Annotated in this window: 217 protein-coding genes and 2 pseudogenes; 94 read left to right on the top strand and 125 right to left on the bottom strand. The window is 59.5% G+C overall.

Annotation, left to right across the window (positions count from 1 at the left end; genetic code table 11):
* Positions 1–122 precede the first annotated feature (122 nt).
* The 4 genes from B9Z37_RS10590 to B9Z37_RS10575 all read left to right on the top strand — a co-directional run bounded on the left by B9Z37_RS10590 (position 123) and on the right by B9Z37_RS10575 (position 4,140).
* Positions 123–596, top strand: a complete 474-nt coding sequence (locus tag B9Z37_RS10590) for a hypothetical protein (RefSeq protein WP_108312975.1) — start codon at positions 123–125, stop codon at positions 594–596.
* 73 nt (positions 597–669) lie between these two features.
* Positions 670–1,092, top strand: a complete 423-nt coding sequence (locus tag B9Z37_RS10585) for a hypothetical protein (RefSeq protein ID WP_108312974.1) — start codon at positions 670–672, stop codon at positions 1,090–1,092.
* Between the two features lie 73 nt (positions 1,093–1,165).
* Complete coding sequence (locus B9Z37_RS10580; protein WP_108313012.1) at positions 1,166–2,899, top strand: DUF4384 domain-containing protein; 1,734 nt, start codon at positions 1,166–1,168, stop codon at positions 2,897–2,899.
* 194 nt (positions 2,900–3,093) lie between these two features.
* The gene (locus B9Z37_RS10575) at positions 3,094–4,140 is read left to right on the top strand and encodes an SEL1-like repeat protein (RefSeq protein ID WP_167394363.1); all 1,047 of its coding nucleotides are present in this window, start codon (positions 3,094–3,096) and stop codon (positions 4,138–4,140) included.
* Between the two features lie 16 nt (positions 4,141–4,156).
* Here B9Z37_RS10575 and B9Z37_RS10570 read toward each other — a convergent pair whose 3' ends face one another.
* From B9Z37_RS10570 to B9Z37_RS10550, 6 genes are all read right to left on the bottom strand, one after another.
* Positions 4,157–4,882 (bottom strand): LuxR C-terminal-related transcriptional regulator, encoded by a 726-nt coding sequence (locus B9Z37_RS10570; RefSeq protein WP_146179730.1) that lies wholly within the window; start codon positions 4,880–4,882, stop codon positions 4,157–4,159.
* Between the two features lie 68 nt (positions 4,883–4,950).
* Positions 4,951–5,490: a type II secretion system F family protein gene (locus B9Z37_RS14490; protein WP_167394362.1), complete on the bottom strand. Its 540-nt coding sequence runs from the start codon at positions 5,488–5,490 to the stop codon at positions 4,951–4,953.
* 22 nt (positions 5,491–5,512) lie between these two features.
* Positions 5,513–5,752 carry a hypothetical protein gene (locus tag B9Z37_RS14485; protein ID WP_167394361.1) on the bottom strand — a complete coding sequence of 80 codons (240 nt, stop codon included), beginning with the start codon at positions 5,750–5,752 and terminating at the stop codon, positions 5,513–5,515.
* A 155-nt stretch (positions 5,753–5,907) separates the two neighbouring features.
* Positions 5,908–6,882 (bottom strand): type II secretion system F family protein, encoded by a 975-nt coding sequence (locus tag B9Z37_RS10560; RefSeq protein WP_167394360.1) that lies wholly within the window; start codon positions 6,880–6,882, stop codon positions 5,908–5,910.
* Between the two features lie 61 nt (positions 6,883–6,943).
* Complete coding sequence (locus B9Z37_RS10555; RefSeq protein WP_108312969.1) at positions 6,944–7,060, bottom strand: Flp family type IVb pilin; 117 nt, start codon at positions 7,058–7,060, stop codon at positions 6,944–6,946.
* Positions 7,061–7,282: 222 nt separating this feature from the next.
* Positions 7,283–7,465: a Flp family type IVb pilin gene (locus tag B9Z37_RS10550; RefSeq protein ID WP_108312968.1), complete on the bottom strand. Its 183-nt coding sequence runs from the start codon at positions 7,463–7,465 to the stop codon at positions 7,283–7,285.
* A gap of 329 nt (positions 7,466–7,794) precedes the next feature.
* Here B9Z37_RS10550 and B9Z37_RS10545 point away from each other — a divergent pair, with 329 nt between their 5' ends.
* On the top strand, positions 7,795–8,250 hold the full coding sequence (locus B9Z37_RS10545) for a TadE/TadG family type IV pilus assembly protein (RefSeq protein WP_108313011.1): 456 nt from the start codon (positions 7,795–7,797) through the stop codon (positions 8,248–8,250).
* Positions 8,250–9,293 (top strand): TadG family pilus assembly protein, encoded by a 1,044-nt coding sequence (locus B9Z37_RS10540; RefSeq protein ID WP_167394359.1) that lies wholly within the window; start codon positions 8,250–8,252, stop codon positions 9,291–9,293. Before B9Z37_RS10545 ends, B9Z37_RS10540 begins: the two co-directional genes overlap by 1 nt.
* A 36-nt stretch (positions 9,294–9,329) precedes the next feature.
* Here the strand turns inward: B9Z37_RS10540 and B9Z37_RS10535 are convergent, their stop codons facing one another.
* The 8 genes from B9Z37_RS10535 to B9Z37_RS10500 form a co-directional block, all read right to left on the bottom strand.
* Positions 9,330–10,211: a sugar phosphate isomerase/epimerase family protein gene (locus B9Z37_RS10535; RefSeq protein WP_108312966.1), complete on the bottom strand. Its 882-nt coding sequence runs from the start codon at positions 10,209–10,211 to the stop codon at positions 9,330–9,332.
* Between the two features lie 13 nt (positions 10,212–10,224).
* Positions 10,225–11,100 carry a VOC family protein gene (locus B9Z37_RS10530; RefSeq protein WP_108312965.1) on the bottom strand — a complete coding sequence of 292 codons (876 nt, stop codon included), beginning with the start codon at positions 11,098–11,100 and terminating at the stop codon, positions 10,225–10,227.
* A 37-nt stretch (positions 11,101–11,137) separates the two neighbouring features.
* Positions 11,138–11,971 carry a shikimate dehydrogenase family protein gene (locus B9Z37_RS10525; RefSeq protein ID WP_108312964.1) on the bottom strand — a complete coding sequence of 278 codons (834 nt, stop codon included), beginning with the start codon at positions 11,969–11,971 and terminating at the stop codon, positions 11,138–11,140.
* Positions 11,972–12,144: 173 nt separating this feature from the next.
* Positions 12,145–12,588 (bottom strand): type II 3-dehydroquinate dehydratase, encoded by a 444-nt coding sequence (gene aroQ / locus B9Z37_RS10520; protein ID WP_108312963.1) that lies wholly within the window; start codon positions 12,586–12,588, stop codon positions 12,145–12,147.
* 63 nt (positions 12,589–12,651) lie between these two features.
* Positions 12,652–13,683, bottom strand: a complete 1,032-nt coding sequence (locus B9Z37_RS10515; protein WP_108312962.1) for a TRAP transporter substrate-binding protein — start codon at positions 13,681–13,683, stop codon at positions 12,652–12,654.
* Between the two features lie 92 nt (positions 13,684–13,775).
* The gene (locus B9Z37_RS10510; protein WP_108312961.1) at positions 13,776–15,053 is read right to left on the bottom strand and encodes a TRAP transporter large permease subunit; all 1,278 of its coding nucleotides are present in this window, start codon (positions 15,051–15,053) and stop codon (positions 13,776–13,778) included.
* Positions 15,054–15,069: 16 nt separating this feature from the next.
* Entirely contained in the window at positions 15,070–15,606 is a 537-nt protein-coding gene (locus B9Z37_RS10505) for a TRAP transporter small permease (protein ID WP_108312960.1), read from the bottom strand.
* 99 nt (positions 15,607–15,705) lie between these two features.
* Positions 15,706–16,398, bottom strand: coding sequence for a TetR/AcrR family transcriptional regulator (locus B9Z37_RS10500; protein ID WP_108312959.1), 693 nt, complete (start codon positions 16,396–16,398; stop codon positions 15,706–15,708).
* A gap of 158 nt (positions 16,399–16,556) precedes the next feature.
* Here B9Z37_RS10500 and B9Z37_RS10495 point away from each other — a divergent pair.
* Positions 16,557–17,114: pseudogene (locus tag B9Z37_RS10495) on the top strand (IclR family transcriptional regulator domain-containing protein); the annotation flags it as partial.
* An 8-nt stretch (positions 17,115–17,122) separates the two neighbouring features.
* Positions 17,123–17,617, top strand: coding sequence for a hypothetical protein (locus tag B9Z37_RS10490; RefSeq protein ID WP_240606690.1), 495 nt, complete (start codon positions 17,123–17,125; stop codon positions 17,615–17,617).
* 18 nt (positions 17,618–17,635) lie between these two features.
* Here B9Z37_RS10490 and B9Z37_RS10485 read toward each other — a convergent pair whose 3' ends face one another.
* The 11 genes from B9Z37_RS10485 to B9Z37_RS10435 all read right to left on the bottom strand — a co-directional run bounded on the left by B9Z37_RS10485 (position 17,636) and on the right by B9Z37_RS10435 (position 26,888).
* Positions 17,636–17,857: an ATP-binding protein gene (locus B9Z37_RS10485; RefSeq protein WP_108312958.1), complete on the bottom strand. Its 222-nt coding sequence runs from the start codon at positions 17,855–17,857 to the stop codon at positions 17,636–17,638.
* Positions 17,858–17,861: 4 nt separating this feature from the next.
* Positions 17,862–18,299 carry an acyl-CoA thioesterase gene (locus B9Z37_RS10480; protein ID WP_108312957.1) on the bottom strand — a complete coding sequence of 146 codons (438 nt, stop codon included), beginning with the start codon at positions 18,297–18,299 and terminating at the stop codon, positions 17,862–17,864.
* A 7-nt stretch (positions 18,300–18,306) separates the two neighbouring features.
* The gene (locus B9Z37_RS10475; protein ID WP_108312956.1) at positions 18,307–19,305 is read right to left on the bottom strand and encodes a Bug family tripartite tricarboxylate transporter substrate binding protein; all 999 of its coding nucleotides are present in this window, start codon (positions 19,303–19,305) and stop codon (positions 18,307–18,309) included.
* Between the two features lie 79 nt (positions 19,306–19,384).
* Complete coding sequence (gene aroE, locus B9Z37_RS10470) at positions 19,385–20,218, bottom strand: shikimate dehydrogenase (RefSeq protein ID WP_108313010.1); 834 nt, start codon at positions 20,216–20,218, stop codon at positions 19,385–19,387.
* Positions 20,219–20,287: 69 nt separating this feature from the next.
* Positions 20,288–21,427, bottom strand: coding sequence for an MFS transporter (locus B9Z37_RS10465; protein WP_167394368.1), 1,140 nt, complete (start codon positions 21,425–21,427; stop codon positions 20,288–20,290).
* Positions 21,428–21,469: 42 nt separating this feature from the next.
* Complete coding sequence (locus B9Z37_RS10460) at positions 21,470–22,426, bottom strand: Gfo/Idh/MocA family oxidoreductase (protein WP_108312954.1); 957 nt, start codon at positions 22,424–22,426, stop codon at positions 21,470–21,472.
* A gap of 103 nt (positions 22,427–22,529) precedes the next feature.
* The gene (locus B9Z37_RS10455) at positions 22,530–23,408 is read right to left on the bottom strand and encodes a class III extradiol dioxygenase subunit beta (RefSeq protein ID WP_108312953.1); all 879 of its coding nucleotides are present in this window, start codon (positions 23,406–23,408) and stop codon (positions 22,530–22,532) included.
* A 2-nt stretch (positions 23,409–23,410) separates the two neighbouring features.
* A complete protein-coding gene (ligA, locus tag B9Z37_RS10450; protein ID WP_108312952.1) occupies positions 23,411–23,848 on the bottom strand; it encodes a protocatechuate 4,5-dioxygenase subunit alpha in 438 nt (145 codons plus the stop codon).
* 80 nt (positions 23,849–23,928) lie between these two features.
* Positions 23,929–24,864 carry an amidohydrolase family protein gene (locus B9Z37_RS10445; RefSeq protein ID WP_108312951.1) on the bottom strand — a complete coding sequence of 312 codons (936 nt, stop codon included), beginning with the start codon at positions 24,862–24,864 and terminating at the stop codon, positions 23,929–23,931.
* Between the two features lie 120 nt (positions 24,865–24,984).
* A complete protein-coding gene (ligK, locus tag B9Z37_RS10440; RefSeq protein ID WP_108312950.1) occupies positions 24,985–25,668 on the bottom strand; it encodes a 4-carboxy-4-hydroxy-2-oxoadipate aldolase/oxaloacetate decarboxylase in 684 nt (227 codons plus the stop codon).
* Between the two features lie 191 nt (positions 25,669–25,859).
* On the bottom strand, positions 25,860–26,888 hold the full coding sequence (locus B9Z37_RS10435; RefSeq protein WP_108313009.1) for an amidohydrolase family protein: 1,029 nt from the start codon (positions 26,886–26,888) through the stop codon (positions 25,860–25,862).
* Between the two features lie 243 nt (positions 26,889–27,131).
* On the opposite strand from B9Z37_RS10435, the gene B9Z37_RS10430 reads away from it, so the two are divergent.
* Complete coding sequence (locus B9Z37_RS10430) at positions 27,132–28,040, top strand: LysR substrate-binding domain-containing protein (RefSeq protein ID WP_108312949.1); 909 nt, start codon at positions 27,132–27,134, stop codon at positions 28,038–28,040.
* A gap of 18 nt (positions 28,041–28,058) precedes the next feature.
* Here the strand turns inward: B9Z37_RS10430 and B9Z37_RS10425 are convergent, their stop codons facing one another.
* The 9 genes from B9Z37_RS10425 to B9Z37_RS10385 all read right to left on the bottom strand — a co-directional run bounded on the left by B9Z37_RS10425 (position 28,059) and on the right by B9Z37_RS10385 (position 35,927).
* Positions 28,059–29,009, bottom strand: a complete 951-nt coding sequence (locus B9Z37_RS10425; RefSeq protein WP_108312948.1) for an AEC family transporter — start codon at positions 29,007–29,009, stop codon at positions 28,059–28,061.
* Positions 29,010–29,138: 129 nt separating this feature from the next.
* Positions 29,139–29,447 carry a 2Fe-2S iron-sulfur cluster-binding protein gene (locus B9Z37_RS10420; protein ID WP_108312947.1) on the bottom strand — a complete coding sequence of 103 codons (309 nt, stop codon included), beginning with the start codon at positions 29,445–29,447 and terminating at the stop codon, positions 29,139–29,141.
* Positions 29,444–30,496, bottom strand: coding sequence for an aromatic ring-hydroxylating oxygenase subunit alpha (locus B9Z37_RS10415; RefSeq protein WP_108312946.1), 1,053 nt, complete (start codon positions 30,494–30,496; stop codon positions 29,444–29,446). The genes B9Z37_RS10420 and B9Z37_RS10415 overlap by 4 nt, the downstream gene beginning before the upstream one ends.
* A 25-nt stretch (positions 30,497–30,521) precedes the next feature.
* Entirely contained in the window at positions 30,522–31,253 is a 732-nt protein-coding gene (locus B9Z37_RS10410) for an ABC transporter ATP-binding protein (protein WP_108312945.1), read from the bottom strand.
* Entirely contained in the window at positions 31,246–32,013 is a 768-nt protein-coding gene (locus tag B9Z37_RS10405; protein ID WP_108313008.1) for an ABC transporter ATP-binding protein, read from the bottom strand. Before B9Z37_RS10405 ends, B9Z37_RS10410 begins: the two co-directional genes overlap by 8 nt.
* A gap of 11 nt (positions 32,014–32,024) precedes the next feature.
* Positions 32,025–33,005 (bottom strand): branched-chain amino acid ABC transporter permease, encoded by a 981-nt coding sequence (locus tag B9Z37_RS10400; protein ID WP_108312944.1) that lies wholly within the window; start codon positions 33,003–33,005, stop codon positions 32,025–32,027.
* A gap of 1 nt (position 33,006) precedes the next feature.
* On the bottom strand, positions 33,007–33,873 hold the full coding sequence (locus tag B9Z37_RS10395) for a branched-chain amino acid ABC transporter permease (protein ID WP_108312943.1): 867 nt from the start codon (positions 33,871–33,873) through the stop codon (positions 33,007–33,009).
* A 99-nt stretch (positions 33,874–33,972) separates the two neighbouring features.
* Complete coding sequence (locus B9Z37_RS10390; RefSeq protein WP_108312942.1) at positions 33,973–35,139, bottom strand: ABC transporter substrate-binding protein; 1,167 nt, start codon at positions 35,137–35,139, stop codon at positions 33,973–33,975.
* A gap of 26 nt (positions 35,140–35,165) precedes the next feature.
* Positions 35,166–35,927, bottom strand: a complete 762-nt coding sequence (locus B9Z37_RS10385) for a GntR family transcriptional regulator (RefSeq protein ID WP_108312941.1) — start codon at positions 35,925–35,927, stop codon at positions 35,166–35,168.
* Positions 35,928–36,099: 172 nt separating this feature from the next.
* Between B9Z37_RS10385 and B9Z37_RS10380 the strand changes: the two genes are divergently transcribed.
* The 6 genes from B9Z37_RS10380 (at position 36,100) to B9Z37_RS10355 (ending at position 41,781) form a co-directional block, all read left to right on the top strand.
* Positions 36,100–36,459, top strand: a complete 360-nt coding sequence (locus B9Z37_RS10380) for a hypothetical protein (RefSeq protein WP_108312940.1) — start codon at positions 36,100–36,102, stop codon at positions 36,457–36,459.
* Positions 36,456–37,775, top strand: coding sequence for a chromate efflux transporter (gene chrA, locus B9Z37_RS10375; RefSeq protein WP_108312939.1), 1,320 nt, complete (start codon positions 36,456–36,458; stop codon positions 37,773–37,775). The genes B9Z37_RS10380 and chrA overlap by 4 nt, the downstream gene beginning before the upstream one ends.
* A 251-nt stretch (positions 37,776–38,026) precedes the next feature.
* Positions 38,027–38,647, top strand: a complete 621-nt coding sequence (locus B9Z37_RS10370) for a TetR/AcrR family transcriptional regulator (RefSeq protein ID WP_108312938.1) — start codon at positions 38,027–38,029, stop codon at positions 38,645–38,647.
* Positions 38,648–38,661: 14 nt separating this feature from the next.
* Positions 38,662–39,855 (top strand): efflux RND transporter periplasmic adaptor subunit, encoded by a 1,194-nt coding sequence (locus B9Z37_RS10365; protein WP_108312937.1) that lies wholly within the window; start codon positions 38,662–38,664, stop codon positions 39,853–39,855.
* Entirely contained in the window at positions 39,852–41,054 is a 1,203-nt protein-coding gene (locus B9Z37_RS10360) for an ABC transporter permease (RefSeq protein WP_108312936.1), read from the top strand. Before B9Z37_RS10365 ends, B9Z37_RS10360 begins: the two co-directional genes overlap by 4 nt.
* A gap of 10 nt (positions 41,055–41,064) precedes the next feature.
* Positions 41,065–41,781 carry an ABC transporter ATP-binding protein gene (locus B9Z37_RS10355; RefSeq protein WP_108312935.1) on the top strand — a complete coding sequence of 239 codons (717 nt, stop codon included), beginning with the start codon at positions 41,065–41,067 and terminating at the stop codon, positions 41,779–41,781.
* Between the two features lie 31 nt (positions 41,782–41,812).
* Here B9Z37_RS10355 and B9Z37_RS10350 read toward each other — a convergent pair whose 3' ends face one another.
* Together B9Z37_RS10350 and B9Z37_RS10345 are read right to left on the bottom strand one after the other, a co-directional pair.
* On the bottom strand, positions 41,813–42,673 hold the full coding sequence (locus tag B9Z37_RS10350; RefSeq protein WP_108312934.1) for an energy transducer TonB: 861 nt from the start codon (positions 42,671–42,673) through the stop codon (positions 41,813–41,815).
* 34 nt (positions 42,674–42,707) lie between these two features.
* Entirely contained in the window at positions 42,708–43,163 is a 456-nt protein-coding gene (locus tag B9Z37_RS10345; protein ID WP_108312933.1) for a rhodanese-like domain-containing protein, read from the bottom strand.
* A gap of 67 nt (positions 43,164–43,230) precedes the next feature.
* Here B9Z37_RS10345 and B9Z37_RS10340 point away from each other — a divergent pair, with 67 nt between their 5' ends.
* Complete coding sequence (locus B9Z37_RS10340; RefSeq protein WP_108312932.1) at positions 43,231–43,776, top strand: class I SAM-dependent methyltransferase; 546 nt, start codon at positions 43,231–43,233, stop codon at positions 43,774–43,776.
* A 28-nt stretch (positions 43,777–43,804) separates the two neighbouring features.
* On the opposite strand, the gene B9Z37_RS10335 is transcribed toward B9Z37_RS10340, so the two are convergent.
* From B9Z37_RS10335 to B9Z37_RS10280, 12 genes are read right to left on the bottom strand one after another with little or no spacing between them, the layout of a single operon-like run.
* On the bottom strand, positions 43,805–44,773 hold the full coding sequence (locus B9Z37_RS10335) for a Bug family tripartite tricarboxylate transporter substrate binding protein (RefSeq protein WP_108312931.1): 969 nt from the start codon (positions 44,771–44,773) through the stop codon (positions 43,805–43,807).
* A 25-nt stretch (positions 44,774–44,798) separates the two neighbouring features.
* Complete coding sequence (gene gudD, locus B9Z37_RS10330) at positions 44,799–46,133, bottom strand: glucarate dehydratase (protein ID WP_108312930.1); 1,335 nt, start codon at positions 46,131–46,133, stop codon at positions 44,799–44,801.
* Positions 46,134–46,158: 25 nt separating this feature from the next.
* A complete protein-coding gene (locus B9Z37_RS10325) occupies positions 46,159–47,631 on the bottom strand; it encodes an aldehyde dehydrogenase (NADP(+)) (protein ID WP_108312929.1) in 1,473 nt (490 codons plus the stop codon).
* A gap of 30 nt (positions 47,632–47,661) precedes the next feature.
* The gene (locus B9Z37_RS10320; protein WP_108312928.1) at positions 47,662–48,783 is read right to left on the bottom strand and encodes an L-talarate/galactarate dehydratase; all 1,122 of its coding nucleotides are present in this window, start codon (positions 48,781–48,783) and stop codon (positions 47,662–47,664) included.
* 13 nt (positions 48,784–48,796) lie between these two features.
* Positions 48,797–49,774 (bottom strand): Bug family tripartite tricarboxylate transporter substrate binding protein, encoded by a 978-nt coding sequence (locus tag B9Z37_RS10315; protein ID WP_108312927.1) that lies wholly within the window; start codon positions 49,772–49,774, stop codon positions 48,797–48,799.
* A gap of 55 nt (positions 49,775–49,829) precedes the next feature.
* Positions 49,830–51,407, bottom strand: a complete 1,578-nt coding sequence (gene garD, locus B9Z37_RS10310; RefSeq protein ID WP_108312926.1) for a galactarate dehydratase — start codon at positions 51,405–51,407, stop codon at positions 49,830–49,832.
* Positions 51,408–51,420: 13 nt separating this feature from the next.
* The gene (locus B9Z37_RS10305; RefSeq protein ID WP_108312925.1) at positions 51,421–52,716 is read right to left on the bottom strand and encodes a glucarate dehydratase family protein; all 1,296 of its coding nucleotides are present in this window, start codon (positions 52,714–52,716) and stop codon (positions 51,421–51,423) included.
* A 9-nt stretch (positions 52,717–52,725) separates the two neighbouring features.
* A complete protein-coding gene (locus B9Z37_RS10300) occupies positions 52,726–54,015 on the bottom strand; it encodes a TRAP transporter large permease (protein WP_205872580.1) in 1,290 nt (429 codons plus the stop codon).
* A gap of 2 nt (positions 54,016–54,017) precedes the next feature.
* Positions 54,018–54,506 carry a TRAP transporter small permease gene (locus B9Z37_RS10295; RefSeq protein ID WP_108312923.1) on the bottom strand — a complete coding sequence of 163 codons (489 nt, stop codon included), beginning with the start codon at positions 54,504–54,506 and terminating at the stop codon, positions 54,018–54,020.
* A gap of 51 nt (positions 54,507–54,557) precedes the next feature.
* Positions 54,558–55,520, bottom strand: a complete 963-nt coding sequence (locus B9Z37_RS10290; protein WP_108312922.1) for a TRAP transporter substrate-binding protein — start codon at positions 55,518–55,520, stop codon at positions 54,558–54,560.
* A gap of 56 nt (positions 55,521–55,576) precedes the next feature.
* The gene (gene kdgD, locus B9Z37_RS10285; RefSeq protein ID WP_108312921.1) at positions 55,577–56,488 is read right to left on the bottom strand and encodes a 5-dehydro-4-deoxyglucarate dehydratase; all 912 of its coding nucleotides are present in this window, start codon (positions 56,486–56,488) and stop codon (positions 55,577–55,579) included.
* Positions 56,489–56,545: 57 nt separating this feature from the next.
* Positions 56,546–57,349: an NAD-dependent epimerase/dehydratase family protein gene (locus B9Z37_RS10280; protein ID WP_108312920.1), complete on the bottom strand. Its 804-nt coding sequence runs from the start codon at positions 57,347–57,349 to the stop codon at positions 56,546–56,548.
* An 88-nt stretch (positions 57,350–57,437) separates the two neighbouring features.
* On the opposite strand from B9Z37_RS10280, the gene B9Z37_RS10275 reads away from it, so the two are divergent.
* Positions 57,438–58,196, top strand: a complete 759-nt coding sequence (locus B9Z37_RS10275; protein WP_108313007.1) for a FadR/GntR family transcriptional regulator — start codon at positions 57,438–57,440, stop codon at positions 58,194–58,196.
* Positions 58,197–58,232: 36 nt separating this feature from the next.
* On the opposite strand, the gene B9Z37_RS10270 is transcribed toward B9Z37_RS10275, so the two are convergent.
* Complete coding sequence (locus B9Z37_RS10270; RefSeq protein ID WP_108312919.1) at positions 58,233–59,237, bottom strand: SMP-30/gluconolactonase/LRE family protein; 1,005 nt, start codon at positions 59,235–59,237, stop codon at positions 58,233–58,235.
* Positions 59,238–59,319: 82 nt separating this feature from the next.
* Here B9Z37_RS10270 and B9Z37_RS10265 point away from each other — a divergent pair, with 82 nt between their 5' ends.
* Positions 59,320–59,658, top strand: a complete 339-nt coding sequence (locus B9Z37_RS10265; protein WP_108312918.1) for a zinc ribbon domain-containing protein YjdM — start codon at positions 59,320–59,322, stop codon at positions 59,656–59,658.
* Between the two features lie 67 nt (positions 59,659–59,725).
* On the opposite strand, the gene B9Z37_RS10260 is transcribed toward B9Z37_RS10265, so the two are convergent.
* Positions 59,726–60,208, bottom strand: a complete 483-nt coding sequence (locus B9Z37_RS10260; RefSeq protein ID WP_108312917.1) for a DUF4148 domain-containing protein — start codon at positions 60,206–60,208, stop codon at positions 59,726–59,728.
* A gap of 147 nt (positions 60,209–60,355) precedes the next feature.
* Between B9Z37_RS10260 and B9Z37_RS10255 the strand changes: the two genes are divergently transcribed.
* Entirely contained in the window at positions 60,356–60,697 is a 342-nt protein-coding gene (locus tag B9Z37_RS10255; RefSeq protein ID WP_108312916.1) for an ATPase with chaperone activity, read from the top strand.
* Between the two features lie 38 nt (positions 60,698–60,735).
* Entirely contained in the window at positions 60,736–62,097 is a 1,362-nt protein-coding gene (locus B9Z37_RS10250; protein ID WP_108312915.1) for an MATE family efflux transporter, read from the top strand.
* A 13-nt stretch (positions 62,098–62,110) separates the two neighbouring features.
* Here B9Z37_RS10250 and B9Z37_RS10245 read toward each other — a convergent pair whose 3' ends face one another.
* Together B9Z37_RS10245 and B9Z37_RS10240 are read right to left on the bottom strand one after the other, a co-directional pair.
* Complete coding sequence (locus B9Z37_RS10245) at positions 62,111–62,467, bottom strand: hypothetical protein (RefSeq protein ID WP_108312914.1); 357 nt, start codon at positions 62,465–62,467, stop codon at positions 62,111–62,113.
* A 126-nt stretch (positions 62,468–62,593) separates the two neighbouring features.
* Complete coding sequence (locus B9Z37_RS10240; RefSeq protein ID WP_108312913.1) at positions 62,594–63,466, bottom strand: amidohydrolase family protein; 873 nt, start codon at positions 63,464–63,466, stop codon at positions 62,594–62,596.
* Between the two features lie 257 nt (positions 63,467–63,723).
* On the opposite strand from B9Z37_RS10240, the gene B9Z37_RS10235 reads away from it, so the two are divergent.
* From B9Z37_RS10235 to B9Z37_RS10185, 11 genes are all read left to right on the top strand, one after another.
* Positions 63,724–64,470, top strand: a complete 747-nt coding sequence (locus tag B9Z37_RS10235; RefSeq protein ID WP_407067233.1) for a crotonase/enoyl-CoA hydratase family protein — start codon at positions 63,724–63,726, stop codon at positions 64,468–64,470.
* Positions 64,471–64,566: 96 nt separating this feature from the next.
* Positions 64,567–66,420 (top strand): feruloyl-CoA synthase, encoded by a 1,854-nt coding sequence (locus B9Z37_RS10230; RefSeq protein WP_108312911.1) that lies wholly within the window; start codon positions 64,567–64,569, stop codon positions 66,418–66,420.
* A 96-nt stretch (positions 66,421–66,516) separates the two neighbouring features.
* The gene (locus B9Z37_RS10225; protein ID WP_108312910.1) at positions 66,517–67,773 is read left to right on the top strand and encodes a thiolase family protein; all 1,257 of its coding nucleotides are present in this window, start codon (positions 66,517–66,519) and stop codon (positions 67,771–67,773) included.
* 152 nt (positions 67,774–67,925) lie between these two features.
* The gene (locus B9Z37_RS10220) at positions 67,926–68,690 is read left to right on the top strand and encodes an SDR family NAD(P)-dependent oxidoreductase (protein WP_108312909.1); all 765 of its coding nucleotides are present in this window, start codon (positions 67,926–67,928) and stop codon (positions 68,688–68,690) included.
* Positions 68,691–68,829: 139 nt separating this feature from the next.
* Positions 68,830–69,249 carry an acyl-CoA thioesterase gene (locus B9Z37_RS10215; RefSeq protein ID WP_108312908.1) on the top strand — a complete coding sequence of 140 codons (420 nt, stop codon included), beginning with the start codon at positions 68,830–68,832 and terminating at the stop codon, positions 69,247–69,249.
* 77 nt (positions 69,250–69,326) lie between these two features.
* Positions 69,327–70,460 carry an ABC transporter substrate-binding protein gene (locus tag B9Z37_RS10210; protein WP_108312907.1) on the top strand — a complete coding sequence of 378 codons (1,134 nt, stop codon included), beginning with the start codon at positions 69,327–69,329 and terminating at the stop codon, positions 70,458–70,460.
* Positions 70,461–70,589: 129 nt separating this feature from the next.
* Positions 70,590–71,630: a branched-chain amino acid ABC transporter permease gene (locus tag B9Z37_RS10205; RefSeq protein WP_108312906.1), complete on the top strand. Its 1,041-nt coding sequence runs from the start codon at positions 70,590–70,592 to the stop codon at positions 71,628–71,630.
* A 2-nt stretch (positions 71,631–71,632) separates the two neighbouring features.
* Complete coding sequence (locus B9Z37_RS10200; RefSeq protein ID WP_108312905.1) at positions 71,633–73,402, top strand: branched-chain amino acid ABC transporter ATP-binding protein/permease; 1,770 nt, start codon at positions 71,633–71,635, stop codon at positions 73,400–73,402.
* A 1-nt stretch (position 73,403) separates the two neighbouring features.
* A complete protein-coding gene (locus B9Z37_RS10195; protein WP_108312904.1) occupies positions 73,404–74,132 on the top strand; it encodes an ABC transporter ATP-binding protein in 729 nt (242 codons plus the stop codon).
* A 15-nt stretch (positions 74,133–74,147) separates the two neighbouring features.
* Positions 74,148–75,869: an acyl-CoA dehydrogenase family protein gene (locus B9Z37_RS10190; protein WP_108312903.1), complete on the top strand. Its 1,722-nt coding sequence runs from the start codon at positions 74,148–74,150 to the stop codon at positions 75,867–75,869.
* 80 nt (positions 75,870–75,949) lie between these two features.
* Positions 75,950–76,444 (top strand): MarR family winged helix-turn-helix transcriptional regulator, encoded by a 495-nt coding sequence (locus B9Z37_RS10185; protein ID WP_167394366.1) that lies wholly within the window; start codon positions 75,950–75,952, stop codon positions 76,442–76,444.
* Here B9Z37_RS10185 and B9Z37_RS10180 read toward each other — a convergent pair.
* Positions 76,435–77,064 (bottom strand): annotated as a pseudogene (locus B9Z37_RS10180) (OmpA family protein). The gene B9Z37_RS10185 and the pseudogene B9Z37_RS10180 sit on opposite strands and share 10 nt — an antisense overlap.
* Positions 77,065–77,270: 206 nt before the next feature.
* On the opposite strand from B9Z37_RS10180, the gene B9Z37_RS10175 reads away from it, so the two are divergent.
* The 7 genes from B9Z37_RS10175 (at position 77,271) to B9Z37_RS10145 (ending at position 85,216) form a co-directional block, all read left to right on the top strand.
* Entirely contained in the window at positions 77,271–78,440 is a 1,170-nt protein-coding gene (locus tag B9Z37_RS10175; protein ID WP_108312902.1) for a fumarylacetoacetate hydrolase family protein, read from the top strand.
* Positions 78,441–78,520: 80 nt separating this feature from the next.
* Positions 78,521–78,871 (top strand): FKBP-type peptidyl-prolyl cis-trans isomerase, encoded by a 351-nt coding sequence (locus tag B9Z37_RS10170; protein ID WP_108312901.1) that lies wholly within the window; start codon positions 78,521–78,523, stop codon positions 78,869–78,871.
* Between the two features lie 164 nt (positions 78,872–79,035).
* Positions 79,036–79,614, top strand: a complete 579-nt coding sequence (locus tag B9Z37_RS10165) for a hypothetical protein (RefSeq protein ID WP_146179729.1) — start codon at positions 79,036–79,038, stop codon at positions 79,612–79,614.
* Between the two features lie 77 nt (positions 79,615–79,691).
* The gene (gene grpE, locus B9Z37_RS10160; protein ID WP_205872579.1) at positions 79,692–80,240 is read left to right on the top strand and encodes a nucleotide exchange factor GrpE; all 549 of its coding nucleotides are present in this window, start codon (positions 79,692–79,694) and stop codon (positions 80,238–80,240) included.
* Between the two features lie 189 nt (positions 80,241–80,429).
* Positions 80,430–82,358: a molecular chaperone DnaK gene (gene dnaK, locus B9Z37_RS10155; protein ID WP_108312899.1), complete on the top strand. Its 1,929-nt coding sequence runs from the start codon at positions 80,430–80,432 to the stop codon at positions 82,356–82,358.
* 146 nt (positions 82,359–82,504) lie between these two features.
* On the top strand, positions 82,505–83,647 hold the full coding sequence (dnaJ, locus tag B9Z37_RS10150; protein WP_108312898.1) for a molecular chaperone DnaJ: 1,143 nt from the start codon (positions 82,505–82,507) through the stop codon (positions 83,645–83,647).
* A 204-nt stretch (positions 83,648–83,851) separates the two neighbouring features.
* The gene (locus B9Z37_RS10145) at positions 83,852–85,216 is read left to right on the top strand and encodes an MBL fold metallo-hydrolase RNA specificity domain-containing protein (protein ID WP_108312897.1); all 1,365 of its coding nucleotides are present in this window, start codon (positions 83,852–83,854) and stop codon (positions 85,214–85,216) included.
* A gap of 6 nt (positions 85,217–85,222) precedes the next feature.
* Here B9Z37_RS10145 and B9Z37_RS10140 read toward each other — a convergent pair whose 3' ends face one another.
* Positions 85,223–85,687, bottom strand: coding sequence for a cyanophycin metabolism-associated DUF1854 family protein (locus B9Z37_RS10140; RefSeq protein ID WP_108312896.1), 465 nt, complete (start codon positions 85,685–85,687; stop codon positions 85,223–85,225).
* Entirely contained in the window at positions 85,684–88,008 is a 2,325-nt protein-coding gene (locus B9Z37_RS10135; protein WP_108312895.1) for a cyanophycin metabolism-associated ABC transporter, read from the bottom strand. Before B9Z37_RS10135 ends, B9Z37_RS10140 begins: the two co-directional genes overlap by 4 nt.
* A 169-nt stretch (positions 88,009–88,177) precedes the next feature.
* On the opposite strand from B9Z37_RS10135, the gene B9Z37_RS10130 reads away from it, so the two are divergent.
* Entirely contained in the window at positions 88,178–90,352 is a 2,175-nt protein-coding gene (locus B9Z37_RS10130; protein ID WP_108312894.1) for a cyanophycin synthetase, read from the top strand.
* Between the two features lie 47 nt (positions 90,353–90,399).
* Positions 90,400–92,973 (top strand): cyanophycin synthetase, encoded by a 2,574-nt coding sequence (gene cphA, locus B9Z37_RS10125; RefSeq protein ID WP_108312893.1) that lies wholly within the window; start codon positions 90,400–90,402, stop codon positions 92,971–92,973.
* Positions 92,974–92,975: 2 nt separating this feature from the next.
* On the opposite strand, the gene B9Z37_RS10120 is transcribed toward cphA, so the two are convergent.
* The 5 genes from B9Z37_RS10120 to B9Z37_RS10100 form a co-directional block, all read right to left on the bottom strand.
* Positions 92,976–94,157, bottom strand: a complete 1,182-nt coding sequence (locus B9Z37_RS10120) for an acyltransferase family protein (protein ID WP_167394358.1) — start codon at positions 94,155–94,157, stop codon at positions 92,976–92,978.
* 16 nt (positions 94,158–94,173) lie between these two features.
* The gene (locus B9Z37_RS10115; RefSeq protein WP_108312891.1) at positions 94,174–95,127 is read right to left on the bottom strand and encodes an NAD(P)H-dependent flavin oxidoreductase; all 954 of its coding nucleotides are present in this window, start codon (positions 95,125–95,127) and stop codon (positions 94,174–94,176) included.
* Between the two features lie 149 nt (positions 95,128–95,276).
* A complete protein-coding gene (locus tag B9Z37_RS10110; RefSeq protein WP_108312890.1) occupies positions 95,277–97,067 on the bottom strand; it encodes an acyl-CoA dehydrogenase in 1,791 nt (596 codons plus the stop codon).
* Positions 97,068–97,142: 75 nt separating this feature from the next.
* Positions 97,143–98,075 carry an electron transfer flavoprotein subunit alpha/FixB family protein gene (locus B9Z37_RS10105; RefSeq protein ID WP_108312889.1) on the bottom strand — a complete coding sequence of 311 codons (933 nt, stop codon included), beginning with the start codon at positions 98,073–98,075 and terminating at the stop codon, positions 97,143–97,145.
* A 111-nt stretch (positions 98,076–98,186) separates the two neighbouring features.
* Complete coding sequence (locus B9Z37_RS10100) at positions 98,187–98,942, bottom strand: electron transfer flavoprotein subunit beta/FixA family protein (protein ID WP_108312888.1); 756 nt, start codon at positions 98,940–98,942, stop codon at positions 98,187–98,189.
* A 296-nt stretch (positions 98,943–99,238) separates the two neighbouring features.
* Here B9Z37_RS10100 and B9Z37_RS10095 point away from each other — a divergent pair, with 296 nt between their 5' ends.
* The 3 genes from B9Z37_RS10095 (at position 99,239) to B9Z37_RS10085 (ending at position 102,121) form a co-directional block, all read left to right on the top strand.
* A complete protein-coding gene (locus B9Z37_RS10095) occupies positions 99,239–100,261 on the top strand; it encodes a TRAP transporter substrate-binding protein (RefSeq protein WP_108312887.1) in 1,023 nt (340 codons plus the stop codon).
* 88 nt (positions 100,262–100,349) lie between these two features.
* Positions 100,350–100,832, top strand: coding sequence for a TRAP transporter small permease (locus B9Z37_RS10090; protein ID WP_240606680.1), 483 nt, complete (start codon positions 100,350–100,352; stop codon positions 100,830–100,832).
* Entirely contained in the window at positions 100,829–102,121 is a 1,293-nt protein-coding gene (locus B9Z37_RS10085) for a TRAP transporter large permease (RefSeq protein ID WP_108312886.1), read from the top strand. Before B9Z37_RS10090 ends, B9Z37_RS10085 begins: the two co-directional genes overlap by 4 nt.
* A 76-nt stretch (positions 102,122–102,197) precedes the next feature.
* Here the strand turns inward: B9Z37_RS10085 and B9Z37_RS10080 are convergent, their stop codons facing one another.
* The 3 genes from B9Z37_RS10080 to B9Z37_RS10070 are packed head-to-tail and all read right to left on the bottom strand — an operon-like array spanning position 102,198 to position 105,241.
* The gene (locus tag B9Z37_RS10080; RefSeq protein ID WP_108312885.1) at positions 102,198–103,472 is read right to left on the bottom strand and encodes a mechanosensitive ion channel family protein; all 1,275 of its coding nucleotides are present in this window, start codon (positions 103,470–103,472) and stop codon (positions 102,198–102,200) included.
* Positions 103,460–104,260 (bottom strand): enoyl-CoA hydratase, encoded by an 801-nt coding sequence (locus B9Z37_RS10075; RefSeq protein WP_108312884.1) that lies wholly within the window; start codon positions 104,258–104,260, stop codon positions 103,460–103,462. The genes B9Z37_RS10080 and B9Z37_RS10075 overlap by 13 nt, the downstream gene beginning before the upstream one ends.
* A 27-nt stretch (positions 104,261–104,287) precedes the next feature.
* Entirely contained in the window at positions 104,288–105,241 is a 954-nt protein-coding gene (locus B9Z37_RS10070; RefSeq protein WP_108312883.1) for a histone deacetylase family protein, read from the bottom strand.
* Between the two features lie 190 nt (positions 105,242–105,431).
* On the opposite strand from B9Z37_RS10070, the gene mltB reads away from it, so the two are divergent.
* Both mltB and B9Z37_RS10060 read left to right on the top strand, forming a co-directional pair.
* Entirely contained in the window at positions 105,432–106,634 is a 1,203-nt protein-coding gene (gene mltB, locus B9Z37_RS10065) for a lytic murein transglycosylase B (protein ID WP_276308863.1), read from the top strand.
* A 13-nt stretch (positions 106,635–106,647) separates the two neighbouring features.
* Positions 106,648–106,869, top strand: coding sequence for a TIGR02450 family Trp-rich protein (locus B9Z37_RS10060; RefSeq protein ID WP_108312882.1), 222 nt, complete (start codon positions 106,648–106,650; stop codon positions 106,867–106,869).
* A gap of 209 nt (positions 106,870–107,078) precedes the next feature.
* Here B9Z37_RS10060 and B9Z37_RS14360 read toward each other — a convergent pair whose 3' ends face one another.
* The 5 genes from B9Z37_RS14360 to B9Z37_RS10040 all read right to left on the bottom strand — a co-directional run bounded on the left by B9Z37_RS14360 (position 107,079) and on the right by B9Z37_RS10040 (position 110,655).
* Positions 107,079–107,654: a hypothetical protein gene (locus B9Z37_RS14360; protein ID WP_146179727.1), complete on the bottom strand. Its 576-nt coding sequence runs from the start codon at positions 107,652–107,654 to the stop codon at positions 107,079–107,081.
* Positions 107,655–107,657: 3 nt separating this feature from the next.
* The gene (locus tag B9Z37_RS10055) at positions 107,658–108,365 is read right to left on the bottom strand and encodes a membrane lipoprotein lipid attachment site-containing protein (protein WP_108312881.1); all 708 of its coding nucleotides are present in this window, start codon (positions 108,363–108,365) and stop codon (positions 107,658–107,660) included.
* A 17-nt stretch (positions 108,366–108,382) separates the two neighbouring features.
* On the bottom strand, positions 108,383–108,961 hold the full coding sequence (locus B9Z37_RS14355; protein ID WP_146179726.1) for a hypothetical protein: 579 nt from the start codon (positions 108,959–108,961) through the stop codon (positions 108,383–108,385).
* A 345-nt stretch (positions 108,962–109,306) separates the two neighbouring features.
* Entirely contained in the window at positions 109,307–109,681 is a 375-nt protein-coding gene (locus tag B9Z37_RS10045; protein WP_108312879.1) for a hypothetical protein, read from the bottom strand.
* Between the two features lie 62 nt (positions 109,682–109,743).
* Positions 109,744–110,655, bottom strand: coding sequence for an SDR family NAD(P)-dependent oxidoreductase (locus B9Z37_RS10040; RefSeq protein WP_108313002.1), 912 nt, complete (start codon positions 110,653–110,655; stop codon positions 109,744–109,746).
* 137 nt (positions 110,656–110,792) lie between these two features.
* On the opposite strand from B9Z37_RS10040, the gene B9Z37_RS10035 reads away from it, so the two are divergent.
* Together B9Z37_RS10035 and B9Z37_RS10030 are read left to right on the top strand one after the other, a co-directional pair.
* On the top strand, positions 110,793–111,671 hold the full coding sequence (locus B9Z37_RS10035; RefSeq protein ID WP_108312878.1) for an NUDIX hydrolase: 879 nt from the start codon (positions 110,793–110,795) through the stop codon (positions 111,669–111,671).
* Positions 111,672–111,727: 56 nt separating this feature from the next.
* Positions 111,728–112,093, top strand: a complete 366-nt coding sequence (locus B9Z37_RS10030) for an Hpt domain-containing protein (RefSeq protein ID WP_240606679.1) — start codon at positions 111,728–111,730, stop codon at positions 112,091–112,093.
* On the opposite strand, the gene B9Z37_RS10025 is transcribed toward B9Z37_RS10030, so the two are convergent.
* Positions 112,078–113,064, bottom strand: coding sequence for a tRNA dihydrouridine synthase (locus tag B9Z37_RS10025; protein WP_108312877.1), 987 nt, complete (start codon positions 113,062–113,064; stop codon positions 112,078–112,080). The two genes, B9Z37_RS10030 and B9Z37_RS10025, sit on opposite strands and share 16 nt — an antisense overlap.
* 12 nt (positions 113,065–113,076) lie before the next feature.
* A complete protein-coding gene (locus B9Z37_RS10020; protein WP_108312876.1) occupies positions 113,077–113,595 on the bottom strand; it encodes a GNAT family N-acetyltransferase in 519 nt (172 codons plus the stop codon).
* 93 nt (positions 113,596–113,688) lie between these two features.
* On the opposite strand from B9Z37_RS10020, the gene B9Z37_RS10015 reads away from it, so the two are divergent.
* The 4 genes from B9Z37_RS10015 (at position 113,689) to bktB (ending at position 118,006) form a co-directional block, all read left to right on the top strand.
* Positions 113,689–114,495: a c-type cytochrome gene (locus B9Z37_RS10015; protein WP_108312875.1), complete on the top strand. Its 807-nt coding sequence runs from the start codon at positions 113,689–113,691 to the stop codon at positions 114,493–114,495.
* The gene (locus B9Z37_RS10010) at positions 114,492–115,829 is read left to right on the top strand and encodes a c-type cytochrome (protein WP_108312874.1); all 1,338 of its coding nucleotides are present in this window, start codon (positions 114,492–114,494) and stop codon (positions 115,827–115,829) included. The genes B9Z37_RS10015 and B9Z37_RS10010 overlap by 4 nt, the downstream gene beginning before the upstream one ends.
* A gap of 133 nt (positions 115,830–115,962) precedes the next feature.
* Complete coding sequence (locus B9Z37_RS10005) at positions 115,963–116,718, top strand: SDR family NAD(P)-dependent oxidoreductase (protein ID WP_108312873.1); 756 nt, start codon at positions 115,963–115,965, stop codon at positions 116,716–116,718.
* A gap of 103 nt (positions 116,719–116,821) precedes the next feature.
* Positions 116,822–118,006 (top strand): beta-ketothiolase BktB, encoded by a 1,185-nt coding sequence (gene bktB, locus B9Z37_RS10000; protein WP_108312872.1) that lies wholly within the window; start codon positions 116,822–116,824, stop codon positions 118,004–118,006.
* A gap of 296 nt (positions 118,007–118,302) precedes the next feature.
* Here bktB and B9Z37_RS09995 read toward each other — a convergent pair whose 3' ends face one another.
* The 5 genes from B9Z37_RS09995 to B9Z37_RS09975 form a co-directional block, all read right to left on the bottom strand.
* Positions 118,303–118,665: a RidA family protein gene (locus B9Z37_RS09995; protein WP_108312871.1), complete on the bottom strand. Its 363-nt coding sequence runs from the start codon at positions 118,663–118,665 to the stop codon at positions 118,303–118,305.
* The gene (gene plsY, locus B9Z37_RS09990) at positions 118,662–119,291 is read right to left on the bottom strand and encodes a glycerol-3-phosphate 1-O-acyltransferase PlsY (protein ID WP_108312870.1); all 630 of its coding nucleotides are present in this window, start codon (positions 119,289–119,291) and stop codon (positions 118,662–118,664) included. The genes B9Z37_RS09995 and plsY overlap by 4 nt, the downstream gene beginning before the upstream one ends.
* Before the next feature lie 28 nt (positions 119,292–119,319).
* The gene (locus tag B9Z37_RS09985) at positions 119,320–119,811 is read right to left on the bottom strand and encodes an aminoacyl-tRNA deacylase (RefSeq protein ID WP_108312869.1); all 492 of its coding nucleotides are present in this window, start codon (positions 119,809–119,811) and stop codon (positions 119,320–119,322) included.
* Positions 119,812–119,820: 9 nt separating this feature from the next.
* Positions 119,821–120,882: an aldo/keto reductase gene (locus B9Z37_RS09980; RefSeq protein WP_108312868.1), complete on the bottom strand. Its 1,062-nt coding sequence runs from the start codon at positions 120,880–120,882 to the stop codon at positions 119,821–119,823.
* Between the two features lie 115 nt (positions 120,883–120,997).
* A complete protein-coding gene (locus B9Z37_RS09975; protein WP_108312867.1) occupies positions 120,998–122,770 on the bottom strand; it encodes an acyl-CoA synthetase in 1,773 nt (590 codons plus the stop codon).
* A gap of 25 nt (positions 122,771–122,795) precedes the next feature.
* Here B9Z37_RS09975 and B9Z37_RS09970 point away from each other — a divergent pair, with 25 nt between their 5' ends.
* The 5 genes from B9Z37_RS09970 to B9Z37_RS09950 all read left to right on the top strand — a co-directional run bounded on the left by B9Z37_RS09970 (position 122,796) and on the right by B9Z37_RS09950 (position 129,229).
* Positions 122,796–123,710, top strand: a complete 915-nt coding sequence (locus B9Z37_RS09970) for an alpha/beta fold hydrolase (RefSeq protein ID WP_167394357.1) — start codon at positions 122,796–122,798, stop codon at positions 123,708–123,710.
* Between the two features lie 44 nt (positions 123,711–123,754).
* Entirely contained in the window at positions 123,755–124,285 is a 531-nt protein-coding gene (locus B9Z37_RS09965; protein ID WP_108312865.1) for a hypothetical protein, read from the top strand.
* 71 nt (positions 124,286–124,356) lie between these two features.
* Positions 124,357–125,461, top strand: a protein-coding gene (gene prfB, locus B9Z37_RS09960) for a peptide chain release factor 2 (protein WP_108312864.1) whose coding sequence is annotated in 2 segments (ribosomal slippage) — positions 124,357–124,437 and positions 124,439–125,461 — 1,104 coding nt in all. Because the reading frame shifts where the segments join, the coding sequence is not laid out codon by codon here.
* Positions 125,462–125,494: 33 nt separating this feature from the next.
* Positions 125,495–128,206: an aminopeptidase N gene (gene pepN / locus B9Z37_RS09955; protein WP_108312863.1), complete on the top strand. Its 2,712-nt coding sequence runs from the start codon at positions 125,495–125,497 to the stop codon at positions 128,204–128,206.
* Between the two features lie 15 nt (positions 128,207–128,221).
* On the top strand, positions 128,222–129,229 hold the full coding sequence (locus B9Z37_RS09950; protein ID WP_108312862.1) for a class 1 fructose-bisphosphatase: 1,008 nt from the start codon (positions 128,222–128,224) through the stop codon (positions 129,227–129,229).
* Between the two features lie 115 nt (positions 129,230–129,344).
* On the opposite strand, the gene B9Z37_RS09945 is transcribed toward B9Z37_RS09950, so the two are convergent.
* Positions 129,345–130,247: a hypothetical protein gene (locus B9Z37_RS09945; RefSeq protein WP_108312861.1), complete on the bottom strand. Its 903-nt coding sequence runs from the start codon at positions 130,245–130,247 to the stop codon at positions 129,345–129,347.
* A gap of 96 nt (positions 130,248–130,343) precedes the next feature.
* Here B9Z37_RS09945 and B9Z37_RS09940 point away from each other — a divergent pair, with 96 nt between their 5' ends.
* Complete coding sequence (locus tag B9Z37_RS09940) at positions 130,344–131,069, top strand: CoA pyrophosphatase (RefSeq protein WP_205872578.1); 726 nt, start codon at positions 130,344–130,346, stop codon at positions 131,067–131,069.
* 7 nt (positions 131,070–131,076) lie between these two features.
* The gene (locus B9Z37_RS09935; RefSeq protein ID WP_108312859.1) at positions 131,077–132,042 is read left to right on the top strand and encodes a CobD/CbiB family protein; all 966 of its coding nucleotides are present in this window, start codon (positions 131,077–131,079) and stop codon (positions 132,040–132,042) included.
* Between the two features lie 11 nt (positions 132,043–132,053).
* Here the strand turns inward: B9Z37_RS09935 and rsgA are convergent, their stop codons facing one another.
* From rsgA to B9Z37_RS09920, 3 genes are read right to left on the bottom strand one after another with little or no spacing between them, the layout of a single operon-like run.
* Entirely contained in the window at positions 132,054–133,034 is a 981-nt protein-coding gene (gene rsgA, locus B9Z37_RS09930) for a ribosome small subunit-dependent GTPase A (RefSeq protein ID WP_108312858.1), read from the bottom strand.
* A gap of 6 nt (positions 133,035–133,040) precedes the next feature.
* Positions 133,041–133,352, bottom strand: a complete 312-nt coding sequence (locus B9Z37_RS09925) for a 4a-hydroxytetrahydrobiopterin dehydratase (protein ID WP_108312857.1) — start codon at positions 133,350–133,352, stop codon at positions 133,041–133,043.
* Entirely contained in the window at positions 133,349–134,608 is a 1,260-nt protein-coding gene (locus B9Z37_RS09920) for a M48 family metallopeptidase (protein WP_108312856.1), read from the bottom strand. Before B9Z37_RS09920 ends, B9Z37_RS09925 begins: the two co-directional genes overlap by 4 nt.
* Positions 134,609–134,697: 89 nt before the next feature.
* Between B9Z37_RS09920 and orn the strand changes: the two genes are divergently transcribed.
* A complete protein-coding gene (orn, locus tag B9Z37_RS09915) occupies positions 134,698–135,282 on the top strand; it encodes an oligoribonuclease (RefSeq protein ID WP_108313000.1) in 585 nt (194 codons plus the stop codon).
* A 259-nt stretch (positions 135,283–135,541) separates the two neighbouring features.
* On the top strand, positions 135,542–137,608 hold the full coding sequence (locus tag B9Z37_RS09910) for a DEAD/DEAH box helicase (RefSeq protein WP_108312855.1): 2,067 nt from the start codon (positions 135,542–135,544) through the stop codon (positions 137,606–137,608).
* A gap of 172 nt (positions 137,609–137,780) precedes the next feature.
* Here the strand turns inward: B9Z37_RS09910 and rplS are convergent, their stop codons facing one another.
* The 4 genes from rplS to rpsP form a co-directional block, all read right to left on the bottom strand.
* A complete protein-coding gene (gene rplS, locus B9Z37_RS09905; protein WP_108312854.1) occupies positions 137,781–138,164 on the bottom strand; it encodes a 50S ribosomal protein L19 in 384 nt (127 codons plus the stop codon).
* Between the two features lie 116 nt (positions 138,165–138,280).
* Positions 138,281–139,078: a tRNA (guanosine(37)-N1)-methyltransferase TrmD gene (trmD, locus tag B9Z37_RS09900; protein WP_108312853.1), complete on the bottom strand. Its 798-nt coding sequence runs from the start codon at positions 139,076–139,078 to the stop codon at positions 138,281–138,283.
* Positions 139,079–139,106: 28 nt separating this feature from the next.
* Entirely contained in the window at positions 139,107–139,724 is a 618-nt protein-coding gene (rimM, locus tag B9Z37_RS09895) for a ribosome maturation factor RimM (RefSeq protein ID WP_108312852.1), read from the bottom strand.
* A gap of 16 nt (positions 139,725–139,740) precedes the next feature.
* The gene (gene rpsP, locus B9Z37_RS09890) at positions 139,741–139,992 is read right to left on the bottom strand and encodes a 30S ribosomal protein S16 (RefSeq protein WP_019430383.1); all 252 of its coding nucleotides are present in this window, start codon (positions 139,990–139,992) and stop codon (positions 139,741–139,743) included.
* A gap of 137 nt (positions 139,993–140,129) precedes the next feature.
* Between rpsP and B9Z37_RS09885 the strand changes: the two genes are divergently transcribed.
* Both B9Z37_RS09885 and B9Z37_RS09880 read left to right on the top strand, forming a co-directional pair.
* The gene (locus B9Z37_RS09885) at positions 140,130–140,651 is read left to right on the top strand and encodes a GNAT family N-acetyltransferase (protein ID WP_108312851.1); all 522 of its coding nucleotides are present in this window, start codon (positions 140,130–140,132) and stop codon (positions 140,649–140,651) included.
* 8 nt (positions 140,652–140,659) lie between these two features.
* Complete coding sequence (locus tag B9Z37_RS09880) at positions 140,660–141,106, top strand: TM2 domain-containing protein (protein ID WP_108312850.1); 447 nt, start codon at positions 140,660–140,662, stop codon at positions 141,104–141,106.
* An 80-nt stretch (positions 141,107–141,186) separates the two neighbouring features.
* On the opposite strand, the gene B9Z37_RS09875 is transcribed toward B9Z37_RS09880, so the two are convergent.
* The 8 genes from B9Z37_RS09875 to B9Z37_RS09840 form a co-directional block, all read right to left on the bottom strand.
* On the bottom strand, positions 141,187–142,200 hold the full coding sequence (locus B9Z37_RS09875; protein WP_108312849.1) for an inorganic phosphate transporter: 1,014 nt from the start codon (positions 142,198–142,200) through the stop codon (positions 141,187–141,189).
* 21 nt (positions 142,201–142,221) lie between these two features.
* Entirely contained in the window at positions 142,222–142,869 is a 648-nt protein-coding gene (locus B9Z37_RS09870; protein WP_108312848.1) for a DUF47 domain-containing protein, read from the bottom strand.
* Positions 142,870–142,964: 95 nt separating this feature from the next.
* Positions 142,965–143,327, bottom strand: coding sequence for a DMT family protein (locus tag B9Z37_RS09865; RefSeq protein WP_108312847.1), 363 nt, complete (start codon positions 143,325–143,327; stop codon positions 142,965–142,967).
* The gene (gene folK / locus B9Z37_RS09860; RefSeq protein ID WP_108312846.1) at positions 143,324–143,815 is read right to left on the bottom strand and encodes a 2-amino-4-hydroxy-6-hydroxymethyldihydropteridine diphosphokinase; all 492 of its coding nucleotides are present in this window, start codon (positions 143,813–143,815) and stop codon (positions 143,324–143,326) included. The genes B9Z37_RS09865 and folK overlap by 4 nt, the downstream gene beginning before the upstream one ends.
* An 18-nt stretch (positions 143,816–143,833) precedes the next feature.
* The gene (pcnB, locus tag B9Z37_RS09855; RefSeq protein ID WP_108312845.1) at positions 143,834–145,408 is read right to left on the bottom strand and encodes a polynucleotide adenylyltransferase PcnB; all 1,575 of its coding nucleotides are present in this window, start codon (positions 145,406–145,408) and stop codon (positions 143,834–143,836) included.
* Complete coding sequence (locus B9Z37_RS09850; RefSeq protein WP_108312844.1) at positions 145,405–146,073, bottom strand: histidinol-phosphatase; 669 nt, start codon at positions 146,071–146,073, stop codon at positions 145,405–145,407. Before B9Z37_RS09850 ends, pcnB begins: the two co-directional genes overlap by 4 nt.
* On the bottom strand, positions 146,070–146,756 hold the full coding sequence (gene hda, locus B9Z37_RS09845; protein WP_108312843.1) for a DnaA regulatory inactivator Hda: 687 nt from the start codon (positions 146,754–146,756) through the stop codon (positions 146,070–146,072). Before hda ends, B9Z37_RS09850 begins: the two co-directional genes overlap by 4 nt.
* A complete protein-coding gene (locus tag B9Z37_RS09840; protein WP_108312842.1) occupies positions 146,753–147,844 on the bottom strand; it encodes an AI-2E family transporter in 1,092 nt (363 codons plus the stop codon). Before B9Z37_RS09840 ends, hda begins: the two co-directional genes overlap by 4 nt.
* Before the next feature lie 156 nt (positions 147,845–148,000).
* Here B9Z37_RS09840 and purM point away from each other — a divergent pair, with 156 nt between their 5' ends.
* Positions 148,001–149,053 (top strand): phosphoribosylformylglycinamidine cyclo-ligase, encoded by a 1,053-nt coding sequence (gene purM, locus B9Z37_RS09835; protein WP_108312841.1) that lies wholly within the window; start codon positions 148,001–148,003, stop codon positions 149,051–149,053.
* Positions 149,054–149,065: 12 nt separating this feature from the next.
* Here purM and B9Z37_RS09830 read toward each other — a convergent pair whose 3' ends face one another.
* Positions 149,066–149,926, bottom strand: a complete 861-nt coding sequence (locus B9Z37_RS09830) for a SirB1 family protein (RefSeq protein WP_108312840.1) — start codon at positions 149,924–149,926, stop codon at positions 149,066–149,068.
* Positions 149,927–149,941: 15 nt separating this feature from the next.
* Positions 149,942–151,507, bottom strand: coding sequence for a murein biosynthesis integral membrane protein MurJ (gene murJ / locus B9Z37_RS09825; protein ID WP_108312839.1), 1,566 nt, complete (start codon positions 151,505–151,507; stop codon positions 149,942–149,944).
* 132 nt (positions 151,508–151,639) lie between these two features.
* Between murJ and rpsT the strand changes: the two genes are divergently transcribed.
* Positions 151,640–151,942 carry a 30S ribosomal protein S20 gene (gene rpsT, locus B9Z37_RS09820; RefSeq protein WP_108312838.1) on the top strand — a complete coding sequence of 101 codons (303 nt, stop codon included), beginning with the start codon at positions 151,640–151,642 and terminating at the stop codon, positions 151,940–151,942.
* A 293-nt stretch (positions 151,943–152,235) separates the two neighbouring features.
* Here rpsT and B9Z37_RS09815 read toward each other — a convergent pair whose 3' ends face one another.
* Complete coding sequence (locus B9Z37_RS09815; protein ID WP_108312837.1) at positions 152,236–152,556, bottom strand: DUF3579 domain-containing protein; 321 nt, start codon at positions 152,554–152,556, stop codon at positions 152,236–152,238.
* Between the two features lie 187 nt (positions 152,557–152,743).
* On the opposite strand from B9Z37_RS09815, the gene B9Z37_RS09810 reads away from it, so the two are divergent.
* The 8 genes from B9Z37_RS09810 to B9Z37_RS09775 all read left to right on the top strand — a co-directional run bounded on the left by B9Z37_RS09810 (position 152,744) and on the right by B9Z37_RS09775 (position 160,970).
* Positions 152,744–153,946 carry an aspartate aminotransferase family protein gene (locus tag B9Z37_RS09810; RefSeq protein WP_108312836.1) on the top strand — a complete coding sequence of 401 codons (1,203 nt, stop codon included), beginning with the start codon at positions 152,744–152,746 and terminating at the stop codon, positions 153,944–153,946.
* The gene (gene argF / locus B9Z37_RS09805) at positions 153,943–154,881 is read left to right on the top strand and encodes an ornithine carbamoyltransferase (RefSeq protein WP_108312835.1); all 939 of its coding nucleotides are present in this window, start codon (positions 153,943–153,945) and stop codon (positions 154,879–154,881) included. Before B9Z37_RS09810 ends, argF begins: the two co-directional genes overlap by 4 nt.
* A gap of 68 nt (positions 154,882–154,949) precedes the next feature.
* On the top strand, positions 154,950–155,258 hold the full coding sequence (locus B9Z37_RS09800) for a YkgJ family cysteine cluster protein (protein ID WP_108312834.1): 309 nt from the start codon (positions 154,950–154,952) through the stop codon (positions 155,256–155,258).
* 68 nt (positions 155,259–155,326) lie between these two features.
* A complete protein-coding gene (gene kynB / locus B9Z37_RS09795) occupies positions 155,327–155,953 on the top strand; it encodes an arylformamidase (RefSeq protein ID WP_108312833.1) in 627 nt (208 codons plus the stop codon).
* 25 nt (positions 155,954–155,978) lie between these two features.
* Positions 155,979–157,262, top strand: coding sequence for a kynureninase (gene kynU / locus B9Z37_RS09790; RefSeq protein ID WP_108312999.1), 1,284 nt, complete (start codon positions 155,979–155,981; stop codon positions 157,260–157,262).
* Between the two features lie 10 nt (positions 157,263–157,272).
* The gene (gene kynA, locus B9Z37_RS09785; protein WP_108312832.1) at positions 157,273–158,151 is read left to right on the top strand and encodes a tryptophan 2,3-dioxygenase; all 879 of its coding nucleotides are present in this window, start codon (positions 157,273–157,275) and stop codon (positions 158,149–158,151) included.
* 87 nt (positions 158,152–158,238) lie between these two features.
* Positions 158,239–158,706 (top strand): (2Fe-2S)-binding protein, encoded by a 468-nt coding sequence (locus tag B9Z37_RS09780; protein WP_108312831.1) that lies wholly within the window; start codon positions 158,239–158,241, stop codon positions 158,704–158,706.
* On the top strand, positions 158,703–160,970 hold the full coding sequence (locus B9Z37_RS09775) for a xanthine dehydrogenase family protein molybdopterin-binding subunit (RefSeq protein ID WP_108312830.1): 2,268 nt from the start codon (positions 158,703–158,705) through the stop codon (positions 160,968–160,970). The genes B9Z37_RS09780 and B9Z37_RS09775 overlap by 4 nt, the downstream gene beginning before the upstream one ends.
* A gap of 2 nt (positions 160,971–160,972) precedes the next feature.
* On the opposite strand, the gene B9Z37_RS09770 is transcribed toward B9Z37_RS09775, so the two are convergent.
* Positions 160,973–162,163, bottom strand: coding sequence for a lytic murein transglycosylase (locus B9Z37_RS09770; protein WP_108312829.1), 1,191 nt, complete (start codon positions 162,161–162,163; stop codon positions 160,973–160,975).
* Positions 162,164–162,282: 119 nt separating this feature from the next.
* Positions 162,283–163,488: an FAD-dependent monooxygenase gene (locus B9Z37_RS09765; RefSeq protein WP_108312828.1), complete on the bottom strand. Its 1,206-nt coding sequence runs from the start codon at positions 163,486–163,488 to the stop codon at positions 162,283–162,285.
* A gap of 54 nt (positions 163,489–163,542) precedes the next feature.
* Between B9Z37_RS09765 and trhP the strand changes: the two genes are divergently transcribed.
* A complete protein-coding gene (gene trhP / locus B9Z37_RS09760) occupies positions 163,543–164,910 on the top strand; it encodes a prephenate-dependent tRNA uridine(34) hydroxylase TrhP (RefSeq protein WP_108312827.1) in 1,368 nt (455 codons plus the stop codon).
* A 24-nt stretch (positions 164,911–164,934) separates the two neighbouring features.
* Here the strand turns inward: trhP and B9Z37_RS09755 are convergent, their stop codons facing one another.
* The 5 genes from B9Z37_RS09755 to B9Z37_RS09735 all read right to left on the bottom strand — a co-directional run bounded on the left by B9Z37_RS09755 (position 164,935) and on the right by B9Z37_RS09735 (position 171,270).
* A complete protein-coding gene (locus tag B9Z37_RS09755; protein WP_108312826.1) occupies positions 164,935–165,930 on the bottom strand; it encodes an aldo/keto reductase in 996 nt (331 codons plus the stop codon).
* 135 nt (positions 165,931–166,065) lie between these two features.
* Positions 166,066–168,657, bottom strand: coding sequence for a bifunctional aconitate hydratase 2/2-methylisocitrate dehydratase (gene acnB / locus B9Z37_RS09750; protein ID WP_108312825.1), 2,592 nt, complete (start codon positions 168,655–168,657; stop codon positions 166,066–166,068).
* Between the two features lie 33 nt (positions 168,658–168,690).
* Entirely contained in the window at positions 168,691–169,209 is a 519-nt protein-coding gene (locus tag B9Z37_RS09745) for a hypothetical protein (RefSeq protein ID WP_338066591.1), read from the bottom strand.
* A 38-nt stretch (positions 169,210–169,247) separates the two neighbouring features.
* Positions 169,248–170,174 (bottom strand): HpcH/HpaI aldolase/citrate lyase family protein, encoded by a 927-nt coding sequence (locus tag B9Z37_RS09740; RefSeq protein WP_338066592.1) that lies wholly within the window; start codon positions 170,172–170,174, stop codon positions 169,248–169,250.
* Positions 170,175–170,283: 109 nt separating this feature from the next.
* Positions 170,284–171,270 carry a malate dehydrogenase gene (locus B9Z37_RS09735; RefSeq protein ID WP_108312823.1) on the bottom strand — a complete coding sequence of 329 codons (987 nt, stop codon included), beginning with the start codon at positions 171,268–171,270 and terminating at the stop codon, positions 170,284–170,286.
* 241 nt (positions 171,271–171,511) lie between these two features.
* Between B9Z37_RS09735 and B9Z37_RS09730 the strand changes: the two genes are divergently transcribed.
* The 17 genes from B9Z37_RS09730 to accD all read left to right on the top strand — a co-directional run bounded on the left by B9Z37_RS09730 (position 171,512) and on the right by accD (position 188,258).
* The gene (locus B9Z37_RS09730; protein ID WP_108312822.1) at positions 171,512–172,297 is read left to right on the top strand and encodes a GntR family transcriptional regulator; all 786 of its coding nucleotides are present in this window, start codon (positions 171,512–171,514) and stop codon (positions 172,295–172,297) included.
* A gap of 131 nt (positions 172,298–172,428) precedes the next feature.
* Positions 172,429–172,860 carry a succinate dehydrogenase, cytochrome b556 subunit gene (gene sdhC / locus B9Z37_RS09725; protein ID WP_108312821.1) on the top strand — a complete coding sequence of 144 codons (432 nt, stop codon included), beginning with the start codon at positions 172,429–172,431 and terminating at the stop codon, positions 172,858–172,860.
* 34 nt (positions 172,861–172,894) lie between these two features.
* A complete protein-coding gene (sdhD, locus tag B9Z37_RS09720) occupies positions 172,895–173,263 on the top strand; it encodes a succinate dehydrogenase, hydrophobic membrane anchor protein (RefSeq protein ID WP_108312820.1) in 369 nt (122 codons plus the stop codon).
* A gap of 31 nt (positions 173,264–173,294) precedes the next feature.
* Positions 173,295–175,100: a succinate dehydrogenase flavoprotein subunit gene (sdhA, locus tag B9Z37_RS09715; protein WP_108312819.1), complete on the top strand. Its 1,806-nt coding sequence runs from the start codon at positions 173,295–173,297 to the stop codon at positions 175,098–175,100.
* Positions 175,101–175,131: 31 nt separating this feature from the next.
* The gene (locus B9Z37_RS09710; protein ID WP_108312818.1) at positions 175,132–175,836 is read left to right on the top strand and encodes a succinate dehydrogenase iron-sulfur subunit; all 705 of its coding nucleotides are present in this window, start codon (positions 175,132–175,134) and stop codon (positions 175,834–175,836) included.
* Complete coding sequence (locus B9Z37_RS09705; protein ID WP_108312817.1) at positions 175,836–176,144, top strand: FAD assembly factor SdhE; 309 nt, start codon at positions 175,836–175,838, stop codon at positions 176,142–176,144. The genes B9Z37_RS09710 and B9Z37_RS09705 overlap by 1 nt, the downstream gene beginning before the upstream one ends.
* A 40-nt stretch (positions 176,145–176,184) precedes the next feature.
* Positions 176,185–177,483, top strand: coding sequence for a citrate synthase (gene gltA / locus B9Z37_RS09700; protein WP_108312816.1), 1,299 nt, complete (start codon positions 176,185–176,187; stop codon positions 177,481–177,483).
* Between the two features lie 119 nt (positions 177,484–177,602).
* A complete protein-coding gene (gene leuC / locus B9Z37_RS09695) occupies positions 177,603–179,024 on the top strand; it encodes a 3-isopropylmalate dehydratase large subunit (protein ID WP_108312815.1) in 1,422 nt (473 codons plus the stop codon).
* 20 nt (positions 179,025–179,044) lie between these two features.
* Positions 179,045–179,698: a 3-isopropylmalate dehydratase small subunit gene (gene leuD / locus B9Z37_RS09690; protein WP_108312814.1), complete on the top strand. Its 654-nt coding sequence runs from the start codon at positions 179,045–179,047 to the stop codon at positions 179,696–179,698.
* Between the two features lie 26 nt (positions 179,699–179,724).
* Positions 179,725–180,810, top strand: a complete 1,086-nt coding sequence (gene leuB, locus B9Z37_RS09685; protein ID WP_108312813.1) for a 3-isopropylmalate dehydrogenase — start codon at positions 179,725–179,727, stop codon at positions 180,808–180,810.
* Between the two features lie 250 nt (positions 180,811–181,060).
* Positions 181,061–182,191, top strand: coding sequence for an aspartate-semialdehyde dehydrogenase (gene asd / locus B9Z37_RS09680; RefSeq protein ID WP_108312812.1), 1,131 nt, complete (start codon positions 181,061–181,063; stop codon positions 182,189–182,191).
* Entirely contained in the window at positions 182,191–183,684 is a 1,494-nt protein-coding gene (locus B9Z37_RS09675) for a type IV pilus assembly protein FimV (RefSeq protein ID WP_108312811.1), read from the top strand. The genes asd and B9Z37_RS09675 overlap by 1 nt, the downstream gene beginning before the upstream one ends.
* Positions 183,681–184,466 carry a tRNA pseudouridine(38-40) synthase TruA gene (truA, locus tag B9Z37_RS09670; RefSeq protein WP_108312810.1) on the top strand — a complete coding sequence of 262 codons (786 nt, stop codon included), beginning with the start codon at positions 183,681–183,683 and terminating at the stop codon, positions 184,464–184,466. Before B9Z37_RS09675 ends, truA begins: the two co-directional genes overlap by 4 nt.
* On the top strand, positions 184,463–185,140 hold the full coding sequence (locus tag B9Z37_RS09665; protein WP_108312809.1) for a phosphoribosylanthranilate isomerase: 678 nt from the start codon (positions 184,463–184,465) through the stop codon (positions 185,138–185,140). Before truA ends, B9Z37_RS09665 begins: the two co-directional genes overlap by 4 nt.
* Positions 185,141–185,175: 35 nt before the next feature.
* Positions 185,176–186,459, top strand: a complete 1,284-nt coding sequence (trpB, locus tag B9Z37_RS09660) for a tryptophan synthase subunit beta (protein ID WP_108312808.1) — start codon at positions 185,176–185,178, stop codon at positions 186,457–186,459.
* Positions 186,460–186,469: 10 nt separating this feature from the next.
* Positions 186,470–187,279: a tryptophan synthase subunit alpha gene (gene trpA / locus B9Z37_RS09655; RefSeq protein ID WP_108312807.1), complete on the top strand. Its 810-nt coding sequence runs from the start codon at positions 186,470–186,472 to the stop codon at positions 187,277–187,279.
* A 106-nt stretch (positions 187,280–187,385) separates the two neighbouring features.
* On the top strand, positions 187,386–188,258 hold the full coding sequence (gene accD, locus B9Z37_RS09650) for an acetyl-CoA carboxylase, carboxyltransferase subunit beta (RefSeq protein WP_108312806.1): 873 nt from the start codon (positions 187,386–187,388) through the stop codon (positions 188,256–188,258).
* Between the two features lie 182 nt (positions 188,259–188,440).
* On the opposite strand, the gene B9Z37_RS09645 is transcribed toward accD, so the two are convergent.
* On the bottom strand, positions 188,441–188,989 hold the full coding sequence (locus tag B9Z37_RS09645) for a YggT family protein (protein WP_108312805.1): 549 nt from the start codon (positions 188,987–188,989) through the stop codon (positions 188,441–188,443).
* A 33-nt stretch (positions 188,990–189,022) separates the two neighbouring features.
* On the opposite strand from B9Z37_RS09645, the gene B9Z37_RS09640 reads away from it, so the two are divergent.
* Positions 189,023–189,709 carry an LON peptidase substrate-binding domain-containing protein gene (locus B9Z37_RS09640; RefSeq protein WP_108312804.1) on the top strand — a complete coding sequence of 229 codons (687 nt, stop codon included), beginning with the start codon at positions 189,023–189,025 and terminating at the stop codon, positions 189,707–189,709.
* Positions 189,710–189,798: 89 nt separating this feature from the next.
* Positions 189,799–191,352, top strand: a complete 1,554-nt coding sequence (lysS, locus tag B9Z37_RS09635; protein ID WP_108312803.1) for a lysine--tRNA ligase — start codon at positions 189,799–189,801, stop codon at positions 191,350–191,352.
* 60 nt (positions 191,353–191,412) lie between these two features.
* On the opposite strand, the gene B9Z37_RS09630 is transcribed toward lysS, so the two are convergent.
* From B9Z37_RS09630 to B9Z37_RS09540, 19 genes are all read right to left on the bottom strand, one after another.
* Complete coding sequence (locus tag B9Z37_RS09630; RefSeq protein ID WP_108312802.1) at positions 191,413–191,739, bottom strand: hypothetical protein; 327 nt, start codon at positions 191,737–191,739, stop codon at positions 191,413–191,415.
* Positions 191,740–191,757: 18 nt separating this feature from the next.
* The gene (nagZ, locus tag B9Z37_RS09625) at positions 191,758–192,843 is read right to left on the bottom strand and encodes a beta-N-acetylhexosaminidase (RefSeq protein ID WP_108312801.1); all 1,086 of its coding nucleotides are present in this window, start codon (positions 192,841–192,843) and stop codon (positions 191,758–191,760) included.
* 37 nt (positions 192,844–192,880) lie between these two features.
* Complete coding sequence (gene acpS, locus B9Z37_RS09620) at positions 192,881–193,288, bottom strand: holo-ACP synthase (RefSeq protein WP_108312800.1); 408 nt, start codon at positions 193,286–193,288, stop codon at positions 192,881–192,883.
* On the bottom strand, positions 193,285–194,046 hold the full coding sequence (locus tag B9Z37_RS09615; RefSeq protein WP_108312799.1) for a pyridoxine 5'-phosphate synthase: 762 nt from the start codon (positions 194,044–194,046) through the stop codon (positions 193,285–193,287). Before B9Z37_RS09615 ends, acpS begins: the two co-directional genes overlap by 4 nt.
* The gene (gene recO / locus B9Z37_RS09610) at positions 194,043–194,792 is read right to left on the bottom strand and encodes a DNA repair protein RecO (RefSeq protein ID WP_108312798.1); all 750 of its coding nucleotides are present in this window, start codon (positions 194,790–194,792) and stop codon (positions 194,043–194,045) included. The genes B9Z37_RS09615 and recO overlap by 4 nt, the downstream gene beginning before the upstream one ends.
* 11 nt (positions 194,793–194,803) lie before the next feature.
* Positions 194,804–195,703 carry a GTPase Era gene (gene era, locus B9Z37_RS09605; RefSeq protein WP_108312997.1) on the bottom strand — a complete coding sequence of 300 codons (900 nt, stop codon included), beginning with the start codon at positions 195,701–195,703 and terminating at the stop codon, positions 194,804–194,806.
* A 164-nt stretch (positions 195,704–195,867) separates the two neighbouring features.
* Positions 195,868–196,560 (bottom strand): ribonuclease III, encoded by a 693-nt coding sequence (gene rnc, locus B9Z37_RS09600; protein ID WP_407067232.1) that lies wholly within the window; start codon positions 196,558–196,560, stop codon positions 195,868–195,870.
* Positions 196,561–196,567: 7 nt separating this feature from the next.
* Positions 196,568–197,533 carry a signal peptidase I gene (gene lepB, locus B9Z37_RS09595; protein WP_108312797.1) on the bottom strand — a complete coding sequence of 322 codons (966 nt, stop codon included), beginning with the start codon at positions 197,531–197,533 and terminating at the stop codon, positions 196,568–196,570.
* Entirely contained in the window at positions 197,533–199,341 is a 1,809-nt protein-coding gene (gene lepA, locus B9Z37_RS09590) for a translation elongation factor 4 (protein ID WP_108312796.1), read from the bottom strand. Before lepA ends, lepB begins: the two co-directional genes overlap by 1 nt.
* Positions 199,342–199,840: 499 nt before the next feature.
* Entirely contained in the window at positions 199,841–201,235 is a 1,395-nt protein-coding gene (locus tag B9Z37_RS09585; protein ID WP_108312995.1) for a DegQ family serine endoprotease, read from the bottom strand.
* A gap of 147 nt (positions 201,236–201,382) precedes the next feature.
* Positions 201,383–201,856, bottom strand: coding sequence for a hypothetical protein (locus B9Z37_RS09580; protein ID WP_108312795.1), 474 nt, complete (start codon positions 201,854–201,856; stop codon positions 201,383–201,385).
* Between the two features lie 25 nt (positions 201,857–201,881).
* Positions 201,882–203,126 (bottom strand): beta-ketoacyl-ACP synthase II, encoded by a 1,245-nt coding sequence (fabF, locus tag B9Z37_RS09575; RefSeq protein WP_108312794.1) that lies wholly within the window; start codon positions 203,124–203,126, stop codon positions 201,882–201,884.
* Positions 203,127–203,132: 6 nt separating this feature from the next.
* Positions 203,133–203,369: an acyl carrier protein gene (gene acpP / locus B9Z37_RS09570; protein WP_019427049.1), complete on the bottom strand. Its 237-nt coding sequence runs from the start codon at positions 203,367–203,369 to the stop codon at positions 203,133–203,135.
* A gap of 62 nt (positions 203,370–203,431) precedes the next feature.
* A complete protein-coding gene (gene fabG, locus B9Z37_RS09565) occupies positions 203,432–204,175 on the bottom strand; it encodes a 3-oxoacyl-ACP reductase FabG (RefSeq protein WP_108312793.1) in 744 nt (247 codons plus the stop codon).
* Positions 204,172–205,122: an ACP S-malonyltransferase gene (gene fabD, locus B9Z37_RS09560; RefSeq protein WP_108312792.1), complete on the bottom strand. Its 951-nt coding sequence runs from the start codon at positions 205,120–205,122 to the stop codon at positions 204,172–204,174. The genes fabG and fabD overlap by 4 nt, the downstream gene beginning before the upstream one ends.
* 79 nt (positions 205,123–205,201) lie before the next feature.
* Entirely contained in the window at positions 205,202–206,179 is a 978-nt protein-coding gene (locus tag B9Z37_RS09555) for a beta-ketoacyl-ACP synthase III (RefSeq protein ID WP_108312791.1), read from the bottom strand.
* Positions 206,176–207,237 (bottom strand): phosphate acyltransferase PlsX, encoded by a 1,062-nt coding sequence (gene plsX, locus B9Z37_RS09550; RefSeq protein WP_108312994.1) that lies wholly within the window; start codon positions 207,235–207,237, stop codon positions 206,176–206,178. The genes B9Z37_RS09555 and plsX overlap by 4 nt, the downstream gene beginning before the upstream one ends.
* A gap of 112 nt (positions 207,238–207,349) precedes the next feature.
* Positions 207,350–207,532, bottom strand: a complete 183-nt coding sequence (gene rpmF, locus B9Z37_RS09545; RefSeq protein WP_005794249.1) for a 50S ribosomal protein L32 — start codon at positions 207,530–207,532, stop codon at positions 207,350–207,352.
* A 136-nt stretch (positions 207,533–207,668) separates the two neighbouring features.
* A complete protein-coding gene (locus tag B9Z37_RS09540; RefSeq protein ID WP_108312790.1) occupies positions 207,669–208,217 on the bottom strand; it encodes a YceD family protein in 549 nt (182 codons plus the stop codon).
* 105 nt (positions 208,218–208,322) lie between these two features.
* On the opposite strand from B9Z37_RS09540, the gene B9Z37_RS09535 reads away from it, so the two are divergent.
* Together B9Z37_RS09535 and B9Z37_RS09530 are read left to right on the top strand one after the other, a co-directional pair.
* Entirely contained in the window at positions 208,323–208,889 is a 567-nt protein-coding gene (locus B9Z37_RS09535; RefSeq protein ID WP_108312789.1) for a Maf family nucleotide pyrophosphatase, read from the top strand.
* Positions 208,886–209,659, top strand: coding sequence for an SAM-dependent methyltransferase (locus B9Z37_RS09530; protein ID WP_108312788.1), 774 nt, complete (start codon positions 208,886–208,888; stop codon positions 209,657–209,659). Before B9Z37_RS09535 ends, B9Z37_RS09530 begins: the two co-directional genes overlap by 4 nt.
* Before the next feature lie 49 nt (positions 209,660–209,708).
* Here B9Z37_RS09530 and B9Z37_RS09525 read toward each other — a convergent pair whose 3' ends face one another.
* The 4 genes from B9Z37_RS09525 to B9Z37_RS09510 are packed head-to-tail and all read right to left on the bottom strand — an operon-like array spanning position 209,709 to position 212,719.
* Positions 209,709–210,695, bottom strand: coding sequence for a S49 family peptidase (locus tag B9Z37_RS09525; protein WP_108312787.1), 987 nt, complete (start codon positions 210,693–210,695; stop codon positions 209,709–209,711).
* Positions 210,696–210,697: 2 nt separating this feature from the next.
* Complete coding sequence (locus B9Z37_RS09520; RefSeq protein WP_108287894.1) at positions 210,698–211,063, bottom strand: Rieske (2Fe-2S) protein; 366 nt, start codon at positions 211,061–211,063, stop codon at positions 210,698–210,700.
* Positions 211,064–211,077: 14 nt separating this feature from the next.
* A complete protein-coding gene (locus B9Z37_RS09515; protein WP_108312993.1) occupies positions 211,078–211,746 on the bottom strand; it encodes an HAD family hydrolase in 669 nt (222 codons plus the stop codon).
* The gene (locus B9Z37_RS09510; RefSeq protein WP_108312786.1) at positions 211,718–212,719 is read right to left on the bottom strand and encodes an RluA family pseudouridine synthase; all 1,002 of its coding nucleotides are present in this window, start codon (positions 212,717–212,719) and stop codon (positions 211,718–211,720) included. Before B9Z37_RS09510 ends, B9Z37_RS09515 begins: the two co-directional genes overlap by 29 nt.
* Positions 212,720–212,979: the final 260 nt, after the last annotated feature.

Genomic DNA, 212,979 nt, shown 5'->3' with positions numbered 1-212,979 from the left:
TCAAAGGAAAGGGCGAAAACCTTCACCGTGGTTTTCACCCATCCAATGAATCTAAAGGGCCAAAGCTGAATTTTTAAAAAGCTAATGGCACAACTTCACTTCATCTCTTCAAGGAAATCATCATGAAAAAAATCACTCTGATCCTTTTGGCAACACTTGCCACAACCGCTTTTGCCAGCGACAGTGGTGGTGGCAATGGAAACGGCAATGGCAACGGCAACGGCAACGGCGGCCAAACGACACAAAACAACCCTACCATGCAAGCGACGATGCTGGTCAATACAGCTGTAATTAACAGCGCATTTGGTTCGGGTGGAAGCGCCCAACAAAACTTGGCATCCAATGTGGGCAGTTTCACGCCCAACGGTACCGAGCTGCAATTGGTGATGGCAAAAAATTCACTGATCATGAACAGCGGATTTGGCGGCCAGGCTGAGCAAAACATCGCCTCCAACATCGGCCATGAAGGTCTTAAATCTGCGACTTACCAAGTTGCTTTCATCAAAGACTCCGCAGTCATCAACAAGGCCAGCTTTGGTGCCAAAGCGTTGCAGAACCTGTCTTCCAACAGCAACTGCCTGACCTGCTCAGACTGATCCATCTGAGTCATGAAGAAATGGTGGCTGCTGCATGCAGCAGTCACCATCCCGTTGCCGTCAGGAGAATTTCATGAAATTCAATGTTGTTTTGATTTTTACCATCCAAGCGATGGCGATGTACTTCACGACGTACACGTATGCACAACTGGCACCAGGCGAGGATCCTGTTGTATTGCGACAGCACGTGACCTACAACATGCTGCCCTTAAACAATGCCATGCGCTCGACTGTCATGACCAATTCGCAAGAAATACCTGGATGGGTACAGGCCAAATTGGCCCGATTTCAAGCCAAAGCATTTTCCGCAGACACCACCGGCATCATCACAGATGAATCGGTTGTGACATCAACCGCAAATCAAGGCTTGAGAAAAGTTTGCACACAAGAAGTAGGCAGCAGCAGTTCGACAGGCGCAACCTCAGGACGCTATGGACCTCAAAACGACCCACAGGTGGTGGTTTTGCGTGGCGATCTGGTCAACATCTGCAATTGATCCCTGCGCCCGAGCTCAATTTTCCATTTCAATTTCTGGACACCTGATGGGTGTTCATTTTCTGGTAACGACCATGCTCCTCAGCTCTCATCAACTGGTCTTATGGGGTTCGCCCAAAAAAATTTCCTGCGCAGCATTTCTGCTGGCGCTCATGATCGGCTTGACGGGCTGCAGCACCCCCATGGATGCACGCAAAGACGCCAACTTTCAAAGCTATGGTCATGCCGCTGATCGCCCTACACAAAGGCCGGTGCGTTCCATGTCGAGTTTCTCTGACTCCTTGCAATGCATGGATCGGATGATGCGCGATGCGCAGATACCAACAACGCTGATCACCAGCAAGCAAATACCCGATTTCTCTACCCGTGTCCCTGTCGCAACCAAAGACATGGTGATCACAGCATTACTTCAAATGTCGCGACTCTCGAATGCATTCAGGTATGTCGATTACGAAGTGGACATTGCACGGCAAGACACCGTGCAAAATTTAACCAACATCTTGCTGAACAACAACCAAATTCAATTACAGCGCCCCTCTCTATATGTTTCCGGTTCAGTCGCTTTTGTAGACCAGAACGTACTGAACAACCGTTTTGACGCAGGCACATCGGCCGCCCGTTTTGAAACCGGTTATAGCCAAAACAGAACCGTGACCATCATCGGCTTGGAAATGCACATGGGGGATTTCCGAACACGCACCATGATTCCCGGTTTGGATTCCGCCAACGAAGTGATCATCAGCAATGGTGGTCAGGGCCTGGATTTGGCCGGCCGCATCCGAGATTACGGCTGGCAATTCAACGTGGGTCGTGACTATGCACAAGGATCCGGGGCAGCTGTTCGAACACTGGTGGAATTGGCCATGATCGAACTGACAGGAAAATGGGCACGTGTACCGTATTGGCAATGTTTGACCATGGAACAAACCCATCCCAACTTCCAACGCCAATTGCGGGACTGGTATGACGAGGGCAGCATTGGCGTTCATGAGGCATTGGTGCGTCAATCACTGGTCAGCAAAGGGTATTTGCCCCCCAACGGCACACAACGACCTGGAACACAGGCATTGCGCATGGCGTTGGCAAAATTTCAAGCTGACAGCGGCATGGTGGTCACTGGCGTTGTAGATTTCAATACCTATGAACGTGTCCTTCGAGACTATGTAACCCTGAACGCGCAAGGTCAATTGGTCCGCTATGGTTGGCTATCCCAATCTGCCGAACCTCAAGCGATGAACAAGGATGACGCCTTGCCTCCCCCTTTCTCGGACAAAGTTTATGGTGTCAATGAGGTACCACGCAGCATCGACCTCCAAATTGAAAATATCCTGATGGGGCGCCAGCAATTCGAAGTTGGGGAGCAAGTTTTCTTGTCACTGACCGTTTCACGACAATCGCATCTGGCATGCTACCTAGCCAGCGCCGCAGGACAAGTCATGCGCTTGCTGCCCAATCCTGTGACACCCAACGCGCACATCAGTGCTAATCAGGCCATTCGACTGCCTGACTGGATGAGTCCTAATCCAGGTTACGTCCTGGAAACATCCGGACCAGGAAAAGAAGAGCTTATGTGCATGGCAACAGACACAGATGTCAACAGCCGCTTGCCCGATGCATTAAAGGGCCCCGCATTGACGCCGATCCAAGGCATTCGGAGTTTGAACGAAGTGACCCTCATGTATGAGTCATTATTGGGGAGCACCGGATTCACATCGGGCACTTTGGCTTGGCAGGTCGGAGCACGCCGCGTCGTGCCCCCCTCTTCGCCACCTCCAGCTACTTCGCCGCCCGCACCGCTGTCGCGTTGATTCACAAGCAGGTACACGCCATGCCACAGACAAGCGTCCTCCGAGGTTCGGTATTTCAAAGCTGGGGGCGTCACTGTTTGTGGTTGACCGTCTGTGTGATCGGCTCCGCGCAATCTCAGGGCAATATCCCAACCCAAGCCAACGACCGGTACGCGGCAACTAGAGCCTTGCCCCTGGAGATTTTTGGACCCAACGTGCAACTGGGCAGAACCCATGAAAATGTCTACCCAAGCGATGTAACAAGTGGTGTGACCTCATTGCATTGGAATGAACTGGCGCGTTTGCAATCTCTCGCCCGAGGAGAAAGCAAATTAAACCCATCACAAAAATTCTCAGCAAAAATAAAACCAATGACATCTGCTGAAGCTGCCTGGATTTTGGGACTCTTGTCATTGCATGGTATTGCCATGCCCATCGACACTGACTTGGCAAAAAAATGGTTCAAGCAAGCCATTGACCAAGGTTTTTTTCTGGCGCATGCAGGATTGGCTTGGTGCGCCATCGAAGAATGCCTCGCACCACATGACCCCATTGCGGCAGAAGTGTCGATTGAGCAATTGCGAAAAATCAATGCGTCTCGTGCACTCTATTTGGAATGGCTGACCCTGACTCATCGAACCCGCAGCTTGCAGGACCGTGGCCGCAAAGAAACCATGACAAGTGAGCCAGACAGCGGATTCGTCTCGAAACCGTTGCCCTACAAGGCCTTGCTTCTTGAGGCCGCTCGCCAAGGAGATGTACAAGCTCGCATTGAATTGGGCATTGACAGTGCAGCCAGAATGCAGTTCAACGAATCCTTGGCCTATTTCAATTCAGCGGCCAAGGAGTCGAACGTGGCAGCTGGCAATGCCAAAATCATGATGGATCGACTTAAACAAACAGCCGACCTGAACGCACCCGTCAAAAACCATCCACTTGCCTCAAATGCAAACTCACTGCTCAAACAGGCGCGCAAACAACACAAAGGTGAAGGGGTTCCGGCAAACTACACAGAAGCCTTGCGCCTTTACAGTATGGCGGCCAGCGCGGGCAGTCTGGAAGCAGAAAAAATGTTACGGCTTATTTATGCCAGGGTCACGGCAGACGGTCAAATTGATCTCGCCTGGATGCAGCAATTGCAAGACATCGACCTGACCTCTTCCGTGCCATCTTCCTCAAAACCCACCCCCCCTTTCTGGCTTCGACGCGAACCCACTGCTTTGTACGATTTGCTGCCACCCATGTGGCGATTGTTGAAATAAAAAACAATGAAGCTCGCTACAAAACACCTTGCTCATAGGCTTTGGCGATCGCCTGCGCTCGGGTTCGAACATTCAACTTTCTCAAAATATTCTTAACGTGTGCATTCACGGTCTGGCATGAAATCCCCAGCTTCCTACCCAGAGGCAAGCTGGTGTGCCCATCGGCCACCATCCTCAAAATTTGCAGTTCACGCAGCGTCAGTCGCTCCATTTCACGACGACGATCCACCAGTGCTGACTTGCTCTCCAATTGACAGAGAACCTCTCGTGACATGCGGGGTGTCATGTAGGCCCCACCACAGGCCACCTGTTTGACCGCGTGGGCATACCGTCCTTCTGCACCTGTGCAAGGTACGTAACCCATCGCCCCAGAGGCGAAGGCGCGCATAGCGTCTTCTCCTTCATCGCGTCCGGCAACGACCACTTCACACAATGGCCTTATTTTTTTGGCATAACTGATCAGATCAAAACCATTGCCATCCTTCAAAACGGGATCGATCAGCATGACATCGAAATTCTTGTTTTCAATCAGCCGTTTACCTTCACGACGGCTTTGGGCAACGCAGAGCAATTGAATATCATTTTCAGACCCCAACTCTTTGGTCAAAAGGTTCGTCATCACCTGATCTGAATTAACAAGCAACACTTGAACCGAAATTTCAAATAACACCATTGGCGAGCACCTACATAAAGAATGATCAGGATGACCCGCTGTATCGGCCAATTGAGTCAATAAATTCACGTTGTGGTGAGGTCATCAACATGCATAACTGACAGCCCATGCCATTGCGCGTCTCGAATTGATGACCATCACCCATTGACTAAGGGGAACAAATGTTGCGCGATGCTGATCACCACAGGCCCCAACAGGACAGTCATCAACGAGGGGAAAACGCAAAAAATCAAGGGGATCAACAGTTTGATGGGCAACTTGGCCGCAGCTTCTTCGGCAATCAGACGGCGCTTTGTTCTGAGTGCATCTGAATGCACCTCGAGTGACTCCGCAATGCTGGTGCCAAACCGGTCTGCCTGAATGAGCATCGAGACCAGACCCTCGATATCGGGCAAACCCATGCGCTGGGAAAGATGGCGCAGTGCTTCTGCGCGTGAAGATCCAGCACGCAGCTCCAGCCCCGTCAAGGCAAACTCGTCCGACAGCTGCGGATAAGACAAACGCATTTCGCGCCCCACCCTTTCAATGGCGGCATCCAAGCCCAAGCCGGCCTGCACGCACAAACGCATCAAATCCAGTGCATCCGGCACGGCATGAAACAAGATTTTTTGCTGCTTCTTGACCAGCTGGTGCAAAACCACATTGGGCGTGTAGTACCCCAGAGCAGCCGCAGCCATGAGGCCGGTCCAAAACATCAGCTCAGACCACGACAACTGCAACAACCACGTCAGCATCACGAAACACGCGGGCAGAAAAAAAGTCAAAAATGTCTTCAAGCCGAGAAAAACCGGCACCGCCAGACCTGACCGAATGCCCGCATTCAAAAGCCGCATCTGCAAAGCGCTTGGCTGCATAGCATCTTCTGGTGCCGCCGTGCCAGCCCAGGGGCTCATCCTTAAAAGCAAGGCCATCATCTTCGATTGCATGCGCTTGAGCCAAGCATGTTCTGCAGGTCGGCTGGGTTGAACCAAGCCCAATCGACGCTTTTCGAAATCATCGGAGGCCCATTGGTTCAAGGCGAGATAAACCAAAGAGGCTACAAGCAGGAACAAAAAGCCCAGAAACAGAAAATTCAAGGTGGCCATGACACGCTTTCAGACTTTGATTTGAACCAGTCGGGACATCCAGAAAATTCCCACCAAAATCAAGCCCAAAGAAACACCCAGCATGGCCAGACCCATCGGGTCTTTCCAGAGAACCGCAACGAACTCGGGATTGATGAGGTGCAACAAAAATGCCAGCAAAAATGGCATGACAGACAAGATCCAGGCAGAGATACGGCCCTCGGCGGACAAGACCCGAACCACGCCCGCTATTTTTTGACGCTCCCGGATCAAAGTGGCTGTCTTGCGCAAGACATCGGCCAGATTGCCGCCCGTCTCGTTTTGAATCAGCACAGCCACCACAAAATAGCGGATCTCCTTGCTGTCGATGCGCTCGGCCAAATGGTTCATGGCCGACTGGACACTCATGCCCAGATTGATCTCATCAAATACCTTGCGCAGCTCCAGCGAAATGGGCGGGCGGGACTCGGTCGCAGTGATCTGCAGGGCGCTGATAAAGGCATGGCCCGATTGCTGAGCCCGAACCATGAGGTCGAGCGCATCGGGCAGTTGCTTTTCGATGGCGATGATCCTTTGCACGCCCCGGTACTTGAGGTAATAAAGGGCGCCGCTCAAAGTACCCAGCACCAACAGGCCCGTCAAAAGCACAGGCAAGTGCAGCCCCACACCCACAAGGCCAGCAGCCACAACCAACATCAAGCCCGTCATCAGGCTCTGAGAAACATCCAGGGGCAAATCGGTTTGACGAAGAAAACGGTCAAAAACGTCTATGCCAGGCACTTGACTCAACCAACGATCCAGCGTGTCGAAACGACTCAGTGTACGTCTGTGAACAATGGGCGTATGAGCATGTTGCTGCTCGTGCCTGAACATCTGGTGCATCCTGTGGTCGAGCAATTTTTGACGGGGGCTCCAGTGAACACGCCAAGCCTCGTACAAGCCCAACAGCATCAAAAAACTGGCGATGCCGCACGAGCCCAAAATTAACCAATAGGCCAAGTCCATCATGCACCTCGAATGTTCAAAGGATCAAACAAGTCTTCTCGCAATTGAATGCCGCGTGTTTTCAGGCGCTGCACAAACTTGGGGCGAATCCCCGTGGCCACAAAGCGGCGAGCAAGCCGTATTCAATGGCCGTTGCACCAGACTCGTCGTTGATAAAGTTTTGGATTTTCGTTTTCATATTGACTAACTCCAGATCAAGGTTGATGAACTTCAAGCGACGTTCACTTGCCAGCGATGGCGCTCTGCGCTCATCAAAAACAAAGACGCCTTCTTTGCAACGGTGTTCTCATTTCTGGATCACCGTGCTTGAACTTTAAAAACAAGAATGCCTCTCGTCTGTTAGCCACCGTACCCATTGGCAAAGATGGGCAGGTTCACGCACATCGGCGAAGCTCTTATTTCATGCGGCCGTAGAAAGCCGTGTGGCAATGCGACCAAAAAACAAACCCAATTCAGCGCCCAATGCGCTTGCACCCACGGCAATGCCCAAGGCCACCAGTGCCGCAAGCAAGCCATATTCAATGGCCGTCGCCCCACCCTCATCGAGGGTGAAATTCTTAAATACGCGCATGACATGATTCATGACAAAACTCCTTTTTTGATTTGAAAAATTGAGTGCAGATTCCGCTCTTCGTGATTGCCCTTGAATGGCAGAGATGGTCGAGCAGAGTGCCCCTCCAACACAGACACTTGCTGCATCTGTGTGGTCATGAATTTATGAGCGGCTGATGCAGCCGTCTGTTGCACAGGGCACTGTTGTGGCGTGCAATGCTCACATTTTTTGATTTTCGTGCGACAGACCACGGTGTCTGGCCTGCTTTTTCATATGGTTTGCATTGGGGCTCGCCAATCGTCCGGCTGCCCACAACCCATCATGTCTATGACAAAAGGATTTCACCAATGACGCAAAGCATGGTTGATGTTCGGGGGCTCTCATTCATCCGCCCTCTATCGCCCCCCCACAAGCTGGCACATGCCCAAAGGGGCACGGCCACGGTTGAATTCGGTTTGTTATTGCCCTTGCTGCTGTTGATCTTTTCGGGCATTGTTGAGTTCGGCATGGCGCTCTATGACAAAGCTGTGATCACCAACGCCAGTCGTGAAGGGGCGCGTGCAGGCATTGTGTTGCGGGTGCCACCCGTCAGCACCAACGAGATCTCGACACGCGTGTTGAACTACACGGGCAACGCCTTGTTGACTTTGGGTGCGGCCAGTCTGATCACGGTTGACTTTCCTGTTCAGACCAACCCCGAGCATCTGGCCGTCCGCGTGAGCTACACCTTCAGGGGTTTGGCTTTGGGCAATTTACTGAGTGCCATGGGTTCACCCCTGGTATTGACATCCACCACAGTCATGGTGAGGGAATGATGAAAACACACCCACGCGCCGAACGAGGTGCAGTCACCGTGTTGGTGGCCTTCATGATTCCGGTGTTTCTAGGCATTGCAGCCCTGGTGATCGACCTGGCCTATGTGCAGATCGTTCGCAATGAGCTGCAAAACGACGCCGATGCCGCCGCGCTCGCGGGTGCCCAGCATTTGCGCGGCACCACGTCGACCACACCACAGTGGTCCACCGCTGAGACAAGGGCATTCGACGCCATCGCATTCAATGCGGCGGATGGAAAAATGCTGTCGACCGGTACCGTGCAATCGGGCTACTGGAACCCCAAGCAAGTCAATGCGGCACTGCAACTGCTGCCGATGACACCGGCAGCCAACGATGTGCCAGCCGTTCAGGTCACGCTCACCAAAGGCTCTGGGCAAAACGACGGCGAGGTGGCCACTTTTTTTGCTCGCCTTTGGAATATTTTTTCCACTCCGGTTTCCGTCACGGCAGTGGCGGGCATCACGAGTCCCGGCACCATTGAACCCGGTGGCTTGTTTCCGCTGGTGGTCAGCCAATGTGTTTATGACACCTACTGGAGCAGCACCGCCACCCCGCCAGGCCCGATGACTGATTCATCGGGACAAGCCAAATTGCTGGTGTTGATGGCCTTCGATGACAAGCCCGCCGACCCCTGCAAAACCTTCCAATGGACGTCACTGCTGGCCGATAAAAACGATGTCACGACCTTCAGAAATTTGGTGAAAGACAGGAACCCGGTGGAATTGAGCATAGGTGAAAAAATATGGATCGAGCCCGGTTCCAAAACCACCTTGTTCGATACGGTCGGTGCCTGCAGTGCCGCCAACGACAAATCATGTGAATACGTGACTTTGCCCATGGTCACCAGCATCGCAGCGCATGCAGACCGGCCCATTTCCAGCTTTGCCTGCGCGCGGATTGTTGACGCATCGAAGAAGAAAAAAACCATCACCATTCAGCTGAGCACGCAGTGCCCGCAGCCCCCATCAGGCGGCATCGGTCCTGACTTTGGCGTGGTCTCGCCGCCCAGCTTGTTCCGCTAGCCAAGCTAGTCTATGTCTGTGCGATCGGCGCAGACCTCAAGCCCGCTGGCGCGCCCATTCAGGCAGAGGTGCCGACTTGTGTAACACGTCTTGGTGCAGCCAGGTCGCACTCTTGCGGGCACGTTCGGCCACGGTTTCCAGCGGCAGTTGCTGGTAGTCGTCGTTGAAAACCTCGAAGCTGTAGTCGCCCCGGTAACCAATACGGTCCAGTCGCAGCACCAGATCGGCCAGCTGCTCACTGTGCACGCCCTCACCCGGAAACACACGGAAAGTGCGGGCTGTGGTCATGCGCTCTTCAAAGGTTGGGGTTTCCTGCCACATGAAGTCCGACAGCTGCACCAAGAAAATTTTGGACGGGTCCAACTCTTCAATGGCGTCCAGAGGCGTCTTGGCGGCAAAGATGTGGAAGGAGTCGAGACCAATGCCCAGATTGGGGCAGTCGGCGCGACAAACCACGTCCCAGCTGGTAGGAAATTCGTTGACCGTGCGGCCCCACGACAGAGCCTCGTAGGCCACTTTGATGCCCAGTGGCACCGCCAACATGGCCAGCTTTTTCAAATCAGCTGCGATTTGATCGAGGTCTTGTGTGGCGTGGCGCGAGGTGGATGAGCAGGCCAGCAAGACCTTGCTGCCGGTGGCCGCGCACATCTCCAGCATCGACTTGGCGATGTCCAGCTTGTAGCTGTGCAGATGGCCCGAAAGCCCTTCAAAGTCGCGCAGCACCTGAAAGCCTGTGGGCCGCATGCCGCTGGCGTGCACAGCGGCCACAGCGGCCTTGACGCCGCCAGGGTGCGTGACCAGATCACGGGCCATCAGCATCACCTGAGAAAAGCCTGCGCCCTTCATGGCGGCCAGTTTGGCCTCCAGGGTGCCGGCCATGGTGATGGTGTCCATGCCGTAGCCGTCGAGCAAGTTCATAACAGCTCCTGGCTTATTTGTGGACGAGTTCAAACGCAACAGAACCTAGCGTGTTGCGCGTTAAGGCCCCGCGGTCTTCGGGGTGCAGCTGGGTCGATTCAACGAACTCCACGCCACGCGCCTTGAGCGCGGCCACAGCCTCTGCCACGTTCGGCACGCCAAAGCCCATGCGCTGCAGGCACTCGGGGCTGTCATCGCCGTCCATCCAGACATCGGGCTCCACCAGTTGCCACAAGAAGGTGCCGCAAGGGCTTTTCATCAGCTTGCCCTTGGGCAGAATGCCAAAGCGCTCTTCGTCAGGAATGGAGCTGAAGTCGAACATGTGTTCGTAATAAGTCTGCCAATCGGCACTGCGAGCCGCGCCGATGTACTGCACCACCCCAAAATAGCTCATGCCCGCCAGCGCTGGCGGGTTGGGGTCCACGGTGGGGATGGGCTTGAAGTCAATGTCGTAGATCAAAAATTCTTGCCAGCGGTCTACAAAGTAAAAGCGGCTGCCGCCCGGGCCATGAATGGCCGGGATGTGCAGCTCCATCGCCTGCGCGTGGCTGCCCACACTCCAGGCGCCCAGTTCCATGCAGCGGTTGTGCGCTTTCAATGCGTCTTGCACGCGAAAAGCCACGGCCGAAATCACCGGCTGACCATCGACCGTGCCACTCACGCGAGCGTCGTCCGGGTTGGCGTTGACCACCAGGTTCATCGCCCCCTGACGGTACAAGGTCACCTCACGCGAACGGTGGCGAGCCACAGGTCGAAAGCCCATGTTCTCAAGCACCTGCCCCAGCGCTTGCGGGCGGCTGGTGGCGTATTCGATGAACTCAATGCCCGAAAGCCCCAAGCGGTTGGGCATTTCAGGAACGGCTTCGCGGTCAACTTTGTTCAGGCTCATCTGTGCACTCCATCTGGGGAATTCAAACGCAAGGGGTTCAGTAGCTCAGTTTGGCACCACGGCGCAGCACTTCTGCGGTGGTGGTGGGCAAACCAAAATATTCCAGATATGCTGGAATTTGTTCATACAACATGTCGGTGCCCACCTGCGTGCGGCAGCCTCGGGCTTGGGCAGCGGCCAAAAACGCGGTGGTCTCGGCCTTCATGACGACCTCACCCACAAAAGTGTCGGGCGACAAGCGTGAGACATCCATGGGCAACGGATCACCTTCGTTCATGCCCATGGGCGTGGCGTTGACGACCAAGTCGTGGTCCACCGGGTCGTTGGAACCGGTGCGCACGTCGATCTGCGGGTAGTTGTCTTTGAGGCGTTTGGCCAGGGCTTGGCACCCAGCGGTGTTCACATCGAACAAGCTGATGGCGGCAATGCCTGCACCCGCCAGCGAAGCTGCAATGGCACAACCCACACCACCGGTGCCGACCACCAACACACGTTTGCCAGTCAGGTCAAACCCCTTGCGCTGCACTCCGCGCACAAAACCTGCACCGTCAAACATGTCACCCACCAAGCGGCCGTCAGCCAAACGCTTGACGGCGTTACAGGCACCTGCCACGCGAACGGTCGCCGTGACGTCGTCGAGCAGGCCCACGGTGGTAACTTTGTGCGGCATGGTGATCAGCGCACCCCGGATGTTTTCCAGCGTGAACACCGATTTCAGGAATGTCGGGTAATTCTCGGGCTTGCAGCCCATGGGCACGACCACAGCGTTGATGCCCGCTTCTTCGAAGTACGGGTTGTAGATCATCGGCGACTTGAAGGTGTGCGTGGGGTAGCCGATGTGGGCGATGATTTCTGTGTTGCCGTTGATCATTGCTATTGCTGGGTTAGTTCACTGTCTTCCAGATCGCGATTGTCCGAGGCACTCTCGCCTGACACGGTTTGGATTGGGCTATAAATATCCAATGACCGCTCATTAGCGTGCGATCATTGAACGTAAAAAGGGTTTCTACTTACCGACAATCACCCAAGCTGAACACGCGTGTGTCAGCCTTGGCCATGCGCAGCCGAGACACCAGCGCGCAGTGCCAGCAAATAGCTGTCTGCGCCAAAGCCGCAAATCTGGCCTTTGACGATTTCGGCAAACACCGACTTGTGGCGGAATTCTTCACGGGCATGGATGTTGGACATGTGCAACTCCACGATGGGGCAAGTCAACACAGCCAGCGCATCGCGGATGGCGTAGCTGTAATGCGTCCAAGCGCCGGCGTTGATCAGCACGGCATCGACCTTGTCAAAGTACGCTTGGTGGATGCGCTCGCACATGTCACCTTCATGGTTGGTCTGATAGCACTCGACTTGCGTGCCAAGCTCTTGGCCCAGCTGCTGCAAGCTGGCATTGATTTCATCGAGGGTGATGGTGCCGTATTGCTTGGGGTCGCGTTTGCCGAACATGTTGTGGTTCACACCGTGCAGCATCAAGACTTTCATGACAAATCCTTTAGTTAAACAAAGAAGGCTTCGCCACACATGCGGCGAAGCCTTGGCGCGCAATTACTTGCCCGACTTCTTGGCAGGTGCCGCAGCAGCGGAACGTACCTTGTCGATTTCAGCTTGCAGCTCCTTGACCAGGTCCTGACCCACGGTCACACCGTACTTGGCGGTCACAGGGCGCATCTTGTCGCGCAGCTTGGCCATTTCGGACTCAGGCAACTGCGACACTTGCATGCCGTTTTTCTTCAGGTTTTCCAGAATGCTGGCTTCCAGAGCCCGTGCTTTCTCGCGCTGGAACTTGGCGGATTCGGTGGCCGCGTCAGACACGATTTTCTTCTCGGCAGCCGACAGCTTTTCCCAGAACTTCTTGCTGATGATGACCGACTGGGGGTTGTACTGGTGACCGGTCAGGGCCAGGTGCTTTTGAACTTCGTACAGCTTGGCACCGTTGATGGTGGCCACAGGGTTTTCCTGGCCGTCCACGGCTTTTTGCTCCAAAGCGGCATACACCTCAGGCCATGGCAGGGGTGTGGGGTTGGCACCCAAGGCTTTGACCCAGTCCACGTTGATCGGGTTGGGGATCACGCGCAGCTTCAGACCTTCCAGATCTTCGACCTTGTTGATGGCGCGCTTGCTGTTGGTGATGTTGCGGAAACCCAGCTCATAAAAACCCAGGCCGATGATGCCCTTGTCTTCCAGCTTGGCGTGCAGCTTCTTGCCGAATGCACCATCCACGGCGGCATCAGCTTCTTTGCCGGAGCCGAACATGAAGGGGAAATCAAAAATCGCGAATTCCTTGACCTGCGAGGCAAAGATGCCGGAGTTCATCGAGGCCATCTCCAGGGTACCGCCCTGGATGGCAGACACGTTGGCCTGGTCGCTGCCCAGGGCGCCGCCGGGGAACACATTGACCTTGATTTTGCCGCCAGAGTTCTTCTCGACGATTTCCTTGAACTTTTCCATGCCCAACACGATGGGGTGACCGGCCGTGTTCTGGTTGGCGAACTTGATGACTTTGTCTTGGGCCGAAGCAACGCCCACAGCCGCCAAAGCGACAGTAGCGATCAGGGATTTGATAAATACACGTTTCATGAAATGTCTCCAGAAAATAAAGTGAATCGGACGTACGCCACCATCAAAAGGCTTGTCGTCTGGCGTACCCGGTCAGACGACAAGGCCGGGAATCAATAGAACCAGCGGGCTGGCACCATCACCAAAGCGGGGAAAGCCACCATCGCAAACATGATCGTGAACTGAGCGATCATGAAAGGAATCACCCCCTTGGTCACTTCGTCCATGCTGATCTTGCCCACACCGGCGACCGCATTGAGCACCGTGCCCACAGGGGGCGTGATCAAGCCAATCGCGTTGTTGATGATGAACAACACACCGAAATAAACCGGGTCAATGCCTGCGGCTTTGACCACAGGCATCAACACAGGTGTCAAAAGCAAGATGGTCGGCGTCATGTCCAGCGCGGTGCCCACCACCATGGTGATAACCATGATCGTCAGCATGAGCAAACGGGGGCTGTCGAGCAAGGGCTGCAACAAGGCGATCAATTCGCCCGGCAAGTTGGCCACCGTGATCAGCCAGGCCGAGACCATGGCCGCTGCCACCAAAAACATCACGATCGCGCTGGTCTTGGCAGAAGCCACAAACAAGGGAAATAGGTCTTTCAGGCTCAGCTCGCGGTAAATGAAGGTCGAGATCAGCAAGGCATACACGGCGGCCACCACCGCGGCTTCGGTCGGTGTGAAGACACCGAACTTGAGGCCGAACACCACAATCAAGGGCAGCACCAAGGCCCAGGTGGCCTCGCGCATGGCCACCATGATCTCGGCCATGGATTTGCGGGGCGGCACTTGCACTACTTCACGGCGCGCCAGCCACCACCAGGTCATCCAAAGCGATGCACCCAACAGGATACCCGGCACAATGCCGGCCATGAAGAGCTTCGAGATGGACACGTTGCCCGCCACGCCAAAAATCACAAAGCCAATGCTGGGCGGGATCACCGGGGCGATGATGCCGGCCGATGCGATCAAGCCAGCCGAGCGGCCTTTGTCATGACCTGCAGCCACCATCATGGGCAACAGCAAAGAAGCCAGCGCCGCTGCATCGGCCACGGCAGAGCCGGACAAGGCGGCCATGATCACGGCCGCCATGATGGTCACATAACCCAGACCGCCTTTGATGTGGCCGACACAGGCCATCGCAAAGTTCACGATGCGGCGGGACAAACCACCCGCATTCATGATTTCACCGGCCAACATGAAAAACGGCACCGCCAGCAAAGGGAAACTGTTCGAGCCTTCGAGCAGGTTTTGCGCCAGGATCTGGGCATCGAACATGTTCATGTGCCACATCAGGGCCACACCACAGATCAGCAAAGAAAACGCGATCGGGATGCCAATGGCCATCGCACCGATCAATGAAAAAACAAAAATAGCAATCGTCATGTCAGTCTCCAGTCACTCAGGCTTTGTCAGCGCCGCCATGGGGCGACTCTTCGGATTCCTGGATCATGACCAGGTCTTCGTCACGCATTTGGCCAGTGAGCAAGCGAAACAGCTCGGTCAACAAGATCAAGCCACCCAACACCGCGAACACCACACCCGGCGCATAAATCCAGGCCATGGACACTTCCATCACCGCACTGGTGCTGTCCAGATTGATCACGGCTTGCTGGTAGGCACCGCTGAACAGCAACCAGCAAATGAACAACATGGCCACATACGACAAGCCTAGACAAAACTTCTTGCCCGCAGGACCGAGTTTTCCCACCAACATGTCGGTACCCAGGTGACCATGCTCACGCAATGCAACGATCGCGCCCATGAAGGTCATCCAGACAAACAACCAGCGCGACAACTCTTCGGACAAGGTGATGCCCGAGTTGAAGCCGTAGCGCATGACCACGTTGCCAAACACCAGCACCACCATCACGGCCAGACACACCGCAATGACAACGTTCAGCGCTTTGCAAAACCCGTCAATGAATTTTTGAACCATCACACATCTCCTGAAAAGGTCTACCGTTAATGTACGAACTGGTTAGTTTTCCAAGATAGGTAATTTCCCTAATCCAGGAATTGAATAAACAGCTACCTGCTATATCAAAATTTGATGACTTACAAAACGCAAAATCAAATCCACCACATGTTCGCGTTTGAGGGTATCGGCCTTGTCCTGGCTGGCCCGATTCTGAAAGATCACCCCAAAGGTATGGCGGTTCGAGACATTGAAAAACGTGAACGCTGAAATCGCCGAGTGGATGTCCACCGGATCCAGCCCGGATCTGAACACGCCCTGCGCCACGCCCCGGTCGTACACGTCGCGCACCGAGCGGATGGCGTTCTGGTTCAACTGCTGGATGTTGCTGCTTTGGCGCAAGTAGTCGCCCCGCTGGATGTTCTCGCTCATCACCAGACGGATGAAATCTTCGTTGTCCCGGTGGTGGTCGTAGGTGAACTCCACCAGCTTTTGAAGTGCCTCCATGGGAGGTAAATCCCCCAGATGCAAATCCGATTCAATGGCCCGCATGCGCCGATAAGCCTCTTCGAGCACCGCCAGGTACAGGCCGTCCTTGCTGCCGAAGTAGTAATAGATCATGCGTTTGCTGGTGCGCGTGGCCGCCGCGATGGCGTCGATGCGCGCACCGGTCAGGCCTTTGTCGGCAAACTCGTGCGTGGCCACGGCCAAGATCTCGGCCATGGTGCGGGCCGGGTCGTTGGTGCGCCCTGACTCTCTGGCCGCATCTGGTGTCAATGGCTGAGATGCCTCGAAATGTACCAATTGGTTCATTTGGGCAGTATAGGCGAATGTGTGTCGCGTCTTGATCAGGACAAGCCCTATGAATTTGGTGTGTCAGTGTTGCTGGAGTCGATCATGGATTTCATTTGAAAGCACCCACGAAAACAATCGACAATTCACGGCTTCAATTTCTAAAGGGTTGAGTGGCCATGTCAATTTCTGAAAATACTCTGGATCCACGCGACTGGATTGCTGGCCTTGAAAAAGGTTTGCACATCATTGAGGGCTTTGACGCCGCACACCCACGCTTGACCGCCACCGAAATGGGGGAGCGCTGCGGGATGACCCGTACTGCGGCACGGCGGTACTTGAAAACACTTGTCCATCTGGGCTATGTCGGCACAGACGGCAAGCTGTACTGGCTGATGCCACGCATCTTGCGACTGGGCCATGCCTACCTGGAATCGGCACGCTTGCCGCGCCTAGTGCAACCCTTTTTACAGCGCATCACGGCGGGCACCGAAGAAATCGCTTACCTGGGCGTGCTGGATGGCGGCGACACGATTTTCATCGCTCGCAGTGGGTTGCAGAGGCACATGGCCAGCGGGTACATGACGGGCACCCGCGTGCCCACGCAGGTGACAGCAGCGGGCATGATCATGTTGGCCTACAGCGACGAGGCCTTCATTGATGCATGGTTGAAGTCGTATGACTTGCGGGCTTTCACTTCGTACACCCTGTCCAGCAAAATCGAACTGCGCGCAACGCGACGGCCATGCTGGACGCCGCCACGCAGTTCGACTTCTACGGCGGCGGTGGTCTGGACATTGCCTTTTTGGGCTTTGGCGAGTTCGACGAAGAAGGCTCGGTCAACGTCTCACGCTTGGGCGGCGTCACTGTCGGCCCTGGCGGCTTCATCGACATCGCGCAGAACGCGAAAAAAGTGGTGTTCTGCGGCACGCTGGCGGCCAAGGGCGTCAAGCTGGCAACCGGCGACGGTCAGATGCGGGTGGCCGCACAAGGGGCTGTGAAAAAGCTGGTCAAGAAAGTGGATCAGATCACTTTCTCTGGCCCGCAAGGTCTGGTCCGCCAGCAGGAAGTTCTGTATCTGACCGAGCGCGCCAGCTTTCGCCTCACACCCCAAGGGATCGAGCTGTTCGAGATCGCCCCCGGCGTCGACCTGCAACGCGACGTGCTGGACCAAATGGATTTCCCACCACTGGTAGCCAAAGACCTGAAGGTCATGGACAGCGCGCACTTCAAGGCTTGAAGCACAGCACACCAACGATCAAGCCTGACGTTCGTCAGACTTGGTCGCTGGCACCATCGAGATCACCCCAAACGGGCAACACCTTGCACATTTGCTGCAGCCCGTGCAGCCTGAATCATCGTGCAGCAGCGCATGCTTGCGCCACGCCACAACCTGCAAACTCAACACACGCGGTGGACACGCTGCCACGCACCAGCCACAACCGGTGCAACGCTCGGTGTCGATACGCGGCAACAGCATGGGCTCAAATGGCCTTCAAGTCATTCACCTTTTGCAAAAACACTTCAGGCACCGCCGCCACTGTCCGAGTCTGGCGGTCCACAAACACGATGCCGATCTTGCCGCGCGCCACTTCGCGCGCAGTGTCCAGGCATTCCATGCGGTAGACCAGGTCAAAGCCGTATTTATTAGGATCCTGCGGCACCATGCTCACGCGCATGGTTTCGCCGTGAAAGCCTTCTGATTTGTATTGCGCCACCATGTCGCCCACCACGATGGGGAAGCCGGCGACATTGCCCTCGGCGTACCCCAGTGATTTGAAAAAACGCACCCGCGCCTCAGACACCAGCGTCAGCAGCTGGGCGTTGTCCAGGTGCCCGCCCTGGTTGACGTGGCTGATGTAGATCTGGATGTCGGTGGCAAAAACAAAATGATCAGGAAGAGCAAACTGAATGCGTGGCATGTGGAATTCAACCCATGCCTTCAGGTTTGATTTGCGCGCGCGCAATCACCTGCTTCCAACGGGCCTGCTCGACCTTGATGAACGCCTCAAATTCGGCACCGGTGTTGCCCACGGCCAGCGCTGTTTCATTGGCCAGCTTTTCTTTCACCAAAGCACTGCGGGCGGCTTTCATGGATTCCACCTCCAGCTTGGCCATATTGGGCTTGGCCCATTTGGCAGGTGCCAGCAAGCCGTACCACTGCGTCATCTCAAAACCCTTGAAGCCCTGCTCGGCCACGGTGGGCACGTCGGGCAACTGGGGCAGCCGCTGCGAAGTCCCTGTGGCAATGCAGCGCAACTTGCCCGCTTTGATGAATTGCAACAGTGCAGGAGCGCCCACAGAAGCAGCCTGCAAGCGGCCAGCCATCAGGTCGGTCAACATCGGCCCTGTGCCGCGGTAAGGCACGTGGAGCACAAAGGTTTCAGTGGCCATCTTCAGGTATTCAAAGGCCAGATGACCAGCGCTGCCATTGCCTGCAGAGCCATAGTTCATTTGGCCAGGGCGGGCTTTTGCATAGGCCACGAATTCCTTGAGGTTCTTCACCGGCAAGTCAGGGTGCACGACGTACAAGCTGGGCACTTTGGCCACCAAGGTAACAGGGGCGAAATCGCGGTTGGCGTCGTACGGCAATTTCGGAAAGATGTACGGATTAACGGCCAAGGTGCCGATGTGGCCGAGGATCAAAGTGTGCTCATCGGTGCTGCCCGCCACTTCCTGCATGGCGATGTTGCCTGCTGCACCGGGTTTGTTGTCCACAAACACGCTTTGGCCAATGGTTTTGCCCAGCTCGCCAGCCACGGCACGGGCCACAATCTCGGAACTTCCGCCCGTCGCAAATGGCACCACCAGGCGCAAGGGCTTGGCAGGCCAGGCCGACTGAGCCAACGCAGCAGGCAACCACAGACCCGATGCGCTGGCTGCGCCGGAAGTCAAGAAATCACGGCGGCTGAAATATGGCTTGTTCATGATGCTTCTCCTTAAGGAATCAATTTGGGATGTCAGGCACGGTCATGCCCGAGCTCGTGCACCGTGGCTGAAGTCAGGCTCAGACCAAGGGCACAGTCAGTTTTTCAATCACTGCAGCAGTGTCCGGCCGCACGCCGCGCCACCACGCAAAAGCCTCGGCCGCCTGCTCGGCCAGCATGCCCGCGCCATCGGCCAAGCGTGTCACACCGGCTTGGCTGGCCAGTTTCAGGAAAGGGGTGAGGCCTTTGCCATAGGCCAGCTCGTAAGCCAAACAACCGGATGCAAAGGCCGACGCAGACAAAGGGGGCAATTCAGCCGTGAGGCTGGCCGAGGTGGCATTCAACACCACGTCAAAGCTTTGATCGCCCAGATCGGCATAGCCGATGCCCCGAACCGGCACCGAACCGCTTTGGTGTTTGCGGGCCAATTCGACCAATTCCTGAGCCTTGGCGACAGTCCGGTTCACAATCACCAACTCGGCTGGTCCTTGCGCCAAGATGGGCAACAAGGCACCGCGCGTGGCACCGCCTGCCCCCAAAATCAAGACCCGTCGCCCTTGCAACGGGCAATTCAAGTTGTGCACCAGATCGCGCACAAGGCCCACGCCGTCAAAGTTTTCGGCATACACCTTGCCGCCCTCAAACTTCATGGCGTTGACGGCACCGGCCATCTGAGCGCTGGGCGCCAGTTCGGTGGCATAGGCAAAGGCATCGAGTTTGAAGGGTGCCGTCACGTTCATGCCTCGCCCACCAGCCAAGCGAAACGCGTCTACCACCGCTGAAAAACCGCCCAAAGGGGCCAGCAGCTTCGTGTAATCGATGTTTTGGCCCGTAACCTGAGCAAAAGCGGTATGAATGAGCGGCGACTTGCTCTGCTCAATGGGGTTGCCGATGACGGCGTAACGGTCGGTCATGAAAAAGTTTCCAGCAAACAAGGCTGCAATCTTATCGCCTCAAGACCCAAACAACCTGACTGGATGGACTCAGTGCCGCCCCACCAGCCGATTCACAAAATAGCCCAACAGGGCCACACCCACCGCGGCCAAGCTCAGGGTGTAGGGCAGCCAATCCCGGTCCACGCTTTCGGCCATGAGCACCACACCGCTCGACTGACCAAAGAACAGCAAACAGGCAAACAACGTGACCGCTGTGCCGCGTGAGGCAGGAGCCATTTGCGTGGCCTGCACCTGCAGCGTGTTGTGCAGCATGTAAAAACCAAAGCCGGTGGCAAAGCAGCCCAGCATGCCCAAGGCGGGATGGTGAGCCCAAGCCAGCGTCAGCAGCCCTGCAGAAATGCAAACTACGCCGGTTTTGACAAGCCCCCGCTCGCCCCCGAGCCAGCCGAGCCAGCGACGCGCCAACTGGCTGTAAAGCAAGCCACCCACGCCATAAAGCATCATGACCGAGCCCGCAAAGACCACGCTCATGTCGAACTGCTGGTGCAAATGGGTGGGGATGAACGCCATGGCACCGAAGACCAAAGCGCCTTCGATGGCCGTCACGGCAAGAACCTGACGCACACGCGCCACGCGCAGCATCTGGAACGTGGCGGCAAAAGACGCCATGAAACCAGGGGCACCGGCGGTCACAGCCGGTACAGGGGTACTGCGCAACTTGCGCCACAGAATGAATGCCGCCAAGGCAAACAGTGCAGACACCACCGCAAACGCCATGCGCCAGCCCAGATGTTCTGCTGCAAAGCCGCCAAACCACAACCCGGCCATCATGCCGCTGACGGTGTAGCCCATCAGCTTGGCCAAGGTTTCCTGCCTGCGGTCATAGGCCACCTGATCGCCAATCCAGGCCATGGACAAAGGAATGATGCCTGCCGCCGCTGCGCCCATGAAAGCACGCATGACGACCAGCAGCGTGAGGTCAGACGCCATGCTGGTGATGGCGCTGAATACGGCGCAGGCCAGCACAGCCAACGAAATCACACGCAACTTGCCAAAGCGGTCACCCAGCGGGCCATAAAACAACTGCAACACGCCGTAAGCGATGGCGAAAGACGCCACCACACGCGACGCATCACCGGTGGTGACCTGGAACTCTTGTCCCAAGACCACCAGCATCGGGTCGCACAGGCGCATGGACGCCATGCTGGCGAAACCCGCCAGTCCCATCACGCGCAAGCTGTTGCGCTCAGCTTGCAGTGTGCTCACAGGTCAGCCATTCAGCTGTTGTTCCAGATCGTGCAAGACCTGGTAGCAAGGCAACACTTGGGCAATCGAGCTGTTGGGCTCACGGCCTTCCTTGATCGCAGCAAAGAACTCGCGGTCTTGCAGCTCGATGCCGTTCATGGACACAGCCACTTGCGACACATCGATCTTTTCTTCCTTGCCGGTGTACAGGTCGTCGTAACGGGCCAAATAAGTGCCGGTGTCGCCGATGTAGCGGAAGTAAGTGCCCAATGGGCCATCGTTGTTGAAGCTCAAGCTGAGTGTGCAGATCGCACCGTTGGCGGCTTTCAGCTGGATGCTCATGTCCATGGCGATGCCCAAAGCGGGGTGGATCGGGCCTTGCACCGCATTGGCTTTGACGATGGGGCTGCCGCACTGGTAGGCGAACAGGTCCACGGTGTGGGCAGCGTGGTGCCACAGCAGGTGGTCGGTCCAGCTGCGGGCCTGGCCCAGCGCGTTCATGTTGGTGCGTCGGAAGAAGTAGGTCTGCACATCCATTTGTTGGATGTTGAACTCGCCAGCCTTGATCTTGTTATTCACCCACTGGTGGCTGGGGTTGAAGCGACGGGTATGACCCACCATGGCCACCAGCCCGGTTTCCTTTTGAACACGCAGCACTTCCTGGCCTTCCTTGTACACATCGCACAGCGGAATTTCGACCTGCACATGCTTGCCCGCCTTCAGGCAGGCCAGGGTCTGGCTGGCGTGCATTTGCGTGGGCGTACACAAGATGACGGCATCGACTTCTTTCAAAGCCAGGGCTTCGTCCAGCTCGGTCGTGGCGTGGGCAATGCCGTATTGGGCAGCGACTTCTTTGGTTTTTTCGATGTCACGGCTGATCAGCGAGACGACTTCCACGCCATCGATGTTTTTGATGCCGTCCAAGTGTTTGATGCCAAAGGCACCTGCGCCCGCCAGGGCGACTTTGATGGTTTTGCTCATGGTTTCTCCAATGAAGGGATTTTCAAGATGACTTGTCACCCTGGACTTGATCCGGGGTCCATGCATTCATGGATTCCCGCATGCGCGGGAATGACAGTGCCGTTCAGGGGTTTTCGAGGATCACGTGACCGACTGCCGTGTTCGACGCAGGCACATGGTAGAAGCGGTGACGCAACTTCGGCGTGGGGCCTGTGGCCTTGCCATCGTTGATGTCGCTCATCGCGCCACGGGCGATCAGCCACATGACCAGCTCGATGCCTTCGCTGCCCGCTTCGCGCACATAGTCAATGTGCGGAGTGGCCGCAGCCGCGACCGGGTCGTTGATCAGCTGGTCCAGCCAGGCGTTGTCCCACTCGCGGTTGATCAGGCCCGCACGCGCGCCCTGCAGCTGGTGGCTCATGCCGCCCGTGCCCCAGATGTGCACGTGGATGTCTTCGTCGTAGCTCTCGACCGCTTTGCGGATGGCCTGACCCAGGTTGAAGCAGCGCTGGCCGCTGGGCACGGGGTACTGCACTACGTTCACCGCAAACGGGATCACCGGACAAGGCCAGGCGTCTTTCACCGGGTCCAGCTCGCCGCACATCAGCGACAGGGGCACCGTCAGGCCGTGGTCCACGTCCATCTTGTTGACGATGGTCAGGTCAAAGTCCTGCTGGATGACCGATTGCGCGATGTGGCTGGCCAGTTCGGGATGCCCTTTGACTTTGGGCACAGGGCGTGGACCCCAGCCTTCGTCGGCAGGCGTGTATTCGGCAGCAGTGCCAATCGCAAAGGTCGGGATCATGTCCAGGCTGAACGCCGTGGCGTGGTCGTTGAAGACCAGAAAGATCACGTCAGGTTTGTTGTCCTTCATCCATTGTTTGGAGAATTCGTAGCCTGCAAACAGCGGCTTCCAGTAGTCTTCCTGTGTCTTGCCCAAGTCCATGGCCGCGCCGATGGCGGGCACGTGCGAGGTGAAAACGGATGCGGTGATTTTGGCCATGTTTATGCTTTCTTTCCGGCTGCGCCTTGCGGCTGGTTTTGCGCTTGTGCATCGCCGTTTTCGCCGATGTAGCGGTTGCCTTCGACGCTGCGACCGCCTTGGATCATCATGTTGCGGTATTCCTCTTCGGTCATGCCGGTCATGGAGCCTGCCATCTGCTGGAAGCTCTTGCCGTCGGTGGCACCGATCTTGGCCAGGAAGTAAATATTGCCGCCGGTGCGCATGCACCAGTTGAGGTCACGGGCCAGCACGGCCTGCTTTTGCTCCTCGGTCATCTGCCACTCGTCCAGATAAGCACGCTCATTGGCCTTGAACTTTTCACGGTTCTCCGCTTTCATGAGCGACATGCAAAACTGGTTGATCCAGTAGCCTTTGCGCGATTGCTCGGCATCAAAAATGATGGTACCGGGCACGTCGGTGTAGGGTTTTTCTAAAGCCATCGAATACCTTTCAGAATGTTGTCATTCCCGCGAAAGCGAGAATCCATGGATCCCGGATCAAGCCCGGGATGACAGAAAAATCACGCCACCTCTTCTGGCCAATACAAGCGCATCGGATTGTCCACCAGCAGCTTCTTTTGCAGCTCGGCCGTGGGGGCGATGTGCGGGATGAAGTCCACCAGCAGGCCATCGTCGGGCATGTGGTCTTTGAGGTTGGGATGAGGCCAGTCGGTGCCCCACAACACGCGGTCGGGGAACTCTTCCACGATGCGCTTGGCAAAGGGGATCACGTCCTGATAAGCGTTTTGCTCCCCATTCAAAGCCTTGGGGCCGGTGACCGACAAACGCTCGGGGCAGGACACCTTGCTCCAGACGTTTTTGTGTTCACGCATGAACTTCTGGAACAGCGCAAACTGCGGGCCGTCCACGGGCAGCGACACATCGGGGCGGCCCATGTGGTCCACCACCACGGTGGTCGGCAGCGCGGTGAAGAAGTCCCACAGCTCAGGCAGATCCACGGCTTCAAAATAAATGACCACGTGCCAGCCCCACTTGGCAATGCGGCTGGCGATTTCCATCAGCTCGTCCTTGGGCGTGAAGTCCACCAGACGCTTGACGAAGTTGAAGCGCACACCGCGCACACCAGCGTCGTGCATGGCTTGCAATTCGGCATCGCTCACGCTGCGCTTGACCGTGGCCACGCCACGCGCCTTGCCGCCAGAGCTGACCAGTGCATCGACCATGGCTCGGTTGTCAGCGCCGTGGCAGGTGGCCTGCACCACCACGTTGCGGGCAAAACCCAAGTGATCGCGCAAGGCGTACAGCTGGTGCTTGGACGCATCGCAGGGCGTGTACTTGCGCTCGGGCGCATAAGGAAACTCTGCGCCAGGGCCAAACACGTGGCAATGCGCATCAACAGCGCCTGCGGGCACTTTGAAAGTGGGCTTGGCCGGACCGGTGTACCAGTCCATCCAGCCTGCGGTTTTGGTGAAGTCACCGGTTGTAGGTTTGCTCATCTTGGCTCCATCATGAACGAACAAGAGGCTGCACGGCCCTGCCGGGGCTCATCAGTCCTTCGGCCAGCAAATCGCCCCAACAGGGCCGCACAGCCTCTTGTCCTTTGTTGTTAGGTTTGATCAATCGATGTATTTCAGACCCGCTGCCGCCAGCGGCTCGCGCATCTTGTACATGTCCAGACCCAGCACACCGGATGCCAGCTTGGCGCGTTTTTCGCCTTCATTGGCTTCGCGGGCTTGCGCCGTGGCCAGCGTCTTGGCGGCGATGGCTTGAGGCACGCAGACCACGCCGTCGTCATCGGCCACGATCACGTCGCCGGGGTGGACAATCATTCCGGCGCACACCACGGGGATGTTGACCGAGCCGACCGTGGCCTTGATCGTGCCCTTGCTGCTGATGGCTTTGCTCCAGACGGGAAAACCCATCTTGGTCAGCTCTTTCACATCGCGCACACCGGCGTCGATGATCAGGGCGCGAGCGCCACGGGCCATGAAGGACGTGGCCAACAGATCGCCAAAATAGCCGTCGGTGCATTCGGCGGTGATGGCCGCGACCACGATGTCGCCGGGCTGAATCTGCTCTGCCGCCACATGCATCATCCAGTTGTCGCCGGGGTGCAGCAGCACCGTGACGGCCGTGCCGGACACCTGCGCACCCGCATAGATGGGGCGCATGTAAGGCTTCATGAGGCCGACACGGCCCATGGCTTCGTGCACCGTGGCCGAGCCCAAAGCGGCCAGACCGTCGGTGGCTGCGCGGTCAGCGCGGGTGATGTTGCGGTAAACAACGCCGAGTTCGTACATGGTTTTCTCCTGATTCAAATTGAGAATGTCATCCCCGCGAAGGCGGGGATCCAGAGGCATGGATGCCCGATCAAGTCGGGCATGACAAAAACTGTCGAGCCTGACAAAAACTGTCGAGCCTGACAAAAAACGGTCTGGCCCGACAAAAAATGGGCGCGCATGGCAGTCGTGGATAGAAGACAGACCGCCGTTTACTTGCCCTTGGCCGTCAGCTGATCGTCCAGACGTTTGAACACGCGGCGGGCATTGCCTTCGTAGACCATGTAACGCTCTTGCTCGTTCAGGTTGGCCGTGGCTTGCACATAGCGCTTGGTGTCGTCGAAATAGTGGCCGGTTTCGGGGTCGATGCCGCGCACCGCACCGATCATCTCGGACGCAAACAAAATGTTCTTGACTGGGATCACTTTGGTCAGCAGGTCAATGCCCGGCTGGTGGTACACGCAAGTGTCAAAGAAGATGTTGTTCAGCAGGTGCTCGGACAGCAAAGGTTTTTTGAGCTCTTGCGCCAGACCGCGGAAACGGCCCCAGTGGTAAGGCACCGCGCCGCCACCGTGCGGGATCAAGAACTTCAATGTGGGGAAGTCCTTGAACAAATCGCTGGTCAGGCACTGCATGAAAGCGGTGGTGTCGGCGTTCAGGTAGTGCGCGCCGGTGGTGTGAAAGCAGCTGTTGCAGCTGGTGCTCACGTGGATCATCGCGGGGATGTCGTACTCGACCATCTTTTCATAGATGGGGTACCAGGCTTTGTCGGACAAAGGCGGCGAAGTCCAGTGACCACCCGACGGATCGGGGTTGAGGTTGATGCCGACGTTGCCGTATTGCTCGACGCACTTGACCAGCTCTGGGATGCAGGTGGTGGGGTCCACACCGGGAGACTGGGGCAGCATGGCCGCTGGCACAAAATGGTCGGGAAAAAGTTGCGCCACGCGGTAGCACAGCTCGTTGCAAATGGCCGCCCAGGTGGACGAGACATTGAAGTCGCCAATGTGGTGGGCCATGAAACTGGCACGGGGGCTGAAGATGGTGATGTCCGAGCCGCGCTCTTTCATCTTGGCCAACTGGTTGGTCTCGATGGTCTCGCGCAGTTCGTCGTCGCTGATTTTCAGCTCGGACACTTTGGGCATGGACGCGGGGTCTTTGATGCCTGCAATTTGCTTGTTGCGCCAGTCTTCCAGCGCCTTGGGGGCGGTGGTGTAGTGACCGTGCACATCGATGATCAAGGGCTGGGTTTGGCTCATGTCTGCTTCCTCAATGATGGGTGTTTTGTAGGTCGGCGGCTTCAGCCCCGACAAAGTGCACTGGTGACACATGTCAGGGCTGAAGCCGCCGACCTGCAAAATTCAAGCGCCCATTGTGCTGGCTCACCCCTTGAACGCCCAGCCTCCGTCGCAACTACCAGATAGAACAAATTTGCATAACCAAACCATGGCTATGACAAAATTACGCCAACAGAAAGGGTTTCCATGGACCTCAAACAGCTGGAATACTTTGTGCGCGTGGCCGAACTGGGCAGCTTCACCCGGGCCGCGCAGGCCCTGAACATTGCCCAACCGGCGCTCAGCCGCCAGGTGCGCCTGCTCGAAGTCGAGCTGCGGCAAAACCTGCTGGTGCGCAATGGCCGTGGCGCCACCCCCACCCAGGCCGGGCAATTGCTGCTGGAACACGGCCGGGGCATCCTGCACCAGGTCGAACGCGCCCGCGAAGAACTGGGTCGGGTGCGCACGGGGTTGACAGGCCGCGTGGCACTGGGTCTGCCGCCCAGCGTGGCGCGGGTGCTCACGGTGCCCTTGACCCGCGCATTTCGCCTCAAGATGCCCGAGGCCCAGCTGTCCATCAGCGAAGGTTTGTCAACAGCCATGCAGGAGAACCTGCAAAACGGTCGCCTGGACATTGCCGTGCTCTACAACCCGAACCAAGTCGCAGGCATTGAGCACACGCCCTTGGTCCAGGAAGAACTGCTGCTGGTGCAGCCCCGCCCGCCGGGCCTGCAAGAAGACCCACCGCCGCCGCCCATCGGCCTGCAAGAAGTGGCCACCCTGCCCCTGGTGATCCCCACCCGCCCCAACGCGATCCGCATGCACGTCGAATCCGAAATGGCCGCCATGGGCTGCCGACCCCAAATTGCGCTGGAAATCGACGGCGTGAGCGCCATCCTGGACCTGGTGGCCGACGGCGCGGGCTACGCCATCCTGTCGCGCAACGCCGTCATGCGCTCGGTGCGGCCTTCGGCATTTGTGGTGCGGCAAGTGTCTGAACCTGCACTGACCATTCAGCTGACCACGGCGGTGAGTTCACTGCGTCCCACCACGCTCACCCAGCAAGCGACTTTGGCGCTGATCAACGAAGTGGCGCATGAATGGTTGACTTCGTGATCCATCACCCGAGATGGCTCACAAAAGGTGGTGTTGCAACACCCACAGCAAGCCACTGAGCGTGAAAAAAGACACCACCGTGGTCACCAGCAGCGTGGCCGCACTGATGGCGTTATGCCCATGGCGCTGGCTCAGGATGGTGTAGATGCCCAGCATGGGCAAGGCCCCGGTGAGCAAGGCCGCAGAGCGCAGGGCCGGATCGGCAATCGGCACCATCCACATCAGCACCACCCACACGGCCAGCGGATGCAAAAACAATTTGCCAAAGGCGATTTGCGACACCGTCCCCTTGAGACCCCCAGCCTTGAGCCCCACCAGCGAGCCCCCGATCACGAACAGCGACAAGGCCGCACTGGCCTGCGCAAACAGGTTGATGGTGCGGGCAAAGGGCGCGGGCATCTGAGCGCCTGACAGCGAAAACAGGAAACCGGCCACGATGCCGATGATCATCGGGTTTTTGACCAGGCCTTTGAGCGTCTGCAGCAAAGCCTGCTTCCACTGCCCGGGCTGGCCCTGGCTGTCGGCCACGGCCAGCAGCAACGGGATCAGGAGCAGGTTTTCAACCACCATATTGAGCGCCAGCGCCACGCCCGCCACCGGACCCAAGGTCAGCAGCATGATCGGGTAACCCACAAAACCGCTGTTGGGACAAGACATGCCCATGGCCATCATGCTGCTGTAGCTGAGCGTGTGGCCTTGCACCTTGCGCGCCCAGAACAAGCCCCCTAGAAGAACCGCTATCGACCCCAGCGCATACGCCAGCAGATACTGGGCGTTCAGAATCTCGCCGATGCTGCGCTGCGACAGCGCATTGAACAGCAAGGCCGGCAAGGCCAGGTTGATCGTGAATTTGCCAAAGACCTGCATGTCGGCCCTGGCAAACACGCCCCGGCGGGTGAAGAAATAGCCCAGCACAATCGCCAGGTAAATCGGGCCAGTGATGCCCAAGATCTCAAAGGTGGAATTCATCGCTCAGTCAGGTCTGTTCGGCCCCCGACACATCCGGCGGCCATGTCCGATTGTCCGGCAAAGCCAGCCCTGCCCGCTGGCGATAGAGCACTGACTGCTATTGCAGATGCGCATAGCACCCGCCCTGTTTCACAAATCCAGCACCAACCTCGCCGTCTGGCTGCGTGAGCAGCACACCATGATGCAGTCGCCCTTTTCCTGCTCTTCAGGGGTGAGGTACATGTCCCAGTGGTCGGGCTGGCCAGCAACCACCTTGGTGAGGCAAGTGCCGCAGATGCCTTCCGAGCATGAAAAAGGCACGTCGTGTCCGGCGTCCTGCAACACTTTCAGGATCGATTGGTCTTTGCTGACTTGCAGGGTCTGGCCGCTTTTTTGCAGTTGCACTTCAAACGTGCCGTCAGCAGCAATGGGGGTCTGGCTCAGGTCTCTGGTGTTCATGCGGTGACTCCGGTTTCGTTTTCTTCAGCCAGCAAGCGGTCAATGATGCGGCGCGACTGCACGCCCCCTGAATCGATGTTGAGCATGAGCAGTTTGCGCTCTGGCCACTTGGTGATGTTGGCTTGTTGCAATTGCAGCATCTCCATGTCTTCACCAAAGATACCGCCTTGCCCCGTGCGAATCTTGTCGGTCAAGGCCGCGTCTTCCGGCTTGAACTGGCGCGCCATGCCCCAGTGGTACCAGTGGGAGGTCTCGGTTTCCGGCGTGATGAAGTCCACCACCACGCTGTAGGCCTTGTGCTCGGGTGCCGCGTCAAACCCGCCTTTGCCTGCCAGCGCCACACCCACGTCGATCATGACGTGGCTGGGTGGGGAAAAGCGGCAAATCTGCCAGCGGTCGACCTTGGCCTGCGGGTCCAGGCCATTGGCGCTCATGGCCATTTGCCAAAACGGGGGCGCCTGAATGCCTTCCATGTGGCGCTGCAAGATGACCTTGTCGCCATCGACCTTGGTTTCACAGGGCGTCTCGTCGATCTCGGGCTGGCCGATGCTGTTGGCATGCACATAGGTTTCGTGCGTGAGGTCCATCAGGTTGTCGATCATCAGGCGGTAATCGGCCTTGACGTGGTAAAGCCCGCCGCCATAAGCCCAAGCGGGGTTGTCAAAAAACTCGAACACGGGCATCTGCGATTCGTCGACCTTGGCCTGGTCGCCGGGCCAAACCCAGACAAAACCATAGCGCTCGACCACGGCAAACGCCTTGACAGCCGGAAAGCCGCGCACGCGCTGGCCGGGCATGTGCACGGTCTTGCCCTCGCAGCCCATCTCCAGGCCGTGGTAGCCGCACACCAGCTTGCCATTGCAGACCTTGCCCAGCGACAAAGGCGCACCCCGGTGCGGGCAGAAGTCTTCGACCGCAGCCACTTTGCCGTCCGGGCCTTTGAAGAAAACCATTTGCTCGTTGCAGATGGTGCGGCCCAAAGGCTTGTCGCCCAGCGCGGTCAGATCGGCCAGAGAACAGGCCACATACCAAGTGTTTTTAATGAACATGTTTCACCTCTTGGAGCCAATGAATTCAAAGCTTGCGGGCCACACCCAGCAAGCTGTCCAGCAATTCGGGGTTTTCGCGGAGCGTTTCGGCGTCGCTGGCATGCACCACATTGCCGTGGTCCAGCACCACGGCGCGGTGACTGATCTTCAAAATCGCTTGCGGGTGCTGCTCCACGATGATGGCCGACAGGCCCTCTTCGCGGGTGATGCGGGCAATCGCGCGCAGCAGCTCTTCCACAATGATCGGGGCCAGACCTTCCAACGGCTCATCGAGCAACAGCAAGCGCGGATTCAGCACCAGGGCCCGGCCCACGGCCAGCATCTGCTGCTCGCCGCCCGACAGCTGCGTGCCCAGATTGGTCTTGCGCTCGGCCAGACGCGGGAACATCTCGTACACACGCTCGGGGCTCCAGGGGCGGCTGGCGTGGCCTGCACGCCCAGGCCGTGCCACCGCCGTCAGGTTTTCGTGCACCGTGAGCGATTTGAAGATGTTGCGCTCTTGCGGGACCCAGCCAATGCCTGCGGCAGCGCGCTCGTGCGAGGGCAAGGTGTGCAGCGCTTGGCCACCCAAAATGATCTGGCCGCCATGCTGACGAGTGGCCCCGGCCAGCGTGTCCATGAGCGTGGTCTTGCCGGTGCCGTTGCGGCCCAGCAAAGCCAGGGTCTCGCCCTCGCCCAGCGACAGGCTCACATCGTTCAGCACCACCGCCTCGCCATAACCTGCACTCAGACTTTCGACTTTCAACAACTCAGCCATGAGCCACCTCCTCGCCATGCCCCAAATACACTGCCTTGACTTGCGGATCGGCCGCAATCGCCTGGGGTGTGCCTTCGGTCAGCACTGCGCCATTGACCAGCACCGTGATGCGGTCGGCAAATTCAAACACCAGGTCCATGTCGTGCTCAATCAGCAAGACCGACACATCGGCAGGCAGAGCCGCCACGGTCTGCAAGAGTTCTTCGCGCTCGCCTGCGGGCACGCCCGCCACCGGTTCATCGAGCAACAGCACCTTGGGCTCGCAAGCCAGCGCAATCGCCATCTCCAGCAAACGGCGTTTGCCATAAGCCAAGTACTCGGTGCGCTGGTGCATGACTTCGGTCAGGCGGAACAATTCAAGCAAAGCCTCGCAGCGCTCGACCACCGCCTGGTCTTGCCCCAACACCGACCACCAACGCCCTCCCAGGCCTCGCTGCTGCGAGACAACCATGGCCAGTGTCTGCAAAGGCGTCATGCTGGCAAACAGCTGGTTGATCTGAAAGGTGCGCACCATGCCCCGGCGCACACGCAGGTAGGGTGCGAGCTGGCTGATGTCTTCGCCGAGCAACTCGATGTGGCCCGAGGTGGGCGGCAAAACGCCGGTGAACAAATTGATGAGCGTGGTTTTGCCTGCGCCATTGGGCCCGATCAGGGCATGGCGCGCGCCCAAACGCAATTCAAGATTCACATTGTCGGTGGCGGTGATGCCACCGAATTGTTTGACCAGGCCTTGGGCCTTCAAGACGGCGGGGGCGTTCATGACAGCTGAATTCATTGCGCACCGCCTTTTTGATCGGCAGCGCGGCCAAACCACAGCCAAGGGCGGATCAAACGCTCACGCCCCACCATGACCAGCACCACCAAAAACAGGCCAATCCAAAAGGTCCAGTACTGCGGCGTGATCCCCGAGATCACGTCGTGCATGAGCTTGAACACCACCGCACCGACCACCCCGCCATAGAGCCAACCCACGCCGCCGATGACCAGCATCAGCATCACGTCGGCCGAACGCTCCAGTGCAAACACGTCGAGCGAGGCAAAGCCGGTGGTCTGCGCCATGAGCGCACCCGCAGCGCCAGCCAGGGCTGCGGCCACGGTGTAAACCACGGCCAGGCGGTTGTGCACCGGGATGCCAATGGCCATGGCGCGCAGCGGGTTGTCGCGCACCGCCATGAGCGTGGCACCCCAGGGCGAATTCACCCAACGCCGCGCCAATGCAAACAAGATCAGAAGCACCGTCAGCGAATACCAGGCGGCGGTCTGACCGTACAGATCGAATTCAAAACGGCCCAGCACCGGACCCATCATCACGCCCTGCAAACCGTCCGAACCGCCCGTGAGCCAGTCGAGCTTGTTGGCCAGCTCCATCAAGATCAGCGCCATGCCCAGCGTGACCATGAGGCGCGTCAGATCGGTGCCGCGCAAGATGGTGAGCGAGCAAACCGCGCCCAGCAGCGTGGCGCAAAAGGTGCCAAAAATCAGACCGGCCAAGGGATCGGGCATGACATGCTTGGCAAACAGGGCCGCAGCATAGGCGCCAAAACCCAGAAACGCCGCATGGCCCAGCGACACGATGCCGGTGTAGCCCAGCACCAGGTCGAGCGACACCGCAAACAAGGCGACGATGGCCACCTCGTTGACGATCAGGGCATGACCGGGGAAGGCAAAAGGCAAGACAAAAGCTACCAGCCAAACCAGCGGCTCCCAGCCCCGAATGCGGGCACTGGCTAAAAGTTGTTGACGAGCATCCATTTCAGCGGCCTCCTTTGCGCACAAACAGCCCTTGCGGACGCCAAATCAGGATCGCGATCATGAGCGAGTAAACAATGAAAGAGCCGAGCTTGGGCATGTAGTATTTGCCCGCCACATCGGCAATGCCCAAAAGCAATGCCGCCCACAGCGGCCCGGTGATGGATGACGTGCCGCCCACCGCGACCACGATCAAAAAGTACACCATGAACTTGAGCGGAAAAGTCGGGTCCAACCCCAACACTTCGGCGCCCAGCGCCCCGCCCAAACCGGCCAGGCCCGAGCCCACCGCGAAGGTGGCGGCAAACACCAGATTCACGCGGATGCCCAAGCCTGCGGCCACGCGGGCATCGTCCACGCTGGCCCGCAAGCGACTGCCAAAGCGGGTCTTTGCCAAGATGAATTGCAGGCCAACGGTGAGCGCAGCGCACACCGCGATGATGAACAAGCGGTAGTGGCCCATCCCCAACGCCCCATCCCAGAGCTCGGTGCGCCCACGCAGCCACTCGGGCAATTGCATGATCTGTTGCTGCGAGCCCATGAAGTAATCCATGCTGGCCACCGACATGAAGGTCAGTCCGATCGAAAACAAGACCTGGTCCAGGTGCGGCTTGCGGTACATGTGCCGGTAAAGCGTGCGCTCGAGCAGCGCACCCAGCAAGGCAGCGCCCACAAACGCCAGGGGCAGGCACCACAAAAAGGGCACGTCCCAGCGCTGCATCAGCACCACCGTCAAATACCCGCCCGCCATGGCAAAGGCCCCGTGCGCCAGGTTGATGAAGTTCATCAAGCCCATGGTCACCGACAGGCCGACCGCCAGGATGAAAAGCAGCATGCCGTAGGCAATGCCATCGAAAAGAATGGTCAACATGTTTTTTGAAGTTGGGGGCAGTTCACGCGGCAGATGTGCAGCGCGAGCCTGCAAGAGATGGATGCCCAATCAAGTCGGGCATGACAGTCATCTGTCCAATCAACGGGCTTTGCCCGGGTCTTTCACGTCCTTGAGGGTCGCGAATTCCTGGTTGTAGAGTTGGCCGTTCACCTTCTCCACCTTGCGGATGTAGATGTTGTGCACCACGTCGCGGGTTTGCGCATCGATGAACATCGGGCCACGGGGGCTTTCAAACACCTGGCCCTTCATCGCGTCGAGCAGGGCCTGCCCGCCAGCACCTTTGGTGGTTTTGGCCGCTTCATAGATCACGCGCATGCCGTCGTAACCGCCCACGGCCATGAAGTTGGGGCGCAAGCCGTTGTTGGCTTTCTCAAATGCAGCGACGAACTTCTTGTTCAAAGGCGAGTTGTGCGATGCCGAGTAGTGGTGCGAAGTGACCACGCCATTGGCCACATCGCCCATGCTGTTCAGGATATCGTCGTCGGTGATGTCGCCAGTGCCGATCAGTTTGATGCCGGCCTTGTCCATGCCGCGTTCGGCAAACTGCTTCATCAGCGCTGCCCCTGCGCCCGAGGGCACGAACACATAGACCGCATCGGGCTTCAAATCACGCACTTTTTGCAGGAACGGGGCAAAGTCCGGGTTGCGCATGGGCACGCGCAAGGTGTCGAGCACCTGGCCGCCGTTGAAGGTCAGGCGGTCCTTGAAGTACTTCTCGGCATCGATGCCGGGGCCATAGTCAGACACCAGGGTCACTACTTTTTTGATGCCGTTGTTGGGTGCCCAGTCGGCAATGGCCACGGCCGCTTGTGGCAGCGTGAAGCTGGTGCGCACGATGAAGGGCGAGGCTTGCGTGATGCTGGAAGTGGCCGCAGCCATCACCACCATGGGGGTTTTGGACTGGGTGGCAATCGGGGCGGTGGCAAAGGCCAGCGGTGTCAAACCAAAGCCCGCGAGCACGCTGACTTTTTCATTGACCACCATCTCTTGCGCCAAGCGCTTGGTCACATCGGCCGCGCTGGTGTCGTCTTTCACGATCAGCTCGACTTTTTTGCCCGCCACCATGTCGCCGTTTTGCGCCATGTACAGGCGCGCTGCGGCTTCGATCTGCTTGCCCGTGGAGGCAAACGGGCCGGTCATGGGCAAGATCAAGCCAATCTTGAATTTGTCTTGCGCCATGGCCGTTGATGCGGTCAAAGCCAAGGAAGCGCAAGCGATGGCGCTCAGAAATTGTCGTTTATGCATGCTCTATCTCCTCGTTAAAAATCGGTTCAGGACGGTCTGATCAGTTGCACACCGGGCGTGCCCGATGCCGCCGGGTCGCGCAAGGCGACCTGCATGTTTTGGCGCGCAATGCGCGAGTGCTCGCGCATGATGGCCTCGGCCCGACCGGCTTCACGCCGCTCGATGGCGTCCAGCACCTGACGGTGCTGGTGCTGCGCCACCACCAGGTTGTCGCGGGCTTGCGCGTTATGGATCTCCACCCCCACAAAGCCCGAGGCCGACGCAAAAGGCAGGCTGGCCGCGCGTTCAATCTCGCGGGCCAGCACCGCGCTGTCGGCCATCTCAGACAACTGCTTGTGGAACTGGCCATTGAGTTCGACATAGGCTGAAAACGTCTCGTCGTCCAGCGCCGAGTCGCGCAGCACCAGATCGATCTGAGCCAGGCATTCGCGCGCTTGGGCCAGCAAGCCGGGCCGCACACCGCGCTCGGCGGCCAGGCGCGCAGCCAAGCCTTCCAGCGTGCCACGCAGCTCGATCGCATCGGCCACTTCGCGTTCAGAAAATGTGCGCACCGCATAGCCACCTCCAGACAGTGGCTCCAGCAAACCCTCTTGCTTAAGGTGCATCAGCGCTGCGCGGATGGGCGTGCGCGACATGCCCAAGCGTTCCACCAGCGCCAACTCGGCAATGCGCGCCCCTGCGGGCAAGTCACCGGCCAAGATCAACTCGCGCAAACGCTGCTGCGCCTTGACGGCTTGGGAGCCGCCTTCGGCGTCAGAGTCAACAAGGCGAACGGTGGATGCGGACATGGGCCAATCGATAAAAAATGGATTAAACCACCGCCCGGGCCATCAATGTATACAGAAAACCCTTGAAACCCCGTTTTTTGCTCAAGTTTTAAGCAAAAATTCGATCTGATGTATCCAACGAGACAAGCCAAGCCCCACAGCGACAATCAAGTCATTGGAAGAAACAACCCCCATGGATTTGCAATTTCTTGAATTCGACTGCAGCGAAGACAGCGAAGGCGTGGTCTGCTGGGACGCGCTGGCCCAACCCGCCGCACACCACACCCCCGCCCTGCTGCACGAGGTGACGCAGTTGCTGGCCTGGGCAGACCGCTTTGGCCCGCAAGCGCCCGGCCCCATCGAAGACGGCGCAGATTGGGACTTTGACCTGCACATCCGTGTTGGCAACGCCCCAATATCCGCCCACTGGAACAGCTCAAACCAAACACTGGCGCTGTCGTCATTGCCCAGCGATGAGATCACGCTGAGCCTGAGCATCAGCGGTACACCCGCATTTGCCCAAGCCCTTCGCGAACACTGGAACGCGCCTTGAACCACCCCCATCGCCCTGCCCCGGTCAGCTTTGCGCAGGCCCTGAAGTTCTGGCTCTGGCTAGGCTGCGTCAGCTTTGGTGGCCCGGCGGGGCAGATCGCCCTGATGCACGAAGAGCTGGTGGTGCGCCGCCGCTGGATTTCTGAAAAGCGCTACCTGCACGCCCTGCACTACTGCATGCTGCTGCCCGGCCCCGAAGCACAGCAACTGGCCACCTACACCGGCTGGCTGATGCACGGCACACGTGGCGGCATTGCGGCAGGGGCCCTGTTTGTGCTGCCATCGCTGGTGCTGTTGATCGCGCTGAGTTGGGCCTACACCGTGTGGGGCCAACACCCCTGGGGGCAGGCGCTGCTGTGGGGCCTCAAGCCTGCCGTGACGGCACTGGTGCTGCAAGCCGTGCACCGCATGGCCAAGCGCACGCTCAAAGCACCGTGGCTGTGGGCTCTGGCGGGGGCATCGCTGCTGGGCACGCTGGTCGGCGTGGGTTTTCCGTGGCTGGTGGCCGCTGCTGCGCTGGTGGGCTGGGCCATGGCACGCCAGCGCCCCATGCAGGGCAGCGCTCACGGCCAGACCGGCGCAGCGCAAGAAGCAACAGCGGCCTTGATCGACGACCACACCCCCACACCCGAACATTCACGCTACACCACCGGCCGCCTGCTGCGCACGTCAGGCATCGGCTTGGCCCTGTGGGCGTTCACGCTGGGCGGCTTGGCCCTCTGGCTGGGCGCGGGTCACACGTTGGTGCGCATGGGCGGCTTTTTCACCGAAGCGGCACTGCTGACCTTTGGCGGCGCCTACGCGGTGCTGCCCTATGTGACGCAGGCGGCGGTGTCACAGTTCGGCTGGCTCAGCGCCACACAAATGATGGACGGCCTGGCCTTGGGCGAGACCACGCCTGGACCGCTCATCATCGTGGTGGCCTTTGTCGGTTTTCTGGGAGGCCAGGGTCAGGCACTGCTGGGCGATCCGCTGCTGGGCGGCATCGCGGCAGCGTGTGTGGTCACCTGGTTCACATTTCTGCCCTCTTTCATTTTCATCCTCGCAGGAGGGCCGCTGGTCGAATCAAGTCGGCATGTGCCCACCCTGAACGGACCACTGCAAGCCATCAGCGCGGCGGTGATTGGCGTGATGCTGCAACTGGCTGGCACTTTCGCATGGCACACGGGCTGGCCCACGGCGCAATGGTCGCAGCCCGACTGGCCTGCATTGGCGCTCACGGCCCCGGCAGCATGGCTGCTGATTGCGCGGCAGTGGCCGGTGGTGCGGGTACTGGCAGTTTGTGCGCTGGTGGGGATGGGGGTGCAGTGGGTATGAGGTTGGGTTCGCTCAGCGCTTAGCTCAGTTGGGTGTCGGCTTCAGGCGGGGAGCGGACTGCCGTAGTGGGTTATTGACCGACCGCAGACGACCCCAAGCCGTCATCGGGGCTGCGACAAAGCAGTCAATCGCGCGGTCCTTTTCTATGAAGGCATATCAAGCCCCACTGCAATTTGATTCGCTAGTGTGCTTCTAGGCTAATTTTGCTTGGCTCGCAAATTATGCTAAAGTAATTCATCAATTACTTATTTATGATCCCTCCTACAAGAGTTAAGCTCAAAACCGAAGACCGCCAGGCAGAACTGATCCAGGCGGCCTTGGAGTTAGCTGCTGAGCGCAGCCCGACCGAAATTACCACGGGTGATCTGGCTTTGGCAATCGGCATCACCCAAGGGGGAGTTTTCAGGCATTTCGACAGCAAAGAGACCATCTGGCTGGCTGTTGTCGATTGGGCGCACGAGACCTTGATGGAGCGGCTACAGCAAGCAGCTCAAACTCGTCAGGCTAACGCTTTGCAGGCTCTGCGGGCCGTGTTCATGGCCCACATCAATTTTGTGGAGCAGTACCCGGGCGTTCCACGTCTTGTTTTTCAGGAGCTGCAGCATGCCAAAACCACCCCGCTCAAGACAAGGGTGCAGCACCTTATGGCCGACTACCGGACTTTGATCGCCCAATTGCTGACCCGAGCCCGTGAAGAGGGTCTACTGGCATCCGAGGTGGACCCCGCGTCAGCTGTGGTCCTCTTCATGGGAGCAGTTCAGGGACTCGTCATTCAGTCTCTGGTTACTGGCAAGCTGCGCGACTTAGCGAGCCAGGGGAAAGCCGTATTCAACCTCTATGAGGCAGGTCTCTTGCCCAAACAAAGAAACTGACGAAAGTAGCACCGATGACATTCAGAAAAATCAATAAGCGGCAAGTCTTGGTCGCGACCGGTGTAGTGATGGTGCTCATGGCTGTAGGATTTATTGCGACTAATGTGGGGCCACTCGCCCCCATCAATGTCACAGTAATACAAGTCAAGAGTGAAAGCTTGAGACCCTCAATTTTCGGTGTTGGCACTGTCGAAGCTCGTCAGAGCTGGTTGATGGGACCCACGATGGCTGGGCGTGTCTTGCGCGTGCATGTCGATGTGGGGCAATCGGTCAAAGCAGGTCAGCTTCTTGCCGAGATGGATCCGGTGGACCTGGACCAGCGCCTGCAGGCGCAAGAAGCTGCCTTGTCCAAGGCCAGCAGTGTGCAGACAGCAGCTCAGGCACAACTGGCCGATGCCAGAGCACGGCGCGATCTGGCCACCACCAATCTGAACCGGCAAAAGGAACTGGCCCGTCAGAACTTCATCAGCCCGTCTGCGCTAGAGGGGCGCGAGCAGGAACTCAAGTCTGCTCAGGCTGCCTTCGAAGCAGCCCAGGCCAACTTGCAAGCAAGCCGACAGGACGCCCAGCGCTTGCAGGCCGAGCGCGCTGCCGCCGTGCAGCAAAAACAGAACACCCGCTTGATCGCCCCCGCCGATGCGGTGGTGCTAAGCCGCGATGCCGAAGCCGGCAGCACGGTGGTGGCGGGCCAGGCCGTGGTCCGGTTGGCAAATCCCGCCAGCCTCTGGGTGAAGCTGCGTGTGGACCAGGCGCGCTCAAGCGGTCTCGCAGTGGGTTTGCCGGCCCAGATCACCTTACGCTCGCGGATGCAGCAGGTGCTGGCCGGCCGGGTGGAGCGGGTGGAGCTGCAGGCCGATGCAGTGACCGAGGAGCGCATCGCACAAGTGATGTTCGACCAGATTCCAGCAGCGCTGTCGATCGGTGAGATGGCCGAAGTCACGCTTCAGTTACAAGAGACAGACCCGGCTTTGGTGGTGCCGCAGGCCAGTGTGCAGACGCACCAAGGCCGCACAGGCGCGTGGCGGCTTAAAGACGGCGCGCTGAACTTTGTGTCCGTTCAGTGGGGCGCGTCCAGCCCGGACGGTCGCGTGCAGGCACTGAGCGGCCTGGCCTCGGGCGACACGGTGGTGGTCTACAGCGACAGGCCCTTGTCGGTCGGAACCCGCTTCAAGGTGGTGAACTCGCTGGTTAACAAGGCCCAGCCATGATCAGCCTGGCTGCGCGCGACATTCAGCACAGCTGGGCCAAGTTCGTGCTCACCGGGTTGGGGCTGGGTTTGCTCATTGGCGTGACGTTGACCATGGCAGGTGTGTTTCGCGGCATGGTTGACGATGCGCAGGCCCTGCTCAACAACAGCGGTGCCGACCTCTGGGTGGTTCAAAAGGATACGCAGGGGCCGTACGCAGAATCGTCCAGCCTGAAGGACGATGTGGTGCGCAGCATTGCGGGCATGCCAGGGGTGGCCATGGCAGCCAACATCACTTACTTCACCATGCAGGTCAAGGCCGTGGGGGGCAAGGAAGCCCGGGCCATGGTTGTAGGGATCGCGCCTGGAATCGCCGGTTTGCCTGGACAACCGGGCCATTTGTTGGCAGGCCGGCATCTCACACGCAGCCACTACGAGGCAGTTGTGGACATCAAGACCGGACTGACGCTGGGCGATAAGGTGCAAATCCGGCGTCACACCTACGAGGTGGTAGGCCTGACGCGCCGCATGGTCTCATCCGGAGGGGATCCGATGGTGTTTATCCCCATCAAGGACGCGCAGGAAGCGCAGTTCCTCAAGGACAACGACGCCATCGTGAACGACCGGGTGCGCACAGCCGCCAACCCCGCCTTCAATCGGCCGGCAGTGCCGGGCATGCTTGATGCAGTACAGAACCTGCAGACCAGCAGCCGCAACGTCAATGCCGTGCTGGTGCGAGTGGCCGATGGCTGGAGTGCAGAGCGTGTGGCCGAGCCGATCCAGCACTGGAAGCACCTGACCGTGTTCACTCGTGCAGACATGGAAGACATCCTGGTGGACAAACTCATTGCCACCTCGGCCAAACAAATCGGCATGTTTCTGGCCATCCTGACGGTGGTGAGTGCGGCGATTGTGGCGTTCATCATCTACACCATGACGCTGGGCAAGATCCGCGAGATCGCAGTGCTTAAGCTGATCGGCACCCGCAACCTCACCATTGCGGCCATGATCTTGCAGCAGGCACTAGGCCTAGGGGTGATCGGCTTTGTGGTCGGCAAGGTAGCTGCCACGATTTGGGCACCAGTGTTTCCTAAGTTTGTATTGCTCTTGACGCAAGATGCGATTGTTGGTTTTGGGGCAACGATGCTCATCTGTGCACTGGCCAGCACGATGGCTATTCGAGTGGCCTTGCGTGTTGATCCGGCGCAGGCCATCAGTTGAGGCGTACGACATGACATACCAAACAGGTGGCATCCGTATCGAGAATTTGCGCAAAGTCTATGGACATGGAGACACGGCTGTAGAGGCTTTGAAAAGCGTCAATATGCAAGTTTCTCCAGGTGAGGTGGTTGGACTTGTTGGACCATCTGGCTCAGGCAAAAGTACTTTACTGAAATGTTTAGGTGCCATCATCGAGCCTACGTCGGGCCGAATGACTTTAGGCAACGAAGTGATTTTCGAAGACGGCTGGAAGATCCCAGACTTACGAACCTTACGACGCGATCGGATTGGATTTGTGTTCCAAGCGCCGTACCTCATTCCTTTTTTGAACGTCACTGATAACGTCGCATTGCTGCCTATGCTGGCTGGCATTCCCAATGAAATTGCTAGAAAACGAGCACTTGAATTGTTGTCCTCTTTGGATGTGTTGCATCGCGCAAAGGCTGAACCTTCTCAGCTATCTGGTGGTGAGCAGCAACGAGTGTCAATCGCCCGTGCATTGGCAAACAAGCCGCCAGTGATTTTGGCTGATGAGCCAACCGCACCTCTTGACAGTGAGCGGGCGCTGTCTGTCATTCGAATTCTCAACGACATGGCCCGTCTTGCACAGACGGCCATCATCGTGGTGACACATGACGAAAAGATCATCCCAACCTTCAAGCGCATCTATCACATTCGTGATGGACAGACGGTGGAGGAAAAAGGTGAGGGACGCTCTCTTGATTAACTTAGGAGAGCTACGTTTTATTTGTAAAACATTAGCGACCAGTTTTGCTGCTACCCCATTGATCCATGATGCGCTGGTCGCGCGCTGTTTCAGCCTCAATCGAGTCTTGGGGAAGTTGCTTCAAACATTCCTCCAGAGCCTGCGGGTCCAGCTTTTCGACCTTTTGTGGCTTTGCCCGTACTTGAGGTGATTTGCCATCCCATGCGAACGGGTTACGGAATACAGGCGGGTCTGGCAAGCAGTCTTCCTTGTAGCTTGGAGGACCGTCTGATGCGAAGGGTGTGAACGAAATAGTTTTTTCAAATATCAAGGGCTTACCGGTAGGAGTAGGAGGCAAGGCAGGCATGGACTCGACTGCCTGTCGGGCCAATCGCTCGGCCACTTCAGAGGTCGTCCACAGCGTTTCCAGTTTGGCGAGCGTGCCATCAGGCGCAATCTCTATTCTGAAACGCACGAAGCCCTGATCAGGGCCCTCAACCGCCGGCCCCATCATGCTGCGAACCTGTTGCCCCCAGCTGTAGCGGTAGCCCTTGCTGTTTTTGTTTGTGTATTTGGCCGCAAAGGCCCATTCGTCAGCCGTGGGCGCGGGCGGGGCAGCCATGCGGGCTGGTTCTTTAGCTGGCGGTGGCTTATCTTGCGAGTCAGCGGCTTCAGTAATGACTGGTGGTTTCTCGGCCGATGGCTTCGCCACTGGCGAATGTTCTTGATCCTTGGAAGGCACTTGCTCTTGCGGCGGCGGCAAGATTTGCATGAAGACGACTTGGGTATCAGGCGGCGCTTTCTGTGTGGTGCGAAAGCCAAATTGATAACCACTGGCCAGAGCGAAGACCGCCGCATGCAGTCCCAAGCTGAAGGCTATAGCCAAGACATGCGAGCGATCAGTTGCACGCATGCGTGTCAATAACTGTTAGTCTTGAGCGATCAAGTCAGTGCTTGGGCGCTGCACCACTGGCTCGTGCGTTGGCGTCAAGACCACCTTTGGCTTTCCACTCGGCGTATCCACCCTGGAGAATCTTGACGTTTTCCCAGCCCGACACGCGCAGCGCAAAGCCTGCCTGGGCAGACAGACTGCCTGTGTTGCAATAAATCAGCACAGCTTTGTCCTTAGGGATGCTTGAACTCTTGGCCAGGACCTGGCGCCACTCGATGTTGACCGCCCCAAGCATGTGCTCTTTGGCAAATTGCGCGGCGTCCCGTGCGTCGATGATCATCATCTTGCTGTACTCGCTCTTGGGAATTTGCTCTGCAAAAATGGTGCCGCCACCGTAATCCACAAACTCCAGGTAGCCTGACAATTCGTCCATCAGCTTGGCTTTGTCATTGGCGACAGCAGGCGCACCAGCCAACAGGATGAGCATTGCGGTGCAGAGTAGTTTTTTCATAGTTGCATATTCCATAAGCGATGTCTAATATTATTGCTCAAGCAACGCATCCACAGTCAGGTGCTACATGGTTCATCCAACCGACCATTGGGAAAACGTCTATCGAAGTAAAAGTTTTGATGCGGTGAGTTGGTACGCGCCTCATCTGGGCGAGTCACTGCGCCTGATTGAACAACTGTGTCCAGACAAGACTGCGGCTATTGTCGATGTTGGTGGAGGTGGGTCCACCTTGGTGGATGATCTTTTGCACCGTCACTGCCTTGACCTGTCGGTGCTCGACATTTCCGCAGCTGCGATCGATTTCACCAAACGCCGTCTAGGCGCGAAAGCTCAGCAAGTGAACTGGCATGTTGGGGACATCACGCGCTACAACTTCGGAGACAAGAAGTTTGACCTTTGGCACGACCGTGCGGTGTTTCATTTCTTGACCGATCCAGCCGCTCGGCAGGCATATGTTGATCTGGTACGAGGCTCAGTCAAGCCCGGCGGATACGTGCTCATGGCCACGTTCGGCCCGAACGGGCCTTTGCAGTGCAGCGGGCTGCATGTGGCCGGTTGCAGCCATAGACGGCCAGGTGCTGGCGGGCAGCTCCCGCTGCTCAACAGCCTGTGAACAACAAGCGAACAACAACCCAACCCCCTCACTCCACCGTGATCTTCTCGTCCTTCACGATCTTGGCCATGGCCGGGATTTCGGCCTTGAGCCAGTTGCCAAACTCGGCTGGACTCATGCCTGATGGCTCGGCGCCCAGCGTAGTCAGGCGTTCGCGCACTTCGGGCATGGCGGCGATGCGTTGCACTTCGGCATGCAGTTTGTCGATGACCGCTTTGGGTGTGCCCGCCGGGGCCAGAAGGCCCTGAAAACTGCCGGTCAAAAAGCCCGGCAGGCTTTCGGCCACGGTGGGGGTGTCGGGCATTTGCGTGTTGCGTTTGGCACTGGATATGGCGATCAGTTTGATTTTGCCCGCCTTCACGTGCGGGTAGGTGGCGACCATGCCGTTGAACATGACGTCCACCTGGCCGCCGATCAAGTCGGTGATGGCTTGTGCGCCGCCTTTGTAGGGCACATAGCCCCACTCGATGCCGTTGCGCTGTGCGTAGATGACGCCCGCCAGGTGCGAGGCGCTGCCCATGCCTGCCGCCACCGCGTAGTTGAGCTTGCCCTTTTGCGCTTTGGCATAGGCCACCAACTCGGCCGGGGTGTTGGCGGGCACCTTGGTGCTCACGGCCAGCAGGTGCGGCGAATAAGCCACCATGGCCACGGGCGCAAAGTCGTTGGCCACGTTGAAAGGCAGCTTGAACAAGGCCGGGCTGATGACCAGATTGCCTACGTCCATCAACACCAGGGTGTGGCCATCGGGCGCGGCTTTGGCCACCGCGTCGGCACCCAAGTTGCCGCTCGACCCGGGGCGGTTTTCGATCACCACGGGCTGGCCCCAGCTTTCAGTGAGCTTTTGCCCGAGGATGCGTGCCAGCACATCCGAGGTGCCACCTGCCGGGAACGGCACCACGATCTTGATGGGTTTGGCGGGGTAGGTCTGTGCAACCACCGGCAAGGCGAAGGCAGTTAACGCAGCGCTCAGGGCGATGGTGAAAAGGCGTTTGTTCATGTTTGTCTCCTCGTGTCTCTTGCGCTCAGCGCACCATGCAAGGCCGCTTGTTGTCAAATGTCCAACCCGGAATCAAATACTGCATGGCCTGCGCGTCATTGCGTGCACCCAGGCCGTGTTGCAGGTACAGCTGGTGCGCGGCTTCGACCTTGACCATGTCCAGCGCGATGCCCAAGCCAGGCTTCTTGGGCACTTGCACCATGCCGCCCACAATCTGCAGCGGCTCTTGGGTCAGGCCCTGGCCGTCTTGCCAGATCCAGTGGGTGTCGATCGCCGTGACCTTGCCGGGTGCAGCCGCAGCCACATGGGTGAACATGGCCAGCGACACGTCGAAGTGGTTGTTGGAGTGCGAGCCCCAGGTCAGGCCCCAGTCGCGGCAGGTTTGTGCCACGCGCACGCTGCCCGCCATGGTCCAGAAGTGCGGGTCGGCCAGCGGGATGTCCACACTTTGCAGGCTTAAAGCGTGCACCATCTGGCGCCAGTCGGTGGCGACCATGTTGGTGGCCGTGGGCAGGCCGGTGGCGCGGCGGAACTCGGCCATCACCTCGCGGCCACTGAAGCCCTGCTCCGCGCCGCAAGGGTCTTCGGCATAAGCCACCACACCGTGCATGTCGCGCATCAGGCGGATCGCTTCTTTGAGCGACCAGCCGCCGTTCGGGTCGAGCGTGATGCGCGCCTGCGGAAAGCGCTCGTGCAGCGCACGAATGGCATCGACTTCTTCCTCGCCGCGCAGCACACCACCCTTGAGCTTGAAGTCGTTGAAACCGTAGCGCTCATAGGCCGCTTCGGCCAAGCGCACGATGGCTTCGGGCGTCATGGCTTCTTCGTGGCGCACACGGAACCAGGCGTTGTCGGCATCGGGTTCGCTCGCGTAAGGCAGGTCTGTTTTCTTTCGATCACCCACGTAGAAGAGATAACCCAACATCTCCACCGCGTCGCGCTGCTGGCCTTCGCCCAACAAGGCGGCCACGGGCACGTTGAGGAACTGGCCCAGCAAATCCAGCAAGGCCGACTCTACAGCAGTAACGGCGTGCACCGTGGTGCGCAGATCAAAGGTCTGCAGGCCACGCCCACCGGCATCGCGGTCGGCAAAGGTCTGCTGCATGCGCTGCAACACGGCCAGATGGCTGCCCAGTGGCTGGCCTATGACCAATTCACGGGCGTCTTCGAGCGTCTTGCGGATGGTTTCGCCGCCGGGCACTTCGCCCACGCCGGTGTGGCCCAGGCTGTCGGTCAGCACCAGCAGGTTGCGGGTGAAAAACGGCGCGTGCGCACCGCTCAGGTTGAGCAACATCCCGTCACGCCCGGCCACGGGGATGACGCGCATGGCGGTGATGACGGGGGTGGAAGCAGTGGTCATGTCAATCTCTCGGAAAAATCAGTCATCAGCAAGGGCGGCCTTGGCGCTGCACCAGCCAGGCGGGCATGTCCTGCAAAGACACAGGGCGCAGGAAACGGTCCATGGCGGCATCGCCCACCGAGGTGGTCATGGGCTCGGTGCTGGACGGCCAAGGGCCACCGTGCTGCTGCGCAGCTGTGACGGCCACGCCCGTGGGCACACCGGCAAACAGCACGCGACCGGCAATGGCCGTGGCACCGCGCACCAGGCGGCGCACTTCGGGCGTGTCTTTGTCCGCACCCCAGAAAGTCACGGTGAGCGTGCCGCCCACGGTCTGCAGCACCTGCAGGGTCTGCTGCACCGAATCGGTCCAGACGATCAGGCTGGCGGGGCCAAACACTTCTTCTTGCAACTGGTGGTCGGCCATGAAGGTGGAGGCATCGACTTCGGCCAAGAAAGGCTTAGGCGCGATATCGGGCACGGGGTTGTTCAGCAGCGCCTTAGCACCAGCGGCCAGCTGCTTGGCCGTGCCCGCATCCAACGCCTGGCGCATGCCTTGGGTCAGCATGGCGTGCGGCTGGATGGCCTTGAGCGCTTCGGTCAGTGCCACGACAAAAGCCTGGCTTTCAGGGCTGCGCTGCAAGACCAGCAAGCCAGGGTTGGTGCAAAACTGGCCGCAACCCAAGGTGATGGAGCCAGCCAGGGTCTGCACCAAAGCGTCGCCGCCTTTTTGCAAAGCCTCAGGCGTGGCGATGACCGGGTTGATGGAGCCGAGTTCGCCATAGAACGGGATGGGACGCGGACGGGCACGTGCGGCATCGCGCAGCGCCGCGCCGCCACGGGTGGAGCCTGTGAAGGCACCCGCTGCAATGGTGGGGTGCTGGACCAGTGCCACACCGACTTGGCTGCCTGCGCCCTGCACCATCTGGATCAGGCCTTCGTGCAGGCCCAGCGCAGCGAGGGTTTGGCGCGCCAGCTGATAAACGCGGGCCGAGGTGTGCAAATGGCCCGAGTGGGCCTTGACCACCACGCTGCAACCAGCTGCCAGCGCCGATGCGGTGTCACCACCCAACACGGAAAACGCGAACGGGAAATTGCTGGCCGAGAACATGGCGACCGGCCCCAGCGGCACACGCACGCGCATCATGGCCGGGTGACCTGCGGGCGGGCTACCTGCCACAGCCGGGTCGTCGGTGAAAGCGAAGACATCGCCGCTTTGCGCGATGGTGGCAAAGCGGCGCAGCTGGAAAGCCGTGCGGTCCAACTCGCCGTTCAGGCGGGGCAGACCCAGGCCAGTTTCGGCATCGGCCAGCTCGACCAATTTTTCGCGGTCCTGCTCCAGAGCAGCGGCCAGGGCGTTGAGCAAGTTCGCGCGGCTGGCGCCATCGCTGGCTTGCCAGCCGTCAAAAGCCTCACCGGTTTTGTCGATGGCGGTGTTCAGTTCTGCTGTGGTGGTGGCGGGCAAGGCCGCGCCATAGGCCTGGCCAGTGCGGGCGTTGAACGATTGGAGTGTGCTCATGTTGTACTGCTTATAGAAATGGAAAAAGGATCAGGCCGTGGCCTCGAAGCTGGCCGTGGTCCAGCGGCGGGCCTGCTCGCTAAGCGACACGCCCAAACCAGGCAAGGTCGGCACCAGCATGCGGCCGTCTTGGATCTGGATGCGTTCGTTGAACAGCGGCTCCAGCCATTCAAAGTGCTCGACCCAGGGTTCGGTCTTGTAGGTGGCCGCCAAGTGGATGTGCAGTTCCATCGCAAAGTGCGGAGCCAGCATGACGCCTGCGTGTTCGGCCAGCTGCGCGATCTTCAAAAATGGCGTGATGCCGCCCACGCGGGGGCCGTCGGGCATCAGGTAATCGGCGGCGCGGTGGCGGATCAGGTCCCAGTGTTCCTGCACACTGGTGAGCATCTCGCCGGTGGCAATCGGGGTGTCAAACTGCGCGGCCAGTGTGGCGTGGCCTTCGTGGTCGTAGGCGTCCAGCGGCTCCTCGATCCAAATCAGGTTCATCGGCTCCAGGCGGCGGCACATGCGCTGCGCGGTCGGGCGGTCCCATTGCTGGTTGGCGTCGACCATGATCGGAAACCGGTCGCCCAGGTGCTGGCGCACAGCGCTCACGCGCTCGATGTCCTTGTCGCAGTCGGGCTGGCCCACCTTGAGCTTGATGCCGCCAATGCCTTGGGCCACCGAGGCCGAGGCGTTGACCATCAGCTGGTCGAGCGGCGTATGCAGAAAACCGCCCGAGGTGTTGTAGCAGCGCACGCTGTCCCTGTGCGTGCCCAGCAACTTGGCCAAGGACAATCCGGCGCGTTTGGCTTTCATGTCCCACAAGGCCACATCGAAAGCGCCAATGGCCTGCACCGACAGGCCGCTGCGGCCCACCGAAGCGCCCGCCCAGCACAGCTTGTCCCAAAGCTTGGCGATGTCGTTGGGGTCTTCGCCGATCAAGACCGGTGCAATTTCCTTGGCATGCGCAAACTGGCCGGGGCCACCAGCACGCTTGGAATAGCTGAAGCCCACGCCTTCTGCGCCATCGCGGGTTTTCATTTCGACAAACAGCAGCGCGATTTCGGTCATCGGCTTTTGCCGACCCGTCAACACCTTGGCATCGCTGATGGGGTTGGCCAGAGGCAAAGTGCAGGCGGAGACTTTGACCCAGGAGATGGCGTCGGACATGGGAGCTTCTTTCTTATTCAGGCTTGATGCCAGCGGCCTTGATGACGCGGGTCCATTGGTCCAGCTCTGATTTGACAAAAACGGTGTAAGGCTTGCTGCCCAGTGCGGGGATGACAAAACCGGTAGAGGTCAGGCGCTGTTTGAAGTTGGCCGATTGCATGGCTTGAGCCATGGCCGCTTCGAGCTTGTCCACAATGGGCTGAGGCGTGCCTTTGGCCACCGACAAGCCCGACCAAGACAGGGCTTCAAAGCCTTTGTAGCCCGATTCGGCAATGGTGGGGACATCGGGGTAAAGCGCATTGCGCTCTTTGCTGGTCACCGCCAAAGCACGCAGCTTCCCGGCTTTGATGTGCGGCAACGCGACGTCTTGGTTCAAAAAAATCATGGGAATGGTACCCGCCAACAGGTCGTTGAGCATGGGGCCACCGCCCTTGTAGGGGATGCCGGTCATGAACACGCCTGTGGTTTGCTTGAACAGCTCCATCGCCATGTGACCTGAGGCCGCGTGGGTGAAGCCGTAGTCCAGCTTGCCTGGATTTTTCTTGGCGTAGTCCACCAAATCCTTCACGGTCTTGAAAGGCTGCGAGGGATGAACCAACAGCACATTGGGTCCCGAATGCACCTGCGTGAGGTGGATGAAATCGGTCAGCGAGTTGTACTTGAGATTCGGATCCAAACCATGCGCCACCGCGTTCTGCCCCACGCCGGTCTGGATGATGGTGTAGCCATCGGCAACCATTTTGGACGCACGGTCAGTGCCGACGACACCACCCGCACCGGCGATGTTCTCGACCACCACGGGTTGTTTGAGCACCTTGCCCAGTTCTTCCGCCATCAGGCGTCCCATCACATCGCTGGTGCCACCGGGCGGAAAGGCCACGATCAGCTTGATCGGTTTGTTGGGGTAATCGGCTTGGGCCATCGCCTGGCCTTGGCTGAGCAAGCTCAGACCAGCAAGGCCGATCGCAGTCAGCAGTTGGCGTTTTTTCATGATTTTTGTCTCCTGGTGTTGTCGTGTAGAAAAGGAAAAATGGAACATTGGGGTTTCAGGTGATCGGTGCAGGGTTGAACAGCACCAGCGCGTTGTGCAGCTTCCAGTGCTCGGCCCAGGTTCGTTTGCCACTGGCGGTTTCCAGCAGCATGCGAAACAGCGCCCAGCCTGCGTCTTCAATCGTCATCGCGCCATCGGCGATCTGCCCGGCGTTGAAATCCATCAGATCATGCCAGCGCCGGGCCAAGTCGGTGCGCGTGGCGACCTTGACCACCGGGCAGGCCTGCAGACCATAGGGTGTGCCCCGGCCGGTGGTGAATACATGCACATTCATGCCAGCGGCCAACTGCAGCGTGCCGCAGATGAAGTCGCTGGCGGGCGTGGCGGCAAACACCAGACCTTTTTGATCGGGCTTGAGCTTGTCGCCGGGCGCGAGCACGCTGGCAATCGCGCCGCTGCCGCTCTTGATGATCGAGCCCATGGCTTTTTCGGCGATGTTGGACAAGCCACCCGCCTTGTTGCCTGGCGTGGTGTTGGCGGTGCGGTCCACGCGGCCACGGTCGAGGTACTGGTCGTACCAGCCGAGTTCACGCACCACGTCTTGCGCGACTTGCGGCGTGGCGGCGCGGCTGGTGAGTTGCTCCACCGCGTCGCGCACTTCGGTGTTTTCCGAAAACATCACGGTGCCACCTGCGCGCACGACCAGGTCGGCCATGTAGCCCACGGCAGGGTTGGCGGTCACGCCCGAAAACGCGTCGCTGCCGCCGCACTGCACACCGACCACCAGCGCACTCGCGGGCACGGTCTGACGGCGGCGTGCGTTCAAGCGTTCCAAGTGGGGTTTGGCACTTTGCACAATGCCCTCGATCATGGACATGAAGCCCACATGCGCATCGTCTTGCAGGCAAACGAGGTCGGGGCCTTGGTCATTTTCACGGCCATCGTGAATCGGAAAACTGCCAGGCGGCAGCAAGCGCGAGGGTTGCAGTTTTTCGCAGCCCAAACTCACCACCATGACTTCGCCGCCGAAGTTGGGGTTCAGGCTGATGTGGCGCAGCGTGCGGATCGGGATCTCGGCACCGGGCGCGTCGATCGCCACGCCACAGCCGTAACTGTGTTCCAGACCCACCACGCCATCGACATTCGGATAGAGCGGCAGCAACTCGCGTTCGATGCGTTCCACGGCAATCTTGACCACACCGGCCACACACTGCACCGTGGTGGTGATGGCCAGCAGGTTGCGCGTGCCGACCGAGCCGTCGGCGTTCACATAGCCCTCAAAGGTGTGGCCGTCCAGCGGTGGCCAGGCTGGTGCCGGTTTCGTCGCCATCGGCAAGCCTTGCAGTTCGCGGGCGGGCGGAATGTCTAGCAAGCGCTCATGTACCCAGCTGCCTGCGGCAATCGCTTCGCGGGCAAAGCCCACCGGCACGTTGTAGCGCAACACGGCAGCGCCTGCGGCGATGTCTTTCAGGGCCACCTTGTGGCCTTGCGGCACCTTGTCACGCAAGGTGATGCCCGCAGCGGGGCCTTCGGGCATGACGGTGCCTGCGGGCAAGCCGCCATCGTTGGCGATGATGGCCACGTTGTCATCTGCATGCATGCGGATGGCCAGGGGTCGGGTAGGTGTGCTCATGTGTTCACTTCACTCAATAACGCGGCTGCTTGCCCGTGAAAGTGGGGTCGTACTTGCGCATCTGGCCCAGGTCATCGCGGTTGCGGATGCCGCAATGCTGGTAGTTGTCGTGCAGACGGGCCAGCGCCTCGGGGTCAATCTGCACGCCCAGGCCCGGTGTGCGCGGCACACGCAGGCTGCCGTCTTCAAACTTCAGGCGGCCACCCTGCACCACTTCGTCGTCTTGCCAGGGGTAATGCGTGTCGCAGGCATAAGCCAGGTGCGGCACCGAAGCGGCCAGGTGCGTCATCGCTGTCAGACTGATGCCCAAATGCGAGTTGGAGTGCATGGACAAGCCCATGTCAAAGGTCTGGCAAAGGCACGCGAGCTGCTGCGTGGTGCGCAGGCCGCCCCAGTAGTGGTGGTCTGACAGCACGATGCGCACCGGGCAGCCCAGGCGCACGTTGTCTGCAAATTCTTTGTAGTCGGTCACGACCATGTTGGTGGCCAGCGGCACATCACTCTCACGTGCGACCGCTGCCATGCCGTCCAGGCCCGGTGCCGGGTCTTCGTAATACTCCAGCACGCCGCGCAGCTGCTCCACCACCTTGAGGCTGGTCGCCACGGTCCAGTTGGCGTTGGGGTCGATGCGCAGCGGTGCGCCCGGAAAGGCCTGGGCCAGCGCCAGCATGGCAGCGACTTCCTGCTCGGGCGGCAAGGCTCCGGCCTTGAGCTTGATGCTCTTGAAACCGTACTGATCGATCATGCGGCGCGCCTGCGCCACCATCTGTTCGGGGGTGATGCCTTCGCCCCAGGGGTCGGGCAGGTATTCGGTACGGGTCTTGTCGATGTGCTCGGCATGTTTAAAAAACAGGTAAGCACTGAAAGGCACCGCATCGCGTGCAGCGCCGCCCAGCAAGTCCACGATCGGGGCACCGGCCAGCTGACCTTGCAGATCGAGCATGGCGACTTCAAAAGCACTGATGACCTTGGCCACATTCTTGGACACATGCGTACCGGGCGCCAAAGAAATCTGTTCACCCAAAAACTCGGAACCGGTTTTGGCGGGGGACACCAAGGCGGCCACCCGATCCTCCATGGTGTTCAGGTCCCAGGGCGACAGACCCTGCAATGCCGGTGCGGCCTTGGCCAGCGCGTCCAGCATGGGCAAATCGCCATAGGTCTCGTTGATGCCCACGCGCCCGCAGGCGGTTTCAATCTCGATGATGGAGCGCAGCGCCCAGGGCTCGTGGATGCCTGCCGCATTGAGCAGCGGCGGGTCACGGAATGCGATGGGCGTGACGCGGACGTGGCGGATGGCAAGGGTCATGGCACCGCTTTACTTGAGCAGATTGGGCAGCCACAGCGTGAACTGCGGCACATAGGTCACCAGCAGCATGGCCAGGGTCAACGCACCATAGAAAGGCCCGATGGTGCGCATGACCTGCCCCACCGAGATGCCGCCAATCGCGCAGCCCACAAACTGCACCGATCCGACAGGGGGTGTGTTCAGGCCCAAAGCGCAGTTGATCAGCAGCATGATGCCGAACTGCATCGGGTCCATGCCAAAGTGCATCGCAATGGGCATGAAGATCGGCGTGCAAATCAAGATGGTGGCCGCCATGTCGAGGAAGGTGCCCAGGATGAACAGCAAGATGTTGATCATCAAGAAAATGACCCAAGGCTCGTTGCTGATCTTTTGCATCAGTGCACCGGTCATTTGCGGCACTTCGTACAAGGCCATGAAATAACCGAAGGCGTTGGAGATGCCAATCAAGAGCAACACCACACCGGTGGTTTTGCAAGCCTTAGCACAAGCCTTGAGGAAATTCTGAAAGGTCAAGGTGCGGTAAACGATCACCGTGACAAACAAGGCCCAAGCCACTGCGATGGACGCCGATTCGGTGGCGGTGAAGGCGCCTGACAAGATGCCGCCCAAAATGATGACCACCACAAACAGGCCCGGCAATGCGGCACCAAAGGACTTGATGACTTCAAGCCAGCCCGGGAAGTTGCCGTGGATCGGGTAGCCCCGTCGCACCGCCACCCAATAGGCCGCGCCCAAATTGCACAGCGTCAAAATGATGGCAGGCACCAGCCCCGCCAGAATCAAACCCAGCACACTCACCGAGGCCAGGCCAGAAGCTGCCAGCGTGAAGATGATCATGTTGTGCGAGGTGGGCATGATGGCGCCCACCAGCGCGGCGTGCGTGGTCACGTTCACCGCGTAGTCGGCGTCGTAACCCTCTTTCTTCATGAGAGGGATCATGACCGAGCCCATGGCCGACACATCGGCCAGCGGCGAGCCCGCCACCCCGCCAAAGATGGTGCAGCCGATCACATTGCTCATGCCCAGCCCACCACGCACATGGCCCACCAGGCTGTTGGCAAAGCGCACGATGCGGTCGGCAATGCCGCCATAGAGCATCAGCTCACCGGCGAACACAAAAAACGGAATGGCCAGGAAGGAGAACACCTGCATGCCGCCGACCATTTTTTGAAACACCATGGCCACCGGCAAACCGGCTACCACGATGGTGGCCACCGAGGACAGGCCAATGGCAAAGGCCACCGGCACGCCCAGAATCAAGAGGAGCGTGAAGCTCAGTGCGAGGACGGTCAATTCCATGTTCACTCCCAGACAGGCTCAACCACTTCACCGCGCAGCAAGGCCACGATGTGCTCGATGGAGAACAACAAAATCAAAGCACCCGCGATGATCACCGGCACGTAGTCGATGCCGTCGGGCACCGGCAGCATGGGCTTTTTCTCGCCCCACTTGGCACTGGCCCAGAGCCAGCCGCCCTGCACCATCAAAAAGCCGAACAGGCCCACCAGCGCATGGATCAGCACCTCGATGCGGTGCTGCCATTTTTCGGGCAACAAGACCACCAGAGACTCCAGACCAATGTGGCCTGCATCGCGCACGCCCACGGCCAGCCCAAAGGCGGTGACAAACAAGACGATCAGCATGGCCAGGGCTTCGGCCCAGGTCGGCGTGTCATTGAACACGTAGCGACCGATGACTTGCCACTGCACACACAAGATCACAGCGATCAGGCCGATCACGGCCAACACCATGCAGATCTTGGAGACCGTCGCACAAAATTTGGTGAACATGAAAAAACTCCAGCCCCTGACGCAAGGTCAGGGGCACAGGGGAAAGGTCAATTACTTGGTGTCTTGGATCGCTTTGATCGCACGCTTCATTTCAGGCGTGGTCATGAACTTGTCGTACACCGGACCCATCACGGCCTGGAAGGAGCGCTTGTCCACGTCCACGATCTCGGCGCCAGCAGCCTTCACGTTGGCCAGCGATTTGCCCTCGGCTTCGTCCCAGGCTTTGCGCTGAACCGCCACCGACTCTTTGGCGGCTTGGCGGACCATGGCTTGCTCGTTGGCAGGCAGCTTGTCCCACACCACTTTGGACATCACCAAAATTTCAGGCGCCATGGAGTGCTCGGTCTTGGAGTAAACCTTGACGGCTTCCACGTGCTTGGCGGTGTCAAACGAGGGGATGTTGTTTTCTGCGGCGTCGATCAGGCCCGTCTTCAGGCCCGTGTACACCTCGCCATAAGGCATGGGTGTGGCGTTGGCGCCCATGGCGCTGACCAGCGCCACCCACAGATCGGACTGTTGCACGCGGATCTTCAGGCCCTTGGCATCGGCCACGGATTTGATCGCTTTCTTGGCATAGATGGAGCGGGCACCGCTGTCGTAAAAAGCCAGGCCGACATAACCGACGGACTCGCAGCTTTTGAGAATTTCAGCGCCCACGGGGCCGTCCAAGGACTTGCGCATGTGGTCCACCGAGCGGAACAAGAAGGGCATGGTGGGCACCATGGTCATGGGGCAAATGCCGTTCATGGGGGCCACGTTCACACGCACCAGATCGAGCGCACCGATCTTGACCTGGTCGATGGTTTCTTTTTCAGAACCCAAAGCGCCTTTGTTGAAGACCTTGATCTTGTGCTTGCCGCCCGACAACTTCTCGAGCACGGTGCTCATGTGCTTGACCGCGACCACGGTGGGGTAGTCGTCGGAGTTGTGGATGTCGGCCGAACGGAACTCGACGGCATGGGCACTGAGCGACAGTGCGGCGGCTGCAGCCAGCAAGGAAGTCTTGAATGTCATGAAATATCTCCTGAGTGGTTTTTGAAAGGACTGCCGGGTGAAAAACGGGAAAAGGCTTATTGAGGACCCAAGGTCTTGATCAGCGCGTCGAGTTGTTCCATCTCGGCGGGCTTGAGGTCGGTCAGCGGTGCGCGCACAGGGCCTGCGTCGTGGCCCACCAGCTTGGCACCGGCTTTGACGATGCTCACGGCATAACCGGGCATCTTGTTGCGGATCGCCAGGTAAGGCATGAAAAATTCACGAAGCAGTTTGTGCTGCGTGGCCATGTCGTCATTGGCCACAGCGTGGTAGAACGCCATCGCGGTTTTGGGGATGAAGTTGAACACGGCCGATGAATACACCGGGGTGCCCAGCGCCTTGTAGGCAGCGGCATACACCTCGGCCGTGGGCAAACCGCCCAGGTAGGCAAAACGGTCGCCCATCTTCATGTAGATGGAAGACATCAGCTCGATGTCGCCCAAGCCGTCCTTGAAGCCGATCAGGTTGGGGCAACGCTCAGCGAGTATGGCCAGCGATTCGGGGGTGAGCTTGCAGACGTTGCGGTTGTAGACGATGACACCGAACTTCACGCTCTTGCAGACGGCTTCCACATGCGCGATCAAGCCTTCCTGACTGGCTTCAGTCAGGTAGTGCGGCAGCAGCAAGATGCCGTGGGCACCGGCACGCTCGGCCTCTTGGGCGCACTGAATGGCAAAGCGCGTCGGGCCACCGGCACCGGCAATGATCGGCACCTTGCCACGACAAGTGTCCACAGCGGTCTTGATGATCTCGGGGTACTCCTCACCGGTCAGCGAGAAGAACTCGCCCGTGCCGCCTGCGGCAAACAAAGCGGTGGCGCCGTAGGGGGCCAACCACTCCAGGCGGTCGATGTAGCCTTGCTTGTTGAAGTCGCCGTTGGCATGGAAGTCGGTCAAGGGGAACGACAGCAGGCCGTGGGACATGATGGCTTTGAGTTCTTGCGGATTCATCTCGGAAGGTCCTTGTGAAAAGAGGGGGTGGTCAGAAAGAAAAAATGGGGGCGCGACTCAGAGCGGGCCGATCTTGACGAAGCCGCCGCCTTGGAACTGCACGGCAGGGTCGCTCAAATCAGGCTCGGGGGTGCGTGCGTAAACAGCGTCCCGGTAAGTGTCCGAGCTGTCTTGCGGGCGGTAGCCGATGTGACGCGCCAGGTGGTTGTCGTACCAGGACACGCTGTTGTCGGACGTGCCGTAAATGATGCTGTGGCCCAGCACCGGCGTGGTCAGGCAAGCCGTGATCAGGCGGTGCAGGTCGTCGTAGCTCATCCAGCTGGCGAGCATGCGGCGGTCTTTGGGCTCGGGGAAGGAAGAGCCAATGCGCACACAGGCGGTCTCGATGCCGTAGCGGTCAAAGTACAGGCGCGACAGGTCTTCACCAAAGGCTTTGCTCAGGCCGTACAGGCCATCCGGACGCGGCGGGCTCAGGGCATCGACCACTTCGCTCTGGCGGTAAAAACCCATCACATGGTTGGAGCTGGCAAACACCACGCGCTTGACGCCATGGATGCGGGCGGCTTCGTACAGGTTGTAGGCGCCAATGATGTTGGCTTGCAGAATGGGCCCCCAGGGCTGCTCGGTGGACACGCCACCGAAATGCACGATGGCCTGGCAACCGGCAACCAGCGATTTGACCGCATCCGCGTCGGCCAAATCGGCCTGCACCACTTCTTCACCCGCCTGCGCGGGCGCCATCGCACCGATGTCGCTCAAGCGCAGCACCTGGCAATTGGCCTGGAGTCTGGCGCGCATGGCTTGCCCGAGTCCGCCAGCGGCGCCTGTCATGAGCAGCGTGTGATGGGATGGAATGGTCATTTTGAGGGAACCGATAAGTTGTTAGTTGTCTGATGACTGGCAATTCTGTATGCTTGCAAAACTGTTGTCAAGAACCGGGATGAAAAAAATGAACAGCCCTCCAACCGCCACCACCCCATCTGCCCCCCCACCCGCCCCGCGCAACCGCCGCGGGGGGCTGGTGCAGGAAGTGGTGCAGCACCTGCAGCAGTTGATCCAGGCTGGGCAGATCAAGCCAGGCGACAAGTTGCCCACCGAGGCGGCCGTGATGGACGAGCTGGGCGTCAGCCGCACCGTGGTGCGCGAGGCCATTTCGCGACTGCAAGCTTCAGGCTTGGTCGAAACGCGGCACGGCATCGGCACCTTTGCACTGGAAGCGCCCACCACGCACAACTTCCGCATTGCCGAGCAGGACATGGCCACGCTGGACGATGTGATTGCCGTGCTGGAGCTGCGCATCAGCCTGGAGACCGAGGCCGCCGGGCTGGCCGCCCAACGCGCCACCCCCGAGCAGCTGAGCGCCATGGCCACAGCCTTGCGCGGCTTTGCCAGCGCGATCGACAGTCAGTCGGATGCCGTGCCCAGCGATTTTCAGTTCCACATGGAAATTGCCCAGGCCACCGGCAACCGCCACTTTGCCGACCTGATGACCTACCTGGGCACGCACATCATTCCGCGCACGCGCATCAAGACGGCCGATGAGGCACCCGAGGGCCGACAAGCCTATCTGGAGCGCGTGCACGCCGAGCACGAAAGCATCTTCAACGCCGTTCGCAACCACGACACCGAGGCCGCCCGTGCGGCCATGCGCACCCACTTATCCAACAGCCGCGACCGCCTGCGCAAGGCCCGCAGCGGGGGCCATTGAGCCCTCAAGTTGTACGATGTCTTGTTAATTCAGGGCTCAGGCGCCCCGAACCTCGACGTACAGCGCATACAGCGAATGGCTCGCCGCCATGAACAGGCGGTTGCGCCCTGCCCCACCAAAACACAGGTTGGCACAGCGCTCGGGCAGGTGAATGTGCCCAATCGCCTGGCCCTGCGGATTGAACACGCGCACACCGTCCGGCGCGTCTTCAGGCCGGGCGTCCAGGCTGCCGTTGCTGCCCCAACCGCACCAGAGGTTGCCGTCCTCGTCCACCGCGATGCCGTCAAGCGCCCCAGGGCCCTGCGCATCGATCACCAGACGCTTGCCCGACAGACCGCCCGAAGCGTCCACGTCATAGGCCCACACCTTGCGGTGCGGTTGCGCACGGCTTTCGACGATGTAGAGCACCCGCGCATCGGGCGAAAAGGCCAGGCCGTTGGGCCCGGCCAGATCGGTCAGCACCTGCTGCAGCGCTCCGGTGACCGGGTCGATGCGGTAAACCGCATGCGGCAGCTCGGGCTGGGCTTTTTCACCCTCCCAATGCCCGCCGATGCCAAAGGGCGGATCGGTGAACCAGATGGCGCCATTGGACTGGCAGACGATGTCGTTGGGCGAATTCAGTCGCTGGCCTTCAAACCGTTCGGCCAGCACGGTGAGGCGCCCATCGTATTCGGTGCGTGTGATCCGGCGCCCACCGTGTTCGCACGTAAGCAAACGCCCCTGCGTATCCCGCGCCAGGCCATTGGCAAAGTTGGACGGTGCGCGAAACACGCCCCAAGCGCCCGTGGCCTCGTCGTAACGCATGATGCGGTTGTTCGGGATATCACTGACCAGCAGAGAGCGGGCGTCGCCAAACCACACCGGCCCTTCGGCCCAGCGCATGCCGCTGCCCAGCATCTCAACCGTACTGCTGAAGATGCGGTATTTAGCAAACGAGGGCTCCAGCACTTCGACGCGTGGATCGGGGTAGCGCTGGCTGGGGGCAAACGCGAAAGAAGGGCCTGGCGCAGCGCCGTTGATCAGCAAGTTGTGTTCACTCATGCTGCGATGTTAATCGCGTCCAGACTAAGACACCAAGCTAAGGGTGGACAATCAGCGGGTTTTACCAAATATCTAAACCCCCATGAGCACCCTGCCCCCCTGCCCGAAATGCCACGACGAATACACCTACGAAGATGGCACCCTGTTGATCTGCCCCAGCTGCGGGCATGAATGGAACCCGGCCGAAGCGCCCGCAGCCGAAGCGGCCAAAGTCTGGAAAGACGCCAACGGCAATGTGCTGCAAGACGGGGACACCGTGACCCTGGTCAAGGATTTGAAAATCAAAGGCTCATCCTCGGTGGTCAAAGTGGGCACCAAGGTCAAGAACATCCGGCTGATCGAAGGTGATCACGACATCGATTGCAAGATCGAGGGTTTTGGCCCCATGCAACTGAAAACCGAATTCGTCAAAAAGGTCTGATCTGAACACCACAAAACAGACCTATGTCCACACGGGACAGGCCTGCATGCGAGTGTTCACCTGCTCTTTATTTTTTAGGATAAAGGTCTGGGTACATGTCTTTGAGCATGCAACCCGTTTCGCTGTTGGCCGGCATGTTGCCCGTGCGTTGCGCCTCGGCCAGTTCCGCCTTGACCTCCTCACGGGTCTTGCAAGGCACCACCGGCTTGGGCGGATAAGCAGAAGGATTGAGTTCGTTGAGCAAACAACCCGACTCTCCTGGCGCGATCATGTTGCCCGTGCGCTGAGCCTCTGCCAGTTCTGCCTTGACCTGCTCGCGGGTCTTGCAGGGCACCGTCGGTTTGGGCGGGTAGGCGGAGGGGTTCACCTCGTTGAGCATGCGACCTGACTCGTCATTGGCAGGCATATTGCCTGTTCGGATGGCTTCTTTCAGTTCGTTTTTGACTTGCTCACGGGTTTTGGGTCCGGCAGGGTTTTGCGCCATGACCTGGCCTGCACACAAAGCAAGCAATGCCAAAGTCAGGGCAGAAAGTTGGGGAAGCATACGCATATCGATTTCCTTTCAAAGTGGATAACCCTGCCTGTTTGGACCCGGTCACCAGCGACCGATGCGCCGAGTGGGCAGCGTTGCCGTCAATTTAAAAAATCGCCGGGTTGGCGTCTGTGCGTTAATTCACCCCTGCAGCCACTGACCACCATGACCGAAGAATTCCAGATCCACATCCCGCCATCTTTCATGGCCCTTTACGTGCCGCCAGGCAAGATCAAGCCCACCCTGGGCCAGCGCGACATGGCCGAACGCTACGAGCTGTGCGAAGACCTGGCCAACTTGCTGACAGAAAAAGCGGCCAACATGCAATTCACGCTGGGCATCACCGAAGACCTGGTCTTGCAGCAATGCGAAGCGGGTCTGCTGGCCGAGCCTTCGGTGGTCATCCCTGCCGAAGCCCGCTGGGTGGTGTGCCGCCTGGCGGAATTGCTCAACTGGCCCATGGACCAGCTGCTGCAGACGCCTGCACCCAACAGCCCTGTCGCCTAAGTCACCTCTTTCACGCTGCAAGCTGCCAAGATGCAGCCATGAGCCCACCCCACAACGACCTGCAACGCCTGCTGACCGCCCCCATCTTGCCAACCCTCTTGCGCCTGGCGGCACCCAATGTGCTGGCCATGGTGATGACTGTGCTGGTAGGGATTGCCGAGACCTACTACGTGGGCCGTCTGGGCACTGCACCGCTGGCCGCCATGGCCCTGGTGTTTCCATTTGCCATGCTCACACAGATGATGTCTGCAGGGGCCATGGGCGGCGGCGTTTCGGCGGCGATCAGCCGTGCCTTGGGGGCGTCGGACACCCCACGCGCCCAAACATTGTTGCTGCATGCCTTGGTGATTGGCGTGGGTGCGGGTGTGATCTACAGCGCGATTTTTCTGACTTTCGGCCCCCACTTTTACGAACTGCTCGGCGGCCGGGGGGGCGTGCTCGAAGAAGCAGTGGCTTATTCCGGCATTTTGTTCAGCGGTGCCCTGCTGGTCTGGCTCATCAACACGCTGGCGTCCGTCTTGCGCGGCACGGGCAATATGCGGACCCCCTCCGTGGCGCTGGTGGCCACAGCGTTGTTGCAAATCATTTTGGGCGGGGTGCTTTCTTTGGGGGCCGGTCCTGTGCCCGCCATGGGCATGGTGGGGGTGGCCCTCGGGCACATCATCGCGACAGCGGCTGGCGTGCTCTATTTCCTCTGGTATTTGATCACTGGCCAAGGCCGCCTGACGCTGCACTTGAACAGCTTTGCAATGCAACGAGGCATGTTTGCCGACATCCTCAAAGTCGGTGCCATCGCTTGCTTGTCGCCTGTGCAATCGGTGCTGGCCATTTTGATTTTTACCGGTCTGTTGGCTCAACTGGGCACCGAGGCCTTGGCCGGTTACGGCATCGGCCAACGGCTGGAGTTCTTGTTGATCCCCATCGCTTTTGGCATTGGCGTGGCCTCGGTCCCCATGGTCGGCATGGCCATGGGCTCGGGCAACGTGAGCCGTGCGCGGCGCGTGGCCTGGGTGGCTGGCGCGGTGTCCGCCTTCAACCTGGGCCTGATTGGGGCCGTCGTCACCCTGGCACCGGATGTGTGGGCCAGGCTGTTCACGCAAGACCCTGCCGTGCTGGGCTATGCACGGCAATACCTGGTCACAGCGGGGCCTGCATTTCCCTTCTTTGGGCTTGGCTTGACGCTCTACTTTGCATCGCAAGGTGCAGGCCAGGTGATTGGCCCGGTGCTGGCAGGCACGGTGCGGCTGGTTCTGGTGGCAGGTGCGGGTTACGGGCTGTCACAACACCAAGGGACTGCCGACCATTTTTATGGTCTGGTGGCGCTGGCCATGGTGCTGTACGGTCTGGTGACCGCAGCTGCTGTGAAGATCACGCCTTGGGGCTCGGCCCGCAAAGACTGAGTGAACGCCCCGATCAGAAGGGGCGAACCATCACCAAGCCCACAGAAGTGCGGGTCACCACCGGCACCAAAAGGTACTTGTCGGTGGCCCAAGCGCCCAGCGCTGAGCCCAAGGCATGCCAAGCCATGTCCTTGATCTGGCTGTTGCGGTTGGCACCACGCGAAATTTCGTAGCCTTGCTCCAGCACCACCGCGGCCGTGCTCACGGCAAAGCCTATCCATGCGCGGTTTTCCGATTCGCTGTAGATCTTGGTCACGGCCCCCGCCAGCAATGCACCGCCAACCGCATGGCTCAACTCACTGCTCAAACCGTCATAGGCGTGGCTGTGGGCTGAAAAAAACAACAGCAGGATGGCCCAAATTTTTTTCATGGATTTGCCGCTTTCGCAAATGTGCCAGTCTAGGAGAGACAGCACAAACTGCAAGACAAGATGCCGAAAAGCTTGATCCAGATCAGTGCACACGCACACCCTGCACAGCGGCGCAGGGCAGCGAGTTCAGGCGGCTTTGTCCAGCCCCAGCAAACGCACCGCGTTGTCTTTCAGGATGCCAGGCATCACCTCGGGGCGGAAGCCGGCGACTTCAAAATCCTTCATCCAGCGCTCGGGCGTGATGAGCGGGTAATCGCTGCCAAACAAAATGCGGTCTTTGAGCAGCGTGTTGGCGTACTGGATCAACTGCTTCGGAAAATACTTGGGGCTCCAGCCCGACAGGTCAATCCACACATTGGGCTTGTGCGTGGCCACACTCAGCGCTTCGTCTTGCCACGGAAAGCTCGGGTGTGCCATAACGATCTGCATGTCGGGCCAGTCGATCGCCACATCATCCAGGTGCATCGGGTTGCTGTAGGCCAGACGCAAACCGCCGCCGCAACGCATGCCCGAGCCAATGCCGCTGTGGCCGGTGTGGAAGATCGCGGGCAGCTTGTATTCGTTGATCACCTCGTAAATCGGCCAAGCCATCTTGTCGTAAGGGTGGTAGCCCTGCACCGTGGGGTGGAACTTGAAGCCCTTGATGCCCTCTTCCTTGATCAGGCGCTCGGCTTCGCGTGCGCCCATCTTGCCCTTGTGCGGGTCGATGCTGGCAAAGGCCACCATCATGTCGCTGTTCTCGCGTGCGGCCTTGGCGATCTCTTCGTTGGGAATGCGGCGGCGGCCCAATTGCGATTCGCTGTCCACCGTGAACATGACCAGACCGATCTTGCGCTCGCGGTAATAGGCCACGGTCTCTTCGATGGTCGGGCGGCGGTTGCTGCCAAAGAATTTGTCGGCAGCGCGGTCGTATTCCTCGCCGTAATTGTCAAACGGGTTCCAGCAGCTCACTTCCGCGTGGGTGTGGATGTCGATGGCGATCAGGTCTTGGTGTTTCATGTCTTGCGGTCTCCGTTGGGTCAATGAACGATAGCCGATGGCACACGTTCGAGATGATTTTTGCAAGCATTCAGCCAGAATTTTTCGGTCAAACCTAGGGAAATCCCCAAGAAACAAACTGCATTAACCTGCCCACAATATCGTTATCAATAATAACCTTCTTGGCCATTGGGTCAAGTCTTCTGAAGGACACACCGATGACAAAACCAGGCAATCCCATCCTTGACCGTGCAGCCGCCAATGGCGTTGCTCTGGAGATGCAAGGCGCTGTCGCCGTGGTGCGTTTGTGTCGCCCTGCCAAGCGCAATGCCCTGAACGACGGCCTGATCGAAGCGCTGCGCGATGTGTTCCAGAACCTGCCAACGGAAGCCGGTGCCGCTGTCATTCACGGCGAAGGCGACCACTTCTGCGCCGGATTGGACTTGTCTGAACTCAAAGAGCGCGATGCGGGCGAAGGCATCCACCACTCACGCGGCTGGCACGTTGCCCTGAATGCGGTTGAGCAAGGCCGCGTGCCCGTTGTTGCGGCCCTGCACGGGGCTGTGGTCGGCGGCGGCCTGGAGCTGGCCAGTGCCTCGCACATCCGCGTGGCCGACGAAAGCACCTTCTACGCGCTGCCTGAAGGCACACGCGGCATTTTTGTGGGTGGCGGCGGTTCGGTGCGCGTGCCCAAGCTGATTGGCGCAGCCCGCATGACCGACATGATGCTGACGGGCCGCGTGTACAACGCACAAGACGGCGAGCGCGTGGGATTTGCACAATACCTGGTGCCCACTGGCTCGGCGTTGCCCAAAGCCATTGAACTGGCAGCACGCATTGCCACCAACGCCCCCCTGACCAACTTTGCACTCATGCACGCCCTGCCGCGCATTGCCGAGCAACCGGCTGACCACGGCTTCTTCACTGAGGCGCTGATCTCTTCGATTGCACAGTCCGCCCCCGAAGCCAAAGCCCGTGTGCGCGCCTTCCTCGAAGGCAAGGCTGCCAAGGTTCAAAAAAGCTAAGGAAAAGATGTCGTTCCCGCGCACGCGGGAATCCATTCCAGAAATGGATCCCCGTTTTCACGGGGATGACACGACACAGATCGAACGGAGACAAGCATGAACGCCCCCAAATTCCGCCCCCTGAAGTTCGGCGTCACCCGCGTCACGCTGCGCGACGGTGTGCCCGGCACGCATTACCTGACGGCCGAGCAGCCATTGCAGCCCTTTGCCGAACGCATGACCGACCGCCTGCAACATTGGGCACAAACCAAGCCCGAGCACAGCTTCATGGCGCGCCGCGTCAAACAAGCTGACGGCACCACTGGCGACTGGCAACACATCACCTACGCCCAAGCTTGGCAGACGGCGCGCAGCATTGCACAAGGCCTGATCAACCGCGGCCTGAGTGCCGATCGCCCGGTGGTCATCCTGAGTGAAAACAGCCTGGAGCACGCGCTGCTGGGTCTGGGTTGCATGCTGGCCGGTGTGCCTTATGTGCCCACCTCGCCGCCTTATTCGCTGGTGAGTGTGGACTACGACAAGCTCAAGCACGTCCTCAAGACCGTCACGCCCGGCATGGTGTTCGCATCGGATGCCCGATACGCCAAAGCCATTGCCGCAACCGTGAGCGACGACATGGAAGTGGTGTTGGTCGAAGGCGGTGTGGATGGCCGCCAAGTCACCCCATTTGACAGCCTGTGCGCCACTGCGGCCACGCCTGCAGTGGACGCGGCGATTGCGGCCACAGGCCCCGACACCATCGTCAAGTTTTTGTTCACCAGCGGCTCGACCAAGCTGCCCAAGGCCGTCATCAACACCCAGCGCCTGTGGTGCGCCAACCAGCAGCAAATGGCCCAGTCCATGCCGGTGCTGGCCGAAAAGGAACTGGTGTTGGTCGACTGGCTGCCCTGGAACCACACCTTCGGTGGCAACCACAACGTGGGCATGACGATCTACCACGGCGGCACGCTCTACATCGACGACGGCAAGCCCACGCCCGCCCTGATCGGTGAGACCCTGCGCAACCTGCGCGAGATCGCGCCCACGGTGTACTTCAACGTGCCCACCGGCTTTGAAGCGATTGCCAACGCGATGAAAACCGACGACCAGCTGCGCAAAACGCTGCTCTCGCGCGTGCAGATGTTCTTCTACGCCGGTGCCGCTTTGGCGCAACCCATCTGGGACAGCCTCTACGAATCACAAGAGCGCGAAGTGGGCGAGCGCATCGTCATGGGCACAGGTCTGGGCATGACCGAGTCGGGCCCGTTCGGCATCTTCGTGACCAACCCCTTTGTGCATGCCGGTGACTTGGGCGTGCCCACCCCCGGACTGGAACTCAAGCTGGTGGACATGCAAGGCAAAACCGAGGTGCGCTACCGCGGCCCCAACATCACCCCCGGCTACTGGCGCAACGCCGAAGAAACTGCTGGCGCTTTTGACGAAGAAGGCTTCTTCAAAACCGGCGATGCGGTCAAGTGGATCGACGAGACCGATGTGCACCTGGGCCTGAAGTTCGACGGCCGCATTGCCGAAGACTTCAAGCTGGCCACCGGCACCTTTGTGAGCGTGGGCCCGTTGCGCGGCAAGATCATCGCCGCAGGCGCACCCTACATCCAGGACGCGGTGCTCACTGGCCTGAACATGAAGGAAGTCGGTGCCATGATTTTCCCGACACCGGCTGTGCGTGCGCTCAGCGGTCTGGGCGCAGACGTGCCCATGTCCGACGTGCTGGCCTCCGCCCCGGTGCTGGCCAAGTTCCAGGACATCGTCAACGAGTTGGCCAAAACCGGCACCGGCAGCGCCAACCGCATTGCCCGCCTGTGCCTGCTGAGTGAGCCACCCACCATTGACAAGGGCGAGATCACCGACAAAGGCTCGATCAACCAACGCTCGGTGCTCACGCACCGCGCCGACACGGTGGCGGCGCTGCACGCCGACACACTGCACTACATCGTCAAACCCCAAACATAAACCATTCATTTGTCATACCCGCGAACGCGGGTATCTATGCCTTCGATGAACATGGATGCCCGATCAAGTCGGGCATGACAAAACCCTAGGAAAAAAATGACAGCCAAAGGATTTTTCAACGCGTTTGCCGATGTGTGGATGCACGAAGGCGTGCGCACGCCCATGGTCGATTACTGCGGCGCACTGGGTCACATCTCCCCCACGGACCTGGGCATCAAGGCGGCACGCGAAGCTTTGAAGCGCGCAGGCATTGCACCCACCGAGATCGGCTCGGTCATCACCGGCAACATGGCCCCTGGCGACTTTGACCAGTTCTTTTTGCCGCGCCACATCGGCTTGTATGCCGGCGTGCCCCAAGAAGTGCCCGCCATCATGACCCAGCGCATTTGTGGCACCGGCTTTGAGCTGTTCCGCCAAGCGGGTGAACAGATTGAAGCGGGCGTGTGCGAGGCGGCGCTGGTCGTCGGCACCGAGAGCATGACACGCAACCCGATTGCCGCCTTTGACCACCGCACCGGCTTCAAGCTGGGCGCACCCGTGGGCTTCAAAGACTACATGTGGGAAGCATTGAAGGACCCGGCCGCGGGCATCAACATGATCCAGACCGCCGAGAACCTGGCCAAAAAATACAACATCACCCGCGAAGAGGTGGACCAGTTCGCCTCCGACTCGTTTGCCAAGGCCGTGGCCGCCCAAGCAGCCGGTTTCCATGCGGGCGAAATCGTGCCTGTGGTCACTGAAAAGTTTGAACTCGAAGGCTACAAGGCCCGGGGCATCAAGCTGCAAGGCAAAGTGACCGAGGTCAGCACCGACACCCACGCCCGCATCTCCCCGATCGAGGTGCTGGCCAAACTCAAGCCCGTGTACGAAGGCGGCGTGCAAACCGGTGGCAACAGCGCAGCCCTGGTCGATGCGGCTGCGGCTTGCGTGGTCACATCGGGTGCATATGCCAAAACCCATGGCAAAAAGCCGCTGGCCCGCGTGGTGGCTGCTGCCGCTGTGGGCGTGCCGCCCGAGATCATGGGCATTGGCCCGGCACCGGCCATCCGACTGCTGCTGGAGCGCACCGGCCTGACGCTGGACCAGATTGGCCGCTTTGAGATCAACGAAGCCCAAGGCGCACAAACCCTGGCCGTGGGCCGCGAACTGGGCCTGGACTTGGCCAAGCTCAACGTGAACGGCGGCGCGATTGCCCTGGGCCACCCGCTGGCCTGCACTGGCGTGCGACTGACGATCACACTGGCACGCGAACTCAAGTGCTCCGGCTTGCGCTATGGCATCTCCAGCGCCTGTGTGGGCGGTGGGCAAGGCATTGCGCTGCTGATTGAAAACCCGGAAGGCACTGTTGAATGATCATGGACTTGTCATGGCGAGCGAAGCGCGGCAATCCCCCCTATGTATTGTCATTCCCGCGAACGCGGGCATCCATGGCATTGCTACGCATGGATGCCCGATCAAGTCGGGCATGACAAAACCAAATTCAGCGACAACAGAAAGGTACTGACATGAACATCCAAGGACAAGCAGCTCTGGTCACCGGCGGTGGCTCCGGCTTGGGCGAAGCCACGGCTCGCGAACTGGCCCGTCTAGGCGCCAAGGTCGCGGTGCTCGACCTCAACATGGACAACGCCGAGCGCGTGGCCAAAGAAATCAACGGCGTTGCGGTCAAGTGCAACGTCTCTGAACCGGACAGCATGGCCCAAGCCATCGAGACCGCTGCCGCTGCGCACGGCCCCGCCCGCATCCTGATGCAAATCGCCGGCATTGGCTCGGCCAAGCGCGTGGTCGGCAAAGACGGCAACGCCGCCCCGCTGGAAGACTTCGCCAAGGTGATCAACGTCAACCTGATCGGCACCTACAACGCCGCCCGCCTGTTTGCCGCCGCCTGCGCCAAGCTCGACCCGATGGAAGATGGTGCACGTGGCGTGATGGTGTTCACCGCCTCGGTCGCGGCCTTTGACGGTCAGGTTGGCCAACAGGCCTACAGCGCCTCCAAGGCGGGTGTGGCGGGCATGACACTGCCCATGGCCCGCGACCTGGCACAACACGGCATCCGCGTGTGCACCATCGCCCCCGGCCTGTTCAAGACGCCTCTCTTGGCCAGCTTGCCCGAACCTGTGCAGCAGTCTCTGGCGGCCAGCATCCCTTTCCCCGCACGCCTGGGCAAGCCCAGCGAATTTGCCGAGCTGGCGTGCCACATCGTGCACAACGACCACCTGAACGGCGAAATCATCCGCCTGGACGGTGCCCTGCGCATGGCCCCACGCTAAAACCACCACAACATGCGTGCACCTCACACATTTGTCATACCCGCGCAGGCGGGTATCCATGCCTTCGATGCGCATGGATGCCCGATCAAGTCGGGCATGACAGCTGAGAATCGTGTTCACGCCAACTAAGAGAAGCCTGATGAGTAAAACCGTTGTTTACGAAGTGCAAGTGATGTTCGGTGACTGCGACCCCGCAGGCATCGTCTTCTTCCCCAACTTCTCCAAGTGGATGGACGCCTCGTCTTTGAACTTCTTTGTCCAATGCGGCGTGCAGCCCTGGCGCGAGCTGGTCAAGACACGCGGCATCATCGGCACGCCCCTGCTGGAGATCAACACCAAGTTCATCCGCCCCGCGACCTATGGTGAAACCATTCAGGTCCACACCAGCGTGCAAGAGTGGCGCGAGAAAGTCATCGTGCACAAGCATGTGGTCATGCGCGGCGACACCGTCTTGTGCGAAGGCACCGAAGTACGCGCCTTCTGCATCAAGCACCCCGATGATCCCGACCGCATCAAAGCCATCCCGGTGCCCGAAGACATCAAGGCCTTGTGCTCCTGACCCGGGCATTTGCGCTGTTCAACCCTTTCGTTTTCCCCTAACCTGTGTTTTCCAACCCACCCTCCGAGGAGACAAGCATGAAACTCAAGAAAACCCTGCTGGCTTTGGCCATCACCACCGTGTCCAGCACCGCTGCGCTGGCTGATATTAAGATCGGCGTAAGCCTGTCGCTGACCGGTCCCGGCTCCGGCCTGGGCATCCCGATGCAAAAACAGCTGCAACTGTTTCCCAAGACCCTGGGCGGTGAAAAAGTACAGCTGATCATCCTGGACGATGCCACCGATCCCGGCAAAGGCGCAGCCAATGCCCGCCGCTTTGTGACCGAAGACAAGGTCGACCTGATCTTTGGCTCCTGCATCACCGCTGTGGCGGCCGCCATGACCGACATCGCCTCTGAAGCTGGCACGGTGCAAATCGCAGGCTCTCCCGTGGGCGTGCCCCCAGGCAAAGACAAATGGCTGTTCCGCCTGCCCCAGTCCAACACCGTGATGGGCCACGCAGTAGTCGAGCACATGAAAAAGCAGGGCGTCAAGACCGTCGGCTTTTTGGGCTACACCGACGCCTATGGCCAGCAGTGGCTGGACGCGGTCGGCCCCATGCTGGACAAGGCCGGCATCAAGCTGGTGGGCACCGAGCGTTTTGCCCGCACCGACACCAGCGTGACCCCACAAGCCTTGAAGCTGACCTCCGCCAATCCGGATGCGATGTTGGTGGTGGCCTCGGGTTCGGGCGCAGCCATGCCCCAAATGGGCTTAGTCGAGCGCGGCTACAAAGGCAAGGTCTACCAGACACACGCCGCTGCCACACCTGACTTGTCCCGCGTGGGCGGCAAATCGGTGGAAGGCACTTTTGTGGTCTCCGGTCCTGCACTCTTGGGCGACCAGTTGCCCGACAACCACCCTTCCAAGAAATTGGCCTTGGACTTCGTGCAGAAGTTTGAAAAAGAATTTGGTGCCAACTCACGCAACCAGTTTGCTGGTCACTCCTACGACTTCCAGGTGGCCACCGAGAAAGCCATCCCCCTGGCCCTGAAGAAAGCCAAGCCCGGCACCCCCGAGTTCCGCGCCGCCATTCGTGACAGCCTGGAGACCATGGGCCGCACCGTGTTCGCCCATGGCGTGATGAACTGGACACCGGCTGACCACTGGGGTTACACACTGGAAACAGGCGTGATGACCAAAGTGGTAGACGGCAAGTTCAAGGTCGAATAAGACCCGCCACCGTTTGCAGGGGCTTCTCTTTTTGGGAGCCCACCTCTGCAACGCTTGACGCTGTGCTGCCCCATGACTGGGGCAGCACAGCTTCACCAGGGCTCCTCTTGTTTTTCTCCAAGGCTTCCCATGGACTTTTCCATCGCCAGCATTTTGCTGCTCGACGGCGTCACCAATGGTGCGATCTATGCCCTGCTCGGGCTGGCCACTGTGCTGGTGTTCACCGTGACCCGCGTGATCTTCATCCCGCAAGGCGAATTCGTCGCCTATGGCGCACTGACCCTTGCCATGCTGCAAACCGGCAAAACGCCCGGCACCGTGTGGTTGCTGTTGATATTGGCGGGCGTGGCCACCTTGATGGAGTTGATCGCGCGTTGGCGTCACCATGGCAAGCTGCTGCGCGCTTTGCGCTCAGCCCTCAAGACCTTGGTGTTTCCCGTCCTCGTGTCGCTGCTCGCCATCTGGTCAGCGCCGCAAATGTTTCCGCTGTGGGCTCAGGCCTTGCTGAGCGTGGCCATCGTCACCGCATTTGGCCCCCTGGTGTACCGCGTGGCCTACCAATCTTTAGAGGCCGCAACACCTTTGGTTCTGCTCATCGTGTCGGTCGGTGTGCACTTTGCCATGACCGGTCTGGGCTTGTTGTTCTTTGGTGCAGAAGGCTTTCGCAACCCGCCATTTTGGGACGAGCGCTTCACGCTTGGGCCGGTCATGTTGTCCGGTCAGACGGTGATCATATTCGGCGTGTCGCTGGCCCTGATTGTTTTGCTGTGGCTGTACTTTGAGCGCTCGATGCGCGGCAAGGCTTTGCGTGCAACCGCTGTCAACCGCACGGGAGCCCGTCTGATGGGCATTTCCAGCCACACCTCGGGCCAGTTGACCTTCCTCATGGCCGCACTGATCGGAGCCCTGTCAGGCCTGCTCATTGGACCCACCACCACCGTGTTTTACGACTCGGGCTTTTTGATTGGCCTCAAGGGCTTTGTGGCAGCGGTCATTGGCGGCCTGGCCAGCTACCCCGGCGCGCTGTTGGGAGCCCTGTTTGTCGGCATCGTCGAAGCATTTGGCGCTTTCTGGGCCAGTGCCTTCAAGGAAGTGATCGTCTTCACCCTCATCTTGCCCATCCTCCTCCTGCGCTCTTTGCGCAGTGGCCATTCGGACGAGGACCATTGATCATGCTCAAAAAACAAAACATCGCCTTGCTTTTGCTGGCCGCAGCGGTCCCGCTGATTGCCCTGGCCCCCCTGCCCGACTTCTGGATCGCCCAGCTCAACTACATCGGGCTGTATGCCCTGGTGTGCCTGGGTCTGGTGCTCTTGACTGGCGTGGGTGGCCTGACCTCGTTTGGCCAAGCGGCCTTTGTGGGCATCGGCGCCTACACCACCGCCTGGCTCACCCTCAACACCGGCATGTCGCCTTGGCTGACCTTGTTTGTGGGCCTAGGGTTCACCGCCGTCAGCGCAATGGTCGTGGGCCTGATCACGCTGCGCATGTCGGGCCACTACCTGCCGCTGGCCACCATCGCCTGGGGCCTGGCGCTGTATTACCTCATGGGCAACTTGGATGCCCTGGGCAAATACGACGGCCTGCTGGGTCTGAAAAGCCTTTCCATTGGCAGCATCGACATCGGCCAAGGTCGCCTGTTCTTTGTGCTGACTTGGGCCATTTTGCTGGCCGGGGCGATTGCGCTGCTCAACCTGCTGGACTCGCGACCTGGCCGCGCGATCCGCTCGCTCAAGGGTGGCTCGCAAATGGCCGAGGCCATGGGCATCAGCACCTTCCGCTACAAAGTCACCATCTTCGTCATCGCGGCCTTGTTCGCCTGCGTCTCGGGCTGGTTGCTGGCGCACTTCCAGCGCACCGTCAACCCGTCCGCCTTTGGTCTGAAGATGGGCATAGAGTACTTGTTCATGGCCGTGATCGGCGGCGTAGGCCATGTCTGGGGGGCCATTGTGGGCGCAGCACTCATCAAGCTGCTCGACGACTACCTGCAAGTGGCTTTGCCCGCGCTGATCGGCACCAGCGGCAGTTACGAAGTGATTGTGTTTGGCATCACCATGGTGCTGGTGCTCAAGTATTTGCCTGACGGCCTGTGGTCGGTCGTGGCACGCAAGCTGCCCAAAGCACCGCGCAGCGTGGACTGGCAGCATGCAGCCGACTTGCCTGCACGCAGCAAGCCCGCGCAAGGTGATGTGGTGCTGCAAGTGGACAAGATCCGCAAACAATTTGGTGGCCTGACCGCCGTCAACGACATCAGCTTCGACATCGCTGCGGGACAGATCGTGGGCCTGATCGGCCCCAACGGTGCGGGCAAATCCACCACCTTCAACCTGATCACTGGCGTGTTGTCCAAAACCAGCGGACAGGTCTTGTTCCGTGGCAGCGACATCAGCGCCATGCCTTCACGCGACATCTCGCGCCAGGGCATGGCCCGCACCTTCCAGCACGTGAAGATGATCCCCGACATGACCGTGCTCGAAAACGTGGCCATGGGTGCCTACACCCGTGGTCGCAGTGGGGTGGTCTCGTCCATGCTGCGCACCAACCAGGCCGAAGAGCAAAGCCTGATGAAAGAAGCCCAGCGTCAGCTCGAACGCATCGGCATGGGCGCTTACCTGCATGAGCAGGCCGGCAACCTGGCCATGGGCCCACAACGCCTGATGGAAATCGCCCGTGCCCTGTGCTGCGATCCTGCGCTGCTGCTGCTGGACGAGCCCGCTGCCGGTTTGCGCCACAAGGAAAAACAAGCCTTGGCCGCCGTGCTGCGCCAATTGCAAAGCGAGGGCATGAGCATCTTGCTGGTCGAACACGACATGGGCCTGGTGATGGACGTGTGCGACCATCTGGTGGTGATGGAGTTCGGCACGCTGCTGACCCAAGGCACCCCCGCTGAAATTCAGGCCAGTCCTGCCGTGCGTGCGGCTTACCTTGGAACGGAACACTGACATGTCGACCCCTCTTCTCAAAGTCACCGACCTGCGTGCGGGCTACGGCAAAGCCGAAGTGCTGCACGGCCTGAGCCTGCAAGCCGACAAGGGCAGCGTGATCACCGTGATCGGCCCCAACGGCGCTGGCAAGTCCACCTTCTTGAACAGCCTGATGGGCATCCTGCCCGCCAGGGGCCAGATCGAGTTCGATGGCCAGTCGATCACCGACCTGACGCTCGAAGAACGCGTGATGCAAGGCATTTCGCTGGTGCCTGAAAAGCGCGAGCTTTTTGGCACCATGAGCGTGGAAGACAACCTGGTGCTGGGCGGCTACCGCCAGATGCGCTTGGGCAACGCGCAGTGGCGCAGCCGCTTGGACGATGTGTTCGACCTGTTCCCCCGCCTCAAGGAGCGTCGCCTGCAAGAAGCAGGCACGCTCTCGGGCGGTGAACGCCAAATGCTGGCCGTGGGCCGCTCACTGATGTCGCGCCCATCGCTGTTGATGCTGGACGAACCCAGCCTGGGCCTGGCCCCGCTGATCGTGAAGGAAATTTTCACCATCATCGAAACCCTGCGCCAAACCGGCGTGACCATCGTGCTGGTAGAACAAAACGCCCGCGCCGCGCTGGCCGTGGCCGACGATGGCTATGTGCTGGAAATGGGTGAAATTGGACTGCACGGCAAATCCGCCGACCTGGCCCAAGACCCCCGCGTGATCGACACCTATTTGGGTGCCGCCAAAAAGTAATTGACCGGATCGAGCATGAACGCCTACCAACCCCGCACCGACGACATGCAGTTTGTGTTGTCCCGCGTTTTGAACGCGCCCGCCCAGCTGCAAGCCCTGCCCGCCTTTGCCGAGGTGGACCCTGGACTCATGCAGCAAGTGCTCGACGAAGCGGGCAAGTTCGTGGGTGAGGTGATCGCCCCGCTCAACCGCGACGGCGACGAAATCGGCGCGCAGTGGAAAGACGGCGCGGTCAACATGCCGCCGGGCTTCAAGGACGCTTACCAAGCGTTCTGGCAATCGGGTTGGCCTGCGTTGGCTGCCAGTGCCGAAGACGGCGGCCAGGGCCTGCCCAGCGTGCTCGAAGCCATGCTCTACGAAATGCTGTCCGCCGCCAACCACGGCTGGACCATGGCGCCCGGCCTGCTGCATGGCGCTTACGAGTGCATCAAGCACCACGCCAGCGATGAGCTCAAAGCGCAGTATTTAGAGAAAGTGGCCACCGGCGAATGGCTGGCCACCATGTGCCTGACCGAGCCGCATGCAGGCTCCGACCTGGGCCTGGCCCGCACCAAGGCCGTGCCCCTGCCCGACGGCAATTACGCCGTCAGCGGCACCAAAATTTTCATCTCGGGTGGCGAACACGACCTGACCGACAACATCGTGCACCTGGTGCTGGCCCGCCTTCCCGACGCGCCCCCCGGCCCCAAAGGCCTGTCACTGTTCCTGGTGCCCAAGTTCTACCCCGACGGCTCGCGAAGCCGCGTGCACTGCGACCGCATCGAGGAAAAAATGGGCCTGCACGGCAGCCCCACCTGCGTGATGCGTTTTGACGAAGCGGTGTGCGCGATCGTGGGCGAGCCCGGCAAGGGCCTGAACGCCATGTTCGTCATGATGAATGCGGCCCGATTGCATGTGGCCCTGCAAGGCATTGGCCTGTTGGACGCTGCTTGGCAAAAAGCCGACGCCTATGCGCAAGAACGCCGCCAGATGCGTGCGCCGGGCAAAGGCAAAAGCGCGGGTGAAGCCGACCTGATTGGCGAGCACCCCGCCATGCGCCGCATTCTGGACACGCAACGCGCTTGGGTCGATGCCGGTCGCGTGCTGGCCTACCGCACCGCGCTCGAACTCGACCTGATCAAACACAGCCAAGATGCCGACACCCAAGCCGCAGCCCAGCACTGGTGCGCCTTGGTCACGCCGGTCATGAAATCGGTCTTCACCCACCAGGCCTTCCATGGCGGCAGCGACTGCCTGCAGGTGTTTGGCGGCCACGGTTATGTACGCGAATGGGGCATCGAGCAGATCGTGCGCGACGCCCGCGTGGCCATGATCTACGAAGGCACCAACGAAATCCAGGCGATTGACCTGCTGGTGCGCAAGGTGCTGGCCGATGGTGGCCAGAGCATGAACGCGCTGCTGGACACGATCGCGGCCGACTTGCCACACGGCGCTAAAGCCAGTACTGCAGCGCAAGCCCGCATCCAGACGCTGCGCGCCGTGACCGAGCAGATCGTCAAGGCCGCGCCGCAAGACGCCGCCTTGGCCTTCCGTGTGGCCGACGACTACCTGCGTGCCGTGGCCCTGGTGCTGATGGACTGGGCCTGGCTGCGGATTGAAGCCGGTGTCGATGCCAACACCCCGAATGCCGCCGCACGCTGGCTGGCCCCGGCTAAGGCCTTGCGCAGCTGGGTGCTGCCCGAGTTTCAGATGCGCACCTTCATCATCGTGCAGCAATGCACAGCGGCAGCGGCATAAGCACCCACGCCATGTCCAGCCCCGAAAAACTCCTGCCAACCAAACTTGCAACAAGCTCGGTGAAGGCGCGCACCCGTGCCATGCAGAACCTGAAGGGCAAAGCGCCGCGCACGGCCTCCTCCAAAAAGCCCAGCGCGGGCCCGGCGGTCGACAAGGTGGACACGGCTTATCTGCAAACCCTGATGGGCTACAACGCCCGACGTGCAGCGTTGAGCATCATCGAATTGTTTTTGGAGCGACTGGCACCCTATGGCCTGAAACCGGTGGATTTTTCGGTCATGTCCACCATCCAGCACAACCCCGGCGTGACTTCGCGTCAACTGTGCGCCACGCTCAACCTGCTGCCCCCCAATCTGGTGGGCTTGATCCAGTCGCTGGAGTCTCGCGGCCTGATCGAGCGCAAACCCCATCCCCACGATGGCCGCGCCGTAGGCCTGCACGCCACCCCCAAAGGCCAGGCCTTGATGGTGCAGGCCGAGCAAACCGCCAGCGACCTGGAAATAGAAAAAACCGCCAAGCTCACGCCAATACAGCGAAAAACGCTGCTGGCGCTGCTGCAAAAAATTTACCTCTGACCGCGCTCAGCCAAAAAGATTTCAATCCGGCGGTTACGGGCACGGCCTGCTTCGGTGTTGTTGTCTGCAATTGGTTCACGCTCACCCCGACCATCAATGGCGATGCGGCTGGCATTCACACCACGCGCCACCAAATAATCGCGCGCACTTTGTGCCCGGTTCACCGACAAGGCATTGTTCAATGCGTCACTGCCCACATTGTCCGTGTGGCCGATGATGCGCACCTCCGTGCTGAGCTGCTGCGACAAGCCTTGTGCAAACTGGTCCAGGATGGGTCGCAGGTTCGGCTTGATGTCATAACGTCCCGAGTCAAAAGAAATATCGTTCGGGATGGTGAGTTTGAGCTGGTTGTCAGGTGTTTGTGTGACCACCGTGCCGGTGCCAGCGGTCGCCGCTTCCATGGCGCGCTTTTTGTCTTCCATGCTCTTGGACCACACATAGCCACCCAAAGCGCCCAGCCCGGCACCAATGGCCGTGGATTTCGTGTCACGGCCCAAAATCTGACCTGCGACCGCACCCATCAATGCGCCGGTGCCCGCCCCCTTTTGTTCCGGCGTGGCCGTGGCGCAACCGGTCTACAAAATGGCTGCTGCACAAGTCGCAGCGCCAAAGGCTTTCAAGGAAATTGGCTGGTTCATCTGGAGGGTCCTTTCAATCCATGGCGTGAACTCTAAGCCGAATGCACCGCCATGACCGTACTGCAGCGCACAAAATTGCAAGCAATTGCGACAAACCTTCTGACCCCACCAACACGCCAAGCCTGTGCGTGACAGCTTGCGCCGGGCCAATCTGGCAAGATATACGCCATTGATTTGTTAACCCCCCCATGAACACCACCTTACCCACCCTCAGCGACCGTGCCTTGCTCATTGGCCGCATTTGGCAACCCAGCCTCGGCCCGGTCTTGGTCGCGGTCACCCCCGATGACGTGCTCGACCTGTCCAGACTTGCCGCGACCTGCAGCGATTTGCTGGAACAAGATCAAGCAGCGGTCAAGGTTCGGCAATTCATCGCTTCCGGCCAAGCCGCCCGATTGGCCGAAACCTCAGCCGTTTTGGCCAACAGCGACGAGCCCAGCCGCAACCCAGCCTTGCCTTGGTTCATGGCCCCTTGCGATTTGCAAGCCATCAAAGCGTCGGGCGTCACCTTTGTGGCCAGCATGCTCGAACGCGTGATCGAAGAGCAAGCCCGAGGCGATGCCAGCCGGGCCGAAGCGGTGCGTCAGGCCGTGGTGGCGGTGATCGGCGACAACCTGCGCAGCGTGAGACCCGGCTCACCCGCGGCCGCCAAACTCAAAGAGGTGCTGCTCGCCCAAGGCATGTGGTCGCAATACCTGGAGGTGGGCATCGGGCCAGATGCTGAAATCTTCACCAAAGCGCAACCCATGAGTGCCGTGGGCCCCGGATCACAAGTGGGCATTCACCCTGGCAGCCAATGGAACAACCCCGAACCCGAAATCGTGCTGGCCGTCAACTCGCGTGGCGAGGTGGTCGGGGCCACCTTGGGCAACGACGTGAACCTGCGTGACTTTGAAGGTCGCAGCGCCTTGCTGCTCGGCAAAGCCAAAGACAACAACGCCAGTTGCGCCATCGGCCCATTCATCCGCTTGTTTGACACCGACTTCGGCATCGACGATGTCCGCCAGTGCGATCTGAGCCTGCAAGTGCAAGGCCCAGAAGGCTTTGTGATGCAAGGCAGCAGCTCACTCAGCCAGATCAGCCGCGACCCGCTGAACCTGGTGGCCCAAGCCATGGGCAAATACCACCAATACCCGGACGGCATGCTGCTGTTTCTGGGCACCATGTTTGCCCCCACGCAGGACCGCCATGGTCCGGGCCAGGGCTTCACGCACGTGGTGGGTGATGTGGTGAGCGTCTCCACCCCACTCTTGGGCACATTGGTCAACCGTGTCACGACCTCGGACCAGGCCGTCCCATGGGTCTATGGCACACGGCAATTGATGCGCGATCTGGCACAACGGGGGCTGCTGGCATAATTTTGGCTTTTCGCCCTGCGCCAGTCCCCATGGGACATCCCCCTTAAAGGCACAGGGCACCACTGACAGAAAGCCACTCCATGAACACCACACCCTCCGGCCTGCAATACGAAGACACCGTCGTGGGCGAAGGCGCTGAAGCCACCCCTGGTCAAGACGTCACCGTGCATTACACCGGCTGGCTCTACAAAGACGGCGTGCAAGGTGCCAAATTTGACTCCAGCCGCGACCGCCGCGACCCCTTTGTGTTCGGTTTGGGCGCAGGCATGGTCATCAAGGGCTGGGACGAAGGCGTGGCTGGCATGAAGATCGGTGGCCAACGGACCCTGATCATCCCCGCCGAGTTGGGTTACGGTGCACGCGGCGCTGGCGGCGTCATTCCGCCGAACGCCACCCTGAAATTTGACGTGGAATTGCTGGCAGTCGAGTAATTCGACAGGACATGCCGCTTGACTTGAGCCTTTGGCGGAGCGTGTGTGGCTTGCTCTTGGCGTGGGCATTGATTGACTTCAACCCCGTCTTGGCAGAAACCCTTCACGTTCCGTCGATTCCAAGGCCACAGTCACAGCCTGCATCGACAGCAGCAGCCAAAACCTTGTCTCAAAGTTTGGCAAAGCGGGACAGGCAACAGCTGGCGATGGCCAGAGAGTGCGCCAAAGATGTCGCCGGGGTCAATGCCCGCGAAAAAAGCAACACCCTGGTGGCTGAATTCGAGCTTCGCTACGAGGTGCTGCTCGACACACCGCAAATCTACTCACTCGTCCAGCGGCTGAACATCCATTGCATTGGCCCCTATCCTGCGTTTGCAGAAAATGCCCTGGTGTTCGATTTGGCAACAGGTCAACACTACAACCCCTTGAGGCTTTATGCCATCACACGAAACGGCCCTGACGGCGCTGAATTTTTGCCGGCAATTCGGACACTGATTCGCCAAGCCCTGATCGCTGGACGCCAGCCGACAGACCAGAAAAACGAATGCCTTCGGGTTCTGAAACGCGACGACATCAGGCTCCTTGAAAAGGACACCTTGGGTTTAGGTGCCCAAGGTCTGCATGTCATGTATTCGGGACCGCACGTCGTACAGGCGTGCTACGGTGATGTGGTCTTGCCCTACGCCCGACTGAAAAAGTTTCTGAACACCCAAGAAGCCCAAAGAATCCATTGGGTGCACTGAATTTTCAGCAAAGCCCCTCTTGAAAACAGGGATTGACACCCCCAACTGATTGAAATCATTGATAAAAACATCGAAAAATGTCTGAACCCACTCAACCCATTCCCCAAGGCAACCCTGCCGAAGAGCCATCCACCGCCGCTGAGGCCGCCCAGTCACTCGACCCGCTGGCCGATGCCCAGGCCGAACTGGCCAACCTGAAGGCACAAAATGCCGATCTGGCCGACCAGTACCTGCGCGCCCAGGCCGATGTGCAAAACGCCCGCCGCCGTGCCGACGACGAGATCGCCAAGGCTCGCAAGTTCGCTGTTGAAGGCTTTGCCGACAGCTTGCTGCCCGTGCTGGACAGCCTGGAAGCCGGTCTGGCCATCCCCAACGTGACCCTTGAGCAAATGCGCGAAGGCTCCGAAGCCACATTGCGTCAGCTCAAAAGTGCACTGGAGCGCAACAAAGTGATTGAAATTGCACCTGCAGCGGGCACCAAGTTCGATCCACACCACCACCAAGCCATCAGCGTGGTCCCTGCCGAGCAGGAACCCAACACGGTGGTCACGGTGCTGCAAAAGGGCTACCAAATCGCCGACCGGGTGTTGCGCCCAGCCCTGGTCACGGTCACGGCGCCCAAATAAACCCCGCTTTCCACCCAAACTGTCACCCCAGACTTGATCCGGCGTCCATGACTTCAAACGCATGGATCCCGGCTCGGGGGCCGGGATGACAGCCAGCATGACCTTTTTGAGCGTAAGGGGACTTGAAAAGCGCTCACCCCGCCCCAACTGCAAAACATCTGCACTTTTACTTAATTTCGGAGCATCAAAATGGGAAGAATCATCGGTATTGACTTGGGCACCACCAACTCGTGCGTGGCCATCATGGAAGGCAACACGACCAAAGTGATCGAGAACGCCGAAGGCGCTCGCACCACCCCGTCGATCATTGCTTATCAGGAAGACGGCGAGATCCTGGTCGGTGCATCCGCCAAGCGCCAAGCGGTCACCAACCCACGCAACACCCTCTACGCGGTCAAGCGTTTGATCGGTCGCAAGTTTGCCGAGAAAGAAGTCCAAAAAGACATCGACTTGATGCCTTACACCATTGCCAAAGCCGACAACGGCGACGCGTGGGTGGAAGTGCGCGGCAACAAGTTGGCCCCGCCACAGATCAGCGCTGAAATTCTGCGCAAGATGAAGAAAACCGCCGAAGACTACCTCGGCGAAGAAGTGACCGAAGCCGTCATCACGGTGCCCGCTTACTTCAACGACGCACAACGTCAAGCCACCAAAGATGCAGGCCGCATCGCAGGCTTGGACGTCAAGCGCATCATCAACGAACCTACCGCTGCTGCTTTGGCGTTCGGTTTGGACAAAACCGAAAAAGGCGACCGCAAGATTGCGGTGTATGACTTGGGTGGCGGCACGTTTGACGTGTCCATCATCGAAATCGCCGACGTCGATGGCGAAAAGCAATTTGAAGTGTTGTCCACCAACGGCGACACCTTCCTGGGCGGCGAAGACTTCGACCAGCGCATCATCGACTTCATCATCACCGAGTTCAAGAAAGAATCCGGTGTCGATCTGGCCAAAGACGTGTTGGCCCTGCAGCGCCTGAAAGAAGCCGCTGAGAAAGCCAAGATCGAGCTGTCCAGCTCGGCCTCGACAGACGTCAACCTGCCTTACATCACAGCAGACGCCACCGGCCCCAAACACCTGAACGTCAAGCTGACCCGCGCCAAGCTGGAGCAGCTGGTTGAGGAATTGATCGAGCGCACCATCGCCCCTTGCCGCATGGCGATCAAGGACGCTGGCGTGTCGGTCGGTGACATCGACGACATCATCCTGGTCGGCGGCATGTCCCGCATGCCCAAGGTGCAAGAAAAGGTCAAAGAGTTCTTCGGCAAGGAGCCACGCAAAGACGTGAACCCCGACGAGGCCGTGGCTGTGGGCGCTGCGATCCAGGGTCAAGTGTTGTCCGGCGACCGCACCGACGTGTTGCTGCTCGACGTGACACCTTTGTCCTTGGGCATCGAGACCATGGGCGGTGTCATGACCAAGATGATCACCAAGAACACCACGATCCCAACCAAGTTTGCACAGACTTTCTCGACCGCTGAAGACAACCAGCCGGCCGTGACGATCAAGGTGTTCCAAGGTGAGCGCGACATCGCATCCGGCAACAAATTACTGGGCGAATTCAACCTCGAAGGCATTCCACCCGCCTCACGTGGCACACCTCAGATCGAAGTGTCTTTTGACATCGACGCCAACGGCATCTTGCATGTGGGCGCCAAAGACAAAGGCACCGGCAAAGAAAACAAGATCACCATCAAGGCCAACTCCGGTCTGTCCGAAGCCGAAATTCAGCAAATGGTGAAAGACGCCGAGCTGAACGCCGAAGAAGACAAGAAAAAGCTCGAACTGGTGCAAGCCCGCAACGCCGGTGAAGCCGCTGCGCACAGCGTCAAGAAGAGCCTGACCGAGCATGGCGACAAGATCGAAGCGGCTGAGAAAGAAGCCATCGAAGCGGCCGCCAAGGACCTGGAAGAAGCATTGAAGGGCGAAGACAAAGACGCCATCGAAGCCAAAACCGAAGCCCTGATGACGGCCAGCCAGAAGCTGGGCGAGAAGGTCTACGCCGAGATGCAAGCGCAGCAAGCCGCTGCGGGTGCCGGCGCGGCCGGTGCAGCCGAAGCCAAGCCCCAAGACGACAACGTCGTGGACGCTGAGGTCAAGGAAGTCAAAAAGGGCTGATGCCCAGTGTGATGCTGTGGGAGCGAGCCGCCGCTCGCGAGTGCATTCGGCCGCAGGGGCGGCCTCCCACAAACCAGCTGCAGCGTCCCGTGCTTTGCCCGGGACGCTTTTTGCATGAAACGGCCTGAAGGCCAGGATTCAAAGTCATGGCGACAAAACGAGATTTTTACGAAGTGCTGGGCGTTGCCAAAAACGCCACAGACGAAGACATCAAAAAGGCTTATCGCAAGCTGGCGATGAAGTACCACCCTGACCGCAACCAGGGTGAAGACGCCAAGGCCAAAGAAGCCGAGGCCAAGTTCAAAGAGATCAAAGAGGCCTACGAAATGCTGTCGGACGCACAAAAACGTGCGGCCTACGACCAGCACGGCCACGCCGGTGTCGACCCCAATATGCGCGGCGGTGCCGAAGGTTTTGGCGGTTTTGGTGACGCGTTTGGCGACATCTTTGGTGACATCTTTGGGGGCCAAGGCCGTGGCGGTCGCGGTGGTGGACGACAGGTTTTCCGCGGTGCCGACCTGAGCTACGCGATGGAAATCACGCTCGAAGAAGCGGCCAACGGCAAGGACTCGCAGTTGCGCATCCCCAGCTGGGACGCCTGCGACACCTGCAGCGGCACCGGTGCCAAGCCGGGCACCAGCGCCAAGACCTGCTCGACCTGCCATGGTCAAGGTCAGGTGCAGATGCGCCAGGGCTTTTTCAGTGTGCAGCAGACCTGCCCCAACTGCCGTGGCACGGGCAAGATCATCCCTGACCCTTGCGGCACTTGCCATGGACAAGGCAGGCTCAAGAAGCAAAAGACGCTGGAAGTCAAAATCCCGGCCGGCATCGACGACGGCATGCGCATCCGCAGTGCTGGAAACGGCGAGCCAGGCACCAACGGTGGCCCTCCGGGCGATCTGTTCATTGAGATTCGCCTCAAGAAGCATTCGATTTTTGAGCGCGACGGCGACGACCTGCATTGCGCAGTGCCCATCAGCTTCACCAAAGCGGCCTTGGGCGGCGAAATCGACGTGCCCACTTTGGGCGGCAAAGCGGCCATCGACATTCCAGAAGGCACTCAGACGGGCAAGCAGTTCCGCCTGCGCGGCAAGGGCATCAAGGGTGTGCGCGGCAGCTATCCGGGCGACCTGTATTGCCACATCACGGTGGAAACGCCTGTCAAGCTCACCGAGCACCAACGCAAGTTGCTCAAGGAGTTTGACGAATCGCTCACCAAAGGCGGCGGCAAACACCAACCCAGCGGCGAGAGCTGGACCGACAAGCTCAAAGGCTTTTTCGGCGGTTGAGCGGCGTTTGTCACCTGCGATCTGACTTACCTTTGTCACCCCCGACGCGATCGGGGGTCCATGCCTTCGGCTGCCATGGATACCCGCATGCGCGGGTATGACAGTTAGGGCGCGGGTATGACAATAGTGCGTCGGTTTGGCAAAACAAGCGTCAACATGACTTGCCTCAAACGCCCTTGTTTATTTTGAGCGCAGCATGCCAGCATGAGCGCCACCATCACCTTCCTCGGCGGAGCCGACACCGTCACCGGCTCCAAGTACCTGATCGAGCACAACCAGAAGCGGCTGTTGGTCGATTGCGGGCTGTTTCAGGGTTACAAACAACTGCGCTTGCGCAACTGGAACCCGCTGCCTGCCAACCCGGCGCACATCGATGCGGTGGTGCTGACCCATGCGCACCTGGACCACAGCGGGTATTTGCCCCTGCTGTTCAAAAACGGCTTTCGCGGCCGGGTGCATGCCACAGCGGCCACTTGCGATCTGGCCAGCATTTTGTTGCCTGACAGCGGGCACATCCAGGAAGAAGACGCGTTTTTCGCCAACCGGCACGGTTTTTCTAAACATGCACCTGCCCTGCCGCTGTACACCAAGCAAGAGGCCATTCAGAGCCTGAAGGCCTTGCACGCAGAGCATCAGGGCCAGTGGTTCGAACCCATCCGCGGCTGGAAGGCCCGCTTTCAGCCTGCTGGCCACATTCTGGGCGCAGCCAGTTTGCTGCTGGATGTAGGCGGTCGGCGCATTCTCTTTTCTGGCGATCTGGGTCGTCCCGATGACCCGCTGATGAACCCGCCCGAGCCACCGCCACAGGCCGACACGGTGTTGATCGAGTCGACCTATGGCGACCGCCAACACCCCAAAGAAAAAGTGTTTGAAGAGCTTGGGCCGCTTTTGAAAAAACTGGCCGCACGCGGCGGTGTGGCTGTCGTGCCGGTGTTTGCCGTGGGGCGGGCGCAGGCTGTTCTGCACACCATCGCACAGCTCAAGGCGGCTGGAGAAATTCCCAAGGGCTTGCCGATTTTCCTGGACAGCCCGATGGCGATCCACACCACGGCCTTGTTTGAACGCCACCCGGGCGAGCACCGTTTGAGCGTGCAGGAAGTGCGCAACATGGACCATGCGGCCACCATGCTGGAAACGCCCGAGCAATCGAAATCACTGGCGCGCCGACACGGCCCCATGGTGATTTTGGCGGCCAGCGGCATGGCCACAGGTGGACGCGTGCTGCACCACTTGGCGCAATACGCGGGCGATCACCGCAACATGATCATCCTGACGGGCTACCAAGCGCCCGGCACGCGAGGTGCAGCGCTGGCCAGCGGCCACACCACGGTTCGCATCCATGCGCAAGATGTCGCGGTGCGGGCCGAGGTGGCCCAAATCGAATCGGCTTCGGCCCATGCCGATGCCAATCAGCTGCTGAGCTGGCTGCACAAAATGCCCTGTGCACCGGGGCAGGTGTATGTGGTGCATGGCGAGCGCGAGGCGTCTGACATGTTGCGTCAGCGCATCGAACACGAGATCAAATGGCGTGCGCTGGTGCCCGAGCACGGTTCGGTCTGGCCACTTTGAGGCCTATCAAAGAAAGCGGTCGAGCAGCTTGCGCGAGTGTTTGTCCATGGCCGCCAAGTCGCGGATCATGAATTGCACGCCATTGGCATCGTTGATGAGCAGCACCGTACCGGTCAGGCGACGGATGTCTTCTTCACCTTTGAGTAAAAACTGCGTGACGCCCCGATCGGTCACCACCGACCAGGTGCTGGGTGTGGCAAAGCTGCTGACATCGGTCAGCTGCAAAATTTCGGGCAAGAACTCGCGCTCATTCAAGGCTTGCACCACCTTCGCACGCAGCGGTGCGTCCAACTGCGCCAGCTCATCGATCCAGACGATCTCATGTCCATCTGCGTCCATCAGCGCCACACCCGAGTCGGGGGCCGAGACAGGATAAGCACGCAGAGCCGTCACAGGCACATGGCGCGTGCCATCTGGCATCTCCAGCACCCAGCGGCCAAAGGCATCGCGTTGCAAGTCAAACGGGCTCATGCGCTCACCTTTTGTTCTGATGCGTCGAGGCTAGCGCCCAAAACCGCTTCGGTTTCGGCCTGCCGCTGCTGGGCCTCATACAGGCGCCAATAAGCACCCTGGGCCTCGATCAACGCGTCGTGCGTGCCCTCTTCCACCACCACGCCTTTGTCCATGACCACCAGGCGATCGGCCTTGCGCAAGGTCGACAGGCGGTGGGCAATGGCGATGGTTGTGCGACCACGCACCAGGTTGTCCAGCGCCCTTTGAATCTCTTTTTCGGTCTCGGTGTCCACTGCCGAAGTGGCCTCGTCCAAAATCAAAATGCGGGGATTGATCAGCAAGGCTCGGGCAATCGAAATGCGCTGACGCTCACCGCCGGACAGCCCCTGACCGCGTTCACCCACCAGCGAGTCATAGCCCTGGGGCATGCGCAAGATGAATTCATGGGCGTGCGCCGCACGGGCCGCCGCGACGATTTCTTCGCGGCTGGCTTCGGGCTTGCCATAGGCAATGTTGTCGGCGATGGTGCCGAAAAACAAGAACGGTTCTTGCAACACCAAGCCGATTTGGCGGCGGTAGTCGGCCACTTTCAACTGACGGATGTCGGTACCGTCCAGCTCGATCGAACCATCGGTCAGGTCATAAAAACGGCAAATCAGATTGACCAAGGTGCTCTTGCCCGAACCGCTGTGGCCCACCAGACCGATCATCTGGCCAGGCTGGATATCGAGGTTGAGCTGACGAATGACCGCACGGTTGCCATAACGGAAACCCGCATCGCGCACCGTGATGCGGCCTTGCACCTGGGGCGGCAAAGCGACCGGGTTCACAGGCTCGGGCACGCTGGACACGTGGTCCAGAATGTCAAAAATGCGTTTGGCCCCCGAAGCCGCCTTTTGCGTGTTCGAGACGATGCGGCTCATCGAATCGAGACGGCTGTAAAAACGGCCGATGTAGGCCAAAAATGCGGTCAACACACCGACCGTGATCTGGTCGTCCGAGACCAGCCAGATGCCAAAGCCCCAGACCACCAGCAAGCCGATCTCGGTCATCAAGGTCACCGTGGGCGAGAACAGCGACCACACCCGGTTCAAGCGGTCGTTGACCTGCAAATTGTGTTTGTTGGCGTCTTTGAAGCGCTGGGCTTCACGGTCTTCTTGCGCAAAGGCTTTGACCACCCGAATGCCGGGAATGGTGTCGGTCAGCACGTTGGTCACTTCGGCCCAGACCCGGTCAATTTTTTCAAAACCTGTGCGCAATTTTTCGCGCACCACATGGATCAGCCAGGCAATGAAGGGCAAAGGCAGCAAGGTGACCAAGGCCAAGGTCGGGTTGATGGTGAACAAGATGACCGCCGTCATCAAGATCATCAGCACATCGGTCGCAAAGTCCAGCAGGTGCAGCGACAAGAACACGTTGATGCGGTCGGTCTCGCTGCCAATGCGGGCAATCAGATCGCCCGTGCGCCGACCGCCAAAATACTCCAAAGAGAGTTTGAGCAAATGCTCATAGGTCGTGGTGCGCAGATCAGCGCCAATGCGCTCGGACACCAACGCCAAGATGTAGGTTTTGGCCCAGCCCAGACCCCAGGCCAGCAAGGCCGATGCCAGCAAGCCCAACAAATACATGGACACCAGCGTGGGGTCGATTTCTTTGCCGTTCTGGTAGGGAATCAGGATGTCGTCCATCAACGGCATGGTCAGGTAGGGCGGCACCAAAGTGGCCGCCGTAGCCGCCAAAGTGAGCGAGAAACCCGCCAGCAAAGAGCGCTGATAAGGCCGCGCAAAACGCCACAGCTTGAACAGTGTCCAAGTGGACGGCGGTGCCAGGTCTTCCCGGCCACAGCTCGGGCATTCTTCGTCGTCATCGCTCATGACAGTCTGGCAGACCGGGCACACCGAGCCTGACAACACCGCCTGCAATGGACGGCCTTCTGAGGGGCCGCCCGATGGCGTCAGCTGCTGCGCCAACTGGCTTTCAAACTGTGCCGCCCAGCGGGCCACGGCGGCCTGCAAGCCGAGCGTGAAACGCCAAACCGCCAATTGCCCCTCTGGGCTGGTCAGTGCCAAACACCCCACACCCGCATGGTCAGTGAGTTTCAGAGACAAAACCGGCTGCAAAGCCCAGCTGGACCAGTTTTTTTCGCCTTCAAGGCGGGATAAGACCCGCTGATCGGTCAAAATGATGGCACTTTTGGCAAATCGCAAGCTGCCGTCAAGGTCAACCTCTAACCAGGCTGTTGCGTTTTCATCAGGTTGCAGACAAGAATGGACTTCAACCTGCCAAGCGTCGGGCAAAACCTGACGGGATGCAGAGGCCAAAGAAGAAGTTGATGTCATTGAAGGATGAACCGGAAGCGACTCGAACGACCACGGCGGCCGACGAGACAAAAAAACAACCATTGATGTCGCACACGACGGCACATGAACTGCCCATGACTCTTTTGAATCCAGAGCAATCTACCCGTGCCATGACGGGCCGGTCATTGTATAGCCGCCCTTTTCATTCATGAACGCCAAAAATATCCAATTTCTGCGCATGACCCATTTGCGCGGTCCCAACATCTGGACTTACCGTCCTGTCATGGAGGCGCTGATTGACATTGGCGCACTGGAAGACTTCCCTTCCAACACTTTGCCCGGATTCAACCAACGCCTGACAGCCTGGCTGCCCGGTCTGATCGAACACCGCTGCAGCGTGGGTGAACGCGGTGGCTTCTTGCAACGCCTGGAAGAAGGCACTTGGGCTGGCCACGTGCTGGAACACGTTGCACTGGAGTTGCAAACCCAAGCCGGCATGCAAACCGGCTTTGGCAAGGCCCGCGAGGCCGGCCCCAGGGGCATCTACAAAGTCGTGATTCGCACACGCCACGAAGCCGTCAGCCGCAGCGCTCTCGAGACCGCGCGCGACCTGATTCTGGCCGCCATCGAAGACCGTCCTTTTGACGTCAAGGCTGAAATCAACCGCCTCAAGCAGATGGTCGACAGCCTGTGCATCGGACCCAGCACCGCCAGCATCGTGGACGCGGCCAGTGAGCGGAGCATCCCCGCCATTCGCCTGAACGATGGCAACCTGGTGCAACTCGGCCACGGTGCCCAGCAGCGCCGCATCTGGACAGCTGAGACCGACCGCACCAGCGCAATTGCCGAAGGCATCTCCAAAGACAAAGACCTGACCAAGCAGCTGCTCAGCATGTGCGGCGTGCCTGTGCCGCAAGGTCAAATTGTGGACAGCCCTGCTGCGGCTTGGGAAGCAGCACAAGACATCGGCTTGCCCGTGTGCGTGAAACCGACCGACGGCAACCATGCGCGTGGCGTTTCGCTCGAACTGTCCAAACAAGAAGACATCGAAGCCGCCTACGACATTGCGCTGGCAGAAGGCAGCGAAGTCATCGTGGAAAGCTTCATCTTGGGTGAAGAGCATCGCCTGTTGGTGGTGGGCGACCATGTGGCCGCAGCCAACAAAGGCGAAACCGCCAGCGTGGTGGGCGATGGCGTGCACACCGTGTCCGAGTTGATCGAGCTTCAGATCAACTCCGACCCCCGACGCGGCGAAGAAGAAGATTTTCCGCTCGACACCATCCGCCTGGACGAACACACCACTTCGGTGCTCGAACTCAAACGCCAGGGCCTGACCGCTGAGAGCGTGCCTGAGGCAGGCCGCTCCGTGCTCATCATGCGCACCGGCAACATGGCGCTGGACGTGACCGATGAAGTTCACCCCGATGTGGCCGCACAAGCCGTGCTGGCCGCACGCGTCGTGGGCCTGGACATCGCAGGCGTTGATCTGGTCGCGCAAGACATTTCACAGCCCTTGGCCGCACAAGGTGGCGCGATTGTCGAGGTCAATGCCGGCCCCGGTTTGTTGATGCACCTGAAACCCGCTGTGGGTCAGCCGCGCCCCGTCGGTCAGGCCATTGCCAATCACTTGTTCAAACCTGCAGATACCGGCCGCATTCCGGTGGTGGGCCTCATAGGTGATGGCGACACGACACGACCCGCGACATTGGTCTCCTGGCTTTTGCACCTGAAAGGGCTCTACACCGGCCTGGCCTGCGCAGACGGCTTGTTCATGAACCAACGCCGGCTGCAAAGCCACGGCGGCATGAACTGGGAAAACGCCCAGCGGCTTTTGATCAACCGGTCGGTTCAGGCCGCTGTGTTTGAAAGCGATGCCCGCCATTTGCTGGCCGAAGGTTTGCCTTATGACCGCTGCCAAGTGGGCGTGGTCACACGCATGCCCAAGGCCCAAGGTCTGGATGACTTGTACGCTGGCAGCGACGAGAAAATGCCGGGCTACGTGCGCACACAAATCGACGTGATCTTGTCGCATGGCACAGCCGTGCTGAATGCAGCCGACGATCAAGTGGCCGATCTGGCTCGCCACTGCGACGGCAGCGTGATTTTTTATGCCGATGACGAAAAAAACCCGCGTCTTGTCGCCCACCTTGCAGAAGGTGGCCGAGTGGCTTTTTGGCGTGACGGGCAACTGGTGCTGAGCGAAGGCTCACGCGAGTCGCTCGTGCTGTCGAACAAACGACCTGCAGTGTCCCGCCTGCTGCAAGATGGCCGACTCGGCACCGACGACATGCTGATCGCAGCCTGTGTGGCTTGGGCTTTGGACATCAGCACGGACCTGATCCGTGCCGGTGTAAAAAGCTTCGGCCAGCACACCTCCCATTAACACCCGACGAGCCCCTCGGCCTTACCGCATCACAGGAATCCTGGTTCATGGAAGTGTCAAGAATTCGCGCGCTGCGCGGTCCCAATTTGTGGAGCCGTCACACGGCCATTGAAGCCATCGTGACCTGCCCGGAGGCCGAACGCAGCCTGTCGGCCAACCACCCGATCGAGCAGCGTCTGCGCCGCATCTTTCCCGAAGTCGGCCCCATCGAGGGCAGCCGATCAGGCCAAGCGCCATCGATGGCCCATGCGCTGGAAAAGGTCACACTGGCCCTGCAAGCCCAAGCAGGCTGCCCTGTCACCTTCAGCCGCACCACAGCCACCGAAGAAGCGGGCGTTTACCAGGTCGTGGTTCAGTATTCTGAAGAAGCCGTAGGTCGCCTGGCGCTGGAACTGGCTGAAAAGCTTTGCCAAGCCGCGATGAAAGGTCATGGGTTTGATTTGGAAAGCGCTTTGGCCCAACTCCACGAATTGGACGAAGACGTGCGCTTAGGCCCATCCACCGGCTCGATTGTCGATGCCGCCGTGGCGCGAGGCGTTCCCTTCCGGCGTCTGACGGACGGCAGCTTGGCGCAATTTGGCTGGGGCTCGCAGCAGCGCCGCATTCAAGCAGCTGAGATTGACTCGACCAGTGCGATTGCCGAATCGATTGCCCAAGACAAAGACCTGACCAAACAACTGCTGCACGCAGCCGGTGTGCCCGTGCCCTTGGGCCGTCCGGCCCAAACCCCGGACGAAGCCTGGGCCATCGCCCTGGAAGTGGGCCTGCCCGTGGTGGTCAAGCCGCAAGACGGCAACCAGGGCAAAGGTGTCACGGTCAACATCACCGAGCGCACAGCCTTTGACAACGCCTATGCCACCGCCGTGCGCTATGGCACCGTGATGGTCGAGAAGTTTTTGCCCGGCCATGATTACCGCCTGCTGGTGGTGGGCAACAAGCTCATCGCCGCAGCCCGCCGCGAACCCCCTTTGGTGGTGGGTGATGGCAAGCACACCGTGCGCCAACTGGTCGATCTGGTGAACGCTGATCCGCGTCGCGGCACGGGTCACTCCACCTCGCTCACCAAGATCCGTTTTGACGACATCGCGATCGGTCGTTTGCACGCCCAGGATCTGGAGCCTGAATCGGTGCCCGAAAAAGGCCGCCGCGTCATCCTGCGCAACAACGCCAACCTGTCCACAGGCGGCAGCGCCACCGACGTGACCGACGATGTACACCCCGAGGTTGCAGCCCGTGTGATTGAAGCCGCCCAAATGGTGGGCCTTGACATTTGTGGCGTGGACGTGGTGTGCGAATCTGTTTTGCGCCCCTTGGAAGAACAAAACGGCGGCATCGTCGAAGTCAATGCCGCCCCCGGCTTGCGCATGCACATCAGCCCGTCTTACGGCAAGGGCCGTGACGTGGGCAACGCCGTGATCGACCAAATGTTTCCGAACGGCGCAACCGGTCGAATCCCCGTGATTGCGGTCACGGGCACGAACGGCAAAACCACCACAGTGCGCCTGACCGCGCACTTGCTCAAGGCCAAAGGCCTGCGTGTGGGCATGACCAACACCGATGGCGTTTACGTCAACGGTCGCCAGACCGACTCGGGCGATTGCAGCGGCCCGCGCAGCGCCCGCAATGTGTTGATGCACCCCGATGTGGATGCCGCTGTTTTTGAAACCGCACGTGGCGGCCTGCTGCGCGAAGGCTTGGCCTTTGACCGCTGCAACGTGGCCATCGTGACCAACATGGGCGGTGGCGATCACTTGGGTCTGAACTACATCACCACGCTCGAAGACCTGTCCGTCTTGAAGCGCGTGATCGTGCTCAACGTGGAACAAAGCGGCATGGCCGTGCTCAATGCAGCCGACCCCGCCGTGGCTTCGATGGCACCGCACTGCCCGGGTGATGTGACATTTTTTGCGCTCGACGCCAACCAACCTGTGCTGGCCACGCACCGTGCCCAGGGCAAGCGCGTGGTGTTCACCGAAGACGGTCACATCGTGGCCCAAAAAGGCAAACAGGTTCTTCGCATTCCATTGGCACAAGTGCCGCTCACCCGGCAAGGCCAAATCGGGTTCCAGACCGAAAACGTCATGGCTGCCATTGGGGCAGCCTGGGCTGTGGGTGTGCCGTGGGATGCCATTGCCCAAGGCGTCGCCACCTTCATCAGCGACATCCAAGGTGTGCCCGGCCGGTTCAATGTGTTTGACTACCGGGGTGCCACCTTGATCGCCGACTACGGTCACAACCCGGATGCCATTCAGGCGCTGGTGCAAGCCGTGGACAACATGCCCGCCAAAAAACGCATGGTGGTCATCAGCGGCGCAGGTGACCGACGCGATCAGGACATCCGCGACCAGACCAAAATTCTGGGACAGGCTTTCGACGAAGTCTTGCTCTACCAAGACGCCTGCCAGCGCGGGCGCGAAGACGGTGAAGTCATTGCCTTGCTGCGCGAAGGCTTGCAAGGCGCAGCCCGGACCACTTACGTGCAAGACATTCAGGGTGAGTTCAACGCCATTGACACAGCCTTGAGCCGCCTGTCAGCGGGTGACCTGTGCCTGATCCTGATCGACCAGGTGGAAGAGGCTTTGGCCTACATCACCGAGAAGGTCAAGGCCAGCGGCGTCTGAACTCAGACTGTAGGACTCATGAACATGGCCAGTGCCACACTGGCCTCGAACAGACTAACCCACAGCCACCATCGCCACAAGGTCGCTGACTGGCGCTCCACCAGACGGTAAAGCAACGCCCCGCCTGCCACTGACAACAGCAGGGAAACCAGCATGCCCAGCGTGTTCGCCCAAAGCACATCGGGCCACACTGCAGCAACCCCTGCGCTGACCACCAGGTTCACGCCAAAATGGATCAGAAAGACCGAATACGACACGGTGGACAACCACTGCACCGCTTGCCGCCACCATGAAGCGCGGAGGCCTCCACCAGAAAACCACGCCTCAGGTGCCCCCATCAACAAACAGGCCACACCCCAAGCCGTCGCAATACGCCAGCGCGGCTCCAGCCACCAAGCAACAACACCGATCACCAGCAGCGCAGCCCACGCAGTCCAACGCTGAAGGTCTGCACGAGACATGCCCACGTTGGCATGCCGACGGGCCTCCCAAGCGAGCAAGCCCAAACCATAGGAGCCAAAAAAATAAACACCATGGTCATCCAGATCAGCGTGCAAGTTCCAACCCCACAAGGAAGCACAGGTCAGGCCCAACCACAGTCCCCAACGCAAAGTCCAAGCCGAATGCACCGCATGCGCAGAACGGCAGGCTTTCACCACCATCAGGCTGAGCAAGGTCATGGCATACAACTGGAAATCGATCGCCACGTACCAGATGCCCGCAGACAAAGCCTCCATGTCCAGAACATGCTGCAACAGCACCATGTGCGCCAACGCTTGCCCCCACTCTGGCGTGGCTGACAAACTGGCATGGTCAAAGTCCGGACGCAGCCATTCGGAGACCAGAACGGTGAAGCTGAGCGCCGCCAGCAAGGGAATGGCCAGACGTAAATAGCGCTGCCACGCCAGTTTCAGGGCCTCGGGCAAAGTCAGCTCTTCAAAACGCGCCAGACTTCCGGCCGTCAAAAAACCTGCACACACCAGAAAAAACTGCACCGCCAAACGGCCGTGTTCATATAGCCAATCCATCACAGCAGGCCAGGCTGTGGCCACCACATCGGACATGGGTCCATAAAACGCCATGTGGTGCAGCACGATCAGCAAGCAGCCTGAAGCCTTGATCACATCGATCAAAAAAGAGCGCCCCAAAGGGCGCTGCGCGGCTGTCGGCAAAGTGAGGCTCACGCCCGTGTGAAGCAGATCACAGCGCCAGTCGAGCGCGAGCCGCCTGGTACTGGGCCTTGAACTGAGCCACCAACTCGGCCGTGCTTTGAACGGCCTGGATGGCACCAATGCCTTGCCCGCAACCCCAGATGTCTTTCCAGGCTTTTTTGGCATCGCCGCCAAAATTCATTTTGGTCGGATCAGACTCGGGCAGGTTCTCAGGGTCCAGTCCTGCCGCACGGATGGACGGCGCCAAGTAGTTGCCGTGCACCCCGGTGAACAGGTTGCTGTAAACGATGTCGTCCGAGTTGCTGTCGACGATGGCTTGCTTGTACTCATCAGCGGCACGTGCCTCGTGGGTGGCAATGAAAGCCGAGCCAATGTAGGCAAAGTCAGCCCCCATGGCTTGCGCGGCCAAGATGGCATCGCCTGAAGCGATCGAGCCCGACAAAGCCACCGGACCGTCGAACCACTGGCGGATTTCCTGAATCAGGGCAAACGGGCTTTTGACACCCGCATGGCCACCAGCGCCCGCAGCCACGGCGATCAGGCCATCTGCGCCCTTTTCAATCGCCTTGTGTGCATGCTTGTTATTGATGACATCGTGCAACACCACGCCACCGTAGCTGTGTGCGGCGGCATTGATTTCTTCACGGGCACCCAGCGATGTGATGATGATCGGCACCTTGTATTTCACGCACAGGGCCATGTCATGCTCCAGCCGGTCATTGCTTTTGTGCACGATCTGGTTGATGGCAAATGGTGCGGCAGGCTTGTCCGGGTTGGCAGCGTTGTAGGCGGCCAAGGCTTCAGTGATTTCGATCAACCACTCTTCCAACTGTGCAGCAGGCCGGGCATTCAGGGCGGGCATGGAACCCACAATGCCCGCCTTGCATTGCTCAATCACCAGCTTGGGGTTGCTGATGATGAACAAGGGCGATGCGATGGCAGGGAATGGCAGATGGGCAAGAACGGGGGGCAGCTTGGACATGGGGTCTCCTCAAATGATCGACTGATTGTGTAAGACCGGAAAAGGAATGGCTGTCGGCGTGGGGACACGCCAACCAGCATGAAACCGCCAAAAGCCGACAAGCCATCCCAAAGGTTTGGACCTGTCAAGCTTCAGCGGTGGAGCGAAATTCAAAAAGCGTCGAGCGCCATCGCCGTCACGCTGCCAGCACCTTCCACGATGCTGTCGCGCACGCCAGTGGCTTTCGACAGAATGTGGTCGGCATAAAAACGGGCGGTCGTGATCTTGGCGGCCATGAAGGCAGCGTCTTGCGCCTGCGCTTCGGGTGTGAGCGCCACCAGCAGGGCACGGCCCAGTTGCCAGCCCGCCATCAGGTTACCGGCGAGCATGAGGTAGGGCACGCTGCCTGCAAACACGTCATTCGGGTGGGCTTTGGTGTTGCCTGCCACGAATTCGACCACGTCCACAAAGGCTTCGCGGGCGGCTTTGAGGCGTTTGGCCACGGCCTGCGCGTCGGTGTTGCCCGAAGCGAGCAGTTCGCTTTCGGTTTGCGCCACTTGCGCGGCCAAGGCCTTGGCGGTCTGTCCACCGTCGCGGGCAGTCTTGCGGCCCACCAAATCGTTGGCCTGGATGGCGGTCGTGCCCTCGTAAATCGTCAGGATCTTGGCATCGCGGTAGTACTGAGCGGCACCGGTTTCCTCGATGAAGCCCATGCCGCCGTGCACCTGCACGCCCAGGCTGGTGACTTCCAGGCTCATCTCGGTGCTGTAGCCCTTGACCAGCGGCACCATGAATTCGTAAAACGCTGCATTTTGTTGGCGCACTTCGGCGTCAGGATGATGGTGCGAGGCGTCATAAGCGGCCGCAGCGGTCGAAGCCATGGCGCGGCAACCCTCGGTGTAGGCGCGCATGGTCATCAGCATGCGGCGCACGTCAGGGTGGTGAATGATGGGACCTGCGGCGGGCAAGCTGCCGTCCACCGGGCGGCTTTGCACGCGGTCGCGGGCGTACTGCACAGCACGCTGGTAAGAGCGCTCGGCAATCGCGATGCCCTGCACGCCCACAGCATAGCGGGCAGCGTTCATCATGATGAACATGTATTCGAGGCCCCGGTTTTCCTGGCCGACCAGGAAACCCGTCGCCCCGCCGTGGTCGCCAAACTGCAACACGGCAGTCGGGCTGGCCTTGATGCCCATCTTGTGCTCGATGCTCACGCAGTGCACGTCGTTGCGATCACCCAAAGAGCCATCGGCCTTGACCATGAATTTGGGCACCACAAACAAGCTGATGCCTTTAACGCCCTCGGGCGCGCCCTGCACGCGGGCCAACACCAAGTGAATGATGTTGTCGGCCATGTCGTGCTCACCGTAGGTGATGTAGATCTTGGTGCCAAACACCTTGAAGGTGCCGTCAGGCTGCGGCTCGGCGCGGGTGCGCACAGCGGCCAGGTCAGAACCGGCTTGCGGCTCGGTCAGGTTCATGGTGCCGGTCCATTCACCCGAGATCAGCTTTTCCAGGTACGTGGATTTGAGCTCGTCCGAACCCGCCGTCAGCAGCGCTTCGATCGCGCCATCGGTCAACATGGGGCAGAGCGCAAAGCTCATGTTGGCCGAGTTGAGCATTTCGCCGCAAGCCGCACCAATCGTTTTGGGCAGGCCCTGGCCACCAAACTCGGCCGGGTGCTGCAGGCTTTGCCAGCCGCCTTCGGTGAATTGTTTGTAGGCTTCCTTGAAGCCGGGGGTGGTGGTGACGCCGCTGCCATTGTGAAACGACGGGTTCTTGTCACCTTCCCAGTTCAGCGGTGCGATCACATCACGGTTGAGCTTGCCGCACTCCTCCAGCACGGCCTGCGCGGTTTCCAGTCCGGCATCTTCAAAGCCGGGAATCTGTGCAATTTGGTCGATGCGGGCCAGGTGTTCGATGTTGAACAGCATGTCCTTGAGGGGGGCGGTGTAGCTCATGAAAGTCTCCGGTAAGTCTGTGTGAGGGTACAAAAAAGGCATCGCGAACGATGCCTTTTTCGATGTGCTGATGGATCAGAGGGCCTGGGTCAACTCAGGCACCGCGGCAAACAGATCGGCCTCCAAGCCAAAGTCCGCTACGCTGAAGATTGGCGCTTCGGGGTCCTTGTTGATCGCCACGATCACCTTGGAATCCTTCATACCGGCCAAGTGCTGGATCGCGCCCGAGATGCCGCAAGCGACATACAGCTGAGGCGCGACGATCTTGCCGGTTTGACCCACTTGCAGGTCGTTGGCGGCGTAACCGGCATCGACTGCAGCGCGGCTGGCACCGATGGCCGCGCCCAGCTTGTCGGCCAGCGGCGTCATCACTTCGTTGAACTTCTCCGAGCTCCCCAAAGCGCGGCCACCCGAGACGATGATCTTGGCTGCCGTCAGCTCAGGGCGGTCGTTCTTGGCGATCTCGCTGCGTGTGAAACTGCTCTTGCCACTATCGGCTTGGACTGCTGCGCTTTCCACAACGGCTGCGCCACCGGTGGCGGCTGCGGCGTCAAAGCCGGTGGTGCGCACGGTGATCACTTTGGTGGCGTCGGTGCTTTGCACGGTGGCCATCGCGTTGCCAGCGTAGATCGGGCGCTCGAAGGTGTCGGCCGAGATGACTTGCGTCACGTCGCTGATCTGGGCCACGTCCAGCTTGGCCGCCACACGCGGAGCGACGTTTTTGCCAGCGGCAGTGGCTGGAAACAGGATGTGGCTGTAGTTGGCAGCGATGGCGAGCACTTGGGCTGCGAGGTTTTCAGCCAAGCCGTGGGCCAGCGCTTCGCTGTCGGCGTGGATCACTTTGGCCACACCGGCGATTTTGGAGGCAGCTTGCGCGGCAGCAGCGGCGTTGTGGCCAGCCACCAGCACATGCACATCGCCACCACACGCCACAGCGGCTGTGACGGTGTTGAGAGTTGCGCCTTTGATCGAGGCGTTGTCGTGTTCTGCAATCACGAGAGAAGTCATGTCAGTTCCTTGAGGGATAGGGATGGTTGTAGGAGCTTGCCTGCAAGCGATGGCTTGCGGGCCACGACCGGCATATCGCCAGCAGGGCTGGCTCCTACAAAAACAAGTGGTTTAAATGACCTTGGCCACGTTCTTGAGTTTGTCCACCAGCGTGGCGACATCGGGCACCTTGATGCCGGCGCTGCGCTTGGCGGGCTCGGCCACCTTGAGGGTCTTGATGCGGGGAGCCACATCGACACCCAGGTCTTCGGGCTTGAAGGTGTCGAGCTGCTTTTTCTTGGCCTTCATGATGTTGGGCAGCGTCACATAACGCGGCTCGTTCAGGCGCAGGTCGGTGGTCACCACCGCAGGCAGGCTGATGCTCAGCACTTCCAGACCACCATCGATCTCGCGGGTCACTTGGGCCTTGCCGTCCACGATCTCAACCTTGGAAGCGAAGGTGGCCTGAGGCAGATCGGCCAAAGCAGCCAGCATCTGGCCAGTTTGGTTGCAGTCGTCGTCAATGGCTTGCTTGCCCAAGATGATCAGGCCGGGTTGTTCTTTGTCCACCAGGGCCTTGAGCAGCTTGGCCACAGCCAAGGGCTGCAGGTCCAAGTCAGCTGGCGTCTCAACGAGAATGCCGCGGTCGGCACCAATCGCCATGGCGGTGCGCAGGGTTTCCTGGCACTGGGTCACGCCGCAAGAGACAGCGATCACTTCGGTGGCCAAGCCTTTTTCTTTGAGGCGAACAGCTTCTTCAACGGCGATTTCGTCAAAGGGGTTCATGCTCATCTTGACGTTGGCAATGTCCACGCCCGAACCATCGGATTTCACACGAACTTTGACGTTGTAGTCCACGACCCGTTTCACGGGAACCAGAATTTTCATGAAAGCATCTCCATTGATAGATCAAAACCAGCGACGTTTTGAAACACGCCATTGAGGGAAACCAATTGACGTTAACGTAAACGTCAATTGTGCATCAAAACACTTTTAAAACAATGAATTATCGGCAAAAAAGCACGGTCGTTCGAATTTTTCAGGCCGCATTTTGGCATTTTTTCAGCATCCTAACCCCGGGAATTCACCGACCAATCGGTTGGCGAATCAGGGTTAGCATGGAGTGCGTTCTGGCCGAATCCAGATTAGATTATGTTTTGTAACCAATTAAACGGAGTTGACGCATGAAGAAAACCCTGATTTCCTTAGCTGCAGTGGCCTTGACCAGCTTGTCTGGTCTTACCCAAGCTCAGACAGTGCTGACTGTTTCCAGCTGGGTTCCTCCAACGCATGGTTTGACTGTTGCGCAAAAAGAATGGTGCGACGCACTGACCGCCAAAACAGCCAATCGCGTTCGTTGCAACATCTTGCCACGTGCCGTGACGCCCGCCCCCGGTACTTTTGATGCGGTCAAAAATGGCTTGGTTGATGTTTCCTTCACCGTCCATGGCTACACACCCGGTCGATTTGTATTGACCCAAATGGCCGAGTTCCCATTCTTGGGTGACCGGGCCGAGCCACTTTCTGTGGCCTTCAACCGCATTGCCAGCAAACACCCTGAATTCACAGCCGAGCACCAAGGCGTGAAAGTGTTGGGCTATTTCACACATGGCCCAGGCATCGTGTTCAACACCAAAAAACCCATTGAGAAAGTAGAAGACTTGTCGGGCCTGAAGTTCCGAGTTGGTGGCGGCATGGTGAACGAAATCTCCAAAACACTGGACATGAACGTCACACTCAAACCCGCACCAGACTCTTATGAGTTGCTGTCCAGCGGTGTCATGGATGGCACTTTGTTCCCTGCTGAATCGACTGACTCTTTCAAAATCGACAAAATCATCAAGCACGCCACCACTTTCCCAGGCGGCCTCTACAACACCAGCTTTGTGTTCATGATGAACCCTGCCAAGTACAACAGCCTGTCGGCTGAAGACAAAAAAGCTGTGGATGAATTGTCAGGTGACGCCGTAGCCAGCCGCTTTGGCAAATCTTGGGACCGCGTTGACGACCTTGCCTTGGCCAACATGCAAAAGAACGGCGTGAAGGTCATCAAAGCCAACAACAGTTTCATCAGCGGCGTGACAGTTCGCGTCAGCAAGCTCGAGCGCGACTGGGCTCAAGCGGCTAAAGCCAAAGGCTTGAAAGACCCCTCTGGTGCATTGTCTGATTTCCGTGCCGAAATCGCTAAATTGCAAAAGCAAAAATAAACCACCTTCGCCTTGGTCAAGTCACCAAGCGTGGTGAAACAACGGTACCTGCAAAGAGCGCAGGTACCGTTTTTTTTAGGAGTGTGATTTGAAAAAGTCTCTTGAAATCATCTGTGGAACTTTGGCAGGATTGGCTTTATTGGCCATCATGCTGCTGACCTTTTTAGATGTCTCGGGTCGAAAATTGTTATCCCAATCCATCACCGGGTCTTTGGAATTGACCGAGTTGCTGATGGTGGTGGTCATTTTTGGCGCCCTCCCTTTGGTCTCACTCAAAGGCGAGCACGTGGTGTTCGACTCCCTAGATGCCGTGCTGCCTGCATGGTTTCAGCGCCTTCAGCGCGCCTTGGTGGACATCGTTTGCGCAGCATTGCTGATGGGGCTGGCGTACCTGATGTGGAACACAGGGGCCGAATTCGCTGTCACAGGAGAAACGACAGCTCAACTGAAAATCACCAAAGCCCCATTCATACAAGGCATGGGGTTGCTTTGTGGACTGACCGCATTGGTTCATCTGCTCAAAGTATTTTGGCAATCTGACGAAGAGTCGGCTGAAGGAGGCACCCTGTGACCGAAGCCCTGCTTGGATTTTTGGCCATCTTTGTGCTGGCCCTCATGCGCATGCCTTTGGCTTTTTCGATGGGTTTAGTGGGCATCGTGGGCATTGGCCTCACGCGAGGCTGGATGCCCGCACTGGCCAGCACTGCCCAAGTCGTACATGAAACCGGGTTTGCCTACACACTCTCGGTGATTCCTTTGTTCATCCTGATGGGTAACTTCGTGGCCCGTGCAGGTTTGGCCCATGAACTATTTCATGCCGCCTACACCTTCATCGGCCACCGCCGAGGCGGCTTGGCGCATGCCACCATTGCGGCTTGTGCTGGTTTTGGTGCCATCTGTGGCTCGTCGATTGCGACGGCAGCCACCATGAGCAAAGTGGCCTACCCGTCCATGAAAAAGATCGGCTACAGCGACGCACTTTCAACGGGTGTGATTGCGGCAGGTGGCACCCTCGGGATCATGATTCCGCCCTCCACCATCATGGTGATTTACGGCATCATCACAGAAACGCACATCGGAAAGCTGTTTGCGGCAGGTGTGATTCCAGGCATCCTGACCGCCATCTTGATGATGGTCGCCGTGGTGATCATGACCTCTCGCGACCCCGAGCATGCGCCTCCAGGGGAGAAATTCACCTGGAGCCAACGGTGGGCTGCATTGCGCGGCATCTGGGGCGTATTGCTGTTGGTCTTCGTTGTACTGGGTGGCATTTATGGCGGCTTCTTCACCGCTACAGAAGGTGCCGGCATGGGCGCCATGGGGGCCTTCCTGTTCGCCCTGGCGCGCAAAGCACTGAGCAAAGAAGTTCTTCTTCAGGTGCTCATCGAGTCCGCCAGAACAACTGCCATGTTGTTCACTTTGCTGATTGCTGCCACAATTTTTGCCAACTTCGTTAACTACACCAGTTTGCCATTTGAGTTAAAAGACTGGATCACTGGCCTTGGCTTGTCGCCCATCATGATCGTGGGGGCCATGATGCTGATTTATGTACTCTTGGGCACGGTGATGGAAGAACTCACCATGGTCTTACTGACCATCCCCCTGTTCTTCCCCATCGTGGTGCAACTGGGTTTTGATCCGGTCTGGTTTGGTGTGCTGATCGTGATGGTCATTCAAATCGGTCTCATCTCACCGCCGGTCGGCATGAACCTGTTTGTGCTCAACACCTTGCTCCCCAAGGTCGGTCTGGGCACCATCTTCCGTGGTGTGTGGCCGCTGGTGCTGGTGCTGGTCATTACGCTGGGCATCTTGCTGGCCTTCCCTGGCTTGAGCCTGTGGTTGCCATCCATGATGGAATGAGCAGGAAACGCTCCAAGGTCAAAGGCACACCGTAAGGTGTGCCTTTTTTCATGGTCAGCCCAAAAGTCAGTGGCTCTCAGGGCTTGGAGTGCATATGTACCACACGCTGAGGATACGGAATCTCAATGCCGTTATCACGAAGCGTTTTCAAGATCGCCTGATTGATGTCCGATTTGAGGTTGAGTTGGCCACTGGCTGGGTCTTCAAACCAATAGTTCACGGTGAACTCCAGCCCATCGGCACCAAAGGCCGACAAGGCCACCAAAGGAGCTGGATCGGCCAGCACCCGGGGCTGTGCCTGGCAAGCTTGCTGCAGCAATGCCATCACCTGGTCCACTGGCGCGTCGTAGGCCACCGACACCATGGTGCTTTGCGCCACCTTGGCATCGGCCAACGACAAGTTCTCCACCCGCTGCGTGATCAGCATCTCATTGGGCACGATGGACTCTCGCCCCGTGGGGGAACGGATCAAGGTGTAGCGGGCCTTGATGTCGGTGATGCGGCCTTCAAAGTTGTCCACCTTGACCAGGTCTCCGATGCGCATGCTGCGCTCGGCCAGGATGACGAAGCCACTGACATAGTTGGCTGCCAGCTTTTGCAGGCCAAAACCGATGCCCACGCCCACCGCACCGCCCAGCACCGACAAGGCCGTCAGGTCGATGCCCACCGAAGACAGGGCCAGCAGCAAGCCCACAAACATGAGCAAGGCCCGCACCGTGTTGCTGATCACCTTGCGCAGCGACAAGTCGCTGCCCGTGGCCGACTTGAGCAAGCGCGACTCCAGTGCCGAAGAAATCCACAGCGTGAAGATCAACACCGCCCCCGCTGTGAGCGCCCCCTCGATCAGGGTGCGCACCGACAGCATGGAACCACCGACCTTCCAGCGAATCTGGTCCAGCTCATCCAGCACCAGAGGCAAGATGCCCGTGACCCACAACACCACCGCCAACCAGGCGATCCACGAAATCGTGCGTTCCAGCACGCGCACAAACGGGGCCTCTCCGAACGCCACCTGCAACACCTTGACGCCGAAGCGAATCAAGGCCAGCGAGATGCAGACAGGCAACAAAATACCAAACAAAGCCACCGGGTGGTCACCGGTCAGCAAGGCTCTGGCGACGAAAGTCAAGCCCAGCAAGACCGTGGGGAACAAGACCCCATCAACCAGCCGCTTGCCCAACAAAACCGATAAGTCTTGCGCCGCAAATGCTTGGCGAACGAGCCAGACGGCCAGCCAGGCCAGTGCCACGCAAACGGCAAACGCCCCCAGCACCTGAAGCGACTCGGCACGGGCCAAAGCATCCAACCAAGCCAACGGGTCGGCAATGTTCAAAGATTTCACGCTCGCCATGAAGGTTTCCTTTTGTCGATGAAGGCCTGCACGCCCTCCTGGGCCACGTCATCCATCATGTTGCAGGCCATGGTTTGGCCTGCCAATTGGTAAGCGGCTTCCACACCCATTTCGCGCTGCTTGTAAAACAAGGCCTTGCCCAGGCGCACCGCTTCGCGAGGCTTGCCCAAAATGGCGTTCACCAGCGCATCGACCTGAGCATCCAGCTCGGTGGCTGCACACACCCGGTTGACCAGCCCACGGCTGCGGGCCTCTTCGGCCGAAATGAAGCCCCCCGTCAGCAGCATCTCCATGGCCTGTTTGGCGTGCATGTTGCGCACCAAAGGCACGCTGGGCGTGGCGCAAAACAAGCCCACATCAATGCCGTTGACGCCAAAGCTCGCGCTGTCCACCGACACCGCCAGATCGCACTGCGCCACCAGCTGGCAACCGGCTGCCGTGGCCAAGCCCTGCACGCGGGCGATCACGGGCACTGGCAAATTTTGAATCGACAGCATCATGCGGCTGCACTGGGCAAACAGCTTTTGGTAATAAGCCAGCTCGGGCTGCGCCCGCATTTCTTTGAGGTTGTGTCCGGCACAAAAGGCCTTGCCTGCAGCGGCCAGCACCACCACACGGGCTTGCGCGTCCTGGGCGATGGCGTTGAAGGCTTTTTGCAGCGCATCGAGCATGGCCTCGCTCAGCGTGTTGAAGCTGGCGGGGCTGTTCAAGGTCAAGCGGTGCACACCACGCGCATCGCGCTGGTGCAGCAGCAAGTCAGTGGGGTCTGGGGCAGTGAAATCGGTCATGTGCCCGATTGTGCCCAAACTGGCGCGTCACACGTCGGCCAGCACGCGCAGGTGCGCTTCGACACTGCGGCCCAGAGCACTCAGGTTGTAGCCGCCCTCCAGGCAACTGACGATGCGGCCTTTGGCATAGCGCAGCGCCACGTCCTTGATGCGCTGGGTGATCCAGGCGTAATCCTGCTCAACCAAACCCATCTGCCCCATGTCGTCTTCGCGGTGCGCGTCAAAGCCTGCGCTGATGAAAATCAGCTCGGGCTTGTGCGCCTCCAGCCGTGGTATCCACATCATCTCGATCAACTCGCGAATGTCCATGCCCTTGGTGTAGGCCGGGACAGGCAAATTGACCAAATTGGCCGCATTCGATTGCGAACCGCCCTCGGGGTAAAACGGATGCTGGAAAAAACTGACCATCAAAATGCGCTCATCCCCGGCCACAATGTCCTCTGTACCGTTGCCATGGTGCACATCAAAGTCCACAATCGCCACGCGTTTGAGCCCGTGGCGCTCCAGCGCATGTTTGGCGGCAATGGCCACGTTGTTGAAGAAGCAAAACCCCATGGCCTTGTCGCGACAAGCATGGTGACCCGGTGGACGTACCGCACAAAAGGCGTTTTCCAGCTCACCCGCCAGCACGGCATCGGTGGCATCGATGGCCGCACCAGCAGACAGCAAAGCCGCATCCCAGGTGTGGGCGTTGATCAGCGTGTCCGGGTCCAGCGATGTGTGGCGGGGGCCACCCGCCGCGATGTCTTCGCGCAAGGCATCGCCCAAGCCCCGCAAAGCCGCCACATGCATGCGCCCATGAGCCAACTCGATGTCGGCCAAAGCCGCAGGCCCGGCTTCTCTGCGCTGCAAGGCCATGTCGAGGCCGGTGATCAGCAAGCGGTCTTCGATGGCCCCCAACCGCTCCGGGCACTCCGGGTGCCCCGCGCCCATTTCGTGTTTCCAGCAAGTGGGATGTGTGAAATAACCTGTCGCACCCATACGGTTTGTCTTCCTGCATGCTCAACAGCTTGTCAAATCTGTTGATTTTTTTGAATGACTGCACATTTTCTGCTTTCAGCTTATCACGCCAAGCCGCCCCCAGACCCTGTACTTTCCGATGCACTTTCCCGTGTACTTTCAGATGCACTTGCCGGATGAACCTGCCTGGGGCGATTAAACTGACCGCAGCATGAATTTTCTCTCATACCCCTCACGCGGCCTCTGCCCCCTGCACCTGAAAACCGTCTTGACTGGCCTGTTGGGTCTGGCTTTTTCACTGGCATGTCTGAACACGGCCCAGGCACAAGCAGCCAACACCCCGCCCGCCAAGCACCATCAGCACGCAGGCAAAAAAGCCAAGAAAAAAACCAGCGCGCCTGAAGCCCGCAAACACCGCACTCCAAAAGCCGCTGCAGCACCTGGCGCCAGCCTGAGCCTGAGCCAAAACCCCGAAGTGTCGGTCTGGGCAAAAGACGCCGCACAGCGTTTGCAACTCGACCCGGACTGGGTGCAAAAAACCATTCAACATGCCCACCACCTGCCCTTGGTGGAAAAGCTGGTGCTGCCAGCCACCAGCCCTGTGGCCAAAGATTGGGGCGCTTACCGTGCACGCTTCATCGAGCCCGTGCGCATTCAAGCCGGATTGCAATTTTGGCGGAAGCACCGCGCAGCGCTGGAAAAAGCCGAGCGCGAATACGGCGTGCCTGCAGCCATCATCGTCGGCATCATCGGTGTCGAAACGCTGTATGGCCAAAACACAGGCAACTTCCGGGTGGTGGACGCTTTGGGCACCTTGGCCTTTCATTTTCCGCAAGCCCACCCCAGAGCCGCAGAACGCCAATCCTTCTTTCGCAGCGAGCTGGAGCAATTTTTGCTGCTGACCTCGCGCAGCGGTGCCGACCCCTTGGCCATCCGGGGCAGCTACGCTGGCGCTTTGGGTTTGCCGCAATTCATGCCGTCCAGCTGGGCCAAGTTTGCGGTGGACTTTGATGGCGATGGCCGCATCGACCTGTTTGGCAGCCCTGCAGACGCCATCGGCTCGGTGGCCAATTATTTCAAGGCCTTTGGCTGGCGCCCCGGCATGCCCACCCATTACCCCGTCACCCTGAGCCCGGGCCAGACCGACATGGACACCCTGATGGCACCCGACATCTTGCCCACCTTCAGTGTGGCCAGTTTTGTGGCCAAAGGGGCTGCACTGGAAGGTGCCGCACTCGGCCACACCGGCCCGCTGGCGCTGATCGAGCTGCGCAACGGCCCCACCGCGCCGAGCTATGTGGCGGGCACCGAAAACTTCTATGCCATCACCCGCTACAACTGGAGTAGCTATTACGCGATGGCGGTGATTGAGCTGGCGGAAGCGGTGAGGCGGGAAGTGCTAAGCAAGCCGTGAAGGTGGTCAAACCATGAACCCCTTGAACCCCAAAAAACTGCTGCTGACCAAATGGACGGCGGTGAAACCCGTGGCCAAGCAAAAGCACTTTTTGGTCAGCCGGGTGATTCAACCCGGGCAGCCCACCGACCCGATTGAATCGGTGGAAATCGAAGCGGTGTTCTCCAAGGCCACGCAGGTCATCGCTTGGCGAGAACTGCAAGACGACAGCGTGTGGCGGCAGGGTTGGGTTTGAGCAATTCAGGTGAAGATCAAGCGGCGAAGGTGTCGTTTTACACGACACCTTGACAGCCCACCAAGTGGATCGGCGTCAACATGCTTGTACATCTGGCAACTTGGACTTGGCGGTTTGAGTGGCCATGATGCCTTGACATCCTCAGCCACCCATCACTGGGTTCATCTTTGTTGCACCTCGTACTTGAATCCGCCATTTAAAAGCAGGAGTTATTTTTTACCTTCACCGCCAATTGCCTTAATAAAGCCCCCATCGATAAATAAATTATTTAGCAATTTTTCAATTAAAATAGGATATTCATTAATGGCTTTCGGAATGGCAACTGCCGCAGCAAACGAAGACTCCCATTGATGATTTTGATTGATTCTCTTATTAAATAAAACCACAGAATCTTTTGAGACATTAAATTCAACCTCGCAAATCCCCGCACCAACACTAAAACCGTTAACATCAATATTATTTTTGTGCAAAATACCACCAATAACTATTTTTGAACTATCTGAATAATTACCAGCCAAAATCAAATCTTTACGAACAGCATTTTCAATATAACTTGAGAAAGTGGGTCCGTATGGTGATGTTAACGTGTTAGCCCTCATGGTTAGTTGTTTTTTATTGCTAGAATCCTCGGAATCTAAAAATTTACCGACCATTATTTTTACATCACCCAAGTTTTTTATTGCTTCTACATTTTTTCTTGAGCCAGCATATTCTGGCGCAACAGTTGAGCAACCTGCGAGAAGTGAAAATAACGAAAAAAATAGGCCGTAACATATTTTTCTCATGATTTAATCCTGTAAAATAATTTTCTGTCTCTCATTATAAATATTAATATCAACGAGTCCTCCATCAAACAACCGCTTCAAATCACGCAATCTTGTTTCCTTGCTAACTTCGGGTGCTTTTTTAGTGGATGAATCAATAACGACTTCATTAGCGAGCATTTTTAAGTTGGATAGCGCAGTAGTTAATTTTTTGAGTGCATCCTCAGAGGCACGCTTGGCCGAAAGATTAAAATTTGATTTGAACTCTGAAAATTCCGCACGCCCTTCACCAGAAACATAAATTTTCTCCTTGAGACCTGACTTCAAGTTAAAAAACTCTGCAGTTATATTAACACCAAACAATGTTGGGGGCCATGTTAAAGCACTTGAGGAGGAAGAATTGGTTGAAATCGTCACTTCTGCCAAGTAGTCAGAATTATTATTTCCACCAGGTTTTTTCAACACTTCAACATTTTTAAACTTATCTGAAAAGACTTTATAAATCCCCATATCCAACTCTTTGTATGGCCTATATCTCACACTATCACCACCCCCACCTGGCGTAGTAACTTCTTTTTCCAAATCCTCAGAAAAATAATAACTGAAATTTTTATCAAATTTTTCAACACTTGAGCCTTGATTAATAGCGGCAATGTCTGGAGAAATATTTAACGGGTGCGCACATCCCGACACCAAAGCTACGAAAAAAGCCAAAATAATTAATTTTTTCATTTGAATTTAAGTTTAAATCATTGTTTTTGCAGGATGATTCTCTGCTGCTCCAAATAAGCATCGTTGCTTATAAGTTTGTTATCATAAAGACTTTTTAACTCCAAAAGCTTTTTTTCCAATGAATTATCAACTGGTACGAAAATCGGGTTCTGCGACTTGGTAGCATCAGCAGCCTTTAAATTTAAATTATCAACCCCTTGAATTTTAGACATAACTATCTGAAATATAGATGGATACTCATATGCCGCCCCAGAGGAATGATCAATAATCGCACCAATTCCACCACCAAAAACCATATTACCGAACATCATTCCTTTTGTATCCGAAACAATGCCATTTCTGCCTGGTTCATAACCGTCTTTTCTACATAAAAGCTGCATGTTATCGTTTGAACGACTAATCCCAACGGTTCCAGGCGTCACAACAAACCATTTACCTTTAGAGTTTGTTAATTCACAATTTGCGCCTACCACTTCAGTACCAGTTGGCTCTTTTGTTTGAACTGAAATATTTTGATTAGTGCTACCTGTAATGGAGGCACAACCTGTCAAAGTTAACATCCCCAAAATAAATATTAAATTGAATTTTTTAAACATTTTTAATTTACATCTCATTGGCAATATGACTATATTACAGATTTAAAATTAACAGTAAATCCAGTTTTCCCGCCGCTACCGCAAGCCGCAAGCATATCGACGGCAGTTGCTATCGATGTTAATGTGATTGTATTTTTCATGTTTTTAGAAGACGTTTGTTAGCTCTGTACGATCTTCATCATACATATCTAATTTTTAAAATCAACCCACTACATCAAGCCACCCGCTCCGTCATCATAGTTGCCGTCAACTGGCTGTAGAGACGCTCAATCATTGCTGCTGAGTTGCCCTTCTGCTCGCACAGCGTAAATCAGTACCACCTCCGGTGGTTCGCGCGCCTTCCGCTCAGCAATCCACCACCAGATCCGCATCCACCAAACGGGCCCGGTGGTCCACGTAATAACCACCGAACTCGGTGTACTTGAGCACCGCACAACCGCATTGGGTGCATGAATGCACATCGCAGCGGTTGAACGGGAAATATCCCGAGGCGATGGGGGCGTTGGCCGATTCATACCTCGTACCGTCGGGGTGAAATTCCTCGAAAGTCAATTCAGTCTGATCGTCTTGCGGTGGTTTTCGCAAAGACCCCACCAGGCGCATCTGCTCTGCGGGCCAACGGTCGTCAGTGACGCTCTCCCAACCTTGGCAAGCCTTGAGGGCGCAGGTGCATTGGTCTGGTTTGCTTTGAGCGATTTGTCGAAGTTGTGCTGAGTCCATGGGTGGAATTTACCGCACAGCGCCAGTCAACCCAGCAACACTCGAATCAACGCCCGACCGTCTTAAGCCCCATGCGCCTTCATCGCCTTGCCCACCTCCAGCGTCCCCTGCTCTGAACCCGAGCGCGGCACGGTCTCGCCTTGGCGGTCGGTGACCTGCGTCATGGCTGCAAGCAGGCGCTCGGCGGTGTCCGGGCCTGTGCCCAGGTGCACGCCTTGCGTCAGGGTGATGTGCGCCACCTCAAAGCTGCCTGCGCCAGCGCAGATGATGGTGCGGTTGGGCGCGTCAACACTTGCCATGACCAGCATGGCGGGCACCACGGCGCTGGGCTCCAGGGCCTTGAGCACTTGCTCGGGCATGAGGCCTTCGGTCATGCGGGTGGCTGCGGTGGGGGCCAGGCAGTTGACGCGAATGTGGTGTTTTTCGCCTTCGATCGACAAGGTTTGCATCAGACCCGCCAGCGCCATCTTGGCCGCGCCGTAGTTGGCCTGGCCAAAGTTGCCATACAAACCGCTGGACGATGTGGTCATGACAATGCGGCCGTAGTTTTGCGCCTGCATGATCGGCCAGACGGCCTGGGTGCAATGGAAAGCGCCCATGACGTGAACGTCCATGACCAGTTTGAAGTCCGCCAACGCCATCTTGCCAAAGCTCTTGTCGCGCAAGATGCCGGCGTTGTTGACCAAAATGTCCACCCGGCCCCAGGCGTCCACCGCCTGCTGGACCATGGCTTTCACGGCCTCAAAGTCGGTGACCGATGCGCCGTTGGCCATGGCTTCGCCGCCTGCTGCACGGATTTCATCGACCACAGCTTGCGCCGCCGACACCGAACCGCCCACCCCGTGCACGTCGCCGCCCAGGTCGTTCACCAGCACTTTGGCGCCACGCGCCGCCAGGGCCAGGGCATGTTGTTTGCCCAAACCGCCACCTGCGCCAGTGACGATCGCGACGCGGCCTTTGAAATCGATGCTCATGGGTTTTCCTTGATTGAATGCTTGTGAATGGGTGACAGGGCGTTTGGGCACCATCTGCTAATCTGGCTGTCGATTGAAAGCTTGCCCTACTTTAAAACAGCCAGCGCATTGGCTGTGTTGCACGATTGACACCCGACATGGAACTCAACACCGAAATCATCACCACCCCGCCCTTGGACTCCGCCTCGGTGGTCCTGCTGCGCGACACTGCGCAGGGCATGCAAGTGCTGCTGCTCAGGCGCCACCAGGCATCCAACGTGTTGGGCGGGGCTTATGTGTTTCCAGGGGGCAAACTCGATCCGGAAGACCAACACCCGGCCCTGCTGTCTCAGCTCAGCCAGGATGCCGTCACCTTGCACCAGCGCTTGGCCGAGCCCGAGCTGACCCCGCAACGTGCAGCGGGCCTGTTTGTAGCGGCCATTCGCGAAGCGTTTGAGGAATGCCGCATTTTGTTGGGCCAAACCGGGGCCGACACCCCCGACCTGCCAGCTTTGCAAAATGCCTTGGCCAGCGGGCAAAGCTGGGCGCAGGCATTTCAAAACCTGTCGCTTCAACTGCACACCGATGCCTTGGTGCCCTGGACCCGGTGGATCACCCCGCGCCAGGCGTCGGTGACCCACAAACGCTTTGACACCCGCTTTTTCATCACCCGGGTGCCCGAAGGCCAAACCGCCGAGCACGACAATTTTGAGGCCACCGAAACCCTGTGGACCACCCCGCGCGAGGCCTTGATCCGCTATTGGGACCATGAGATTGAACTGGCACCGCCCCAAATCATGGGCCTGGTTCAGCTGGCCCGGCACCCGGACACCCACAGTGCACTGACCGAAGCCCAGAGCCGCCAGCCGCCCGTGGTCGAGCCCGAACCCTTTGACCAGGACGGTGTCCGCACCATTTGCTACCCCGGCGACCCTCGGCACTCGGTTTCGCAAGCGGTATTTCCAGGTCCTACACGTTTGCTGTTTAAAAACAAGCGTTTTGAGCCCGAGCTGGGTTTAGCCGCTTTGCTTGATTAAAATTGGGCGAATTACAATTTGTAACTTTTGAACGCCTTGATACGCCAATTGACTGTATGAGCCAACCCGCTGAGCCAATTTACCTGTCTGTTGAACGGGCCATGGAATTCATTGGCGATGCCAGCGGCGTTCTGTCACTGCTCAAAACCCTGCACCAGACGCTGGGCGAGGATTTGCCACGCATCCAGGCCCTGCTGGACAAGGACGACATGCATGGTGCCAACCGCTTGTTGCACCAGCTCAAAGGCTTCACACCCGTGTTTTGTGTGGACAGCCTGGTTGAGCTGGTCGTGTCGGTCGAACACCTGAGCAAACACGGTGAGTCTTCAGAAATCCGTGCGGCTTATAGCCGTCTGGCTCCTCAATTGGAGCAATTGCGCACCGAAGTGGCCACTCACCTGACGCTTCACCCCACGGCCTGAGAGGCCAGCCACTGGTCAATTTTCGCGGGGTCGTGCAGCAGCCGCAATTGGTCAAAAGCCTCTTGCGCCTCTGGATAAACCCGACGCAAATAATTGAGCCACTGTTTGAGTCGTCCAGCACGGTGCCTGGGGGCAACGCGCAGGCTGATGCCCTGCCAAAACAAGCGCATCAACACCACAATGTGCGACCAGGTCACCGCCTCGCCGGTCAAACTGCCATCCGACAGGGCGTCGTGTCGCGTGATGGCCAACGCCAGGCCCGGATCGGCCACCATGCCGCGCCCGATCATCAGCCGATCGCACCCGGTCACTTCGCGGCAACGCAGGGCATCGGCCAAAGTCCAGATTTCGCCATTGGCCACCATGGGCAGGCGCACGTGCTGGCGCAAATCGGCAATGCGGTCCCAATAAGCTGGCGGCCTGTAACCATGGGCCTTGGTGCGGGCGTGCACCACCAAATCGCTGGCCCCTGCGGCCTCAATGGCCAAGGCACAGTCTTCGGCGCGGCTGTCGTCGTTGAAGCCCAAACGCATCTTGGCCGACACAGGAATGTGCGCTGGCACCGCCCGGCGCACCGCCGCCACGATCTGGCCCACCAACTCGGGCTCGTCGAGCAAGACCGCACCACCCCGGTGCTGGTTCACGGTTTTGGCAGGGCAGCCAAAATTCAAATCAATGCCCGCAGGTTGCAGCTCGGCCAAAGCCGCCGCGTTGGCCGCCAAATAATCGGGGTCAGACCCCAATAATTGCACCCTGACGGGCACGCCTGCCACAGTGCGGCTGTTGTTCAGCAACTCAGGGGCCACCCGAATGAAGGCGCGGCGCGGCAGCACGGTGTTGGTGACGCGGATGAATTCGGACACGCACAAATCCACACCGCCCACTCGGGTGAGCATGTCGCGCAAGGTGTGGTCCAGCAGCCCCTCCATGGGGGCCAGCAAGACACGCGCCCCCAGGTGGCCCATGGTCATGCGGTCAAGGCGTCAGGCCAGTTTGCGCTTGAGGCGCACTTCTTCGACCTTGACCCCGCCCAAAGGCACGGTGCGGGCGGTGTTCATTTCGCGTTTGAAGCCCGCCAGATCGTGGAAACGCAGGGTTTTTTCGTGCAACAAGGGCAGCCAGACCGTGACGTCGGTGCAGCCTTCGTCTTCCAGCCCTTCACGGGCCGCGTCCCACAGGGCCAGACCCACGCCTTGACCCAAACGGTCAGGGGCGGCGTAAATGGCCCAGATTTCACCTGTGGTGTTTTTGGACTTGGGATCACGCGAGCGGTCAAAACCGACAAAACCAACGATTTCTTTGCCGTCTGTGGCCACCATGACTTGGGGTTCGCCGTATTCGATGGCTTCTTTCCAGAAGGACACGCGTTTGGGCATGGGGGTGGCGTCCCAGTGGGCTTCAGGCACTTGGCCTGCATAGGCAGCACGGCAGGCGCTGGCGTGCAAGGCCGCCACAGTGGTGGCGTCTTGTTGGGTGGCAAATCGGACTTGGATATCGGACATGGCTTGAATGGGAATGAAAAAACAACAAGATCAATGGGCGGTCGTGCCCAAAGTCAAACCCTGTATTGTCGCTGCTTCGGTTATCTTCAAGGGATGTGGAAGCTACTGAACCCCTTGAAACCCTCCAAAGCTTGGATTGCGCTGGCGCTCTGGGCCGCTTGCGCTGTTGTGCCAGCCCAAAACTTGACTGCCCCAACGTCCGCAACGGCCCCTGTACCCTCGCCCCGCGCTCGTTTTGAAGACAACATGGCCGAACGAACCAAGGCCTGCACAGCCTGCCATGGCGACCAAGGGCGGGCCGGACCGGATGGTTATTACCCTCGTCTGGCAGGCAAACCTGCGGGCTATCTGCACAACCAACTGCGCAACTTTGCCCAAGGCCGACGCCATTACGAGCTGATGACGCGGCTGATCGATCCGCTCACAGACGCGTATCTGGGCGACATGGCGCGTTATTTTTCTTCTCTGGAGTTGCCCTACCCGAAACCCAGCGCCAACAACACAATTTCGGCGCAGCGCTTGGCCAAAGGCCAGCAACTGGTGACGCAAGGCGACGCATCGCGGGGTTTGCCCGCCTGCACCCAATGCCACGGCGTGCGCTTGACGGGCGTACAACCGAACGTGCCTGGCTTGCTGGGCTTGCCACTGGATTACCTGAATGCTCAACTGGGCGCGTGGCAAACGGGTCAACGCAAGGCCCATGCACCGGACTGCATGGCCGAAGTGGTCAAGCGCATCCCGGCCGATGAGCTGATTGCGGTGTCCAGCTGGCTCGCTCGCCAAGCTTTGCCTGCGGACACGCACCCTGCCCCTCACCCCCCGGCCGGCCCACCTTTGCCCGCGGCACTGCGCTGCGGCAGTGCGCCCGAACTGTCCAGCACAGCGGGAGGCCAGCCATGAAGACATCACGCATCGGCTGGGGCTTGGCCTGTGCCCTTCTGACATTGACCGCCTATGTTGTTTGGGACAACTGGGCTGACGCATGGACCACATCCGCCAGCACGACCGCCAGTCAAGTGCCCCACGACACGGCCCGCCCAGTGGACAACAACGCGCAGATTGAACGTGGTCAGTACCTGGCCCGTGCGGGCAACTGTGTGGCCTGTCACAGTGCACGGGGGGCTGCACCCATGGCTGGGGGCCGGCGCATTGACACGCCTTTTGGTGCCGTTTTCAGCAGCAACCTGACGCCCGACGCGACCACCGGCATCGGCACCTGGAGCCCTCAGGACTTTTGGCAAGCGCTGCACCACGGACGCTCCAAAGACGGCCGACTGCTGACACCCGCGTTCCCCTACAACCACACCAGCGTCATCACCCGCGCAGACAGCGACGATCTGCTGGCTTGGCTGCAAAGTCTTGCGCCCGTGAACCAGCCCACCCCGCCCCACACCCTGATGTGGCCCGTGGGCACACAAGCTGCATTAGCGGTCTGGCGCAGCCTGTTTTTCAGCCCCGCGCCGTTCAAAGCAGACCCAGCGCAAACGGCCGAGTGGAACAGGGGCGCTTATCTGGTGACCGGTCTGGGCCACTGCGCCGCATGCCACAGCCCGCGCAACGCCTTGGGGGCCAGTGGCGCTGTCGATGATTTGTCGGGCGGCCTGATGCCCGTGGTCAACTGGTACGCGCCCGACCTCACCCGCGACAGCGAAACCGGTCTGGCCACAACGCCCTTGGCCCACATCGTGCAATTGCTGCGCACGGGAGAGTCAGGCCAAGCCCAGACCAGCGGCCCGATGGCCGAAGTGGTGCAACACGGCACCCAACACATGACCGAAGCCGACTTGCACGCCATGGCGGTGTATCTGCAGTCCCGCGCACAAAAAGCCGCCACGGCAGCCCTTGCACACCCTGCACCCGTGCGGGCCAAAGTCAGCCTGACCGTGGCTTCGAAAGGCCTGCAGATTTACGACCGGCATTGCGCGCAATGCCACGGCGAACAAGGCCAAGGCGTCACCACGGCAGCCGGCCGAACGGCCTACCCCGCGCTGGCGGGCAACCGCGCCGTGCTGCTGAACGACCCGACCAACCTGGTGCAAATGGTCTTGTATGGCGGCTATGGCCCGGCCACCGCCTTGCACCCACGCCCCTTTGGCATGCCGCCAGCGGTGCTGGAGCTGGACGACCGAGACATCTCGGCCGTGCTCACCCACCTGCGCACCCAGTGGGGCAACCAGGCCAGCGAAGTCACGCCCCTGCAAGTCAACCGCATCCGGGCCGCGCAGGGCAACTGAACCCACTCACCAGCGCACCTCTGCGTCTGAGGAAGGCAGTCCCTGCGGCCGAATGCGTGTGGAGCTGAGCGCTCGGTTCAGTCTGTCATGTGCGGCACCTCTTGGCAGGGGTCACGCCGCTACCATTTCGGGCATGACACAACACCTCTACATCCTGACAGGCGCATCCCGGGGCATGGGCCTGGCCATCGCGCAGCAATTGCTCACACCCGGCAACAGCCTGCTGTGTATCTCGCGCCACGCCAACGACGCGCTGGCCGTTGCTGCCCAAGAGCGCCATGTCCCGCTGACGCAGTGGACGCATGACCTGACCGATGGGCAAGGTGCCAGCCAGCGCCTGCGCGACTGGCTTGAGCGCCTGGACACAGCGGCTTATGCCAGCATCACCCTCATCAACAACGCAGGCGTGATCCCGCGCATTGGGCCACTGAGCCAAGCCGATGCCCACGATCTGGCGCAAGCCTTGCGCGTCGGCTTGGAAGCGCCGATGCAGCTGTGCGCGGCGTTTCTGGGGGCCACCGAGGACTGGGGCATGCCCCGCAAGGTGCTCAACATCTCATCCGGTTTGGGGCGCAGCGCCATGGCTTCTCAGGCGGGTTATTGCGCGGCCAAGGCGGGCATGGACCATTTCACCCGCTGCATGGCATTGGACGAAGCCCTCAAGCCCCAAGGTGCCCAAGTCTGCTCTTTGGCCCCCGGCGTCATCGACACCGACATGCAGGTGCAGCTGCGTGGGGCGGCTAACAACGCCTTCCCGGACCAAGCCAAATTTGCCCAGCTCAAGGAGAAAGGCTTGCTCAGCTCCGCGCCCCAAGCGGCCAGCCAAGTGCTTGCCTTTCTGGCCAGAGCCGACTTTGGCCAAAACCCGGTCGCCGACGTGCGGGACTGATCCGGCTGTGTTTTTCGGACAAAGGCTGTCAGGTCACTGTAGCTATTGCCACTGACACTGTGCGGGTTATTCCATCCCTATTTTTAAATTCTGGAGACATCCCATGAGCCGTGAAGTTGTTGTTGTCAGCGGTGTGCGCACCGCCATTGGTACCTATGGCGGCAGCCTGAAGGACATTGCGCCCACCGAGCTGGCCGCACAAGTCGTGCGCGAAGCCCTGTCCCGCGCGGGCACCGACGGCAAAGATGTGGGTCATGTGGTGTTCGGCCATGTGGTCAACACCGAGCCCAAAGACATGTATTTGTCCCGCGTGGCGGCCATCAATGGCGGCTGTGCCGAAGGCACGCCCGCCTTCAACGTGAACCGCCTGTGCGGCTCGGGCCTGCAGGCCATCGTGAGCGCCAGCCAGTCGATCATGCTGGGTGACTGCGACATCGCCATTGGCGGCGGCGCTGAAAACATGAGCCGTGGCCCTTACGCTTCTCTGAGCGCCCGCTGGGGTGCCCGCATGGGTGACACCAAGATGGTCGACATGGTGGTCGGTGCCCTGCACGACCCCTTCCACACCATCCACATGGGTGTAACGGCTGAAAACGTGGCCGCCAAATACGGCATCACCCGCGAAATGCAGGACGCGCTGGCTGTGGAAAGCCACAACCGTGCCGAGCGCGCCACGGCAGCTGGTTACTTCAAAGACCAGATCATGCCGGTCATGTTGAAAAGCAAAAAAGGCGAAGTCGCTTACGCCACCGATGAGCACTTCCGCCCCGGCTGCAAGCTCGAAGACATGGCCAAGCTCAAGCCCGTGTTCGTCAAGGAAAACGGCACCGTGACTGCGGGCAACGCCTCCGGCATCAACGATGCCGCCGCTGCCGTGGTGTTGATGGAAGCCGGGGCCGCCAAAGCCCGTGGTGCCAAACCGCTGGCCCGCTTGGTGGGTTACGCCCACACCGGTCTGGACCCCAAGATCATGGGCGTGGGCCCGATCTCGGCCACACAAGCCGTGCTCAAAAAAACCGGCCTGAGCGTGAACGACCTGGACGTGATCGAGGCCAACGAAGCTTTTGCCGCCCAAGCCTGTGCCGTGACCCGCGAGCTGGGCCTAGACCCGGCTAAGGTCAACCCCAACGGCTCGGGCATTTCGCTGGGCCACCCCATCGGTGCCACGGGCGCACTGATCACCGTGAAAGCCCTCTATGAGCTGCAACGCGTGAACGGCCGCTACGCCCTGGTGACCATGTGCATCGGCGGCGGTCAAGGCATTGCGGCGATTTTTGAGCGCATGTGATCCGGGTGTTTTGTCACCCCCGACCCGATCGGGGGTCCATCCCTTTTTGACTTTGTCACCCCCGACCCGATCGGAAGTCCATGCCTTCGGCTGCCGTGGATACCCGCATTCGCGGGCATGACAAGCTCCCCGATTGGTCACCCTGGGCTTGATCGGGGGTCCATGCCTTTTTGACTTTGTCACCCCCGACCCGATCGGGAGTCCATGCCTTCGGCTGCCGTGGATACCCGGTCAAGCCGGGTATGACAAATAAAAATTGGTCAGGCGGCATGGCAGCGGGCTGAGCGGATGCCGTCTCACACCGCTGCCACGGCACCCGTCACCACCACCTCTATCAAATAGGCCGGGTCGGCCAGTGCGGCCTCGACCGTGGCACGCGGCGGCGCACTGCCTGCCACCACCCAGGCATCCCACACCTCGTTCATGGCGGTGATGTCGGTGATGTCTTTCAGGTAAATCTGGGTGCGCAAGATGCGGGTTTTGTCGCTGCCGGCCTCGATCAGTCGCTGCTCGATCTGGCGCAGCACATCGGCCGTCTGGCTGCGGATGTCGGTGGCTTCGCACTCGGGCACCATGCCTGCCAAATAAACCACGCCATTGAAAATGGCCGCCTCGCTGTAGCGGGCCGCCACATGCAAACGCTGGATGTCCGGGTTCATTCTTTTTTCTTTCCCAATTTGGATTCGGTGCCAGCGAACAAGCGGTTGATGTTCTCTCGGTGCCGCCAGACCAGCAACAAAGCCATCACGGCCAGGCAGAAAACCTCGGTCGCGTTCGCATCCCAAGACACGCCGTCGCCAAATACATAAAACACAGGCGCAAACACCGCCGCCACCATGGATGCCAGCGAGACATAGCGGCTGAAATACACCACGATGCCAAAGGTGAGCACCGTGGCCAGCGCCAGCACGCCATTGACGCCCACCAGCACGCCCACCGCCGTGGCCACGCCTTTGCCGCCCACAAAACCAAAGAACACCGGGTACAGATGACCCAGAAATGCCGCAAGCCCTGCCAGCGCCGCCACACTGACGCCCAAACCATGTTCAGGGCCAAAGCTCAGCACCAGAGCCACCGGCAACCAACCTTTCACCGCATCCAGCAGCAAGGTCAAAATGGCGGCTTTTTTGCTGCCCGAGCGCAGCACGTTGGTGGCACCGGGGTTTTTGCTGCCGTAGCTGCGCGGGTCGTTCAGGCCCATCAGTCGGCTGACGATGACAGCAAAACTGAGCGAACCCATCAAATAACTGGCCAACACCACGGCCACCGGAATCAACAAATCCATCGAAAGCTCCCTTGTTCTTGTACGGGCGTCATTCTGCCAGTGCGCAATTCACAGGCTGCGCCCCCAGCAACTGCACGCACACCTGCGGGTCAATGCCCACCAGATAACCGCGCCGACCACCGTTGATGCAAATGCACGGCAAGGCCAGGATGGTTTCCTCGATGAACACGGGCATCTGCCGACGCGTGGCAAAGGGCGACGTGCCGCCCACCAAGTAACCGCTGTGGCGGTTGGCCACCTCGGGCGCACAGGGCTCGATGGATTTCAGCCCCACTTGCCGCGCCAGGTTTTTGGTGGACACCTTGCGGTTGCCGTGCATCAGAACCACCAGCGGTTTGGCGTCTTGGTCTTGCATGATCAGGGTTTTGACCACACTGAACGGGTCCATGCCCAGCACTTGGGCGCTGTGCTGGGCGCCGCCGTGCTCTAGGTACTCGTAGGGGTGCTCGGTGAAGCTCACCCCGTGCTGGCGCAACAGCGCCGTGGCCGGGGTTTCGCTGACTTTGTCTTTTTTGGCCATGGGCCAGCATCACAAAGCCGGGTCGCGCATGTCCCACCGGATCGCGTCAATGGCCTTGAGCACGTCCGGCGACAACTCGGTCGACCAGGCGGCCAGGTCTTCGTTCAATTGCGCGACCGACGTCACGCCAATGATGGTGCTGGCCACGCTCCAGCGGTGGTAGCAAAACGCCAAGGCCATCTGGGTGGGCGTCATGCCGTTGTCGCGGGCCAATTGGTTGTAGCGGCGTGCCGCCACCAAGGCTTCAGGTCGGCCCCAGCGCTGTTTGCGCATGGAGTCGTAACGGGCAATGCGCCCCCCCTCTGGCAGCAGGGGACCCGTCAGATCGACGTTGTCGTATTTGCCCGTCAGCAAACCAAAGCCCAGCGGCGAATAAGCCAACATGGACACGTTCAGGCGGTGACAGGTTTCGTCCAGCGCGTTGTCATAGGTGCGGTTCACCAGGCAATACGGGTTTTGAATCGTGGCCACGCGCGGCAGGCCATGCTGCTCGGCCAGGCGCACGAATTCGTGCACGCCGTAAGGGGTTTCGTTGGACAGGCCCACGTAACGCACCTTGCCCGCCTTGACCAATTTGGACAGGGCTTCGAGTTGTTCGTGGATCGAGGTGACCGATTTGTCTTTGGCGGGGTCGAAATAGGTCATGCCAAACACGGGCACATGGCGCTCGGGCCAGTGGATCTGGTAGAGGTCGATCACATCGGTTTGCAGACGGCGCAAGCTGGCGTCGCACGAATTCAAAATATCCTGACCGGTCATGCCAGAGCCTTCGCGAATCCAGGGCATGCCGCGTGAAGGGCCTGCCACCTTGGTGGCCAGCACCAGTTTCTGGCGGGCACCGGGGTTTTTGGCAAACCAGTTGCCGATGTAGGTTTCGGTGAAGCCACAGGTGGCGGCGGTGGCGGGCACGGCATACATCTCGGCGGTGTCGATGAAGTTGATGCCGGCCTCGAGTGAGCGGTCCAGAATGGCGTGCGAGTCAACCTCGTTGACTTGCTCGCCAAAGGTCATGGTGCCCAGGCAGATGGGGGTCACTTGCAAATCGGACTGGCCGAGTTGAACGAGTTTCATGGTGTGTCCTGTCGGTGAAAAACGGAGGGAAAAACGGGGAATCTGAATGGAGCCGTGGGTCGCGGGAAGGCCAGAAAAACGCGCTGAGCCTATCGACCGATCAGCGCTTATTTTGTCATGCAGCCGTGCGCGGCCCTGTCGCCAAAGCCCTGGCCTCTTCTTGCAGACGCAGCACACGCCGCTGAACTTTGCCAGTGGTGGTCATGGGCAACTGGTCGATGAACTCGATCTCTTTGGGATATTCATAAGGGGCCAGCAAACCCTTCACATGGGCCTGCAGCTCGCGGCGTACCTCGTCGTCAAAGGCGGCTTGTCCTGGCCCTGCAGGCCTGCGGCCTCGCCAGTCGGGCGAGAGCACCACATAAGCCTTGACCAGCGCGCCCCGATCTTTGTCGGGTTTGGGCACCACAGCAGCGTTGGCCACAGTCGGGTGTTTGACCAGGCAGTTTTCGATCTCGCCCGGGCCAATGCGGTAACCCGCCGCCTTGAACATGTCGTCGGTGCGGCCTTGGTACCAGAGGTAGCCGTCTTCGTCGGCCATGGCCATGTCGCCTGTGCGGCACCAGTCGCCCGTGTATTTGGCCTGCGTGGCTTTGTCGTTGTTCCAATAGCCCAAAAAGAACACCGGGTCGGGATGGCCGTGCACGTCAAAACGGTTGACGGCCACCTCGCCAGGCATGCCCGCGGGGCACAGCTGGCCCGCATCGTCGATCACCGCGACCTGGTGGCCGGGGTAGCCCTTGCCCATACTGCCGGGTTTGGCCGGCCACAAGCGCGTGCAGTTGCCCACCACGTAGTTGATTTCGGTCTGGCCGAACATCTCGTTCACCGTGACGCCCAGCTGCTGCTGGACATAGCCAAACACCGCATCGCCCACCGCTTCACCCGCACTCATCATGGCTTGCAGCTTCAGGCGGTAGTGGCCTTTCACCTCGGGCACCGCCTTCATCATGGCTTTGAGCGCCGTGGGAAACAAAAAGGTGTGCGTGACGCTGTGGCTTTGCAATATCTCGAACGCAGCCTCGGGTGAAAACCGTCCGTTGAAGGCCACGATGGGTCGGCCGAAGTACAGGCTGGGCAGCAAGGCGTCCATCAAGCCGCCCGTCCACGCCCAATCAGCGGGCGACCAGAACACAGCTTGGGACGGACGATCGGCCTTGAACGGGTCAAAGCCGAACCAGTTCTGGCTGCACACAAAACCCGTGAGGTTGCCGATCAGCGCCCGGTGCGGGATCAGTGCGCCCTTGGGGTTGCCAGTGGTGCCGCTGGTGTAGATCAGCACCGCCGGGTCTTCGGCGAACGTGCTCACGGGTTTGAAGGTGCTTTCGCTGGCCTGCATGGCGCGGGCGCAATCCAGGTCGGCCAGTGCCCCGGCCTGACCCACCCCGATCAGGGTTTGCAAGCCTGGGCAGTCAGGCCGGGCTTGCCGCAAAGCGTCAAGGGTCGATTCGTCACACACCGCCACACGGGCCTGGCTGTCGTTGATGCGAAACGACAGCGCCTCGGGGCCAAACAGCATGGACAGCGGCATGGCCACCGCCCCCATTTGCAGCACCGCCATGTAGGCCACGGCGGTCTCAAAGCGCTGGGGCATCACGATCGCCACCCGGTCACCGCGCTGCACGCCCTGAGCTCGCAGCACCCGACTCAGGCGGTTGGCGTCGTCTTGCAACTGCCCGAAGGTCCAGCTGCGGCCCAAACCCTGCCCCGCCACATGCTCGCGTATGGCCTGGCGTTTGGCGGTGGCGGGTTGTGCAGCCCATTGCCCGCAGCAAGCCTGCGCCATGTTGAAGCGCCTAGGCACTTTCCAACCGAAACCTTGGTGAATGGCCGCATAGCGGTCAGGGGTGGCAGGGCTCGGGCGGTCCTGGTTGCGACTGACGCTCATCGTTTGTCTCCTTATGATCGAAAGTATGTACCAAGTTCAACGCGAATCACAAAGCTCCTGGGTGCCGCTGCGCGGCTGTCGTTACCACGTCCGCCAATGGGGCACACCCACACCCGGCGCCACGCCGCTGGTGCTGGCGCACGGCTGGATGGACGTGGCCGCCTCCTGGCAATTCATGGTGGACGCCTTCAGCGAAGCTTTTGTCAGCCAGCGCCCCATCATTGCCATGGACTGGCGCGGCTATGGCCTGACCGAGGCCCCAGCCACCGACAGTTATTGGTTTCCCGACTATCTGGCCGACCTGGATGCCTTGCTGGACCAGCTGTACCCCGGGCGGCCGATTGACCTGGTGGGCCACAGCATGGGCGGCAACGTGGTGATGATGTACGCGGGATCACGCCCCGAGCGCATTCGCCGACTGGTCAATTTGGAAGGCTTTGGCATGCCCGCCACACGCCCAGCACAAGCACCCGGGCGCATGGGCCAATGGCTGGATGAGCTGAAAGCCCAGCGCGAGGGCGCCAACGACCTGAAAGCTTATGCCGATGCCGCAGGTGTTGCGGCACGCTTGATGAAAACCAACCGCCGCCTGGGGGCAGACAAAGCCAACTGGCTGGCGCAACATTGGGCGCAACCCGGAAACGATGGGCAGTGGCGCATTCTGGGCGATGCGGCGCACAAGGTGATCAACCCTTATTTGTTCCATGTCGACGAAGCGCTGGAGATATACCGCCGCATTGCGGCACCCGTGCTGGCGGTGGAGGCCTCTGACGACTCGCTTGGCATGTGGTGGAAAGGAAAATACACGCTGGCCGAATTTCATGAGCGTTTGAAGGCCGTTCCGGTGCTTGAAGAAGCCTTGATTCAGGACGCAGGCCACATGCTGCACCACGACCAACCCCAACTGCTGGCCGCCATGATCGAAAAGTTCATCCGGTGAGAGGCCCTAAAATCACACCGTTTTAATATCGATGATCATTTGCCATGCATCCCGCACACTTTTTTCGTATTTTTCTGGCTCTGGCCTTGTCTGCCCTGTTTTCGTTGGCACATGCCGACAGCACCAACCGCTACTGCCCCGACCTGTTGGCCGTGAAAGGTGCCCCGGAACCCGCTCACCGGGGTGAATTGACCTTTTCCCCTTACACCTACCACTTCAGCAACAACCCGGAGCACAAGCATGTGGTTCTGGTCGCGATCGACGAGCAATTGCCCGGCGACCGTTTGTGCGGCATCAGCTTTTTCAGCAACTCGTTTGGGCAACCATCGGTGTACGTGTACGCAGGTCAGCAGTTCAACAACCTGTTCGGTGTGCCGCAACTGTTCGCCAAAGTCACGGGCGGCCTGATGTACGGCTATGTGGACCCCTATGAGAACAAAGTGCCCCTGAACTACAAAGGCTTCAACCCCGCCATCATTCCGGCCGTGGGCTACAAGCTGACGCAGCACGACTCGGTTCAGATCAAGTTTTTGGGCACCGCCGCCATGATGTTCTCTTACGGGCGACAGTTTTAAGCCACCCGGCAGGCGTGCGCGGCGCCAACTCATGAGAAAATGCCCGGTTTACCGAACCGGACACTTTCCCCATGGACGCAGAACACATCAACCAAATCGGCGCATCCCTCTCAGACCTGACCGCTCGTACCCACGAGTTACGGGGGTATCTTTGACTACGATGCCAAATCTGAACGGCTGAGAACCGTCAACGCATCCCTCGAAGATCCCTCGGTCTGGAACGACCCCAAAAAAGCCCAGGAACTGGGCAAAGAGAAAAAAGCCCTCGATGGCGTGGTGGTGACCATCACCAACCTGACCAGCGAGTTGGCCGACAACCTTGAACTCTTTGAAATGAGCAAGGAAGAAGGCGACGATGCCGGCTTGCAAACCATCGAAGCCGAAGCCGCCAAACTGGCCAAGCTGGTGGAAGACCTCGAATTTCGCCGCATGTTCCGCCACGAGGCCGACCCGCTCAACTGCTTTGTCGACATCCAGGCCGGCGCAGGCGGCACCGAAGCCTGCGACTGGGCCAGCATGCTGCTGCGCCAGTACATCAAGTACGCCGAACGCAAAGGCTTCAAGGCCACTGTGGAAGACGAAACCCCAGGCGACACCGCAGGCATCAAGGGCGCGACCATCAAGATCGAGGGCGAATACGCCTTTGGCCTGCTGCGCACCGAAACTGGCGTGCACCGCTTGGTGCGAAAGAGCCCCTTCGACTCGTCGGGTGGTCGCCACACGTCTTTTGCTTCGCTGTTTGTGTACCCCGAGATCGACGACTCGATCGAGATCAACATCAACCCGTCTGACGTGCGTACCGACACCTTCCGCGCCAGCGGCGCGGGCGGTCAGCACATCAACAAGACCGACTCGGCGGTGCGCCTGACGCACATCCCCACGGGCATTGTGGTGCAGTGCCAGGACGGCCGCAGCCAGCACAGCAACCGCGATGTGGCCTGGCAACGCCTGCGCTCGCGCCTGTACGACTTTGAGATGCGCAAGCGTCTGGAAGAGCAGCAAAAGCTGGAAGACACCAAGACCGATGTGGGCTGGGGTCACCAGATCCGCAGCTATGTGCTGGACAACAGCCGCATCAAAGATTTGCGCACCAACGTCGAAATTTCGGCCACCCAAAAGGTGCTCGATGGCGACCTCGATGCGTTCATCGAAGCCTCACTGAAACAAGGCCTCTGAGCTGCTCAGACCTCAACCAAAACGGAGTTAGTGATGCGTGAAGGACAACCCACCGCGATTCACCGGGAGGCTTATGCCGCCCCGGCTTTCTGGATCGAAACGGTCGATCTGACCTTTGATCTGGACCCGGCCAAAACCCGCGTGCTCAACAAGATGCGCCTGCGCCGCAACCCCGATGTGGCGGCCCAGCCGCTGCGTCTGGATGGCGAAGACCTCAATTTGGCCCGCGTGCTGGTGAATGGCGGTGGCACCTCGTTCAAAATGGACGACAACCAGCTGGTGCTGGAAAACTTGCCCGAAGGCACCGATGCCTTCGATCTGGAGATCTTCACCACCTGCAACCCCGAGAAAAACACCCAGCTGATGGGCTTGTACGTCAGCAACGACTCGTTCTTCACCCAGTGCGAGGCCGAGGGTTTCCGCCGCATTACCTATTTCCTCGACCGTCCAGACGTGATGGCCAGCTTCACCGTCACCCTGCGCGCCGACAAGGCCAAGTACCCCGTGCTGCTGTCCAACGGCAATCTGGTCGATCAAGGCACTCTGGAAGACGGTCGCCACTTTGCCAAGTGGGTTGACCCGCACAAAAAGCCCTGCTACCTGTTCGCCTTGGTGGCGGGCCAGCTGGTCGCGCGTGAGCAGCGCATCATCAGCCGCAGCGGCAAAGAGCATCTGCTGCAGGTGTTTGTGCGCCCCGGCGACCTGGACAAAACCGAACACGCGATGAACTCGCTCATGGCCAGCGTGGCCTGGGACGAAGCGCGCTTTGGCCTGCCGCTGGACCTGGAGCGCTTCATGATCGTCGCCACCAGCGACTTCAACATGGGCGCGATGGAAAACAAGGGCCTGAACATCTTCAACACCAAATACGTGTTGGCGAACCCGGCCACCGCCACCGACATGGATTTCGGCAACATCGAATCCGTCGTGGGCCACGAGTATTTCCACAACTGGACCGGCAACCGCATCACTTGCCGCGACTGGTTCCAGCTCTCGCTGAAAGAAGGCCTGACAGTCTTCCGCGACCAAGAGTTCAGCCAGGACATGGCGGGCGAGGCCAGTGCCCGCGCCGTCAAGCGCATCGAAGACGTGCGCGTGCTGCGCACCGTGCAGTTTGCCGAAGACGCCGGCCCCATGGCCCACCCCGTGCGGCCCGACAGCTATGTGGAGATCAACAACTTCTACACCGTCACCATCTACGAAAAAGGCTCTGAAGTCGTTCGCATGATGCAGACCCTGGTGGCCACGCCCAACGACCTGCAAGGCCGCGATGGTTTTGCCAAGGGCATGAAGCTTTACTTTGAGCGCCACGATGGCCAAGCCGTGACCTGCGACGACTTTGCGCAAGCCATTGCCGACGCCAACCTCGGCTCCGCCTTGGCGCAAAACCTGAGCACCTTCAAGCGCTGGTACAGCCAGGCGGGCACCCCGCGCCTGCAAGCGTCCGGCAGCTACAACGCCGCCGAGCGCACCTACACCCTCACGCTAAGCCAAAGCTGCCCTGCCACACCCGACCAGGACAACAAAGCACCGTTCGTCATCCCCGTCGCTTTGGGCCTGCTCAGCCGCGATGGCGCTGCCCTGCCCTTGCAACTGGCCGATGCATCCGATGTGGTGCCCCAGCAAACCCTGGTGCTCACCGAAGCCAGCGCCAGCTACACCTTTGCCAACATCGACAGCGAACCCGTGCCCTCACTGCTGCGCGGCTTCAGCGCCCCCGTGGTGCTCGAAGACGGCCTGAACGCTGACGACCTGCTGATCTTGCTGGCCCACGACAGCGATCCGTTCAACCAATGGGAAGCAGGCCAGCGCCTGATGTTGCAAAGCGCTCTGGATGCCATCCAGCAAAACAAGGACCTGACGGGTCAGCCCGTGCTGTCGAACGAACTGATCTCGGCGCTGCGCAATGTGCTGCGTCACCCAGGACTGGACGCGGCCTTCAAAGACCTGGCGCTCACGCTGCCATCTGAGAACTACATCGCCGACCAGTTGGACGTGGTGGACCCGCAGCGCGTGCACGCTCTGCGCGAGAACATGCGACTGCAACTGGCCTCCGCTTTGCAAGCCGACTGGCAATGGGCTTGGGACGCGCACAAAAACAATGGGGCTTACTCACCCGACGCGAAGTCGAGTGGCTGCCGCGCTTTGGCCGGACTGGCCATGACCATGCTGTGCGTGGCCGCCGTGAACAACGGTGATGCCGTCACGCCCGGCCGTGTGTACCAGCAGTTCAAGGACGCTGGCAACATGACCGACCGCTTCAACGCCTTGTCGGCGCTGGTGGTCAGCGGCCACGCGCTGGCGCAAGACGCCTTGGCCCTGTTCCACAAAATGTTCCAGCACGAAGCCCTGGTCATCGACAAGTGGTTTGCCTTGCAGGCCGGTGCCCCCGACCGCGCTGGCGATGTGCTGCCGCGTGTGCGCCAGCTCATGCAACACCCCGACTTCAGCCTGCGCAACCCCAACCGCGCCCGCAGCCTGATCTTCAGCTATTGCAGCGCCAACCCGGCGGCCTTCCACCGCGCCGACGCGGCAGGCTATGTCTACTGGAGCGAGCAGGTGCTGGCGCTGGACGCCATCAACCCGCAAGTCGCAGCCCGACTTGCGCGCGCCATGGACCGCTGGAGCCGCCTGGCCGAGCCCTACCGCAGCGCAGCCAAAGTGGCCATCGAACGCGTGGCCGCCAAAGCCGACCTGTCCAACGACGTGCGAGAAGTCATCAGCCGTGCCCTGAGCAGCATCTGAACCCAAGGAACGAACATGAGCAGCAAAATTTCCCTCTCCCGCTACTTGGTCGAGCAACAACGCGACAAAGGCCACATCCCGGCTGACTTGCGCCTGCTGCTCGAAGTGGTGGCCCGCGCCTGCAAAAGCATCAGCCACGCCGTGAACAAAGGCGCCTTGGGCGGCGTGTTGGGCAGCGCCGAAAGCGAAAACGTGCAAGGCGAAGTCCAAAAGAAACTCGACATCATTGCCAATGAAGTCCTGCTGGAAGCCAATGAATGGGGCGGGCACCTCGCCGCCATGGCGTCTGAAGAGATGGACAGCATCTATCTGGTGCCCAACCGCTACCCGCAAGGCGAATACCTGTTGCTGTTTGATCCACTGGATGGCTCGTCCAACATCGATGTCAACGTCAGCATTGGCACCATTTTCAGCGTACTCAAAAAACCCGAAGACAGCCAAGGCGTGACCGAGCAAGACTTCTTGCAACCGGGCAACCAGCAAGTGGCCGCAGGTTACTGCGTGTACGGGCCGCAAACCACGTTGGTGCTCACTGTGGGTGATGGCGTGGCCATGTTCACTTTGGACCGCGAACAAGGGTCTTTCGTGCTCACGCAAGAAAATGTTCAAGTGCCCGCAGACACCAAAGAATTCGCCATCAACATGAGCAATATGCGCCACTGGGACGAACCCGTGCGCCGCTACATCGACGAATGCCTGCAAGGCAAAGAGGGTCCGCGCGGCAAGGACTTCAACATGCGCTGGATCGCCTCTATGGTGGCCGATGTGCACCGCATCCTGACCCGTGGCGGTGTGTTCATGTACCCCTGGGACAAGCGCGAACCCCACAAAGCCGGCAAACTCCGCTTGTTGTATGAAGCCAACCCCATGAGCTGGCTGATCGAGCAAGCGGGGGGCGCATCGACCAACGGCAAGCAACGCATTTTGGACCTGCAACCGGGCCAACTGCACGAGCGCGTGAGCGTGGTGCTGGGCTCCAAAAACGAGGTCGAGCGTGTGACGCAATACCACGCGAAAGGCTGACCGTCCTAGACCAACCAGTACGGCTTCAATGCAGTCACAGACAAAAGGCCCCTGACACTTGCGTGTCAGGGGCCTTTTCACACTGTTGGCGGCAAGCCACGGCCTGCCACTTGATTTACTCGTCGCTGTCTGGCGGAAATCCATCGCTAACGGGCACAGGCGAGGCCGTCACCGCCGGTTCAGACACCACGGCACGCAGGGTCTCACGCAACATTTTTTTCTCGGGCAAGCTCAAGGCACGTGCCAGGCGCTGGCGCATGCGCAACAAGAGTTGGCGATCCACTTCCTGCGGAATACCACGGCTGATCTGCAAAGCATCACGCAGGTCTTCTCGCAGGTCTTCGGGTTCGTCGGCCCACCAAGCGGTAATGACCTCGTGCATCGACTTGCGCAACTCTTCCACGTCTTCAACAGCCAGCCCCATGCCTGTGGGCATTTTGCCTTGCAGCATGTCGGCCAGCGCTTGCGAATTGACCACCACCCGGCGATCCGCCTGCGCCAACAAACGGGCCCAGCCCGGATCGGTGCGGACCATTTGAGGCATGTTGCGCGCGGACTCATCGGCCAACAGGTGCACGCTCAAACCACTCAGCTGAGCTTCATCAATGGTGGCCAAAAAGCGCTCGTCGTCGCTGGCCACCAACACATGGTCGCAGGCATGGTGCTCGGCCAATTGCTTGAGGTCGTGCCCCAAAGATCGGAGCAAGGATGCGCCGCCATCGGCATCGTGCGTTTGCACCAGACGCACGATTTGGTCGTCGATGATCAAACCGTCCGAACGATCGCTGTACCAGTAAATGCGCCGCAAATCGACGTCCAGCCCGGAATGCTGCAATGCTTGCGACAACAAGCTGAGCAAGCCTTGACGGTTCACTGACTCGCCAGTGGTGCCCACAGCACCTTGCTGGGCCATCCAGATCAAGAAACGACCATCGATCAAGGCCATGCACGTGCCGGAACGGTGTTCGCCAAAACGGCGGTCAGACGGGGTGTTTTGAGAAAAATAATCACGCTTCATGGTGTCAACCTATACCGATAAAAATAGCGCTGCTAAAAAGTGCAGCGTCGGCCATTCTAAAGCGGCGAACCCATCTGTCGGTTATAAATACTGCCTGTGTCCAGCCCTTTGTCTTTTGACCCCCGTAATGTTCCGATTTGGCGCATCGATCACGATATGCCGGCGGTGCCGACTGCGCATTTTCGACCAGACGCACTCAAAACTCGGTTCGCGCAGCCCCCCATCTGGCAGCCCGAGGTTGAGCGGGAAACGTCTTTTTCCACACGAGCCCCCGCCCATGCGGCCGTTCTGGTGCCCATCGTGATGCGCGGGCCTGACTTCTCGGAGTCCACGGTTTTGCTCACCCAGCGGGCCAACCACATGTCCACACACTCGGGACAAATTGCTTTTCCCGGGGGCAAAGTCGATCCGCAAGACGCCAACAGACAGGCCACAGCACTGCGGGAAACCTACGAAGAAGTGGGACTGCACCCCCAGCACGTAGAAGTCATTGGTGAATTGCCCGTTTACGTGACGGGTACAGCTTTTTGGGTCACCCCCGTCATTGCCCTGGTTTCTCCCGGCTTTGAGCTGACCCCGAACGCCGACGAAGTGCAAGACGTTTTTGAGGTGCCTCTGGCTTTTCTGATGAACCCGGCACACCACCGGCGGCACCAATTTGAATGGCAAGGGGCCCAGCGGCAATGGTTTTCAATGCCCTACCAGGAGTCCCGATCCTCCGCGAATGGCCAGGTCGATCTGGTGGAGCGGTTCATTTGGGGTGCCACAGCCGCTATGCTTCGTAACTTCTATAGGTTTCTAGTGGTTCATCCCGCGCAATGAGAACACCATGAGTTTTTTTGCAATCCTGTTGGCCTTGGTCTTAGAGCAAGCTCGGCCGCTCAATCCAGTCAATTGGCTCTACACCACCATCGCGCATTGGGTCGCCTGGGTGGCCCGCACGTTTGATGCCGGTGTGCGGCACCAGGCCTGGATCACTTGGGGCATCACGGTGATCGGCCCTGCGCTTTTGACCATGGCGGTGCACTGGTTGCTTGAGTTTGGTTTGGGCTGGCTGTTTGCCGTCGTCTGGAACGTGGCGCTGCTCTACGTCACCTTGGGGTTTCGGCAATTCAGCCACCACTTCACCGCCATACGCGAAGCGCTGGAAGACGGCGATGAAACCAAGGCCAGAGAACTGTTGGCCGAGTGGCAACAAGTCCAAGTGGGTCACATACCGCGCAGCGAAATCGTTCGCCACGTGATCGAGTACTCGATGATCGCAGCCCACCGGCATGTCTTTGGCGTGTTCTTTTGGTACGCAATCTTGTCCATCATTGGTTTGGGGCCTGTCGGCGCGGTGGTTTATCGCCTGACTGAATTGGCGCAACGCCGCTGGCAAGAGCCCACCGAAGATGGCTCCGTGGTGAGTGAGGCGCTGCAATCGGTCGCGTCAAGGGCATGGCAGGCCATGGACTGGCTGCCCTCGCGCATGACCGCTCTTGGATTTGCCATTGTGGGCAGCTTTGAAGATGCCATGGATGGCTGGCGCAACCATGCACAAAATTTCCCGAACGACAACGATGGCGTGATCCTGGCGGCCACAGCCGGTGCCATCAACATCCGCTTGGGAGGTGCCGCATTGCAGGCCCCCAGCGATGAGCTTGAACCCAACGACACCGCAGGCGCAAGCAGCACACCAGGTCGCACTCCCGAAGTGGCGCACTTTGCCCAAGTCGTCGGCTTGGTTTGGCGCACGGTGATCATGTGGTTGGTGCTGGTGGCCTTGCTCACCATGGCCAACTTGGTGGGCTGACGCACAATCCCTCACCAGCGCTGCTGGCTCAACTCTTCAAACAATTGCGCGTAGATCCGGTGACGGCGCACGCTGATGGTGCCGGTTTGGTGTTCGTTCTCGACCTGCGCCAGCACGGCACAACCGGGTTCATGCAAGTGCGTGCAGTTGTAGAACTTGCACCCCCCGACATGCGCACGCAAATCGGGCATGCAGTCGGCCAGTCGGGTCGGCTCGATGTGGTGCAAACCAAACTCCTGAAATCCGGGTGAATCGATCAAGGCCGTTCTATCGGCATGTGCTGCGTTGGGCGTGTCGAGTGCGGGTACCCAATACCAGCGGGTGCTGGTGGTGGTGTGCTTGCCCGAGTTGAGGGCCAGCGAAATTTCGCCAGTCTCCACCTGCGCATCGGGCACCAAACGGTTGATGAGTGTGCTTTTACCGCTGCCTGACGGCCCCAGCACCAATGTGGTCAAGCCCTGCAAATGCGCGCACAAAGCCTGCACGCCGTCATCGGCCACCGGGCTGCGCGGGCTCAGGCTGATGGGCATCACGCTGTAACCCATGGCGCGGTAAGGGGCCAGGCGCTCCCAGGCTTGGGCGAAGGGTTGCGCCAGATCGCTTTTGTTGAGCGCGATGATGGGCGTGATGCGCTCAGCTTCGGCCGCCACCAGGGCGCGAGACAGCTGGCTTTCCGAATACTCGGGGTCAGCGGCGATCAAGATCAACACGCGATCCAGGTTAGCGGCAAAAGATTTGGTGCGGATTTCGTCTTGACGGTAAAACAGGTTGCGACGGTCCTGCAACTTTTCGATACTGCCTTCGTCACCCGCAATTTGCCAGAGCACCTGATCGCCCACCACCACTTGGTTTTTTTTGCCGCGGGGGTGGCAAATCAAGCGTCGACCTTCTGGTGTCTCGACCAGGCAGTGGCGGCCATAGGTGGCAACCACCAAGCCCGGCTCGAGATCCTGCGCTTGGGGCAAGGCTGGGCGCGCTTTGGGTTTATTCATGACGCATCATGCCTGTAACAAGGCGTCGGTCTGGGTCGCGGCCTCAAAGTCCAAGCGGCTGAGGCCACGCACATCGTGTGTGTTCCAGCGCACCACACAACGCTTGTAGGTCAGCACCAGTTCGGGGTGGTGGTTGAGCTTTTCAGACAACCAGCCCACGCTGTTGATGAAGAGCAATGCATGTGTGTGTTCGGCAAATTCAAAGGTCTTTTCAATGGCGATGTTGTCGCCATCGCCCGACAATCGCCAGTCTGAAATCTGGCCCAGCGCCATGATCACCTCGGTGGGCTTGAGGGCCCTGACTTCTGGGGTGCTCATGCGGTTCTCATCCTCAGCAAACGCTCACTGGCCGGGGGGTGCGAATAATAAAACTTCACGTACCAAGGGTCGGGCGTGAGGGTGGAGGCGTTGTCCTGGTAGAGCTTGAGCAAGGCCGAGGACAAATACTTGCCCGGGGTTTGCGACACGGCATAGGCATCGGCCTCGAACTCCTGTTGGCGCGAGCGCCAGGACGATACGGGGGCAAAGAACAAAGTAAACACGGGCGTGACCAGCATGAACAACACCAGCGCCAGCGCATCGTTGCTGCCAGACAAATTGGGCATCACGCCCAGGCCCGTGTAAAACCAGACTTCCTGCGCCAGCCAACCCAGCAGCGCCAGACCGGCCAGCGTCATGGCAAAACTGGTCACCATCATTTTGACGATGTGTTTGTGCTTGAAGTGACCCAGCTCATGGGCCAGCACCGCTTCCATTTCGGCCGGGCTCAGTTGCTTGAGCAAGGTGTCGAAAAACACCACCCGCTTGCTGGCCCCAAAGCCTGTGAAAAACGCATTGGAATGTGCCGATCGGCGGCTGCCGTCCATCACAAAAAAACCTTTGGCAGTGAAGCCTGCGCGTTGCATCAGGCCCTTCACGCGGGCCTTGAGCGACTCGTCTTCCAGGGGGGTGAATTTGTTGAACAGCGGCATGATCACGTTGGGCGCAATGGCCATCAAAAACAGCTGCCAGCCCACCAGCACGCCCCAAGCCCACAGCCACCACCAGGGGCCCCCGGCTTGCATCAGCCAGAGCACCACCCACAGCAGCGGCAGGCCCAGCACCAGACCGAGCGCCAAGCCCTTGACCATATCGCCCAGCCACAAAGCGGCCGTGATTTTGTTGAAGCCAAAGCGCTGCTCCACGCCAAAGGTTTGCATGAGCGACAAGGGCAATCCAATCAGACCGCCGACCAGCGTGAAGCCCAGCACCAGCGCGATTTGCTGCGCCATGCCCGGGCCCATCCAGTCCAGCAGCACCTGGTTGAGCGCATCAAGCCCGCCCAGCAGCGTCCAGCCCAGCAGCACGGCGGCATCCAGAGCAATGTCGATTTGCGACAGTCGCGCTTTAGCCAGGGTGTAATCGGCCGCTTTTTGGTGGTCGGCCAAGGTCATGGTGTCGGTATAAGCCGGCGGCACCGCATCGCGGTGGCGGGCTACATGCCGCACCTGGCGGGCGTTCAGCCAAAACTTGAGCGCCACATGGGCCAGCAAGGCCACCACCAGAGTCAGGGTCAAAGTCAGGGAAGGATTCATCGGCGTATTGTAGAAGCGGCCTTGTCTGGCTGAGCTTGGCAAGGGCTTGCGTGCCCATGCAGCAGGCCAGCATCAGCGACAATCTGCTCATGTCTGATGTGAAACCCCCCCCCCAAGAAGCGGCACAGCTGCCCAAGTCTGACCAAAACTTGGTCTGGATCGATTGCGAAATGACGGGCCTCGACCCCGAAAAAGAACGCCTGCTGGAGATCGCCGTGATCGTGACTGGCCCGCATCTCACGCCGCGCATCGAAGGGCCTGTGCTGGTGATTCACCAAAGCGACGAGCTGCTCAACCAAATGGACAAGTGGAACAAGGGCACACATGGCAAAAGCGGTTTGATCGACAAAGTCAAAGCCTCCACCAACAGCGAGGCCGATGCCGAGGAGCAAATTCTGACGTTCCTGAAAAAGTACTTGCCCAAAAGTGCCTCGCCCTTGTGCGGCAACACCATCAGCCAGGACCGCCGCTTTCTGGTCAAGTTCATGCCCAAACTGGAAGCCTTCTTTCACTACCGCAACCTGGATGTGAGCACCCTCAAGGAGCTGTCACGCCGCTGGAAGCCTGAGGTGTACTCCAGCTTCAAGAAGCAGCAAAAGCACACCGCGCTGGCCGACGTGCACGAATCCATCGATGAATTGGCGCATTACCGCGAGCATTTCATCCGATTGTGAATTTTTCAGGGAAAACCCTAGCGTTTTTTTCTGATCCGTGCCATAATTCGCGGCTCGCTGCACAAGAGTGCGGCGTTTCATACATCTCCCTTCACGCCTTGACCCAACGATAGGGTCACTCACAGCGGCCAGGCTCCACGCCCAGCGCCTCTCGCGAGCACCGTTTGATGGTTGATGTTTTTTCAACCTTGCGGTGCTAAGACCCAATGCAACAATTTTCTGTTGGCGGTCGTTGTTCCGTGCGAGTTTTTATACACACATGACTGACACTTTGAACCCAGTGCAGAGCGACTTGTCGCCTGCCGAAATCACATCCATGACCACCGAGTCGACTGCACAACCTGCAGCAAACAACTTGGCCCTTGAAATCATGGCCGCCGCAGCGGCCGAAATCACCCCCGAGCCAGCCGCTGAATTCACCACTGAAGCTGCCGAAGAAGCGGAAGCCGTCGCCGACGTGCCCAATGGCTTCATTGAACTGGGCCTGGCCCCCGAGCTGGTGCAAGCCGTGGCCGATCTGGGCTACACCCAGCCCACAGCTGTGCAATTGCGTGCCATTCCTTTGGCACTGCCCACAGCCGGTGGCTCCAAGGACGGCCAATCCAATGGCTACAGCGACCTGATGGTCTCCAGCCAGACCGGCAGCGGCAAAACCGCAGCCTTCTTGCTGCCCGTGCTGCACACCCTGATTCAGCAAATGGCCGAACAGGAAGCCGCAGAGCGCGCTGAGTTTGAACAAGCCTGCGCCGACGCTGCTGCCAAAGGCGAACCTGCCCCCAAGCGTGCCAAGCGCAAAGACCCCACCAATCCACGCAACTTCAAGGCACCGACACCCGGCGCCCTGATCCTTTGCCCCACTCGCGAGCTGGCCCAGCAAGTGGCGCAAGACGCCATCGAGCTGGTCAAGCACACACGCGGTCTGCGGGTGGCCAACGTGGTCGGCGGCATTCCTTACCAGCTGCAAATTGCCAAGCTGCAAAACGCCAACTTGGTCGTGGCCACCCCCGGCCGTTTGCTCGACCTGCAGCGCTCCATGCAAATCAAGCTGGACAAGGTGCAATTCTTGGTGGTGGACGAAGCCGACCGCATGCTCGACCTGGGCTTCTCGGACGACTTGGCCGACATCAACGACATGACCAGCCAGCGTCGCCAGACCATGATGTTCAGTGCAACCTTTGCACCGCGCATTCAGCAACTGGCCATGCGCGTGATGCACGACGGTGGTTCTTCGGTCCAGAAAATCCAGATCGACAACCCCCAGGAAAAGCACAACAACATCAAGCAGGTGCTGTTCTGGGCCGACAATGCCCAACACAAGCGCCAGATGCTCGACCACTGGTTGCGTGACGCCACGATCGACCAGGCCATCGTGTTCTCCAGCACCCAAATCGAGTGTGACGGTCTGGCTGCTGACCTGCAGCAAGACGGCTTTTCTGCTGTCGCCCTGCACGGCGCCCTGAGCCAAGGCATGCGCAACCGCCGCCTGATGGCTTTGCGCAATGGCCAAGTACAGATTTTGGTCGCCACCGATGTGGCCGCTCGCGGCATCGACGTGCCCACCATCACGCACGTGTTCAACTTCGGTTTGCCGATGAAGGCCGAAGACTACACCCACCGCATTGGCCGCACAGGCCGCGCCGGTCGTGACGGTTTGGCCGTGACCTTTGCCGAAATCCGTGACCGTCGCAAGATCGGTGACATCGAGTCCTACACACGTCAGCCTTTCAAAGCCGAAGTGATTCCAGGCCTCGAACCCAAAGTGCGCATGCCCGAAGCCCGCAAGCCGATGGGCCGTGGCGGTGACCGCTTTGGTGGTGAGCGCAATTACGCCAATGCAGGCGGTGGCTTCCGTGGTGGCCGTCCCTCATCAGGTGGTCGCGACTTCGGTGGCAACCGTGACCGCGACGGCGGTGGCTTTGACAACCGCGCCCCGCGTGGCAACTTCCGTGACGAGCAGCCCCGCTTTGAGCAGCGCAACGAACCCCGCTTCGATGCCCGCAAAGACGGTGGCCGTTTTGAAGCCCCCCGTGGCGGTGACCGCTTTGAACAACGCGCTGCACCAGCCCACCCATGGGATCGTGGTGACAACCGTGGCGCACCGCGTCAAGACGCACGCCAGGACGGTCCACGTCAAGGCGGCCGCTGGGAAGACCGTGGAGGTGACAACCGCAACGCCGCCCGCCCTGCCCCTCGCGGCGCTGCAGGTGACAAGTTCGCCCGTGGTCCCAAGCAGTTTGGTGCCAGCAACTTCAAGCCCCATGCTGCAGGCGAAGGCCCTGCAGGCAAGCGTGGTGGCACCCGTGTGCTGAAAATCACACGCGGTTGATCACACTCCAGGGTTCAAGCCCTGGACTTTGAGCCATCGATAAGGTCTTGCCCTCACCGGCAAGACCTTTTTTTATGGGCTAACGAATGGATAGGTTGCCCGTTTTGAGCCGACCATAAAAAAACCGCCAAGGCGCAAACCCGGGCGGTTTTTTCGTATGGCCGAAAAGGCTTTACGCTTTGGCAGCAGGAGCTGCTTTGCGCTGTGGCAACTTTTCTTTGATACGTGCCGACTTGCCGCTGCGGTCACGCAGGTAGTACAGCTTGGCGCGGCGAACATCACCACGACGCTTGACTTCGATGCTGGCGATCACAGGGCTGTAAGTTTGGAACGTACGTTCCACGCCTTCGCCACTGGAGATCTTGCGAACGGTGAAGCCGCTGTTCAGGCCACGGTTACGCTTGGCGATCACAACACCTTCGTAGGCTTGGACACGCTTGCGCGCACCTTCAACCACGTTGACGCTGACGATCACGGTGTCGCCGGGGGCAAAATCAGGAATCACTTTACCCAGACGGGCAATTTCTTCCTGCTCAAGAGTTTGAATCAAATTCATTTTTTGAACTCCGTCCGATCATGCCTCGCTACACAAGGGGCGTTCTGTGCTGTAAAGGCCATGCATGCGCATGACTGAGCCAGATCGCGGCGGGTAGAGGATCGAAAAGCCCTTGATTATAGCTTTTTCGGCCCCGTATCGCGACCGAGTGCGGTCGAGCCATGCGACAACTGCTTCAAGAAGACTTCATCCTGACGACTCAACTTGCCTGACAGACGGGCCTGCTCCAGCAATTCAGGGCGGTGCAATGCACTTTGGCGCAGGCTTTGTTCGCGTCGCCAACGAGCAATCTGGGCATGGTGGCCCGACATGAGCGCCGCCGGTACAGCGCAATCTTGCCAAACCTCTGGACGGGTGTAGTGCGGACTGTCCAGCAAACCGTCCAATGCAGGATTAAAGCTGTCTTGCTGGTGGCTGCCTTCATCATTGAGGACACCGGGCTGCAAACGGGCCACGGCATCCAGCAGGGCCATGGCTGCAATTTCTCCACCTGAGAGCACAAAATCCCCCAGACTGATTTGCTGATCGACATATTGGTCAATGAATCGCTGATCGACACCTTCATAGCGGCCACACAACAACACAGCCCCTGTGCTGTGCGACCACTTTTGCACCACAGAGTGGTTCAGAACCTGCCCAATAGGCGAAAACAGCACCAAAGGGGCCGGATTGGCCTCCTGACGCTCAGCACGAATCGCCGTGAGGCATTTGAACAAGGGCTCAGCCAACATGACCATGCCAGGACCACCGCCGAATGAGCGGTCATCGACGCGACGGTAATTGCCTTCCGCGTAGTCCCGTGGATTCCAGAAATGCACATCCACCAAGCCGCTTTCGTAAGCACGGCGGGTGATGCCACTTGTCAAAAGCGGCTCAAAAAGCTCGGGAAACAGGGTGATGATGTCAAAGCGCATGGGGATGGCCCTCCACGGCCGAGGCCGATCAGTAGTCGGGTTGCCAATCCACCGTGATGCGCTTGCCTGGCAAGTCGACACCATCGACGAAAGCATCGACAAAAGGGATCATGCGCTCAAGCGCTTTGCCGCCTTCTGACTCTGGGGCTGCTTCAATGACCAATACGGTTTGTGGCCCGGTGGACATGAGATCGCGCACTTGGCCAAGGTCAAGGCCTTCACGATTGACCACTTGCAGGCCGATGAGGTCGACCCAGTAGTACTCGCCCTCTTCAGCGGTCGGAAAGCTCGAGCGCGGTACAAAAATACGTGCGCCACGCAAAGCCTCAGCGGCGTTGCGGTCGTTGATGTCCTGGGCACAGGCCACCACGGTATCCGAATGATCTTTGGCTTCCTTGACGCACAACAGCAATGGCTCGGTCCAAGCCACTTGTTCGGTTTTGGATGCTGCGATTTCGGTCGCGCGCTTGGGTTTCATGGGCCGGTCGGGCGGCAACAAAAACCAGCGCTTGGAAGAAAAAAGCGCCTCAGGAGAGGCGCTGTGGGGCAAGACCTTGAACCAGCCTTTGATGCCCCAGGCATCGGCTATGCGCCCGATTTCAATGGCGTCAGCCGGCAGTGCGGCTGTTTCCAAAGGCGGACGCATGGCCAAGGCGAGCCGATCAGGCGGCTGCTTTGCCAGCTTGACGGATCAGGCGTTCCACAGTGGGGGAAGCCTGGGCGCCAACGCTCTTCCAGTAGGTCAGACGGTCTTGTGCAATGCGCAGACCTTCTTCGCCACCTTTGGCTGTGGGGTTGTAGAAACCGATGCGCTCGAGGAAGCGACCATCGCGACGCACGCGCTTGTCAGCAACGACGATGTTGAAGAAAGGACGTGCTTTAGAGCCGCCGCGGTTCAAACGAATAACAACCATGATTTATCCTTGGGTGGTTGGGTATCTTCGGAACAATTGCCGAGACACCCGGTATCTTTCAGCGTTTGAGACACGCAACTGGCCACCCGGCCAGTGACACACTGAAAAGCCCACCATTATACAACGGGAGCCTTGCCTTGCCTCTAATCCGCCCCAGCCGCGACGAAGATATCGCCGCCATCACCGCCATTTACCGCCACCACGTGCTCACGGGCACCGGTACTTTCGAGATCGACCCACCCACACAAGCCGACATGGCCAGTCGCCGAGTTGACGTGTTGGCCAAAGGGCTGCCCTACTTGGTGGTCGAAGATGCAGGCCGTGTGATCGGTTTTGCCTATTGCAACTGGTTCAAACCCCGTCCGGCCTACCGTTTTTCTGCCGAAGACTCGATTTACATGGCTCCAGACGTTCACCGCAAAGGCATGGGCAAAGCCTTGCTGGCCGAGTTGTGTGCCAAAGCCGAACAAGCAGGTGTGCGCAAGTTTCTGGCTGTCATTGGCGATTCGGCCAACGCCGGATCAATTGGTGTCCACACTTCCGTGGGCTTCAGCCATGTCGGCATCCTCAAGTCATGCGGCTGGAAGTTCGACCGCTGGCTCGATGTCGTGATGATGGAAAAACCTTTGGGCGTTGGCGACAGCACCGCTCCGCAATAATCGGCACCATGAAAAACAAAACACGCGCGACCTGGTTGGCTTTTTTTGGGGGGCCTTTGGGCTTGCACCGCTTTTACCTGTACGGTTTTGCAGACATGCCGGCCTGGCTGCTGCCCATCCCGACAGCCCTTGGCCTTTACGGAGTGGAGCGGGTCCAACAATTGGGACAAGACGACACGCTCAGCTGGCTGCTGATTCCCTTGCTGGGCTTCACCATTGCGGGTTGCGCCCTCAATGCCATCATTTATGGCCTCACGCCAATTGAAAAGTGGAATGCCAAATTCAACCCCCAAGCCGATGCACTGGCCACACCCGGGCAGACCCATTGGGGTACGGTCATCGGCATCGCCATCGCTTTGCTGATTGGTACCGCTGTGCTGATGTCTAGCCTGGCTTTCAGCTTCCAGCGGTATTTCGAATACCAGATCGAAGCGGCAAGGCTCATCAGTCAATAAAAAAACCGCCTGAATGGCTTCAGGCGGTTTTTAAACTTTGGAAATCAGACTCAGCTGAACCAGCTTAAGCCATCCGAATTTCAGTCGAAAACCCGGAAACTGACCCAATAAGCCACTGCGGCCACAAAAGCGCTGGCAGGAATGGTCAGCACCCAAGCCCACACAATGTTGCCCGCGACACCCCATCGAACTGCGCTGGCGCGCTGGGTAGATCCCACGCCCACAATCGCGCCTGTGATGGTGTGGGTGGTAGAGACAGGAATGCCCAAGGCCGTGGCCAAGAACAAGGTCATGGCACCACCCGTTTCCGCACAAAAACCACCCACAGGTTTGAGTTTGGTGATTTTTTGGCCCATGGTTTTGACGATGCGCCAGCCACCAAACATGGTACCCAGACCGATGGCCATGTAACAACAGACAATAACCCAACCTGGAGGGGATGTGTCAGCCGAGGTGGCATAACCGGTCGCAATCAACATCATCCAGATGATGCCGATGGTCTTTTGAGCGTCATTACCGCCATGCCCCAAACTGTATGCCCCAGCCGAAACAAGCTGCAAGCGGCGGAACCATTTATCCACCTTCGAGGGCCTAGAACGCCTGAAGATGTGTGCTACTCCCACCATCATCAAAGAACCCAGCAAGAACCCGAGCAAGGGCGAAACAAAGATGAAAGCCACTGTTTTCATGATGCCCGTGGACACCAACGCACCAGCACCCGCCTTGGCAATCACAGCGCCCACAATGCCGCCGATCAGGGCATGCGAAGAGCTGCTGGGAATGCCGTAGTACCAGGTAATGATGTTCCAAGTGATGGCACCCACCAAGGCGCCGAACACCACATGGGTGTCCACAATGCCTGGCTGAACGATGCCCTTTCCCACAGTGGCCGCCACACTCAAATGGAAAATAAAGATAGCGATGAAGTTGAAAAAAGCGGCGAAGACCACCGCCTGAGCGGGCTTGAGCACCCCCGTGGAGACCACGGTCGCAATCGAGTTGGCGGCATCATGAAACCCGTTCATGAAGTCAAAAATCAGCGCCAGGGCGACCAGCAAGATCACCACCCACAAGGCGGCTTGTACGGTTTCCATAGTCAGGACGTCCGGTTCAGATCAGGAATTCTCGAGGACGATGCCCTCGATCTGGTTGGCCACGTCTTCACACTTATCGGTGATGGTTTCCAGCAGCTCGTAAATGGCCTTGAGCTTGATGATCTCGCGGACATCGGGTTCGTCGCGAAACAGCTTGCTCATGGCGCTGCGCATCACGCGGTCGGCATCTGACTCCAGCCGATCAATTTCCTCGCAGGTTTTGAGGGCCGATTCGGCCACGGCAGGCTCGCCAATGCGGGCCAGCAATTTGACGGCGTCTTGCACACGCTCACAGCAACGCACCGACAGATCGGTCAGACGCGTAATCTCTTCAGTCATGTGGCGCACGTCGTACAGCGCCATGGTTTCCGCCGAATCCTGAATCAGGTCGGCCACATCGTCCATCAGGTTGATCAAGGCATGAATCTGTTCACGGTCAATCGGCGTGATGAAGGTGGTGTGGATCAGGCGGTTGACTTCCTGGGTCACGCGGTCTGCAGCGTGCTCGGCATTGTCCACATCGCGGTTGTACTTTTCACGCAGGTGCACGTCGTTGTAATTGGCCACCAGGTTCGAGAACGCCCGCGCCGCTTCGACAATGCGCTCCGCGTGTTGATTGAACAGTTCGAAGAAGTTGCCTTCTTTGGGCAGCAATTTGCCAAACAGCATGGGAAGCTCCTGATAACGGAAAAGGGGAGAAAGTGACAGTTTTGCGACAGCGGCAAGTTTAACCGCTCGGTTTGCACCGGGCAGCGGAGAAATACTTATGCATTGCGGAAAATGAAGTAAACCGCCCCAACCATGCACATAGCCGCCCACAGGTAGTCCAGCTTGAAGGGCTCTTTGAGGTAAAAGATCGCAAAGGGTACAAAAACACTCAAGGTGATCACCTCTTGCATGATCTTCAGCTGGCCCACGCTGAATTGGGTGTGGCCGATGCGGTTAGCGGGCACCTGGAACAGGTATTCCAGCGAAGCGATGCCCCAGCTCACCAAGGCTGCCGCGTACCAAGGTGCCGTGGCCATGTTGCGCAGGTGGCCATACCAGGCAAAAGTCATGAAGACATTGCTGGCCAGCAACAGCAAAATCGTCTGCAAGGAAATCGGCAAGCTGGTGAGAACCGTCATGGTTGGGGCTCCGGCAAAACATCGATGGACTGGTCTGAAACGCGCGCACGGTCTTCAGCGGTCACGAGGCCGGGCGACAAATCGGCCAAGGGGTACAGCACAAAAGCCCGCTCGCGCCAACGCGGATGAGGCAAGGTCAAACGCGGGCTGCTCATGCTGACCTGGCCATAGATGAGCAAATCAAGATCCAGCGTGCGCGGTGCGTTGACGTAAGGGCGCTGACGCCCGGCCTGGGTTTCGATGGCCTGCAAGGCATCCAGCAAATCGGGGGCGCTCAAGCGAGTCTGGATCTGCGCCACCGCGTTGATGAAATCAGGTCCTTGCGCTTGATACGGAGCCGTTCGGTACAGCCGGGACCGACCCGTGACCTGCGTACCGGGCAGCAGCGCCAGCGCATTCAGCGCGTGCAGCACCGTCTGCAAGGCATCGCCCAAATTGGCCCCGAGCGCCACATAGGCAGTCACGGCGTCTCGAAAGTTGGCCTTCATGGGTGGGAAGGCGCAGGCTTATTCAGCGCTGCCCGATTCACCCGCCTGGTCCACGGCTGCACCGGGCTTGCGACGGCGACGGCGGCGCTTTTTGGGCGCACCGTCATCACCCGCATCGGGTGAAGCTGCTGCGGGGCTCACTTCGCTTTGGCCTGCTGAGGACCGGGGTGCCGCAGCACCTTCAGGCCTGGGCGCGCGGCGCACGCGGGGTTTGCCCACTTGCGAAGCTTGTTGCTCGGCTTTCGCCGCCTGCACCAAGTCTTCGCGCTCTGAATCACTGGCCATGCTGAACTCTTGCCACCAGTCGGCCAAACGCACATCCACCTCTTCGATGTCGGTACGCAAGCGCAAAAAGTCAAATCCGGCCCGAAAGCGCGGCTGCTCGACCAAGCCAAAGGGCGTGCTGCCCACACGCTTTTCAAAGCGCGGTTGCATCATCCAGATCTCGCGCATGTCAGCAGCCAGCTTGCCACGGCCGGAGACATCGCCAATGCGGGCATCAAACACCTCGTCGATGGCGTCTTGGAGAGCCGGATAAGGGTGTTCTTTGCGAGCCAGGCGCTTGGCCCAACCTTCGCGCACATCGGCCCACAACACACAAGCCAGCAAGAAGCTCGGGGCCACGGGCTTGCCCTCACCCACTCGGCGGTCGGTATCGGCCAAGGCCACTTGCACAAAAGCACTTTCAGCCCGCTCCACCACGACGTCAAGCAAGGGGTAAATGCCGGTGGCCAGCCCCAGTTTTTTCAGCTGCGCAATGGACGCCAAGGCATGCCCGGTTTGCAGCAGTTTGAGCATTTCGTCAAACAAGCGGCTTTGCGGTACATCAGCCAACAAGGTCGCTGACTGCGTCAGGGGTTTGGCTGTTTTGGCCTCCAGCTTGAAGCCCAAAGGGCTGAGCTTGGCGGCAAAACGCACCGCACGGATGATGCGGACCGGGTCTTCGCGATAGCGCGCCACCGGGTCACCGATCATGCGCAACACACGCTTTTTGGCATCCGGAATACCGCCGTGGTAGTCGACCACGATCTGCGACTCAGGGTCGTAATACATGGCGTTGACGGTGAAATCACGACGGGTCGCGTCTTCGTCTTGCGGCCCCCAGACGTTGTCGCGCAGCACACGTCCAGATGAATCGACTGCGTGGTGCATGCCTTCAAGTTGGCGCTTGCTGGTGCGCTCATTGCCTTTGACCTGTTCGGCAGCAGCGTTGTCCAGGTGGGCACGGAAAGTGGAAACCTCGATCACTTCGTTGTCGCGTCCTCGGCCATAGACCACGTGCACGATGCGAAAGCGCCGTCCAATGATGAATGCACGGCGAAACAGGCCCTTGACCTGCTCGGGCGTGGCGTCGGTGGCCACATCAAAGTCTTTGGGGCGCAAGCCCAGCAGCAGATCGCGCACGGCGCCACCGACGATATAGGCCTCAAACCCGGCTTGCTGCAAGGTGCGGGTCACGTTGATGGCGCGATCGTCCACCAAGTTCGGGTCGATGCCATGCACCGATGCAGGCACTTCTGTGCGACGACCAAAGTGGGGCTTGTTGCTTTTAGGCGCCTTGCCCATCAGCTTGTCGATGAATTGTTTGATCATTCTTGAAAGAGTTCGAGGATGCGCCAGCCAAGCTCTGTGGCCAGTTGACGCAACCGAGCGTCAGGGTTCGTTGCCACCGGATGGTGGGCTTTTTCGAGAAGCGGCAGGTCGTTCATGGAGTCCGAGTAGAACGTCATTTCTACATCGTCCCAGTCCAAGCCCTGCTGGGTCAGCCACTGCGCAACCCGGGTGACTTTACCTTCTCTGAATGAAGGTGTGCCCTTGATTTCACCGGTGATCCAGCCCGCGGCATCGCGTTCAAGTTCCACCGCAATCAATTCGCTCACCCCGAAAGCCTGGGCAATCGGGCGGGTCACAAACTCGTTGGTGGCCGTCACGATCATGACGGTGTCGCCTGCGTGCTGGTGCGATCGTACCAGTGCCAGCGCCTCGGGCGTGATGCGGGGCCGAATCACATCGTCCATGTAGCGTGCATGGGCCTGCGCTGCAGCGGTCGCACCACGCTCGCGAGCGGCACGGGTGGCAAATCGCACGTAATCATGGATGTCGAGCGTGCCCGCCTGGTAGTGGGCATAAAACTCGTCGTTGCGCTGGCTGAACACCGCCGGGTCGTTCCAGCCCATCTCGGTCGTGAAAACGCCCCAGGTGTGGTCCGAATCCAGCGGGAGCAAAGTGTGGTCCAGGTCGAACAAGGCGAGTTTCATTCGTTCTCCAGCATGGCGCGCACCAAAGGAATGGTCAGAGCGCGCTGCGTTTGCAAGGCGTATTGGTCCAGGTTGTCGAGCAATTGCATCAAGCTGCCCAGATCACGCGAAAAGCGGTTGAGCATGTAAGACATGACTTCATCGCTCAAAAACAGGCCCCGCGCATCGGCTTCTTGGCGCAACACGGCTCGGCGCTCGGGCTCGTCCAGCACTTGCAGAGCGTCGATGTGGCCCCATCCCAAGCGCGAACGCAGATCGTCGCGCAATTTCAAATCGGCTGGCGGCAAAGCACCGGCGGCCAACACCCAGCGTGGTGATCCTGTGCGGGGTGTGAGCGCATTCACAAACCAATTGAAAGCCGTGTGTTGTTGCTCGCTGTTGTACAGGTGAACATCGTCCATCAACACGGCCGTCCATTCGTCATTGAACTCGGGCGGGTTCAACGTATGTGCATCCAGCCAGCCCACTTGAGCGCCCTGCTCTTTCAAGGCATGGTGAACCGCATGCAACAAATGGGTTTTGCCAGAACCACTCTCGCCCCAAAGGTAACTGGGCACGGGTGAACGGCTGCTGGAGGCAGTCCACAAGCGCAAGTGCGCCACTGCCGCCACATTGGGCCCGGCGAAAAAATTGTCCAGCGTGGGCGTGGATGCCAGCCCGATGTCCAAAGCCAGTTGCTTCATGCGGGATCAGGCCCCTGCCCGGCATCACCTGAACCACTTTTTTGGTACAGATCGCTTTGCAAATAACGCACGCGCAGGCGGCGCAGTGCCACCAGCAAGACAGCGCTGGCGGGCAAAGCGATCAACACCCCCACAAAGCCCAACACCTGTCCAAACGCCATCAAGGCCAAAATAACAGACAAAGGATGCAGGCCAATGCGCTCACCGACCAGGCGGGGCGTGAGGACAAAACTCTCGATCAACTGGCCCAAGCCAAACACCACAGCCACCATGACCACCGCTTGGGCAGATGCAAATTGCAGCAGGCCCGCCAGCAAAGCCAGCACCAGCCCCAAACCAAAACCCAGATACGGCACAAACACGGCCAGGCCCGTGAACACGCCAATGGGCAAGGCCAAGTCCAGGCCAAACAGCCTCAAGCCCACGGCATAAAACACCGCCAATGCCAGCATGACCAGCAATTGCCCACGCAGGTATTCCCCCAGCACCGAGTCGCTTTCTTGCATGAAACCGTCAAAACTTCCACGCCAGGCAGGCGGCACCAACTCGATCACGGCATTCACCATCCGCGTCCAGTCGTGCAGCAAATAAAACAAGGCCACGGGCACCAACACCACGTAACCCATGAAGGCCAGAGCCGCGCTTCCCCCGAGCTTGAGCGAAGACATGAGCGGTGCCCACCAGTCTTCGCGGTTGGCACTCAAATAAGCCACCAACTGGGTTTTCAAGTCGCGCAAGTCGAGCGACACATTCAAACCCAACTGAGTCAACAAGGGGTTGACGGCATCGCCCAAACGGTCAAGCAACACAGGCAATTGCTGCTGAAGCAGGGGCCACTCCCGGACCAAGATGGGCACCAAAAGCAACAAGACGCCCAGCAGCGCCAGAATGGCCAAAATCTCCACCAACAGCACGGCCAAAGCGCGCGGCAACCGCACCCCAGCAAAACTTTCCAACCGAAGCACCAAGGGGTGCAGGACATAAGCCATGACCGCGGCGACCACAAAGGGCGCCAACACCGGCGCCAGCAGCCAGAAAACCAAGGCAGCGACCAAGGCCACACCCAGCCAAGCGGCCAGACGGGTCATTAAAAATGGAAGGGGTGCTTGCACGTGGGTCTCGTCTTTTGCAGTGGGTTGTCCAAATCGGTCAGGGTCAACCCTTAAAATAGACCCTGATTTTAAGTCTGCCAGCCCGTTTATTGGCCCCTGTTACCCATTTACCTGCCCTTTCGGGCGAAAACCATGAGTCAAACTCCACTTTCCTACAAAGACGCCGGTGTCGACATCGTTGCAGGCGACGCCTTGGTCGAGCGCATCAAACCGCTGGCCAAGAAAACCATGCGCGAAGGTGTGCTGGCAGGCATCGGCGGTTTTGGCGCCCTGTTTGAAGTGCCCAAGCGCTACAAAGAGCCTGTTTTGGTGAGTGGCACCGACGGCGTGGGCACCAAGCTCAAGCTGGCTTTTGAATGGAACATGCACGACACCGTGGGCATCGACCTGGTGGCCATGAGCGTGAACGACGTGCTGGTGCAAGGTGCCGAACCTCTGTTCTTCCTCGATTACTTTGCCTGCGGCAAGCTGGATGTGGACACTGCTGCCGCCGTGGTCGGCGGCATTGCCAAAGGCTGCGAGCTCTCAGGCTGCGCCCTGATCGGTGGCGAAACCGCCGAAATGCCAGGTATGTACCCTGCTGGCGAATACGACCTGGCAGGTTTTGCGGTCGGCGCGGTCGAAAAATCGAAGATCCTGACCGGCCAGAACGTCCAAGCCGGTGACGTGGTGCTGGGCCTGGCGTCGAGCGGCGTGCATTCCAACGGTTTCAGCTTGGTGCGCAAATGCATCGAGCGCGCGGGCAGCAATGCCCCTGTGACGCTGGACGGCAAGCCCTTCAAGCAAGCTCTGATGGAGCCCACCCGCTTGTACGTGCTGAATGTGCTGGCCGCGCTGGCCAAGCATCCTAACAAGGAAGGTGCCTCTGGCATCAAGGCCTTGGCCCACATCACGGGTGGTGGTTTGCTCGAAAACATCCCCCGCGTGCTGCCCGAAGGCCTGGCTGCGCACCTGCAAAAAGGCAGCTGGCCTCAGACCGAGCTGTTTGCCTGGCTGCAAAAGACGGCAGGCATCGACGACGTCGAGATGAACCGCACCTTCAACAACGGCATCGGCATGGTGGTGGTGGTGGATGCCGCTGAAGCCGAGGCATGCGCCAAGACTTTGCGTGCGGCCGGCGAGCAGGTTCACGTCATCGGCAAGATTGCGCCTCAAGGCAGTGGCGCGCAGGTCGTGGTGGCCTGAGTCCGCAAAAAGTCAGGTGCCTGAGAGTTCGCTGATGCGGTCTCTCAGCGCATCCTGATCGGGCGCCAAAGGCTCGGCTTGCAAATACATTTGCAAATCCTGCAAAGCCTCGTGCTTGCGGCCCAGTTCGGCCAACACCAAGCCACGGTCACGCCGTTCAGACCAACCCTCGGGCAAGAGCACCACCAGTCTGTCCAGTACAGACAGCATGCGTGGCCAGTCTTCTTGTGAACGAAAAATTTCTTTGAGGTTGCGCAGCATGCGCGCCAACAAATCTCGGGGTGGACAGGGCTGCAAATAAAGGCCCAAAGGCGTTTCACCATCGTCCAGATCAGCAGCAGATGCTTTGTACTCTGCACCGCGATAAGGCCCCAGCCGCTCGGCCAGGTTGTCGACGCCCAACGAATCCCCGGTCAAGGGGTCCAGCACCACCAAGCCCCCCTGCAGCGTGATCTTGACCAAGAAATGACCCGGAAATGAAACACCTTGGGCATGCAAGCCAAGCCCTTGGGCCAATTCGAGCCAGATCACGGCCAGCGAAATCGGCAGGCCCATTCGGGTGCGCAGCACTTCATTCAGGTAACTGTTTTCCGGGGCGTAATAATTGTTGGCATTGACGCCAAAACCCATTTCTTTGTAGAAGACCTGCGTCAGCATGGCCAAGCGCGTCAGATCGTCGGCATCCACAGGCAATCGAATTTGGACTTTTTTGATTACACGCGCCACATCGTCGAGCACGTTTTGCACATCCAAATCAGGCTCTTCGTCTTGGGCCAAGCAAGCCGCCGCTTCCAACAAAGGAAAGTGCGCATCGCTTTGCACCAGACTGGCGAAATAATCCAAAGGCGACGGTGTGTCGAAGTTCAAATGCATGAAGTCTTCCTCCCCTCACCGCTTCAAAAAAGCCTTGAGCCGCAAGCCCGTGCACCACAGCGCCCCAAAATACAACACGGCGGAAGCGGCCATCACCAAGACCATCCAGCCGATGCGCTGCCAAGCCGCCTCTCGCATGGGCACCCACGGCAGGGCCTGGGCAGAAAACCACAGCAAGCCCGTCAGCAAGCCTGTGGCCAGCAAAACCTGAAACACAAAACGCAACCAACCCGGTTGGGGCTTGTAACTACCCCTGCGCAGCAGGCCCACCAGCAACCAGCCCGCATTGACCAGCGCGCCCAAACCAATCGAAAGCGCCAGCCCTGCATGCGCCAAATGAGGCACCAAAAGCACGTTGAACACTTGCGTGAGCACCAGCACCACGACGGCAATGCGCACCGGTGTGCGGATGTCCTGGCTGGCGTAATAACCAGGTGCCAGCACTTTGATGGCCACCAGGCCCAGCAAGCCCACGCCATAGCCCGTCAAAGCCAAAGTGGTTTGCTGAACATCCCGGTCGGTGAACGCGCCATAGTGGTACAGCACCGAAACCAGTGGCTGCGAAAACACCAACAAAGCTGCTGCACAAGGCAAGGACAACAACAGGACCATGCGCAAACCCCAATCGAGCATGGCGGCATAACGCTCGCTGTCTCCAGTGGCTTTGGCTGCAGCCAACTGGGGCATCAGTACGACACCCAGCGCCACCCCCAGCATGGCGGTCGGAAACTCCATCAAACGGTCAGCGTAGGTGAGCCAACTGACGCTTCCAGGAGCCAAGTGTGAAGCAATTTGGGTGTTGATCAGCAAGGAGATCTGCGCCACGCCAACGCCCAGCAAAGCGGGTGCCATCAGACGCAAGATGTTGCGCGTCGCCGGGTTGGTCCAAGCTTTTTTGACCGCAGCGGGCCCCAAGCCCAGCCGGGGCAACAAACCCAGACGATGAAGCGCCGGAATTTGCACGGCCAGTTGCAGAAAGCCACCCGCCATGACGCCCACGGGCAATGCATAAATGGCTTCAAACCCTTGACGGGCCAGCCAAGGTGACAACCACCAGGCGGCGGCAATCACACTCACGTTCAACAAAACAGGCGTAGCCGCCGGCACAGCAAAGCGTCGCCAGGTGTTCAAGACCCCGGCTGACAAGGCGACCATGGACATGAAGGCGATGTAGGGAAACATCCAGCGTGTCATGTTGACCGCCGTGCCGTAGCCCCGGGGGTCTTGCTGCAAGCCACTGGCCAAAGCCCAAACCAACCAGGGTGAGGCCAACACACCCAATAGGGACACCACCAGTACCGACCAGGCCAAAGCCGTGGCCACGCTGTCGATCACTTCTTTGGTGGCTTCGTCACCGTGCTGGGCACGGCTGGCCGCCAACACGGGCACAAAAGCTTGGCTGAAAGCCCCTTCAGCGAACAAGCGCCGAAACAAATTGGGAATGCGAAAGGCCACATTGAAGGCGTCCGTCAAGGCGCTGGCACCAAAAGCGGAGGCAATGAGCAGCTCGCGCACCAAGCCCGTCACCCGAGAGGCCAGGGTAAAAAACGACACAACAGAGGCAGAACGTAAGAGGCTCACAGAGGGCGAGTGTAGCGGTCCTGCGGCTCAGACTTGTCCGTGGCCCCAGAACAGGCGGGCGCAAGGCATCGCACATCTGCTAGAATGCCGGGTTCGCTGGACATCATCCTCAGACATTGAAAGAATACATATATGGCATCCGCTAAACCCAAAAAGAAAAACCCCCGTCTTGCTTCCGGCCGTAAACGCGTCCGCCAAGACATCAAAATCAACGCTGCGAACTCTTCGCTGCGCTCCAAATACCGCACTGCTGTGAAAAACGTCGAAAAAGCCGTTGCAGCTGGCGACAAGACCAAAGCCACAGAGTTGTTTGCCAAAATGCAAACCGTGGTGGACATCATTGCCGACAAAGGCATCTTCCACAAAAACAAGGCTGCTCGTGACAAGAGCCGCCTGAGCGCCAAAGTCAAGACTTTGGCCCTCGCCGCAGCCTGATCCGCTCCACCAGATCAACAGCCCGGCGAGGCTCTGTCCTCGCTGCCGTTTGAAACGGGTGCGCTGTCCGCGAAAACTGAACCGCCCTGGTGCAAACCTTGGCGGTTTTTTCATGGTGGATTCAAAAGCAGCTGAGTTGGGGGTATCGCCGGGCTCCTCATGGCTCGCTTCGCTCGCAAAAATCGTCACCCGGCGATACCCCCAACTCAGCGAGATTCATCAGTGCATCAATCCAAACCACCAACAGCTCGTGCCCAATAAAAAACCGCCCGAAGGCGGTTGGTCGTGTGGTCTTATTTTTTGGTGGGCGGGTCGGGCAACAAACAAGCTTCGGCCACTTGCAGTTGGTTGTCGCGGGCAAAGTTCATCACGAAGTCCCAGGCCATCACGTCGTAATCGCGCAGGTCATGGTGCACCACCACGCATTTCGCGTTGCCCATCGTGGTGGGAATGCACCAAGGCGAATAGCTCAAGTGGCTGCCGGGGATCGCCCCGCCGGGGCGAAACTGGCTCATCACGCCTGCCAAGCGTTCAGCCCAGTCGCTGGGGCGAAATGTCTTTCCGTCCTGGGTCAGACCCAGGATAAAGACTTCTTTGGCAGAGTTGGAGACCATCGGATAGAGGGGTTAGTCAAGAGAGCACAGAGTTCGGGATCGCCGACCTCTGGTTTACCCGGGTATTCTATCTTATATAAGACTTCAACCCCGTGACAGGCGTCACTGGCTCGTCATCAAAGTGCCTCTAAAATCTGGTTTCAGCGGCCCTCTTCGTTGGGCCGATTTTTATTTCAGGAGTTCACGCATGTCTGCTTTCATTGAAGCCGCCTCACCGCACACCATGAACACCTATGGCCGACTGCCGATTGCACTCAGCCATGGTCAAGGTTGCCGAGTCTGGGACATCAATGGCAAGTCGTACCTCGACGCGCTGGCCGGCATCGCCGTGAACACCTTGGGCCACAACCACCCCGAGTTGGTACCGGCACTGCAAGACCAGCTGGGCAAAATGATCCACAGCTGCAACTACTTCCATGTGCCCAACGCCGAAGTGCTGGCGGCCAAATTGGTCGAACTGTCGGGCATGACCAATGTGTTCTTCTGCTGCACGGGCCTCGAGGCCAACGAAGCGGCGATCAAGCTTGCACGCAAATTTGGGCATGACAAGGGCATCGACAAACCCGAAATCGTGGTCTACGAGAAAGCCTTCCATGGCCGCAGCATTGCCACGCTGAGCGCCACCGCCAACGAGAAACTCAAAACAGGCTTTGGCCCCATGCTTGAAGGCTTTGTGCGCGTGCCGGTCAACGACATCGAGGCACTGAAAAAAGCCACGCAAGGCAACCCGAACGTGGTGGCCGTGTTCATGGAAACCATTCAGGGCGAAGGCGGTGTCAACCCCATGCGCGTTGAATACCTGAAACAAGTGCGCGCCTTGTGTGACCAGAACGACTGGCTCATGATGATCGACGAAGTGCAGTGCGGCATGGGCCGCACCGGCAAATGGTTTGCCCACCAATGGGCTGGCATCGTGCCTGATGTGATGCCGCTGGCCAAAGGTCTGGGCTCGGGTGTGCCGATCGGCGCGGTCGTGGCTGGCCCCAAGGCTGCCCACATTTTCCAGCCCGGCAACCACGGCACCACCTTCGGCGGCAACCCTCTGGCCATGCGCGCCGGGGTCGAGACCATCCGCATCATGGAGAAAGACGGTCTGATGGCCAACGCAGCCAAGGTCGGCGACCATCTGCGCGGTGCCCTTGAGAAAGCCCTTGCTGGCGTTCAAGGCGTCAAGGAAATCCGGGGGCAAGGCCTGATGCTGGGCGTGGAACTCGACCGCCCCTGCGGCGCAGTCTGGAGCCGCGCAGCCGAAGCTGGGCTGCTGCTGAGCGTGACCGCCGACAGTGTCATTCGCTTGGTACCTCCACTGATCATGACCGAGGCCGAAGCCGACGAGGTCGTGAGCATTTTGGCGCCCTTGATCAAAACCTTTTTGGCAGAAAAATCATGAGTGCATCCGCCCCAGCGCCCGTGCGGCATTACCTGCAATTCACCGACCTGAGCGCCGACGAATACGCACACGTGCTCAGCCGCGCTGCCGAAATCAAGCGCAAGTTCAAGGCCTACGAAAAATACCACCCACTGGCCGACCGCACACTGGCCATGATTTTCGAAAAAGCCAGCACCCGCACGCGTGTGAGCTTTGAGGCCGGCATGTACCAATTGGGCGGCTCGGTGGTGCACCTGACCACGGGCGACAGCCAGTTGGGCCGCGCCGAGCCCATCGAAGACAGCGCTCGCGTGATCAGCCGCATGACCGACATCGTCATGATCCGCACCTACGGTCAAGACAAGATCGAGCGCTTTGCCTCGCACTCGCGCGTGCCCGTCATCAACGGCCTGACCAACGAATTCCACCCTTGCCAAATCCTGGCTGACATCTTCACTTACATCGAGCACCGGGGCTCCATTCAGGGCAAGACAGTGGCTTGGGTGGGTGACGGCAACAACATGGCCAACACCTGGCTGCAGGCGGCCGAGTTGCTGGGCTTCACAGTGCATGTGAGCACCCCCAGCGGCTATGAAGTCAACGAAAGCGTGGCGGCCCTCAAGGGCAAGGCCAACTTCAAGCTCTTCAGCGACCCACTGGAAGCCTGCCGAGGTGCCGACCTGGTCACCACCGATGTGTGGACCAGCATGGGTTACGAGGCCGAAAACGAGGCCCGCAAAAAAGCCTTTGCCAACTGGTGCGTGGACGAAGCCATGATGCAGATCGCCAAACCAGATGCCCTGTTCATGCACTGCCTGCCCGCCCACCGCGGCGAAGAGGTCAGCGCCGAAGTCATCGACGGCCCGCAATCGGTGGTCTGGGACGAAGCCGAAAACCGCATGCATGTGCAAAAGGCGCTCATGGAGTTCTTGCTGCTGGGCCGCGTTCAAGCCTGATTTGTCACCCCAGACCCACTCACCTGTCACCCCGGACTTGATCCGGGGTCCACTCCCCTCTTCACCCCATGTCCAACTGCACCACCTGCGGCGCTTGCTGCGTGAGCTTTCGGGTGGACTTTTCCGTCTACGAATACGAAGAAGGCGGCGGCGATGTGCCCGCTGGGCTGGCCTCGCCCATCACCGAGCACACCTGCCGCATGCGGGGCACCGACCACAGCCCGCCGCGCTGCGCTGCGCTCTACGGCAAAACGGGCGAAAAAGCCGTTTGCGGCATTTACGAATGGCGGCCATCGCCCTGCCGCGAGTTTGAAGAAGGCAGCCCTGCTTGCGAGCAAGCGCGTCGCCGCCATGGCCTGCCAGCGCTGAACGTCTGAAGTCTTTTTGATGGGTGTTGGAAATAACCGACACCACGGTTTTTTGCGAGGTGCTACCTTCGCACACCATGAAAAAACTTTGGGACATCTCCCCACCTATCGATGCGCAAAGCCCGGTGTTTCCGGGCGACACACCCTACACCCAGCAATGGGCCGCCACGCTGACTGATGCATGCCCGGTCAACGTGAGTGCCATCACCCTGTCGCCTCATGTGGGAGCGCATGCCGATGCCCCACTGCATTACGACCCACAAGGCGCTGCCGTCGGCGCTTTGGACCTGCTGCCTTTTCTGGGCCGCTGCCGCGTCATCCACGCCATCGATGTGGGCCACTTGATCGCCATCGCCCATTTGCAGCGCGCCCTGAACGATGTGCCCGAGCGGCTGCTGGTGCGCACCTACCGCCAGTTTCCGAGCCAACACTTCGACACACAACTCACCGCCTTTGACCCCGCCTGCGTGCAGCACCTGGCCGACCTGGGCGTGCTGCTGATCGGCACCGACAGCGCCAGCATCGACCCGGCCGACAGCAAGCAGCTGCCCAGCCACCAAGCCATTCGCCAACGCGGCCTGCGCGTGCTGGAAAACCTGCTGCTCGACGACGTGCCCGAAGGCGATTACGAGCTGATCGCCCTGCCCCTGAAACTCATGACCGCCGACGCCAGCCCCGTACGTGCGGTCTTGCGCGAACTTTGAACACCCCTAGAAAGACAAGCCCATGATGAACCTCACCCCCACCTTGCAAGACTGCGAACTGCTGGACGCGCAAGACCCGCTGCGCGGCCTGCGCAACCAGTTCGATTTGCCCCCCGGCGTGATTTACCTGGACGGCAACTCGCTGGGCGTGTTGCCCAAAACCGCCCCGGCCCGCGTGGCCCATGCCGTGACGCACGAATGGGGCACCGACCTGATCAAAAGCTGGAACACCGCAGGCTGGTTCACCCTGCCCCAGCGCGTGGGCGACAAGATTGCCCGCGTCATCGGTGCCCAGCCGGGCGAAGTGATCGCGGCGGACAGCACCTCGATCAACCTGTTCAAAGTGCTGGCCGCCGCGCTGCACATTGCCAAGGCCGACCACCCGCACAAAACCAAAATCGTCAGCGAGCGCAGCAACTTTCCCACCGACCTCTACATCGCAGAAGCCTTGTGCAAAGAACGCGGCTACACCCTGCAACTGGTCGAAGCCGATGAGATCGCGGCTGCGCTGCAAGCCGATGTGGCGGTGCTTATGCTCACCCATGTGAACTACCGCACCGGGGCCATGCACAACATGCAGACCGTGACCGCGCAAGCCCACGCCCAAGGCATCCTCACCGTGTGGGACTTGGCGCACAGCGCAGGTGCCGTGCCCGTCGACCTGAACGGGTCTGGGGCCGACTTTGCGGTGGGCTGCGGCTACAAATACTTGAACGGCGGCCCTGGCGCGCCTGCGTTTGTGTGGGTGCACCCGCAGCACACCGACCGCTTTTGGCAGCCGCTGGCCGGTTGGTGGGGCCACGCCGCACCGTTTGCCTTCACACCCGACTACCAACCTGCTCAAGGCATCACGCGCTACCAGTGCGGCACCCAACCCATCTTGAGCCTCACGGCAATCGACTGCGGGCTCGACGCCTTTTTGGCCGCCGAGGCGCTGGGCGGCATGGCCGCGCTTCGCCAAAAGTCGTTGGCCCTCACGGGCCTGTTCATGCAGCTGGTGCGCACCCGCTTGCACGGCCACGGCTTTGGCATCGCCACCCCGGTCGAAGAAGCCCTGCGCGGCTCGCAGGTGAGCCTGACCCGAGCCGAAGGCGCTTATGCCATCGTGCAAGCCCTGATTGCGCGCGGCGTGATTGGCGACTTCAGGGCAGGCGATGGCGGCCAGCACGCCGACATCCTGCGCTTTGGTTTCACGCCGCTGTACATCGGTTACGCCGATGTGTGGCAAGCCGCTGAGCACCTGTGCCAGGTGATGGAAAGCGGCGAATGGCAAGACGCCCGCTTTGCCCAAAAAAACGCCGTGACCTGAAAGGCTTGTCATGAGTTCCTGCCCTTTCTCCTCCGCCACTCAGAGCAGCGCCGCCCAAGGCGAGCGCATCGTGCAAGAAGAAAAAGCCCAGCTCGACTTTGACGGTCGCATGAGCTACGGCGACTACCTGCAGCTCGACGCCATCCTGAGTGCGCAAAAACCGCTCTCGCCCGACCACAACGAGATGCTGTTCATCGTGCAGCACCAGACCAGCGAGCTGTGGATGAAGCTGATGTTGCACGAGCTGCAAGCGGCCATCCACAACATCGCGACCGACGAACTGCCCGACGCCTTCAAAAAACTCGCCCGCGTCAGCAAGATCATGGAGCAACTCGTCCACGCTTGGGATGTGCTCGCCACCATGACACCCCCTGAGTACAGCGCCATTCGCCCTTACTTGGCACAGTCCAGTGGTTTTCAAAGCTGGCAATACCGCTGCATCGAGTTTTCGATGGGTAACAAGAACGCCGCCATGCTGCAGCCCCACGCGCATCGCCCCGACCTCTCGGCCATCGTGCAGGCGGCCTACGAAGCACCCTCGCTGTACGACGAATGCTTGCGCCTCTTAAAGCGGCGTGGTCTGAACGTGCCAGAAGGCCACACGCAACGCGACTGGCGTCAGCCCTACCCCGCCAGCGAGGCAGTCGAAAACGCCTGGCTCGAGGTCTACAGAGACCCTAAGCAACACTGGGACCTGTACCAACTGGGCGAAGAGCTGACCGACTTGGAAGACGCTTTTCGTTTGTGGCGCTTTAGGCACGTCACCACAGTGGAGCGTGTCATCGGCTTCAAGCGCGGCACGGGCGGCACGGGCGGCGTGAGCTACCTGCGCAAGATGCTCGACACCGTGCTCTTCCCCGAAATCTGGACACTGCGCACACAACTGTGAGTTCAATCACGCATGACCGCTGCACGGGTGACTCGCATGGCCATCCATTTGCACTAATATGACTCATTCCATCACTGGAGAGACACCTTGGAACTGCACATCAACGGCGAAAGCCGCACCGCCAACGCTGACCCGAGCATGCCCTTGCTGTGGGTACTGCGCGATGAATTGAATCTCACGGGCACCAAGTTCGGCTGCGGCATCGCCGCTTGTGGGGCTTGCACCGTGCACGTGAACGGCCAAGCCGTGCGCTCGTGCGTCATGCCCGTGTCTGCCGTGGCCCATCAAAAAATCCGAACCATCGAATCTTTGGGGACGGCTGAAAAGCCCCACCCTTTGCAAGCGGCCTGGATCGCCGAACAAGTGCCGCAATGCGGTTACTGCCAAAGCGGCATGCTGATGGCTGCCGCCGCCTTGTTGGATAAAACACCCAACCCCAGCGATGCCGAGATTGACGCCGCCATGACCAACCTGTGCCGCTGCGGCACTTACCAGCGCGTGCGCGCCGCCATCCACCGCGCTGCGGCCCAAATGAAGAAAGGCGGTGCCGCATGAAACGCCGCACCTGGTTACTCAGCGCCTTGGGCGCGACTGGCGCATTGGTCGTCGGTTGGGGCGTGCTGCCCGCACGATCGCGCATGGGCTCACCCGAACTCATGCTCCAAACAGCAGGCGATGTCGCCCTGAACGGCTGGATCAAAATCGCCAAAGATGGTGCGGTCATCCTGGCCATGCCCCGCAGCGAAATGGGCCAAGGCGTGCACACCGCGCTGGCCATGCTGGTGGCCGAAGAACTCGATGTGCCCTTGAGCCGCGTGCGCTTGGAACAAGCCGGTGCAGACAGCATTTACGGCAACGTGGCCATGTTGGTCGCCAGCCTGCCCTTTCACCCTTTGGACAGCGAAGGTGGCGAAAAGCCCACCAAGATCAAGATGGCCGAATGGGTCGTGGGCAAATTGGCCCGCGAACTGGGCATCAACGCCACGGGCGGTTCGTCCAGCATGGCCGACCTGTGGGACCCCATGCGCATGGCAGCGGCCACCGCACGGGCCAGCTTGGTGCAAGCAGCGGCTTCGGCCTGGCAAGTACCCGCCAAGGACATCACTGTCGCCAATGGTGTGATGCAACACGCTTCTGGCAAATCCGCGCATTTCGGTGACATGGCCGCTGCAGCTGCGGGCGCCAAACCCCAGGACATCAGCACCAAGGCCCGTCAAGACTGGAAGCTGATCGGTCAATCCACCGCGCGCACCGATATCCCGAGCAAAGTCACGGGACAAGCCCAGTTCGGACTGGACGTGCGCCTGCCCGGCATGCTGTTTGCCGCCATGCACATGAGCCCAGTCCTGGCAGGCACGGCCTCGTCCATGGACACCCAAGCCGCCTTGGCCATCGCTGGTGTGGAAAACGTCGTGCAAATCGACGCTTGGGGGGGAGGCACCGGTGGCGTGGCCGTCGTTGGCAAAAGCTCCTGGCATGCCCGCCAAGGCGCCCAAGCTGTGCAAGTCCAGTGGCAAAACCCGAGCACAGCGCTGGCAGACACCGCTCGCATCCAAGCCGATCTGCTCAAGGCCCTGAACACCGAAAGCGGCTTCACCTTCCACGAACAAGGCGTGCCCACCCAAGCCGAAAAAGCCGCCGCAACCCGCATCGATGCGCTCTACCAAGCCCCCTATCTGGCCCACGCCACGATGGAGCCGATGAACTGCACCGCGCAAGTCAAAGACGGTAAGGTCGAGATCTGGGCGCCCACACAAGTGCCTCAAATGGCACGCGACATGGCCGCCAAAGTGGCCAAGGTGGACAAAGACCAAGTCACCGTCCATGTCACCCAATTGGGCGGTGGCTTTGGTCGTCGCCTGGAAGTCGACTTCATTGGCCAAGCGGTGCAAGTGGCCATGGCCTGCAAGGGCCTGCCCGTGCAACTGAGCTGGTCACGCGAAGAAGACATGACGCACGACTTTTACCGCCCCATGCACCTGGCCAAGTTCCAAGCCTCGCTGGACGACAAAGGCGAAGTCACCAGCCTGCGCATCAAGTCGGCCGGCGACGCCATCACCCCACGCTGGATGGCGCGTGCTGCGCCCCACCTGTCCGGGCCCATCGACATGCCCGACAAAACCGCCTCCGAAGGACTGTTCGATTTGCCCTATGGCTTTGCCAGCCAGCACATGAGCCATGTGGCCACAAAGTCCGGCGTGCCCGTGGGCTTTTGGCGCTCGGTCGGCCATTCGCACAACGCCTTCTTCTCGGAAAGCTTCATCGACGAACTGGCCGCCGCCACCAAGCAAGACCCCTTGGCCTTCCGCTTGAACTGGCTCAAAGACGCACCACGCTACGCCGCCGTACTGAAACTGGCCGCCGACAAAGCGGCTTGGGGCACGCCCCTGCCCGCAGGCCGTGCGCGGGGCATCGCCTTGCACGAATCGTTTGGCTCCATCGTGGCGCAAGTGGCCGAGGTCTCGCTCGAGCAAGGCCAGATCCGCGTGCACCGCGTGGTCTGCGCCATCGACTGCGGTACAGTGGTCAACCCCGGCACCGTGGCCCAGCAAATGGAAAGCAGCGTCATCTATGGCTTGAGCGCCGCACTCTTCGGCAAGATCGACATCGTGGGCGGCGTGGTGCAGCAAGGCAACTTCCCCAGCTACCCCATGGTCTCGCTCAGCCAGGCCCCGCAAGTGGAAACCCACATCGTGCCCAGCACCCGTCACCCTGCTGGGGTGGGCGAACCGGCTGTGCCGCCCATCGCCCCCGCAGTGGGCAACGCGCTGTTTGCCCTCACAGGCAAGCGACAACGGGCTTTGCCCTTGGTCGTCTAAGCTCAGCCCCCGCGCAAAGCCTTGAGGATTTTTTGGCCACCACGGCCATTGGCCTCATGGCCCAGGCGCTGCTGTTCGGCGCGGATCGCCTGGCGCGAAGCGTCGCCCAGCATCCCGTCCACCGGACCAATGTCGTGGCCGCGCATGGTCAGCAAGCCCTGCAACTCACGCCGCTCTGCGCGTGACAAGCCCGCGTCATCGGTCGGCCAAGGTGTGACCAATGGGCCACCACCGCGCAAACGGTCACTCAAGTGGGCGATGGCCAGACCATAGCTTTCAGCTGCGTTGTAGCTGTAGAGCGCATCGAAGTTGCGCGTGACCAAAAACGCCGGGCCGTTGGCTCCTGCCAGCGTCAGCAAGCCCACGTTGCCCAAACTGGCGGGCAAGGCTGCGCCATCCACTCGGCGCACGCCCCGCGCTGCCCAGTCGGCCACCGGACGTTTGCTGCGGCGGCCTTCTCCGGCCAATGACAAGCCTGCAGGCAATTTGACCTCGATGCCCCAAGGCAAGCCGCGCTGCCAACCTGCACGGGCCAAAAAGTTGGCGGTCGATCCCAGCGCATCGACGCTGCTGTCCATCAAGTCAGCGCGGCCGTCACCATCAAAATCCACCGCCAAGCGCTCGAATGCGCTCGGCATGAACTGGGTGTGACCAAACGCCCCCGCCCACGAACCCACCAAACGCTCGGGTGCGATATGACCGGCCTGCAAAATGCGCAGCGCCGCAAAAAACTCACCTCGGAAATAACTTTGCCGCCGCCCATGGCATGACAGTGTGCCCAGCGCTTGCACCAGCGGGTATTTGCCAAATGTCTGCCCGAAAGTGCTCTCCACACCCCAAACCGCGACCACCGTGGCCGGGTCCACGCCAAAGCGCTCTTCGGCACGCTCCAGCGCCTGGCGGTGCTGAGCCAAACGCGCCGCGCCATCGGTCACACGCTCCTCGTCCACTAAGGCCGACATGTAGTCCCATATGGGGGTGCGAAATTCCGGCTGAAAGTTCAGTTTTTCAATGACGCTGAAGTCCGCCTGCAGCCCCGCCGTGTGGCGCGCCCAAGTGGCGTCGCTCACTTTGCCGCTGCGAGCAGCTGGGCGCAACTCGGCCATGCAGGCCGACAAATCGGTGCTTTGCGCGCCCGCAGGGGGCACAGCCAAGACCCAAGCCATGCACACAGCGGCCCAGCGCCCAGTCATGCCCAGCGGCTTCAGGCGCGCACCCCTACCAGCGGCCTGCCGTGGTGATGAAAGATGTTTGAACATGAGCCATTTCCATGAAGTGTTGAACCGGTGTCGCCGCGTGTGGGCCACACCAACTAAGCAGGCGAATGTACAGGGGATGGCCGACGATACAGCCAAGGCACATCCATCAGCCTCTCGCCCATCAGGCGCATCGACAGGTTGCGCCCCCAAGCCACAGGGCCAGTGGCATGAAAGATGCGCCCATTGCGGATCGCCCGGGCCTGCACGCGGGCATTGCGTGCCCAACGCTGCTCGGCGTAGGCTTGTAATTTCGCGGTCACGCTGCCCGCCTCTGCGCTCAGGCATTGCGCCAACGCCTGTGCGTCTTCGATCGCCATGCCCGCACCTTGCGCAAGGTAAGGCCGCATCGGGTGCGCGGCATCCCCCAACAGGGCCACGCGGCCTTGCGCCATCTGGCTTGCCGCGTTCACGGGCGCGCGGTCGTGTAAAGCCCATTGCCGCCAAGCAGGCACCGTGGCCAGCCGCTCATGCAGGTCTATGCCCACCGAACCCATGGCCTGAATCAAGGCCTGGGTGTGAGCAGCGCCGTCCCAAACGTCGGCCTGCGCAGGTTGTTCACCCTGCACGATGGCCACCAAATTCAGCCACTGCCCACTGCGCACCGGGTAATGCACCACATGCAGGCGCGGCCCCATCCAGACGGTGACCTCATCCGAGCGCAAATGCACAGGCAAATCGGCCTGCGCCACCAGCGCCCGGTAGGCCACGTGACCGCTAAAACGAGCGGGGGCATCGCCCAGCAACTGTTGGCGCACGGCGCTCCAGACGCCATCGGCCCCCACCAAAGCATCGGCTTGCAGGCTGAGGCCATCGGTGGTGTTGACCTGCAAGCCCTCTGCGGTCTCTCGCCAGCCTTGCACCGCCTGGCCCAAGCGCACCTGCACGCCTGCGGCCAATGCGGCGGCGTGCAGCAAGGCCTGCAAATCAGCTCGGTGGATCGTGGCATAAGGCGCACCATAAAGCGCTTGCGCCCGTTCACCCAAACGCAAGCTGCCCAGCACCTGGCCCGTCTGTGCATCGCGCGCTTGCAATCGCCCGGGGAAGGCCGCCACCTGAGCCAGCGCCTCGCCCAAGCCCCAGGCCTGCAAGATGCGCGTCACATTCGGGCCCACTTGAATGCCTGCACCCACCTCGCTCAGTTGCGCGGCACGCTCAAGCAGCTGGACCGGCACACCCTGTCGGGCGCAGGCCAAAGCCGCCGCCAAGCCGCCAATGCCGCCACCGCTCACCACTACCTGTTCCAGCTGTTTTCTTGTCATGCGTCAATTGTGCCCCGGCCGAGATGCGTCCAAAAAATTGGACAATTGGAGGCTATGACGACGATCAAATCTCCTGAACTTTTATTGCCTGCCGGGTCCTTGGACAAAATGCGCGCCGCCTACGACTTTGGTGCCGACGCGATTTATGCAGGCCAGCCGCGCTACAGCCTGCGGGCACGCAACAACGAATTCAAGCTGGAGCAAATCGGCATCGGCATTGCCGAAGCCCACGCCCGGGGTAAAAAGTTTTTTGTGACCAGCAACCTGCTGCCGCACAACGACAAAGTGCGCACCTACCTGCGCGACATCGAGCCCGTGATCGCCATGAAGCCCGATGCGCTCATCATGGCCGACCCGGGGTTGATCATGATGGTGCGCGAAAAATGGCCAGAGATGCCCATCCACCTGTCGGTGCAAGCCAACACTGTGAACTGGGCGGCAGTGAAGTTCTGGCAAAAAATGGGCGTGGCCCGCATCATCTTGAGCCGCGAGCTGAGCCTGGACGAAGTCGAAAAAATCCGCCAGGAATGCCCCGACATGGAGCTGGAAGTCTTTGTGCACGGCGCGCTGTGCATCGCTTATTCGGGCCGCTGTTTGCTGTCGGGCTACTTCAACCGACGCGACCCCAACCAAGGCACTTGCACCAACGCCTGCCGCTGGAGCTACGGCACACAAGAGGCCACCGACGAAACCGATTCGGGCGAGGTCAAACCTACCCGTATGGACGGCGACTTCAGCTTCGAGCAAGAGCAAGAAGCCGCCGAGAAAAACTTCTCGGCTTGCGGCGACGGCCAACGCCACCCTGCTGCCGACAAGGTGTACCTGATTGAAGAGGCCGGTCGCCCCGGTCAGCTCATGCCCATCATGGAAGACGAGCACGGCACCTACATCATGAACAGCAAGGACTTGCGCGCGGTGGAGTTGATCGAGCGCTTGGTCAAGATCGGTGTGGACTCGCTCAAGATCGAAGGCCGCACCAAGAGCCTGTATTACGTGAGCCGCACCGCGCAGGTGTACCGCCGCGCCATCGACGACGCGGTGGCCGGTCGCCCCTTCAACCCCGAACTGATCACCGAACTCGATGGCTTGGCCTCACGCGGCTACACCTCGGGCTTTTTGGAGCGCCGCCCCGCGCAGGATTATCAAAACTACGAAACCGGCCACTCGGTGGGCCACCGCAGCCAGTTTGTGGGCGAGGTGCGCTCGGTCGGCGACGGCTGGGCCTTGGTCGAGACCAAGAACAAATTTTCAGTGGGCGACACGATCGAGATCATCCACCCCAGCGGCAACCGCAAAGTGCCGCTGACGCAGATGAAGAGCGAAAAAGGCGAAGCCATCAGCGTCGCACCGGGCAGCCCGCTCAAGGTCTGGATTCCGATGGACGGCCCTGCCGAAGGCGCTTTGATTGCGCGGATGTTCTGAAGACACAGCCCCCCGCTGCCAAATTCAGCGGCCGTTCAATGGGTAGGCAGGGTCGTTGTAACCGGGCGTCGATGGGTGCCCTGGCGACACCAAACCATTGACCACGGCTTCGTCTTCTTGCGTGATGACCACGTCCAACGCCGCCGCGTAGTCTTGCCACTGCGCCAGTGTGCGCGGGCCTGCAATGACCGCGCTGACATGGCGGTTGGCCAGCACCCAGGCGGTGGCAAAGTGCGCCAGCGACACCCCTTTGCGCTCACAGTGCTGCTGCAGCGTTTGGGCGATTTGCAAGGACTCTTCGCGGAACTCGGTTTCCATGATGCGCTTGTCGGCCCGCGCAGCGCGACTGCCTTCGGCAGGTGCTTGTCCGGGTGCGTATTTACCCGTCAGCACACCACGGGCTATAGGGCTGTAAGGCACCACACCCATCCCGTAATGCCCGCAAGCTTCCAGCACTTCGACCTCGGGCATGCGGTTGAGCAAGTTGTAATAAGGTTGGCACACCACGGGGCCAGGCATGTTCATTTGTCGGGCCATGTTGACCATCTCGGCAATGCGCCAGCCCCTGAAGTTGGAGACACCCCAGTAACGGATCTTGCCCTCGCGCAGCAAGGTCTCTATGGCGCGCAAAGGCTCTTCCAGATCCATGCCGTTGTAGTCACGGTGCAGGTAATAAATGTCCAGATGGTCGGTGCCCAAACGGCGCAAACTGCCCTCGCAAGCCCGCATGACCCAGCTGCGCGAATAAGCCGACTCGTTGGGCAAAGACGACATGGCATTGCCCACCTTGCTGGCCAAGACCCAGCGATGGCGTTGTCCCTTGAGCACTTGGCCCACGATCTCTTCGGATTTGCCCGACGTGTAAACGTCGGCGGTGTCGATGAAATTGCAGCCTTTCTCTTGTGCATCGCCCACAATGGAAAGCGCATCCTCAAGCGATGTCTGGTCACCGAACATCATGGTGCCTAAACACAGCCGGGAAACTTTCAAGGGGCTTTTGCCCATGGAACTCAATTGCATGGAGGCCTTCACATCAATGATCGAAGCACAGAGGCTAACGCCAAGTCACGCCTCAAGCTGTCACCTGTGTGGAGATCACAAAAAAGCCCCCGGGCTTTTCAGCGCGGGGGCTTGTGACAGACAAATCAACGTCTATCAGGCTGTCACGCCTTTGGCAGTTTCAACGTACTCATCGATCTGGTTGAAGTTCAAGTACTTGTAGATGGCTGCGCCGTCGCTGTTGACCACACCCATTGCAGCGTGGTACTCGGCTACTGTAGGGAACTTGCCCATCTTCGATGTGATGGCGGCCAACTCAGCAGAAGCCAAATACACGTTAGTGTTCTTACCCAAACGGTTGGGGAAGTTACGTGTAGATGTAGACACCACAGTTGCGCCTTCACGCACTTGCGCCTGGTTACCCATGCACAACGAGCAGCCTGGCATTTCAGTGCGTGCGCCGGCTGTGCCGAATGCAGCGTAGTGACCTTCTTTGATCAGCTCGCTCTCGTCCATCTTGGTTGGAGGTGCAACCCACAACTTGACAGGAATGTCGCGTTGGCCGCCGAGCAACTTGGCAGCTGCACGGAAGTGACCGATGTTGGTCATGCAAGAACCGATGAAGGCTTCGTCGATGTGAGTGCCAGAGACTTCAGACAAGAACTTGGCATCATCTGGGTCGTTCGGGCAGCACACGATGGGCTCTTTGATGTCGGTCAAATCGATTTCGATGATGTGTGCGTACTCAGCATCTTTGTCGGCTTCGAGCAGCTCAGGCGCAGCCAACCAGGCTTCCACTTTTTCGATGCGGCGTGCCAAAGTGCGTGCGTCAGCGTAACCGTCAGCGATCATGTTCTTCATCAGAACCACGTTGGACTTGAGGTACTCAGCCACTGGCTCTTTGTTGAGCTTGATTGAGCAACCGGCAGCAGAACGCTCAGCAGACGCGTCAGACAATTCAAACGCTTGTTCCACTTTGAGGTTTGGCAAGCCTTCGATTTCCAAGATGCGACCAGAGAATTCGTTGATCTTGCCGGCCTTGGCCACAGTCAACAAACCTTGCTTGATCGCGTACAAAGGAATGGCGTGCACCAAGTCGCGCAATGTCACGCCTGGTTGCATTTCGCCTTTGAAGCGAACCAAGATGGACTCAGGCATGTCCAAAGGCATCACGCCTGTGGCAGCACCGAACGCCACCAAGCCAGAACCAGCGGGGAAGCTGATACCGATAGGGAAACGAGTGTGAGAGTCGCCACCAGTACCGACGGTGTCAGGCAACAACAAACGGTTCAACCAAGAGTGAATCACACCATCGCCTGGACGCAAAGCCACGCCGCCACGGTTGCTGATGAAAGCAGGCAGTTCGCGGTGGGTTTTGACGTCCACGGGCTTGGGGTAAGCGGCAGTGTGGCAGAACGATTGCATGACCATGTCGGCCGAGAAGCCCAGGCAGGCCAGGTCTTTCAGCTCGTCGCGGGTCATCGGGCCGGTGGTGTCTTGCGAGCCGACGGTGGTCATTTTGGGTTCGCAGTAAGTGCCGGGGCGAACGCCTTGGCCTTCTGGCAAACCAACCGCACGACCGACCATCTTTTGCGCCAAGGTGAAACCAGCTTTCGTGGCGACAGGCGCAGTAGGCAAGCGGAACACGGTGGATGCTGGCAGACCCAAGAACTCACGAGCCTTGGCGGTCAAGCTGCGGCCAATGATCAGGTTGATACGGCCACCGGCACGCACTTCGTCAAACAGCACATCGCTCTTGAGTTGGAAGGTCGTCACGGTTTCGCCGTTGCGCACGATCTTGCCGTCATAGGGCAAGACATCGATCACGTCGCCCATTTCGAGTTGGGTCACGTCGACTTCGATCGGCAAGGAGCCGGAGTCTTCCTGGGTGTTGAAGAAGATGGGGGCAATCTTGCCGCCCAAAGTCACTCCGCCAAAGCGCTTGTTGGGCACAAACGGGATGTCCTGGCCGGTGGCCCAGATCACGCTGTTGGTGGCCGACTTGCGGCTGGAACCGGTACCGACCACGTCACCGACGTAGGCCACCAGGTTGCCTTTTTTCTTCAGGTCTTCGATGAATTGCATCGGGCCGCGCTTGCCGTCTTCTTCGGGCTTGAACGCTGCGCCTTCGCGGGTGTTCTTGAGCATGGCCAGGTAGTGCAGCGGGATGTCCGGACGGCTCCACGCGTCAGGCGCTGGCGACAGGTCGTCGGTGTTGGTTTCGCCGGGCACCTTGAACACGGTGACGGTGATTTTTTTCTCGACTTCAGGACGGGTGGTGAACCACTCGGCGTCGGCCCAGCTTTGCATGACTTCTTTAGCCTTGGCGTTGCCGGCCTTGGCTTTTTCTGCGACGTCGTTGAAGAAGTCAAACATCAGCAGGGTTTTCTTGAGGGCTTCTGCGGCCACACCAGCGACTTCAGCGTCGTCGAGCAACTCGATCAGGGGGTGCACGTTGTAGCCGCCCACCATGGTGCCCAGCAGCTCGGTGGCTTTGGCTTTGGAGATCAGGCCGACCTTGACTTCACCGTGGGCCACAGCGGCCAGGAAAGAGGCTTTGACTTTGGCCGCATCGTCCACGCCGGGTGGCACGCGGTGGGTCAGCAAGTCCATCAGGAAGGCATCTTCGCCTGCAGGCGGGTTCTTGATCAGTTCAATCAAGTCGGCAACTTGCTTGGCGTCCAAGGGCAGCGCGGGGATGCCAAGAGCAGCGCGTTCGGCTGCGTGTTCACGGTAGGCTTTCAACATGGTTTTTTCTCCGGTCAGTCAAAGTTTCAAGTGTTATCGCCCTGTGCCCGACGTATCGATCAGGCTGGGCGGGGGATTGGTTTTCATGTTCTCGGCAAAGGCCACTTGTTCGGCATTGGCACATTCATCTGCCAGGCGACGGCCTTTGTTTTGGTCCATCAACATGGATTTGTTGGCCAGCTGCAGCCAGACAGCACCCGCTTTGCGGTCTTCCAGGCGGATTGCACCGGTGGTCGTGGCCACGGGGTGCATGCGGTAGCGAAAGCCTTTGCCATGCAAATAGAAATAACCGGGTTGCGCAGCATCGGCCTCCAGACGCACCGTGGCGCCCAGTTCGCAAGGCAATTGGCCTTTGTGCACGCGATCGGCAATGGCCAACTCATCAGGCCCCATGGGGGTCTCTGGTTCGGCCTTGGGAGCCACCTGGGTTTTGCTTGTACCTGGCTTGGATTTGGCTTGTGCAGGCTTGGCTTGCGCCGACTTGGACGTGCTTGCCGGAACTTGCGACCAAGCAGGCAAGGCCAAAAAGGCAAGCAACAGGATGGCGGTCATTTTTTGCATTTCAGTTCCCCCCGCATGAATGGACTTCATCATGAGACAAGATCGGCTTTTTTGCCGTAGCCTGTGAAAAACAACTGGATTTCCGAAGGCACACGGCGCCCCGTGTGGTGCGCTCGTTCGAGCAACTGCCAGAAAAAGCGGTAACTGGCGCGGTCGTGCAACTGACCTGCATGGCTGATGGGCGCCCATTGCGCGTTTTGCGCCGCCAAAATGATGTCGCTGGCCTGATCGATTTGCGCTTCGCTGGGGGCCATGGCCTCCAGAATCGGGCGGATCTGGTCGGGGTGGATGCTCCACATGCGGGTGTAACCCAGCTCGCGGGCGGCTTTTTGGGCCGCCATGCGCATCGCTTCGGTGTTCTTGAATTCGGTCACAACGCAGTGCGATGGCACTTTGCCGTGGGCGTGGCAGGCGCTGGCGATCTCGATCTTGGCGCGCAACACCAGCGGGTGGGTGAATTGGCCCTGGATACCCATGCCATCGGCCGGAATCGCCCCCCCATGGGCCGAGACAAAGTCCATCAGGCCAAAGCTGATCGACTGCACACGGGGATGGGCTGCGATGTCAAAAGCACGATGCACGGCGGCGGGCGACTCGATCAGCACATGCAAAGGCAGATCAGGGGCACCGGCGGCCAGCAAGGCAGCTTGGGCGAGCGCGACATCGGCCACGGTTTCGACTTTGGGCACCATGATGTGCGTCAAAACCCGGCCAGCACGGCCTGCGACGTGGGCCATGTCGGCTTCAAAACTGGGGTGGTCCACAGGGTGGACGCGCACCGCGATGCGGGCGTCAGGTGTGGCTGCGGTGGTGGTCAGGGCCAGTTCGGTGACCAGTGCAGCGTGTTCGACTTCGCCACCGACGGGTGCGCCATCTTCGCAGTCCAAGGTGACATCAAAGACGCAGGTGCCGAACTCCTGCGTCATTTCGGCCTGCAGTTGCAGGCTTTTGCGCATCCGCGCTTCCACTCCGCTGTAATGGTCACAAACCGGCAGCTGCACGCTACCGGCTTGCGCCCCCAGCAAAATGTTGCGCGGATGACTCACTCTGTTTCTCTGCTGAGAATCAGATCAGGTGAGCAACGCCAGCTTGCTCGTCGGTCAGCTCTTTCAGGGTCTTGTCGATGCAAGACTGGCTGAACGCGTCGATGTCCAGACCTTCAACGACTTTGTATTCGCCGTTTTCGCAGGTGACGGGGAAACCGAACATGACATCTTTAGGAATGCCATACCAGCCTTGCGACGGGATACCCATGGTGACCCACTTGCCGTTGGTGCCCAAGGCCCAGTCGCGCATGTGGTCGATGGCGGCATTGGCAGCCGAGGCAGCCGAGGACAGGCCACGGGCTTCGATGATGGCTGCGCCGCGCTTGCCGACGGTGGGCAAGAACACGTTGGCGTTCCATTCCTGGTCGTTGATCATGGCCTTGACGGATTCGCCTTTGATGGTGGCGAAACGGTAGTCGGCGTACATGGTAGGCGAGTGGTTGCCCCAGACGCACAGTTTTTCGATGTCGGCCACGGCTTTGCCCGTCTTGGCAGCGATTTGCGAGGCAGCGCGGTTGTGGTCCAGACGCAGCATGGCGGTGAAGTTGCCGGGTTTCAAGTCAGGAGCGGCCTTCATGGCGATGTAAGCGTTGGTGTTGGCGGGGTTGCCAACGACCAGCACTTTCACGTCACGCGAAGCCACAGCGTTCAAAGCCTTGCCTTGAGCAGTGAAGATGGCGCCGTTGATGGCCAGCAATTCGGCACGTTCCATGCCTGGGCCACGTGGACGCGAACCGACCAGCAAGGCGTAGTCAGCGTCCTTGAAGGCAGTCATGGGGTCGCCATGGGCTTCCATGCCGACCAGCAATGGGAATGCGCAGTCTTCGAGTTCCATCATCACACCCTTGAGCGCTTTTTGTGGGCCTTCGACGGGCACTTCGAGCAATTGCAGGATGACGGGCTGGTCTTTGCCCAACATTTCGCCGGAAGCGATGCGGAACAACAATGCGTAACCAATTTGACCTGCTGCGCCGGTAACGGCAACGCGGACGGGCTTTTTGCTCATGGTGGATAACTCCAGAAGTGTTGAAAACAAGTGTCGCAGTCCCTGGCCGACAACTTTTGTCAGCAGGTCTGTCCGGCGCACCGGACCCGCGCATCAATCCCGACCAAAGTTGAGATGACCGCAAGCAAACAGCTTTGGAGTGTACCCGCGAAAACCCTGATTCGTCAATTTGTCTTATGTCTTATATAAGATATGATGGCGCACCTGACGTGCAACTGACCCGCACGCCGGATTCAACCCCATGAACAACACTTCCCCATTGGCCGACAGCAGCTTTTCTGCGGCAGACACCTCAGCGCCAACGCCTGCGTTCAGCCCGCTGTACCAGCAAATCAAGGGGTTGATCCTGCAAAACCTGCAGTCTGGCGAGTGGAAGCCTGGCGAGTCAATTCCCAGCGAAATGGAGTTGGCTGCCCGCTATCGGGTCAGCCAAGGCACCGTCCGCAAAGCCATCGACGAGCTGGCCGGCGACAACCTGCTGGTGCGTCGCCAAGGCAAAGGCACTTTTGTGGCCACCCACGCCGAACACCATGTTCAATACCGGTTTCTGAAATTGGTCCCGGACAACGGCAATCCCGACACCGAAGGCCCGGCTCAACGTGAAATTGTCGATTGCAAGCGACTGCGCGCCACGGCCGACATTGCCCGCGCCCTGGCCTTGAGGGCCGGCGATGCCGTTTTGCAAGTCCGGCGTGTGCTGTCTTTTGCAGGCGTCCCCACCATTTTGGAAGACCTGTGGCTGCCCGGTGGCCCCTTCAAAGGCCTGACCGCAGAGCGCCTGGCCGATTACCACGGCCCCATGTACGCCCTGTTTGAGACCGAATTTGGCGTGCGCATGGTCCGGGCCGATGAAAAAATCAGGGCCGTGCTGCCCGACGAAAGCCAAAGCCAATTGCTGCAGGTCGCAGCAGGCACCCCTTTATTGAGCGTAGAGCGCATTGCCTACACCTACAACGACACCCCCATGGAGCTGCGTCGCGGCTTTTACCGCACCGAAAGTCACCACTACCACAACGCCTTGAGTTGACCTGCGCGGGGCAATGGAAAAATCTCCCACCCCGAGCCATGTGCAATGCTCATGTCAGTTTGTTGCGTTGCAATAGAATCCACCGGTTTGTCATCCAAATTACGAACGCGTTACACCCAGAAAGTACCCACATGACCGAACTCGCTCGAAAGCGGCCTGAATTCCGCAACATCAACGCCCTGAAAGACCTCCCGTCTTACCGCCTCCCGGCGGCCGGCATTGTGTCCATCCTGCACCGCATCAGCGGTTTCCTGATGTTCGCGCTCCTGCCACTCATCATCTGGATGTTTGACAGCTCCATCACCTCCGAAATTTCTTTCGCGAAACTCTCGGCTGCTTTCAATGTGGGCCTCGGTTTTGTGCCGGGCTGGTTCATGAAACTGGTGGCCTTGGCTCTGATTTGGGCTTACCTGCACCACTTCATTGCCGGTTTGCGCCACCTGTATATGGACGTCTGCCACGCCGTGACCAAAGAATTCGGCAAGTCCTCGGCCATCGTCACATTGGTACTGAGCATCGGCCTCACCGCCGTGTTGGGTGCCAAGATGTTTGGCCTGTACTGATCAGCCCCACAAAACAACAAAAGGAAACTGACCTATGTCGTCCGTCAACTACGGCTCCAAACGCATCGTGACCGGTGCTGGCTACGGCTTTCGTGACTGGCTTGCCCAGCGCGTGACCGGCACACTGATGGCCCTCTTTACTGTGATCTTGCTGGCCCAGGTGATCTTCACCTCCGGCCCCATCGGTTACGAGGAATGGGCCGGTATCTTTGCATCCCAGTGGATGAAAGTCCTGACTTTCTCGGTCATCCTCTCCCTGCTGTACCACGTCTGGGTGGGCATGCGTGACATCTGGATGGACTACGTGAAGCCTCTGGCCGTGCGCCTGGTTTTGCACGTCTTTACCCTCGTCTGGCTGGTCGGCTGTGCCGGCTGGGCTGTTCAGGCCCTGTGGCGCCTGTGATTGCGTTGAACTCACACAAAGACAAATAACCATGAGCTATACCAAAGACCAAATCTCCAACCGCAAGTTCGACGTCGTGATCGTCGGTGCTGGCGGCTCCGGCATGCGTGCCTCGCTGCAACTGGCCCGTGCGGGCCTGAATGTGGCGGTGCTGTCCAAAGTGTTCCCCACCCGCTCGCACACCGTGGCAGCGCAGGGTGGCGTGTCCGCTTCGCTGGGCAACATGAGCGAAGACAAGTGGGAATACCACTTCTATGACACCGTGAAGGGCTCCGACTGGCTCGGCGACCAGGACGCCATCGAATTCATGTGCCGTGAAGCGCCCAAGGTCGTGTACGACTTGGAGCACATGGGCATGCCTTTCGACCGCAACCCTGACGGCACCATTTACCAGCGTCCGTTCGGTGGCCACACCGCCAACTTTGGCGAAAAGCCCGTGCAGCGCGCCTGCGCTGCTGCTGACCGCACCGGTCACGCCATGCTGCACACGCTGTACCAAGCTAACGTGGCTGCCCGCACCACGTTCTTCGTGGAATGGATGGCACTGGACCTGATCCGCAACGAAGCCGGTGACTGCGTGGGCGTGACCGCCCTCGAAATGGAAACCGGTGAGGTCTACACCCTGCAAGCCAAAACCGTGCTGCTGGCCACCGGTGGCGCAGGCCGCATTTACCAGTCGTCTACCAACGCCTTCATCAACACCGGTGACGGCCTGGGCATGGCTGCCCGCGCAGGCATCGCGCTGCAGGACATGGAGTTCTGGCAGTTCCACCCTACTGGCGTGGCCGGTGCAGGCGTGTTGCTGACCGAAGGCTGCCGTGGCGAAGGCGCGATCTTGCTCAACAGCAATGGCGAGCGCTTCATGGAGCGCTATGCGCCCACACTGAAAGACTTGGCACCCCGTGACTTCGTGTCGCGCTGCATGGGCCAGGAAATTCTGGAAGGTCGCGGCTGCGGTCCCAACAAGGACTACATCCACATGAAGCTGGACCACCTGGGTGCCGACACCATCCACAAGCGTCTGCCTTCGGTCTACGAAATCGGCGTCAACTTCGCCAACGTGGACGTGACCCGCGAGCCGATCCCGGTTGTGCCAACCATCCACTACCAGATGGGCGGTATCCCAACCAACATCAACGGCCAAGTGGTTCACACCGTCAACGGCGAAGACCGTCCGGTCACTGGCCTCTACGCTGTGGGCGAATGCTCTTGCGTGTCGGTGCACGGCGCCAACCGCTTGGGCACCAACTCGCTGCTGGACTTGCTGGTCTTCGGCAAAGCCGCTGGCGACCACATCATTGCCAACAACAAGCCCGGCACCGCTGTGCCTGATCTGCCGGCCAACGCCACAGACTTGACATTGGCTCGTCTGAACCGCCTCGAAAGCGCTCAAAGTGGCGAATACGCCCAAGACGTGGCCAACGACATGCGCGCCATCATGCAAGCCCACGCCGGCGTGTTCCGTAGCCAAGAAGTCATGGACGAAGGCGTCAAGAAGATCGCCGAACTGCGCGCTCGCGTGGCCAACATCGGCCTGCAAGACAACTCCAAAGTGTTCAACACCGCCCGCATCGAAGCGCTGGAAGTGGAGAACCTGATGGAGGCCGCACAAGCCACCATCGAAAGTGCTGCTGCCCGCAAGGAATGCCGTGGTGCTCACTTGGTGCGCGACTACGAACACGATGTGACCCACCCCACTTGCCCATTGGGCCGCAACGATGCCGAGTGGATGAAGCACACCCTGTGGCACAGCGAAAACAACAGCCTGAGCTACAAGCCCGTGCGCATGAAGCCCCTGACAGCCGAAACCGTGCCTCCCAAGCCACGCACTTTCTGAGCGGAACGCACGAACACAAGGAATCTGAAAAATGGCAAAACGTACCTTCAAGATCTACCGCTACGACCCGGACACCGACGCCAAGCCGTACATGCAATCCATCGACGTCGAGCTCGACGGCACCGAACGCATGTTGCTGGACGCGCTGGTCAAACTCAAGGCCGTGGACCCCACATTGTCTTTCCGTCGCTCTTGCCGCGAAGGCGTGTGTGGCTCTGACGCCATGAACATCAACGGCAAGAACGGCTTGGCCTGCTTGACCAACCTGAACACGCTCAAAGGCGACATCGTCTTGAAGCCTCTGCCAGGGCTGCCGGTTGTGCGCGATCTGATCGTGGACATGACCCAGTTCTTCAAGCAGTACCACTCGATCAAGCCTTACCTGATCAACGACACCCCACCTCCTCAGACCGAGCGCTTGCAATCGCCTGAAGAACGTGACGAGTTGAACGGTTTGTACGAGTGCATCTTGTGCGCCAGCTGCTCGACCAGCTGCCCTAGCTTCTGGTGGAACCCTGACAAGTTCGTGGGCCCAGCCGGTCTGTTGCAAGCCTACCGCTTCATCGCCGACAGCCGCGACCAGGCGACGTCTGAGCGTCTGGACAATCTGGAAGACCCCTACCGTCTGTTCCGCTGCCACACCATCATGAACTGCGTCGATGTTTGCCCCAAGGGTCTGAACCCCACCAAGGCGATCGGCAAGATCAAAGAGATGATGGTCCGCCGCGCTGTCTGATGACTGAAACAGCACTGCTCGAAGACGCGTCCTTGTTCGGCGCTGACCGCCACGCCCCCTTGAGCGAGCGGTCACTCAGCAAACTGCGCTGGCGCAGCCGCCGCGGTTTGCTCGAGAACGATTTGTTCATCGAACGCTTCTTCGCTCGGCATGACGCCAGCTTGACCGTGGGTCAAGCCCGGGGCATGTATGTGCTGATGGACCTGTCTGACAACGATCTCATGGACTTACTGTTGCGCCGCAAGGAACTGCAGCCCGAGATCAGCACCGAAGAGGTGCGCGAAGTCCTGGACATGTTGAGAGCGTGATCCAAACTGAATCACACCTGAATTTTTGAGGAAACCCGCCATGAAACTCGCCGATAACAAAGCCACCCTGTCGTTCTCCAACGGCAGCCCCAGCGTCGATATGCCCGTGTACTCGGGCAACATCGGCCCCGACGTGATCGACATCCGCAAACTGTACGCACAGACCGGCATGTTCACTTATGACCCCGGCTTCCTGTCCACGGCATCGTGCCAGTCGGCCATCACCTACATCGATGGCGACAAAGGCGAGTTGCTGTACCGCGGCTACCCCATCGAACAACTGGCCAACAAGGCCGACTACCTCGACACCTGCTACCTGCTCTTGAACGGCGAATTGCCCGTAGGCCAGCAAAGCAAGGACTTCCACAAGCTCGTGAACCAGCACACCATGGTCAACGAGCAAATGCAGTTTTTCCTGCGCGGCTTCCGCCGAGACGCTCACCCCATGGCCGTGTTGACTGGCTTAATCGGCGCCCTGTCGGCCTTCTACCACGACAGCACCGACATCAACAACCCTGAACATCGCCACATCGCTGCGATCCGCCTGATCGCCAAGATGCCTACGCTGGTGGCCATGGCTTACAAATACGGCGTGGGTCAGCCCTACATGTACCCCCGCAATGAACTGTCCTACGCGGGCAACTTCCTGCGCATGATGTTCGGCACCCCTTGCGAAGAGTACAAGGTCAACCCCGTGCTCGAGCGCGCCATGGACCGCATCTTCACACTGCACGCTGATCACGAGCAAAACGCTTCGACCTCCACCGTGCGCCTGTGCGGCTCGTCCGGCACCAACCCGTTCGCCGCCATCGCTGCGGGCGTAGCCTGCCTGTGGGGCCCTGCCCACGGCGGCGCGAACGAAGCCTGCCTGAACATGCTGGAAGACATCCAACGCATGGGCGGCATCTCCAAGGTTGGCGAGTTCATGGAGAAAGTCAAAGACAAGAACTCTGGCGTCAAGCTGATGGGCTTCGGTCACCGCGTCTACAAAAACTACGACCCCCGCGCCAAGTTGATGCAAGAAACTTGCGACGAAGTGCTCAAAGAACTGGGCCTGGAAAACGACCCCCTGTTCAAGCTGGCCAAGGCCCTGGAAAAGATCGCCCTGGAAGACGACTACTTCGTCAGCCGCAAGCTCTACCCCAACGTGGACTTCTACTCTGGCATCGTGCAACGCGCCATCGGCATTCCAGTGAACTTGTTCACCGGCGTTTTCGCTCTGGCCCGTACCGTCGGCTGGATCGCCCAACTGAACGAAATGATCAGCGACCCCGAGTACAAAATCGGCCGCCCACGTCAACTGTTCACCGGCTCCCCGCGCCGCGCCGTGATGCGTTGATAGGTTTTCAACCGAACCCGAAAGCCCGCCTTGTGCGGGCTTTTTTCATGGACACACCGAAGTGACAAACAGGACCTGCGAACCGCATAAAATGGCAGGCTGCACAGCAAGGAAGCACCATGGCACGCACGCTTTACGACAAGATCTGGGACGAACACGTCGTCCACACCGAAGAAGACGGCACCTCCGTCCTGTATATCGACCGCCATCTGGTGCACGAAGTCACCAGCCCCCAAGCCTTTGAAGGCCTGCGCCAAGCTGGCCGCAAGGTCTGGCGCGTCAGCTCCATCGTGGCCACCGCCGACCACAACACACCGACCACCGGCTGGGAGTTGGGCTACGACGGCATCACCGACCCGATCAGCAAAGAACAAATCACCACGCTGGACTCGAACATCAAGGAATACGGCGCCGCCGCCTTCTTCCCCTTCATGTCCAAGCGCCAAGGCATCGTCCACGTCATTGGCCCTGAAAACGGTGCCACCCTGCCCGGCATGACCGTGGTCTGCGGCGACTCGCACACCTCGACACACGGCGCATTTGGCGCACTGGCTCACGGGATCGGCACCTCCGAAGTCGAGCACGTCATGGCCACGCAAACCCTGTTGGCCAAAAAAGCCAAAAACATGCTGGTCAAGGTCGAAGGCACGCTGGCCAAAGGCCTCACGGGCAAAGACATTGTGCTGGCCATCATCGGCAAGATCGGCACCGCGGGCGGCACCGGCTACACCATCGAATTCGCAGGCTCGGCCATCCGCGCTTTGAGCATGGAAGGCCGCATGACGGTCTGCAACATGGCCATCGAAGGCGGCGCACGCGCGGGCTTGGTGGCGGTGGACGAGAAAACCATCGACTACGTCAAAGGCCGTTTGCTCTCGCCCACGGGTGTCGAGTGGGACCAAGCCGTGGCTTACTGGAAGACATTGCAGACTGACCCCGGTGCGCACTTTGACGCCGTGGTTGAACTCGACGCCAGCACCATCGTGCCTCAAGTCACCTGGGGTACCTCGCCCGAAATGGTGCTGGGCATTGACGGCCACACACCCGACCCTGACAAAGAAAAAGACGACGTCAAGCGCGACGCCATTGAGCGTGCACTGACTTACATGGGCTTGCAGCCCGGCAAAGCACTGTCCGACATCACCATCGACAAAGTTTTCATCGGCTCGTGCACCAACAGCCGCATCGAAGACATGCGCGAAGCCGCTGCTGTGGTCAAAAAACTGGGTCAAAAAGTGGCCAAGAATGTCAAACTGGCCATGGTCGTGCCCGGCTCCGGTTTGGTCAAAGCACAAGCAGAAGCTGAAGGCCTGCACGAAATCTTCAAGGCCGCAGGCTTTGAATGGCGCGAACCCGGCTGCTCCATGTGCCTGGCCATGAACGCCGACCGCCTGGAGCCCGGCGAACGCTGCGCGTCCACCAGCAACCGCAACTTCGAAGGCCGTCAGGGCGCGGGTGGCCGCACCCACTTGGTCAGCCCCGCCATGGCAGCTGCCGCGGCCGTGCACGGCCACTTCGTTGACGTTCGCAAATTCGCCTAAAGCGTACGAGGAATCACAGCATGCAGAAATTCACCCTCCTCAAAGGCCTGGTGGCCCCGATGGACCGCGCCAACGTGGACACCGACGCCATCATCCCCAAGCAATTCCTCAAGTCGATTCGCAAAACCGGCTTTGGCCCCAACCTGTTCGACGAATGGCGCTACCTGGACGTGGGCTTTCCCGGCCAGGACCCGGCCAGCCGCAAGCCCAACCCGGACTTCGTGCTGAACCAGCCTCGCTACCAGGGTGCCAGCGTTTTGCTGGCCCGCAAGAACTTTGGCTGCGGGTCATCGCGCGAACACGCGCCTTGGGCCATCGACCAATACGGCTTTCGCTGCGTGATCGCGCCCAGCTTTGCCGACATCTTCTTCAACAACTGCTTCAAAAACGGCCTGCTGCCCATCGTGCTGCCCGAAGCCGTGGTGGCCCAGCTGTTCGACGAAGTCGCTGCCTTCCCCGGCTACGAACTGACAGTGGACCTGGAACGCCAAGTGGTGGTGCGCCCCCAAGGCCAGGAAATCCCGTTTGAAGTGCAAGCCTTCCGTAAATATTGCCTGCTCAACGGCCTGGATGACATTGGCCTGACCCTGCGCCACGCTGACAAGATCAAGGCCTTTGAAGCCGAGCGCTTGGCCACCAAGCCTTGGCTGGCCCACACCGCCGTCAACGCCTGAGCTCCCCAATAAAAACTGGAACCCCCATGAAAATCGCAGTCCTCCCCGGTGATGGCATCGGCACCGAAATCGTCGCTGAAGCCGTCAAAGTCCTCAACGTTCTCGACCTGAAGTTCGAGATGGAAACCGCCCTGGTCGGCGGCGCCGCCTACGACGCCTATGGCCACCCCCTGCCCGAAGCCACGCTCAAGCTAGCGATGGACAGTGATGCCGTGCTGTTTGGCGCGGTCGGCGACTGGAAATACGACAAGCTCGACCGCCCTCTGCGCCCCGAGCAAGCGATTTTGGGCTTGCGCAAGAACATGGGCCTGTTCGCCAACTTCCGCCCCGCCATCTGTTACGAGCAGTTGGTCGGCGCATCGAGCCTCAAGCCCGAGCTGATCGCGGGTCTGGACATCCTGATCATCCGCGAGCTGACCGGTGACATCTACTTCGGCCAGCCGCGCGGCCGCCGCATCGCCACCGATGGCCACTTCCCCGGAGCGGAAGAAGCGTTTGACACCATGCGCTATTCCAAACCCGAGATCGAGCGCATCGCGCACGTCGCCTTCCAAGCCGCCCGCAAGCGCAAAGCCGCTGGCAAAGAAGGCCGAGTGACCAGCGTGGACAAAGCCAACGTGCTGGAAACCTTCCAGTTCTGGAAAGACGTGGTCACCGAAGTCGGCCAACAATACCCTGACATCGCCTTGGACCACATGTATGTGGACAACGCCGCCATGCAACTGGTCAAGGAACCCAAGCGCTTTGACGTGGTCGTCACAGGCAACATGTTTGGCGACATCCTGAGCGACGAAGCCTCTATGCTCACGGGCTCCATCGGCATGCTGCCTTCAGCCAGCCTGAACACGAAGAACCAAGGCCTGTACGAGCCCAGCCACGGCAGCGCCCCCGACATCGCGGGCAAAGGCATCGCCAACCCACTGGCCACCATCTTGTCCGCCGCCATGATGCTGCGCTTCAGCCTGAACCAGCCCGAAGCTGCCCAGCGCATCGAAGCGGCTGTGCAAAAAGTGCTGGCCCAGGGCCTGCGCACAGGCGACATTTGGAGCGAAGGCACCACCAAGGTGGGCACCGCGCAAATGGGTGATGCGGTGGTCAAAGCGCTGGGTTGAGTACCCCAAGGATGCTGTCAGGAAGCACTCAGGCAGCATCCATTACAATTTCGGCCATGTTCCACGCCCACCTGTTCTCCCTGAACCTGATCACTGCCGCTGCAGTGGCTGCTGGTGCGCGTGCAACTTCCACAAAAACCACGACCATTAAGGGCTGATCCGGCCTGGTTCGTCGTGCGCCCCTCCCGGCCAGACGAGCCGGGCAAACAGTCTGGTCTGACACTGTTTTAAAAACTGAAAGGGCGTTGAAATGAGCAAGTTAGTAGGTTTGGTCGGCTGGCGCGGCATGGTCGGCTCGGTTCTGATGGACCGCATGATTCAGGAAAAAGACTTTGACCTGATCGAGCCATTGTTCTTCTCCACATCGAACGCGGGCGGCAAAGCCCCCTCGATGGCCAAGAACGAAACCACGCTGCAAGACGCCTTCAACATCGAGCAGCTCAAGCGCTGCGAGATCATCATCACGGCCCAAGGCGGCGACTACACCTCCGAAGTCTTCCCCAAGCTACGCGCTGCCGGCTGGAACGGTCACTGGATCGACGCGGCTTCGACCCTGCGCATGGAAAAAGACGCCGTGATCATTCTCGATCCAGTCAACATGCCCGTGATCAAGAACGCCTTGGCACACGGCGGCAACAACTGGGTGGGCGGCAACTGCACCGTGTCATGCATGTTGATGGGCGTGGGCGCCCTCTACAAAGCCGGTCTGGTCGAGTGGATGAGCACCCAGACTTACCAAGCGGCCTCGGGCGGTGGTGCGCAGCACATGCGCGAACTGCTGACCCAATATGGCACCCTGAACGCCGAAGTCAAAGCCCTGCTGGACGACCCCAAGAGCGCGATTCTGGAAATCGACCGCATGGTCGTGGCCAAACAACGCGCCCTCACGGCAGCTGAGACCGCCAACTTTGGCGTGCCACTGGGCGGCTCCTTGATCCCTTGGATCGACAAGGACCTGGGCAACGGCATGTCCAAGGAAGAGTGGAAAGGCATGGCCGAAACCAACAAGATTCTGGGCATGGGCGAAGGGTTCAACTCCGCCGCCATTCCGGTCGATGGCTTCTGCGTGCGAGTGGGCGCCATGCGTTGCCACAGCCAAGCACTGACCTTCAAGCTCAAAAAAGACGTGCCCGTGGCCGACATCGAAGCCATGATCGCCGCCGACAACGAGTGGGTCAAAGTGGTACCCAACACCCGCGAAGCCACTGTGAAAGACCTGACCCCCGTGGCCGTGACCGGAACCATGACGATTCCCGTGGGTCGCGTGCGCAAACTGGCCATGGGCCCAGAGTATGTGGGTGCATTCACCATCGGTGACCAACTGCTGTGGGGCGCGGCCGAGCCGCTGCGCCGCATGCTGCGCATCTTGTTGGACGCTTGATGCCCGAACGCAGCATGCTTTTTGTACGTGACCATCCGCTGACCCAGGCCGCCACGAAAAACATGCTGCACACGACCCGCGCCCTGCACCAACCCCAAGCTCTGACCCGAGCTTGGGCCTTGGCGTGCCTGCTGGCCTGCGCCAGCTTGTCGGCCAAAGCGCTGACACTGGGACAGTTCTCAATCGAGTCGGGTCTGGGCGAACCGCTTCGAGCTGCCATTGAAATCACGCAATACAAGGTTGAAGACCTTCGCAAGCTCAAGGTCCAACTGGCAGAGCCTGCCAGTTTTGAGCAAGCGGGCATGGCCTTTCACCCGGCCCTTCAAGGCCTGCAAGCTCGGCTGGAGTTTCGCGGCGACGGCAAGCCCTACATCGCCTTGACCGGGCAAGCACCGGTCAACGAGCACTTTGTGGATGTGATCGTCGAGGCCCAATGGCCTTCTGGCCGATTGGCCATGAACTACACCGTGCTGGTCTCACCCGTGGGCGCATTGAAACCCCGATCAGACAAATCGCCAAGCGATGCGCCCGTCACCTCTGCGGTCATCACGCCCGTGGTTTCCACTCAAGCCCTAGCGGCTCCCGCGGTGGACAGTGCAGTGCGCAACGCCGAAGACGCCATCACGGTGCGTGCGGGCGACACCGCCACCAAGCTGGTTTTACGAAAAATCCCTGCAGGCGTGTCACTCGACCAAATGCTGCTGGCCATGGTGCGTGCCAACCCCGAAGCTTTCATTGAAGGCAATGTAAACCTGCTGCGTGAAGGCGCTCAAGTCCATCTGCCCGATGCGCAAGAGGCTGCACAAATATCCGCCGAAGAGGCGCGGCAAACGGTGATTGCACAAACCGCAGACTTCATGGCCTATGCCCGGCGTCTGGCGCAATCCACTTTGAAGGCCACAGACACGGCCAGCCGTGAAATGACGGGCAAAGTCGAGCCTGAAGTGCCAGCACCGCCCCCCGTCCAGGCAGCGCAAGACAAATTGACTCTGAGCAAGCGAGAGATCACTGCCGACAATGCTGAGGCCCGCTTGGCCGTAGAGCGTGAGATTCAAGATAAAACCGAGCAGCTTGGGGCGCTGAAAAAAAACCTAGAAAGCTTGAAGTCCTTGTCGGCCAGTCCCGCACCCGAGAAAACAAGCCCCGCTGAGCCCTCGCCCCTGAAACCCAGCGTGCCCACTGCGGCGGCTGAAGCGGCCTCCGCGCCTTTGCTGGACGCCATCAGCCGCAACCCCTCCGTCGGAGCCTGGGTCGTGGCGCTGCTGGCGGCCATGGCAGGCTTGGTGTGGTGGGTCAGACGCCGCCCCGCCCATCCCACGGATTTATTTGGCACGGACAAGTTGACGACTCAAGAGCCCCAGCTCACGCCATTCCCCTCGGGCTTGCCGCCTCAATTTGCGGGTCTGGACTTGAACCTGACACCGACACCCGACACCGCCCCCCAGACAGCACCCCCACAGGTGCCCCACAACGCACCGGGTTCAAGCCAGTGAGACTCGCGCTCGGCATCTGCTATTCGGGCACGGCTTACCAGGGTTGGCAAAGCCAAAGCACAGGCTTGACCATCCAGGACAAGCTCGAAAAAGCCCTGGCCAAGTTTGCCGATGTGCCTCGGGTCAGCACCTTGTGTGCTGGCCGCACCGATGCAGGCGTTCACGGCCTCATGCAGGTGGTGCACTTTGACACCGACATCGACCGCGACACGCACTCCTGGGTGCGCGGCACAAACCGGTATTTGCCGTCCGACATCGCGGTGCAATGGGCCCAAGTGGTGCCCGACAGCTTTCACTGCCGCGCCAGTGCCACCGGCAGGCGCTATGTCTATGTGCTGCTCGACTCCATTGTCCGCCCCAGCCTGGAAGCAGGCCGCGTGGGTTGGGTTTACCGACCGCTGAGCGAAGAAGCCATGCGCCAGGCCAGCTTGCATTTGTTGGGTGAACACGACTTTTCTTCATTCAGAGCCAGCAGCTGCCAGGCCTTGTCGCCCGTGAAGACGCTGCGTCACATCCAAATTTCCAAGCATGGTGCTTACTGGCGGTTTGAGTTTGAAGGCAACGCCTTTTTGCACCACATGATCCGCAACATCATGGGCTGCTTGGTCACCATTGGCCAAGGCAACCAGACGCCGGACTGGATGCGCGAGGTGCTGCACGCCAAAAGCCGCGATGCAGCCGCCCCCACGTTTTCGCCTGACGGCCTGTATTTTGCCGGGCCCATCTACAGTCCCGAATGGGGCCTGCCCGACACCACCCCCGCTTTTGATTGGTTGCCATGACGCCGCAACAACGCACCCGCATCAAGATGTGCGGCTTCACCCGCGAAGCCGACGTGCTGTCCGCCTGTGCTGCCGGGGCAGACGCCATTGGTTTTGTGCTCTACCCACCCAGCCCACGCAGCGTGAGCATTGAACGTGCGGCCGAACTGGCCCGCTGGCTGCCCGCGTTTGTGATGCCCGTGCTGCTGTTCGTCAACGACACGCCCGAGCGCATCCAGTCAGCCTGCTCGGCGGTGCCCGGCGCCTTGCTCCAATTTCACGGTGATGAAAGCCCCGAGTTTTGCGCAGCCATGAGCCTGGCCACAGGCCGTCCGCACCTGAAAGCAGCGCGAATCCCCCTGTCCGAGGTGGCCGACTTCGACTTGCTAGAATTTGCGCTCCTCCACCAGCAAGCCCAAGCCCTCTTGCTCGACGCCCATGTCGACGGATACGGCGGCGGCGGGAAAACATTCAATTGGTCACTGCTGCCACCAAACGTCAATGCTCACCTCGTTTTGTCTGGTGGACTCACACCTGCAAACGTGGGCGATGGCATTCGAGCTCTGCGCACGCACGGTCTGTCACTGGCCGTTGACGTGAGCTCCGGCATCGAGGCCGCCAAGGGCCTGAAAGATGCCAACAAAATCCAGCAATTCGTGGCGGCCGTGCGTGCCGCCGATGCTGACCTCCTTTGAATTTCTATCCGGGTTCAAACCCGGCACCATTTGCAATGTACGACTACCAACAACCCGATGCCAAGGGGCATTTCGGCATTTACGGCGGCAGTTTCGTCAGTGAAACCCTGACCCACGCCATCAACGAGCTCAAAGACGCCTACGCCAAGTACCAGCACGATCCTGAGTTCATCGCCGAATTCAAGTCCGAGCTGGCGCACTTTGTCGGCCGCCCTTCCCCTGTCTACCACGCGGCCCGCATGAGTCGCGAAATGGGTGGCGCGCAGATCTTTCTCAAGAGAGAAGACCTCAACCACACGGGTGCCCACAAGATCAACAACACGATCGGCCAGGCCATGCTCGCCAAACGCATGGGCAAAACCCGCATCATTGCCGAGACCGGTGCAGGCCAGCACGGCGTGGCCACCGCCACCATCTGCGCCCGCTACGGCTTGGAATGCGTGGTCTATATGGGCAGCGAAGACGTCAAACGCCAAAGCCCCAACGTTTACCGCATGAAGCTCTTGGGCGCGACCGTGATCCCGGTCGAGTCGGGCAGCAAGACACTGAAGGACGCACTCAACGAAGCCATGCGCGACTGGGTCGCCAATGTGGACAACACCTTCTACATCATCGGCACCGTGGCGGGCCCCCACCCCTACCCCATGATGGTGCGCGACTTCCAGAGCGTGATTGGCGAAGAGTGCCTGACGCAGATGCCTGAGATGTTCAAGAGCCTGCACATGGCAGAGCAGCAACCCGACGCGGTCATTGCCTGCGTGGGCGGCGGCAGCAACGCCATGGGCATCTTCTACCCCTACATCGCCCAAGAAAACACCCGGCTGATCGGCGTGGAAGCTGCGGGCGAAGGCATGGATTCGGGCAAACACTCGTGCTCGCTGCAGCTGGGCAGTCCCGGCGTGCTTCACGGCAACCGCACCTACATCCTGCAAGACGACAACGGCCAGATCACCGAAACCCACAGCGTGAGCGCGGGCCTGGACTACCCTGGCGTTGGCCCCGAACACGCATTCCTCAAGGACATCGGCCGCGCCGAGTACGTGGGCATCACCGACAAGGAAGCGCTCGAAGCCTTCCACTACCTGTGCCGCACAGAGGGCATCATCCCCGCCCTCGAGTCAAGCCACGCCGTGGCCTACGCCATGAAGCTGGCCAAAACCCTGCGCGCTGACCAGTCCATTCTGGTCAACCTGTCGGGCCGTGGCGACAAAGACATCGGCACTGTGGCCGACCTGTCGAGCGCTGACTTTTATTGCCGCCCCAGCTGCCAAGGCCAATCGGTCAAAGGTGGCGAGCAGGCTGTGAACTTTGTGAAGTGAGGGCTGGAACATGAGCCGAATCGATTCAACCCTCTCTGCATTGAAGGCACAAGGCCGCAAGGCCCTGATTCCGTTTGTCACGGCAGGCTTTCCCTTCGCCAATTGCACCCCGGCCCTGATGCACGCCATGGCGGGCGCTGGGGCCGACATCATCGAGTTGGGGGTGCCGTTTTCCGATCCCTCGGCCGACGGTCCAGTGATCCAGAAGGCGGGCGACAAAGCCTTGGCCATGGGCATTGGCCTGGTGCAGGTGCTGGCCATGGTGCACGAATTCCGCCAAACCAACACCACCACCCCGGTGGTCCTGATGGGCTACGCCAACCCGGTGGAGCGTTACGACCAGAAGCATGGCACCGACAGCTTCATTCGCGACGCCTGCGCTGCTGGCGTGGACGGCGTGCTGATCGTGGACTATCCGCCTGAAGAATGTGAGGAATTCGCCGCCAAGCTGCGCGCCCACAGCATGGACCTGATCTTCTTGCTGGCCCCCACCAGCACCGACGAACGCATGCAGCAGGTGGCACGGGTGGCCAGTGGCTATGTGTACTACGTGTCGCTCAAGGGTGTAACCGGTTCGGGCGCCCTGGACATCGACGCCGTGGAAGCCATGCTGCCGCGCATCCGCCAGCACGTGAGCGTGCCGGTGGGCGTGGGCTTTGGCATCCGCGATGCGGCCACAGCCAAGGCCATCAGCCGCGTGGCCGACGCGGTGGTGATCGGCTCGCGCCTGATCCAGCTGATTGAAAACGAGTCGGCCGACCGGGTCAACACGGTCGCAGCCGACTTCCTGTCTGGCATCCGTCAAGCACTGGACGCCTAAAGGGACGGGCCTGCTCCGAATTCCGGACGCAGGCCCTCAACCCTTCGCCATGTGAAATGCCCCCTGTGCCGTTTCAACGATAATTCGCCACCGAAGGAGAACCCTCATGAGTTGGCTAGAAAAACTACTCCCCCCCAAGATCCAACACACCGACCCGGCTGACCGCCGCTCTGTGCCCGAAGGCTTGTGGGTCAAATGCCCCAGCTGCGAGACCGTCCTCTACAAGACCGACCTCGAAGAGAACCAGAACGTCTGCCCCGGCTGCTCGCACCACCTGCGCATCGGCGCACGGGCACGCTTGAACGGCTTCCTCGATGGCGAAGGTCGCTACGAAATCGGCCAGGAAGTGGTCCCTGTCGATGCCTTGAAGTTCAAGGACAGCCGCAAGTACCCCGAGCGCCTGAAAGAAGCCATGAACAACACGGGCGAAACAGACGCCCTGGTGGTGATGGGTGGTGCTGTGCTCAGCATTCCTTTGGTCGTGGCCTGCTTCGAGTTCGACTTCATGGGCGGCTCCATGGGCTCCGTGGTAGGTGAGCGTTTTGTCCGCGGCGTCGAAACCGCCATCGAGCAAAAAGTGCCTTTCGTGTGCTTCACCGCCACAGGCGGCGCGCGCATGCAAGAAGGCCTGCTCTCGCTCATGCAAATGGCCAAGACCAATGCAGCCCTGACCCGGCTGTCCAAAAAGGGCCTGCCCTACATCAGCGTGCTGACCGACCCGACCATGGGCGGTGTGTCGGCGGGCTTTGCCTTTTTGGGTGACGTGGTCATTGCAGAACCCAAAGCCCTGATCGGCTTTGCCGGTCCTCGCGTGATCGAAAGCACCGTGCGGGTGACCTTGCCCGAAGGCTTCCAGCGCGCTGAATTCCTGCAAACCAAAGGCGCTGTGGACTTCATCTGCGACCGCCGCGAACTGCGCAAAACCATCGCCAGCACCCTGGCCATGTTGCAGCGCCAACCCGCCGATGCGGTGAGCTGACCGGGGTCGCACGTCACACGACTTTGAGCTTGATCACCGCCGAGCACCACTGACAGTTGTCACCCCCGACTTGATCGGGGGTCCATCCCTTCAGCAGTCATGGATACCCGCATTCGCGGGTATGACAAACAAAACAACCGAGACATGCCCCGGCTTGGGAATTGAACAAGTTTGGCCCGCGTTCAGTACATCCAGCTCATTTGAAGCTGGGCCAACAGCATACCCGCCAGTTGCAAACCCAGCAGCAAGGCGATGGGTGACAAGTCGACCCCGCCGATCAGGGGCACCACCCGCTGAAACGGGCGCAAAAACGGCTGGCACAAGCGTGCGGCCAGGCTGTACATGGGCGAGCCGGGGTTGACCCAGGACAGCACCGCCATCACCAGCACCAACGCGCTCAGGGCCGAGACCATCAGCTGCGCCATGCCCACCAGACTGACCAGCGGCAGCAAGCCCAAAGCGCCATGCCCGCCCGCCACCAACCACAGCAACGTGTACTGCACCAGCTTGATGAGAAACGCCCCGACCAGACTCGACAAATCCCAGGCTGACCATGCCGGAATCACCCGGCGCAGCGGCAACAGCAACCAGTCGGTCACCGCAAACACAAACTGGCCCAAAGGCTGGTGAAAAGAAATGCGCTGCCACTGCATCAAAAAGCGCAGCAAACAGGTGCCTGCAATCAGGCCCGCCACCACATCCAACACCAAGCTCACCATCTGGAACAACATCGATTTTTCTCCTGCTCGTGCGATGATACCCAGATGCCTGAGCACAACGCCCCATCCCCGCAAGCCTTGACGCAATTGCCCCTTTTCCCCTTGAGCGCCGTGCTGTTCCCGGGTGCTTTGCTGCCTTTGCAATTGTTTGAACTGCGTTACCTGCAAATGATTGGCGAATGCGAGCGGCAAGGCACTGGTTTTGGGGTGGTCACGCTCACGCAGGGCCGCGAAGTGCACCGCCCCGGCGAAGCCGCCGAGCAATTCGAGGTCATGGGCACCCGAGTGCAGATCGAGCGCATCGAGCGACCTCAGCCCGGTGTGGTGATGGTCTGGTGCCGTGGGCTGGATAAATTTCACATCGAGGCCACGCAACAGCGCAGCGATGGCCTGTGGCTGGGCCGGGTACATGCCTTACCGCCCGAGCCCGCCGTGCAAGTGCCCGAAGACCTGCAGCACCTCTCGGCGCAAATGCACGAAGCCCTGACCCAGCTGAGCGCCCAGCCCAGTGTGGTGCCACCATGGAACGAAGCCTGGCGACTGCAGGACTGCAGCTGGCTGTCCCACCGCTGGGGCGAGTTGATGCCGCTGCCTTTGCAGATGAAATACCGGCTGTTTGCCCTGCAAGAGCCCCTGATGCGCCTGGAGTTGGTGGGCGATCTGGTGGCCCCGGTTGACCCAGCCACAAAGAACCCGACCGGCTCCGGCCAAAAGCCCTCGGCAAACTCTTAAAATAGACGGCTTTGCGCCTTGGCGCAGTCACATCTCCCCCGCAACCCCGGCTCAGGTGCCCAGCGCACCCAGCCCAACCACCGCCCGCCATGTCCGACACGAACGCCAACGCCCAAACCGCGCCAGCCCCGCAAGATGAAAACCAGCTGATCGCCGAGCGCCGCGAAAAACTCAAGGCCATGCGCCAGGCGCAGGCTGAGGGCAAAGGCGTGGCATTTCCCAACGACTTCAAGCCCGAGCACCACGCCGCCAACCTGCACCAAGCGCATGGCGATAAAGATGCGGAAGCCTTGAATGGCGAAGGCGTGGCCAAAACCACCGCCAAGGTGGCAGGCCGCATGATGCTCAAACGCGTGATGGGCAAGGCCAGCTTTGCCACGCTGCAAGACGCCACGGGCCGCATCCAGGTCTATGTGACCCGCGACGATGTGGGCGAAGACCTGTACGCGCTGTTCAAGCACTGGGATCTGGGCGACATCGTGGGCGTGGAAGGCCATTTGTTCAAGACCCGCACGGGCGAGCTGTCCATCCATGCCACCGGTATCCGCATGCTCACCAAGAGCCTGCGCCCCATGCCCGACAAGTTCCACGGCGTGGCCGACCAAGAGGTGAAGTACCGCCAGCGCTATGTGGACCTGATGACCGACGAAGCCGCCCGCAAGCGCTTCATGGCACGCAGCAAGGCCGTCAGCGGCATCCGTGAGTTCATGGTCCAGCACGGCTTTTTGGAAGTCGAAACGCCCATGCTGCACCCCATTCCCGGTGGCGCCAACGCCAAACCCTTTGTGACGCACCACAACGCGCTCGACCAAGAAATGTTCTTGCGCATCGCGCCCGAGCTGTACCTCAAGCGCCTGCTGGTGGGCGGTTTTGAGCGCGTGTTCGAGATCAACCGCAACTTCCGCAACGAAGGCATCTCGGTGCGCCACAACCCCGAGTTCACCATGATGGAGTTCTACGCGGCGTATTGGAACTACCAGGACCTGATGGGCTTCACGGAAAGCCTGATCCGCGACGCGGCCATGACCGCTGCAGGCACGCTGGACCTGACGTACAACGGCAAGCCGGTGGACCTGAACAAGCCGTTTGACCGCATGACCATCCGCGAAGCCATCGTGAAACACACCGAAGCGGGTGACAACGTGGACAACGCCGAGTGGCTGATCAACGCCCTGAAAAAGCTGGGCATGAGCGAAGCCAAGGACAAGCTGTCCAGCCGCAGCCTGGCCAGCCTGCAGGTGTTTTATTTCGAGGAAACCGTGGAAGATAAGCTCTGGGAGCCGACCTTCATCATGGAGCACCCGACCGAGATCAGCCCGCTGGCCCGCGCCAACGACACCCGCCCCGAAGTGACCGAGCGTTTTGAGCTCTACATCACCGGCCGCGAGTTCGGCAATGGCTTCAGTGAGCTGAACGACGCCGAAGACCAGGCCGCACGCTTCCAAGCCCAAGTCGCCGCTAAAGACGACGGCGACGACGAAGCCATGTACTACGACCACGACTTTGTGCGTGCCCTCGAATACGGCATGCCCCCCGCAGGCGGCTGCGGCATCGGCATTGACCGCTTGATGATGCTGCTGACCGACAGCGCCAGCATCCGCGATGTGATCCTGTTCCCGGCCCTTCGCCACGTTCAGGAGTAAGTTCACCGAGCCCCAATGACAAACGCGGCCTAGGCCGCGTTTGTCATTTAAAAACTAAATTTACCCCTGCTGGCGGGGTGGCAAGCGAGGCGCATCTTCCACGACCTCACGCACTTCCACATCCACCACCTGATCATCATGGGGAAATGGGGCGCCTTGACCTCTGGGAGGCTCGAAGCCTTGTCCTGTTCCTGCGCGGAAACCACCCTGCTGGAAGCCCTGGCGCATGGCCTTGAACTGCTGCCAAACCATCACCACCTGCGGCTTGCGGCCTGTCAACAACCAACGCACCGTCGCAAAGACGATGTAGCAGAGCAAACCAAAGAGCAAGGCCGCCAGGAAACCCAGTCCGAGCAAGCCCATGATGATGCGTGCAATCCAGTTCATTCAGGTTTCCTGTTCAGTTCAAGGCAGGCGGTCGAGTGCCTGCATGTAGTCGGCAGAGCGCACCAGCTCGTCCCAAGGGCGGGCGGGTGACCGGGGCAAAAGGTTCAAGCGCCGCTCTTCGCTGATGTCGCTGGGTGTCCAGTGGCCTTTGAGTTGGGCTTCCGCCAGCTGGTCCAGCACCTCGTCCAGCTCGGTGCCGTCGTTCACCGCAGAACGGTTGCACAACAGCGCCAGGTCGCATCCGGCTTGCAGCGCAGTGATCACCGCTTCGGTGTAGCTGAGCGTGCGGCCATCCATCTGTCGGGCGGCAGCCATCGACAGGTCGTCGGTGCAGACCACACCCTGAAAACCCAGCTGAGCGCGGAGGATGTCTTGCAGCCAGCGCGGCGAAAAGCCTGCCGGGCGGCTGTCGACCTTGCTGTAGATGACATGGGCGGGCATGACGGCGGTGAGCACGCTGGTGAGCCAGCGGTAAGGCTGCGCGTCATCGGCCAAGATGGCTTTGAGGCCGCGTTTGTCCACGGGCAGCGCCACGTGCGAGTCGGCCTTGACGGCGCCGTGCCCGGGGAAATGCTTGCCGCAGTTGCCCATGCCCGCTTGCAGCAGGCCCTGCATCAGGCTGCGGGCGAGCAGACTCACCACGCGGGGGTCGCGGGCAAAGGCGCGGTCGCCTATGACGCCGCTCTCACCGTGGTCCAGATCGAGCACGGGCGTGAAGCTGAAGTCCACGCCGCAGGCGCGCAGCTCACTCGCCAGCACAAAGCCCGCCGACGTGGCCGCTTCGCAGGCCTTGAGCACGCCCGAGCCGGGTTGCCCCTTGTCGTCTTGCCCCCAAATCTCGCCCAGGGCGCGCATGGGTGGCAAATGGGTGAAGCCGTCGGTGCGAAAGCGCTGCACACGACCGCCTTCGTGGTCCACTGCGATCAAGAGGTCGGGTCGGAGGTTTTTGATGTCGGCACACAGCGCGGTCAGCTGCGCACGGCTGTGCCAGTTCCGGCCAAACAGAATCATGCCGCCAACGAGCGGATGCGCCAGGCGGCGGCGGTCCACGCCGGTCAATGTGGTGCCGGCAATGTCGATGATCAGGGGGGCGTGCTGTGTCATGGGGTGTCCATTCAATGTGGGGCGCCAGCGCGGCAAATCAAGGGTGTGGTGCGCTTGCGGTCTCGACCACGCAAAAACTGGCGGCGTATTCGGACTCGTCGGTCACGGTGATGTGGGCGCTGAGGTTTTTGGCTTCAAACCATGTTTTCAGTTCGCCGTGCAGCACGATGAACGGCTGACCGCTGGGCAGCTTGCCAATTTCGCAGAGGCGCCAGGTCATGGGCATGCGCATGCCCAAGCCAATGGCCTTGCTGAAAGCCTCTTTGGCCGAAAAGCGGGTGGCCAAGTAGCGCACACCGCGCTCGGGCCAGCGGGCACTGCGGGCCTTCCAGGTGGCCATCTCGGTGTCGCTCAAGACCTTGGCGGCAAAGCGCTCACCGTGCCGCTCCAGGCTGGCTTTGATGCGGCGGATGTCGCAGATGTCGGTGCCGATGCCGTAGATCATTTTTTCAGGCAAGCGAGGTAAGCCTGCACAGTCGCGGTATAGCCCAGCTCCAGCGCGTCGGCCATGAAGGCGTGGCCAATCGAGACTTCTTGCAGGCCTTTGACGGCCGCTACAAAGGCGGGCAGGTTGTCACGGTTGAGGTCGTGACCGGCATTCAAGCCCAGCCCCGCTTGCGTTGCGGCCAGTGCGGCATCGGCGTAACGCTGCAACTGCGCGGCGTTGTCTGGCGTGCCCCAGCTGGCGGCATAGGGCTCGGTGTACAGCTCCACCCGGTCGGCACCCACAGCGCGGGCCCCGGCCATTTGCTCAGGCACCGGGTCCATGAACAGGCTCACGCGCACGCCCAGAGCATTGCACTCGTCGATCAGGGGTTTCAGTCGTTCGGCGTCTTGCGGAAAACTCCAGCCATGGTCGCTGGTGAACTGGCCTTCACTGTCGGGCACAAAGGTCACCTGGTGCGGACGCACGGCGCGTACATGGTCCATAAGGTTGTGGAAGGGGTTGCCTTCGATGTTGAACTCGCGGTCGGGCCAGGCCTGCATGAGGGCGTGCAACTCGGGCACGTCGCTGGCACGAATGTGCCGCTCGTCAGGCCGGGGGTGGATGGTGATGCCCTGCGCGCCCGCTTGCAGGCACAGCTCGGCCGCGCGAGTGACGCTGGGGATGCCCAGGTGGCGGGAGTTGCGCAGCAGCGCGACTTTGTTGACGTTGACCGACAGGGCCACGCGTTGGGGGGTGGTCGTCAAGGAGGTGTTCATAAGGTTTGCAAGTCCAGCATCATCTGGCGGGTACGCAAAGCGCCCACGCCGCAATGGTAGTTGAGCATCAAGCGCAAGGGGCGCTGCAGTTGCACAAGCAGGTCGGCGCATTCACGCAGCAAGGCGGCCAGCGGACTGGGGTCGTCGAGTGCCGCTTGCAGCGCCAGCCATTGCGCACCCTGCAAAGCGTGTCGGCTGCCCTCGGGCACCCATTGAAGCCCCGCTTCTGGCACCAAGGTGTAGAAACCTTCAGGCTCCAGCGGCTTGAGCGTCAGGGTTTGCAAGTTGAGCGCAGGCAGCAAGCCCATGTTTTTAAGCAACAGCAGTTCAAACGCACGCAAAGCCCATTGCAGTGCATCGGGGTCACCGCTGGCGAGCAAGCGCACGGCGGCGGCATACACCTCAAACAAATGCGGATGGGGGTCGTCTCGCGCCGTCAGGCGCATCAGCAATTCATTGAGGTAATAACCCGACAGCAGCGCCTCGCCCGTGGGCATGACATAACCACCCACCCACTCGGCCGATTTGAGGGTGCGGATATCACCATCGCCCCCAAACGCCAGCGACAAAGGCTGCAGCGGCAAGAGCACCGGGCGAAAACTGGATGTGGGCCGTTTGGCCCCTTTGGCCACCAAAGCCACCCGGCCATGGTGGCGGGTGAAGACTTCGAGGATCAGGCTGGTTTCGCTCCAGTCGTAGCGGTGCAGCACATAGGCTGGCTCGTCTGCGATCCGCTTGGTGGCCATGGACGCAGGGCTTACTCGTAGCCGAAGCTGCGCACACGCGCTTCGTCGTCGGCCCAGCCTGAACGCACTTTGACCCACAGCTCAATGAACACCTTGGCGTCGAGCAGTTTTTCCAGCTCCACGCGGGTTTCGGTGCCGATGCGCTTGAGCTTTTCACCCTTGTCACCGATCACCATGGCCTTGTGGCCTTCGCGCTCGACCACGATGGTGGCGGCAATGCGCAACATGCGCTTGGACGTGCGGCCCGCTTCTTCTTCAAATTTATCGATCACCACGGTGGATGTATAGGGCAACTCGTCACCTGTCAGGCGGAAGAGTTTTTCACGCACCATTTCGCTGGCCAAAAACTTTTCGCTGCGGTCGGTGAGTTCGTCCTCGGCGTGCCACCAGGGCTGCTCGGGCAGGTATTTTTCGCAAATACCGAGCAGGCGTTCGATGTCTTTGGGCTGCTTGGCCGACATGGGCACAAACTCGGTGAAGGCATGGCGCTCGTGCATGCTTTGCAGCCAGGGCGCGATGTCGCCACGGCGGTGCACGTTGTCGAGTTTGTTGGCCACCAACAAGACCGGAATGCCGGGCTTGAGCAGCGCCAGCACTTTGGCGTCGGCCGTGGTGAAGCTACCGGCCTCGACCACAAACAAAACCAGATCCACATCGCTCACGGCACCCACCACGGTTTTGTTCAGCGACTTGTTGAGCGCGGTGCCGTGGATGGTCTGGAAACCAGGGGTATCGACAAACACATATTGGGCAGCGCCCTGGGTGCGGATGCCGGTGATGCGGTGGCGCGTGGTTTGCGCTTTGCGCGAGGTGATGCTGATTTTTTGACCGACCAAGGCGTTGAGCAAGGTCGACTTGCCCACGTTGGGTTTGCCAACAATGGCCACCAAGCCGCAGCGCTGGCCTTCCATCGGCACAGGCGCGGGGGCAGCTGCAACCGGGGGCAAGGCGGCGTCTTCCGACGCATTTTCAGCAGAGGATCGAGGCTGAATGGTCACACCCGCGATTTGTACAGGGCGGCGCATGGTTTGCTCTTGCGGTGTGCGTTCAGTTTCAGGCATTTTTTTATCGGTGCTCATGCGGCGCTTTCGGATTTCAAGGTGAGCAGCATGGCGGCAGCCGCTGCTTGTTCGGCAGCGCGACGCGATGCGCCCGAGCCTTGTTGGGTTTGGCGCAATTCGGTCACTTCGCACGAGACCTCGAACTGCTGGCGGTGCGCCGCGCCGGATGTGCCGACCACGGTGTATTTGGGCAGCGCGAACTTGCGCCCTTGCAACCACTCTTGCAGCTCGGTCTTGGGGTCTTTGCCCACGGCCTGCATGTCGGGTTTGATGTCGACCTGGGCAAAGAGGCGCTCGACCAAGACTTGTGCATCCTTGTAGCCACCGTCCAGGTACACGGCACCAATGATCGCTTCCAGCGCGTCGGCCAAGATGGAGGGGCGGTTTTGACCACCTGAGCGCATTTCGCCCTCGCCCAGCCGCATCACCGAGGACAAATCCAGGGTTTTGGCCAGTTGGTGCAAGGTGTCTTGCTTGACCAGATTGGCCCGCACACGCGACAAATCGCCTTCGGGCAAGCTGGCCAGCTGGGTGTACAGCAAGTGTGCAACCGAGAGGTTCAGCACCGAGTCGCCCAAAAACTCCAAGCGCTCATTGTGGTCTGCGCTGAAACTGCGGTGCGTGACCGCTTGCTGCAGCAGCGCCGCTTGGCGAAAGGCATAGCCCAGGCGGATTTGCAGTTCAGACAGTGCAGGAGATGTGGCCACGCTCACCTCAGTCAAAAGCGCCAATGCGCTTGAGGTTGCCAAAGTTCATCCACACAAAAAAAGCTTTGCCCACGATGTTGGCATCGGGCACAAAGCCCCAATAGCGCGAATCCAAAGAGTTGTCGCGGTTGTCACCCATCATGAAGTAATGCCCCTCTGGCACTTTGCAGGTCACGCCTTCGACGGTGTAGTTGCAGTTTTCACGACCGGCAAACGGATCAGCACCCGGCACGAATGCGGGGCGGTCATCGTCTTGAATGGTCTGGTGCGGCTTGGCTCCTAGCGTCTCGCTGCGGTGCTTGAAGTAACGCATGGTCGACTCGTCGAAAAAGTCGGGCAAGGCCTGAGTGGGCAACGCTTTGCCATTGATGGTGAGCTTCTTGTTCAGATAGGCCACTTCATCACCAGGCACACCCACCACACGCTTGATGTAGTCCACCGTGGGTTTGGGCGGGTAACGGAACACCATCACATCACCGCGCTGGACGGGCGTGCCTTGCGTGACCTTGATGTTGGCCACGGGCAAACGAATACCGTAATGGAATTTGTTCACGAGGATCAAATCACCAATGTGCAAGGTCGGGATCATCGAACCGGACGGAATCTTGAATGGCTCAAACAAAAATGAGCGCAAGATGAACACGACCACGATGACCGGAAACAAGCCCGCAGTCCAGTCCAGCCACCAAGGTTGCATCAGCAATTTTTCTTGGGCGTCCTTCGTATCGGTATCCACCTTGTCTATGCCCATCTTGGCCAAATCTGCACGGCGCTGTGCTGTTTCGGCTTCCAGTTGCACGGCAGCTTTTTGGCGCTGAGGCAAAAACACAAAGCGCTCGGCCAGCCAATAAATGCCTGTGACCACCGTGGCCAACAACAAGAGCAGCGCAAAGTTGCCCTCGATGAAACCCGTATACCAAGCACCGGCATAGCCCACAAAAGCGGCCAGCACCAAAGACGTTAAAAACTGCATCAATCTTCCACCTGCAAAATGGCCAAGAATGCCTCTTGAGGCACCTCGACCGACCCAATTTGTTTCATGCGCTTTTTACCCGCTTTTTGCTTTTCAAGCAGCTTGCGCTTGCGCGAAATATCGCCACCGTAACACTTGGCCAGCACGTTTTTGCGCAAGGCCTTGATGCTTTCACGGGCAATGATGTTGGCACCAATGGCGGCCTGAATCGCCACGTCGAACATTTGGCGGCTGATGATCTCACGCATCTTGGCCACCACCGCACGACCCCGGTACTGTGACTGCGAGCGGTGCACGATGATGGACAGCGCATCGACCTTTTCGCCGTTCAGCAAAATGTCGACCTTCACCACATCTGAGGCCCGGAATTCCTTGAACTCGTAATCCATCGAGGCATAGCCCCGGCTGACCGATTTGAGCTTGTCAAAAAAGTCCAGCACGATCTCGCCCAGCGGCATTTCATAGGTCAACATGACCTGGCGACCGTGGTAGGCCATGTTCATCTGCACACCGCGTTTTTGGTTGGCCAGCGTCATCACAGGGCCGACATAGTCTTGCGGCATGTACAGATGCACGGTGACGATAGGCTCCCGGATCTCCTGCAACTTGCCTTGGTCTGGCATTTTGGAGGGGTTTTCCACCATGACGACTTCGCCACCGGGCTGGACTACTTGGTACACCACGCTGGGCGCGGTGGTGATCAAGTCCTGGTCAAACTCGCGCTCCAGACGCTCCTGCACGATTTCCATGTGCAGCAAACCCAAAAAGCCGCAGCGGAAGCCAAAGCCCAGAGCTTGCGAGACTTCGGGTTCGTAATGCAGAGAAGCGTCGTTGAGTTTGAGTTTTTCCAGCGCGTCGCGCAGGCCGTCGTACTGGTTGGCTTCGGTCGGGTACAAACCCGCAAAAACTTGCGGCTGAATTTCCTTGAAGCCAGGCAAGGCCTCGGCAGCGGGGCCCATGTTGTTGGGCAGCTTTTTTTCCAGCGTCACGGTGTCGCCGACCTTGGCCGCCTGCAACTCTTTGATGCCCGCGATGATGTAACCCACCTCGCCTGCCCTGAGCAACTGGCGCGGCTCGTTGGCGGGCGTGAACACGCCCAGACTGCCCGCTTCATAAACGGCATTGCTGGCCATCATGCGGATACGCTCGTTTTTGATCAACTGACCATCAACGACGCGCACCAACATGACCACGCCAACATAGCTGTCAAACCAGCTGTCGATGATCATGGCGCGCAAGGGCGCATCAGGGTCACCCTTTGGCGGCGGAATGCGGGCCACCACGGCTTCAAGGATTTCTTCGATGCCCATGCCGGTCTTGGCCGAGCAGGGAATCGCATCGGTAGCGTCGATGCCGATCACATCCTCCACTTCGGCCCGGGCATTGTCCGGATCGGCGTTGGGCAAATCCATCTTGTTGAGCACGGGCACCACTTCCACACCCAAGTCGAGCGCGGTGTAGCAGTTGGCCACGGTTTGTGCTTCAACGCCCTGGCTGGCATCAACCACCAGCAGTGCGCCTTCGCAAGCCGACAGTGAACGCGACACTTCATAAGAGAAGTCCACATGACCAGGTGTGTCGATCAAGTTGAGGTTGTAAACCTGACCATCTTTGGCCTTGTAGTGCAACGCAGCAGTTTGCGCCTTGATGGTGATGCCACGCTCTTTCTCGATGTCCATCGAGTCCAGCACTTGGGCTTCCATCTCACGCGCTTCGAGACCACCACACCGTTGAATCAAGCGATCGGCCAGCGTGGATTTGCCATGGTCAATGTGGGCAATGATCGAAAAATTTCTGATGTGATTCATCAAGCAACGTCTGCAAGTGTTTGTGGATCAAGGATCCGTAAAAGAAAAAAGGGCGCGTCTGGTGGAGACGCGCCCTGAACCAACAATCTATGGCAACTGCGATAGTTGGAGCTTCATTGTAGGCAAATTGGCCCATACGCACAGCCCCAAAAACACGATTGGCAGGTCGTTGCTGCTTTGCAACATGGACTTTATGCACAAGTTATCGACAGCCTAGTTAATATCTGATTGAACAACTTGTGGGTCGTCTGTGGATCACCGGTGGACTCCTGTGTGGAATCTCGCATCGTGAACTCAGCCCTGCACTTTATGCCATCAATTCATGGTCAAGACCACCAATTTTATCTAAATTCGTTATGAGCGAGCGATAAAGTTAGTTGGCGCAAACTTTAAAAATCTTTTTAAAGAAGACAAAAACTTTTGCAAGTGCCCCTTTGAAAGCCCTGAATTGAGCCCAATGCCCTGCCAAGTGCTGTGGACTCTTGACAAGTCCACGGCTTCACTTACCAGGTCGGATCAGCACATATTGCGCCCCATCGCCACGGCGAATGAGCACGCTGATGGGCCGATTTTTGTCAACACGCGACATGATCAACTCAAACTCTTTGAGCGAGGTCACCTCCGCATTGGCAATGGCCAAGATCAAATCCCCTTCGCGAATGCCTGCCCGGGCGGCCATATCGGTGGCAGCGTCCACACGCACTCCCCCTCGCACGCGAAACTCTTTCTTTTGCGCCTCGGTCAAATCACTCACCGCCAAACCCCAAGGCTGCCCGGTGGTCGCTGGTGCTTTTTTCTCAGCCGATGCCGCTGCCACTTTTTCGGGCTCAATTTCAGCCACTGTGATGTTCAAGTCCTTGTGGCCACCACGACGGAACACCGTGATGCCCACTTTGCTGCCAGGCTTGGTGTTGCCGACCGCACGCGGCAAATCTGCAGGTTTGTCGATCACCTTGCCATCAAAACGCGTGATGATGTCGCCGGCTTCCAAGCCCGCTTTTTCTGCAGGTGAGCTTTCTTCGACACCACGCACCAGGACACCTTGCGCCTTGCCCAGACCAATGGACTCAGCCACCTCTTTGGTCACTGGCGCAATCTGAACCCCGATGCGTCCACGGCTGACGCGTCCACTGGCGCGCAATTGCTCACTGACACGCATCGCCTCGTCCATGGGAATGGCAAACGAAATACCCATGAAGCCCCCCGAACGGGAGTAAATCTGGCTGTTGATGCCCACCACCTCACCGCGCATATTGATCAAGGGTCCACCGGAGTTGCCGGGGTTGATCGCCACATCGGTCTGAATGAACGACAAGTAGTCACCTGTGTCTCGCTGCTTGGCGCTCACGATGCCCGCAGTGACCGTGTTTTCCAAGCCAAAGGGCGAGCCGATCGCCATGACCCATTCCCCCACGCGCAAACGGCTCACATCACCGACCTTCACGGCGGGCAATCCGGTCGCCTGGATCTTCACCACCGCCACATCGGTGCGTTTGTCGGCACCCACAATGCGGGCCTTGAACTCGCGCTTGTCGGTCAAGGTCACCAACACTTCGTCTGCACCATCGACCACGTGCGCATTGGTCATGATGAAACCATCGGCGCTCAAGATGAAGCCTGAGCCCACACCTTTCGGTTGAGCCTCTTCCTGTGGTCTGTTTTGACGTGGCGCTTGACGCGGTGCGTTGGGAATGGGCACCCCAAAAAAGCGCCGGAACAATTCCTGCATCTCTTCATCTGTGCCGCCCGGCATGGTTTCTGTTGGGCGTGCTTTCTCAAGCGTCCGAATGTTCACCACCGAAGGCCCAACCTGCTCCACCAATTCGGTGAAGTCCGGCAAGCCCCGCACGACAGCCCCAGCCCCTTGCGCCATGACTGAGCCAGAGACACCCATGCCCAATGCCCCAAGCAAACCCGCCGTCACCAGCACAGTGGCTGTACTTTTATTCCAAATATCTTTGAACACACTTGCCTCCTTGGGCTGTTAAAACCATCTGCTCAGGTGCACACAGATCGTGGCGATTCTCTCGACTTCAAGACTTCAAAACGCGTCACTGACATGATCGCCAGGCTTTCGCACGGCCTTGGGTCGCGAATATACCGCGCACCGCAAACCATGCCACATCTGGGGCATATCGCGGTCCTCCAGCCAGGCAAAGCGCTGGGGAAAATACCATGGCGCATCGGCACAGCGTAGGACAAGGCCAAGCGCCGATCCGACATCCAGCAGCACATGCAGCTGCATCTCCATTTCTCGGCCTTTGGCATCACGCCACAACCAGACTTCACCCGTCCAGACCAAGTAACCCCCAAGCAAAATATCGCTTGTACTGGCGTATGTGGCAGCCAAAACACAAATGCCCCACGAAGCCCAAGCCCACTTCACCCCAAAAGAGTTCGTGTTCGCTTGCCAAAAAACCAAGCCCAAGGCACCGCACAAAGCCAACACCCACAACAGCCTGCGGGCCCAAACAAAACGCCCCACCGGGAAAACCACAGGTGGGGCGTTGTGCATGGGGGTGACCTTGCTGAATGGCAGATCAGATGCGTTTGAACACCAGCGAACCGTTGGTGCCACCAAAACCAAAGTTGTTTTTCAGGGCCACATCGATTTTCATGTCGCGTGCCGTGTTGGCACAGTAGTCCAGATCGCACTCGGGGTCGGGGTTGGCCAAGTTGATGGTCGGCGGCACTTTTTGATGGTGCAAAGCCAACACGGTGAACACACTCTCAATGCCGCCCGCGCCACCCAAAAGGTGACCGGTCATGGACTTGGTTGAGCTGACCACGGTTTTGTAAGCGTGATCGCCCAACGCCGCCTTGATGGCATTGGTTTCGTTGATGTCTCCCAGCGGCGTCGAGGTGCCGTGGGCGTTCAAATAGTCGATCTGGTCGGCATTGACACCGGCATTGCGCATCGCGTTGATCATGGCGCGGCGTGGGCCGTCCATGCTGGGCGCGGTCATGTGACCAGCGTCAGCGCTCATGCCATAGCCACCCAGCTCGGCATAAATCTTTGCGCCACGGGCTTTGGCATGTTCGTACTCTTCGAGCACCATCACGCCAGCACCTTCACCCAGTACAAAACCGTCGCGGTCTTTGTCCCAAGGGCGGGACGCGGCTGTGGGGTCATCGTTGCGGGTCGACAAAGCGCGCATGGCGGCAAAGCCACCCACACCCAGCGGCGAAACGCAGCCTTCTGAGCCACCGGCCACCATCACATCCGCGTCGCCGTATTCGATCAAACGACCGGCTTCGCCAATGCTGTGCAAACCTGTGGTGCAAGCAGTGACAACGGCCAGATTGGGACCTTTGAAACCGCTGCGCATCGACACATGGCCCGAGATCATGTTGATGATCGAGGCCGGGACGAAAAATGGGGAAATCCGACGCGCACCGCGCGCCGTATATTCGGTGTGGGTGTCTTCGATCAGCGGCAAACCGCCAATTCCCGAACCAATCACCACACCCATACGGCAGGCCTCGTCTTCGCTCAAGGCATCGCCTGTGGGCAATCCAGCGTCTTGAATCGCTTGGGTTGCAGCAGCAATGCCGTAATGAATGAAACGGTCCATCGTCCGTGCCTCTTTGGCACTGATGTAGGACTCGAGATCAAAGTTTTTGACTTCACCCGCGAACTTACAGGCTATCGCTGAAGCATCAAAACGGGTGATCGGACCAATGCCGGACTGACCGGCAAGCAGGTTGGACCATGCATCCGCCACCGTGTTGCCCACGGGGCTGATGCATCCCAAACCCGTGACAACAACGCGGCGCCGGGTCATCGTCGATCAGGCCTTCTTGCTTTGGGCGTAGTCGATCGCCGCTTGCACTGTGGTGATTTTTTCTGCGTCTTCGTCAGGAATCTCGATGCCGAACTCGTCTTCGAGTGCCATCACCAGTTCCACCGTGTCCAGGGAGTCGGCACCCAGATCGGCCACGAAGGCTTTTTCGTTGGTGACTTGTGACTCTTCAACGCCGAGTTGTTCAGCAATGATTTTTTTGACACGTGCTTCGATATCGCTCATGGGGTCCCTCTGAGGGTTGTGAAAAATGAAGATTTTACCTGTCCGGAAGGGGTTTCCGAAAATCAGGCCATGAACATGCCACCATTGACATGCAATTCTTGTCCGGTGACATAGCCTGCATGGCTTCCAGCCAGGTAGGCCACGGCATGTGCGATGTCATCGGGTTTGCCCAAATGGCCCAGAGGAATCTGGCCCAGCAAGGCTTTTTGTTGTTCTTCAGGCAGGCTGGCGGTCATGTCGGTTTCGATGAAACCGGGGGCCACACAGTTGACCGTGATGTTGCGGCTGCCCAACTCACGGGCCAGCGCACGGGTCATGCCCGCCACACCCGCCTTGGCTGCGGCGTAGTTGGCCTGGCCGGGGTTGCCGGAAGCGCCCACCACACTGGTGATGCTGATGATGCGGCCATAGCGCTGCTTCATCATGGGGCGGATCACGGCGCGGCTCATGCGGAACACCGCCTTGAGGTTGGTATCGAGCACCGCGTCCCAGTCGTCGTCTTTCATGCGCATGGCCAGCGTGTCGCGGGTGATGCCCGCGTTGTTGACCAACACCTGCAGGCCGCCGTGCTCTTTGACGATGGCGTCGATCAGGGCTTCGCCAGCGGCGGCATCGTTGACATTCAGGTTGGCACCCCGGCTGCCGGGGAAGGCCGACAAGGCTTGGCTGATTTTGGCTGCGCCATCATCGCTGGTGGCGGTGCCAATGACCACGAAGCCTTGCTGAGCCAGATGCAGGGCAATCGATGCACCAATGCCACGGGACGCCCCTGTGACCAGGGCAACTTGTTTTTGTGCTTCGCTCATGCGAGGAGTCCTTTCACTTCAGCCAAGGTGGCGGGGTCGTACAGCGCCACGCCGTTCAATTCCGCATCAATCCGTTTGGTCATGCCGGCCAGCACCTTGCCGGGGCCGCACTCGACCAGCGTGGTCACACCACGGGCCTTGATGGCCTGCACGCACTCAACCCAGCGCACCGGGCCAAAGGCCTGGCGGTACAGCGCGTCACGGATGCGGTCGGCATCGGTTTCGATGGCCACGTCGATGTTGTTGAGCACCGGGATCTGCGGCACGCCCAAAGTCAGGGTGGCGAGCTTGTCGCGCAGCTTTTCGGCAGCGGGCTTCATCAGGCTCGAATGGAAGGGCGCCGACACGGGCAAGAGCAGCGCACGCTTGGCCCCCATGCCTTTGAGCACTTCGCAGGCTTTGTCGACCGCCGCCTTGCTGCCCGCGATCACGGTCTGCGCCGCGTCGTTGAAGTTCACGGCTTCGACCACTTCGGTGCTGCCTGCGGCGAAGGTTGCTTGCGCCGCTTGGCAGCCTTCGATCACTTTGTCCGAGGCCAGACCCAAAATCGCGGCCATGGCACCCACACCCACAGGCACGGCTTCTTGCATGGCGGCTGCGCGCAGACGGACCAGTGGCGCAGCTTGCGTCAGCGTCAACACGCCCGAAGCCACCAAGGCGCTGTACTCGCCCAGCGAGTGACCGGCCACGACGGACGGCTTGGCCCCGCCTTCGGCGAGCCAGGCGCGGTAAGCAGCCACAGCCGACACCAGCATCACGGGCTGGGTGTTGGTGGTCATCGCCAGCGCTTCTTTGGGGCCTTCGTGGATCAGCTTCGCCACATCTTCGCCCAAGGCGTCAGAGGCTTCTTTGAGGGTTTCGAGCACCACGGGGTGGTTACCCCAGGCGTCGAGCATGCCCACCGATTGGGAGCCTTGGCCAGGAAAAACAAAAGCAAATGAGGTCATGTGCAAATTTTTTTATCAAAGAAGAATGGGGTCAGAGTGCCGCGCATCGCTGACCCGGGCCTGTCAAATCAACAGCGCATCAATACCGCAGGAGCACCGAGCCCCAGGTGAAGCCGCCGCCCACGCCTTCGAGCATGAGGGTCTGGCCACGCTGGATGCGCCCGTCGCGCACAGCGGTGTCCAGCGCCAACGGGATCGAGGCTGCCGACGTATTGCCATGCTGGTCCACCGTCACCACCACCTTGTCGGGGCTCATCTTGAGCTTTTTGGCCGTGCTTTGCATGATGCGAATATTGGCCTGGTGAGGGATCAGCCAGTCAATGTCGGCATCGGTCAAGTTCGCCTTGGCCAGGCTGGCTCGGGCGGTTTCTTCGAGCACGCCCACGGCGAGCTTGAAGACGGCTTGACCGTCCATCTTGAGCACTGGATCACCCAAAATCCCGCCCCGGTTGACGTGACCGGGCACACACAAAATGTCTTTGTATTTGCCATCGGCATGCAAATCGGTGGCCAAAATACCGGGCTGATCCGAAGCCTCCAGGATGACCGCGCCAGCGCCATCACCAAACAGCACGCAAGTGGTGCGGTCCTTGAAGTCGAGGATGCGGCTGAAAATCTCAGCACCAATGACCAGTGCCCGCTTGGCCGATCCCGTCTGGATCATGGCGTCGGCGATCGTCAAGGCATAAATGAAACCGCTGCACACGGCTTGCACGTCAAACGCTGGGCAACCCGCAGTGCCCAGCTTGTGCTGGACCATGGTCGCCACCGACGGGAACACCATGTCGGGTGTCGACGTGCCCACAATGATCAGGTCGATGTCGCTCGCAGCCAAACCGGCAGCATTCAATGCTTTGCGCGCGGCTTCGGTGGCCAGATCGCTGCAACCCTGGTTGTCGGCAGCAAAGTGGCGGGCACGGATGCCCGTACGCTCCACGATCCAGTCGTCAGAGGTTTCAACACCTTGCTGCGCCAGTTCGGCGGCCAAGTCGGCGTTGGTCAGGCGTTTTTCCGGCAGGTAACTGCCTGTGCCAATGATGCGTGAATAAATTCTCATAAGGAGGTGACCGCTTCTGAGCGCTCGGCCTGCGCGCCCATCAACAAGGGCGCGGCATGCGCGATGCGTTCACGAACGCGGTCCAGCAATTGGTTTCGGCCTGCATCATAAGCCCGGTTCAAGGCCGTCTCGAAAGCGATCTCATCGGCGGAGCCATGGCTCTTGAACACCAGACCGCGCAAGCCCAGCAAAGCGGCACCGTTGTAACGGCGGTGGTCCACACGATTTTTGAATGCAGATAGCACCGGATAAGCCAAAAGTGCCGCAATTTTTGTGAAGATGTTGCGAGAAAACTCTGTTTTCAGAAAGCCGCCAATCATGGTGGCAAGACCTTCGCTGGCCTTCAACGCCACATTGCCGACAAAACCATCACAGACCACGATATCAACCGTGCCCTTGAAAATATCGTTGCCTTCCACATTGCCATGGAAGTTCAAATCACCCGAACTGGCCGCAGATCGCAGCAATTCGCCCGATTTTTTGATGATTTCGTTGCCTTTGATCGCTTCTTCGCCAATGTTGAGCAAGCCGACCGTCGGATTTTGCTTGTTTTGCAAGACCGACACCAGCGCCGAACCCATGACCGCAAACTGCAGCAAATGCTCCGGCGTGCAATCCACATTGGCGCCCAGATCGAGCATGGTGGTGCCACCACCCTTGAAGTTGGGCATCTGGCCCGCAATGGCCGGACGGTCAATGCCGTCCATGGTTTTGAGCACGTAACGGGCAATCGCCATCAAAGCACCCGTGTTGCCTGCCGAGACGGCAGCAGCGGCTTTGCCATCGCGCACCTGCTCAATGGCCACGCGCATGGAAGAGTCTTTTTTCTTGCGCAGCGCCACTTCAAGTGGGTCGTCCATTTCCACCACTTCGGTGGCTGCCACCACTTCGACTCGGGGATCAGCAAAACCTGCCAACGCTTCTGCACGACCCACCAGCAACAATCGGGCATCGGGGTGCGTTGACAAGAAACGGCGGCAAGCCGCCAGCGTGACGCGGGGGCCGTGGTCGCCGCCCATGCAATCGACAGCCAGGGTGATCGGGGTGGGCGAAATCATGAAATCCTTGGGCTCAAAACCGGACAATACAAAGCAAAAGCCACAAAAACAAAAGCCCGAGGCTACTTAGAAAGTAGCGCCGGGCCTCTTGAGGCTTGAGGGCTGACGCCGATCAGGCTTCTGACTTGTTCTTCAACACTTGGCGACCACGGTAAAAACCGTTGGGGCTGATGTGGTGACGCAGGTGTGTTTCGCCTGTTGTTGGCTCGACAGCGATGCCCGGCACGTTCAGGGCATTGTGCGAACGGTGCATACCGCGCTTGGAAGGCGACTTTTTGTTTTGCTGAACAGCCATGATGGCTCCTTGGAAGCTTGGAGGCCGCGCAAATGAAGACGCAGCGTCTGGTTAATGAGAATGTCACCCGACAAACCGGGCGAAGCCATCGATTATAGCCTAAGCGGGAGCCCATTGGAAGTGCCCGATCAACGGCTTATTTGGATGGGCCTTTCTTGAGTCCCGCCAAAACACCAAACGGATTAGGTCGCTCGGCAGCCACCTCAAACTCGGGATCGGCCGCCGACATGGGTACGGTTTCGGGGCAAACCTCGTGCAAAGGAACCAAAGGCAAAGACAAGATCAACTCGTCTTCGACCAAAGCCAAAGCATCAAAGTCGCGACTGATCACCAAAATATCTTCTTCCGCCTCGTCGTCAAGTGCCGCTGCCGTGGCCTCATCGGCCACAAAACGGAACGAACGCTCGGCCTCCACCGTTTCCAGCACAGGCGTCAGGCAACGCTGGCACTGCATTGGCAAAGCCACCGAAGCCTTCAAATCCAGCCAGATTTGGTCCGCACCGCCCGATTGAGGCACCAAACGGCCTTGCAAAGCCCAAACCACCGGGCCAGCGGGCATGGCTGTGCCCCATTGCTCTTCTGCCAACCGCATCCAGTCGGCCAAAAAGCCCTCGCCCTTCAGGCTGATGGCATCACGGGCAAACGACACCACATCCAGGTGTTGGGGGTCCAATTTTTTTTCCATGGCTGCAGTGTAAGAGAATCACCTATCCGAATTTCACCTTGGGTTTGCGTTTTGACACCGACTTCCGCCCCCGCCTCCCCTCTCTGCCCATCCAGCCGACAAGTCGTGCTGGGCTCCACCTCACGCTACCGCCGCGAGTTGCTCACACGCCTGCGCATCCCGTTCAGTGTGACCGCGCCCGACGTGGACGAAACCCCTGCACCCGGCGAATCTCCGCGCGAACTGGCGCTGCGCCTGGCCCTGGCCAAAGCCAAGGCCGTAGCGGCATTGCACCCCGAGGCGGTGGTCATCGGCTCCGACCAAGTGGCCGATCTGGCGGGCCAGCCTTTGGGCAAACCCGGTGAACACGACCGCGCCGTGCAACAACTGCGCCAAATGCGCGGTCAAACCGTGATTTTTCAGACGGCATTGGCCGTGGTCTGCCTGGCCACAAATTTTGAACAAGTTGATCTGGCCGAAGTGAAGGTGGTATTTCGGGACCTGAGCGACGACGAAATTGAAAACTACCTGCAAGCCGAAAAACCTTACGACTGCGCAGGCAGTGCCAAAAGTGAAGGCCTGGGTATTGCCTTGCTGGAATCCATCGACAACGACGATCCGACCGCTTTGGTCGGCTTACCCCTCATCCGCACAGCCCGCCTGCTGCGCCAGGCTGGAGTGAAACTGCTGTGAACACACCCAAGCCACTCAAAGGTCGCCTGTTTTTGGTGCCAACGCCGCTGGACTTTGGCTGCACCGAACAAGCGCCCATCACCGATGTGCTACCTACCAACACCTTGGCCAAGGCTGCCAGCATCCAGCATTGGGTCTGCGAAAACGCCAAAACCACCCGTGCCTTCTTGAAGCGCGTGGGTGAAACCCATCCGCTGATCGCCCCATTGCCCGAGCAAAGCATCGCCGAACTGCCACGCCATGTGCACAAAAAAGGCGATCACCAGTCGGGCTTTGACGGCAAACCTTTGCTGGCAGCGGCTTTGCAGGGCCACGACGTAGGTCTGATCAGTGAAGCCGGTATGCCTGCCGTGGCCGACCCCGGCAGCTCAGTGGTGCGTGCGGCGCATGATCTGGGCTTGACCGTGGTGCCCTTGGTTGGCCCGGTGTCCTTGTTGCTGGCCTTGGCCGCCAGTGGGCTCAACGGCCAGAACTTCGCATTTGTGGGCTACCTGCCGCAAGACGCAGCCGAGCGCGCAACACGCCTGAAACAACTGGAATCACTGGCGCTGAAAACCGGCCAAACCCAGCTGTGGATCGAAACGCCCTACCGCAATGCGGCCATGCTCAGCGGCCTGCTGCAAAGCCTGCAGGCCAACACGCGCCTGGCGATTGCCAGCGGGCTGACGCTGCCTTCTGTCAGCATCCAGAGCCACACCGTGACGCAATGGAAAAAAGGCAAAAAGGGCCCGGATGGTCACACACCAGCGGTCTATGCGATCGGCCCCTGAAAAACCAAGGGACCCAAAAGGGCCCCTTTGAATCGGTACAGAAAAAACCTCAGCGCAGGCTTGAACCCATGCGCAAGGCATGTACAGCCCCCTCACCCACCGCCGCACCAAAGCGCTTGGCCAAACGCTCGGCCACATTTTCACGCTGGGTGTAATCCACCACATCGGGGGACTTGACCACGTCACGGGCGACGCCGTCCAGACTGCCCAAGGCATCGGCCAAACCCATGTCCACCGCCTGTTGCCCGCTCCAGAACAAGCCACTGAACATCTCAGGGGTTTCTTTCAGACGGTCACCCCGTCCTTTTTTCACCACCTCGATGAACTGGCCGTGAATTTGGTCCAACATGGCCTGGGCATGTTTGCGCTGCGCCTCGGTCTGCGGGCTGAACGGGTCCAGAAAACCCTTGTTGGCCCCTGCCGTCATCAGCCGACGCTCAATGCCCAGCTTGTCCATCAAGCCTGTGAAGCCAAAACCGTCCATCAGCACACCAATGCTGCCCACGATGCTGGCCTTGTCCACGTAAATCTTGTCAGCGGCTGCCGCAATGTAATAAGCTGCCGAAGCACACGATTCTTCCACCACCACATAGATGGGCTTGTTGTGCAAAGCCTTGAGGCGTCGAATCTCATCGTTGATGAGACCCGCCTGCACCGGACTGCCACCGGGGGAGTTGATCAGCAGCACCAAAGCCTGCGAGCCCGAGTCTTCCAGCGCGTTGCGCATGGCCGCCATGACGTTCTCGGCACTGCCTTCGCCTTCGGAGCCGATTTCACCTCGGATCGACACCATGGCCGTGTGCGGCAAACTGGGGTTGGTGGTGGGCGTGTTGAAGCTGAAAGCCTGCCAGAACAGCACCGACAGAAACACCAGCCAGGCCACACGCAAACCGCTTTTCCAGCGGCGGGCCGTTTGCTGTTCACGCAGGGCGGCAAAAGCCAGTTGCTCCAATGCCTGCCGCTCCCAACCCGGTTGAGTGGGCACGGCAGATGGGGTGGAGGCCGGGGCGGACGTGTTGTCCTGTGGGTCTTGCATGGTCAAAATTCAAGGGGTTTCAAGTTGTAGGCAGTATGCCAGTGAACCACACCGTCCCGCTCTGAAAGGTCTATTTTCACAAGGCCTCCGCGGCAAGGGCCGCCCGAGCAAGCGCCGGTATCGGGCTGGTAAGTGGCACCGTGCGTGGCGCACATCAACCAGCGCCCGGTGTCGTCAAAAAAGCGGTCGGGTTGGTAGTCCATCTCCATCGCTACATGGGTGCAACGGTTCAGGTAAGCATGCACCTGGCCTTGATAACGGATGGCAAATGCGCGGCAAGTCTGGCCAGCGTAAACAATGTCAAAAGGCACAGCACGACCGCCATTGACCAGGTCGGCGCTGTTGCACAAAGGGACCATGGGCTCCATGAGCGCTCCTTGTTTCAAGCGTGTTGCAGCAGCCAGTCGTGCAAATCACGCACACTGTGCGCCACATGGCGCGGGTTCAGTGCATGAAATGCCTCGGGCTCATGTGCGCCATAACTCACCCCCACACTGGCGCAACCCGCATTCACGGCCATTTGCAGGTCGTGTGTGGTGTCGCCAATCATCAGGGTACGCTCAGGCTCCACACCAAATTCGCGCATCAGTTCATGCAGCATCAAGGGGCTGGGTTTGCCAGCGGTTTCATCGGCGGTGCGGGAGCCATCAAAACGGTGGCGCAGCTCCACCGCCTGTAGCGCCTCGTTCAGTCCGTGGCGGCTTTTGCCTGTGGCCACCGTCACCCAATGGTGCCGGGCTTTCAGGTCATCCAGCAAATCGAGCACCCCCTCAAACAGGCTGATGTCGTTTTGGTGCCGGATGTAATGGTGGCGGTAACGCTCCCCCAAAGCCGGGTACTTGTCTTTGGGCACATCCGGCGCAGCGTGGGCCAACGCGGGCATGAGGGCCATGCCAATCACATACGAAGCCGCTTCGCGGGTGGGTTCTTGCCCACCCACATCCACCACCGCACGCTGGATGCAGCGGGTGATGATGGCCGTGGAGTCGAACAGCGTGCCGTCCCAATCGAAGGCAATCAGGTCAAACTGGCGGGGTCTTGAGTTGGGCATGGTCAACATACGCTTTCAATTCGGAGGGTAAATCGGCTTGCAGGGCCATGCGCTCGGCGGTCACCGGATGGTTGAACTGCAAGCGCCAGGCATGCAAAAACATGCGTTTAAGGCCCGGGCTGGCACCCGGTTTTTGCAATTGGCGGTTCCAGTCGAAATCGCCGTATTTGTCGTCTCCGGCAATCGGGTGCCCTTGCGAGGCCAGGTGCACCCGGATCTGGTGGGTGCGCCCGGTCTTGATGGTCACCTCCAACAAAGTGGCGCCAGGCAATCGCTGCGCCACCTTGACCAAGGTGATCGAGCGCATGCCGTCCGGGTCTTCAGGGGTGGTGACCTTGACCCGCCGTTCACCATCGGGCAATAGAAATTTGTGCAGCGGCTGGTCGATCACCTTCAATTTGGCGGGCCAGTCACCCTTGACCAGGGCCAGATAGGTCTTGCCAGTTTCGCGTTCGCGAAACTGGTCTTGCAGGTTTTTCAGGGCACTGCGCTTTTTGGCCACCAGCAAAATGCCGCTGGTGTCGCGGTCCAGCCGGTGCACCAATTCCAACAATTTGGCCTGAGGCCGGGCCTGACGCAATTGCTCGATCACGCCAAAGCTCACACCCGAGCCGCCGTGCACCGCCACACCCGCCGGTTTGTTGATCGCCATCAGGCTGTCATCTTCCAGCAAGACCGGAAATTCACGCCCCGGCGCAGGATGCGCGGCCTTTTCGGCCACTTTATCGGACACCCGCACGGGCGGCAAGCGCACCTCGTCGCCGTTTTCGACCCGGGTCTCGGCCGAGGCACGGCCCTTGTTGATGCGCACTTCGCCGCTGCGGATGATGCGGTAAACGTGGGTTTTGGGCACCCCTTTGAGGTGACGCATCAAAAAGTTGTCCAAACGCTGACCGGCAGACTCTTCGTCCACCAACAACCATTTGACGGCAGGCGTCGCAGTGGCGGACTTGGCCCCTATAATGTGATTCACTGGCAATTGGCTGTAAGTGGTTGATTCAAATGGAAATGAATTTCTGAAGACGGGAGTTTAGTCCACCACCACCGCGCCAAACCAGATGGTCGATGCCACCCCCGGCACGATTTGCAGACTGAAGGCCAACGCCAACAGTGGCCAATCGCCCCGGAGGTTGGGCCGACGCCCAGAAACCCAGATACGGAATACCCCAAGTTCAACAGCCCTCCAGGCTGTTGAGCGGATCAAAGCGAGATGGTTGTGTTGTTCGGAACTTT

Source organism: Limnohabitans parvus II-B4 (genome assembly GCF_003063455.1).
GTDB classification, from domain to species: Bacteria; Pseudomonadota; Gammaproteobacteria; order Burkholderiales; family Burkholderiaceae_C; genus Limnohabitans_A; species Limnohabitans_A parvus.
The sequence above is the reverse complement of the archived record's forward strand: the minus strand, read 5'-3'. Positions and strand labels throughout refer to the sequence as shown.

Coding starts and splice junctions, on each gene's coding strand:
- B9Z37_RS10590 (WP_108312975.1), top strand. CDS start 123: ATGAAAAAAATCACTCTGATCCTTTTGGCAACACTTGCCACAACCGCT.
- B9Z37_RS10585 (WP_108312974.1), top strand. CDS start 670: ATGAAATTCAATGTTGTTTTGATTTTTACCATCCAAGCGATGGCGATG.
- B9Z37_RS10580 (WP_108313012.1), top strand. CDS start 1,166: ATGCTCCTCAGCTCTCATCAACTGGTCTTATGGGGTTCGCCCAAAAAA.
- B9Z37_RS14490 (WP_167394362.1), bottom strand. CDS start 5,490: ATGGCTGCGGCTGCTCTGGGGTACTACACGCCCAATGTGGTTTTGCAC.
- B9Z37_RS10560 (WP_167394360.1), bottom strand. CDS start 6,882: ATGGACTTGGCCTATTGGTTAATTTTGGGCTCGTGCGGCATCGCCAGT.
- B9Z37_RS10555 (WP_108312969.1), bottom strand. CDS start 7,060: ATGAAAACGAAAATCCAAAACTTTATCAACGACGAGTCTGGTGCAACG.
- B9Z37_RS10550 (WP_108312968.1), bottom strand. CDS start 7,465: ATGAATCATGTCATGCGCGTATTTAAGAATTTCACCCTCGATGAGGGT.
- B9Z37_RS10545 (WP_108313011.1), top strand. CDS start 7,795: ATGGTTGATGTTCGGGGGCTCTCATTCATCCGCCCTCTATCGCCCCCC.
- B9Z37_RS10540 (WP_167394359.1), top strand. CDS start 8,250: ATGAAAACACACCCACGCGCCGAACGAGGTGCAGTCACCGTGTTGGTG.
- B9Z37_RS10535 (WP_108312966.1), bottom strand. CDS start 10,211: ATGAACTTGCTCGACGGCTACGGCATGGACACCATCACCATGGCCGGC.
- B9Z37_RS10530 (WP_108312965.1), bottom strand. CDS start 11,100: ATGAGCCTGAACAAAGTTGACCGCGAAGCCGTTCCTGAAATGCCCAAC.
- B9Z37_RS10525 (WP_108312964.1), bottom strand. CDS start 11,971: ATGATCAACGGCAACACAGAAATCATCGCCCACATCGGCTACCCCACG.
- aroQ (WP_108312963.1), bottom strand. CDS start 12,588: ATGAAAGTCTTGATGCTGCACGGTGTGAACCACAACATGTTCGGCAAA.
- B9Z37_RS10515 (WP_108312962.1), bottom strand. CDS start 13,683: ATGAAACGTGTATTTATCAAATCCCTGATCGCTACTGTCGCTTTGGCG.
- B9Z37_RS10510 (WP_108312961.1), bottom strand. CDS start 15,053: ATGACGATTGCTATTTTTGTTTTTTCATTGATCGGTGCGATGGCCATT.
- B9Z37_RS10505 (WP_108312960.1), bottom strand. CDS start 15,606: ATGGTTCAAAAATTCATTGACGGGTTTTGCAAAGCGCTGAACGTTGTC.
- B9Z37_RS10500 (WP_108312959.1), bottom strand. CDS start 16,398: ATGAACCAATTGGTACATTTCGAGGCATCTCAGCCATTGACACCAGAT.
- B9Z37_RS10490 (WP_240606690.1), top strand. CDS start 17,123: ATGCTGGACGCCGCCACGCAGTTCGACTTCTACGGCGGCGGTGGTCTG.
- B9Z37_RS10485 (WP_108312958.1), bottom strand. CDS start 17,857: ATGCTGTTGCCGCGTATCGACACCGAGCGTTGCACCGGTTGTGGCTGG.
- B9Z37_RS10480 (WP_108312957.1), bottom strand. CDS start 18,299: ATGCCACGCATTCAGTTTGCTCTTCCTGATCATTTTGTTTTTGCCACC.
- B9Z37_RS10475 (WP_108312956.1), bottom strand. CDS start 19,305: ATGAACAAGCCATATTTCAGCCGCCGTGATTTCTTGACTTCCGGCGCA.
- aroE (WP_108313010.1), bottom strand. CDS start 20,218: ATGACCGACCGTTACGCCGTCATCGGCAACCCCATTGAGCAGAGCAAG.
- B9Z37_RS10465 (WP_167394368.1), bottom strand. CDS start 21,427: ATGGGACTGGCGGGTTTCGCCAGCATGGCGTCCATGCGCCTGTGCGAC.
- B9Z37_RS10460 (WP_108312954.1), bottom strand. CDS start 22,426: ATGAGCAAAACCATCAAAGTCGCCCTGGCGGGCGCAGGTGCCTTTGGC.
- B9Z37_RS10455 (WP_108312953.1), bottom strand. CDS start 23,408: ATGGCCAAAATCACCGCATCCGTTTTCACCTCGCACGTGCCCGCCATC.
- ligA (WP_108312952.1), bottom strand. CDS start 23,848: ATGGCTTTAGAAAAACCCTACACCGACGTGCCCGGTACCATCATTTTT.
- B9Z37_RS10445 (WP_108312951.1), bottom strand. CDS start 24,864: ATGAGCAAACCTACAACCGGTGACTTCACCAAAACCGCAGGCTGGATG.
- ligK (WP_108312950.1), bottom strand. CDS start 25,668: ATGTACGAACTCGGCGTTGTTTACCGCAACATCACCCGCGCTGACCGC.
- B9Z37_RS10430 (WP_108312949.1), top strand. CDS start 27,132: ATGGACCTCAAACAGCTGGAATACTTTGTGCGCGTGGCCGAACTGGGC.
- B9Z37_RS10425 (WP_108312948.1), bottom strand. CDS start 29,009: ATGAATTCCACCTTTGAGATCTTGGGCATCACTGGCCCGATTTACCTG.
- B9Z37_RS10420 (WP_108312947.1), bottom strand. CDS start 29,447: ATGAACACCAGAGACCTGAGCCAGACCCCCATTGCTGCTGACGGCACG.
- B9Z37_RS10415 (WP_108312946.1), bottom strand. CDS start 30,496: ATGTTCATTAAAAACACTTGGTATGTGGCCTGTTCTCTGGCCGATCTG.
- B9Z37_RS10410 (WP_108312945.1), bottom strand. CDS start 31,253: ATGGCTGAGTTGTTGAAAGTCGAAAGTCTGAGTGCAGGTTATGGCGAG.
- B9Z37_RS10405 (WP_108313008.1), bottom strand. CDS start 32,013: ATGAACGCCCCCGCCGTCTTGAAGGCCCAAGGCCTGGTCAAACAATTC.
- B9Z37_RS10400 (WP_108312944.1), bottom strand. CDS start 33,005: ATGGATGCTCGTCAACAACTTTTAGCCAGTGCCCGCATTCGGGGCTGG.
- B9Z37_RS10395 (WP_108312943.1), bottom strand. CDS start 33,873: ATGTTGACCATTCTTTTCGATGGCATTGCCTACGGCATGCTGCTTTTC.
- B9Z37_RS10390 (WP_108312942.1), bottom strand. CDS start 35,139: ATGCATAAACGACAATTTCTGAGCGCCATCGCTTGCGCTTCCTTGGCT.
- B9Z37_RS10385 (WP_108312941.1), bottom strand. CDS start 35,927: ATGTCCGCATCCACCGTTCGCCTTGTTGACTCTGACGCCGAAGGCGGC.
- B9Z37_RS10380 (WP_108312940.1), top strand. CDS start 36,100: ATGGATTTGCAATTTCTTGAATTCGACTGCAGCGAAGACAGCGAAGGC.
- B9Z37_RS10370 (WP_108312938.1), top strand. CDS start 38,027: ATGATCCCTCCTACAAGAGTTAAGCTCAAAACCGAAGACCGCCAGGCA.
- B9Z37_RS10365 (WP_108312937.1), top strand. CDS start 38,662: ATGACATTCAGAAAAATCAATAAGCGGCAAGTCTTGGTCGCGACCGGT.
- B9Z37_RS10360 (WP_108312936.1), top strand. CDS start 39,852: ATGATCAGCCTGGCTGCGCGCGACATTCAGCACAGCTGGGCCAAGTTC.
- B9Z37_RS10355 (WP_108312935.1), top strand. CDS start 41,065: ATGACATACCAAACAGGTGGCATCCGTATCGAGAATTTGCGCAAAGTC.
- B9Z37_RS10350 (WP_108312934.1), bottom strand. CDS start 42,673: ATGCGTGCAACTGATCGCTCGCATGTCTTGGCTATAGCCTTCAGCTTG.
- B9Z37_RS10345 (WP_108312933.1), bottom strand. CDS start 43,163: ATGAAAAAACTACTCTGCACCGCAATGCTCATCCTGTTGGCTGGTGCG.
- B9Z37_RS10340 (WP_108312932.1), top strand. CDS start 43,231: ATGGTTCATCCAACCGACCATTGGGAAAACGTCTATCGAAGTAAAAGT.
- B9Z37_RS10335 (WP_108312931.1), bottom strand. CDS start 44,773: ATGAACAAACGCCTTTTCACCATCGCCCTGAGCGCTGCGTTAACTGCC.
- gudD (WP_108312930.1), bottom strand. CDS start 46,133: ATGACCACTGCTTCCACCCCCGTCATCACCGCCATGCGCGTCATCCCC.
- B9Z37_RS10325 (WP_108312929.1), bottom strand. CDS start 47,631: ATGAGCACACTCCAATCGTTCAACGCCCGCACTGGCCAGGCCTATGGC.
- B9Z37_RS10320 (WP_108312928.1), bottom strand. CDS start 48,783: ATGTCCGACGCCATCTCCTGGGTCAAAGTCTCCGCCTGCACTTTGCCT.
- B9Z37_RS10315 (WP_108312927.1), bottom strand. CDS start 49,774: ATGAAAAAACGCCAACTGCTGACTGCGATCGGCCTTGCTGGTCTGAGC.
- garD (WP_108312926.1), bottom strand. CDS start 51,407: ATGAGCACACCTACCCGACCCCTGGCCATCCGCATGCATGCAGATGAC.
- B9Z37_RS10305 (WP_108312925.1), bottom strand. CDS start 52,716: ATGACCCTTGCCATCCGCCACGTCCGCGTCACGCCCATCGCATTCCGT.
- B9Z37_RS10300 (WP_205872580.1), bottom strand. CDS start 54,015: ATGGAATTGACCGTCCTCGCACTGAGCTTCACGCTCCTCTTGATTCTG.
- B9Z37_RS10295 (WP_108312923.1), bottom strand. CDS start 54,506: ATGTTCACCAAATTTTGTGCGACGGTCTCCAAGATCTGCATGGTGTTG.
- B9Z37_RS10290 (WP_108312922.1), bottom strand. CDS start 55,520: ATGACATTCAAGACTTCCTTGCTGGCTGCAGCCGCCGCACTGTCGCTC.
- kdgD (WP_108312921.1), bottom strand. CDS start 56,488: ATGAATCCGCAAGAACTCAAAGCCATCATGTCCCACGGCCTGCTGTCG.
- B9Z37_RS10280 (WP_108312920.1), bottom strand. CDS start 57,349: ATGACCATTCCATCCCATCACACGCTGCTCATGACAGGCGCCGCTGGC.
- B9Z37_RS10275 (WP_108313007.1), top strand. CDS start 57,438: ATGAACAGCCCTCCAACCGCCACCACCCCATCTGCCCCCCCACCCGCC.
- B9Z37_RS10270 (WP_108312919.1), bottom strand. CDS start 59,237: ATGAGTGAACACAACTTGCTGATCAACGGCGCTGCGCCAGGCCCTTCT.
- B9Z37_RS10265 (WP_108312918.1), top strand. CDS start 59,320: ATGAGCACCCTGCCCCCCTGCCCGAAATGCCACGACGAATACACCTAC.
- B9Z37_RS10260 (WP_108312917.1), bottom strand. CDS start 60,208: ATGCGTATGCTTCCCCAACTTTCTGCCCTGACTTTGGCATTGCTTGCT.
- B9Z37_RS10255 (WP_108312916.1), top strand. CDS start 60,356: ATGACCGAAGAATTCCAGATCCACATCCCGCCATCTTTCATGGCCCTT.
- B9Z37_RS10250 (WP_108312915.1), top strand. CDS start 60,736: ATGAGCCCACCCCACAACGACCTGCAACGCCTGCTGACCGCCCCCATC.
- B9Z37_RS10245 (WP_108312914.1), bottom strand. CDS start 62,467: ATGAAAAAAATTTGGGCCATCCTGCTGTTGTTTTTTTCAGCCCACAGC.
- B9Z37_RS10240 (WP_108312913.1), bottom strand. CDS start 63,466: ATGAAACACCAAGACCTGATCGCCATCGACATCCACACCCACGCGGAA.
- B9Z37_RS10235 (WP_407067233.1), top strand. CDS start 63,724: ATGCAAGGCGCTGTCGCCGTGGTGCGTTTGTGTCGCCCTGCCAAGCGC.
- B9Z37_RS10230 (WP_108312911.1), top strand. CDS start 64,567: ATGAACGCCCCCAAATTCCGCCCCCTGAAGTTCGGCGTCACCCGCGTC.
- B9Z37_RS10225 (WP_108312910.1), top strand. CDS start 66,517: ATGACAGCCAAAGGATTTTTCAACGCGTTTGCCGATGTGTGGATGCAC.
- B9Z37_RS10220 (WP_108312909.1), top strand. CDS start 67,926: ATGAACATCCAAGGACAAGCAGCTCTGGTCACCGGCGGTGGCTCCGGC.
- B9Z37_RS10215 (WP_108312908.1), top strand. CDS start 68,830: ATGAGTAAAACCGTTGTTTACGAAGTGCAAGTGATGTTCGGTGACTGC.
- B9Z37_RS10210 (WP_108312907.1), top strand. CDS start 69,327: ATGAAACTCAAGAAAACCCTGCTGGCTTTGGCCATCACCACCGTGTCC.
- B9Z37_RS10205 (WP_108312906.1), top strand. CDS start 70,590: ATGGACTTTTCCATCGCCAGCATTTTGCTGCTCGACGGCGTCACCAAT.
- B9Z37_RS10200 (WP_108312905.1), top strand. CDS start 71,633: ATGCTCAAAAAACAAAACATCGCCTTGCTTTTGCTGGCCGCAGCGGTC.
- B9Z37_RS10195 (WP_108312904.1), top strand. CDS start 73,404: ATGTCGACCCCTCTTCTCAAAGTCACCGACCTGCGTGCGGGCTACGGC.
- B9Z37_RS10190 (WP_108312903.1), top strand. CDS start 74,148: ATGAACGCCTACCAACCCCGCACCGACGACATGCAGTTTGTGTTGTCC.
- B9Z37_RS10185 (WP_167394366.1), top strand. CDS start 75,950: ATGCAGAACCTGAAGGGCAAAGCGCCGCGCACGGCCTCCTCCAAAAAG.
- B9Z37_RS10175 (WP_108312902.1), top strand. CDS start 77,271: ATGAACACCACCTTACCCACCCTCAGCGACCGTGCCTTGCTCATTGGC.
- B9Z37_RS10170 (WP_108312901.1), top strand. CDS start 78,521: ATGAACACCACACCCTCCGGCCTGCAATACGAAGACACCGTCGTGGGC.
- grpE (WP_205872579.1), top strand. CDS start 79,692: ATGTCTGAACCCACTCAACCCATTCCCCAAGGCAACCCTGCCGAAGAG.
- dnaK (WP_108312899.1), top strand. CDS start 80,430: ATGGGAAGAATCATCGGTATTGACTTGGGCACCACCAACTCGTGCGTG.
- dnaJ (WP_108312898.1), top strand. CDS start 82,505: ATGGCGACAAAACGAGATTTTTACGAAGTGCTGGGCGTTGCCAAAAAC.
- B9Z37_RS10145 (WP_108312897.1), top strand. CDS start 83,852: ATGAGCGCCACCATCACCTTCCTCGGCGGAGCCGACACCGTCACCGGC.
- B9Z37_RS10140 (WP_108312896.1), bottom strand. CDS start 85,687: ATGAGCCCGTTTGACTTGCAACGCGATGCCTTTGGCCGCTGGGTGCTG.
- B9Z37_RS10135 (WP_108312895.1), bottom strand. CDS start 88,008: ATGACATCAACTTCTTCTTTGGCCTCTGCATCCCGTCAGGTTTTGCCC.
- B9Z37_RS10130 (WP_108312894.1), top strand. CDS start 88,178: ATGAACGCCAAAAATATCCAATTTCTGCGCATGACCCATTTGCGCGGT.
- cphA (WP_108312893.1), top strand. CDS start 90,400: ATGGAAGTGTCAAGAATTCGCGCGCTGCGCGGTCCCAATTTGTGGAGC.
- B9Z37_RS10115 (WP_108312891.1), bottom strand. CDS start 95,127: ATGTCCAAGCTGCCCCCCGTTCTTGCCCATCTGCCATTCCCTGCCATC.
- B9Z37_RS10110 (WP_108312890.1), bottom strand. CDS start 97,067: ATGAGCTACACCGCCCCCCTCAAGGACATGCTGTTCAACATCGAACAC.
- B9Z37_RS10105 (WP_108312889.1), bottom strand. CDS start 98,075: ATGACTTCTCTCGTGATTGCAGAACACGACAACGCCTCGATCAAAGGC.
- B9Z37_RS10100 (WP_108312888.1), bottom strand. CDS start 98,942: ATGAAAATTCTGGTTCCCGTGAAACGGGTCGTGGACTACAACGTCAAA.
- B9Z37_RS10095 (WP_108312887.1), top strand. CDS start 99,239: ATGAAGAAAACCCTGATTTCCTTAGCTGCAGTGGCCTTGACCAGCTTG.
- B9Z37_RS10080 (WP_108312885.1), bottom strand. CDS start 103,472: ATGGCGAGCGTGAAATCTTTGAACATTGCCGACCCGTTGGCTTGGTTG.
- B9Z37_RS10075 (WP_108312884.1), bottom strand. CDS start 104,260: ATGACCGATTTCACTGCCCCAGACCCCACTGACTTGCTGCTGCACCAG.
- B9Z37_RS10070 (WP_108312883.1), bottom strand. CDS start 105,241: ATGGGTGCGACAGGTTATTTCACACATCCCACTTGCTGGAAACACGAA.
- mltB (WP_276308863.1), top strand. CDS start 105,432: ATGAATTTTCTCTCATACCCCTCACGCGGCCTCTGCCCCCTGCACCTG.
- B9Z37_RS10060 (WP_108312882.1), top strand. CDS start 106,648: ATGAACCCCTTGAACCCCAAAAAACTGCTGCTGACCAAATGGACGGCG.
- B9Z37_RS14360 (WP_146179727.1), bottom strand. CDS start 107,654: ATGAGAAAAATATGTTACGGCCTATTTTTTTCGTTATTTTCACTTCTC.
- B9Z37_RS10055 (WP_108312881.1), bottom strand. CDS start 108,365: ATGAAAAAATTAATTATTTTGGCTTTTTTCGTAGCTTTGGTGTCGGGA.
- B9Z37_RS14355 (WP_146179726.1), bottom strand. CDS start 108,961: ATGTTTAAAAAATTCAATTTAATATTTATTTTGGGGATGTTAACTTTG.
- B9Z37_RS10045 (WP_108312879.1), bottom strand. CDS start 109,681: ATGGACTCAGCACAACTTCGACAAATCGCTCAAAGCAAACCAGACCAA.
- B9Z37_RS10040 (WP_108313002.1), bottom strand. CDS start 110,655: ATGAGCATCGATTTCAAAGGCCGCGTCGCGATCGTCACTGGCGCAGGT.
- B9Z37_RS10035 (WP_108312878.1), top strand. CDS start 110,793: ATGGAACTCAACACCGAAATCATCACCACCCCGCCCTTGGACTCCGCC.
- B9Z37_RS10030 (WP_240606679.1), top strand. CDS start 111,728: ATGAGCCAACCCGCTGAGCCAATTTACCTGTCTGTTGAACGGGCCATG.
- B9Z37_RS10025 (WP_108312877.1), bottom strand. CDS start 113,064: ATGACCATGGGCCACCTGGGGGCGCGTGTCTTGCTGGCCCCCATGGAG.
- B9Z37_RS10020 (WP_108312876.1), bottom strand. CDS start 113,595: ATGTCCGATATCCAAGTCCGATTTGCCACCCAACAAGACGCCACCACT.
- B9Z37_RS10015 (WP_108312875.1), top strand. CDS start 113,689: ATGTGGAAGCTACTGAACCCCTTGAAACCCTCCAAAGCTTGGATTGCG.
- B9Z37_RS10010 (WP_108312874.1), top strand. CDS start 114,492: ATGAAGACATCACGCATCGGCTGGGGCTTGGCCTGTGCCCTTCTGACA.
- B9Z37_RS10005 (WP_108312873.1), top strand. CDS start 115,963: ATGACACAACACCTCTACATCCTGACAGGCGCATCCCGGGGCATGGGC.
- bktB (WP_108312872.1), top strand. CDS start 116,822: ATGAGCCGTGAAGTTGTTGTTGTCAGCGGTGTGCGCACCGCCATTGGT.
- B9Z37_RS09995 (WP_108312871.1), bottom strand. CDS start 118,665: ATGAACCCGGACATCCAGCGTTTGCATGTGGCGGCCCGCTACAGCGAG.
- plsY (WP_108312870.1), bottom strand. CDS start 119,291: ATGGATTTGTTGATTCCGGTGGCCGTGGTGTTGGCCAGTTATTTGATG.
- B9Z37_RS09985 (WP_108312869.1), bottom strand. CDS start 119,811: ATGGCCAAAAAAGACAAAGTCAGCGAAACCCCGGCCACGGCGCTGTTG.
- B9Z37_RS09980 (WP_108312868.1), bottom strand. CDS start 120,882: ATGAAACTCGTTCAACTCGGCCAGTCCGATTTGCAAGTGACCCCCATC.
- B9Z37_RS09975 (WP_108312867.1), bottom strand. CDS start 122,770: ATGAGCGTCAGTCGCAACCAGGACCGCCCGAGCCCTGCCACCCCTGAC.
- B9Z37_RS09970 (WP_167394357.1), top strand. CDS start 122,796: ATGTACCAAGTTCAACGCGAATCACAAAGCTCCTGGGTGCCGCTGCGC.
- B9Z37_RS09965 (WP_108312865.1), top strand. CDS start 123,755: ATGCATCCCGCACACTTTTTTCGTATTTTTCTGGCTCTGGCCTTGTCT.
- pepN (WP_108312863.1), top strand. CDS start 125,495: ATGCGTGAAGGACAACCCACCGCGATTCACCGGGAGGCTTATGCCGCC.
- B9Z37_RS09950 (WP_108312862.1), top strand. CDS start 128,222: ATGAGCAGCAAAATTTCCCTCTCCCGCTACTTGGTCGAGCAACAACGC.
- B9Z37_RS09945 (WP_108312861.1), bottom strand. CDS start 130,247: ATGAAGCGTGATTATTTTTCTCAAAACACCCCGTCTGACCGCCGTTTT.
- B9Z37_RS09935 (WP_108312859.1), top strand. CDS start 131,077: ATGAGTTTTTTTGCAATCCTGTTGGCCTTGGTCTTAGAGCAAGCTCGG.
- rsgA (WP_108312858.1), bottom strand. CDS start 133,034: ATGAATAAACCCAAAGCGCGCCCAGCCTTGCCCCAAGCGCAGGATCTC.
- B9Z37_RS09925 (WP_108312857.1), bottom strand. CDS start 133,352: ATGAGCACCCCAGAAGTCAGGGCCCTCAAGCCCACCGAGGTGATCATG.
- B9Z37_RS09920 (WP_108312856.1), bottom strand. CDS start 134,608: ATGAATCCTTCCCTGACTTTGACCCTGACTCTGGTGGTGGCCTTGCTG.
- orn (WP_108313000.1), top strand. CDS start 134,698: ATGTCTGATGTGAAACCCCCCCCCCAAGAAGCGGCACAGCTGCCCAAG.
- B9Z37_RS09910 (WP_108312855.1), top strand. CDS start 135,542: ATGACTGACACTTTGAACCCAGTGCAGAGCGACTTGTCGCCTGCCGAA.
- rplS (WP_108312854.1), bottom strand. CDS start 138,164: ATGAATTTGATTCAAACTCTTGAGCAGGAAGAAATTGCCCGTCTGGGT.
- trmD (WP_108312853.1), bottom strand. CDS start 139,078: ATGCGCTTTGACATCATCACCCTGTTTCCCGAGCTTTTTGAGCCGCTT.
- rimM (WP_108312852.1), bottom strand. CDS start 139,724: ATGCGTCCGCCTTTGGAAACAGCCGCACTGCCGGCTGACGCCATTGAA.
- rpsP (WP_019430383.1), bottom strand. CDS start 139,992: ATGGTTGTTATTCGTTTGAACCGCGGCGGCTCTAAAGCACGTCCTTTC.
- B9Z37_RS09880 (WP_108312850.1), top strand. CDS start 140,660: ATGAAAAACAAAACACGCGCGACCTGGTTGGCTTTTTTTGGGGGGCCT.
- B9Z37_RS09875 (WP_108312849.1), bottom strand. CDS start 142,200: ATGGAAACCGTACAAGCCGCCTTGTGGGTGGTGATCTTGCTGGTCGCC.
- B9Z37_RS09870 (WP_108312848.1), bottom strand. CDS start 142,869: ATGCTGTTTGGCAAATTGCTGCCCAAAGAAGGCAACTTCTTCGAACTG.
- B9Z37_RS09865 (WP_108312847.1), bottom strand. CDS start 143,327: ATGACGGTTCTCACCAGCTTGCCGATTTCCTTGCAGACGATTTTGCTG.
- folK (WP_108312846.1), bottom strand. CDS start 143,815: ATGAAGGCCAACTTTCGAGACGCCGTGACTGCCTATGTGGCGCTCGGG.
- pcnB (WP_108312845.1), bottom strand. CDS start 145,408: ATGATCAAACAATTCATCGACAAGCTGATGGGCAAGGCGCCTAAAAGC.
- B9Z37_RS09850 (WP_108312844.1), bottom strand. CDS start 146,073: ATGAAACTCGCCTTGTTCGACCTGGACCACACTTTGCTCCCGCTGGAT.
- hda (WP_108312843.1), bottom strand. CDS start 146,756: ATGAAGCAACTGGCTTTGGACATCGGGCTGGCATCCACGCCCACGCTG.
- B9Z37_RS09840 (WP_108312842.1), bottom strand. CDS start 147,844: ATGACCCGTCTGGCCGCTTGGCTGGGTGTGGCCTTGGTCGCTGCCTTG.
- purM (WP_108312841.1), top strand. CDS start 148,001: ATGAGTCAAACTCCACTTTCCTACAAAGACGCCGGTGTCGACATCGTT.
- B9Z37_RS09830 (WP_108312840.1), bottom strand. CDS start 149,926: ATGCATTTGAACTTCGACACACCGTCGCCTTTGGATTATTTCGCCAGT.
- rpsT (WP_108312838.1), top strand. CDS start 151,640: ATGGCATCCGCTAAACCCAAAAAGAAAAACCCCCGTCTTGCTTCCGGC.
- B9Z37_RS09815 (WP_108312837.1), bottom strand. CDS start 152,556: ATGGTCTCCAACTCTGCCAAAGAAGTCTTTATCCTGGGTCTGACCCAG.
- B9Z37_RS09810 (WP_108312836.1), top strand. CDS start 152,744: ATGTCTGCTTTCATTGAAGCCGCCTCACCGCACACCATGAACACCTAT.
- argF (WP_108312835.1), top strand. CDS start 153,943: ATGAGTGCATCCGCCCCAGCGCCCGTGCGGCATTACCTGCAATTCACC.
- B9Z37_RS09800 (WP_108312834.1), top strand. CDS start 154,950: ATGTCCAACTGCACCACCTGCGGCGCTTGCTGCGTGAGCTTTCGGGTG.
- kynB (WP_108312833.1), top strand. CDS start 155,327: ATGAAAAAACTTTGGGACATCTCCCCACCTATCGATGCGCAAAGCCCG.
- kynU (WP_108312999.1), top strand. CDS start 155,979: ATGAACCTCACCCCCACCTTGCAAGACTGCGAACTGCTGGACGCGCAA.
- kynA (WP_108312832.1), top strand. CDS start 157,273: ATGAGTTCCTGCCCTTTCTCCTCCGCCACTCAGAGCAGCGCCGCCCAA.
- B9Z37_RS09775 (WP_108312830.1), top strand. CDS start 158,703: ATGAAACGCCGCACCTGGTTACTCAGCGCCTTGGGCGCGACTGGCGCA.
- B9Z37_RS09770 (WP_108312829.1), bottom strand. CDS start 162,163: ATGACTGGGCGCTGGGCCGCTGTGTGCATGGCTTGGGTCTTGGCTGTG.
- B9Z37_RS09765 (WP_108312828.1), bottom strand. CDS start 163,488: ATGACAAGAAAACAGCTGGAACAGGTAGTGGTGAGCGGTGGCGGCATT.
- trhP (WP_108312827.1), top strand. CDS start 163,543: ATGACGACGATCAAATCTCCTGAACTTTTATTGCCTGCCGGGTCCTTG.
- B9Z37_RS09755 (WP_108312826.1), bottom strand. CDS start 165,930: ATGCAATTGAGTTCCATGGGCAAAAGCCCCTTGAAAGTTTCCCGGCTG.
- acnB (WP_108312825.1), bottom strand. CDS start 168,657: ATGTTGAAAGCCTACCGTGAACACGCAGCCGAACGCGCTGCTCTTGGC.
- B9Z37_RS09745 (WP_338066591.1), bottom strand. CDS start 169,209: ATGACCGCCATCCTGTTGCTTGCCTTTTTGGCCTTGCCTGCTTGGTCG.
- B9Z37_RS09740 (WP_338066592.1), bottom strand. CDS start 170,174: ATGCGCAAAAGCCTGCAACTGCAGGCCGAAATGACGCAGGAGTTCGGC.
- B9Z37_RS09735 (WP_108312823.1), bottom strand. CDS start 171,270: ATGAGCAAAAAGCCCGTCCGCGTTGCCGTTACCGGCGCAGCAGGTCAA.
- B9Z37_RS09730 (WP_108312822.1), top strand. CDS start 171,512: ATGAACAACACTTCCCCATTGGCCGACAGCAGCTTTTCTGCGGCAGAC.
- sdhC (WP_108312821.1), top strand. CDS start 172,429: ATGACCGAACTCGCTCGAAAGCGGCCTGAATTCCGCAACATCAACGCC.
- sdhD (WP_108312820.1), top strand. CDS start 172,895: ATGTCGTCCGTCAACTACGGCTCCAAACGCATCGTGACCGGTGCTGGC.
- sdhA (WP_108312819.1), top strand. CDS start 173,295: ATGAGCTATACCAAAGACCAAATCTCCAACCGCAAGTTCGACGTCGTG.
- B9Z37_RS09710 (WP_108312818.1), top strand. CDS start 175,132: ATGGCAAAACGTACCTTCAAGATCTACCGCTACGACCCGGACACCGAC.
- B9Z37_RS09705 (WP_108312817.1), top strand. CDS start 175,836: ATGACTGAAACAGCACTGCTCGAAGACGCGTCCTTGTTCGGCGCTGAC.
- gltA (WP_108312816.1), top strand. CDS start 176,185: ATGAAACTCGCCGATAACAAAGCCACCCTGTCGTTCTCCAACGGCAGC.
- leuC (WP_108312815.1), top strand. CDS start 177,603: ATGGCACGCACGCTTTACGACAAGATCTGGGACGAACACGTCGTCCAC.
- leuD (WP_108312814.1), top strand. CDS start 179,045: ATGCAGAAATTCACCCTCCTCAAAGGCCTGGTGGCCCCGATGGACCGC.
- leuB (WP_108312813.1), top strand. CDS start 179,725: ATGAAAATCGCAGTCCTCCCCGGTGATGGCATCGGCACCGAAATCGTC.
- asd (WP_108312812.1), top strand. CDS start 181,061: ATGAGCAAGTTAGTAGGTTTGGTCGGCTGGCGCGGCATGGTCGGCTCG.
- B9Z37_RS09675 (WP_108312811.1), top strand. CDS start 182,191: ATGCCCGAACGCAGCATGCTTTTTGTACGTGACCATCCGCTGACCCAG.
- B9Z37_RS09665 (WP_108312809.1), top strand. CDS start 184,463: ATGACGCCGCAACAACGCACCCGCATCAAGATGTGCGGCTTCACCCGC.
- trpB (WP_108312808.1), top strand. CDS start 185,176: ATGTACGACTACCAACAACCCGATGCCAAGGGGCATTTCGGCATTTAC.
- trpA (WP_108312807.1), top strand. CDS start 186,470: ATGAGCCGAATCGATTCAACCCTCTCTGCATTGAAGGCACAAGGCCGC.
- accD (WP_108312806.1), top strand. CDS start 187,386: ATGAGTTGGCTAGAAAAACTACTCCCCCCCAAGATCCAACACACCGAC.
- B9Z37_RS09645 (WP_108312805.1), bottom strand. CDS start 188,989: ATGTTGTTCCAGATGGTGAGCTTGGTGTTGGATGTGGTGGCGGGCCTG.
- B9Z37_RS09640 (WP_108312804.1), top strand. CDS start 189,023: ATGCCTGAGCACAACGCCCCATCCCCGCAAGCCTTGACGCAATTGCCC.
- lysS (WP_108312803.1), top strand. CDS start 189,799: ATGTCCGACACGAACGCCAACGCCCAAACCGCGCCAGCCCCGCAAGAT.
- B9Z37_RS09630 (WP_108312802.1), bottom strand. CDS start 191,739: ATGAACTGGATTGCACGCATCATCATGGGCTTGCTCGGACTGGGTTTC.
- nagZ (WP_108312801.1), bottom strand. CDS start 192,843: ATGACACAGCACGCCCCCCTGATCATCGACATTGCCGGCACCACATTG.
- acpS (WP_108312800.1), bottom strand. CDS start 193,288: ATGATCTACGGCATCGGCACCGACATCTGCGACATCCGCCGCATCAAA.
- B9Z37_RS09615 (WP_108312799.1), bottom strand. CDS start 194,046: ATGAACACCTCCTTGACGACCACCCCCCAACGCGTGGCCCTGTCGGTC.
- recO (WP_108312798.1), bottom strand. CDS start 194,792: ATGGCCACCAAGCGGATCGCAGACGAGCCAGCCTATGTGCTGCACCGC.
- era (WP_108312997.1), bottom strand. CDS start 195,703: ATGGAAGGCCAGCGCTGCGGCTTGGTGGCCATTGTTGGCAAACCCAAC.
- lepB (WP_108312797.1), bottom strand. CDS start 197,533: ATGCAGTTTTTAACGTCTTTGGTGCTGGCCGCTTTTGTGGGCTATGCC.
- lepA (WP_108312796.1), bottom strand. CDS start 199,341: ATGAATCACATCAGAAATTTTTCGATCATTGCCCACATTGACCATGGC.
- B9Z37_RS09585 (WP_108312995.1), bottom strand. CDS start 201,235: ATGGGTGTCTCTGGCTCAGTCATGGCGCAAGGGGCTGGGGCTGTCGTG.
- B9Z37_RS09580 (WP_108312795.1), bottom strand. CDS start 201,856: ATGCACAACGCCCCACCTGTGGTTTTCCCGGTGGGGCGTTTTGTTTGG.
- fabF (WP_108312794.1), bottom strand. CDS start 203,126: ATGACCCGGCGCCGCGTTGTTGTCACGGGTTTGGGATGCATCAGCCCC.
- acpP (WP_019427049.1), bottom strand. CDS start 203,369: ATGAGCGATATCGAAGCACGTGTCAAAAAAATCATTGCTGAACAACTC.
- fabG (WP_108312793.1), bottom strand. CDS start 204,175: ATGAGCGAAGCACAAAAACAAGTTGCCCTGGTCACAGGGGCGTCCCGT.
- fabD (WP_108312792.1), bottom strand. CDS start 205,122: ATGACCTCATTTGCTTTTGTTTTTCCTGGCCAAGGCTCCCAATCGGTG.
- B9Z37_RS09555 (WP_108312791.1), bottom strand. CDS start 206,179: ATGAGAATTTATTCACGCATCATTGGCACAGGCAGTTACCTGCCGGAA.
- plsX (WP_108312994.1), bottom strand. CDS start 207,237: ATGATTTCGCCCACCCCGATCACCCTGGCTGTCGATTGCATGGGCGGC.
- rpmF (WP_005794249.1), bottom strand. CDS start 207,532: ATGGCTGTTCAGCAAAACAAAAAGTCGCCTTCCAAGCGCGGTATGCAC.
- B9Z37_RS09540 (WP_108312790.1), bottom strand. CDS start 208,217: ATGGAAAAAAAATTGGACCCCCAACACCTGGATGTGGTGTCGTTTGCC.
- B9Z37_RS09525 (WP_108312787.1), bottom strand. CDS start 210,695: ATGCAAGACCCACAGGACAACACGTCCGCCCCGGCCTCCACCCCATCT.
- B9Z37_RS09520 (WP_108287894.1), bottom strand. CDS start 211,063: ATGGAGCCCATGGTCCCTTTGTGCAACAGCGCCGACCTGGTCAATGGC.
- B9Z37_RS09515 (WP_108312993.1), bottom strand. CDS start 211,746: ATGCCCAACTCAAGACCCCGCCAGTTTGACCTGATTGCCTTCGATTGG.